Origin of the sequence: Thioalkalivibrio sp. K90mix (genome assembly GCF_000025545.1) — a bacterium.
Taxonomy (GTDB): Bacteria; Pseudomonadota; Gammaproteobacteria; order Ectothiorhodospirales; family Ectothiorhodospiraceae; genus Thioalkalivibrio.
In genome coordinates this window covers 2421480-2646540 of sequence record NC_013889.1, presented here as the reverse complement: position 1 = coordinate 2646540, position 225061 = coordinate 2421480, and the positions used below count along the sequence as shown (strand labels likewise).

General features: G+C 66.0%; 213 protein-coding genes, 4 tRNA genes, 1 CRISPR repeat array and 1 riboswitch (2 of these 219 only partly in view). Of the genes, 99 read left to right on the top strand and 118 right to left on the bottom strand.

Annotated elements, in window-relative coordinates:
- The 10 genes from TK90_RS12635 to TK90_RS12590 all read right to left on the bottom strand — a co-directional run.
- Positions 1-1727 carry the 5' portion of an XrtA/PEP-CTERM system amidotransferase gene (locus TK90_RS12635; protein WP_012983877.1) on the bottom strand. The gene continues 205 nt to the left of window position 1, outside the view, so 1727 of the gene's 1932 nt are visible here — the first part of the coding sequence; it begins with the start codon at positions 1725-1727; its stop codon lies off the left edge, out of view.
- A 1-nt stretch (position 1728) separates the two neighbouring features.
- On the bottom strand, positions 1729-2964 hold the full coding sequence (locus TK90_RS12630; protein ID WP_012983876.1) for a TIGR03088 family PEP-CTERM/XrtA system glycosyltransferase: 1236 nt from the start codon (positions 2962-2964) through the stop codon (positions 1729-1731).
- On the bottom strand, positions 2961-4505 hold the full coding sequence (gene xrtA / locus TK90_RS12625; protein WP_012983875.1) for an exosortase A: 1545 nt from the start codon (positions 4503-4505) through the stop codon (positions 2961-2963). The genes TK90_RS12630 and xrtA overlap by 4 nt, the downstream gene beginning before the upstream one ends.
- Positions 4502-5743 (bottom strand): TIGR03087 family PEP-CTERM/XrtA system glycosyltransferase, encoded by a 1242-nt coding sequence (locus TK90_RS12620; protein WP_012983874.1) that lies wholly within the window; start codon positions 5741-5743, stop codon positions 4502-4504. The genes xrtA and TK90_RS12620 overlap by 4 nt, the downstream gene beginning before the upstream one ends.
- 43 nt (positions 5744-5786) lie before the next feature.
- Positions 5787-6857, bottom strand: a complete 1071-nt coding sequence (locus TK90_RS12615) for a FemAB family XrtA/PEP-CTERM system-associated protein (protein WP_012983873.1) — start codon at positions 6855-6857, stop codon at positions 5787-5789.
- A complete protein-coding gene (locus tag TK90_RS12610; RefSeq protein ID WP_012983872.1) occupies positions 6841-7749 on the bottom strand; it encodes an XrtA system polysaccharide deacetylase in 909 nt (302 codons plus the stop codon). Before TK90_RS12610 ends, TK90_RS12615 begins: the two co-directional genes overlap by 17 nt.
- A gap of 16 nt (positions 7750-7765) precedes the next feature.
- Positions 7766-8827, bottom strand: coding sequence for an XrtA/PEP-CTERM system-associated ATPase (locus TK90_RS12605; protein WP_012983871.1), 1062 nt, complete (start codon positions 8825-8827; stop codon positions 7766-7768).
- 2 nt (positions 8828-8829) lie between these two features.
- The gene (locus TK90_RS12600; RefSeq protein ID WP_041444363.1) at positions 8830-10287 is read right to left on the bottom strand and encodes a TIGR03016 family PEP-CTERM system-associated outer membrane protein; all 1458 of its coding nucleotides are present in this window, start codon (positions 10285-10287) and stop codon (positions 8830-8832) included.
- Between the two features lie 73 nt (positions 10288-10360).
- Positions 10361-11254, bottom strand: a complete 894-nt coding sequence (locus tag TK90_RS12595) for an XrtA-associated tyrosine autokinase (protein ID WP_012983869.1) — start codon at positions 11252-11254, stop codon at positions 10361-10363.
- A 117-nt stretch (positions 11255-11371) separates the two neighbouring features.
- Positions 11372-12928 (bottom strand): XrtA system polysaccharide chain length determinant, encoded by a 1557-nt coding sequence (locus tag TK90_RS12590; protein ID WP_012983868.1) that lies wholly within the window; start codon positions 12926-12928, stop codon positions 11372-11374.
- Between the two features lie 352 nt (positions 12929-13280).
- Between TK90_RS12590 and TK90_RS12585 the strand changes: the two genes are divergently transcribed.
- Genes TK90_RS12585 through TK90_RS12570 form a run of 4 tightly spaced genes read left to right on the top strand, consistent with a single transcriptional unit; the run spans position 13281 to position 16380 of the window.
- Positions 13281-13874, top strand: a complete 594-nt coding sequence (locus tag TK90_RS12585; RefSeq protein WP_012983867.1) for a PilZ domain-containing protein — start codon at positions 13281-13283, stop codon at positions 13872-13874.
- 43 nt (positions 13875-13917) lie between these two features.
- Positions 13918-14736 (top strand): GNAT family N-acyltransferase, encoded by an 819-nt coding sequence (locus TK90_RS12580; RefSeq protein WP_041444287.1) that lies wholly within the window; start codon positions 13918-13920, stop codon positions 14734-14736.
- Positions 14726-15502 carry a PEP-CTERM/exosortase system-associated acyltransferase gene (locus TK90_RS12575; protein WP_012983865.1) on the top strand — a complete coding sequence of 259 codons (777 nt, stop codon included), beginning with the start codon at positions 14726-14728 and terminating at the stop codon, positions 15500-15502. The genes TK90_RS12580 and TK90_RS12575 overlap by 11 nt, the downstream gene beginning before the upstream one ends.
- Positions 15502-16380 carry a ThiF family adenylyltransferase gene (locus TK90_RS12570; protein ID WP_012983864.1) on the top strand — a complete coding sequence of 293 codons (879 nt, stop codon included), beginning with the start codon at positions 15502-15504 and terminating at the stop codon, positions 16378-16380. Before TK90_RS12575 ends, TK90_RS12570 begins: the two co-directional genes overlap by 1 nt.
- A 102-nt stretch (positions 16381-16482) precedes the next feature.
- Here TK90_RS12570 and pepA read toward each other — a convergent pair whose 3' ends face one another.
- A complete protein-coding gene (pepA, locus tag TK90_RS12565) occupies positions 16483-17319 on the bottom strand; it encodes a flocculation-associated PEP-CTERM protein PepA (protein WP_012983863.1) in 837 nt (278 codons plus the stop codon).
- A gap of 237 nt (positions 17320-17556) precedes the next feature.
- On the opposite strand from pepA, the gene TK90_RS12560 reads away from it, so the two are divergent.
- Positions 17557-18222, top strand: a complete 666-nt coding sequence (locus tag TK90_RS12560) for a class I SAM-dependent methyltransferase (RefSeq protein ID WP_012983862.1) — start codon at positions 17557-17559, stop codon at positions 18220-18222.
- Positions 18223-18294: 72 nt separating this feature from the next.
- On the opposite strand, the gene prsT is transcribed toward TK90_RS12560, so the two are convergent.
- The 5 genes from prsT to TK90_RS12535 all read right to left on the bottom strand — a co-directional run bounded on the left by prsT (position 18295) and on the right by TK90_RS12535 (position 26710).
- A complete protein-coding gene (gene prsT / locus TK90_RS12555; protein ID WP_041444286.1) occupies positions 18295-21075 on the bottom strand; it encodes an XrtA/PEP-CTERM system TPR-repeat protein PrsT in 2781 nt (926 codons plus the stop codon).
- Between the two features lie 34 nt (positions 21076-21109).
- On the bottom strand, positions 21110-22447 hold the full coding sequence (gene prsR / locus TK90_RS12550; protein ID WP_012983860.1) for a PEP-CTERM-box response regulator transcription factor: 1338 nt from the start codon (positions 22445-22447) through the stop codon (positions 21110-21112).
- A 26-nt stretch (positions 22448-22473) separates the two neighbouring features.
- Complete coding sequence (gene prsK / locus TK90_RS12545; RefSeq protein ID WP_012983859.1) at positions 22474-24540, bottom strand: XrtA/PEP-CTERM system histidine kinase PrsK; 2067 nt, start codon at positions 24538-24540, stop codon at positions 22474-22476.
- Positions 24541-24543: 3 nt separating this feature from the next.
- On the bottom strand, positions 24544-25938 hold the full coding sequence (locus TK90_RS12540; RefSeq protein ID WP_012983858.1) for a TIGR03013 family XrtA/PEP-CTERM system glycosyltransferase: 1395 nt from the start codon (positions 25936-25938) through the stop codon (positions 24544-24546).
- A 133-nt stretch (positions 25939-26071) separates the two neighbouring features.
- On the bottom strand, positions 26072-26710 hold the full coding sequence (locus TK90_RS12535) for an XrtA/PEP-CTERM system exopolysaccharide export protein (protein ID WP_012983857.1): 639 nt from the start codon (positions 26708-26710) through the stop codon (positions 26072-26074).
- Positions 26711-27228: 518 nt separating this feature from the next.
- On the opposite strand from TK90_RS12535, the gene TK90_RS12530 reads away from it, so the two are divergent.
- Positions 27229-27810, top strand: coding sequence for a YdcF family protein (locus tag TK90_RS12530; protein ID WP_028490881.1), 582 nt, complete (start codon positions 27229-27231; stop codon positions 27808-27810).
- A 60-nt stretch (positions 27811-27870) separates the two neighbouring features.
- The gene (gene galE, locus TK90_RS12525) at positions 27871-28923 is read left to right on the top strand and encodes a UDP-glucose 4-epimerase GalE (protein WP_012983855.1); all 1053 of its coding nucleotides are present in this window, start codon (positions 27871-27873) and stop codon (positions 28921-28923) included.
- Positions 28924-28966: 43 nt separating this feature from the next.
- On the opposite strand, the gene TK90_RS12520 is transcribed toward galE, so the two are convergent.
- Together TK90_RS12520 and TK90_RS12515 are read right to left on the bottom strand one after the other, a co-directional pair.
- Complete coding sequence (locus TK90_RS12520; RefSeq protein WP_012983854.1) at positions 28967-32167, bottom strand: DUF3427 domain-containing protein; 3201 nt, start codon at positions 32165-32167, stop codon at positions 28967-28969.
- Complete coding sequence (locus TK90_RS12515; RefSeq protein WP_028490882.1) at positions 32164-32577, bottom strand: (deoxy)nucleoside triphosphate pyrophosphohydrolase; 414 nt, start codon at positions 32575-32577, stop codon at positions 32164-32166. The genes TK90_RS12520 and TK90_RS12515 overlap by 4 nt, the downstream gene beginning before the upstream one ends.
- Positions 32578-33054: 477 nt before the next feature.
- Here TK90_RS12515 and TK90_RS12510 point away from each other — a divergent pair, with 477 nt between their 5' ends.
- The 4 genes from TK90_RS12510 to TK90_RS12495 all read left to right on the top strand — a co-directional run bounded on the left by TK90_RS12510 (position 33055) and on the right by TK90_RS12495 (position 37071).
- A complete protein-coding gene (locus TK90_RS12510; protein WP_012983852.1) occupies positions 33055-34551 on the top strand; it encodes an RNA-directed DNA polymerase in 1497 nt (498 codons plus the stop codon).
- Positions 34552-34686: 135 nt separating this feature from the next.
- Positions 34687-35538: a hypothetical protein gene (locus TK90_RS12505; protein ID WP_012983851.1), complete on the top strand. Its 852-nt coding sequence runs from the start codon at positions 34687-34689 to the stop codon at positions 35536-35538.
- A 468-nt stretch (positions 35539-36006) separates the two neighbouring features.
- Positions 36007-36252, top strand: a complete 246-nt coding sequence (locus tag TK90_RS12500) for a hypothetical protein (protein WP_012983850.1) — start codon at positions 36007-36009, stop codon at positions 36250-36252.
- A 399-nt stretch (positions 36253-36651) separates the two neighbouring features.
- Entirely contained in the window at positions 36652-37071 is a 420-nt protein-coding gene (locus TK90_RS12495; RefSeq protein WP_012983849.1) for an SRPBCC family protein, read from the top strand.
- A 3-nt stretch (positions 37072-37074) separates the two neighbouring features.
- On the opposite strand, the gene def is transcribed toward TK90_RS12495, so the two are convergent.
- From def to moaC, 6 genes are all read right to left on the bottom strand, one after another.
- Positions 37075-37611 (bottom strand): peptide deformylase, encoded by a 537-nt coding sequence (gene def / locus TK90_RS12490; protein WP_012983848.1) that lies wholly within the window; start codon positions 37609-37611, stop codon positions 37075-37077.
- Between the two features lie 28 nt (positions 37612-37639).
- Positions 37640-37715: transfer RNA gene (locus TK90_RS12485), tRNA-Phe, on the bottom strand.
- Positions 37716-37807: 92 nt separating this feature from the next.
- Positions 37808-38083 carry an oxidative damage protection protein gene (locus TK90_RS12480; RefSeq protein WP_012983847.1) on the bottom strand — a complete coding sequence of 92 codons (276 nt, stop codon included), beginning with the start codon at positions 38081-38083 and terminating at the stop codon, positions 37808-37810.
- Positions 38067-39122, bottom strand: coding sequence for an A/G-specific adenine glycosylase (mutY, locus tag TK90_RS12475; protein ID WP_012983846.1), 1056 nt, complete (start codon positions 39120-39122; stop codon positions 38067-38069). The genes TK90_RS12480 and mutY overlap by 17 nt, the downstream gene beginning before the upstream one ends.
- 70 nt (positions 39123-39192) lie before the next feature.
- A complete protein-coding gene (locus TK90_RS12470; protein ID WP_012983845.1) occupies positions 39193-41421 on the bottom strand; it encodes an AsmA family protein in 2229 nt (742 codons plus the stop codon).
- Positions 41418-41909, bottom strand: coding sequence for a cyclic pyranopterin monophosphate synthase MoaC (gene moaC / locus TK90_RS12465; protein WP_012983844.1), 492 nt, complete (start codon positions 41907-41909; stop codon positions 41418-41420). The genes TK90_RS12470 and moaC overlap by 4 nt, the downstream gene beginning before the upstream one ends.
- A 45-nt stretch (positions 41910-41954) precedes the next feature.
- On the opposite strand from moaC, the gene moaD reads away from it, so the two are divergent.
- Together moaD and TK90_RS12455 are read left to right on the top strand one after the other, a co-directional pair.
- A complete protein-coding gene (moaD, locus tag TK90_RS12460) occupies positions 41955-42188 on the top strand; it encodes a molybdopterin converting factor subunit 1 (protein ID WP_012983843.1) in 234 nt (77 codons plus the stop codon).
- Position 42189: 1 nt separating this feature from the next.
- Complete coding sequence (locus TK90_RS12455; RefSeq protein WP_012983842.1) at positions 42190-42627, top strand: molybdenum cofactor biosynthesis protein MoaE; 438 nt, start codon at positions 42190-42192, stop codon at positions 42625-42627.
- Positions 42628-42784: 157 nt separating this feature from the next.
- Here the strand turns inward: TK90_RS12455 and TK90_RS12450 are convergent, their stop codons facing one another.
- The 5 genes from TK90_RS12450 to TK90_RS12430 form a co-directional block, all read right to left on the bottom strand.
- Positions 42785-44137 carry a DegQ family serine endoprotease gene (locus TK90_RS12450; RefSeq protein WP_012983841.1) on the bottom strand — a complete coding sequence of 451 codons (1353 nt, stop codon included), beginning with the start codon at positions 44135-44137 and terminating at the stop codon, positions 42785-42787.
- 37 nt (positions 44138-44174) lie between these two features.
- Positions 44175-45089 (bottom strand): DnaJ C-terminal domain-containing protein, encoded by a 915-nt coding sequence (locus TK90_RS12445; protein WP_012983840.1) that lies wholly within the window; start codon positions 45087-45089, stop codon positions 44175-44177.
- 240 nt (positions 45090-45329) lie between these two features.
- A complete protein-coding gene (locus TK90_RS12440) occupies positions 45330-45761 on the bottom strand; it encodes an Hsp20/alpha crystallin family protein (RefSeq protein ID WP_012983839.1) in 432 nt (143 codons plus the stop codon).
- Between the two features lie 101 nt (positions 45762-45862).
- Entirely contained in the window at positions 45863-46090 is a 228-nt protein-coding gene (locus tag TK90_RS12435) for a DUF2835 family protein (RefSeq protein WP_012983838.1), read from the bottom strand.
- A gap of 14 nt (positions 46091-46104) precedes the next feature.
- Positions 46105-46968, bottom strand: a complete 864-nt coding sequence (locus TK90_RS12430) for a YicC/YloC family endoribonuclease (protein ID WP_012983837.1) — start codon at positions 46966-46968, stop codon at positions 46105-46107.
- 165 nt (positions 46969-47133) lie between these two features.
- Between TK90_RS12430 and rph the strand changes: the two genes are divergently transcribed.
- The 5 genes from rph to TK90_RS12405 all read left to right on the top strand — a co-directional run bounded on the left by rph (position 47134) and on the right by TK90_RS12405 (position 50415).
- The gene (gene rph, locus TK90_RS12425) at positions 47134-47862 is read left to right on the top strand and encodes a ribonuclease PH (protein ID WP_012983836.1); all 729 of its coding nucleotides are present in this window, start codon (positions 47134-47136) and stop codon (positions 47860-47862) included.
- 278 nt (positions 47863-48140) lie between these two features.
- Positions 48141-48752: an RdgB/HAM1 family non-canonical purine NTP pyrophosphatase gene (gene rdgB, locus TK90_RS12420; RefSeq protein ID WP_012983835.1), complete on the top strand. Its 612-nt coding sequence runs from the start codon at positions 48141-48143 to the stop codon at positions 48750-48752.
- Between the two features lie 21 nt (positions 48753-48773).
- Entirely contained in the window at positions 48774-49976 is a 1203-nt protein-coding gene (hemW, locus tag TK90_RS12415) for a radical SAM family heme chaperone HemW (protein ID WP_012983834.1), read from the top strand.
- Positions 49976-50170, top strand: coding sequence for a CPXCG motif-containing cysteine-rich protein (locus tag TK90_RS12410; protein WP_012983833.1), 195 nt, complete (start codon positions 49976-49978; stop codon positions 50168-50170). The genes hemW and TK90_RS12410 overlap by 1 nt, the downstream gene beginning before the upstream one ends.
- A complete protein-coding gene (locus TK90_RS12405) occupies positions 50167-50415 on the top strand; it encodes a transcriptional antiterminator, Rof (protein ID WP_012983832.1) in 249 nt (82 codons plus the stop codon). The genes TK90_RS12410 and TK90_RS12405 overlap by 4 nt, the downstream gene beginning before the upstream one ends.
- Positions 50416-50509: 94 nt before the next feature.
- On the opposite strand, the gene rho is transcribed toward TK90_RS12405, so the two are convergent.
- Both rho and trxA read right to left on the bottom strand, forming a co-directional pair.
- Positions 50510-51769, bottom strand: a complete 1260-nt coding sequence (gene rho, locus TK90_RS12400; RefSeq protein WP_012983831.1) for a transcription termination factor Rho — start codon at positions 51767-51769, stop codon at positions 50510-50512.
- Positions 51770-51979: 210 nt separating this feature from the next.
- Positions 51980-52306 carry a thioredoxin TrxA gene (gene trxA / locus TK90_RS12395; RefSeq protein WP_012983830.1) on the bottom strand — a complete coding sequence of 109 codons (327 nt, stop codon included), beginning with the start codon at positions 52304-52306 and terminating at the stop codon, positions 51980-51982.
- Between the two features lie 105 nt (positions 52307-52411).
- Here trxA and TK90_RS12390 point away from each other — a divergent pair, with 105 nt between their 5' ends.
- Positions 52412-53734 (top strand): DEAD/DEAH box helicase, encoded by a 1323-nt coding sequence (locus tag TK90_RS12390; protein ID WP_012983829.1) that lies wholly within the window; start codon positions 52412-52414, stop codon positions 53732-53734.
- 42 nt (positions 53735-53776) lie between these two features.
- On the opposite strand, the gene TK90_RS12385 is transcribed toward TK90_RS12390, so the two are convergent.
- From TK90_RS12385 to TK90_RS12375, 3 genes are all read right to left on the bottom strand, one after another.
- Positions 53777-53852 (bottom strand) — tRNA-Thr (locus TK90_RS12385).
- Positions 53853-53921: 69 nt separating this feature from the next.
- Positions 53922-54359, bottom strand: coding sequence for a Fur family transcriptional regulator (locus tag TK90_RS12380; protein WP_012983828.1), 438 nt, complete (start codon positions 54357-54359; stop codon positions 53922-53924).
- 84 nt (positions 54360-54443) lie between these two features.
- A tRNA-Gly gene (locus TK90_RS12375) sits at positions 54444-54517 on the bottom strand.
- A gap of 65 nt (positions 54518-54582) precedes the next feature.
- Between TK90_RS12375 and thiS the strand changes: the two genes are divergently transcribed.
- Genes thiS through trmB form a run of 3 tightly spaced genes read left to right on the top strand, consistent with a single transcriptional unit; the run spans position 54583 to position 56370 of the window.
- The gene (gene thiS, locus TK90_RS12370) at positions 54583-54789 is read left to right on the top strand and encodes a sulfur carrier protein ThiS (RefSeq protein ID WP_012983827.1); all 207 of its coding nucleotides are present in this window, start codon (positions 54583-54585) and stop codon (positions 54787-54789) included.
- A 43-nt stretch (positions 54790-54832) separates the two neighbouring features.
- Positions 54833-55639 carry a thiazole synthase gene (locus tag TK90_RS12365; RefSeq protein ID WP_012983826.1) on the top strand — a complete coding sequence of 269 codons (807 nt, stop codon included), beginning with the start codon at positions 54833-54835 and terminating at the stop codon, positions 55637-55639.
- Between the two features lie 2 nt (positions 55640-55641).
- Positions 55642-56370 (top strand): tRNA (guanosine(46)-N7)-methyltransferase TrmB, encoded by a 729-nt coding sequence (gene trmB / locus TK90_RS12360; protein ID WP_012983825.1) that lies wholly within the window; start codon positions 55642-55644, stop codon positions 56368-56370.
- Positions 56371-56376: 6 nt separating this feature from the next.
- Here trmB and TK90_RS12355 read toward each other — a convergent pair whose 3' ends face one another.
- From TK90_RS12355 to TK90_RS12315, 9 genes are all read right to left on the bottom strand, one after another.
- Positions 56377-57717 carry an MFS transporter gene (locus TK90_RS12355; protein WP_012983824.1) on the bottom strand — a complete coding sequence of 447 codons (1341 nt, stop codon included), beginning with the start codon at positions 57715-57717 and terminating at the stop codon, positions 56377-56379.
- Between the two features lie 156 nt (positions 57718-57873).
- A complete protein-coding gene (locus tag TK90_RS12350) occupies positions 57874-58944 on the bottom strand; it encodes a homoserine O-succinyltransferase (protein ID WP_012983823.1) in 1071 nt (356 codons plus the stop codon).
- The gene (locus TK90_RS12345) at positions 58944-59795 is read right to left on the bottom strand and encodes a hypothetical protein (RefSeq protein WP_012983822.1); all 852 of its coding nucleotides are present in this window, start codon (positions 59793-59795) and stop codon (positions 58944-58946) included. The genes TK90_RS12350 and TK90_RS12345 overlap by 1 nt, the downstream gene beginning before the upstream one ends.
- 21 nt (positions 59796-59816) lie before the next feature.
- Positions 59817-59963 carry a hypothetical protein gene (locus TK90_RS15280; RefSeq protein WP_012983821.1) on the bottom strand — a complete coding sequence of 49 codons (147 nt, stop codon included), beginning with the start codon at positions 59961-59963 and terminating at the stop codon, positions 59817-59819.
- A 24-nt stretch (positions 59964-59987) separates the two neighbouring features.
- Entirely contained in the window at positions 59988-60551 is a 564-nt protein-coding gene (locus tag TK90_RS12335; protein WP_012983820.1) for an isochorismatase family protein, read from the bottom strand.
- The gene (locus TK90_RS12330) at positions 60548-61897 is read right to left on the bottom strand and encodes a TolC family outer membrane protein (RefSeq protein WP_012983819.1); all 1350 of its coding nucleotides are present in this window, start codon (positions 61895-61897) and stop codon (positions 60548-60550) included. Before TK90_RS12330 ends, TK90_RS12335 begins: the two co-directional genes overlap by 4 nt.
- 119 nt (positions 61898-62016) lie before the next feature.
- Positions 62017-62673 (bottom strand): protein-L-isoaspartate O-methyltransferase, encoded by a 657-nt coding sequence (locus TK90_RS12325; protein ID WP_012983818.1) that lies wholly within the window; start codon positions 62671-62673, stop codon positions 62017-62019.
- Between the two features lie 135 nt (positions 62674-62808).
- Positions 62809-64041 (bottom strand): multifunctional CCA addition/repair protein, encoded by a 1233-nt coding sequence (locus TK90_RS12320; protein ID WP_012983817.1) that lies wholly within the window; start codon positions 64039-64041, stop codon positions 62809-62811.
- Positions 64042-64057: 16 nt separating this feature from the next.
- Entirely contained in the window at positions 64058-65020 is a 963-nt protein-coding gene (locus TK90_RS12315; RefSeq protein WP_012983816.1) for a complex I NDUFA9 subunit family protein, read from the bottom strand.
- Between the two features lie 105 nt (positions 65021-65125).
- Between TK90_RS12315 and TK90_RS12310 the strand changes: the two genes are divergently transcribed.
- The gene (locus tag TK90_RS12310) at positions 65126-66493 is read left to right on the top strand and encodes an NAD-dependent succinate-semialdehyde dehydrogenase (protein ID WP_012983815.1); all 1368 of its coding nucleotides are present in this window, start codon (positions 65126-65128) and stop codon (positions 66491-66493) included.
- A gap of 101 nt (positions 66494-66594) precedes the next feature.
- Positions 66595-71243: a CRISPR direct-repeat array (repeat unit 28 nt; unit sequence TTTCTGAGCTGCCTGTGCGGCAGCTAAC).
- Positions 71244-71373: 130 nt separating this feature from the next.
- Here the strand turns inward: TK90_RS12310 and cas6f are convergent.
- From cas6f to dksA, 13 genes are all read right to left on the bottom strand, one after another.
- A complete protein-coding gene (gene cas6f / locus TK90_RS12305) occupies positions 71374-71934 on the bottom strand; it encodes a type I-F CRISPR-associated endoribonuclease Cas6/Csy4 (RefSeq protein WP_012983814.1) in 561 nt (186 codons plus the stop codon).
- Positions 71935-71937: 3 nt separating this feature from the next.
- Entirely contained in the window at positions 71938-72978 is a 1041-nt protein-coding gene (csy3, locus tag TK90_RS12300) for a type I-F CRISPR-associated protein Csy3 (protein WP_012983813.1), read from the bottom strand.
- A gap of 16 nt (positions 72979-72994) precedes the next feature.
- Complete coding sequence (gene csy2 / locus TK90_RS12295; RefSeq protein ID WP_012983812.1) at positions 72995-73963, bottom strand: type I-F CRISPR-associated protein Csy2; 969 nt, start codon at positions 73961-73963, stop codon at positions 72995-72997.
- Positions 73956-75230 carry a type I-F CRISPR-associated protein Csy1 gene (csy1, locus tag TK90_RS12290; protein WP_012983811.1) on the bottom strand — a complete coding sequence of 425 codons (1275 nt, stop codon included), beginning with the start codon at positions 75228-75230 and terminating at the stop codon, positions 73956-73958. Before csy1 ends, csy2 begins: the two co-directional genes overlap by 8 nt.
- Before the next feature lie 86 nt (positions 75231-75316).
- Entirely contained in the window at positions 75317-78685 is a 3369-nt protein-coding gene (cas3f, locus tag TK90_RS12285) for a type I-F CRISPR-associated helicase Cas3f (RefSeq protein ID WP_012983810.1), read from the bottom strand.
- On the bottom strand, positions 78682-79659 hold the full coding sequence (cas1f, locus tag TK90_RS12280) for a type I-F CRISPR-associated endonuclease Cas1f (RefSeq protein WP_012983809.1): 978 nt from the start codon (positions 79657-79659) through the stop codon (positions 78682-78684). Before cas1f ends, cas3f begins: the two co-directional genes overlap by 4 nt.
- Positions 79660-79775: 116 nt before the next feature.
- A complete protein-coding gene (locus TK90_RS12275; protein ID WP_012983808.1) occupies positions 79776-80183 on the bottom strand; it encodes an HIRAN domain-containing protein in 408 nt (135 codons plus the stop codon).
- Between the two features lie 90 nt (positions 80184-80273).
- Entirely contained in the window at positions 80274-81401 is a 1128-nt protein-coding gene (locus TK90_RS12270) for a sugar-transfer associated ATP-grasp domain-containing protein (protein WP_049772247.1), read from the bottom strand.
- Between the two features lie 233 nt (positions 81402-81634).
- Positions 81635-82594 carry a YafY family protein gene (locus TK90_RS12265; RefSeq protein ID WP_012983806.1) on the bottom strand — a complete coding sequence of 320 codons (960 nt, stop codon included), beginning with the start codon at positions 82592-82594 and terminating at the stop codon, positions 81635-81637.
- A 4-nt stretch (positions 82595-82598) separates the two neighbouring features.
- Positions 82599-83051 (bottom strand): hypothetical protein, encoded by a 453-nt coding sequence (locus tag TK90_RS15275; RefSeq protein WP_012983805.1) that lies wholly within the window; start codon positions 83049-83051, stop codon positions 82599-82601.
- Positions 83052-83265: 214 nt separating this feature from the next.
- Positions 83266-83913: a DUF1826 domain-containing protein gene (locus TK90_RS12260; RefSeq protein WP_012983804.1), complete on the bottom strand. Its 648-nt coding sequence runs from the start codon at positions 83911-83913 to the stop codon at positions 83266-83268.
- On the bottom strand, positions 83910-85160 hold the full coding sequence (gene zigA, locus TK90_RS12255) for a zinc metallochaperone GTPase ZigA (protein ID WP_012983803.1): 1251 nt from the start codon (positions 85158-85160) through the stop codon (positions 83910-83912). Before zigA ends, TK90_RS12260 begins: the two co-directional genes overlap by 4 nt.
- A gap of 63 nt (positions 85161-85223) precedes the next feature.
- A complete protein-coding gene (gene dksA / locus TK90_RS12250) occupies positions 85224-85625 on the bottom strand; it encodes an RNA polymerase-binding protein DksA (RefSeq protein ID WP_012983802.1) in 402 nt (133 codons plus the stop codon).
- Between the two features lie 115 nt (positions 85626-85740).
- Here dksA and folE2 point away from each other — a divergent pair, with 115 nt between their 5' ends.
- On the top strand, positions 85741-86685 hold the full coding sequence (folE2, locus tag TK90_RS12245) for a GTP cyclohydrolase FolE2 (protein ID WP_012983801.1): 945 nt from the start codon (positions 85741-85743) through the stop codon (positions 86683-86685).
- A gap of 253 nt (positions 86686-86938) precedes the next feature.
- Here folE2 and TK90_RS12240 read toward each other — a convergent pair whose 3' ends face one another.
- The 10 genes from TK90_RS12240 to TK90_RS12195 form a co-directional block, all read right to left on the bottom strand.
- Positions 86939-87799, bottom strand: a complete 861-nt coding sequence (locus tag TK90_RS12240) for a class I SAM-dependent methyltransferase (protein ID WP_012983800.1) — start codon at positions 87797-87799, stop codon at positions 86939-86941.
- 40 nt (positions 87800-87839) lie between these two features.
- Complete coding sequence (locus tag TK90_RS12235; protein ID WP_012983799.1) at positions 87840-88610, bottom strand: metal ABC transporter permease; 771 nt, start codon at positions 88608-88610, stop codon at positions 87840-87842.
- Positions 88600-89208, bottom strand: a complete 609-nt coding sequence (locus TK90_RS12230; RefSeq protein ID WP_012983798.1) for an ATP-binding cassette domain-containing protein — start codon at positions 89206-89208, stop codon at positions 88600-88602. Before TK90_RS12230 ends, TK90_RS12235 begins: the two co-directional genes overlap by 11 nt.
- Positions 89209-89297: 89 nt before the next feature.
- Entirely contained in the window at positions 89298-90224 is a 927-nt protein-coding gene (locus tag TK90_RS12225) for a metal ABC transporter substrate-binding protein (RefSeq protein WP_012983797.1), read from the bottom strand.
- Positions 90225-90307: 83 nt separating this feature from the next.
- Positions 90308-91636 carry a hypothetical protein gene (locus TK90_RS12220; RefSeq protein WP_012983796.1) on the bottom strand — a complete coding sequence of 443 codons (1329 nt, stop codon included), beginning with the start codon at positions 91634-91636 and terminating at the stop codon, positions 90308-90310.
- Positions 91637-91763: 127 nt separating this feature from the next.
- Complete coding sequence (locus TK90_RS12215; RefSeq protein WP_012983795.1) at positions 91764-92270, bottom strand: DNA-deoxyinosine glycosylase; 507 nt, start codon at positions 92268-92270, stop codon at positions 91764-91766.
- A gap of 5 nt (positions 92271-92275) precedes the next feature.
- A complete protein-coding gene (locus TK90_RS12210) occupies positions 92276-92746 on the bottom strand; it encodes a transcriptional repressor (RefSeq protein ID WP_012983794.1) in 471 nt (156 codons plus the stop codon).
- 62 nt (positions 92747-92808) lie between these two features.
- Complete coding sequence (locus tag TK90_RS12205; protein ID WP_012983793.1) at positions 92809-93864, bottom strand: alpha-L-glutamate ligase-like protein; 1056 nt, start codon at positions 93862-93864, stop codon at positions 92809-92811.
- A gap of 1 nt (position 93865) precedes the next feature.
- On the bottom strand, positions 93866-95416 hold the full coding sequence (locus tag TK90_RS12200; RefSeq protein WP_012983792.1) for an inactive transglutaminase family protein: 1551 nt from the start codon (positions 95414-95416) through the stop codon (positions 93866-93868).
- Positions 95413-95907: an ATP-dependent zinc protease gene (locus TK90_RS12195; RefSeq protein ID WP_018139442.1), complete on the bottom strand. Its 495-nt coding sequence runs from the start codon at positions 95905-95907 to the stop codon at positions 95413-95415. Before TK90_RS12195 ends, TK90_RS12200 begins: the two co-directional genes overlap by 4 nt.
- A gap of 152 nt (positions 95908-96059) precedes the next feature.
- On the opposite strand from TK90_RS12195, the gene ppsA reads away from it, so the two are divergent.
- From ppsA to TK90_RS12175, 4 genes are all read left to right on the top strand, one after another.
- Complete coding sequence (gene ppsA / locus TK90_RS12190) at positions 96060-98420, top strand: phosphoenolpyruvate synthase (RefSeq protein WP_012983790.1); 2361 nt, start codon at positions 96060-96062, stop codon at positions 98418-98420.
- 3 nt (positions 98421-98423) lie between these two features.
- Positions 98424-99248 (top strand): pyruvate, water dikinase regulatory protein, encoded by an 825-nt coding sequence (locus TK90_RS12185; protein WP_012983789.1) that lies wholly within the window; start codon positions 98424-98426, stop codon positions 99246-99248.
- Between the two features lie 108 nt (positions 99249-99356).
- Positions 99357-99920 carry a YggT family protein gene (locus TK90_RS12180; RefSeq protein ID WP_012983788.1) on the top strand — a complete coding sequence of 188 codons (564 nt, stop codon included), beginning with the start codon at positions 99357-99359 and terminating at the stop codon, positions 99918-99920.
- A gap of 141 nt (positions 99921-100061) precedes the next feature.
- Positions 100062-100514, top strand: coding sequence for a DUF4426 domain-containing protein (locus TK90_RS12175; protein ID WP_012983787.1), 453 nt, complete (start codon positions 100062-100064; stop codon positions 100512-100514).
- Positions 100515-100544: 30 nt separating this feature from the next.
- Here TK90_RS12175 and TK90_RS12170 read toward each other — a convergent pair whose 3' ends face one another.
- Positions 100545-101207 (bottom strand): sulfite exporter TauE/SafE family protein, encoded by a 663-nt coding sequence (locus tag TK90_RS12170; protein ID WP_012983786.1) that lies wholly within the window; start codon positions 101205-101207, stop codon positions 100545-100547.
- A 15-nt stretch (positions 101208-101222) separates the two neighbouring features.
- Positions 101223-101696 carry a TerB family tellurite resistance protein gene (locus tag TK90_RS12165; RefSeq protein ID WP_012983785.1) on the bottom strand — a complete coding sequence of 158 codons (474 nt, stop codon included), beginning with the start codon at positions 101694-101696 and terminating at the stop codon, positions 101223-101225.
- 44 nt (positions 101697-101740) lie between these two features.
- Between TK90_RS12165 and TK90_RS12160 the strand changes: the two genes are divergently transcribed.
- Positions 101741-102394 carry a 7-cyano-7-deazaguanine synthase gene (locus tag TK90_RS12160; RefSeq protein ID WP_012983784.1) on the top strand — a complete coding sequence of 218 codons (654 nt, stop codon included), beginning with the start codon at positions 101741-101743 and terminating at the stop codon, positions 102392-102394.
- Positions 102391-102630 carry a hypothetical protein gene (locus TK90_RS12155; protein WP_012983783.1) on the top strand — a complete coding sequence of 80 codons (240 nt, stop codon included), beginning with the start codon at positions 102391-102393 and terminating at the stop codon, positions 102628-102630. The genes TK90_RS12160 and TK90_RS12155 overlap by 4 nt, the downstream gene beginning before the upstream one ends.
- Here the strand turns inward: TK90_RS12155 and TK90_RS12150 are convergent.
- Positions 102623-103396 carry an HAD family hydrolase gene (locus TK90_RS12150; RefSeq protein ID WP_018139434.1) on the bottom strand — a complete coding sequence of 258 codons (774 nt, stop codon included), beginning with the start codon at positions 103394-103396 and terminating at the stop codon, positions 102623-102625. The two genes, TK90_RS12155 and TK90_RS12150, sit on opposite strands and share 8 nt — an antisense overlap.
- Here TK90_RS12150 and TK90_RS12145 point away from each other — a divergent pair.
- Genes TK90_RS12145 through cysQ form a run of 3 tightly spaced genes read left to right on the top strand, consistent with a single transcriptional unit; the run spans position 103395 to position 105553 of the window.
- Positions 103395-104108: a hypothetical protein gene (locus TK90_RS12145; RefSeq protein WP_020146138.1), complete on the top strand. Its 714-nt coding sequence runs from the start codon at positions 103395-103397 to the stop codon at positions 104106-104108. The genes TK90_RS12150 and TK90_RS12145 overlap by 2 nt on opposite strands.
- Before the next feature lie 7 nt (positions 104109-104115).
- Complete coding sequence (gene nudE, locus TK90_RS12140) at positions 104116-104661, top strand: ADP compounds hydrolase NudE (RefSeq protein ID WP_012983780.1); 546 nt, start codon at positions 104116-104118, stop codon at positions 104659-104661.
- 58 nt (positions 104662-104719) lie between these two features.
- Complete coding sequence (cysQ, locus tag TK90_RS12135) at positions 104720-105553, top strand: 3'(2'),5'-bisphosphate nucleotidase CysQ (protein ID WP_012983779.1); 834 nt, start codon at positions 104720-104722, stop codon at positions 105551-105553.
- Positions 105554-106437: 884 nt separating this feature from the next.
- Here the strand turns inward: cysQ and proC are convergent.
- Complete coding sequence (proC, locus tag TK90_RS12130) at positions 106438-107256, bottom strand: pyrroline-5-carboxylate reductase (protein ID WP_012983778.1); 819 nt, start codon at positions 107254-107256, stop codon at positions 106438-106440.
- 13 nt (positions 107257-107269) lie between these two features.
- Entirely contained in the window at positions 107270-107983 is a 714-nt protein-coding gene (locus TK90_RS12125) for a YggS family pyridoxal phosphate-dependent enzyme (RefSeq protein ID WP_012983777.1), read from the bottom strand.
- A gap of 143 nt (positions 107984-108126) precedes the next feature.
- Here TK90_RS12125 and TK90_RS12120 point away from each other — a divergent pair, with 143 nt between their 5' ends.
- The 3 genes from TK90_RS12120 to TK90_RS12110 are packed head-to-tail and all read left to right on the top strand — an operon-like array spanning position 108127 to position 111523.
- Positions 108127-109161 (top strand): type IV pilus twitching motility protein PilT, encoded by a 1035-nt coding sequence (locus TK90_RS12120; RefSeq protein WP_012983776.1) that lies wholly within the window; start codon positions 108127-108129, stop codon positions 109159-109161.
- A gap of 43 nt (positions 109162-109204) precedes the next feature.
- Positions 109205-110377: a PilT/PilU family type 4a pilus ATPase gene (locus TK90_RS12115; protein ID WP_012983775.1), complete on the top strand. Its 1173-nt coding sequence runs from the start codon at positions 109205-109207 to the stop codon at positions 110375-110377.
- Between the two features lie 27 nt (positions 110378-110404).
- A complete protein-coding gene (locus TK90_RS12110; protein ID WP_012983774.1) occupies positions 110405-111523 on the top strand; it encodes a PilT/PilU family type 4a pilus ATPase in 1119 nt (372 codons plus the stop codon).
- 111 nt (positions 111524-111634) lie between these two features.
- Here TK90_RS12110 and TK90_RS12105 read toward each other — a convergent pair whose 3' ends face one another.
- The 11 genes from TK90_RS12105 to gshB all read right to left on the bottom strand — a co-directional run bounded on the left by TK90_RS12105 (position 111635) and on the right by gshB (position 120560).
- A complete protein-coding gene (locus TK90_RS12105) occupies positions 111635-112540 on the bottom strand; it encodes a dihydroorotate dehydrogenase electron transfer subunit (RefSeq protein ID WP_012983773.1) in 906 nt (301 codons plus the stop codon).
- Between the two features lie 307 nt (positions 112541-112847).
- Positions 112848-114143 carry a dihydroorotase gene (locus TK90_RS12100; RefSeq protein ID WP_012983772.1) on the bottom strand — a complete coding sequence of 432 codons (1296 nt, stop codon included), beginning with the start codon at positions 114141-114143 and terminating at the stop codon, positions 112848-112850.
- Positions 114140-115162, bottom strand: coding sequence for an aspartate carbamoyltransferase catalytic subunit (locus tag TK90_RS12095; RefSeq protein ID WP_012983771.1), 1023 nt, complete (start codon positions 115160-115162; stop codon positions 114140-114142). The genes TK90_RS12100 and TK90_RS12095 overlap by 4 nt, the downstream gene beginning before the upstream one ends.
- On the bottom strand, positions 115159-115683 hold the full coding sequence (gene pyrR, locus TK90_RS12090) for a bifunctional pyr operon transcriptional regulator/uracil phosphoribosyltransferase PyrR (protein ID WP_012983770.1): 525 nt from the start codon (positions 115681-115683) through the stop codon (positions 115159-115161). Before pyrR ends, TK90_RS12095 begins: the two co-directional genes overlap by 4 nt.
- A complete protein-coding gene (ruvX, locus tag TK90_RS12085; RefSeq protein ID WP_012983769.1) occupies positions 115680-116072 on the bottom strand; it encodes a Holliday junction resolvase RuvX in 393 nt (130 codons plus the stop codon). The genes pyrR and ruvX overlap by 4 nt, the downstream gene beginning before the upstream one ends.
- 18 nt (positions 116073-116090) lie before the next feature.
- A complete protein-coding gene (locus tag TK90_RS12080) occupies positions 116091-116669 on the bottom strand; it encodes a YqgE/AlgH family protein (protein ID WP_012983768.1) in 579 nt (192 codons plus the stop codon).
- A gap of 47 nt (positions 116670-116716) precedes the next feature.
- Positions 116717-117649: an energy transducer TonB gene (locus tag TK90_RS12075; RefSeq protein WP_012983767.1), complete on the bottom strand. Its 933-nt coding sequence runs from the start codon at positions 117647-117649 to the stop codon at positions 116717-116719.
- Positions 117624-118169 carry a Gx transporter family protein gene (locus TK90_RS12070; RefSeq protein ID WP_041444284.1) on the bottom strand — a complete coding sequence of 182 codons (546 nt, stop codon included), beginning with the start codon at positions 118167-118169 and terminating at the stop codon, positions 117624-117626. Before TK90_RS12070 ends, TK90_RS12075 begins: the two co-directional genes overlap by 26 nt.
- A 7-nt stretch (positions 118170-118176) precedes the next feature.
- Positions 118177-118551, bottom strand: coding sequence for a NusG domain II-containing protein (locus TK90_RS12065; protein ID WP_012983765.1), 375 nt, complete (start codon positions 118549-118551; stop codon positions 118177-118179).
- The gene (locus TK90_RS12060; protein ID WP_012983764.1) at positions 118548-119600 is read right to left on the bottom strand and encodes an FAD:protein FMN transferase; all 1053 of its coding nucleotides are present in this window, start codon (positions 119598-119600) and stop codon (positions 118548-118550) included. The genes TK90_RS12065 and TK90_RS12060 overlap by 4 nt, the downstream gene beginning before the upstream one ends.
- Positions 119601-119618: 18 nt before the next feature.
- Positions 119619-120560 (bottom strand): glutathione synthase, encoded by a 942-nt coding sequence (gshB, locus tag TK90_RS12055; protein WP_012983763.1) that lies wholly within the window; start codon positions 120558-120560, stop codon positions 119619-119621.
- Between the two features lie 193 nt (positions 120561-120753).
- Here gshB and TK90_RS12050 point away from each other — a divergent pair, with 193 nt between their 5' ends.
- Genes TK90_RS12050 through TK90_RS12025 form a run of 6 tightly spaced genes read left to right on the top strand, consistent with a single transcriptional unit; the run spans position 120754 to position 130268 of the window.
- Complete coding sequence (locus TK90_RS12050; protein WP_017925122.1) at positions 120754-121173, top strand: PleD family two-component system response regulator; 420 nt, start codon at positions 120754-120756, stop codon at positions 121171-121173.
- Between the two features lie 38 nt (positions 121174-121211).
- Entirely contained in the window at positions 121212-121577 is a 366-nt protein-coding gene (locus TK90_RS12045) for a PleD family two-component system response regulator (RefSeq protein WP_012983761.1), read from the top strand.
- On the top strand, positions 121574-122152 hold the full coding sequence (locus tag TK90_RS12040) for a chemotaxis protein CheW (RefSeq protein ID WP_012983760.1): 579 nt from the start codon (positions 121574-121576) through the stop codon (positions 122150-122152). Before TK90_RS12045 ends, TK90_RS12040 begins: the two co-directional genes overlap by 4 nt.
- 35 nt (positions 122153-122187) lie before the next feature.
- The gene (locus TK90_RS12035; protein ID WP_041444283.1) at positions 122188-124266 is read left to right on the top strand and encodes a methyl-accepting chemotaxis protein; all 2079 of its coding nucleotides are present in this window, start codon (positions 122188-122190) and stop codon (positions 124264-124266) included.
- Positions 124267-124281: 15 nt separating this feature from the next.
- Positions 124282-129780 carry an Hpt domain-containing protein gene (locus tag TK90_RS12030; RefSeq protein ID WP_012983758.1) on the top strand — a complete coding sequence of 1833 codons (5499 nt, stop codon included), beginning with the start codon at positions 124282-124284 and terminating at the stop codon, positions 129778-129780.
- On the top strand, positions 129777-130268 hold the full coding sequence (locus tag TK90_RS12025; RefSeq protein ID WP_012983757.1) for a hypothetical protein: 492 nt from the start codon (positions 129777-129779) through the stop codon (positions 130266-130268). Before TK90_RS12030 ends, TK90_RS12025 begins: the two co-directional genes overlap by 4 nt.
- A gap of 12 nt (positions 130269-130280) precedes the next feature.
- Here TK90_RS12025 and TK90_RS12020 read toward each other — a convergent pair whose 3' ends face one another.
- The 4 genes from TK90_RS12020 to metK all read right to left on the bottom strand — a co-directional run bounded on the left by TK90_RS12020 (position 130281) and on the right by metK (position 134723).
- Entirely contained in the window at positions 130281-131048 is a 768-nt protein-coding gene (locus TK90_RS12020) for a 16S rRNA (uracil(1498)-N(3))-methyltransferase (protein WP_012983756.1), read from the bottom strand.
- A gap of 6 nt (positions 131049-131054) precedes the next feature.
- On the bottom strand, positions 131055-131909 hold the full coding sequence (gene metF / locus TK90_RS12015) for a methylenetetrahydrofolate reductase [NAD(P)H] (RefSeq protein WP_012983755.1): 855 nt from the start codon (positions 131907-131909) through the stop codon (positions 131055-131057).
- A 95-nt stretch (positions 131910-132004) separates the two neighbouring features.
- Positions 132005-133417 (bottom strand): adenosylhomocysteinase, encoded by a 1413-nt coding sequence (gene ahcY / locus TK90_RS12010; RefSeq protein WP_012983754.1) that lies wholly within the window; start codon positions 133415-133417, stop codon positions 132005-132007.
- A 19-nt stretch (positions 133418-133436) separates the two neighbouring features.
- Positions 133437-133518, bottom strand: a riboswitch (S-adenosyl-L-homocysteine riboswitch).
- 32 nt (positions 133519-133550) lie between these two features.
- Entirely contained in the window at positions 133551-134723 is a 1173-nt protein-coding gene (gene metK / locus TK90_RS12005) for a methionine adenosyltransferase (protein ID WP_012983753.1), read from the bottom strand.
- A 359-nt stretch (positions 134724-135082) separates the two neighbouring features.
- Here metK and tkt point away from each other — a divergent pair, with 359 nt between their 5' ends.
- The 6 genes from tkt to TK90_RS11975 all read left to right on the top strand — a co-directional run bounded on the left by tkt (position 135083) and on the right by TK90_RS11975 (position 142945).
- Positions 135083-137083 carry a transketolase gene (gene tkt, locus TK90_RS12000; protein ID WP_012983752.1) on the top strand — a complete coding sequence of 667 codons (2001 nt, stop codon included), beginning with the start codon at positions 135083-135085 and terminating at the stop codon, positions 137081-137083.
- Between the two features lie 49 nt (positions 137084-137132).
- Positions 137133-138131 (top strand): type I glyceraldehyde-3-phosphate dehydrogenase, encoded by a 999-nt coding sequence (gap, locus tag TK90_RS11995; RefSeq protein ID WP_012983751.1) that lies wholly within the window; start codon positions 137133-137135, stop codon positions 138129-138131.
- 138 nt (positions 138132-138269) lie between these two features.
- Positions 138270-139448: a phosphoglycerate kinase gene (locus TK90_RS11990; RefSeq protein ID WP_012983750.1), complete on the top strand. Its 1179-nt coding sequence runs from the start codon at positions 138270-138272 to the stop codon at positions 139446-139448.
- 37 nt (positions 139449-139485) lie between these two features.
- On the top strand, positions 139486-140916 hold the full coding sequence (gene pyk, locus TK90_RS11985; protein WP_012983749.1) for a pyruvate kinase: 1431 nt from the start codon (positions 139486-139488) through the stop codon (positions 140914-140916).
- A gap of 69 nt (positions 140917-140985) precedes the next feature.
- A complete protein-coding gene (fba, locus tag TK90_RS11980) occupies positions 140986-142050 on the top strand; it encodes a class II fructose-bisphosphate aldolase (protein WP_012983748.1) in 1065 nt (354 codons plus the stop codon).
- Between the two features lie 91 nt (positions 142051-142141).
- Positions 142142-142945 carry a lipid-binding SYLF domain-containing protein gene (locus TK90_RS11975; RefSeq protein ID WP_012983747.1) on the top strand — a complete coding sequence of 268 codons (804 nt, stop codon included), beginning with the start codon at positions 142142-142144 and terminating at the stop codon, positions 142943-142945.
- Here the strand turns inward: TK90_RS11975 and bioD are convergent.
- Genes bioD through rimO form a run of 3 tightly spaced genes read right to left on the bottom strand, consistent with a single transcriptional unit; the run spans position 142873 to position 145871 of the window.
- On the bottom strand, positions 142873-143589 hold the full coding sequence (bioD, locus tag TK90_RS11970) for a dethiobiotin synthase (protein WP_012983746.1): 717 nt from the start codon (positions 143587-143589) through the stop codon (positions 142873-142875). The two genes, TK90_RS11975 and bioD, sit on opposite strands and share 73 nt — an antisense overlap.
- A complete protein-coding gene (locus TK90_RS11965) occupies positions 143586-144482 on the bottom strand; it encodes a phosphoribosylaminoimidazolesuccinocarboxamide synthase (RefSeq protein ID WP_012983745.1) in 897 nt (298 codons plus the stop codon). The genes bioD and TK90_RS11965 overlap by 4 nt, the downstream gene beginning before the upstream one ends.
- A 27-nt stretch (positions 144483-144509) precedes the next feature.
- Positions 144510-145871: a 30S ribosomal protein S12 methylthiotransferase RimO gene (rimO, locus tag TK90_RS11960; RefSeq protein WP_012983744.1), complete on the bottom strand. Its 1362-nt coding sequence runs from the start codon at positions 145869-145871 to the stop codon at positions 144510-144512.
- A gap of 337 nt (positions 145872-146208) precedes the next feature.
- Here rimO and rpmE point away from each other — a divergent pair, with 337 nt between their 5' ends.
- The 9 genes from rpmE to TK90_RS11915 all read left to right on the top strand — a co-directional run bounded on the left by rpmE (position 146209) and on the right by TK90_RS11915 (position 155084).
- Positions 146209-146412, top strand: coding sequence for a 50S ribosomal protein L31 (gene rpmE, locus TK90_RS11955; RefSeq protein ID WP_012983743.1), 204 nt, complete (start codon positions 146209-146211; stop codon positions 146410-146412).
- A gap of 322 nt (positions 146413-146734) precedes the next feature.
- Complete coding sequence (locus TK90_RS11950; protein ID WP_012983742.1) at positions 146735-147559, top strand: hypothetical protein; 825 nt, start codon at positions 146735-146737, stop codon at positions 147557-147559.
- Positions 147556-148413: a M48 family metallopeptidase gene (locus TK90_RS11945; RefSeq protein ID WP_012983741.1), complete on the top strand. Its 858-nt coding sequence runs from the start codon at positions 147556-147558 to the stop codon at positions 148411-148413. The genes TK90_RS11950 and TK90_RS11945 overlap by 4 nt, the downstream gene beginning before the upstream one ends.
- A 72-nt stretch (positions 148414-148485) precedes the next feature.
- A complete protein-coding gene (locus TK90_RS11940) occupies positions 148486-149706 on the top strand; it encodes a malic enzyme-like NAD(P)-binding protein (RefSeq protein ID WP_012983740.1) in 1221 nt (406 codons plus the stop codon).
- Between the two features lie 116 nt (positions 149707-149822).
- Positions 149823-150746: a malate dehydrogenase gene (gene mdh / locus TK90_RS11935; RefSeq protein WP_012983739.1), complete on the top strand. Its 924-nt coding sequence runs from the start codon at positions 149823-149825 to the stop codon at positions 150744-150746.
- Positions 150730-151677, top strand: a complete 948-nt coding sequence (locus TK90_RS11930; RefSeq protein WP_012983738.1) for a 5'-3' exonuclease H3TH domain-containing protein — start codon at positions 150730-150732, stop codon at positions 151675-151677. Before mdh ends, TK90_RS11930 begins: the two co-directional genes overlap by 17 nt.
- Complete coding sequence (locus TK90_RS11925; RefSeq protein WP_012983737.1) at positions 151674-152339, top strand: DUF1007 family protein; 666 nt, start codon at positions 151674-151676, stop codon at positions 152337-152339. The genes TK90_RS11930 and TK90_RS11925 overlap by 4 nt, the downstream gene beginning before the upstream one ends.
- Positions 152339-152881 carry a pseudouridine synthase gene (locus tag TK90_RS11920; RefSeq protein WP_012983736.1) on the top strand — a complete coding sequence of 181 codons (543 nt, stop codon included), beginning with the start codon at positions 152339-152341 and terminating at the stop codon, positions 152879-152881. The genes TK90_RS11925 and TK90_RS11920 overlap by 1 nt, the downstream gene beginning before the upstream one ends.
- Positions 152882-153023: 142 nt before the next feature.
- Positions 153024-155084, top strand: coding sequence for a transglycosylase SLT domain-containing protein (locus TK90_RS11915; RefSeq protein ID WP_012983735.1), 2061 nt, complete (start codon positions 153024-153026; stop codon positions 155082-155084).
- 915 nt (positions 155085-155999) lie between these two features.
- Here TK90_RS11915 and TK90_RS11910 read toward each other — a convergent pair.
- Entirely contained in the window at positions 156000-156380 is a 381-nt protein-coding gene (locus TK90_RS11910) for a group III truncated hemoglobin (protein ID WP_012983733.1), read from the bottom strand.
- A gap of 71 nt (positions 156381-156451) precedes the next feature.
- Here TK90_RS11910 and TK90_RS11905 point away from each other — a divergent pair, with 71 nt between their 5' ends.
- The 13 genes from TK90_RS11905 (at position 156452) to trpC (ending at position 167841) form a co-directional block, all read left to right on the top strand.
- Positions 156452-157363 carry a fructosamine kinase family protein gene (locus tag TK90_RS11905; RefSeq protein ID WP_012983732.1) on the top strand — a complete coding sequence of 304 codons (912 nt, stop codon included), beginning with the start codon at positions 156452-156454 and terminating at the stop codon, positions 157361-157363.
- 103 nt (positions 157364-157466) lie between these two features.
- On the top strand, positions 157467-157982 hold the full coding sequence (gene purE / locus TK90_RS11900; RefSeq protein ID WP_012983731.1) for a 5-(carboxyamino)imidazole ribonucleotide mutase: 516 nt from the start codon (positions 157467-157469) through the stop codon (positions 157980-157982).
- The gene (locus TK90_RS11895) at positions 157979-159142 is read left to right on the top strand and encodes a 5-(carboxyamino)imidazole ribonucleotide synthase (RefSeq protein WP_012983730.1); all 1164 of its coding nucleotides are present in this window, start codon (positions 157979-157981) and stop codon (positions 159140-159142) included. The genes purE and TK90_RS11895 overlap by 4 nt, the downstream gene beginning before the upstream one ends.
- A complete protein-coding gene (locus TK90_RS11890) occupies positions 159139-159756 on the top strand; it encodes a class I SAM-dependent methyltransferase (RefSeq protein ID WP_012983729.1) in 618 nt (205 codons plus the stop codon). The genes TK90_RS11895 and TK90_RS11890 overlap by 4 nt, the downstream gene beginning before the upstream one ends.
- A gap of 2 nt (positions 159757-159758) precedes the next feature.
- Positions 159759-160424 (top strand): energy-coupling factor ABC transporter permease, encoded by a 666-nt coding sequence (locus tag TK90_RS11885; RefSeq protein WP_012983728.1) that lies wholly within the window; start codon positions 159759-159761, stop codon positions 160422-160424.
- A 134-nt stretch (positions 160425-160558) separates the two neighbouring features.
- On the top strand, positions 160559-160882 hold the full coding sequence (locus tag TK90_RS11880) for a c-type cytochrome (RefSeq protein WP_012983727.1): 324 nt from the start codon (positions 160559-160561) through the stop codon (positions 160880-160882).
- A gap of 181 nt (positions 160883-161063) precedes the next feature.
- Positions 161064-161753: a ribulose-phosphate 3-epimerase gene (gene rpe / locus TK90_RS11875; protein WP_012983726.1), complete on the top strand. Its 690-nt coding sequence runs from the start codon at positions 161064-161066 to the stop codon at positions 161751-161753.
- Between the two features lie 25 nt (positions 161754-161778).
- Positions 161779-162462, top strand: a complete 684-nt coding sequence (locus TK90_RS11870) for a phosphoglycolate phosphatase (protein ID WP_012983725.1) — start codon at positions 161779-161781, stop codon at positions 162460-162462.
- A 92-nt stretch (positions 162463-162554) separates the two neighbouring features.
- Positions 162555-164042, top strand: a complete 1488-nt coding sequence (gene trpE / locus TK90_RS11865) for an anthranilate synthase component I (RefSeq protein WP_012983724.1) — start codon at positions 162555-162557, stop codon at positions 164040-164042.
- 114 nt (positions 164043-164156) lie between these two features.
- Positions 164157-164750, top strand: a complete 594-nt coding sequence (locus TK90_RS11860; RefSeq protein ID WP_012983723.1) for an aminodeoxychorismate/anthranilate synthase component II — start codon at positions 164157-164159, stop codon at positions 164748-164750.
- A gap of 7 nt (positions 164751-164757) precedes the next feature.
- Positions 164758-165972 carry a multidrug effflux MFS transporter gene (locus TK90_RS11855; protein ID WP_012983722.1) on the top strand — a complete coding sequence of 405 codons (1215 nt, stop codon included), beginning with the start codon at positions 164758-164760 and terminating at the stop codon, positions 165970-165972.
- A gap of 30 nt (positions 165973-166002) precedes the next feature.
- Positions 166003-167025, top strand: coding sequence for an anthranilate phosphoribosyltransferase (trpD, locus tag TK90_RS11850; protein WP_012983721.1), 1023 nt, complete (start codon positions 166003-166005; stop codon positions 167023-167025).
- A gap of 9 nt (positions 167026-167034) precedes the next feature.
- The gene (gene trpC / locus TK90_RS11845; RefSeq protein WP_012983720.1) at positions 167035-167841 is read left to right on the top strand and encodes an indole-3-glycerol phosphate synthase TrpC; all 807 of its coding nucleotides are present in this window, start codon (positions 167035-167037) and stop codon (positions 167839-167841) included.
- Between the two features lie 82 nt (positions 167842-167923).
- On the opposite strand, the gene crp is transcribed toward trpC, so the two are convergent.
- Positions 167924-168562, bottom strand: a complete 639-nt coding sequence (crp, locus tag TK90_RS11840) for a cAMP-activated global transcriptional regulator CRP (RefSeq protein ID WP_012983719.1) — start codon at positions 168560-168562, stop codon at positions 167924-167926.
- A 223-nt stretch (positions 168563-168785) separates the two neighbouring features.
- Between crp and TK90_RS11835 the strand changes: the two genes are divergently transcribed.
- From TK90_RS11835 to TK90_RS11810, 6 genes are all read left to right on the top strand, one after another.
- The gene (locus TK90_RS11835; RefSeq protein WP_012983718.1) at positions 168786-169214 is read left to right on the top strand and encodes an OsmC family protein; all 429 of its coding nucleotides are present in this window, start codon (positions 168786-168788) and stop codon (positions 169212-169214) included.
- 111 nt (positions 169215-169325) lie between these two features.
- Entirely contained in the window at positions 169326-170135 is an 810-nt protein-coding gene (gene speD / locus TK90_RS11830; protein WP_012983717.1) for an adenosylmethionine decarboxylase, read from the top strand.
- Between the two features lie 142 nt (positions 170136-170277).
- Positions 170278-170670, top strand: a complete 393-nt coding sequence (locus TK90_RS11825) for a PH domain-containing protein (RefSeq protein WP_012983716.1) — start codon at positions 170278-170280, stop codon at positions 170668-170670.
- Positions 170667-170990 carry a hypothetical protein gene (locus tag TK90_RS11820; protein WP_012983715.1) on the top strand — a complete coding sequence of 108 codons (324 nt, stop codon included), beginning with the start codon at positions 170667-170669 and terminating at the stop codon, positions 170988-170990. The genes TK90_RS11825 and TK90_RS11820 overlap by 4 nt, the downstream gene beginning before the upstream one ends.
- A gap of 39 nt (positions 170991-171029) precedes the next feature.
- A complete protein-coding gene (locus tag TK90_RS11815; protein ID WP_012983714.1) occupies positions 171030-172583 on the top strand; it encodes a bifunctional GNAT family N-acetyltransferase/carbon-nitrogen hydrolase family protein in 1554 nt (517 codons plus the stop codon).
- A 143-nt stretch (positions 172584-172726) separates the two neighbouring features.
- A complete protein-coding gene (locus TK90_RS11810) occupies positions 172727-174022 on the top strand; it encodes a response regulator (protein WP_012983713.1) in 1296 nt (431 codons plus the stop codon).
- Positions 174023-174103: 81 nt separating this feature from the next.
- On the opposite strand, the gene TK90_RS11805 is transcribed toward TK90_RS11810, so the two are convergent.
- On the bottom strand, positions 174104-174883 hold the full coding sequence (locus TK90_RS11805) for a dienelactone hydrolase family protein (protein ID WP_012983712.1): 780 nt from the start codon (positions 174881-174883) through the stop codon (positions 174104-174106).
- Positions 174884-175042: 159 nt separating this feature from the next.
- Here TK90_RS11805 and TK90_RS11800 point away from each other — a divergent pair, with 159 nt between their 5' ends.
- The 4 genes from TK90_RS11800 (at position 175043) to TK90_RS11785 (ending at position 178100) form a co-directional block, all read left to right on the top strand.
- Entirely contained in the window at positions 175043-175924 is an 882-nt protein-coding gene (locus TK90_RS11800) for an HDOD domain-containing protein (protein ID WP_012983711.1), read from the top strand.
- 36 nt (positions 175925-175960) lie between these two features.
- Positions 175961-176533, top strand: a complete 573-nt coding sequence (locus TK90_RS11795; RefSeq protein WP_012983710.1) for a Slp family lipoprotein — start codon at positions 175961-175963, stop codon at positions 176531-176533.
- Positions 176514-177029 carry a Slp family lipoprotein gene (locus TK90_RS11790; protein WP_083767907.1) on the top strand — a complete coding sequence of 172 codons (516 nt, stop codon included), beginning with the start codon at positions 176514-176516 and terminating at the stop codon, positions 177027-177029. The genes TK90_RS11795 and TK90_RS11790 overlap by 20 nt, the downstream gene beginning before the upstream one ends.
- Positions 177030-177101: 72 nt before the next feature.
- Positions 177102-178100 (top strand): zinc-binding dehydrogenase, encoded by a 999-nt coding sequence (locus tag TK90_RS11785; protein WP_012983708.1) that lies wholly within the window; start codon positions 177102-177104, stop codon positions 178098-178100.
- A 1-nt stretch (position 178101) separates the two neighbouring features.
- Here TK90_RS11785 and TK90_RS11780 read toward each other — a convergent pair whose 3' ends face one another.
- From TK90_RS11780 to TK90_RS11765, 4 genes are all read right to left on the bottom strand, one after another.
- A complete protein-coding gene (locus TK90_RS11780; protein ID WP_012983707.1) occupies positions 178102-179316 on the bottom strand; it encodes a TraB/GumN family protein in 1215 nt (404 codons plus the stop codon).
- Positions 179317-179397: 81 nt separating this feature from the next.
- A complete protein-coding gene (locus TK90_RS11775) occupies positions 179398-180540 on the bottom strand; it encodes a hypothetical protein (protein WP_012983706.1) in 1143 nt (380 codons plus the stop codon).
- Positions 180540-181907, bottom strand: coding sequence for an adenylate/guanylate cyclase domain-containing protein (locus tag TK90_RS11770; RefSeq protein ID WP_017925157.1), 1368 nt, complete (start codon positions 181905-181907; stop codon positions 180540-180542). Before TK90_RS11770 ends, TK90_RS11775 begins: the two co-directional genes overlap by 1 nt.
- A gap of 26 nt (positions 181908-181933) precedes the next feature.
- Entirely contained in the window at positions 181934-182767 is an 834-nt protein-coding gene (locus TK90_RS11765) for an inositol monophosphatase family protein (protein WP_012983704.1), read from the bottom strand.
- 60 nt (positions 182768-182827) lie between these two features.
- On the opposite strand from TK90_RS11765, the gene TK90_RS11760 reads away from it, so the two are divergent.
- Positions 182828-183181 (top strand): DUF3301 domain-containing protein, encoded by a 354-nt coding sequence (locus TK90_RS11760; RefSeq protein ID WP_012983703.1) that lies wholly within the window; start codon positions 182828-182830, stop codon positions 183179-183181.
- The gene (locus TK90_RS11755) at positions 183178-184119 is read left to right on the top strand and encodes a hydrogen peroxide-inducible genes activator (protein ID WP_012983702.1); all 942 of its coding nucleotides are present in this window, start codon (positions 183178-183180) and stop codon (positions 184117-184119) included. Before TK90_RS11760 ends, TK90_RS11755 begins: the two co-directional genes overlap by 4 nt.
- A 19-nt stretch (positions 184120-184138) precedes the next feature.
- Here TK90_RS11755 and TK90_RS11750 read toward each other — a convergent pair whose 3' ends face one another.
- Positions 184139-185062 carry a GGDEF domain-containing protein gene (locus tag TK90_RS11750; protein ID WP_012983701.1) on the bottom strand — a complete coding sequence of 308 codons (924 nt, stop codon included), beginning with the start codon at positions 185060-185062 and terminating at the stop codon, positions 184139-184141.
- Positions 185063-185321: 259 nt separating this feature from the next.
- Here TK90_RS11750 and TK90_RS11745 point away from each other — a divergent pair, with 259 nt between their 5' ends.
- The gene (locus tag TK90_RS11745) at positions 185322-187229 is read left to right on the top strand and encodes an ABC-F family ATP-binding cassette domain-containing protein (protein WP_012983700.1); all 1908 of its coding nucleotides are present in this window, start codon (positions 185322-185324) and stop codon (positions 187227-187229) included.
- Between the two features lie 75 nt (positions 187230-187304).
- Positions 187305-187601: a hypothetical protein gene (locus tag TK90_RS11740; RefSeq protein ID WP_012983699.1), complete on the top strand. Its 297-nt coding sequence runs from the start codon at positions 187305-187307 to the stop codon at positions 187599-187601.
- Between the two features lie 119 nt (positions 187602-187720).
- On the opposite strand, the gene fliL is transcribed toward TK90_RS11740, so the two are convergent.
- From fliL to TK90_RS11725, 3 genes are all read right to left on the bottom strand, one after another.
- Positions 187721-188119 carry a flagellar basal body-associated protein FliL gene (gene fliL / locus TK90_RS11735; RefSeq protein ID WP_012983698.1) on the bottom strand — a complete coding sequence of 133 codons (399 nt, stop codon included), beginning with the start codon at positions 188117-188119 and terminating at the stop codon, positions 187721-187723.
- Positions 188116-188952 (bottom strand): zinc-dependent peptidase, encoded by an 837-nt coding sequence (locus TK90_RS11730; RefSeq protein WP_012983697.1) that lies wholly within the window; start codon positions 188950-188952, stop codon positions 188116-188118. The genes fliL and TK90_RS11730 overlap by 4 nt, the downstream gene beginning before the upstream one ends.
- Before the next feature lie 307 nt (positions 188953-189259).
- Positions 189260-189907: an outer membrane protein gene (locus TK90_RS11725; RefSeq protein WP_012983696.1), complete on the bottom strand. Its 648-nt coding sequence runs from the start codon at positions 189905-189907 to the stop codon at positions 189260-189262.
- Positions 189908-190075: 168 nt separating this feature from the next.
- On the opposite strand from TK90_RS11725, the gene TK90_RS11720 reads away from it, so the two are divergent.
- Together TK90_RS11720 and TK90_RS11715 are read left to right on the top strand one after the other, a co-directional pair.
- On the top strand, positions 190076-190441 hold the full coding sequence (locus TK90_RS11720; protein WP_012983695.1) for a hypothetical protein: 366 nt from the start codon (positions 190076-190078) through the stop codon (positions 190439-190441).
- Positions 190442-190535: 94 nt separating this feature from the next.
- A complete protein-coding gene (locus TK90_RS11715) occupies positions 190536-190952 on the top strand; it encodes an ABZJ_00895 family protein (RefSeq protein WP_012983694.1) in 417 nt (138 codons plus the stop codon).
- Here the strand turns inward: TK90_RS11715 and TK90_RS11710 are convergent.
- The 7 genes from TK90_RS11710 to budA form a co-directional block, all read right to left on the bottom strand.
- On the bottom strand, positions 190949-192634 hold the full coding sequence (locus tag TK90_RS11710; RefSeq protein ID WP_012983693.1) for an alpha/beta-hydrolase family protein: 1686 nt from the start codon (positions 192632-192634) through the stop codon (positions 190949-190951). The genes TK90_RS11715 and TK90_RS11710 overlap by 4 nt on opposite strands.
- Before the next feature lie 96 nt (positions 192635-192730).
- Complete coding sequence (locus tag TK90_RS11705) at positions 192731-193150, bottom strand: hypothetical protein (RefSeq protein WP_012983692.1); 420 nt, start codon at positions 193148-193150, stop codon at positions 192731-192733.
- A gap of 178 nt (positions 193151-193328) precedes the next feature.
- Positions 193329-193811 (bottom strand): DUF302 domain-containing protein, encoded by a 483-nt coding sequence (locus TK90_RS11700; RefSeq protein ID WP_012983691.1) that lies wholly within the window; start codon positions 193809-193811, stop codon positions 193329-193331.
- Positions 193812-193830: 19 nt separating this feature from the next.
- Positions 193831-194193: a group 1 truncated hemoglobin gene (locus tag TK90_RS11695; protein ID WP_012983690.1), complete on the bottom strand. Its 363-nt coding sequence runs from the start codon at positions 194191-194193 to the stop codon at positions 193831-193833.
- Positions 194194-194213: 20 nt separating this feature from the next.
- Positions 194214-195317 carry a class I SAM-dependent methyltransferase gene (locus tag TK90_RS11690; protein ID WP_012983689.1) on the bottom strand — a complete coding sequence of 368 codons (1104 nt, stop codon included), beginning with the start codon at positions 195315-195317 and terminating at the stop codon, positions 194214-194216.
- 285 nt (positions 195318-195602) lie between these two features.
- Positions 195603-196490 (bottom strand): helix-turn-helix domain-containing protein, encoded by an 888-nt coding sequence (locus TK90_RS11685; protein ID WP_012983688.1) that lies wholly within the window; start codon positions 196488-196490, stop codon positions 195603-195605.
- 124 nt (positions 196491-196614) lie between these two features.
- Positions 196615-197427 (bottom strand): acetolactate decarboxylase, encoded by an 813-nt coding sequence (gene budA / locus TK90_RS11680; protein WP_012983687.1) that lies wholly within the window; start codon positions 197425-197427, stop codon positions 196615-196617.
- Between the two features lie 147 nt (positions 197428-197574).
- Between budA and gshA the strand changes: the two genes are divergently transcribed.
- From gshA to TK90_RS11660, 4 genes are all read left to right on the top strand, one after another.
- Positions 197575-199161, top strand: a complete 1587-nt coding sequence (gene gshA, locus TK90_RS11675) for a glutamate--cysteine ligase (protein ID WP_012983686.1) — start codon at positions 197575-197577, stop codon at positions 199159-199161.
- A 142-nt stretch (positions 199162-199303) separates the two neighbouring features.
- A complete protein-coding gene (locus tag TK90_RS11670; protein ID WP_012983685.1) occupies positions 199304-200320 on the top strand; it encodes a glutathione S-transferase family protein in 1017 nt (338 codons plus the stop codon).
- A 76-nt stretch (positions 200321-200396) separates the two neighbouring features.
- Complete coding sequence (locus tag TK90_RS11665; RefSeq protein WP_012983684.1) at positions 200397-201512, top strand: efflux RND transporter periplasmic adaptor subunit; 1116 nt, start codon at positions 200397-200399, stop codon at positions 201510-201512.
- Positions 201509-204667 carry an efflux RND transporter permease subunit gene (locus TK90_RS11660; protein ID WP_012983683.1) on the top strand — a complete coding sequence of 1053 codons (3159 nt, stop codon included), beginning with the start codon at positions 201509-201511 and terminating at the stop codon, positions 204665-204667. The genes TK90_RS11665 and TK90_RS11660 overlap by 4 nt, the downstream gene beginning before the upstream one ends.
- A 909-nt stretch (positions 204668-205576) precedes the next feature.
- On the opposite strand, the gene TK90_RS11655 is transcribed toward TK90_RS11660, so the two are convergent.
- Together TK90_RS11655 and msrB are read right to left on the bottom strand one after the other, a co-directional pair.
- The gene (locus TK90_RS11655; protein WP_012983682.1) at positions 205577-206770 is read right to left on the bottom strand and encodes an MFS transporter; all 1194 of its coding nucleotides are present in this window, start codon (positions 206768-206770) and stop codon (positions 205577-205579) included.
- 52 nt (positions 206771-206822) lie between these two features.
- On the bottom strand, positions 206823-207218 hold the full coding sequence (gene msrB, locus TK90_RS11650; protein ID WP_012983681.1) for a peptide-methionine (R)-S-oxide reductase MsrB: 396 nt from the start codon (positions 207216-207218) through the stop codon (positions 206823-206825).
- Between the two features lie 120 nt (positions 207219-207338).
- On the opposite strand from msrB, the gene TK90_RS11645 reads away from it, so the two are divergent.
- Positions 207339-208418 carry an EAL domain-containing protein gene (locus TK90_RS11645; RefSeq protein ID WP_210399557.1) on the top strand — a complete coding sequence of 360 codons (1080 nt, stop codon included), beginning with the start codon at positions 207339-207341 and terminating at the stop codon, positions 208416-208418.
- A gap of 13 nt (positions 208419-208431) precedes the next feature.
- Here TK90_RS11645 and TK90_RS11640 read toward each other — a convergent pair whose 3' ends face one another.
- The 4 genes from TK90_RS11640 to TK90_RS11625 are packed head-to-tail and all read right to left on the bottom strand — an operon-like array spanning position 208432 to position 213769.
- Entirely contained in the window at positions 208432-211521 is a 3090-nt protein-coding gene (locus tag TK90_RS11640) for an efflux RND transporter permease subunit (RefSeq protein ID WP_012983679.1), read from the bottom strand.
- Positions 211518-212657 carry an efflux RND transporter periplasmic adaptor subunit gene (locus TK90_RS11635; protein ID WP_012983678.1) on the bottom strand — a complete coding sequence of 380 codons (1140 nt, stop codon included), beginning with the start codon at positions 212655-212657 and terminating at the stop codon, positions 211518-211520. Before TK90_RS11635 ends, TK90_RS11640 begins: the two co-directional genes overlap by 4 nt.
- A 7-nt stretch (positions 212658-212664) precedes the next feature.
- Complete coding sequence (locus tag TK90_RS11630) at positions 212665-213111, bottom strand: cytochrome c (RefSeq protein ID WP_012983677.1); 447 nt, start codon at positions 213109-213111, stop codon at positions 212665-212667.
- A 16-nt stretch (positions 213112-213127) separates the two neighbouring features.
- The gene (locus TK90_RS11625; protein ID WP_012983676.1) at positions 213128-213769 is read right to left on the bottom strand and encodes a TetR/AcrR family transcriptional regulator; all 642 of its coding nucleotides are present in this window, start codon (positions 213767-213769) and stop codon (positions 213128-213130) included.
- 113 nt (positions 213770-213882) lie between these two features.
- Here TK90_RS11625 and TK90_RS11620 point away from each other — a divergent pair, with 113 nt between their 5' ends.
- Together TK90_RS11620 and TK90_RS11615 are read left to right on the top strand one after the other, a co-directional pair.
- Positions 213883-215280: a glycoside hydrolase 100 family protein gene (locus TK90_RS11620; protein ID WP_012983675.1), complete on the top strand. Its 1398-nt coding sequence runs from the start codon at positions 213883-213885 to the stop codon at positions 215278-215280.
- Positions 215281-215293: 13 nt separating this feature from the next.
- Positions 215294-217465 (top strand): HAD-IIB family hydrolase, encoded by a 2172-nt coding sequence (locus tag TK90_RS11615; RefSeq protein WP_012983674.1) that lies wholly within the window; start codon positions 215294-215296, stop codon positions 217463-217465.
- Positions 217466-217487: 22 nt separating this feature from the next.
- On the opposite strand, the gene coq7 is transcribed toward TK90_RS11615, so the two are convergent.
- Together coq7 and TK90_RS11605 are read right to left on the bottom strand one after the other, a co-directional pair.
- Positions 217488-218126 (bottom strand): 2-polyprenyl-3-methyl-6-methoxy-1,4-benzoquinone monooxygenase, encoded by a 639-nt coding sequence (gene coq7 / locus TK90_RS11610; RefSeq protein WP_012983673.1) that lies wholly within the window; start codon positions 218124-218126, stop codon positions 217488-217490.
- A gap of 55 nt (positions 218127-218181) precedes the next feature.
- Positions 218182-219366: a (Fe-S)-binding protein gene (locus TK90_RS11605; RefSeq protein WP_083767906.1), complete on the bottom strand. Its 1185-nt coding sequence runs from the start codon at positions 219364-219366 to the stop codon at positions 218182-218184.
- 106 nt (positions 219367-219472) lie between these two features.
- Here TK90_RS11605 and TK90_RS11600 point away from each other — a divergent pair, with 106 nt between their 5' ends.
- From TK90_RS11600 to TK90_RS11585, 4 genes are all read left to right on the top strand, one after another.
- Positions 219473-220207, top strand: a complete 735-nt coding sequence (locus tag TK90_RS11600; RefSeq protein WP_012983671.1) for a YdiY family protein — start codon at positions 219473-219475, stop codon at positions 220205-220207.
- Positions 220208-220263: 56 nt separating this feature from the next.
- On the top strand, positions 220264-220569 hold the full coding sequence (locus TK90_RS11595) for a ferredoxin (RefSeq protein WP_012983670.1): 306 nt from the start codon (positions 220264-220266) through the stop codon (positions 220567-220569).
- A 59-nt stretch (positions 220570-220628) separates the two neighbouring features.
- A tRNA-Met gene (locus tag TK90_RS11590) sits at positions 220629-220705 on the top strand.
- 140 nt (positions 220706-220845) lie between these two features.
- Positions 220846-221055 carry a hypothetical protein gene (locus TK90_RS11585; protein ID WP_012983669.1) on the top strand — a complete coding sequence of 70 codons (210 nt, stop codon included), beginning with the start codon at positions 220846-220848 and terminating at the stop codon, positions 221053-221055.
- A gap of 153 nt (positions 221056-221208) precedes the next feature.
- On the opposite strand, the gene TK90_RS11580 is transcribed toward TK90_RS11585, so the two are convergent.
- From TK90_RS11580 to TK90_RS11570, 3 genes are read right to left on the bottom strand one after another with little or no spacing between them, the layout of a single operon-like run.
- Complete coding sequence (locus TK90_RS11580; protein WP_012983668.1) at positions 221209-222222, bottom strand: M14 family metallopeptidase; 1014 nt, start codon at positions 222220-222222, stop codon at positions 221209-221211.
- Between the two features lie 8 nt (positions 222223-222230).
- Positions 222231-223667, bottom strand: a complete 1437-nt coding sequence (locus TK90_RS11575; protein ID WP_012983667.1) for a hypothetical protein — start codon at positions 223665-223667, stop codon at positions 222231-222233.
- A 2-nt stretch (positions 223668-223669) separates the two neighbouring features.
- Positions 223670-224113, bottom strand: coding sequence for a hypothetical protein (locus TK90_RS11570; RefSeq protein WP_012983666.1), 444 nt, complete (start codon positions 224111-224113; stop codon positions 223670-223672).
- A gap of 144 nt (positions 224114-224257) precedes the next feature.
- Between TK90_RS11570 and TK90_RS11565 the strand changes: the two genes are divergently transcribed.
- On the top strand, positions 224258-224818 hold the full coding sequence (locus TK90_RS11565) for an RNA polymerase sigma factor (protein WP_012983665.1): 561 nt from the start codon (positions 224258-224260) through the stop codon (positions 224816-224818).
- Positions 224811-225061, top strand: the start of a protein-coding gene (locus TK90_RS11560; protein WP_012983664.1) for a hypothetical protein. Its footprint extends 562 nt past the window's final position; the window shows 251 of its 813 coding nt (coding positions 1-251); its start codon is at positions 224811-224813; the stop codon falls past the right edge of the window. Before TK90_RS11565 ends, TK90_RS11560 begins: the two co-directional genes overlap by 8 nt.

Genomic DNA, 225061 nt, shown 5'->3' with positions numbered 1-225061 from the left:
TCGCGCAACGGCCCCCGGAACCAGTTGGCCAGGGGTACGGCGAAGCCCCGCTTGCGCCGATAGAGAATCGAGTGGGGCAGGTAGGGTTCCATCGCCTTTTTCAGAACCGCCTTGCCTTCGCCATCGCGCAGCTTCAGTTCCGGTGCAAGGGTGGAGGCCCACTCCACCAGCGGGTGATCCAGCAGCGGCACGCGGACCTCCAGCGAGTGAGCCATGCTGGCGCGGTCGACCTTGGTCAGGATGTCGCCCGGGAGGTAGGTCTTGAGGTCCAGGTACTGCACCAGCGAGAGCGGGTCATCGGTCGGGGCCCGCCCGGCATGGGCGCGCAGCACCTCGACCGCCCCGTAGCCCTGCAGCTCGCGGCGGAATGCGGACGAGAACAGCGTGCTGCGCTGCTCGTCGCGCAGCACCGACACGCCCTGGAAGTAGCCCTCGACCGCATCCCGTGCCAGTGCCTGAAAGGTCGCCCGAGCGCGCAGCGGGCGCGGGGCCCAGTCCGCCTTGGGGTAGACCTGGGCCAGGCTGCCGAACAGCACGCGCCGCAGGCCCAGGGGCAGCGGGTTGCGCAGGCGTTCCTCGGCGAGGTGGTGCCGATAGCGGCGATAGCCCGCCAGGGTTTCGTCGCCCCCGTCGCCGGACAGCGCGACCACGACCTGTCGGCGGGCCTGCTCGCAGACGCGGTAGGTCGGCAGGGCCGAGCTGTCGGCAAACGGCTCGTCGTAGAGATCGCCCAGACGCTCCAGCAGGGCAAAGTCATCGGGGTCGACCTCGCGGTTGTGATGGTCCGTTGCGTAGCGCTCGGCGACCTCCCGGGCATAGCGTGACTCGTCATAGGCGGGGTCGGCAAAGCCGATGGAGCAGGTGCGCACGGGCTCGGAGGAGAGCCCGGCCATCATCGCCACCACGGCGCTGGAATCCACGCCCCCCGACAGGAAGGCCCCCAGCGGTACCTCGGCCACCATGCGGATGCGCACGGCCTCGCGCAGACGTTCGGTCAACTCCTCCGCCGCCTCCGACATGCCGATGGGCGCGGCTGTCGCAAAGGGGACATCCCAGTACGCGCGCGGACTGGCGGCGGAGCGCTGGTTGCGCCGTACGCTCAGCGTATGCCCCGGTGGCAGCTTGTGGACGCCGGACAGAATGCTGCGCGGCTCGGGCACATAGCCATAGGCGAAGTATTCCTCGACCGCGCAGGGGTCGAGCTCGCGCGTCTGCCCGGGATGGGCCAGCAGGACCTTGAGCTCGGAGCCAAAGATCAGTTGGCCATCCGGGAGTTCGCTGTAGTAAAGCGGCTTGATGCCCAGGCGATCCCGCGCCAGAAACAGGGTCTGGGTGTGGCGATCCCAGAGGGCGAAGGCGAACATCCCGCGAAAGCGCTGGACGCAGTCCTCGCCCCATTCCTCCCAGGCGTGCACGATGACTTCCGTATCGCAGTGGGTACGAAAGCGATGGCCCGCCCGCTGGAGTTCGTGAGTCAGCTCCGGGAAGTTGTAGATCTCGCCGTTGTAGGTGACGACGACGCTGCCGTCCTCGTTGAACAGCGGCTGCTGGCCACCCTTGAGGTCGATGATGGACAGGCGTCGGTGCGCCAGCCCGACCCCCGGTTCCAGGTGGATTCCACCTTCGTCCGGGCCCCGGTGGAACTGGGTCGCATTCATGCCCTCCAGGCAGGCGCGATCGATCGGGCGCCGCCCGTTCAGATCGAAAATACCGGCGATACCGCACATGTCAGCGTCCCGTCGTTTCGTGTTGTCGCCGGCGGCCCCCCGCCCGAACCGAGGGGGTTCGGGCGTTGGCCCTGTCCAGCAGGCTGTCGTAGACCCCGAGGTAGCCGGCCACCATGGCGTCCAGGCTGAACGCGGCCTCGGCGCGAATGCGGGCCGCCTGTCCCATGCGCTTGCGGGCATCCGGATTGGCGAGCGCATTACGGATGGCCTCGGCGAGGGCACCGGGCGCCCCTGCGGGGACCAGGGCCCCCGTCTTTCCGGGGGTCACCAGGTCAGGATTGCCGCCGACGTCGGTCGCGATCACCGGGAGCCCGGACGCCATGGCCTCGAGAATGGTGTTGCAGATCCCCTCGGCCAGCGAGGGGAGGACAAAGAGGTCCATCGCCCGCAGGCACTGCGGGATGTCCTCGCGGGCGCCCGGCAGCCATGCCTGCTGCGCGACCCGGGCGCCCTCCAGGCGCTGGCGGGCCTGTTCCCTCAGCGGGCCGTCACCCACGATCACCAGGCGAAGACGGTCGAAGGGCACCGGGGCGTTTTCGCGCAAGGCGATGAACGCCTCCACCAGATCCAGTGGGGCCTTCACCGCCTGCATCCGCATCACGCTCCCGATCACGATGTTCTCCGGGCCGGCAAAGCCCGGGGGCCAGGGGCCTGTGCGGGCGCCCTCGCGCGGGTGGAAGCGTCCGGTATCCACCCCGTTGCAGATGTGCGCGACCCGCTCGGTTCCGACACCAACCCGTTGCTGCAGGTAGTCCATCTGATGGCGCGACAGGGCGATGTACCGGCCGACCAGGGGGCGCACCAGCCGTCGCATGTAACGATGCTTGTCGCGGGAGCCATCGAGGTCGGCAATATCCCAGCCATGCTCGCCATGTACCCGGGCGCGCACGCCGGCCAGGGCGGCGGTGACCTGCCCCTCCAGCGTGGCCAGATTGCGGGTGTGGACGATCGCGGGCCGCAGTTCGCGGAGCAGCCGCCACAGGCGCCGATGCACCCCGAAGTCCTTGCCCTCGCGCTTGTGCAGGGCATGCAGGCTGACGTCCTCCCGCTGCAGGCGCTCGCTGAACCGCGTGTAGTCGGTCATGCAGATGATCGCGTGCCGGTAGCGCTCGGCGGGCATGTGATTGAGCAGGTTGACCAGCCCGTTCTCCATGCCGCCGACATCCAGGCGATGGATGACATGAGCCACGCATGGGCGCGGGTCGGTGGCGCTGTCCTGGGGTGTCCGGGTATTCATCGCTGGCTCACGTCCTGCAGCTGTTCCAGCATCTGTGGCATCGCGGCCTCCACATAGGCGCGCATTGCGTCCTCTGCCGGCTGCAAGTCGTCTCGGTACTCGGCATAGACCACGATCAGTGCGGCATCGTCGCGCCCGCCCAGCAGCCGGCTCGTGGCCTCGCGGGCCTTGACCTCGAAGGGCCGGGTGGTGAGATGTCCGTTCGCCCAGTACCACTGCCACGCCACCATCTGCTGCTGGCGGCCGCGCAGCAGGACCCGCTGCGGATCGGGATAGCCCGCGACCTCCGCCTGGCCACGGCGGGTCTGGCTCCACTCGGCCCGCTCCCGGCCCGCCAGCGTGTTGTGCCAGCCGAGCATGTTTCCGTGGCGCGCCTGTTCGCGGTAGAAGCCTACGTGCATCCCAACTGCGGCCTGTGAATCGTTCACGACCCAGCCCCCGCGCTCCGCACGCATGAACTGGTAGCCGGGTTGCCAGCCGGGCCGCTCCTCAGCGGGCACGGCGGTCCACCCGGAAGGCACGACCGGCCCGGTGCCCAGCCCCTGTACCGGGCCGAGATCCCGGGTGTCCATCCAGTGGGCATAAACGGGACCCAGCGTGACCACCAGCGCGGCGATCACCGCCATGTGAGCAAAGCCCATGGCCCCGGTCTGTTGGGCTGGTGCGGGGGGGCGGCGGGCGGGGGCTTCTTCCGTACCATCCTCGCGCCAGAGGGCGCCGATCCAGAACATCAGAAAGATCACGACACCGAAGAAGACCCAACCGTAGAGCAAGTGGTCGGCACCCGCGGCATATTCCATGTCGCTCAGGTGCCCGATCATCACGATCATGTAGGCGCGCAGGCCATTGGCGATGATCGGGACGATGATCGCGACACCGACAAAGGCCAGCCGCCGCCAGAGGCTGCGATACATCAGGTAGGCGTACAGCGTCCCCAGCGCGACCGACGCAATCAGATAGCGCACGCCGCTGCAGGCCTCGACCACCGACCAGCGTCCGGTTGGCAGTTCGAAGTGCAGGCCGTCGCGGTAAATCGGTATCCCGGACAGCTGCACGGCCGCGACGGTGAACTCCGCGGTGAAGTCCATCAGCGGCGGCACCAGAAATTCACCCAGTGGGACCGCGAACAGCAGGTAGGCCAGGGGAAACTGCAGGATACGCACGACCGCGGTGCCCATGACCAGCCACACCAGGAAGGGGATCATCAGGGTCGCGGCAAACTGGCGCACCGAGATGACATCCACCAGTTCGCCCATGACCCAGGCAAGCCCCAGCAGCACGATCGGTACCAGCGCCAGGGGATAGGGGCGGGGCGATACGGCTGCCAGTTCGTCGCGCTTGAGATAGACCAGAAACAGGACGATCGGCACGACCAGGAACCCGTGCGCGAAGGTATCCGAACGCGCCCAGGTATCCACCATCGAGACGAAGGTGGGCGCGAACACGATCAGCGTGGTCGCAATCAGGGCGGCCAGCGCCAGTACGGGAGCCCACCACCGCTGCACCAGCGGCTGGGACATCACGGTGGCCGGCGTGCTCATGCATCCCCCCGGGAGGCGATGGCCTCGCTCTCATGCGCCAGCCCGCTCTCGAGATAGTCGTGCAGGCACGCGAGGTTGCGGCCCCAGTCGTAGTCCGTGGTGATGCGTCGGCGCGCGCGGACAGCCATCCCGGGATCGGGCTGTTCCAGACACTGCAGGACCGCGCGGGCAAACACCTCGGGGTCAGTATCGGCCTCGATCACCTCGTCGTTGCGTACGGCGGTGATCCCCTCGAGCGCCTGCGGGGAGGCCACGACCGGCCGCGCCAGCGCCATGGCCTCGAGCACCTTGTTCTGGACCCCGCGCGCGATCCGCAGGGGCGCCACCGAGACCGCGGCGCCGCCGACCCAGGGGCGCATGTCCTCCACCGGCCCCACGACCTCGACGCCCGGCTGGCGCTCCAGTTCGCGGACCTCCGGCGCGGGCCGGCTGCCGACAATGTAAAAACGCACATCCGGATGAACCTGGCGAATGCGTGGCAGGACGGATTCAGCGAACCAGACCACCGCCTCCACGTTCGGCCAGTAATCCATGGCCCCGCTGAACACGATCGGCTGGACATGATCCGGGTAGGGGCTTTTCTGCGGGATCTGCTGCGGGTCGAAGTACGCCGCATCCACGCCATTGTTCAGTGCATGTACCCGCTCGGCACTTTCCGGCGCCAGGGCCCGAAACGTCGCGGCCTCGTCCGGTGATACGAACAGGCTGGCCTCGCTGCGCGCCGCGACCTGCCGTTCATAACGCAACAGCTGACGGCCCTCGCGGCGGTAGATCGCGCTCATCGGCCAGGGCTTGCTGGCGGCGTACTGGGTCCACTTGTCGGAGTCGACATCCACGAAGTCCACCACTCGCGTCAGGCCGGCCCGGTGCGGCAGGTATTGCGCCATTGCCGAGGAGAACACCAGCGCACGGGTGATCTCCTGCTGCTCCAGTACCTGGTTGACCCAGTGCTGCAGCGCCGCATCGCGATACCAGGGCAGGGTCAGCGGCTCCTGTGTCAGCAGGCCGCGCAGGGCGCGCCATTTCGCGCGTCCCGGCGAGAGAGGGCGCACGCAGACGCCCGCGCAGCAGCGCTCCAGCTCTTCGACGCAGGCCGCATCGGCCGGGTCGTCGATAAAGGTGCCCAGGTAGACCCGATAGCGCCGTGTCAGATCGCGCAGGATATGGTGCGAGCGAATCTTGTCGCCCTTGTTGGGCGGCCACGGGATTCGATGGGTCAGATAAAGAACGGCATCCATTGCAGGTTCACCCGTTGCCACAGTTGAAATTCAGAAACCCGTGTTAGCCGAGACTGCGGGACAGCCAGGGCCCCACGCGGTTGGCTACCGATAGCGGCAGTCGCTGCCACGCCTGTATGAAGTAGCGGTACTTCGGGTTGAGCGGGTTCACGTCGGGCATGGTCCGGGCACGCACCAGGTCGTATTCGTAGTACAGGGGCTGCGGCTCGAAGCCCCAGTTCTTCTTGAAGCTGAACGACCCGGTATCACGCTTGCTGCGGCCATAATCGAAGATGCGCAGGCCCGACTCGCAGGCCCGGCGCATCACCTCCCAGTACATGAAGTCATACCCGGCCACCTCGCGGGCGCGCGGTGTGCCGCCGCCGTAGTAGGGCAGGACCTGGTCGCGGAAGTAGAAGTTGAGCACGCTGGCCACAGGGGTCCCCGCGTCGGTGACGGTCAGGATCCGGCAGTCGTCGCCGAACACGGTGCGCAGGATGCGGAAGTAGCGCCGGCTGAACACGGGGGTCCCCATGCGATGCACGTTGGCCGCATAGATCGGGAAGAAGCGATCGATATCCTGGTCGATCTCGCTGACCAGCCCGGCCTTGATGCCCTTGCGCACCATGCGCCGCTGTTTGCGCGGGATCGCCTCCAGGTTCTCTTCGACCTCGTTCGCCATCTCCTTGCGAAAGGTCACGTAGAGGTGCTTGGTCGGCCGGTCCGGGTGGTAGGGTGCCATATGGCGGTACTCGAGATAATCCACCTTGTGTTGCCGCGCGAGTTCCCGGGCCCGGTTGTCCAGGGCCACGAAGGCCTCTTCGGTGCGCGCGGCGATGCCGCCGTACACACAGAACGGCAGCGAAACCAGGGAATGGCCGAACAGCACGCTGCGCACGCGCGCCAGGGGCAGGACTCCCTCGATCCCGTTCGGGCCCTCGGCCAACAGGAAATGGGTCGAGTGCCCGAAGGCCTGTTCGATGACCGTCTGCCAGCCCGCGCGATGGAAAAACGTCGCCACCGGGCAGGTCTCGACAAAGGCATCCCACCGGGCCACATCGGCCGGTGTGAGCTCCTGGACCCGCAGCGCGGCCGCGCGCGTGGTCGTGGATCGCGGGTCAGTGGACTTGAGCATGGCTGTTCGCTGTCGTCGGGGATTGCGGCGCGGGGCTGGCGAGGAGGTGGGCAAACACCTGGTCCATGCGGTCCCAGCGGAAGTCCTGCAGCAGCCGCTGCAGCCGCCGTTCCGTACGCCCCAGGTTGAGGTAGTGACGAAATCGCGTCCTGGTGCTCACTCCGGGAACACGCGGTTGTCCGGGGTCGATCTCCCAGGGGTGGAAGTAGAACACCCCGGAAAGGCCGTCCCGGGTGTTGATCCTCCGCAGTGCCTGGCGGGAGACGGCATAGGGCAGCAGCCGAAAGTAGCCGCCGCCGGCCGCCGGCAGATTGCGGCCAGCCACGCGCAGGGTGGCCGGGGGCAGTTCCAGCACGCCCTGAGGGCCCCGTGGACGATAGGGGTGACGCGGCGCAGTCGGCGTGCCGTAGTGATCGTGCTGTACCGGATAGATGCTCGAGCTGTAGGTGTGCCCCGTCTCGGCCAGCAGGTCGAGTGCCCACAGGTTGCCCTCGCCGATCGAGAAGCTGGGGGCGCGATAGCCGCGCACCTCGACGCCGGCGATGTCTTCCAGGATGGCCTTGGCGCGGACGATATCCGCGCGAAATGCCTGAGGCTCCAGTTCGGTCACCCGCTGGTGCCCGTAACCGTGGCTGGCCAGCTCGTGTCCGGCGTCGACGATCCGGCGCACCGCCTGGGGGTAGCGCTCGGCGATCCAGCCGAGGGTAAAGAAGGTCGCGCGCACCCGGTGATGATCGAATAGCGCCAGGATCCGCTCGAGGTTGTATTCCACACGACACTCCTGGCTGTCCCAGCAATGCCTCGGGAAATGCGGTGCCAGCGCCGAGACCTGAAAGTAGTCTTCTACATCGACCGTCAAGGCATTGGACACGGGAGGCGGAGCGGACGGCATGGCGGTTTCGCCGGCACTAGTGCCGGGCGACCTCCTTGTGATTGAGGTCCGAGAACCTGTTCAGCGAGTCCAGGGCGTCGAGGATGCGCTGCGACTGCCGGTAGTTGATTGCCAGGGCGTGTTCGATCCGGTCCAGGCGTTTTTCCATCGCCTCGTAGCTGTCCTCCAGACGGATCAGGGCCAGCTCGTTGGCAACGGCGCGTTCGCTGTCGATCACGCCATTGATGGCGTTGCCAGGTTCCGCTGTGACCGTTTCCTGCTGTGCGCCAAAGTCCTCCTCGATCTCGTCGATTACCCGGCGGGCCTCGTCGGCGTCGAGGTCGTAGCGCTCCTCGAGGTATCCCATCAGCAGCAGGCGGTCGCACAGGGTGTTCACCTTGCGCGGGATGCCGCCGGTGAACTCATGGATCACCGGCCAGATATCGGTGGCAAAGTGGGGTGTCCCCTCCCAACCCACGCGTGAAAGGCGGTGTTCGACGTAGGCCCGCGTGTCGCTCTCGTCCATCGGGCCCAGGTGATAGGTGGCGATCACCCGCTGGCGCAGCTGCTGCATGTTTTCGCTGCGCAGGATGTCGCGAAATTCGGGCTGGCCCAGCAGGAAGCTCTGCAGCAGTGGCCCGTCAATGCCCTGAAAATTGGACAGCATGCGCAGCTCTTCCACCGCATCCATGCCGAGGTTCTGCGCCTCGTCCACCACCAGTAGCGCGCGCTGCCCGCGTGAACGTGTGTTCAGCAGGAACCGCTCCATGTGACGCAGCTGGCTGGCCTTGTCGTCGCCCGTCCCTTCCAGGCCAAAGGCCAGGCACACCGAGCGCAGCAGGTTTTCGGCATCCAGCTGGGTGCTGACCAGCTGTGCCGCGAGTACCCGCTTGGTGCCGAGGGTCTCGAACAGGCTGCGCACCAGGGTCGTCTTGCCGGCCCCGACCTCGCCGGTGATGACGATGAAGCCCTCCTGCTGCTGTACGCCGTATTCGAGGTAGGCCATGGCTCGCCGATGGCCCTTGCTGGCGTAGAAGAATTTCGGGTCCGGGCTGAGGGCGAATGGCTTGCCCTGCAGCCCGTAGAAGTTCTCGTACATGCTCAGAACTCCTTGGTGATCAGCGCGAGGATCGAGTTTTCCCGGTACTCGTTGAGCTGGCTGTTCGAATCGCGCTGCTGATAGCGATAGGACAGGCTGCCCCGCAGGTCCGGAGCAAACTGGCGGTTCAGGCTGGCGCGGAGGTAGAAGAAGTCATCTTCGCGGTCGGTGCCCAGAAACTCCGTGCGCGAGACCCCGGAGCTCAGCTCCGTGGTGGTGCGTGGCCCCAGCGTCAGCTCCCAGAACGCGATCACGCCGGTGCGGCGATTGTCGTCCTCGAACAGACCCTCCCCGATCTGGAATTCCGCTTCGCGCCGGGTCTGGTAGGCGGTGACCCCAAATACACTGAGGCCGGTGTCGTAGCGCCAGTTCGCGCGGGCGCTACGCGTCAGGTAGAAGCCCTCGATCAGCGCTTCTTGCGTGACCAGTGCGCTCGCGAACAGCAACTGGAGCTCCTCGAAGGTGTACTGGTCGAACACTTCCTCGATCGTCATGCCTTCCAGTTCGGCCAGTTGGGAAACGTCGAAGAACTGGAAGTCACGCCGATCACGCGTGGAGGTGATCCCCTCGCTGTAGCTGACACCGTAGCTGGCCCGGCGGCTGCGGTGCGTCGCGCTGAGGGCGCGCGTCTTGCCGAAGAAGCGTTCGCCATAACGGGCCTCGACGGAGGTCACCGGTGTCGGGGTCCAGCCGACACCGACCTCCCAGAAGCTGCCGTCGTTTTCGTCGCGCAGGGTTTCGTAGTCGTTGAACTCCTCGCCCACGACGCCGAACACACGCAGGGTGCGGCCAATGTTGTACCCGAGGGTCGCGCTGATCTCGCTGAATTCGCCTTCGAGTCCGTCTTCGTACTTCAGGCGGTCGTAGAAACCCGCCAGTTGCCAGAACACGCGATCAAACATGGGGCCGCTGTCCAGGGTGTACTCCGCCCGGTTGCCCGTGCTGCTGGCCCGGTTGCTGCGGTGATAGTGCCGCTCGTCGTAGGTGTAGCGGATGTCCTGGCGGGCAAAGCCACCAAACTCGTTTTGCAGGTTGGGCGACACGCTGTAGTACGAGGTCTCCTCGATATTGCTGCGCGGCGTGCTGCCGCCAATGCCGACCGGATCCAGCAGCGAGGTGGCCTGCTCCCGGCGCGAGGCCGTCACGTCGACAAAGAGCGTGTCTTCGATGACCTCGGTCTGGTTGCGGGCGCGCAGCATGTGGGTCGTGCGGTCTTCGCTCGACTCGGACAGGTGGGTGCGATGGTTCAGCTGGTAGTCCACGCGGGTGTCATTGCGCGCGCCGTCCCGACGCAGGGTGAAGCCGGGGCGCGCATGCCCGATCAAGTCCGCATCCTCCTGCCCGCGGGGGGCCAGGCGGACGTTGTCGGTCGCCTCCACCCCCACCGTGACCCGCGGCGTGAAGTCCCATTCGGTGGCCAGGCCCGAGGCGGGCAGCGCCAGCGTGCAGCCGCCCAGCACGGCGATCAGACAGATCGCCCGGTCGTTCCGTGCCGGAGCCTCCTTGCGGTGTGTGGCCCGCACCCGTCCCTGGTTAGTGCTCATGGCTCACCTCCCCGTACGGGCGGTCGTGGTAGTAGCCCGTGCCGTAGCCAAGCCCCGGGGTGGAGGGCGCACGGTTGAGTGCGGTCAGGACCACGTCGCAACTGGCGAGCTGCTGCATCGCGTTCTCCACCGATGCGGCCGGGGTACGCTCGGCGTCGACCACCATCACGACCTGCCCCATCCCGGCGGCCAGCACGCCTGGCTCGCTGGTGGCCAGTAGTGGCGGGGAGTCGAACAGGATGATGCGGTCCTGATAGCGGTCGTGGAGTTCGTCCAGCAAGGCTCGCATCCCGTCACTGGCCAGGATCTCGGTGGATCGCCCATGCGGGCGCCCGGCGGGCAGCACCGAGAGATTCTCGATGTTGGTCCGCATCAGGACATCCGGGATGCCGAGGTCCGGATCCGTCAGGACATCCATCAGCCCGCGCTCGGCCTTGAAGCCGAGGACCTTCGGGATCGTGGGCTGGGCCACATCGGCGTCCACCAGCAAGACCGTGCGGTCGACCTCCATCGCCATGCTGATCGCCAGGTTGGTGGTCAGAAAGGTCTTGCCCTCGCGTGGCAGCGAGCTGGTCACCATGATCAGCCGACCGCGCGGTATCCGCATGGCGGAATGGCGCCCGAAGGCATTGTTCAAAAGCGGCCGCTTCATCATGCGGATCTCTTCGGCCAGGGTGGAGCGCTGGTCGCCGGGCACGATCAGCCCCTGCCGCCGCAGCTGCCCGAAGTCGATGCGGGCCGCCTCCGGGTGCTCGCCGTGCCCGGATGCCGGGGCCTCCGGGATCCCCGTCTCCCGGTCCGGCTGCCCGGATGCTGCGTCGGTAGCAAGGGGGTGTATGGGAGCCGACCGGCTCTTGTCGAGGGCTTTTTCAATGATGCTCATGAGCGTCTGGCTCCCCTTGCCGGGCGCCGGCCTGCAAGACCCGCGCCTCCATGGAACAAATGCATCCCGGTCCGTGATGACTCGCATGCGACACGCCGGGCCGATGGCCGCGGCTGTTCATCGCAACAGGCTCAGCAGTTCGTCGAGAACACCGGCCGATCCGGTGAGGTAAAGACCCATGACCACGGCATACACCAGCAGGAGTGTGGCCAGGGCGATCGAAAAGGCCGATAGCTCCAGCCTGCGGCGGCGCCGTATCTGGGGTGTGCGTACGGCCGAGAGGGTGCCCAGAACCGGGCGACCGGCGATTTCCGCAAGCTGTCGTCGGCTGTTGATCGTCCGCCGCAGCTGCGAAAGCAGGAAGGCGAAGCCCGTTCCCGCGCCCAGGCCGACCAGCAGGATGCCGGTGGCCATCAGTGGGCGATCGGGTGCCGAGGGGGCCGTCGGTCGGCGCGGCGGTTCAAGGACGCGGAAATCGACCGAGTCGGTCTCCGACTCCACCGCGCCGGACATGATCGCCTGCTCGCGGCGGCTCTGGAGCTGGCGGTAGGAGTCGCGCAGCACGTCGTAGTTGCGCGTCAGCGCGGTCAGCTCCGACTCCACGGCCGGGGCGCGGTCGACATCCTGTTCCAGCCGCGCGACCCGCGCCTGGAACTCCTCGATGCGGGTCTCCAGCATCGCGATCTCGCTCTCGGCCTCGGTGATCGCGGCCTGCAGCGAGTCGCCACCCCCGGTGCCCCCAATGGGGACCACCGCTGGGTTGCGGGCGTAGTCGGCGGCTTCGCGCGAGCGGCGTTCTTCCAGCTCCGAGAGGATGCGCCTTGCGGCAACGATGTCGGGATGGTCGTCGGTGTAGCGATGCCGCATGGCATCGATGTTTTCCTGCAGGTCGTTAATCCGCCGGTCCAGCTCGGGGTTGCGGTACTGCGCCCTGACCGTGCCTCCGCCCGACCGGCTTTCCTCGGCACGGCGCTGTAACGCGGCCAGGCGGCTGTGCGCCTCGCGCAGTTGCAGCTCTGCCTGAGCCACCTGTTCGCGGCCGCGCTCCAGGCGCGAGTAGAAGTTGCCGTCGCCGCTGATAAACCGCGCGTTCTGCCGCTTGAAGTCTTCGATCTCGGCTTCCCTGGCCTGCAGCTGGCGCTCGTAGGTCTCGAGCTGACGCTCAATGAATCGCTGCGAGGTGCTCAGGTCCAGGCGCGAGTCGCCCAGGCCGCGCTCCATGAACAGATTCACCGTCTCGCGGACCACGCGCTCGGCGACGTCAGGATTGCTGTGGCGAAAACGCACAGTGAAGATGTTTTCGCGCCGTTCGCCGTCCAGGGTCAGCCTGCCGCGCAGCAGGTTGACCTGTGCGTCGAGGTCGGCACTGCCCATGTAGACGTCCAGGTCGCTTTGCTGGGCGATGGTTTCCAGGTTGTCGCGGCTGAGCAGAGTGCGCGTCACCATCCGCAGCCGCTCCTCTGTATCCGGACGCACCGTCATCCCGCGCAGCAGCGGATTCAGTACGGACTGGGTGTTTACGAATACCTGCGCATTAGCCTGATAGGTATCCGGAAGGCTCTGGATGTAAGCCCATCCGCCCAGACACACAATCCAGGCAATCGGCAGAATCCACCAGCGACGGCGCCATGTGGCGCGTGCCCGCTGAACAAAATCCTGAACAATCTTTTCCATTCCTTGCGGCCCCCTGTTGAACCCTTTGACGCTCAATGCCGCCTTGCGGGTCTTAGAACGGAGTAACGGTTCTCCAGTAAAAGGGTTCCCCGCAAAGCCCTTTTGTCACCTTGCCTGGACCCCACCCGGGAGACGTCTAGGGCTATTGAAGATCGTTTGTTTTCCCTTGTCTACAGATGTCGAGAATGTTTACACCTGAAAAAGTTTTGAAGCTGAGTTTTCTAATAAATTTTCGCGGTTTTATAACGGATCAGGGGTTTACGTTAACTGGTACGCAGTTTGCTGGGGTTTGTTCGATTAGGCTCGAAACGGCTGCGGCGGGGGTGGCGTTGCAGTTGGGAGGGATTCTCAAATGGACGACGATCTGAGCCAGAGAAGCCTCGCGCAGAACCTGGCGGAGTTTTGGCATCCCGCCATGCTCAAGCGGAACTGGAGCGAGCGTCTCGCGCTGATGAACGACATCTACCGACAGCTCCACCGGTTCAGCGCTAGTGACGAGGAGTACGAGTCCTGGGCCGGACAGCTGGTGGAGGCCGTAATCGACCGGCTCGGGGAACCCCCGGTCGCGGATCCGGATCAGGCCGATCTCTACGCCTGCTCGCCGAACCCACGGCACTGGTCGGCCGCATTCGCCTGGCGCTACGGGCGCATGACACCCGGCCGGCCCGAGCAGCGGTGCTGGCCGAGGTATGCGGTCAATCTGCTGACCGAGATCGGCATCCGAAAGGAGTGGCGCAAGTGCCGCCTGATGGATCTTTCGCGGGGTGGCGCGCGGATTGTGCTGGTCGGGCAGTACCCGTACCTGCCGCCTGAGACCACCTTGCAGCTGGTGCTCCCGACCGCCGGGACCTTCGATGCCGTTGTGGTTTCCGATCGCCGGGTGGGGCTGGGCCTGCGCTTTCTCAGGCGCAACCGCCCGGGTCACCGCATCGACACCACGGCCTGAACCGATGGGGCCGTGCTCGGGGGGCTCAGTGCTGAATTGCCCAATGGAGGACGAACGTTTGTATACCCATGCTGGCGTCGAACCGGGACGCCCCACCTCAGATCGTTGCCTGCCGGATGGGCATTCCCCGTCCTATCAGGTGTATCTCGCCACAGGCGCCCGGGCGCGGCGCATTCACTATCGGATGCGCTACGCGGTGTACTGCCTGGAGACCGGTTTTGAAGCGGCCGAGCGTTACCCGGAGGGGTTCGAGCGCGACGTCCACGATGAGCACGCCGCTCATTTTCTGGTGCGGATGGGCGGACTGTACGACGGCGGGCGCTGGGTTGGCGCCATGCGCCTGATTCGGCCGGAGGCGGGTCCCCTCCCGACCATGGCCGCCGGGCATCTGTTTCCGGATGCCTTTGCTACGCCCAGGGTCGAGTCCCCGCGGGTGCTCGAGGTTTCCCGCCTGATTGCCCGTGGTTCCCCGGAACGCGGATCGCCGCGCCTGCTGTACCACTTGTGCCAGGCCGCCCAGGCCTATGCCGAGGATCACGGGTATGACTTTCTGCTGTTCATGATTCGCCCGGCCCTGGCCCGTCTGCTTCAGCGCCACTACATCCCCATCGAGTTGTGTGGCGAGGCCTGCGACCATCGGGGGCTGCGGCTGCCGTTCCGGGCCCCGACTGCCGAGTCCGGCCTGGCGCTGTCGGCCTGGCGCCGCCGGCTGGGACTGGGCAACACACCGGAGCGCCCTCACTACGCGCAACTGGCCGGGCACCCACCGTTCCCGTACCGAGCGGCGCCGGGGTACAAGCGTTGCTGGCGCCCGCGTGGGTATCACGCCCCAAGGGCTATGGAAGTGCCCTGTGCAGGATGACCCGCTCATCACGGCGTTCTGCCGCTATTTTTCTCTGGTGAAGCCGGACAAAGAGCAGCTGGAGGCGGTGTACCGGCTGCGCTACGAGGTCTACTGCCGAGAGTTCCGTTACGAGTCTCCGGAGAACTGCCCGGGCGAGCGGGAGATCGACGAATATGACGCCCAGGCCTCGCATTGCCTGCTGGAACATGTGGTGAGTGGCACCCACGCGGGCTGCGTCCGGGTCGTTCATGTCGACGCGCGTCAGAAGATCCACGAACTCCCGATGGAGCGTCACTGCGATAACTGCTTTTACGAGACCGAGTACCGCCCGGACCGGCTGGAGCGGGACGCGATCTGCGAGGTCTCGCGGCTGGCCGTCAACGGCCTGTTCCGGCGACGTCTGGGGGAGTCGGTCACGCCTGTCGGGGACCTTCACCTGCTGAACGTGCCTCTGGAGCAGGCGCGCACCTTCCCGCTGCTGGCGCTGAGTCTGTTCATGAGCGCGGTCGCCATGATGGAGATCCAGGGCCGTTCGCATGCCTTCGCCATGATGGAGCCATCGCTGGCGCGCATCCTGCGGCGCCACGGCCTGAAGGTGAAACAGATCGGTACGCTTCAGAACTACCATGGCCGCCGCGCGCCATTTCATATTAGTCTGCTTACAGCCCTGTCCGGGATTCACCGGTCACCGTCGCTGAGCCAGCTGTATGCACACTCCTATGCCAATCTCTCCGACCCCCACCCCTCCGACTCTCTCTGGGACGCGATTGCCAGCGCGGCCTGATGCCTGAATTCGACTATCACGCGGCGTTCCGGCGCACCCATGGCTGGGTGACCTGGCCGGAGCTGGAACGCCTGCGTGGCGCGCGAGTGGCAATCGCCGGTCTTGGCGGTGTGGGCGGGAGCCACCTGCTGACACTCGCCCGCCTGGGGGTGGGGCGCTTTCATATCGCGGATTTCGACTGCTTCGAGCTGCACAACATGAATCGCCAGGCGGGGGCGGGCATGTCGCGTCTGGGCCGGCCCAAGGTCGAGGTCCTGCGCGAGATGGCGCTGGACATCAATCCGGAGCTCGAGATCACGACGTTCCCGGAGGGCGTGCACCAGCACAATCTGGAGGCTTTCCTCCAGGGTGTGGATCTCTACGTCGACGGGCTCGACTTCTTCGTGTTTCAGGCCCGTCGCGAGGTCTTCGCCGTGTGTGCAGAGCGAGGGATCCCGGCGATCACCGTGGCCCCGCTCGGCATGGGGGCGGCATTGCTTAACTTCCGCCCGGGTGGCGTGTCGTTCGATGACTACTTCGACCTGCGCGACGGGTTGCCCGACGAGGAGTTGGCGCTGCGTTTCATGATGGGGCTGGCCCCGTCGATGATGCAGATGGGCTATCTGGCCGATCCTGCCGCCGTCGACCTGAAGGCCCAGCATGGCCCGTCCACCGTGATGGCCTGCGAGCTGTGCGCCGGCGTCATGGGTACCGAGGCGCTGAAGATCCTGCTGGGGCGAGGCCGCGTCGTCTGGGCCCCGCATGGTGTTCACTTCGATGCCTACCGCCAGCGCCTCGCCCGCACCTGGCGCCCCGGTGGCAACCGCAACCCCCTGCAGCGTCTGCTCCTGGCCATCGGGCGCCGTCGCCTCGCGCGTCTCCGGGCGAATGCGCAGTAGTCGTGCTGAATGCTCAGGCATAAAAAACCCCTCGTCCGAAGACGAGGGGCCGGGAGAGGCTTTCCACCCAGGGGGGAGCAGAAGGCCCAACCACAAGGGCTGCTAGGCAGCCAGGCCGGTCTCGCGGCGGCGGCGTCGCGTGGCGACGAAGCCGAGCAATACCAGCCCGGTTCCCAGCAGAAGCAGCATGGCCGGTTCCGGCACTTCCTGTCCGGACCAGCGGGCGTCGGCCGAGCCGACCACCTCAAAGGTGGTGCGCTGGTCGACTTCCTCGAAGCCTTCGATGAAGTCGAACTGTCCGGTCACACGTACATTCATGTAGAACGGATCCGGACTGGTGAAGAACTGCTTGCCTTCGTCGGACAGCATCCACTCGTTGAAGATCAGCGCGAAGCTGCCGATGTCGTCCGAATCGGGGTCGAAGGAACCTGCGCCCCGCTCGAAGATGTCGGACCAGCCGACGAGAATGTCGTCACCCGTGCCGCCCAGGGCCACACCATCGGCCGCATCGTTCGAGTTGAATCCAAAGGTGGTATCCAGATTCGGGTCCAGATAGAGCGCGATCGAGCCGGTGGTGCCGGTGAACTCGCCCGTATCCGCATCGAAGTTCCCGGAGGACTCGAACACGGCATACAGACCGTAGAACAGGTCGCCATCGTCCCCGGTGGATCCCAGTCGGTTGCTGACCGATGTGCCGCCGAGGAAGTACTGACCCACGTTCCAGTAGGCCGCCGCGTCGAAGGAACCGTCGGTATCGAGGGTCAGCAGTTCCTCATACCCACCGGTAATGCGGTCGACTTCACGTTCACCCACGGCGATCGTCGAGAGATCGAGCTGCGAATCATCAATCGTAAAGACGCCGGCATGTGCGGTGCCCGCAAGCCCCAGACTGGCCACTGCCAGTACCGCCCCCAGCGCTGTTTGCTTGAACCTTTCCATGTTGTAATCCTCCACCAGTTAGAATCAATGTGTTTGAGTTAACGCTTACTTCTACTTCAATTTGCTAGTCGTCCTGTCTTGCGAGTGAAGTAAAGCAGGCTGCGTGCCAAGCGCGATAACTATCGGATTTTAAATAGTTTTTCGTTTGTTTTCCTTGGCCATGGAAAAGGGCCATGTAAAAAAAACGGACGGCAGGGATTGGGGGCTCGGCCGTTCTTTCCGTGAAGGAGATGCCACATGTCCAAGCGTGCCAAGACCCGCGACGAGATTGCCGAGGCCTACAAGTCGCCACCGTGGTGGTACGACGCGCGGGGGTTTTTCATCCTGACCTTTGCCTACAACAGCACCCTGGGCGCCCAGATCCGGTTTTTTGGCCGCAACATGGGGGCCCGACACCTCGAGATCGGCTGCGGCACGGGGACGTTGCTGGAGATGGCGATCAAGTGGCGGCGCCGGCGCAAATTGCCGGAGAGCGAAGTCGTCGGCGTGGATTACGCCGAATCCATGCTGGCGGGCGCGCGCCATCGCTTCGCCAAGGACGAGTACGTGACTGTCAAACACGCCGACGCCGCGGAGCTGCCGTTCGCCGATAGCGAATTCGATACGGCCAATATCGCCAACTCGGTGCACTGCTTTCCGGATGTGGACGGCGCCATCCACGAGGCCTTTCGGGTGCTCAAGCCCGGGGGCACCCTGGCCGCGAACGTCCTGCTGTACCCGCGCACGCCACAGCCACTCAAGGCGATTGCCGAACGCATCAACCGCTGGGGCATGCGCAAGGGCATCCTGCATACCCCGTACGAGGCCCGGGATATCCTGAGCCGCTTTACCCGCGTCGGATTCCAGGTGGTCGACTCCTCGATCTCGGGCAACTGCTACAACCTGCTGTTGAAGAAACCGTAATCGTCCCGGAGAAACACTGAAGCCCGCGCGAGCGTGGGCTTCAGGTCAGGGCATTCTTCCCGCTGGTTTCGCCTATAGCGACTCGCGCAGCGACTGGGCCCGCTCGCGTTCCGGGAAGTCCTCGTGTGCCTCCAGCAGCTCCGTCAGCAGGGCCCGCGCCTGTTCGGTTTCGCCGCTGGCCTGGTAGGCCTGCGCCAGATGGAACCCGATATCCGGTGCCTGCGGGCTCATCCGGTAGGCCCGCTGCAGGGTCTCCAGGGCGCTCTCGGTGTCACCGCCCTCCAGCAGGACCACGCCCAGGGTGTCGAGAATTGCGGGCTGATCCGGGGCCAGTTCGACGGCCCGCCGGGCATACTCGCGGGCGCGCGGGTTGTCCGTCTCGCGGGCCAGCCACGCCGCGTTGTTCAACGCGATGACATCGTTGGGGCGCTGCTCCAGCACCGTTTCGTAGGTGTCCAGGGCCTCGGCCTCGTGGCCGGCGTTGATCTGCGCCGAGCCGAGCAGGTGGCGCGAGGCCGCATCTTCGGGGTGCTCCTGCAGCCAGCCCTTCAGCGTCTCCAGGGCCGCCTCGGAATGGCCGGCGCGCTGCTGAGCCTGGTATTTTTCCACCAGCCAGTCGCGTCGGGACTCGCGCCCGAGTGCACGCTCGTAGCCTTCGATCGCTTTTTCGAGCTCGCCGGCTTGCGCGTCGAACCAGGCCTGCTGCGCGATCACCTGCGCTGCCTCCGGGGCGCGCTCCACGACGGGCTCGAAGACCTGACGCGCCTCATCGACCTCGCCGGCCAGACTCAGGTGGCGGGTCAGCACCATGCGTGCGCTCATATGGCTGGAGTCGATCGACAGCGTCTGGCGCAGGGCCGTGACCGCCTGCTCGGTCTCGCCCAGAGCGGCGAGATTGCGCGCCTGCCGGAAGCGCAGCTCCGCGGCATCCGGACGCAGTACGGCCAGGTGCCCAAGCGTCTGTGCCGCGCCCGCGAAGTCCCCCTCGCGCTCCTGCAGGTCGACCAGCAGGCCCAGCACTCGGGTGTCGTTGGGGTGATGTTCACGTGCTTTTTCCAGGGTGGATCGGGCGGCGGCGTGATCCTCCTGCTGGTTCTGGGCGCGTGCCAGCATCAGGTAGGGCTCGATCCGATCCGGGTGTGCCTCGATTGCGTCCTGCAGCCAGCGCTTGCCGGCCTCCATCTCGCCCTGCTGAAAGTGCAGTGTTGCCAGCCGAATCGCCGAGGTGGGATGCCCGGGGTCGCGTTCCTGGAGGTCCTCGAGGATCTCGCGGGCCGTCTCCAGGTTGCCCTGACGGACTTCGAGCGAGCTCAGGTTCAGGGCCAGGGTGCTGTTGTCCGGGTGGAGCGACAGCCCTTCCTGGTAGATCAGGCGGGCCTCGTGGATTTCGCCCAGCCCCAGCAGGGCGGCGCCCATCAGGTTGAAGCCCTGCGGGTTTTCCGGGTCTTTGTCGCGCAGGCGCTGAGTAGCCTCCAGGGCCTGTTCGTACTGCTCGTCACGGATATGTGCCAGCGCCACCGAATAGTCGGCCAGGCGTACATCCGCGCTTTCGCTGGCGACCCGGTGCAGCAGCGCCATGCCTTGCTCGTGGTCGCCGTGCCGCACCAGGGCGATTCCCAGCATCTCCTGCAGCTCCGGGCGGTCCGCGCGGTTGGCCAGGGCCTCGCGCAGGACCTCGATCCCGCTGTCGGTGTCGCCCTCGCCGATATAGAGCGCGGCGAGCTGATCGCCCAGGGCCTCGATCAGGTCGGGCCGCTCGCTCAGTGCCTCGGCCAGAATCCGTCGCGCCTCCTGCGTGCGGCCCTGTTCGATGCGCAGCTGCGCCAGCAGCCGGTAGCTCATCGCATTGGCCGGGCCCAGCGCATGATGGCGCTCCAGCAGGCGCTCCGCCTGGGACCAGTTGCCTTCCTCCAGCTGGATCGCCGCCAGATAGGGCATCGCGAGACGGTAGTTGGCCGAGGCCGCCAGCGCCTCTTCCAGGTGGGGGCGGGCCTGCAGGGGTTCACCCGTCTCGAACTCGATCAGCCCCAGCAGGAAGTGGCCGCCGGGGTGATTGGGTGCGCCATCCTTCAGGAACTTGCCATCGGCCCGGGCCTCGTCGAACTGCTCCAGTTCGACGTGCATCAGCCCGCGCTTCAGGCGTTCGGCGATCGCATCCGGGCGCAGCTCGACGGCGCGGCTAAAGGCCTTGAGCGCAGCCTCGGGGTCGCCCTGCACCCGTTCCAGATCGCCCTTGAGGGACCAGGCAGGGGAAAATTCGGGGTCCGTTTCCAGGGCCGCATCGGTCATGTTCATGGCCTGCTCGGCGTCGCCATCGGACATTGCCTGGTAGCCGCGCGCCAGCTGAATCTCGACCAGGTCGTCCTGGACCTCCCGGGCGGCCTCAAGATAATCCGATCCGGCGCTGGCATCTCCCGCCTGATAGGCCGCCAGCGACCGGTAGGCCAGCAGACGCGCGGCATCCTCGCCTTCCAGGGCATCGGCCTCGGGGATCTCGGCGATCGCGCCACTGCCGCCCAGCGTGAACAGCAGGCGCGCCAGAGGCAGGGCATACACATTCGGGTCCGCACCCATCTCCAGGGCCCGCTGCAGGTGACGTACGGCCGGTTCCGGCTGCTGGTCGCGCAGATAGGCCAGGCCCAGGCGGCCCCGGATCTCGGGGTCCGCGTTGTGCTGCAGTGCGTTGCGGTATTCGATGGTGGCCGCGGCGTATTCGCCCGCGTCCATGTGGCGCTCGGCACGTTCCCGGTGCTCGGCCTCGGTCGGGGTGCCCAGGGCATCGCAGCCGACCAGAGTCAGCGCCATCAGCAACGGGGCCAGGCGCGGGAGGGTACGGCGGGGCGCGTGCACCACACGGGATACAGAACGGGGAGTCTTCATGGCGGGTTTACCTCAGGCCAAATTTGTCGAGCAGGCTGTAGAGCGTCGGCCGCGTGATTCCGAGCTGGTCGGCAGCCTGGGCAATGTTGTTCTTGCTGCGGGCCATCGCCTTCAGGATGGCCTCGTGTTCCGCGCTGTCACGGATGTCGCGTAGTCGGACCGCCGGGGCCTCGCCCTCGGGGGGCTCCAGGCCCAGGTCCTTCGCGGTAATCAACTGGCTGTCGGCCATGATCACGGCGCGGCGGATCAGGTTTTCCATCTCGCGGACGTTGCCCGGCCAGTCGTAGGCTTCGATCGCGTGGGTGGCATCCTGGGTAAAGCCGCGGCGCGGCCGCCGCTGATCCTGGGTGAAGCGGTCGAGCAGGTAGTGCGCGAGCAGCGTTGCATCCCCCTTGCGCTCGCGCAGGGGGGGGATCGAGACCGAGATCTCGCTGATGCGGTAATACAGGTCTTCGCGGAACTCGCCCTTCTGGATCAGCGCCTTCAGGTCCTGGTTCGTGGCGCCGATGATGCGCACGTTGACCGGAATCTCGCTGCGACCGCCCAGGCGTTCGATCTTGCGCTCCTGCAGAAAGCGCAGCAGCTTGGCCTGCAGGCTGTGCGGCAGGTCGCCAATCTCGTCCAGGAACAGGGTCCCGTTGTTGGCGTGCTCGATGCGGCCGATGGTTTGCCGCGTGGCCCCGGTAAAGGCGCCCTTCTCGTACCCGAACAGTTCGCTTTCCAGCAGGTTCTCCGGGATTGCGGCGCAGTTGATCGCCACAAAGCGTTCATCGGCGCGCCCGCTCAGGTCGTGCAGTGCGCGTGCCAGCACCTCCTTTCCGGTGCCGCTCTCGCCCAGCAGCAGCACGGTGGCGTCCGAGGGCGCGACACGCTCGACCACCCGGCAGACATCGAGCATCCCCGGGTCGGCAGTAATCATCCCGCTCAGGGATGCACCGGGCTTGCGTGCCAGCTTGCGATTCTCCGCCTCGAGCCCGTACAGGTGAGCGGCGCGATCGACGATCATCCGCAGCAGGTCGGATTCGACCGGTTTGATGTAGTAGTCGTAGGCCCCCAGGGCCACGGCCTTGAGCGCGTTCTCGCGATCGTCATTGCCGGTGACGACGATGACCTTGGTCTCCGGATCCATTGCCAGGATGTCCTGCAGCAGGGCCAGGCCTTCGGAGGCGTTGGCCGGGTCCGGTGGCAGGCCCAGATCCAGCGTCACCAGTTCCGGCTGATGGCGGCGCATCCTGGACATGGCGCTTTCGCGATCCTCGGCCTCCAGGATCTCGTATCCCTCAAAGCACCAGCTCAGCTGGTTGCGCAGACCCTGGTCGTCTTCGACGATGAGAAGCTTCAGCATAGAACCCTCTTGCTCACCAGCGGTCTTCATGACGGCTCGGCCATGGCTGGCGCCATCTGCAAGGGGAGCTTCAGGGTAAAGACCGTTCCGACGCCGGCCTCGCTGTCGACGGTGATGCGTCCACCCATGCGTAGAATCCGGTCGCGCGCTTCATATAAGCCAATCCCCATCCCTGCATTTCCCTTGGTGGTTTGAAAGGGTTTGAAGAGCCGATTCTTGAGAAAGGCCGGCTCCATACCGCTCCCCGTGTCTTCAATTTGAACAATAGCCCAACCCCCTTCGGTGTAAAGATTGAGATTGATTGAGCCGTCATCCGGCGTAGCCTCTTGAGCATTTCTTACAAGATTGAGTAGTACATTTTTAAGTCCATCCTGGTCGCCGATGACCGCCGCGGGTTCGCGCAGGTCGAGCCGGGGCAGGGGCGAGCGGTGGCTGCTGGCCTCGGAGACCTCGGCGAGCAGCCGGTCCAGCGGGATGATGCGGCTCGGGGTGTCGGGCGTGGCCTGGGCGTGGCGCAGCTGGGCCAGGGTCCGTTCCAGCCGGTCGCGGGCATTGCCCACTGTGTTCAGGGCATCGCGAACAAAGTCCGGATTGGACAGGTGACGCTCGGCGTTGGAGCACACCAGGGACAGCTGGGCCGAGACATTCTTGAGGTCGTGCACCAGAAACGCCGCCAGCCGATGAAAGGCCTCGAACTGGCGGGCCTCCAGCAGGGCCTCGTCCGTCTGCACCAGCGCGACATACACCGCGAGCTGGCGCCCGGCGGTCTTCAGGAGGTCGCGTTCCTCCCAGTCGATCTTGCGCGGCGCGCGGGGCTGGGCGAGCACGACGAACCCCTGCAGCCGCTCGCCCTTGAGCAGCGGCACCACCACCCACAGGCGCGTGTTCTGCGCCAGCCATTCCGGCAGTTGCAGCCCCTGATACAGCTCGGGGTCCCGGCGGTATTCGTTGAGGTCGATCACCCAGCCGGTGCGCGCGACGAACTCCACCAGCGCCCCGTCGGGTTCCTCCGGGGGATAACTCGGATCGCCCAGGTTCAGCACTCCCTCCGGGGCGTAGGTGCCGTTGCGGTCACGCACCCACAGCAGGCCCCCGGGGCTGTCCACCAGCTCGCCGATCGCCTGGATGGCGCGCTGGCGGAACGGGATCTCGTCATCCTCGGCCGAGAGGGTGCCGGTAAACCGCAACCACTCCTGGCGGTAATCGAACGAATAGCGAAAGAAGTGTTTGGCCAGGAAGACGCGCAGGCGCGAGCGCAGACTGCCCGAGGCGACAATGACGGCCAGCAGCAACGCGGCGCCGAACAGAAAGACCGCCTGCAGGAAGGCGCCCAGGTCGCCGCCGACATGCCGCAGGTAGTAGCCCGCGGCGCCGATGGCGAACAGATAAAGCCCGGCACCGATCAGCGCCGCGGTATGGAACAGCAGGTGGCGCGAGACCACCGGGGCCTCGCGTGCCTGCAGCGGCCGGCGGGCCAGGGAGATCGCGATCAATGGTACGACCAGGGCGTTCACCAGGCCGCGGGCCTGCCAGACGGGGCTGTTGATCGCCCCGAACAGCACGAGATCGGCAAACAGGAACAGGTCGAAGGCGAACAGCGCCCCGAGGCCCAGGCTCAGGAACTTGATCTCCCAACGCCGCTGCAGGGGTGTATTGCGAAAGACCTGCTCGACGAGCACCAGGCCCAGCACCGCCATGCCCAGCATCGCAGTGCCCACCCAGGCGCCATAGGTCAGCGGGAGCGGCAGGGCGAGGGCCGCGAACAGCCCGAACATCAGGGCGGCGGTGACGATCATCGCGGTCCGCAAGGGTGCGGGCGGTCGCGCCGCGGACGCGCCGCGGCGCGCGAGCAGCGCGAACAGGACCGCAAACCACCCGGCGTTGCGAAGCACCTCGAAGGCCCCGCCGGAGACGGGGGCCTCGCCGATCTCGCGTGCTACCAGCGCCATGTGCAGCGCCCAGATCACGGACAGCAGCGCCGCCCCGGCGACCCACAGGCTCCCCGGGCGCTGCCGCCAGGTCCACAGGGCCAGCACCACCAGGACGAGAAAGGCGAGGGCGGCCAGGAGATAGCTGGGCGCGGCGAGATTCATGGCTCAGCGGGCCCCGCGGCCAAACAGGACGACGCGGACCGTCTCGAACAGGATCATCAGATCCATGAACAGGCTGTGGTTCTTGACGTAGTACAGGTCGTACTGGAGCTTCTGCCGGGCATCCTCGACCGATGCGCCGTAGGCGTAGCGCACCTGCGCCCACCCGGTGATACCGGGGCGGATGCTGTGGCGCGCGAGGAAATACGGGATCTGCTCGCTGAGCTGCTCCACGAACACCGGGCGCTCCGGGCGCGGCCCCACGAACGACATGCGCCCCTGAAACACGTTGATGATCTGCGGCAGCTCGTCGATGCGTAGCTTGCGGATTACCCGGCCCACGCGCGTGATGCGGTCGTCGTCACCGCTGGCCCAGCGGGCCACGCCGTCCCCTTCGGCATCCATGCGCATGCTGCGGAACTTGCAGATCTCGAACGGCGTGTTGCCCTGGCCGACCCGGGTCTGCCAGTAGAGCACCGGCCCCGGGCTGTCGAGCTTGATGGCGATCGCGGTCAGCAGCATTACCGGCAGGGTCGCCACCAGCAGGGCCGTGCTCGCCAGCAGATCGAAGCTGCGCTTGACCAGGGCGCGTGCGCGGTGCTGGCGGAAGCCCCCGCCAAACACCAGCCAGCTGGTGTTGATCCCGTCCAGCTGGAGCTGGCGGTCCTCGCGCTCGAAGAAAGTCGACAGGTCCGTGATGCGGATGCCGTTGAGCTTGCATTCCAGCAGCTGGTTGATCGGCAGGTTCTCGCGGCGCTCGCGCATGCCCACCACGATTTCCTCCACCCGCAGCGAGCGCGCCACATCCAGCAGGCTGGTCTTGTCGTCCAGCACCCGGAGTCGTTGCTGGTCCACCAGCCGATCGGTCTCGCGCTCGGTCGCCACATAGCCGACGACCTGATAGGTGGCATCGCCCCCGTCGGGTCCGGCATGGCGTACCTCCAGTGAGCGCGCACGGCTGCCCGTGCCCAGGACCAGGATGCGCCGCTTGAAGGCATCGGTCTCCGACAGCCCGCGAAAGAGGCTGCGCTCGGCCGTCAGGCTTGCCAGCAGGATCACCGCGCCACTGCCCACGATCGTCGGTGTCAGTACGCTGCTGGCCGTGAGCAACCCGTAGATCGCCAGCGCGCCACCCGCCAGGACCAGAGCCCCGCCCAGGCGCACCACAGCGGATCGCAGGCTGAACCTTGCCAGGCACTCCTGCTCGTAAAGCCCCACCAGCATCACCGCGAACAGCACCACCGCCACGGCGATCAGGAGTTCCGGCATCCAGGGGGCGACCGGGCCCAGCGACAGGGCGAACAGGGCGAGCGTCAGGTAGAGCGCGATGTAGATCGCAACCAGCTCCAGCCCCACCAGCGCCAGGATCCGTCGCGATACGTAATGTCCAAGTATGCGCATGCTCAAGATACCCCCCGGTCACCTCCCCCAGAGCCGGGGAGGCGATCGATGCCTGTTTCTTTCCCGAAACCGGGTTGTCCGCTCGGCTTGTAACCTGCGGGCGCGGCAAGAGGCCTTGCCGTGCCCGCACCGGTCAGAAGCGGCGTTCCGGGATGATCAGGATGTCGCCCGGCAACATGTCCACGTTGGCCGAGATGTCGCCCCCGTAGATCAGGTCGTTCAGGCGGACGCGGTACTGCTGGCGTTCGCCGTTTTCGTTGCGCACCAGCACGGCGCGATTGCCGGCCGCGAAATCGGTAATCCCGCCGACCGCGATCATCACATCCATCACGGTCATCTCTTCGCGGTACTGCAGCGCCTGAGGCTCGGCCGCCTGGCCGATCACGCGCACCTGGCGGGCATAGGGGCCAGCAAAACTGGTCACCATCACCGTCACGATCGGGTCGCGGAGGAAGTCGGAGAGCTTGTCTTCCATGTCCCGCGCCAGCTCACTGGGGGTTCTGCCGCTGGCCTGCACGTCTTCCACCAGCGGCGTGGTGATCTGGCCATCCGGCCGCACCGCCACTGCGGTGGACAGATCCGGGTTGTTGCGGACCGCGATATTCAGCGTGTCTCCGGGACCGATGATGTACTGGTCCACCACCGTTTTTTCCACGGTCGAGGGGGCATCCGGATAGGGCGTGGTGGTGCAGGCGCTGGTCGTCACCAGGACGAATGCCAGGGACAAAATGAGAACAATAAAAGCACTTTGTGGGCTGGTCTTGACGGTCATCGCTTGTCTCCCCTTTGGGCGTGTAAGGAAACGCTTCCGCTTCCTTGAGTCAGTCCAATTTGACACCGCCGACTTCATTGTCCGGCGAAACCCGGACCCGGCCCTGATCGTGCCCGGACCCGTCTCCGTTTAGCCTCGAAACGGTGCGGGCAATAGCAAGCACTTAGTTAGTATTGGCTATTCCCCTGGATAATCGATGTTAGACGTGGCCCCCGGCCCAGACCATCAGTCTTTAGACTGACGATGGGGTGTTTTCCGTTCGGTTTATTTGGTCCTTTCAAATCCCGTTGGTGGGCCCAAAATAGGGTCCTTGATTTTGCGTCTACTACCGGGGAAAAACGTTGGACCCCATCCCTCTGCGTCTGCTAGCCAATTGGCTTCTTCTGCCTCCTTCCGGTCCTCTCATACTTGCCATTGTCGGGTGGATTATTTACCGAACAAATGTTGGAAAAGTGCTGTTGGTAATCGGCCTTCTATTGAGCTATTCCTTATCTACTCCTGTATTTAGTTACGCCCTCATGAAGCCCTTGCAGGAGGGGTTTGCGCCGCCGGACGACAACCAGCTGGCGGACGCACAAGCGATTGTGGTGCTGGGGGCCGGGTATCGCAGTGGAGCCGAAGAGTTCTCGGGCGAGACCGTCCACGACCTGGCACTGGTGCGCCTGCGTTACGCGGCGTACCTGCACCACCGCACCGGGCTGCCCGTGATGGTTTCGGGCGGGGGCCCCGAGGAGCGAGTTCCAGAAGCCGACTACATGGCAGAGGTACTGAAGGAATATGGCGTCCACCCGATCCTGCGGGAACCCAATGCGCGCGACACCTGGGGCAATGCCCGGCACTCCGCCGAGCAGCTGCATGCAGAGGGGATCGAGCGCGTGGCACTCGTGAGCCATGCCCATCACATGCCGCGCGCCACTTGGTCATTCGAGCGCGCGGGCCTGGAGATTATCCCGGCCCCGACCGGTGCCTATGTGCCGCGAGATAACGGCTGGTCCCTGGAGGGCTTTCGCCCGCAGGCCAGTGCGGTCTGGGCCAGCTGGCTCGCACTGCACGAGTACTGGGGCATGGCCTGGTATCGCTGGCAATACGGGCCGGAATAGCCCGGCACGACACTCATTTATGTACAGCCGTTCGATCAACGACGAGGCGAAGGTTCGACGATGAAAATCCTGGTAACGGGTGGGGCGGGCTACATTGGTTCACATGTCGTGCGCCAGTTGCTGGCCGATGGTCACGATGTCGTCGTGTACGACAATCTCAGCACAGGGCATCGCTGGGCCATTGGTCATGCCGCGCTGATCGTCGGCGACATGGCAGACCGCCAGCGCCTGCACGGTGTTCTTGCGGACTACGCTTTTGATGGCGTCCTGCACTTCGCCGCCAGGATCGTCGTTCCGGAGTCGCTGGCCGATCCGCTGGGGTACTACGGCAGCAACACCCGCAACACCCTGAACCTCCTGGAGGGGTGCCAGGCGACGGGCGTGCGTTTCCTCGTCTTTTCCTCGACCGCCGCGGTATACGGCATCCCGGAAAATAACCCCGTCGACGAAACCAGCCCGCTCCTGCCCATCAACCCCTACGGCGCGTCCAAGGTCATGTCCGAGCGGATGATCGCCGACTTCGGTCAGGCGAGTGATCTGCGTTACGTCTGTCTGCGCTATTTCAACGTGGCCGGCGCGGCCCCCGACGGGACGCTGGGCCAGGCCACTCCCAACGCGACCCACCTGATCAAGGTGGCCTGCCAGGCCGCCCTGGGCGAGCGCGAAAGCATCACCGTCTTCGGCACCGATTACCCAACCGCCGATGGCACCTGCGTCCGCGACTACATCCATGTCGAGGATCTCGCCGCGGCCCACCTTCGCGCGATGGACTACCTGGTCGCGGGCGGCTCCTCGCAGGCCCTCAACTGCGGGTATGGCCATGGCTACAGCGTGTTGCAGGTCCTCGAGTCCGTGCAGCGCATCAGCGGTTACCGATTCCCCGTCATCCATGGCCCCCGCCGCGCCGGCGATCCGCCCGCCCTGACCGCAGACGCATCCCGAATCCGCGACCTGCTGGCCTGGTCCCCCGAGTACGACGACCTGGACCTCATCGTCCGTCACGCCCTCACCTGGGAACGCCGCATGACCACCGCCGCCGCACCCCACCTGGCCGTCCGGCTCCACCCCCTGCCCATGCCGGAAACCACCGCCCACGCCTACGGCGCCCCCTGATCCTCCGTCGAGGCGGTCGTCCGCAAGCGGGCAGCCTCTCCCGTTACAGGACCGTGCGGCGGGCGAGGTGCAGGAGCCGCGCGGGCATCTCGTACTCCAGCTCCCAGATGATGCTCATCGGCTTGCTGCCCTCGTGGTGCTGGTAACGCACCGGGCCGCAGAAGGTGAATGGCTCACTGAGGCCCGTCGCATCACGCTTAGCCCGCCGAATGAACAGCATGGGCGTGTAGCCGAGCTCTTCGTGGTGGATGTAACGCTGCCCGGTCTCCGAGGTGGGTGAGGTGCCGGACTGTGACTGCCAGTGGAACCGCCGCTCGTTGAGGGCGTAGTCCTCGTACATGGTGGTGGGCGAGAACTCCTGCTCGGATTTCTCCAGGGTCACAAACAACGCATCCACCCGCCGCTCCGGTACGTGCCGCACACCCTCCTGCTGGGTGATCGGCTTCTCCAGGCTACCGAGCCCCAGCGCCAGCAGGATCTGCTCGCGGGTGTAGGACGCGTGCAGTTCCAGTGGCCCCGTCTGCTCCGGGAAGGTGATGCCGCTGGCGGGGACGATACGCTCGTGTCGCCAGGCGGCGACTTCCTGGAGATCCCGGTACAGGGGGCGCTGTTCGCGGACGAAGGCGTCCACGGCGGATAGGTCCCCGTCCCCCGGCCGCGTCTTGCCCCATAGCGTGCTGTGGACAAGGGCCAGCCGGAGCCGATCTTCTTCGGCAAGCTGCTCCACGTTCGCGGCCGGCTGCGCCAGATGGGTCTGCAGGGTTTCCAGCAACTGGTGATCGTCACACCGCGCTAAGCGCTGCAGCCCACGTTTGAGGCCGCTGACATAGGGTCCCAGCGCTTCGGTCGACTCGCCTCCGCAGTCCGCGCGCAGCCGGGAGGGCAGGTCCTTGCGCAGCAGGTCTTCCGCTTCATCCATATGCAGGCAGTCGAGCATCTTGGGCAGGCTGGCGGAGTCGATGTCCTCCCGGAAACAGTCCTTCAGCTCGCGCACGATCTGCGGTCGCTGGCGGTTGATCTGCGCACGGATGTTGTCGAGCACGTGCTGGGTGGCCAGGCGGTCGAGGTGGATCAGGCAGCCGCTGGGTAACCAGGGGAAGCCTTCCTGAATCTGGTGATCCACCCGCTTCTCCGGCCGCGCGCTGAGCGCCCGGAACCGAGCGGCGTAGCGAAAGCGCCGGTGCTGCGGCGCGACGAAATCCAGCACGGTCAGATGCGGCTTGCCCTCGTGCAAGCGCAGGCCGCGGCCCATCTGCTGCAGGTAGACCGTCAGGCTCTCGGTCGGGCGCAGCAGCAAAACGGTGTCCACCTCCGGCAGGTCCACGCCTTCGTTGTAGAGATCCACCGTAAAGATGAAGCGGATGCGCCCCTCGCGCAGGTCACGCTGTATCGACTTCCGCTCGTGATCTGAGCTGTCGCCCGTCAGCACCGCGCTGGGCACCTGCTTGGCCGAAAAATACTCCGCCATGAACCGGGCATGGGCGCGACTGATGCAGAAACCCAAGCCCCTGACCGAGCCGAGATCCGTGGCGTGTTCATGGGCCTGCTGCAAGACCCAATCGGCGCGCGCCCGGTTGCCGGTGAACACCCCTTCCAATTCTTCGGCGTCATAGCCCCCGCGCCGCCAACTCACTCGGCTCAGATCCACGGACTCATGGTCGGCTACACCGAAGTAGTGGAACGGCACCAGCAGGCGGCGCTCGATCGCATCCGGCAGGCGGATCTCATGCGTGTAACGCTGGCCGAAGTGCTGGCGGATGTCGTCGGCATCCGTGCGCTCCGGCGTCGCCGTCAGACCCAGCAGGCACTTGGGCCGCACATGCTCGAGGATGCGCTGGTAGCTGCCGGCGCTACTGTGGTGCGCCTCATCCAGCACCACGTAATCGAAATGCTCCGGGTCTAGGCGATCGAGGTCCCGTGCATTCCAACTCGCCACCGTACAGAACAGGTGGCGGTCCTGACTCGGACGCGCCCCGCCCACCAGCACGTCGCCAAACTCGTGGTCCTGCAGCACTTGCCGAAAGCTGGCCATCGCCTGACGCAGGATCTCCTCGCGGTGCGCGATGAACAGCAGCGACGGGCGCCCCTTGTCCGCCTGCTCGCGCGCAAACCGGCGATAGTCGAACGCGGCGATCATGGTTTTGCCGGTCCCGGTGGCCGCGATCACCAGATGACGGTCGATGCCCGAACGGCGCTCGCGCCGGATGTCCTCCAGGATCTCCTGCTGAAAGGCATACGGCCGCAGGTCGAAGAACGTGGTGGCTTCTTTCTGCGCCCCAGGCCCCGAGCTGAATTCCGATTCCAGTGCCTGTTGCAGACGGGGTAGGTCGTCCGTGGTGAGCGGTTCGAACTCCGCCGGGTCTGCCCAATGCGCCTCGAACGAGGTCTGGATCTGGCGCCACATATGCGGCAGCTCGTACTCGCTGACCTTGGCCGTCCACTCCAGGCCCTCATCCATCGCCACCCGCGAGACATTCGCCGACCCGATGTAGGCGCTGCCGAAGCCGGTGCTGCGATGGAACAGGTAAGCCTTGGCATGCAGACGCGTGCGGTGGGTGTCGTACGAAACCCGAACCTCCGTGTTCGGCAGGCCCAGCAGAAACTCGATCGCCTTGAGATCCGTAGCCCCGAGGTACGAGGTCGTCGCGATCCGCAGCCTGGGCGAGCCATCGGCCGTCGGGGTCTCGGTAAAGCGCTTCAGCGTCTCGCGCAGGGTGCGAATCCCACTCCACTTGATGAAGGACACCAACCAATCGGCCCGCTCCGCACTGGCCAGCTCCTTCTCGATCTGCGTGACCAGACTCGGTGTGCGATCGGACCCAGTCAGCAGGCTGGACAGAGCCAAGGGAACATCCGGCCGTGGCGTCTCCTGCTGCCCAACCTGATCAGCCGACGGGGAACGCACCTCCAGCAACTGCCGAAACGGCGGCTGCGGAAGGTCCTCCTCGATCCCCGAAAGCGGATGCCCCGCCGCCGCCAACGCATCCGCCAGCCCCTGCACGGCTCGCGTCCAGTCCTCGTGTCCCTTTTCGCGCAACTCACCTGCGCGCTCCGCAAGCCGCTGCGCCAGCTCGGCGACCAGGGCCATCGCCAGATCATCGCCCTCTAGACCCTGGCTCCAGCGGGCGTGATCCTCCAACCCCAGGGCCTCGAGCGCCTGTCGTACCCGCGGCGTATCCAACCGTTCATGCAGGCCGACCCATTGGCCACTGGACAGGGATTTGGCAGCGCTATCTCGGCTCATTCGGAACGTGCAGCGATAAAGGCTTCGAGCAATGGTATGTCCGCAGGCGCAAGCTCGAGCCCTTGAGCTTCCGATGGCGACACCCAGCACCACCGATCGTGCACGGACAGCACCGGATTCTCGTCTTCCGTCCAGGCTCGCAGCGCCACCAGCTCAAGGCCCCCATTACCCGGAATCGGCGTACGCCCGATCTCTTCCCCCACCCGGAGCCCCATCGACAGCTCCTCGCGGAATTCCCGGCACAACGCGGCCTCCAGGCTCTCGCCCGCCTCAGCCTTGCCCCCGGGGAATTCCCAATACCCCGCCAAAGCCTGATCGGCCCCGCGACGCGCCAGAAAGACCCGCCCCTGTGCGTCCTCCAGAATGCCGCAGACCACCACCGCCTGACTCGCTTCCGTGAGAGTTTCCAACACCGGCTCTCCGTTAACCTCTGGCCGGAGCGTACCAGGGAACGCCGCGACAGCTCCCGTCGGAAGCCTGATTTTCGAGCCACGCGTCGTCGTTCCTCCCGTCACGCCACTCGGCCATAACGGTGATATACCGATTCTGTATAACACCACGTTCTGTCATACCCGAGGCGCCGCTCTCCACGACTCGTCCCGAATCCGTTCACCCCCAAGCCTTCAACGTCGGCCCCTGCATCCCGCCTAAGTTGGATCGGCCGGCCGATCTAAGCCTTTGATCAAGCGCCAACGATTGTTCATTACAGTGGGTGGGACGCCCTGCCACTCGACGCGACGCACACTACCATGATAAAAGCGTGGTTTACCTGTGGTGGTGTGCCACCGATAGGAGAACGCCGGGATGATATGCAGAATCTGTATATCACCAATCTGGCAGATTCTGTCTAATCTACTGTTCGCCGTCATCTGGACGTTTTCGTTGAAATGAAACGATTAATTGATCTCACTGCCGAGGAAGCACGTGCTCACTTTATGAAGGGGAGCAGTTACTTCAACGGCGATATGCCCCGATATATCAGTTTTGAGCCGATTCTCAACGACGTCGCAGCTGTGCTGAACGGGGGACTGTACTCCCAGTTCCAGGCATCGAAGCCGGGGCTATTGCCAAACGTCAACTACAACTTCATCGCCAACAAGGATGGCCGGTTCGCTTGGCGCCCGTACGAGCTCATGCACCCAGCGATCTACGTGTCCCTGGTCAATGTGATCTGTGAGAACGACAACTGGGCACTTATACAGAAACGATTCGGGGAGTTCGAAAATGGCGTTGTCGACTGTTGTAGCGCCCCGGTCATGTCTGTCGATCACCAGACCGATGTAGCCACGCAAGTTCGTAGTTGGTGGCAAAGTGTCGAGCAGCGTTCCTTGACCTATTCCCTCGAGTTCAGTCACCTGCTGCACACGGACGTAACGGATTGCTACGGGTCGCTTTATACGCACAGCATCGCCTGGGCAATTCACGGTCTTGAATCAGCGAAGAAGAACAAGGGCAAGAACTCGCTTCTTGGCAACAAGATCGATGCACACATACAGGCAAGTCGATACGGTCAAACGAACGGAATTTCTCAAGGTTCGGTGCTGATGGATTTCATCGCTGAGCTTGTCCTTGGATACGTTGATGAACAAATTAATGACGCTCTTAGCGATTGCAACGACATTCGGATACTGCGGTATCGGGATGATTTTCGTATCTTCGCAAATAGCGATGATCGCGCAGAGGAGGTCCTGAAGGTTGTTAGCGATCATCTCAGGCAAGTCGGAATGAAGCTCGGTGTCGCGAAGACGATCGCTTTTAGGAATGTGGTTGCAGGTTCCATAAAACCGGAAAAACTGGCGGGAATTGAACTGCAGGATCTAGGTGAGGCCAATGCTAAGACGATCCAGAAGCAATTGCTTCGCCTTCATTCGTTCGGCCAGAAATTCCCAAACAGTGGTGCCCTTCGACGATTGATCAGTGACTTTCACTCTAGTGTGGCAGATCAGTCGGAAGCCCCCGAGGATCTTGAGGTTCAGGTCGCTATCGCGACCGATATCGCCTTTGTTTCACCCGCTACCTTTCCAGCAGTCGCTGGCATCCTCAGTCACCTAATTTCGCTCGCCCCAAAGAACCAGAAGGTAGCTCTTTGGGAGAAGGTGAGGATGAAGATGGCGCGCATACCGTACAACGGCTATCTTGAAATCTGGCTGCAACGTGTCACTCAGCCGCAAGCGGTAGGCCTTGAGTTTGAAAGCTCAGAACCGATCTGCAAGATCGTAAACGGCGAATCACCACAGCTCTGGGAAAACGAGTGGATCGCCAATGACGCACTCAAACAGGCTTTGGACGTTTCGAATATTGTTGTCGCGGCCTTGTCGGATGAAGAGGAAGTGGTTCAACCTGAAGAAGTCGAATTATTCAAAGAAAATGCATGGGCATACTAGTGCGGTGCAAATGACGCCGAACAAATCGTTGCAGCAGACGTTTGGCCCGCCACGTACTTTTTCTGCCGCAAAAGCAGGCGCCGCCTCAAACGCCGCTCAACTCTGGCGTTATGCGAGTAACCAGAGAGTAGGGATGTGGATAACCTTTATCTGAAAATGACAGGCAACGCCTTCGATCAAGGATATAGGCTCGATAAAATGATCGCGGGGCTGTCGGGGACTCAGCAGGTGCTGGATGGCGTCTACAGAGGCGTCACCGGGAAAGGGCGGCTGTCTAAGAAAGATCGCGAGCAATACAAGCTTGTCGCCTACGAAGTCCAAAACAAATGCCTGTTCGTAACGCTAGGCGCGATTTTCTCGGGTATCCAGCAGATACTCCCACTTGTCCATTCGAATTCGCCCGAGGCAATGTGGGAGTATACGAGAGAGACGGTGAGGTTTCTCTACGATATATACAAGTCTGCGCATTCCGGCGAGGCCATACACATTGAGCAGAGAGATGATAATACAACCGTGGTTCACAAGGGAGATGGTAATAAAACAAATGTCTACCATGGCCCTGTGCAGCTCATGGGTGCACAAATTATCGTTGGTCTTCGGAGTTTTGATGACGCATTGGAGGAAGATAATGTGTCTGGAATCGAGCTCGGCGCAAAGCACGAAAAAGAGCCAGCTATAAGAATACCGCTTGAAGAAAAGGGGTTGTATTATCCGCCGATTACCATAGACAAAGAACCTAAAACGCTTCATTGCGACATATTCGATTTCAATAAATACGAAAAAGAAGGGCGGCTGTCAGTGTCTTCTGGTCAGAATATTGCTGCCGGAAAATACAAGTTCAGGGTCGTAGGGCGACAAGAAGTCGAGGAGTATATCCTGTCGATGACTGAAACAGACGTGGAAGTCCATTGCATGGTCGAGTATGAGCATGACCCACTAAAAGAGAGCTCCATCGGTGCGCTTTTGATTATGGATGTGAGCGCATAACACGTCGCTCCAGCCGACGTCAGGCCGCGATGCGGCCTTCCTCGGCTGAGCTTGGCGTTAGAGCGACAGCATGCCGAATACACGAGGAGTCCCGTGGCCCCTGGGACCACGGGGGTCAGACCTTGCCTTTTGCCCTGCGATGGGCGTGCCTGAAGCATTCCCCCATGCCGTTGATGGAGTACGGCATGGCGCCTTCCCCATCGCTTCCGGGGTCACCTTTGACCGCCTCGGGAACCGCGCGAGCAGCACGCGCGGAACTTCGGGGTCAGACCTTGCCTTTTGCCCCGCGATAGGCGTGCCTGAAGTATTCCACCATGGCGTTGATGAGCGGCCGCACAGCCCCTTCCCCAACGCCACCGGGGTAACCTTTGACCGCTGCAAGGACGGGGTCTAGCGTCCAAAGGACGGGGCAGTAAACGGCCCGTGGAAATGCGTTGCAACCTCGCCGAATTGCGAAGGAGGCTCACTATGCGCAGCGTAGAAAACATGCCGGTGCTCGACTGGCAGGACGGCAAGAACGCCATGCGGGCGAAGTTCCAGGTGATGCACGAGGAGCCGGTGGTGCTGAAGATGCCGGCCGACATGGACTGGTCAGTGAACGAGGGCGAGTTCGGCTGCACGCTGGACGAGGACGGCATGCCGCGCGACTGCGAAGGTGGCAGCCTGCTGCATCGTCTGGCAGAGCTCAATGAGATGCCCGGAGGGAAACACTGACCCATGTACCCACTCGCGTTGGTACCCCAGGTTTTCCGAGGCAAGGCGCGGCGTGCAGCGGGTAGTGGTTCTACCCGCAAGCGGTGCAACGCAGGATCGGGGAACCTGGGGTGCCAACCCCGAAGGGGCTCGGCCGCTTTTGTGTGCGCACGGCGTTGCGGCTCCCTTGTGCAGAATGACTGCACGGCAGTCACCGCGCCTTGTTCGCACGCAAAAGCGACTCGAGCGCGAGCGTGTACATGGGTCAGTGTTTCCCTATAGGACATCGGGAAGGCCTGCGCCTACTCCAGCTCGCGCGTGGATATCGACGCCGCGGGCTCCCGCATCGTCGTGCACGACTGATCGGGGCTGGGCCGCCGGTCCGTCCGGCGGTGACCGTGCAACCTGGAGCGGTGGGCGATGTCGGTGATCCACCACGAGATGGAGATCGACGCCGCTCCGGAGGCGGTGTTCGATCTGATGGCCCGGGTGGAGGCGTTCGCCGCCTACAGCGAGGCCATCGAGTCCATCACCCGCGTCGGGCCCGAGCGCTACCGCTGGCGTGTGCGGGTGGCCGGGGTGCCGCTGGTCTTCGATGTGGAGGAGCTGGTCGCGGTTCCGCCGCGTCTGCTCGGCTGGCGCGCGCTGGCCGGGTTGTCCTGCGAGGGCTGCTACCGACTGACGCCGAGCGCGCGCGGCACGCATCTGGAACTGGCCGTGCGCTGCGGCGACGAGAATCCCCTGACCGATGGCCTGCTCGGCCTGGCTGCCCACCCGCTGCTGGATGCGCTGGGGGCAGAGGTGGTGCGCAACGCCTGGCCGCGCCTACACGGGGCGTGATGCCTACGCCTGCGCGTGAAACTCGCGGTATTCGTCGAGGAAGGCGAGGCGGGTGGTGTCGGTGACGCGATCGATGAACAGGGTACCGTCGAGGTGGTCGATCTCGTGCTGGAACACGGTGGCGAGGAAGCCCTCGGGTTCCAGGTGGCGGGGCGTGCCGTCGGGCTCGTGGTAATCCACGGCGATGTGGCGCGGCCGGGCGACCTCCCCGCGCAGCCCGGGTACGGACAGGCAGCCTTCCCAGTAGCGTTGCGGGGTTGGGTCCAGCACGGTGACGACGGGGTTCACGAGGGCCAGGCGGCCGGTCGGTACGGCACCGGGGTAGCGGGTATTGCCCGGCTGGATCTCGATCACGGCGACGCGATGCGGAACGCCAATCTGGGCAGCAGCCAGGCCGAGGCCTTCGCTGGCGTGCATGGTGTCGACGAGGTCGTCCACCAGGGCGTGCAGCCCGGGGCTGTCAAAATCGGATTCGGGTACCGGGTCGCAGACGCGACGCAGATCAGGGTGTCCCATGCGCAGAATACGGCGAACGCTCATGGGAAGGATGGTGCCACAGGAGAGATAATGGTGGCCGGGGACGGAATCGAACCGCCGACACGGGGATTTTCAATCCCCTGCTCTACCGACTGAGCTACCCGGCCATTTCTCGGAGGGATTCGCCCTTCGGGCGAAGGGCGGTATTAAAGCGGTCCGTGGCGGCTACGTCAAGCAATCGCCGCCGAACCGCCGGGAATCAGGACTGGTTCGGGTCGACGAAGCCTTCCGGCTTTTCCGAACCATCGCCGAACAGGAACTTTTCCATTTCCTCTTCCAGGAACTTGCGCGCCTTGGGGTCGACCGGGGTCAGGCGGTATTCGTTGATCAGCATGGTCTGGTGGCCGAGCCAGGCCTGCCAGGCCTCCTTGGACACGTTCAGGTAGATCTTCTTGCCCATCTCGCCGGGGTAGGGCGGAAAATCGAGCCCGTCGGCCTCTTTACCGAGTTTCACGCAGTTAACGGTTCGTGCCATTGCCGGAATCCTTGTGTTCGTGCAGATAACGCTGGATGGGAGCCGGGATGCCGACCGCCCGTGATGTGCCGGGTTTATACCAAATCGCCCTGTCGCCTTCCATGATCCCACACGCGTTCGGCGGGAGCCGGTAGCAGTGGATGCGCAGATCGAGGTGGTAGTGACTGAAGGTGTGGCGCAACCCGTTGGTGTCTTGTGCCTCGGCCTGCGGCCACTGGCTGCGCACCCACTCGTCGAGTTCGGGCGCCGCGGCGGCCTCGGGGAGGCTGTACAGCCCGCCCCAGATGCCCTGTGCCGCGCGTTGTACCAGCAGGCTGCCCTGGACGGTTTGCAGGTGGGCGGCGTGGCGGATGCGCGTGGGCAGGTCCTTGCGTGGGCGCGGCGCGGGCAGCTCTCCGGTCCGGTCTTGCGCCAGGGCCTGGCAGTCGCCGGCTACGGGGCACTGGGGGCAGTCCGGGCGCGTGCGCGTACACAGGAGGGCGCCCAGGTCCATGATGGCCTGGGTGTAGTCGGCGCAGCGGGTGGTCGGGGTGCGTGCCTCCGCCTCGGCCCACAGTTCGCGCTGGACGCTCGGGCTGCCGGGCCAGCCTTCGACGGCCGCGTGGCGGGCGAGGACGCGCTTGGCGTTGCCGTCCAGGATGGGCTCCGGCCGGTCGTGGGCCTGGGCGATGATCGCGGCCGCCGTGGAGCGGCCGATGCCGGGGAGCTGTTCCAGGGCCTCGCGCGTATCCGGAAAGTCTCCGCCATGCTCGCTCACGATGTGTTGTGCGGCGCGATGCAGGTTGCGGGCGCGGGCGTAGTAGCCGAGGCCGGACCACAGATGCAGGACCGTGTCCTGGTCGGCGGCCGCGAGGGATTCGACGTCGGGGAAGTGTTCCATGAAGCGCAGGAAGTACGGGGTCACCGTCTCCACGCGCGTCTGTTGCAGCATGATCTCGGAGACCCAGACGCGATAGGGCGTGCGAGGGTGCTGCCAGGGGAGGTCGCTGCGGCCGTGCCGGGCGAACCAGGCAAGCAGCCGTTCGGCAAAGGGTGTCATTGCGGGGGTGTCGAAATGAAGCGGCCGGCCTCGAAGGCCGGCCGCTTGAATGCCGAGTTCGCCGGCACGATTACCGCAGGCGCTCGCGCAGGCCGCGTTCCAGCTCGCGTCGAAGATCGCGTTCGCCGGACTCTTCCGTCTCGCCTTCGGCGTCGTCACTGCGATCGCCGTCGAGGCGCTGCATCAGGCGATCGCGCAGGCGCTCTTCTTCTTCGCCCAGGCGGTCGCGGACATCGTCCTCGAAGCGCTCGCGCAGGATGTCTTCCAGGTCGAGGCGAAAGCTGGGGTCGCCAAAGGTGCCCGAGATGCGGATCGGCAGGCGGATGCCGCTCAGGTCTTCCAGGGAGCGTCCGCCCTGGCCCTCGAGGGTGCCCACGATGGTGGTGTTGACGAGGTAGTCGAGGGTGTCATCGGTAAGATCGGCGCTGCCCTCGCCACGCACGCGCAGGAGCGGGGAGTTGGCCACCAGGTCGTCGTTGTGCACGACGCCATCGCGAATGTCGAAGGTGCCGGTCAGGTCGCTGAAGTCGGTCTGGTTGGGTTCGTCTTCTTCCAGCCGTTCACCGCGCAGGCGCGCCTCCGCTCGGCGGATCACCTGGGCGACGTTGATGCCACGAACGGCACCGTCGGAGAACTGCATGGAGCCGGAGCCGTTCAGTGCGCTGCGCAGCGCGTTTACCGTGTTGCCACGGGTGGCGATATCCAGTTCCAGGTCGCCGATGCCCATGAGTCGCGCGTCGTCGCCCTGCATGTCTTCCAGCAGGGCGCCGATGTCCAGGTCGGCCAGGTCGGCCGCCAGTTCGTAGCGCGGGGTGTCTTCGCGTACGTCGACGCGCACACGGCTGCTCAGCTGGCCTTCATAGGCCTGCGCTTCCAGCGGGTCGATGCGCCAGTCGCCTTCGTTGGCGCGGATCTCCAGCTGGATGTTGCGCATCACCATGCCCAGGGCATCCAGGCGCTCGAGTGCCATTTCGCCCCGTACGTCGATCCCGCGCAGCAGCTCTACCGGCAGGTCAATGGCGATGTCGTCATCGTCATCGCGTTCGCCATTGGAGGGGCCACCCTCGGTGCGGGCCCGTTCCACTTCGGGCGGCAGGTAGCGATCAAGGTTGAGCTCGTTGCCGCTCAGATTGAAGTCGAAAAGGGGCCGCTCGCCACTGGTGTCCCAGCGGGCATTGCCGGTCAGCCGGGTGTCATCGACCGTGATCAGGAATGGGTTCAGTTCCAGCGATGTCAGACTGCCACTGGCCGACAGGTCCAGCGCCACACGTTTGAACGCGTCCGGATCGTTGGTTTGGGGTGGCTCGAGCCCGAGACCTTCCATCAGGTCCGGCACCGAGAAGGTGTTGCTGCGCAGTTCGCTGCGCACGGAGAGCTCTTCGCCGGCGCCCAGTCCGGCCAGCTCGATCAAGCCCGTCAGCCGTGCATCGCCAAGGCCCGCAGTTACGCGTTCAAAGCGCATCTTGGTCTCGTCGGCGACTTCCAGCGCGACGTCGGTTTCCAGCGAGATGCCGACCGGCCGCGGCAGCCCGGCGCCCTCCACGCCAAAGTTCGCGTTCAGGCGGCGGATGGAATAGCGATTGCTCAGGAGGTCCACATTCATCAGGCCCTCCAGGCCCATCGCGAACTCCACCGGTTCGTCCAGGTCGCCGCCCTCGGCGCGGATCACGGCCTCCATCTCAAGCGGTGTCTCCACGCCCGGGCGGAAGCGTCCAACCTCCAGGCGGAAGGGGTCCAGCGTGGCCTGCAGGCCGGTCATGCGGTCGTCCCAGTGCACCCGGGTGTTGGTCAGGGTCACGCCGGCAATGCCGATGCGCTCCATGGCCAGGCGCGATTCGGTGGCCGTGCGCTCCTCGCCGTTGTCGCCGGTCACGGCCTCGTCGCGGGCCTGCTCCGCGCGTTCGGTCAGGTCCTCCCAGTTGGTGCGCCCGTCTTCGTCGCGGGCCAGGTTCAGGCGCACGCCATCGGCCTCGATGTGGCGCACGTCCAGTTCGCGGCGCAGCAGCGGCATCACCGCAAGGGAGACATCAACGACATCCAGTTCGGCAAACGGGTCGTCACCAAAGCCCTCGGCATTGCCAAGTCGAGCCTCTTCCAGGCGCAGGCCCAGGTTGGGGAAGAGTGTCAGGCCAATCGGGCCCTCCAGGGTCAGTTCGCGGCCGGTGGCGTCGCGGACTTCGGCCTCGATGCGTTCCTTGTAGTCGTTGGCGTCGAAGGTCGCGACCAGGTAGATCGCGACGATCACGACCAGCAGCAACAGGATCGCGATCAGGGCCAGCAGGCGCTTGATCCATTTCATCGGGGTTCTCCTTGCGTCGTGTCCGCCCGCCAGGTGCCGCTGCGGCCGCCACGCTTCTCCAGCAGGCGTACGCCATCGATTACCATGCCGCGGTCCACGGCCTTGCACATGTCATACACCGTCAGCAGTGCGGTGGAGACCGCGGTCAGGGCCTCCATCTCCACACCCGTCCTGGCGTGGACCTCGCAGGTCGCCTGCACACGGACGGCGGTACTCTCGATATCCAGTTCCAAGGCCACACGCGTCAGACCGATCGGGTGGCACAGCGGGATCAGGTCACCGGTACGCTTGGCGCCCATGATACCCGCGACGCGGGCGATCCCCAGAACGTCCCCCTTGGCATGGCGGCCTTCGCGGATCCGCTGCAGGGTTTCCGGCTGCATGTAGATGCGGCCTTCGGCAATCGCGACCCGGTGGGTGACCGACTTGCCGCCGACATCGACCATGTGTGCATGGCCTTCGGCATCAAAGTGAGTGAGATCGTTCATCGTCGTTATAATGCTTGACTTGAACCCGTGATGACAGGGGCCCGCATGACCGTAACCGTTCACTACTTTGCACGCCTGCGCGAGGAAATGGGGCGCGCCGACGAGCAGGCCGAGCTGCCCACCGAATCGATCTCCGTGGGCGATCTCTGGCGGCATCTGCATGGCGATGCACCGCCGGAACGCCTGATGGTGGCGGTCAACCAGGAGCAGGCGGCGTTGGATACACTGGTGCGGGACGGCGACGAGGTCGCCTATTTTCCTCCGGTGACCGGGGGCTGAGGTGGCGGTCGAGCTCTACAGCGAAGACTTCGACCCGTGGGCGCTGGTTGCCCGTGCCGAGCGGGACATCCCGGCCGAGGCGCGCGGGGCGGCCAGTGTGTTTGTCGGGCGTATGCGCGACTTCAACGAAGACGACACCGTGACCGGACTGTTCCTGGAGCACTATCCCGGCATGACCGAGCGCGAACTGGAGCGCATCGTCGCCGAGGCCGAGTCGCGCTGGCCGCTGCTGGGCTGCCTGGTCGCGCATCGCGTAGGGGACGTTCGGCCCGGTGATGCCCTGGTGCTCGTGGCCACCTGGTCCGCACACCGGATCGCGGCGCGCGACGCCTGCTCCGACATCCTCGAGCGCCTGAAGCACGAGGCCCCGTTCTGGAAGCGCGAACGCCTCGCCGACGGCAGCGACCGCTGGGTCGAGAAAAACACCCCCGGTTTCTGATCCTTCCGCCCCCGGAGGCTGTCTGAAAGCCCCGGTCATCCCGGCCGCAGCGAGGCGGCAGAATCTCTGTAGGAGCCTGCTTGCAGGCGAAGCCCCTGCCAAAGCCGGGTGTAACGAGGAGCCTTCGCCTGTACGCAGGCTCCCACCGAGGCTGGCCCTATCGCAGGGTCAGATAGAGCGTCTGGTTGCCGCGTCGCAGTTGTAGTTCCAGTGCCTGTTGCGGCGAGAGCTGGCGCGGCAGGTCGGCCAGGTGCTCGACGCGCTGGCGGTTGACCGCCAGCAGCATGTCGCCGGGGCGCAGCCCCGCTCGGGCGCCCGGGGTGCCCGCCTCCACGTCGATGATCACGACACGGCTGCGGCTGGCGCCGGGTGGTGTGTGCTCCGCCAGGCGCACGCCCTCCAGCCGCGGATGAATCGCCGCACCCTCGGCCTGGTGGATCTCGGGGCGTTCCAGACGCGCGGTCAGGGTACGTTCGCGCCCGTCGCGCAGGATCCGCATCTCCACCTCGCTCCCCACCCGCAGCAGACCCAGGCGGTTGCGCAGGTCCGCGGCATTGCGCACGGCTTTTCCGTCGATGGTCAGCACCACGTCGCCGGCCTCGATCCCGGCACGGCTCGCGGCGGAGTCCGGTTGTACGTCGGTAATGACCGCGCCCTGGGTAACGTCGAGATCGAAGGCCTGCGCCAGCGCCGGCGTCAGGTCCTGGATGCCGACGCCCAGTGCGCCGCGCTCGACGCGGCCCTCGGCGACCAGCAGATCCTGGATCTGGCGCGCCATGTTGGTCGGGATCGCGAACCCGATGCCGATGTTGCCGCCGCCGCGCGCCAGGATGGCGGTGTTGATGCCGACCAGTTCCCCGCGCAGGTTCACCAGCGCGCCGCCCGAGTTGCCCGGGTTGATGGAGGCATCGGTCTGGATGAAGTCCTCGAACCCGGAGCCGCCGAGTCCGCTGCGCCCCAGCGCGGAGACGATGCCGCTGGTCACCGTCTGGCCGAGGCCGAACGGGTTGCCGATCGCGACGACAAAGTCGCCGACGCGCAGGGCATCGGAATCCGCCAGTGGGATCGCGCGCAAGTTCTCTGCGTCGATGCGGATCACGGCCACGTCGGTTGCCGGGTCGGTACCAACCACCTCCGCCTCGTACTGGCGCCCGTCGTACAGGGTCACCAGGATCTCGTCCGCGCGCGCGATCACATGGCTGTTGGTCAGGATGGTGCCTTCGGCCGCATCCACGATCACGCCCGAGCCGAGCCCCTGACGCTCGCGTTCGCGCTGGCGCTCGGGCAGGTCGAAGAAACGGCGGAAGAACGGGTCGTCGAACAGCGGATTGACGGATTCCACCACGCGGGCGCGGGTGGCGATATTGACGACCCCGGGGATGGTGCGTTCCAGCATCGGGGCCAGAGAGGGCAGGGGCTGGCCGTCGACCTCGGCGGGGAGTTGTGCCAGGGCCGGGCCGGCCCAGGCGAGGGTCGACAGCAGAATCAGGAAAGAGACCAGCCGACGCATGCGCGCTCCTTGTGTCCGTGCACTACGTGTCCGTGAACTACGGTGTCAGCCCTGCGCGCGGGGCAAACGAGGACTGTTCCGCCATCTTGCGGTACCAGTCGCCGGCCTCGTCCTCGGGCGGGGCCTGGATCATCAGCTTCAGGTACAGGTCGCCGGGCGGTTTGCCCGGCAGGCCCTTGCCCTTCAGACGCATCTGCTTGCCGGACTGCGAACCCGCCGGGATCTTCAGGTTGACCCAGCCGTGCGGTGTGGGGACCTCGATGGTGGCGCCCAGTGCGGCCTCCCAGGGGGTGATCGGGATGTCGCGGGAGAGGTTGCGGCCCTCGACGCGGTAGCGGCTGTCGGGCTTGATGCGAATCTCGAGCAGCAGATCGCCAGAGCCGCCGGTGCCCACGCCCGGGTCGCCCTGGCCGCGCACGCGCAGGCGCGAGCCGTCCTTGGCCCCGGCCGGGATACGCACGCGCTGCACGCGCCCGTCGGCATCGTTGACGGAGATCTCCGTGCCCTTAAGGGCCTGATCGAGCGTGATCTCGACCTTACCCTCGCGGTCGGCACCACGCATGTTGAAGCCGCCCGCACCGCGGCGACGGCCCGCGCCGCCCATCCCGGCACCGCCGAAGATGGACTCGAAGAAGTCGGAAAAGCCGCCGAAATCGGCTCCGCCTCCGGCGCCCGCGCCACGGTGCTGGGCCCAGCCGTCCCATCCAGGCGGCGGACGAAAGTCCTGCCCCTGGCGCCAGTTGGAGCCGAGCTGGTCGTAGGCCTTGCGCTTTTCCGGGTCGCCCAGGGCCTCGTAGGCCTCGTTGACCTCCTTGATTCGGGTCTCGGCATCCGGGGCCTTGCTGACGTCCGGGTGATACTTGCGCGCCAGCTTGCGGTACGCCTTCTTGATGGCGTCCTGGCTGGCGTCGCGGCTGACGCCGAGGATCTTGTAGTAGTCCTTGTATTCCATTGCACTCCCAGAGTTGCCTCTGTCCGATCCCCGGGGGACACCCGGATCCCTTGGTGGTTGTCGGCCCGTACCCGATCTTTCCCATGATAGCCGGGATTCGGCTGTCACCCGTGCATCGGCTTCATGAAACGGGTGGCGATGATCCTGTTGCCGCCATCAAAAAACGAGGCGCCGCCCGCTTGCGCCGGCAGCGCCCGAATTCCGGCAGCCGTGACGGCTGCCGGCAGGGTTGGTGCCGGATCAGCCCGTGATCTCGATCCGGCGTGGCTGTACGCGTGCCTGTTTCGGAATACGAACCTCCAGCACCCCGTTTTCGGAGCGCGCGGAGATGTTTTCGGCATCCGCGGTGTCCGGCAGCGAGAAGCGGCGGAAGAAGGTGCCGCGCACCCGCTCGATCCGCTTGTAGCCGTTCTTTTCCTCTTCGCTTTCGTGCTTGCGCTCGCCGCGCAGGGTCAGCACGCCGTTCTCCATGTGGAGTTCAATGTCCTTCGGGTCCACGCCGGGGATGTCCGCGTGCAGCACGTAGGCATCGGTCTCCTCGCGGATATCGACGGCAGGCGCCCAGTCGGACGTCGCGGCGGAGTCGTCCGTGCCGGGCATATCCGGCATGCGGCCGAGTTCGCGCGACAGCTGACCCAGCAGGCTCCACGGTTCGTAACGCATCATTGTCATGGCTTTACCCTCCTCTTCCGGGTGTCAACTCTGACTCACCCATGGAGATAGGGGCCGCCGGGTAAATTTCAAGGGGTGGGAAAGGGGGCTGCGGCGCGCTGTCAGGGCCGTGTGAGGCGGCGGAAATCCAGCAGGCGATGCTGGTCGTCGGTGACCAACTCGAACACGCCATAGACGCCGCGCTGGTCGAGGTGCTGACGCAGCAGCCGGGCGGGAAACTGCACGCTGATGCCGCCTTCCGACTCGGCGTAGACGACCGCCGCGCGCCCGGTGTAGTAGTCCTCCATCTCGTGGCGCGAGATGGACAGGTGCACGCGGTAGCGATGCATTAAGGAAACACCGATTATTCGAGGTTCTGTACCTGCTCGCGCATCTGCTCGATCAGGACCTTCATCTCGACGGTTGCGCGGGTGATCTCCAGGTCATGCGACTTGGAGGCGAGGGTATTCGTCTCGCGGTTGAACTCCTGCATCAGGAAATCCAGGCGCCGCCCGCTGGGGCCGTCCTTGCCCAGGATCTCGCGCACCGCCTTCACGTGGCCGTCGATGCGATCCAGCTCCTCGGCGATATCCAGGCGTTGTGCCAGTAGCGCCACCTCCTGCTCCAGCCGCTTCGGGTCCAGGCTCAGGTCTAGCTCGTTGATGCGGCTCAGGGTGCGTTCGCGCTGTTCGACCAGCATCGGCTCGCGCCGCTCGCGGATGAGCACGACATGCTCGGCCAGGGCCTCCAGGCGATCGCGCAGGCCGTTGACCAGTTCCTGGCCCTCGGCCTCGCGCATCGCCACCAGGGCGTCGATCGCGCTGTCGAGCTCGGCAAGAATGGGGCCGGCGAGGCGGTCGGTGTCGATTTTCGCCCCCTCCAGCACCCCGGGCCAGGCGAGGATATCCAGCGGCGACACGCTGGCATCGTGTTTCATCATGTCGGCGACGGATTCGGTCGCCTCGATCAGCGACTGCACGCGGTCCACGTCGAATGCGGTGGGCGAGCCGCCCGACTGGCCGCGATCGCGCAGCACCACATCGACCTTGCCCCGACTCAGCCGTTTCTTGAGGCGATTGCGCACCTCGGGCTCCAGCGCCCGCAGGGCCTCCGGCAGGTGGATGCGCAACTCGAGATAGCGATGGTTGACGCTCTTCAGTTCCCAGTCGTAAACGCCCTGGTCCAGCGTCATCGGCTGCCGGGCGAAGCCGGTCATGCTCGCGATCATAAGGTCCCCTGTTGATAGCCCTGCGCGTGGTAACAGCCCGGTGCGCGTGTGATTTGCTGGCGTCTTCGGCCGCCTTTGCCCCAGATCCGCCGCGGGCGCGCTCATGTGAGAGCCTCTCCCGTCTCCCGTATACTGCGCGCCACTCCAATCTAGCAAGGATCAAGCATGCGACCCAGTGGCCGACAAGCCGACGAGATGCGCCCGGTGCGTTTTACCCGCCATTTCACCCGGCACGCGGAGGGTTCCGTGCTGGTGGAGTTCGGCGACACCCGGGTGCTGTGCAACGCGACCATCGAGTCGCGCGTGCCGCCGTGGCTGAAGAACAAGGGTCGCGGCTGGGTGACGGCGGAGTACAGCATGCTGCCACGCTCGACGCACGACCGCATGGCGCGCGAGGCCGCGCGCGGCAAGCTGGGCGGACGCACCATGGAGATCCAGCGTCTGATCGGCCGCTCCCTGCGCGCCGTGGTTGACCTGGAGGCCCTGGGCGAGCGCCAGATCATCGTCGACTGCGATGTCATCCAGGCTGACGGCGGGACCCGTACCGCCTCGATCAGCGGTGCCTATGTCGCCCTGCGCGACGCGATCCGCAAGGCGCGCGAGCAGGGCATGATCCGCAAGGACCCGCTGCACGGGCACCTGGCGGCGATCTCGGTGGGCATCTTCAACGGTGCGCCGGTCCTCGACCTGGATTACGACGAGGACTCCCAGGCCGAGACCGACCTGAACCTGGTGATGAACGAGGCCGGCGGCGTGATCGAGATCCAGGGGACGGCCGAGGGCCATGCCTTCCGCCGCGACGAGCTGAACCAGATGCTGGATCTGGGCGAGAAGGGCATCCAGCAGATCGTCGAGGCCCAGCGGGCGGCGCTGGCCAAGGGAGACACTGATTGATGGACACGTTCGCGTTGGCGCCCCATGTTTCCCGAGACCAGGCGCGGCGCGCAGTCGGTAGTGGTGCTACCGGCAAGCGGCGCAACGCAGGATCGGGGAACATGGGGTGCCAACCCCACAAATTCTTGACGGACGGGGCTCGGCCGATTTTGCCCGCTGACTGCGTTGCGGCTCGCTTATGTAGCTCGGCTACACGTCGCTCACCACGCCTTGTCAGCACGCAAAATCGACTCGAGCGCGAACGTGTCCATCAGTCAGTGTCTCCCTGGGGCTGAGTCATGGACCCGTCCCGTCGCGTCGTCCTCGCCACCGGCAACCCCGGCAAGCTGCGTGAGATCCGGGCCCTGCTGGAGCCGCTGGGGCTGGCGATCGAGCCGCAGTCGGAGCACGCGGTGCCCGAGGCCGACGAGACCGGGCTGACCTTTGTCGAGAACGCGATCCTCAAGGCACGCAACGCCGCGCAGCATACCGGCCTGCCCGCAATCGCCGATGATTCCGGCCTGGAGGTCGATGCCCTGCGCGGCCAGCCGGGCATCTACTCCGCGCGTTATGCGGGGCCGGAGGCGGACGATGCCGCGAACAACGCCAGGCTGCTGAAGGCGCTGGCGGGTGTCCCCGAGGCCCAGCGAGCCGCGCGGTTTCGCGCAGTCGTCGTGTTTCTGGAACATGCCGAGGACCCTTCTCCGCTGATCGCCGAAGGGGTCTGGCCGGGTCGTATCGTCGAGCAGCCCAGCGGTGCCAACGGCTTCGGCTACGACCCGCTGTTCTTTGTGCCCGAGGAGGGCTGCACCTCGGCCGAACTGAGTCCGGAGGCCAAGAATCGCCTGAGCCATCGCGGCCAGGCCCTGGCCAAACTGGTGGCACAACTGCGGGAACGTGCCGATCACTGAGCCGGCGCCTATGCTCGCGGCATGAGCGCATTCCCGACCCCGCTGCCCCTAGCCCTGTACGTGCACCTGCCCTGGTGCGTGCGCAAGTGCCCGTACTGCGACTTCAACTCCCACGAGCCGCGGGGCGAGGTCCCGTTCGACGCGTATGTCGAGGCGCTGATGCGCGACCTCGAGTCGCAGCTGCCGGATGTTTGGGGGCGGCGTGTGGACAGCGTGTTCATCGGCGGCGGGACCCCCAGCCTGTTCCCGCCCGAGGCGCTGGCGGACCTGCTCTCCGGTCTGCGTGCGCGGCTGCCCCTGCGCCCGGATGCCGAGATCACGCTGGAGGCCAACCCCGGCACCGCAGATCGCGCATACTTCCATGGCTACCGCGAGGCCGGGGTCAACCGGCTGTCGCTGGGTATCCAGAGCTTCGACGACGTCATGCTCGAGCGACTGGGGCGCATCCACGGCGGGGCCGAGGCCCATGCCGCGGTCGAGCATGCCCGTGCCGCGGGGTTTGACAACATCAATCTGGATCTCATGTTCGGCCTGCCGCAGCAGTCCGTCGAGGCAGGGCTGGCGGATCTCCGGGCCGCGATCGAACAGGAACCCGAGCACATCTCCTGGTATCAGCTGACCCTGGAGCCGAATACCTATTTCGCAGCCCGGCCCCCGGTATTGCCACCGGATTCCACGATCGAGGAATTGTTCACACAAGGACAATGTGCGCTGGCTGCGGCTGGCTATACTCGATACGAGGTTTCCGCGTACGCCACGAGGGGGCGGGAATGCCGGCACAACCGCAACTACTGGACGTTCGGCGACTACCTCGGCATCGGGGCCGGGGCCCACGGCAAGCTGACGTTGCCGTCCCAGGGGCGGGTGCTGCGGCGGACCAAGCCGCGCCAGCCCGCAGCCTACCTGGAGACGCCCGACCAGCACCGCGACCAGGCGGTCCCCGAGGCCGAGCTCCCGTTCGAGTTCATGCTCAACGCGTTGCGTCTGGTGGAGGGAGTGCCCGCGCATTGCTTCGAGGAGCGCTGCGGTCTGGACCTGACTACGCTGGAACCGGCCCTGGGCGAGCTACGGGCAGAGGGTCTGCTGGTGTCCGATCCGCAGCGCCTGCAGCCGACCGAACGCGGCCTGGCCTTTCTCAATGACATTCTGGAGCGTTTTTTGCCGGATGCGGCGGGTGTGACAGCCGGTGCCCAGGTAATGAAGGGTCCGGAGGAGGTGCGGTGATGCGACCGGTGGAGTTTGTCGGCTTTACCTGCCCCTGGTGTGGCGAACCGGGCGAGACGACGGTGGATATGGTCAGCGCGGACCGGGAATGGATCGAGGACTGCGCCGTGTGCTGCGCGCCCATCGTGTTTCGGCGCGTCGAGGCCCCGGATGCCGAGATCCCGCAGGTGGAGGCCATTCGGGAGGGAGGATGAGTGTGGCCCCGCCGTATACGCCGATCGCCTGCGAGCGCTACTCCGAGCTGGAGCTGGCGATCCTGCGCGGGCAGCACCTGCGTACCCACTGGCGCCGGGGCGAAATGGATCGGATTGCGGTGGTGCGGCCGCTGGATCTGCGCACGCGGCGCGGGGCCGAGTACCTGATCCTGCGTGACGCCGAGGGTCGACGGCAGTGGTGGCGGCTGGATCGCCTGGTCAGCTTCGAGCCGGTGCCCGGCTGATACGCCGGCCTTGCGCGGCGAGCGTATGGCCCGCCCCTGGAGATCGCTTCGCTGGCGCTCGCGATGACGGGAGGCGGGCGGTGCCCGCTTCGCGTCAGCTGCGCTTCATCTGGTCGAAGAACTCGGAATTGGTCTTCGAGGACTGCATGCGGCCGAGCAGGAATTCCATCGCCTCGATATCGTCCATGCCGTGCAGGAACTTGCGCAGGATCCAGAGCTTCTGCAGCTCGTCCGGGGCGGTCAGCAGCTCTTCGCGGCGGGTGCCGGAGCGGTTCACGTTGATCGCCGGGTAGATGCGCTTCTCGGCGATGCGGCGCTCCAGGTGCACTTCCATGTTGCCGGTGCCCTTGAACTCCTCGTAGATCACCTCGTCCATCTTCGAGCCGGTCTCGACCAGCGCGGTGGCGAGGATGGTCAGGCTGCCGCCTTCCTCCACGTTGCGCGCGGCACCGAAGAAGCGCTTCGGACGGTGCAGGGCGTTGGCGTCCACGCCACCGGTCAGCACCTTGCCGGAGCTGGGGGCGACGGTGTTGTAGGCGCGCGCCAGGCGGGTAATGGAGTCCAGCAGGATCACCACGTCGCGCTTGTGCTCGACCAGGCGCTTGGCCTTCTCGATCACCATCTCGGCGACCTGCACATGGCGCTGGGCCGGTTCGTCGAAGGTCGACGAGACCACTTCGCCCTGGACCATGCGGTCCATCTCGGTGACTTCCTCCGGGCGCTCGTCGATCAGCAGCACGATCAGGTAGCACTCGGGGTAGTTGGTCGCGATGCTCTGGGCGATGTTCTGCAGCATCAGCGTCTTGCCCGCCTTGGGCGGGGAGACGATCAGGCCACGCTGGCCCTTGCCGAACGGCGCCACGATGTCGATGACGCGGGCGGTGATGTCCTCGGTGGAGCCGTTGCCGCGCTCCATGCGCATGCGCTTGGAGGGGTGCAGCGGCGTGAGGTTCTCGAACAGCACCTTGTGCCGGGCATTCTCCGGTGGTTCGAAGTTGATCTCCGAGACCTTCAGCAGCGCGAAGTAGCGCTCGTTGTCCTTGGGCGGGCGGATCTTGCCGGCGATGGTGTCGCCGGTACGCAGCCCGAAGCGTCGAATCTGGCTGGGGGAGACGTACACGTCGTCCGGCCCGGCCTGATAGGAGCTGTCGGCGCTGCGCAGGAATCCGAAGCCGTCGGAGAGGATCTCCAGGACTCCGTCACCGTAGATGGCTTCACCGCTTTTGGCATGGGCCTTCAGCAGGGCAAAGATGATCTCCTGCTTGCGGGCGCGGGACATGTTGTCGATGCCTTTTTCTTCTGCAAAGGCGACGAGATCGGCAGCGGACATCCGCTTCAGTTCGGTCAGGTTCATTCGTGGGGTGCTGTGTTCAACGTGGATGATCGGCGACCGGGGATGGCCGCTCGGCTTGCCTTGGATTGAGTATCGGGGGCAGGTTGCGGTCTGGCGACCGCCTGAACTGAACCGATGGTAAGCGACGCGCCCGCTTGGGGCAAGGCCTGGTGGCGTCGTTTTTTTGGTACTGCAACCCCGGGGCCGCATGCGACCCCGGGGTATGCCGGATCAGAGGTGCTGGTCCAGGAAAGCGGTCAGCTGCGACTTGGACAATGCGCCGACCTTGGTGGCTTCGACATCGCCATTCTTGAACAGCATCAGCGTCGGGATCCCGCGAATGCCGTACTTCGGCGGCGTGGACGGGTTCTCGTCGATGTTCAGCTTGGCGACTTTGACCTTGCCGGCGTATTCTTCGGCGATTTCATCCAGAATGGGGGCGATCATCTTGCAGGGCCCGCACCACTCGGCCCAGTAGTCCACCAGGACTGGCTGATCCGCCTTCAGGACGTCTTCGTCGAAACCGGCGTCTGACGTGTACACAATTTTGTCGCTCACTCCGAGCCCTCATCACTTGGGTTGGGGGAACAGCCCGCAACGCCGGCTGCACGGCTCTTACTATCGACGATGATCGCCAGACAGTTCAAGTAATAGAGGATTCACATGACCGATCCCGCGCAGGAAACGCCCCGCTTCGACCAGCTCGATCTGCCCGAGGCCGTACAGGCGGGCATCCGCGCCACCGGTTTCGAGACCTGCACGCCGATCCAGGCGCTGACCCTGCCCATTGCGCTGGCCGGGCGGGATGTCGCCGGGCAGGCGCAGACCGGTACGGGCAAGACCGCGGCCTTTCTGATCGCCACCTTCAACCGTCTGCTGCGCCAGGCGCCCGCGCCCGATCGCCGGGCGACCGATGTGCGCGCCCTGATCGTCGCCCCGACGCGTGAACTCGCCATCCAGATCCACAAGGATGCCGAGATGCTGGGGCGCGAAACCGGGCTCAAGCTGGCGCTGGCCTATGGTGGTACCGGTTACGACAGCCAGCGCGAGCAGCTGGAGGCCGGGGCCGACATCCTGATTGGTACGCCGGGCCGGATCATCGACTACTTCAAGCAGAAGGTGTTCGGGCTCGGGCACACCGAGGTGGTGGTGCTGGACGAGGCCGATCGCATGTTCGATCTCGGTTTCATCAAGGACGTGCGTTTCCTGATGCGTCGCTGCGCGCCGGCCAGCGAGCGGCTGTCCATGCTGTTCTCGGCCACGCTGTCGCTGCGTGTGATGGAGCTGGCCTACGAGCACATGAGCAACCCGGAAAAGGTCCAGGTCGAGGCCGAGACCCTGACCGCGGATCGCGTGCGCCAGGTGATCTACTACCCGGCGAACGAGGAAAAAATCCCGCTGCTGCTGGGGCTGGCGCGCGATCTCAAGCCGGAGCGGGCCATCGTGTTCGTGAACACCAAGCACGGGGCCGAGAAGGTCTGCGACTGGCTGAACGTGAACGGGCAGAAGGCCGCGCTGCTCTCGGGTGATGTGCCGCAGAACAAGCGCTCGAGCCTGCTGGAGCGCTTCACCGCAGGCGAGTACGCCTTTCTGGTGGCGACTGATGTCGCGGCGCGCGGACTGCACATCCCGGCCGTGACCCACGTGTTCAACTTCGATCTGCCGCAGTCGGGCGAGGACTACGTGCACCGCATCGGGCGCACGGCGCGCGCCGGGGCCGAGGGCGACGCCATCAGCTTCGGTTGCGAGGACTCCGCGTTCTACCTGCCGGACATCGAGTCCTATCTCGGCGAACGGATCCCCACGGAGACCGTGGACCCCGCAGCCCTGTTCAGCGACCCGGTGCGCCCCAAGCCGCGCCCGCGCAAGCCGCGCGACGACCGGCGCGGCGGCGGTGGACGTGGCGGTGCGCGCGGATCGGGTAAACCGTCGGGCGGCGGCGGGCACCGCCATCGCAGCGGGGGCGGCAAGCCAAAAGGCTCCTGAGCCGTTCTGCGAACAGGCGCAAGAGGGAACAGGGAGGGGAAATGGTGCCGACGGCAGGAGTCGAACCTGCGACCTATCGATTACGAATCGATTGCTCTACCAACTGAGCTACGTCGGCGAAGCGCGCCATAATAGCGGGGGTGGGGCTCGACAACAATCCCGCGCGACCGGCGGCGCGGGTTCCGGATCAGGCCGTGCGCTCGCTGACCCGAATAATCACGTCCACACCCAGCAGCTCTTTGCCTTCCGGCAGCGGGGGCAGGTGCGAGATATCGACCCGTGCGGGATCGACGTCTTCCAGCTCGCCGGTGTCGGTGTGGAACAGGTGGTGGTGCGGATTCAGGTTGGAGTCGTAGAAAAGCTTGGTCGGGTCGATCACGACCTCGCGCACCAGGCCCTTCTCTGCGAACAGCTTGAGCGTGTTGTAGACCGTGGCCTTGGAGACGCGCGACGAATGCTGCACCAGGCGGCCGAGGATTTGTTCGGCGCTCAGGTGCTGATGACGCGCGAACATTACGCGTGCAATCTCCACGCGCTGCTCCGTCGGAGAGATCGTGTGTTCGCGCAGCAACGCGCGGGCGTCGTCGACGTCCAGCAGATTCGGATTGTCAGATGTAGCAGACATATTCCGGACAATATAACAGCTGCTGGATCGCGTCCAGATCACGTCAGTCCGATGGGGGTCCGGAGGCGCAAGCCTCTGATAGAATGGAGCGGGTGATGGGAATCGAACCCACATTAAGAGCTTGGGAAGCTCCCGTTCTACCATTGAACTACACCCGCTTGAGTCGGCGATTGTAGGTCTTGTTGGCCTCCGGCTCAACGGCAAATTGACCAGTCGAAGAACTATGCAGATTCAGCTGAACGGCGAACCCTTCGAACTCCCCGAAGATGGCGAGGCCACCCTGGCTGCGCTGATCGAGGCGCGTGGCCTGGGCGGTCGCCGCCTGGCAGTGGAGGTCAACGAGGAGCTGGTACCGCGCAGCGAGCACGCCGCGCACCCGTTGCATCCCGGCGATCGCGTGGAGATCGTGCAGGCGATTGGGGGCGGTTGAGTCCGAGTCGCCGTCCGTAACTACTTTCAACGAAGGAATCACCATGACCGAATCGGCCGCCGCGTCTGCCGACGACCTCTTCCGCGTGGGTTCACGCGAGTTCACCTCCCGTCTGCTGGTGGGCACAGGCAAGTACCGCGATCTCGATCAGACCCGTGATGCCATTGAGGCCAGCGGGGCGGAGATCGTCACGGTCGCGATCCGCCGCACCAACATCGGCCAGAACCCGGACGAGCCCAACCTGCTGGACGTGATCTCGCCGGAGCGCTACACGCTGCTGCCGAACACGGCCGGCTGCTTTACCGCCGATGACGCGATCCGTACCTGCCGCCTGGCGCGCGAGCTGCTGGACGGGCACAACCTGGTGAAGCTGGAGGTCCTGGGCGACGAGAAGACCTTGTACCCGGATGTCTTCGAGACCGTGAAGGCCGCCGAGACCCTGGTCGCCGAGGGCTTCGACGTGATGGTCTACACCACCGACGATCCGCTGCTGGCGAAGCGCCTGGAAGAGATCGGCTGTCTGGCGATCATGCCGCTGGCCGCCCCGATCGGCTCCGGGCTGGGTATCCAGAACCGCTACAACATCCGCGAGATCGTCGAAAACGCCAACGTTCCGGTGCTGGTCGATGCCGGTGTCGGCACGGCCTCGGATGCCGCAATCGCGATGGAGCTGGGCTGCGACGGGGTGCTGATGAATACCGCCATCGCGGCTGCCGAGGACCCGGTGATGATGGCCTCGGCCATGCGTCACGCGATCATCGCCGGGCGTCAGGCCTACCGTGCCGGGCGCATGGCGCCGCGCCGCTACGCCTCGGCCTCCTCGCCGCAGACCGGCCTGTTCTTCAGCTGAGCATGAGTGAGTCTGCTGATTCTGCCTCCGAGGACAAGCCCTTTTACCGGCGTATCCGCAGTTTCGTGCGCCGCGAGGGGCGGCTGACGCCGGGCCAGCAGCGTGCGCTGGACGAGCTGTTGCCGCGCTTCGGGCTCGCGCTGCCGGAGCCCGCGGCACCGCTGGACCTGGCGGCCGTCTTCGGCCGCGAAGCGCCGGTCACGCTGGAGATCGGCTTTGGCGACGGCGAGAGCCTGGCCGAGCAGGCCGCGCAGAACCCGGGGCGCGATTACATCGGCACCGAGGTCCATCGCCCGGGCGTGGGTCACCTGCTGCGCGAGGTGGAGCAGCGCGGTCTGACCAACGTGCGCGTCTCCGACCACGACGCCGTGGAACTGCTGGAGCACTACATCGCGCCGGCGGCCCTGGACGGGGTTCAGGTGTATTTCCCCGACCCCTGGCACAAGAAGCGCCACCACAAGCGCCGCCTGATCCAGCCACCGTTCGTGCGCCTGCTGGCCTCGCGTATGCGCCCGGGCGGGCGGCTGCACCTGGCGACCGACTGGGCCGAATACGCCGAGCACATGATGGCGGTACTGGAAGAATGCGCGCCGTGGTTCGAGCCGGATGGCCCGGTGCCGGCCCCGGGGCGGCCGCCGGAACGCCCGGTGACCAAGTTCGAGCGGCGCGGCGAGCGGCGCGGCCACGCGGTGGCCGATCTCCTCTACAGGCGCACCGACGCCGAGGCCTGACGGGCCTCAGGCCTCGCCCATCCACCAGGCGCTGACCGCGCCGGCCAGGCTCATCAGGGCGAGCACGAAAATCGCGACCTCGGTGCCCGCGAGCTGGGCCAGCAGCCCGAACAGCCCGCCCACGAGCAGCAGCGCGCCGATCACGGTATTGCTGACGGCGGTGAACGCGGCGCGGGTCTTCTCGGTGGCCATGTCCACCAGATAGGTCTTGCGCCCCAGCCGCACGCCGGCATGGCTGACCCCCAGCAGGAAGAACAGCAGCGCGTAGACGACCCCGCCCGGCACCAGCGCCGAGTCGGTATCCACCGGCGCGAACCAGACACCCAGGGCGACCAGGATGCCGAGCCCTGCGGCCAGCAGGCCCGAGAGAATCAGTACCCAGCGGGAGGAACGATCGGACAGGCGTCCCCAGACCGGGGCGCTGACCGCCGAGGCCAGCCCGCTGGCCAGGATCAGCAGCCCAAGCGTGCCCAGATCCCCCGAGGTCGCATCTTCGGCCAGCAGCACATAGAACGGCAGCGCCAGGGCCGTGCTCATCAGCAGCGCGCGGGTGAACACGAAGTGCCCGAACGCGCGGTCGGTCCACAGCAGGCGTACCGAGGACAACGCCTGGGTGATCGCGTTGCCGCCGCCCTCGGTGGAGCCCGGGGCCTCGTGCAGGCGCGTAAAGGTCGCGGCCGCCACCCACCAGGCGCCGGCGGAGGCGGCCAACAGGGCGACGAATATGCCAATACCGGCATCCTCGAGGTTCGCCAGGGTCAGATAGACCCCCAGCCCCAGCGTGAAGAAGCCGGCCAGCGAGGCGGCATAGCCCATCACGGTGCCGCGGCGCTGCTTGGCAATCGTCTTGCCGAGCACGTCCTTCGCGGCCACCGAATTGATCCCGCGCGCCAGCGCGAACACGGTCAGCAGCCCGAGGATCGCCCAGCCCGCCGCCGCGCCCTCCAGGGTCAGGGCGACGATCGCCATCCCGGCGACCGCCAGCCCGGAGAGGACCGAGCCCAGGATCCAGAACCCCTTGCGGATGGCGCGGCGGCGAATGGAGGCGGCGACGAACAGCTGCGGGAGCAGCGAGCCCGATTCGCGGATCGGGACGAGGAAACCGGCAAACGCGGCCGGCGCGCCCAGGGCCCCCAGCAGCCAGGCCAGTACCAGCCGCGCCGAGGCCAGCTCGTCGCCGATCTTGCTCAGCGTATTGGAGACCAGGTGAACGAAAAAATTGACCGGCTGCGCCCGGCAGGCATCTTCCGGGATGTCCTTGCAGACGCGCGCATCCTCTTCCCCGGCGATGGTCTCGTACAGCGTGATGATCGGACGTGGCAGTTTTTCCGAACCGGTCTCGGCCATCGGTTTCCTCTGTCAGAGTGCGCTTCGTATCACCCCCGTCATTGCGAGGAGCCGAAGGCGACGTGGCAACCTTCGGGCGCTGGCAGAGCGGCGGCACTCGGTGGTTTCGGAAGGAGGTTGCCGCGTCGCTGCGCTCCTCGCAATGAAGGCGGCTGACTACCTGCGGCCGGCAAGCGGGTCGTTCGGGTCGACGCTGTCGCGAAACGGCTTGCGCCGGTCGAGGTTCGTCAACTGGTAGACGTTGCCCAGCCAGTTGTTCATGACCGCCAGCGCGGTGTCGTGCCAGGTGTTGTCCAGGCGGTCGAGCAGCAGTGCCTCCGGCAGTGCCGGGATCTCGGTGCAGTGCTCGACTGCGACCTGCACGTGCTCACGGTGCTCGTCGAGGATCGCCGCTGCCTGGGGCAGCAGATAGTTCTCTGGCAGTGGCGGATAGGTCTCGCGCTCGCCCTGGATGTAGCGCCCGACCTCGCGCTTGTACTCCTTGAGCAGGCTGATCGAGTCGTACTCCGGGTGGCCCTGGAAAAAGACCATGCGGAAGCCGTCCGGCGACGCGCCCAGGTGGATGCCGGACTGCTCGCTCTCGACCAGTACGCGCAGGCCGTGACGCTCGAACTGTTCGCGCGACACGTCGTTGTAGCGCGAGTGCGGCACGTCGAAACGCGTGTTCACGCCGGTGACCAGCGGGTGGCCGCGGTCCACCACGCGGTGCGGGAACACGCCCCACAGCTTCTCGCCCATGTGCCGGCGGTGTTCGCCGTAGCGCGCCTGCAGAACGGCGTGGGTGGCGAGGCAGGAGCACAGTGTGGAGGTCACGTTGTCCCAGGCCCAGTCGACGACCTCCGCCAGGGGTTCCCAGAACGGCTCCAGCGCCAGATCGGGCTGGGTCACGTTGGCCCCGGTGATGATCAGCGCGTCGAGGCCCTCTTTCTTCAGGTCCTCGAAGTCCTCGTAGTACTGCTTGATGTGATCGCGCCCCTTCGGCCCGCGCTTGAGCTGCGGCAGGGTAAAGGGGTGGATGTAGAACTGCGCGATCTGGTTGCTCTCGCCGATCAGGCGAAAGAACTGGCGCTCGGTGGCCGCCAGGGCGGCGTCCGGCATCATGTTCAACAGCCCGATGTGCAGCGCACGGATCTCCTGCTGCTGAGCGAAGTCGCTGGGCAGTACGGTCTCGCCCTCGCTCTTCAGGCGGGCGAAGGTGGGCAGGTCGGAGTGGGCAACGAGTGGCATTACAGTCGTGCCTCCCGTTCGAGGGCCATGCAGACCAGGTCGTCGAAGTCCTGTGCGTTACGGACCTGCGCGAGCTCCGTCGTGCTGATGGTGTAGCCGTGCGCCTCGGCGATCGCCTCGTAGCGCGGCAGGCGCGCGCGGAACAGGCGCGAGAACACCCAGCGCACGAACGCATCCGGATCGATCTGGGCGACATAGTCCAGCCCCTCGTCGCGCATGTACTCGGCCAACTGCTGGTCGAGAAAGGCCTCGCGGTAATACAGCGGCTTGGGGTCGTGTTCCGCGCGTTCGATCAGTTGGCGCTCGTCTTCGTCGGTTGCCTTGATGTAGAGGATCAGCGTGTGCTCGGCGAGGGTCTCCAGCACGCCGGGACTGTCCAGCTCGCAGACCGAGCCGCCGGCATCGTTGACGAAGTGCGGATAGCCAAACAGCGTCTGCGACTTGTGGATGAAGTCCGGCACGTCGAGCATCGCCTGCACCTCGGCCTCGTGGTGCAGGTTCTGGCGGCGCTTGAACTCGGTCAGCGGCAGCCCGCCCAGCTCCGGGTTGCCGAGCTTGCCGAGGAAGCTCGCCACCGGGTGCAGGTTGTCCACCGTGATGTTGTTGATGATCTGGATCGAGTCCGAGCGCAGCAGGTCGCGCAGGAACGGCACGGCCATCGCCTGGGCCTTGATGTTGTCCAGGATCGGTTCGCTCAGATAGCGCGTGCCAATGCGGTAATCACCCGAGTAGTGGAACCATTCCTCGCGCCGGAGCATGTTCGACAGGCGCGTCTTGCCAACACCGGACATCCCCAGCAGGGTGATCCGGCGGTGGTCCAGTTGGCGGTATTCTTCGGGCGAAAGGCGCATGGCGGCTCGATCAGTGTTTCCTTAACGTCGCAGGATGAACAGGATACCCGCGATCACGGCCAGACCGCTGATTACATAGTGGTCATACTGAAACTGCAGCCCCAGCAGGCCGCGCAGGCCGAACAGGATTAGCCAGGCGCCCAGTAGAATGTTTCCGAGTATGCGCATCCCTGCGGATCTCCCTGTCGTTAATTAGCGGATGAGTTGGCTCAGTTCGCGGAACTGCGGGTCGGCCGCGTCGCGCAGCCACTCGAACAGCACCGATTCGTGGTTCGTGATGACGGCGCCCGCCGCGCGCAGGCGCTCCAGTCCGTTGCGCTTGCGCGTGGTGTCGCGCGAGCAGACCGCATCCTCGACCACGAATACGGTAACACCTGCATCCAGCAGTTCCAGGGCCGTCTGTGTGACGCAGATATGCGTCTCGGCGCCGGTCAGGATGATCTGGTCGCCACCGGTGAGGCGCGCGTGGAGGTCGTCTTCCGCGCAGCAGGAGAAGGCCGTCTTGTCGGTCAGCGTGCCGTGCCCGTCCAGTGCCTGCTGCAGGCTCGCCGCCACCTCGCCCAGCCCCTTCGGGTACTGGCGCGAGACCTCGATCGGGATGTCCAGCTTGCGCGCGGCTTCGACGAGTCGTGCAGTGTGGCGTTCCACCGCCTCGCGTTCGCTGTCCGGCATGGCGGCCAGCAGCCGCTCCTGCAGGTCGATCAGGACCAGGCGGGAACGGGCACGGTCGCAGCGGGCGCGTGGATCGACTGTCATTGCTCCAGCAGCTGGTCGATCGATTCCAGGTCCGCGACACTCAGGCGGCCGGCGGCGCGTTGCAGGCGCAGCGAGTCGGTCAGGAAGCCGTAGCGGGCCTCGGCGTAGTCGCGCTCGGCGCGGAACACCTCGCGCAAGGCCAGCAGGACGTCGACCTGGGTACGCGTGCCGACTTCGAATCCGGCCTCGGCCGACTCGAATGCGGCCTGGGTGGAGATCAGCGCCTGCTCCAGGGCGCGCACGCGCGAGCTGTTCGCGATGACCGACAGGTAGGCGTTGCGGGTGTCCTGGGTGGTGCGGCGTTCAACGAGCGACTGCCCTTCCTGCGCGGCCTGGAAGTCCTCGCGCGCCTGCCGGGTGAGCGCGCTCACGCGCCCGCCGGTGTAGAACGGAACCTCCAGGCGCACGCCCACCTGGGCCTCGGTCCCCTCGTTGAAGAAGGGGCCCACTCCCTGCTGGGTGCCGCCGTCATCGATGCCGTGGAAACGGTTTTCGCTGACCGAGGCGTTCAGGTTCAGTCGCGGGTGCCCCTCGGCGCGCTGGCGCTGAATCTGTTCGCGGGCGGTCTCGGTGGTCAGGCGCTGGGCGGCCAGCTCCAGATTGTTCTCCAGCGCGATATCCACCCATGCCTGTGGGTCGGCCGGGTCCGGCGGGGTCAGTTCGGCGTCCTCGCGCAGGATGTCGAGCTCGTCCCAGTAGGTGTTGGTGATCACCGCGAGCTGCTCGCGGGCCACGTCCAGCTGATTCTCGGCGGCAATCCGTTCGGCCTCGGCGAGGTCGCGCTGTGCCTGGGCTTCCTTGACGTCCGTGCTGGCGATCAGGCCGACCTCGAAGCGACGCTCCGTTTGTTCCAGCTGGCGACCGATGGCATCGAGTTCCGACTCGCGAAAGGCCAGCGTCTCCTGCGCGATCAGCACGTCGAAGTAGGCCTCGGATACACGCAGGATCAGGTCCTGGCGGGCTGCGTCCAGCTCCGCCTCGGCGCGCGCGATCTCGAGATCCGCCTGGGTCAGTTCGATGAAGTTGCGCCGGTCATAGAGGCTCTGCACCAGGGATACGCCAAAGCTGGTCTGGCGTCCGTCGAAGCTGTCCTGGTCGCGATAGTCGTTATAGAACGCGCCGGCCTCGGCCTCGCCGGTGATCTGCGGCAGGAACGCGGAACGGGCAATCGGACGGCGTTCCAGGACACTGCGGTATTCGGCCTCGGCGGCGCGCAGCTCGGCGTCTTCCGTGGCAGCGCGCTCATAGACCTCAAGCAGACTGGCGGCGGGGGCAGGGCTTGCCACCAGCAGGGCAATGCCGGCGGTAGCCAGCGTGGAGAAGATACGTTTGGCGGACCGGTTCATGGGCGCGGATTCCTGAGCAGACAGGGAAAGCTCCATCGTAGGGAAACACCGCGCGATGTGCACGCGGATCGGTGCTTCCTGGATGGGATCCCCGGTATGCGGTGGCCGGGGACGGGGTGTCAGAATTCGAACGCGGGCTTCGGCTCGAAACCGACCAGCGGCTCCACCCGGGTTTCGAACAGGACATCGTGGCGGACGCTGTCCTCGGTGGTGCGGGTGATCAGGTTGGCCTGCATGATCGGGCCGTCACCGGTGATTACGAACAGCCGGCCACCCAGGGTCAGGTAGCGTTCGAGGAAGTCGTTGTATTCGGTCATCGCGCCGGTCAGCACGATCACGTCATAGCGCTCGCGCGGCGGAGCCCACTCGGGGGTCACGGTGGCGGTGCGCAGGCTGGTGTTCTCCAGGCCCATGTCGACCAGCGTGTTGCGGGCCTTCAGACGCAGTTCGTCGATGCGTTCAATGGAGTCGACGTGGGCGGCGAGGCGCGCGAGACAGGCGGTGACGTAGCCGGAGCCGGTACCGATCTCCAGCACGGTCTCGGTCGGTTGCGGGGCCGCGGCCTGGAGCAGGCGACCGATCACTACCGGTGGCAGTGTGTGGGCACCATGGCCCAGCGGGATCTCGGAGTCCGCGTAGGCCAGGGCCTTGTAGGCGTCCGGCATGAAGCGTTCGCGCGGGAGCGTTTCCATCACGTCCAGCACGCGCATGTCCAGCACGTCCCAGGGGCGGACCTGCTGTTCGACCATGTTCATCCGGGCCAGGGCGAAATCCATCGCGGAATCCTCGAGTACGTCAATAGCGGCGAAAGAGTACGTTGGCGCACCGAAACAGGCAAGTAGGAGCCTGCTCGCAGGCGAAGCCCCTGCCCGCGTCCGACCTTGGTAGGGGCTTCGCCTGCGAGCAGGCTCCTACGGGGCGGGGTGCTCGTCGAGGGCCTCGGCGATTGCCCGGATGCGCTCGCGATCCAGCGCTTCGCCCAGTGCCTTGCCCTTGTATCCCTCGGCCATCAGGGCCTGCGGTTGCACCCCCTGTGCCGCCGCGACGGCGCGGCGTACCGCATCGGCCTGGGGGTAGGGTTTGTCCTCCCAGCCGGTGCGGCCGCGGAAATCCGCCTCCACCGCGAGCAGGAAGGGCTCGACATTCTCGGGTCGACGCAGGGCGTCCAGCCCGTCTACCAGTTTCATCACCGTCTTCGGCCTGAGTTCGAAGACCCGGTGTACCAGTCCGTGGTAGCGCGAGACTCGCACGGCCAGATCACGATAGCGGTTGGGGATACGCAGGCGTTCGGCCAGGGCGCGGATCAACAGGACTCCCCGCTCCTCGTGCCCATGGTGGCTGGGCAGGATGTCGGGATCGGTATTGCCCTTGCCCAGGTCATGCACCAGCGCGGCGAAGCGGACCTCGGGGGATTCGGAGAGGCGGGTCGCCTGGTCCAGCACCATCAGGGTATGCACGCCGGTATCGATCTCGGGGTGATAGCGCGCGGGCTGCGGGACGCCGAACAGGCATTCGATCTCGGGGAACAGGCGGGCCAGTGCCCCGGCGTCGCGCAGGACCTCGATAAAACGGCGCGGGGCGGGGCTTTTCAGCGCCTTCTCGCACTCGGCCCAGACGCGCTCCGGAACCAGCGCATCGACCTCGCCGGAGGTGACCAGCTCGCGCATCAGCTCCCGCGTGTCGTCGGCCACGCGAAAGCCCCAGGGCTCCAGCTGCGCGGCAAAGCGGGCCACGCGCAGCAGGCGTACCGGGTCTTCGGAGAAGGCGGGCGAGACATGACGCAGCAGACGCGCCTCGAGGTCGGCCTGCCCGTTGTAGGGATCGAACAGATGCCCGTCGGCGTCCTCGGCCATCGCGTTGATGGTGAGGTCGCGGCGTTCGAGGTCGTCTTCCAGCGTGACGTCGGGCGCGGCGTTGAACTGGAAGCCGTGGTAGCCGCGCGCGGTCTTGCGCTCGGTGCGCGCCAGCGCGTATTCCTCATGCGTCGTGGGGTGCAGAAAGACCGGGAAATCGCGTCCCACCGGGCGGTACCCGGCGGCCTCCATCGCCTCCGGCGTGGCGCCGACCACCACGTAGTCGCGTTCGTGCACCGGGCGCCCCAGCAGCCGGTCGCGCACCGCGCCCCCGACGAGATAGGTCTGCATGGCGTCCGCGCGGCCGCTAGCCGCGGTCGACCTCGCGCGTATGGGTGCGCAGGGCCTGCTTGCGGGCCTCGAGGCCGCCCCCGAGGTATTCCGGCGCGATCGACTCGAGCCGGGTCGGGCAGGGCAGGCGGTTGTCGCCCTCGCAGATGCTGTCGATGGTCAGCGAGGCGAAGTTGTCGCGGGACAGCGGCTTGCCGGGCACGAACTCGAACACGCTGGCCTGCAGTTTGCCGGCCCAGTCGGGCAGCTTGATCACCGGGCGGCGCCGGCCAATGAGACGACCGACATAGCGCACCAGTTCCTCCAGCGTGTAGGCCTTCGGGCCGCACAGTTCATAGCCCTCGCCGAAGGTCTCGGGGGCCTCCAGGGAGTCTACGAAGTGTTCGGCAACATCCCCCACGTACACGGGCGCGAACTTCGCGTCGGCGCGCGCCAGTGGCATGAATGGCGAGATCTTCAGCAGGGTGGCGAAACGGTTGAGGAGGGAGTCGTCGCGCCCGAAGATGACCGATGGCCGGAATACGGTGACCGCGAATGCGTCGCAGGCGAATACCAGCTGTTCCGCCTCTCCTTTGGTGCGCAGGTAGTGGCTCGGCGGGTTCTCCATGTCGGCCTTCAGCGCGCTCATCTGCAGGAAGCGGCGTACCCCGCAGCTCTCGGCGGCGGCCAGGGCCTTTTGCGTCAGCTCCACATGCGCGGCGCGAAAACCCGAGCCGTCGCGGCCGCGTTCATTCAGGATGCCGACCAGATTGATCACCGCATCCTGGCCCGCAAAGGCCCGCTCCAGAGTGGCCGGATCATGGGCGCTGCCCTCGATCAGATCCACCTCGGGATTCACCAGCAGGTCCCGGTGTCGATGCGGGCGGCGCGACAGCACGCGCACGCGGATACCGCGATCGATCAGGCGGCGGATGATCTGGTGGCCGACAAAGCCGGTGCCGCCGAGCAGGCAGACAGAGCGAATCGAATCAATCGACATGGTCCCAAGGTCCTTCCGAAAGCCAGTGGGGGTGGTCTTATACTCGGGTGACTGTCAATCTTCAAACCGGGTTCCGCAACCGTTCCCCGCCACCGAGGTTTCGACATGAACGACCTGACCGCGATCAATCCCGCCACCGGCGAAACCCTGGCCCGGTACCCGCGCATGGGCCCGGAGGCCCTGGAGGCCGCGCTGGCGCGGGCGGCCAGCGCCCAGCAGGACTGGGCGGGGCATCCGGCTTCGGTACGCGCCCAGTGCCTGCGCGATCTGGCTGCCGTGCTGCGTGATCAGCGCGAGGCGCTGGCGCGCACTGCCACGCAGGAGATGGGCAAGCGCCTGGTCGAGGCGCGTGCCGAGGTCGACAAGTGTGCGAATGCCTGCGACTACTACGCCGACCGCGGTCCGGACTTTCTCCAGGACACGATGATCGCCTCCGACGCGAGCCGTTCGTTCATCGCCTGGCAGCCACTGGGTACCGTTCTGCTGGTCATGCCCTGGAACTTCCCCTACTGGCAGGCCTTTCGCCAGGCGCTCCCGGCGACCCTTGCCGGGAACACCGTGCTGCTCAAGCACGCCTCCAATGTCCCGGGCTGTGCCGAACACCTGGAACGTGTGTTCACCGAGGCGGGCCTGCCCGAGGGCGTGTTCCAGAACTTGCCGGTGGGGTCGGACGCGGTAGAGGGCATTATTGCCGATGCCCGCGTGCAGGGCGTGAGCCTGACGGGATCGGAAAGGGCCGGGCGCGCGGTGGGCGCGGCGGCCGGCAAGGCGCTCAAGACCTCGGTGCTGGAGCTGGGCGGCTCGGATGCCTTCGTCGTGCTGGCGGACGCCGATCTCGACCACACCGTCGAGCAGGCGGTGCGCGGACGTTTTCAGAACAACGGCGAGACCTGCATCGCCGCCAAGCGCTTCATCGTCGAGGAATCGATTGCGGACGCCTTTGTCGAGCGATTCCGGGCGGCCATCGAGGCGCTGGTGATCGGCGACCCGATGAACGACGACACGAATATCGGGCCGCTGGCGCGCGATGACCTGCGCGACGAACTGCACGACCAGGTCCGGCGCAGTGTTGCCGCCGGCGCGCGGCTCGTCACCGGCGGCAAGCCGCTGGAGCGGGCGGGCTATTTCTACCCGCCCACACTGCTGGATGCGGTCGAGCCGGGCATGCCGGCCTTCGACGAGGAGACCTTCGGTCCGGTCGCCGCGGTGACCCGGGCGCGCAACGCCGATCACGCAATCACCCTCGCCAACCGTTCGCGCTTCGGCCTGGGCGGCAGCGTCTGGACCGCCGATCCGGTACGCGGCGAGGCCCTGGCCCGTCGCCTGGAGTGCGGCTGCGCCTTCGTCAACGGCATCGTCAAGAGCGACCCGCGTCTGCCCTTCGGCGGGGTCAAGGACTCGGGCTACGGCCGCGAGCTCTCCGAACTCGGCATCCGCGAATTCCAGAACGCCAAGACCATCTGGGTGGGATAGAGCCAGCTCCTGGCCAGGAGTGCTCTCTAGTGTGCGGGAGCGCTCCGGGGTCTGGCGCGGTACAGGCCGAGCTCGAGGCGGCCTTCCCAATAATTCATCACTCAGTTAGCTGCCGCACAGGCAGCTAACTCCGGCAGGTAGGGGCCAAGGGCGGCCTGGGCTTTCTGAGCTGCCTGTGCGGCAGCTAACGGCTTCAGGTCCGGACCGAACCGCCGACCGTATTTCTGAGCTGCCTGTGCGGCAGCTAACAAGGCGTAATGAAACAGCGGGTTCCCGTTGGTTTTCTGAGCTGCCTGTGCGGCAGCTAACGACAGGCTGCTTTCGGAGCGGTGGGCGTCGGTTTTCTGAGCTGCCTGTGCGGCAGCTAACAAGAAGCTCACGCCCTTGGCGTCGACGTACATTTTCTGAGCTGCCTGTGCGGCAGCTAACGCTTCACTGCCGGAGCTGCGCGAGCGCATCCGTTTCTGAGCTGCCTGTGCGGCAGCTAACGATCCGTTCGGCATCGAGGTGGTGACCGAGGTTTTCTGAGCTGCCTGTGCGGCAGCTAACACCCGTGCAGCAGCGCCACGCAGATCTGGCTTTTTCTGAGCTGCCTGTGCGGCAGCTAACATCAGTCCATTGCAGGAATCCAGCATGGTCTTTTTCTGAGCTGCCTGTGCGGCAGCTAACGCATCTGTTCCGACAGCCAGCGCACAAACTCGTTTCTGAGCTGCCTGTGCGGCAGCTAACCCGGTAGGAAAGCGCGGATCGCGATGAATCTTTTTCTGAGCTGCCTGTGCGGCAGCTAACGTGCGAGCGATCGCAGTGAGCGTATCCCCCTCTTTCTGAGCTGCCTGTGCGGCAGCTAACCGAAGCGATCAAGCGATCAAGCGCAGCGACGATTTCTGAGCTGCCTGTGCGGCAGCTAACTCGGTATCACCGGAGTCGGCCCGCGCGATCATTTTCTGAGCTGCCTGTGCGGCAGCTAACGGCGCGGGCGGTGTAGTCCTGGTACGCCGGAATTTCTGAGCTGCCTGTGCGGCAGCTAACCGCCAGCCGCGCCAGCGGCCCGCAATCGAGGGTTTCTGAGCTGCCTGTGCGGCAGCTAACCACCTGAAGGCCATGCTGCGCCGGCGCACCCTTTTCTGAGCTGCCTGTGCGGCAGCTAACGATAGGTGTCCCACTGCCTGTCCTGAGCCAATTTTCTGAGCTGCCTGTGCGGCAGCTAACCTCGCGTCGCGTTTAGATCCCGACCAGTGGCATTTCTGAGCTGCCTGTGCGGCAGCTAACCGCTTGCTGTCGTTCTGCCGCGTTGCACCATTTTTCTGAGCTGCCTGTGCGGCAGCTAACGGTCGGGGGCGCAAGCACAGGGGAGGCGCCCATTTCTGAGCTGCCTGGGCGGCAGCTAACTCGTCTTGTCGGGCCTTGCCGCTGAGCTGAAGTTTCTGAGCTGCCTGTGCGGCAGCTAACTTCTGGCCATTCTCGACCGTGCCGATCAGGTTTTTCTGAGCTGCCTGTGCGGCAGCTAACAAACTACCCGCCGCATCGGCGGCTTTCACGTGTTTCTGAGCTGCCTGTGCGGCAGCTAACGCCACCAACGGCCGCCTGGCCGTCGAGCTCAATTTCTGAGCTGCCTGTGCGGCAGCTAACGTTTTGGGGTATGAGCGGATCGCCGAAAAAAACTTTCTGAGCTGCCTGTGCGGCAGCTAACCAGGGCAACGTCGCCGTGGTCGCCTTCGAGATTTTCTGAGCTGCCTGTGCGGCAGCTAACGCTTCGCCGACGCCGAAATCGTTGGCGGATTCTTTCTGAGCTGCCTGTGCGGCAGCTAACCTGGATAACGTTTTCGGCTGTACCTTTCCCGATTTCTGAGCTGCCTGTGCGGCAGCTAACTGGTCGTGTTCGGTCTGATTCGTCGGGCGATGTTTCTGAGCTGCCTGTGCGGCAGCTAACGGATCGGACGATCGCGCGGGGTCTGTTCCGGTTTTCTGAGCTGCCTGTGCGGCAGCTAACAAGGCCCGCGCGGCACCTTCGCCCTGCGCATCTTTCTGAGCTGCCTGTGCGGCAGCTAACCGGTGCTGGTCGCCGTCGCTCCGGCGCAGGGTTTTCTGAGCTGCCTGTGCGGCAGCTAACGGGACCATCCTGGGGTTGCGCAACGATGTGGTTTTCTGAGCTGCCTGTGCGGCAGCTAACAACGCGGCGCGCCTCGTTGCACCACTGGGAGATTTCTGAGCTGCCTGTGCGGCAGCTAACGCGAGGAGGCGAGGCGAGGTGGTGCGAGGGCTTTTCTGAGCTGCCTGTGCGGCAGCTAACCGCCAGCCTCGCCAACGGCCCGCAATCGAGGGTTTCTGAGCTGCCTGTGCGGCAGCTAACGAGCTGCGCCGGCGCTCCGGGCTGGATCAGGTTTTCTGAGCTGCCTGTGCGGCAGCTAACGAGTCGGACACCTCGCGCATGATGTCCATGCTTTTCTGAGCTGCCTGTGCGGCAGCTAACCAGCGCATGGCGGGGATGCTGCCGAACGAGCTTTTCTGAGCTGCCTGTGCGGCAGCTAACCTCTCGCGGGGTGACGTACACGGTCGCGGGGTTTTCTGAGCTGCCTGTGCGGCAGCTAACGCAAGCGAGCGTTGTACTGGACCTGGTGGATCTTTCTGAGCTGCCTGTGCGGCAGCTAACGCAGCGAGCCGCCGGAGCTGGCGGCCTCGGACTTTCTGAGCTGCCTGTGCGGCAGCTAACGGGGATACGGTGCCCATCCGCGACCCCTGGGTTTTCTGAGCTGCCTGTGCGGCAGCTAACCCTCGGCGGTGTCGCAGTCTGCCCGCACCTCGTTTCTGAGCTGCCTGTGCGGCAGCTAACTGGGCGATCACGCCGGTGTAGCGGTCGCGGTCTTTCTGAGCTGCCTGTGCGGCAGCTAACCGTCTCGCCCACCAGGTCGAGCCCGGTGATGTTTTCTGAGCTGCCTGTGCGGCAGCTAACGCCACGGCGGGCCAGGCGGTGCGCCTGGATGATTTCTGAGCTGCCTGTGCGGCAGCTAACGTGTCCGGGCGTTCGAAGACGGCGGATCTGGTTTTCTGAGCTGCCTGTGCGGCAGCTAACGGGATGGCGCGGGTGTCGCTGTCGGTGATGGTTTTCTGAGCTGCCTGTGCGGCAGCTAACACCATGTGGTACCAGTAGTCACCGGGGCGGGTTTTCTGAGCTGCCTGTGCGGCAGCTAACCGCTCCAGCAGCCGCTCGCGCAGACGGCTCAATTTCTGAGCTGCCTGTGCGGCAGCTAACGAGCAGATCGCGGATCGCTTTGAGCTGGAGCTTTTCTGAGCTGCCTGTGCGGCAGCTAACGCCCAGTCCTCCAGGAGCTCCTGCGCCGTGTATTTCTGAGCTGCCTGTGCGGCAGCTAACTCATGCACGTCGACCAGGGCCCGGACATCCGTTTTCTGAGCTGCCTGTGCGGCAGCTAACTCACCGGGTTCATCTGCATGTCCACGGTGTGCTTTCTGAGCTGCCTGTGCGGCAGCTAACTGACCCCGGTGGCATGTTCGGTCGTGACGATTTTTCTGAGCTGCCTGTGCGGCAGCTAACAAGGCTATCAGCGCCAACAGTGGCTCCCCCATTTTCTGAGCTGCCTGTGCGGCAGCTAACGAGGTCACGCAGGACGGTGCTTGTCTGTTCGTTTTCTGAGCTGCCTGTGCGGCAGCTAACCCTGAGGCTCCTGCCGCACCGGCTGCCCCTGATTTCTGAGCTGCCTGTGCGGCAGCTAACGATACCGGCGCGAGCGTCCGCCAGCTCCGTGATTTCTGAGCTGCCTGTGCGGCAGCTAACCTGGAGATGCAAGTGGAGCAGCCTGACGGTGTTTTCTGAGCTGCCTGTGCGGCAGCTAACGTGTGGTGCTGTTGATTGCCGGGGCTCTGTTTTTTCTGAGCTGCCTGTGCGGCAGCTAACGGGACGCTAATCTCAGGGGCGCTAATCTCTGGTTTCTGAGCTGCCTGTGCGGCAGCTAACCCATGGTCGCACTGACCGCAGCGCTCGTCTGATTTCTGAGCTGCCTGTGCGGCAGCTAACTCCCGCGAATATCTGCGCATCGGTACGGGTCATTTCTGAGCTGCCTGTGCGGCAGCTAACTCTAGACGAAAAAAAGCCCCGTGGGGAGACGGTTTCTGAGCTGCCTGTGCGGCAGCTAACGGTCAGCTCTTCACGGAACCTGATTTGATCCATTTCTGAGCTGCCTGTGCGGCAGCTAACTCGATTGGCATGTTCGTGGTGGCCATCTTCAATTTCTGAGCTGCCTGTGCGGCAGCTAACCCCTCACGCAGGTTGGCGCTGCGCGCGCGGATTTTCTGAGCTGCCTGTGCGGCAGCTAACTTCGTTGTACTTTGTCGGTCGCCCAGCCATTATTTCTGAGCTGCCTGTGCGGCAGCTAACGTTCCTCGCCCGAATCGACGGTCGGCCGATCGTTTCTGAGCTGCCTGTGCGGCAGCTAACTTAATGAGCATCTCAGTAGCTTCGTCAGTCATTTTCTGAGCTGCCTGTGCGGCAGCTAACATTTTCCAGCAGAAAATACTTTGGCTGGTACTTTTCTGAGCTGCCTGTGCGGCAGCTAACGGTTGAGTAATCGTTGAAAAACTCCAAGTATATTTCTGAGCTGCCTGTGCGGCAGCTAACGGGGGCGCTAATCTCAGGGACGCTGATCTCAGTTTCTGAGCTGCCTGTGCGGCAGCTAACACAGTTAGGGAGTTCCACACAAAAGTTATAGATTTCTGAGCTGCCTGTGCGGCAGCTAACTTGAGCATGTTGATTCTATATCGCTGATTGTTAAAGAACTATTGCGTAGTGATCGGCTTTCACCCTTTGCCGGAGGGATGGCGTATCTCACTGATTTCCGAGCGCAACATGGGTGCGCCCGGAAAAAGGGTCAAAACCACGGAACGGTGGCGTCCTGGCTTAGCCCGTAAGTGTTGAAGCGGCCGGGCGAGGCGTGTTGCTGGGGCGGCCCGTGTTCGATGAACAGGCTGAAGCGTTGTCCGGTACTGGCGCTTTGCACGCTCAGGAACGGGGTGTTGACCCGCCGCTCGACCGTGTCGGGTATATGCTGCCGAGCTTCTTCGTAACTTTCTCCATGCCGGCGCATTCGCCGTCGGCGCAGGCGCTCCGCATTGGTTTTGTACTGACGGCGCCGCACGGGACGATAGGTGACCTGGTCGGGGACAGGTTGTACCGGGGTGGCATCCACCAAGCTTTGCATGCCGCCCAGCCATTCATCCTGCATGAGCAGGTTCAGGCGCCCCTGAGTACCATGAACACGCAGTCGACGGCCGAGCGGAGGCTCCTGCTCGTGGTCGGGGAGACTGATGCCGATGTCGTCGGCTGACATGCTGACGAGTCGGCGATGCAGTTTGCTCACCAATGCCCCGAGCAAGGTCGTCTCCTTGAATTCGGGGTCCGGCATGACTCGAAGGTCGAGGTAATGATCCATGGTTCAGTCCGCCTTCTCGCCGAACACGCCGCCGCGAACGATGGTAGCCAGCACGAAGTGCTGCTGCTCTTCCGGCGGCTCCTGGTCCTTGAGGATCCAGTTGTCCAGCAGTGTGTAGAAGTCCGCCTTTTCTTTGGGCTGACGGAAGGCGGTCCCCTGTGTCGTGACCGAGCCGTAGGGCTCCACCGCGATCGGCCCCATATCGTGTTCTGCCGCACGTGGGTACCAGGTATCAATGGTCCGGAGTGCGTTACCCAGTTTCTGGGAATGGATGCCGGCGACGCCATCAACGGTGTAGAGGGTCTTGCTCTTTTTGTGCTGGTCGCGGTCGAGAATCAACTCCTGCGAGGGGAACACCTCCTGGCCGGCGCCCATGCGGGCGAATGCGGTGACTTCCAGGAGGACAAAACTTTCGCCGGAAAGACCCTGCCGGATTACCTCGGCCAGCTCGCCCAGGGCGCGTTCGGCGTCGCCTTCCGCCGTGAAGCCGCGCAGGGGGATCTGCAGTGCATCGAACGTCCAGCTGCTGTTGGTTTCGCCTTCTTCCTTTCGATTCACCCGGATCTCCACGGCCTCCGCCGCCATGCGGTTGCGCCACAGGAACCGCGCGTTGGCGATGTTCTGGGCATACCGGCGGGCCAGGGTCGAAAAGCCGTGGTTTTCAACGTACCCGCGGACGATGGTCTGGAGCTTTTCCTGGTAGGGGGCGCTGTTGCAGGCCGAGGGCTTTCCGGTACCACCCAGGACCTTGAGTGTGAAGCGGCACATGAGGGTGTCCTGGTCAGCGGGCAGGGCTGCCACGTCCACGGTCTGCAGGTTCGGGTTCTGGATCTGCGCATCCAGTTTTGCCGGATCCTGCTTGTTCGCCTTCAGGCGGTTGGAGATGGTGCCCCGAACGGATTTTTCCCGTACCGGCACGGGTGCCCATTGCTGGGGGTTGTCCCTGTGATCCCACTGCCCGGAGAAGAGCAGGGCATCGGACGGGTCGAGCTTGCGTTCAAAGGCGAGGACGGAAGCGGTGTGGAGTTCAGCGTTTTTGGCCATGTCGTTTCCTCTCGAATCAGGCGGGGGTGTTGTGTCGGGTGAAGTCGTTTTGCAGGCGATAACGCCCCTGGTCCGGGTCGCTGTCCGGGTACCACAGGAGCTGTGTCGGCGTAGTCAGGCGGTGGGGGCTTAGCCACTGCCCGATCGAGTACAGGCTTTCCACAAAACGGAATGGGGTTTCGAGGTCTCTTGCTGCCTTTACGGTGCCGGGGTCTAGCAGCGGACCGAGAGCCCCGTAGCCGACGGGGATAGGTACGAACCAGCCTGTCTCCCGCGGGAGGCGAGCCTCCCACTGGGCACGGGGTTCCTCCTCGTCGTTTTCCGGCGGCTGGGTTCGGCACTCCATATTCAGGCGCGCAAGATCGAGCCAGGCGTCCAGCAGGGAACATTCAGGATCTTCCTGCCGCAGATTCTGCAGATGGCCTTGCAGGAGGTCATCGCGAGCGACCAGGGTGAAGCCGGGCAACCAGCGCCGGAGCAGCCGCCGGTATTCGTTCGGCCTCTTCGCTGGATCGTCTGACATCGGGATGATCCGGGACGGCCAGCGGCGCTGTTTGTCGTGCAGGGGGGGCTGTACGGTTCCGCCGGCGATACGCAGCTGATGGACGAGATGCTCTGCGGTTTGCGCCACATCGGGCCCGGCATCGCCACGCACGGCGAATACGAGGGTGATCTCCAGGTGGGTTCGCCCTTCTTCCACAATGGCCGCGGTCGCTCCATCCTTGCCAACGGGGTTGCGGGTCAGCCGGAAGGTGATGGGGAACGTGTCTTCGGTGATCTGGGGCTCGATCCGGTGACAGATGACACCGACGGCATCAAAAACGATGTCCACGCCGCGATCGACCAGTGAGCGCTCGAGGGTGTGCATCAGCCCGACGAAAGCGCTCATGGCCGGGAAGCCCCAGGTCATGGGGCTGGAGATGGCGTTCGCGTTCTGCACCCGCAATCGGGGGATTTCCAGCAGGTGCTGGGGTTCGTCAAGCATGGGAAAGTACCTCGCGCAGGGAGTCCATCCAGTGGCGGTGTTCGGGGTCGCCCACGGGCAACTGCCGGTCCAGTTGTGCGTTTACCCAGTTACCGAAGCGGTGGCTGACTTCCTCGACCCATTCATCGCTTGCGCGCCACTGCGCGAAGTCTTCGTCGATTTCGCCGCGCCACGGGTCCAGCCATAGCGTCTCGGCACGGTTCAGCCGGCACTCCGGTGACGCGCTCCACCCGGGGTCCAGGGAGTGCAGCTCGGAGGCGAACAGCAGCAGTTCGTCGATCAGCGTCTCGAGGTATTGGTCGCGTTTGTGGCGCGTGTCGGCATTGGCCGGTGGGTCCGTGGCCAGAAAGCGCTGGAGTTCTCTGGAGGTGTCGCGGGCTCCGCGCCGTCTGCCGAACAGTCGGGGGAACACGGACTCGACATGCAGTGGCGGGCGCACATCGCGGCTGATCCAGTTGGGCGGCAGGGAGGCGAGCAGATAGTTCTGCCCGCGACGCTCGCTGTTGAGCTGGGAGATGTTCTGCGGTTTGGTGCCACCGAGTTTCTGTACGGCCAGGCGCGGGTATTCATGGTAGCCCCTGTCGCTGTATGCGCGTTCGCGCCGAGCCTTGCGCGCGGCTTTGGCTTCGTCCGAGAACCGGTGCTCATTGATGGTCTGGTACACCCGATGGGCGAGGGATGTCGCGTACAGGGGGGCCAGAAGGTGGTAGTCCTGGTTTCTGGTGGGGTCCTCTCCGACCAGCCAGAAAACCTGTTTGGCGAGGGTGTGGGAGGCCTCCGTGTCACGGGGCCGGGCGATGGCAGCGAAGGCCCGCATCCATTCGCGGCCCTGGTCCTGGTCGTCGCTGAAGGCGACAGCCAGCTCCTCATTCCCCTCCAATGCGCGGCTTAGCAGCGTTCTGCCTTCGTGCTCGAGCTTGAGGAACTTGTACACGTCGAGGGCGGCGGCATTACCGACGACGTCTTCGTCGAAATCGTTTCCCAGCAGATGGCTGCCGATCTCGGGATGATCCGGAATCTTGTGCGGTGGCCGGTAGAGGTTGGTGCCTTTGGCGTCCGGATGAACCGGCTTGAGGCTGTGCGTGACGATCTGCAACTGGCCGACCCGGCGTGCGGCATCAGCCACCCAGTTCTCGCGCAGGTGGTGTTGCTGTAGCTCGTCCCGTTTCGGGTCGTCCGGTTGTAGTTTCTCGATCTTGGTCTGCAGACGCTCATTCAGGAATCTCTCGATCAGAGTTCGGAGCGCTTTGACCTCCACGTTTTCCATGTCAGGCTGCTCCTGTGCCGGTTGAATGCATATTGGGGTTCCGGGGTTGAATCTTGTGATGGGTGAAGTGTTTCGTCGTCTCCGTCTTATTGCCTGGCCGGATGCCGCACGGTGAAACCAAGGGTGTCGTGAACACGCCAGCCGCTTTCGTGCTTCGGCACCGAGACGGTCCCGAAGCGCCGGGCGCATTCCTCGAGAGGCATCTCCAGCTCGTCGGCGAGGCTCGTGAGGGCATCCATGTAGGGGCTCGTGATCCAGACGTCGGTTCGGGGGCCGATGTTGTCCTCCAGGTCTTCGCGCAGGAGAAGGCTCTTCTCGACATCGATATAGACCGACTTTCCCCGTTTCCCCGGGGCGCTCCAGATCTGCTGCAGCTGCCAGTCTTCGCCGCTGTCATCCGGCATCAGGACCAGTTCGATCTCCTCCAGCGCGGACGCCTCGCGGAATGGCTGGATGCGCTGGAGCGTGCCGGTCAGGCTGGCGCGGGAAACCTGATACCAGGATGCGGCGTTCAGCGGCGGGGGGCTGTCGGACTTGCATGCCCGGCGTTCTCTGGGAGACAGGGTCTCGGGTGACGGTCCGGTGTCTCGGGGTGCGACCGTGTCGCGAAGGCGTGCATGTTCGAGGTCCACCAGGTAACCCGTCGGCTGCAGTGGTTCGGGCTCGAGAATTCTGGGGATGGAGTCCACCCGGGCGTATTCTTCCTGGCGTAGAAGCTCCTGAAGATCATGGCTGCGCAGCCGGTGCGTCTCGCTCTCGAAGCCGGGACGGCAGAAGGCCGGTTTGTTCGGGGTTTCCAGCGCCTTCAGGTTTTTCCGCGGCAGAATGATGTTGGGGCAACTGTTGGCCGGCTCCCGGTGACGCCGGACACGCCCGGCAAGCTGGATGATCGAACGCATCGAGGATGGCTCCACGACGGCCCAGTCGTAGTCGTGATCGCGCCCCACCTCCGTCACGGGCGACCCGATCACGACAAACAGCTGGTCCGGTTCGGGGCTGGAGTCGATAAGCCGGCGCACCGCCGGTGCCTGGAATACCGCATCGGGGGCTTTCCGGTTCAGCAGCGTGTCGAGGTTTCTTTCGATTTCCGACCGGGTCACCAGCGGAAAACGCGAGTGATAGACACACAGGTGGAGGCGGTGTCCTTCCGGGGCGCCTTCCCGGAAGATATGGCGCGCAATATCGACAAGGGGTTCGATGTTGGCCAGCCGGATCAGTCCGAAGCTGATTCGCTTTCCGCTTTCGGGGTCCGTGGCGTGGTGTTGCCGATGCAGTTCCAGTGCATGCTCACGAAGATCGTCCGCATACTGGTGTCGGGTCTCCTCGCGCGATTCGGTGCTCGTAATGGCAACCGGGGCCAGTGTGGCACTGCGGCGAACCGGTTCGCGGGCCAGCCGGGCCTTGCGGGCCTGCGCAAACTGGCGATGGGCGGCCGCGATCTGCGGCTGGTCCGCGCAATCCTGGTGCTGGGCGGAATATTCGTCGAACCATGCACAGGCGATGTTGACGGGACGCCCGGGTTCACCGCGGTTGCGCTGAAACTCCCGCCGTCCCTCGCGATAGGCCTCGAACAGCCCTTCCACCAGGCTGGGTGAAAGCGTTGCGGACGACAGCAGCACCCGGGAGCCCAGGAGTCCTGCCCAGTGGACCAGGCGTGTGAGAGCCGGCAGGTCTTCCAGCCCGAAGTCGTCGATTTCATCGAGCACCAGGTCGCTGCTCATCAGCCGCAGCATGGGCGCAATCTGACGGCCGCCACGCAGGCTCTCGGTCGCGGGCGTCAGGTGGTCCACGGTGCAGGCCAGGATGGGTGCGGCGATCAGGGAACGTGTGGCCGGGTCGCGGCTCAGGCGACGGAGGACCGGATGGTTCGTGAAGTCGCCGTCGAAGTAGACATGGCCGTCCTCGTCCATCAATTCCTGGGCCGAGGCCGATCCGTGGTGTTCGGCCTGTTCCTCGAAGTGTTCGAACAGGGTGCGGCTGGCGGCTCCACCGACGCGGATGGCCAGCTCATCCTCACCCAGGTTGAGCAGTTGGCGATAGGCCTGTCCGGTCTGCAGCGTCAGGGTCCTCAGGCCCAGGGCGATGGAGAAGCGTGTTCCTCGCTCGGGATCGGCCAGTCCATACAGGATGCGGCCGTTCGCCAGGGTCTTGCCCCTCCCGGTGGAAGCCATGTTGATGCCGAAAAAACCCTGGGCGGATGCGCGTTCCCGCAGCGAGGTGGCGAGATCGAATGCCCGGTTCTGCCATTGGAATCGGGGGTCGGACGCACGCTTGCGAAAGCCCCTGTGCCGGGCGATGCGGGGCAGGTGCTGCTCGGCCCCGGGGAGGGCGCCGGTAATGGCACGCGCATGGGCCTCCACCCCGATCAGGTGTTCATCCAGTGGCTGGTTGAGCCGTCCGGTTTCGCGGTTGGTGTTGGCGTACAGCCGGTGGTCCGGATCACCCCTGAGTCGCTTTCTCGGGTCGGTAACGCTGGAATAGTGATGGTCGGCAAGCATGAGGCTCATGCGGGCCACGTGCATGACATAGGGCCTGTCGAGCCAGTTATCTCCGGCGTGTGCCCGTCGGTCCAGTAGCCGTTCGGCGATGTGCCGGGCCCGCAGATGCCATTTCTCGCTGCTCGTGGGGAGCGAATGGCGGAATTCCCAATAGGGCCTTATGGCTGCCTGACGGGTTTCGCCGGGCTGTTCGTTCCAGTTGGCCTCGATGATGTCCGGAAGCCCTCGCAGGGTTTCGGTCCGAAATCCGCTGATCTTTCCGCCCGGGCGACCGTCGTCGTCCGGAAGCAGCGGAAGACGGTGATGGCTAACCACCAGCCAGCCGATCGCCGCTGCCAGCGGTGGAAGTGTCCGAAAGGGGGAGCCGCCCTTTTGATCCAGCCCGTCGCGCAGAAGACCGTCTATCCAGTCTTGATCACTGGTCGGGGCCGTGTCCTTCAGGCGTTCGAGCCAGCCCCGGTCATCGTCGTCGCCCACGAATGCCTGAAACATTCGCAGGCTGATCCATTCGTGGCGGTAGTCGTTGCGTCCGGGGTTGCCCCGCGCGGTAAGCCGGTTCTGAAAAGCCGCGCACGCCTTGCCAAGGTCATGCAGCAGTGCGGCCATGGCGGCCAGCAGCTTGATGTCCTCTCCGGTGTGCCAGTCGTTTTCGTCGTGCCTGCGCAGCACATCGCGGGTCGTCGAATTGGTCGGAACCGCGCCGCGGAGGTTGAACCGGCTCGCATTGCCGACAATCCACAGAACCTCGCTCTGGTTGCGTCCACGGATCCAGTGGCAGGCAACGGCCGTGTTGCGCCGCGCGCTCTTGCGAAGCATGCGCCGGACGGTGTCGAGCCCTTCCCGGGTGATGGGGGTCTGCCAGGTCCGTTCGCCGCGGCGTTCCGCGAACTGATCGAGAATGCGCCGGGTTTCACGCAGGGCGTTCTTGCTGCACTGGGAAATGAACAGGACGTTCATGCGGTGCCCATCCCGCCCTCCTGGGCGACCGACTTCAGGGTGTCGATCATGAAGTCCAGTGCCTCGACCTGGGTCAGCCGATCCACACAGGCCTGGCGGAAGTCCTGTTCCTCGTCGCCGCGCATGGCGGAGATGAAGGCCTGAGGCAGGATCACGGCGTCCTTCACGAGGTCGGCCACATCGAACACCAGCCCGCCGCGGCGCGTCTTCCCGTGAAGTACCGCCAGGCCGTGCGGAATGCCGAGCACCCAGGTCGCCGTCGCGCCGAGCCCGTAGGCAAGATAGTTGCCGTGATCGAGGAACCGGTTCGCGGGGTCGGTCCCGGAGCCGCGTTTGGCACGGGTGAATTCGCCATAGCCCACCGTCCGCGAGGCCAGGCCGAACAGCTGTTTGGTCAGTCGTGCCTCCAGGGTCAGCAGGTCGGTGTTGGTCGCGGCCGCGCGGATGGCGCTCTCCATGGGCTCAAGGAGCGTGCGTAGCTGATCCTCGGGGACATCGAAGCCTTCGTTCGGCAGCGTCCTGGCGCGCAGCCAGATGGCTTCGATCCGCTCCAGGCGAGCGAGCTGGAAGCGACGGGCGGCGGCCAGCCTGCGGGTGTCGTCGAACCAGAACTGAACCCATTGCTGGAGGTATTCGGTCGGCCGGTATTCGCTTTGCGGGCTGAACCACGCAACCTCTACATCCACTTCGTTTGCGCTGAACAGCGGAGTTCCCCCTCCGCCACAGAAGCCGACGAGCACCCCGGCCTTGGCCAGCTCCCGCATCGCGGCCTGGGTGATGGAGGTTCCCGTTCCCAGTAGCAGTGTTGTGGTGTTGGCAATCGGGATGTTCCAGTAGAGGGACTGCTTCCCCTCGTCGGTGACGTACTCGACACGGCCACCGTTCACCAGCACCCGGCAGTACTGCAGGTAGTAGATGTTGGCCCGTTTCGAGTGAAGGATGGTCTTCAGGTCGCTCGGCGATAAGTCGTCCATGATTACCCCTGTTGCCCACAGCGACTACCGTGCCACTAGGGCCCCATTTTTTCCATTCGTTCTGAAAGGTATTGTCCTGTTGTATGGGTCTGAAGGGTCCTCATTGCTTGTGGGTGTCACACGCCGCAGGCGCGGCGCATCCGATACAGACCCAGTTCCAGCTGCTTGTGGCGGTCGGCGTGATCGCGTTTTTCGAGGATGCGGGCGACCAGGGGCTCGTCGCGGTCCAGCAGTTCGGCGGCCAGGCCGTTGCGGTCGCGCGGCAGGTAGCCGAGGTGGTGGTCGACCCAGTCGATGGCGACGGCCTTGGCGTCATGCGGGTTCAGCCGTTCCCGGCGCAGGGTCAGGGCTTGGCCGCGCTTCAGGGCGTTCCACAGCTTCGGGGCGTCGTGGTGGCGGAAGCCGGCCAGGGGGATCGTCTGCAGCAGTTCTTCGGTGGTCGCGGTCGCGCTGTAGCGCCCGCGCTTGGCGTAGTAGCCGCGCAGGGCGGGGATCGGGCGGGCCTGCTGGGTCTTGTTGGGCATCTCGGACTCCGTTCTTGTCTGGGTCTGGGGTCCGTTGTAGCACCGGGGGTGGCTCACAGGATGAGCCACCGGACCTGAGGGCGTTTTCGCTCAGGCGGGTTTGGGCCGGGCCTTGGCAGTCATGGGGGCCTTGACCTTGTTGCCGGGAGGGTCTTGCAGGGGAGGAGTTGCGGGGACGGGGCGTTGTTCCGGCGGGCGCCAGAGGTGTTCCCAGCCGAGGCCGGTGAAACAGGGACCCATGGCGGCTTCGGCGAAGGTGATGGCCGGCAATCGTGCATTCCACTCGAGCAGGCGAACCTCGCCCTGACGGCTGATGGCGACATCCCAGCCGATGCAGCCGACATGGGGGATCCGGTTGTGGAGTTTCTCCACGACCGAGACGGCCTCACGGAAGGCGGGGGTCTCGAGACCCGCGAACATGATGTCGGATACGGGGTGACGTTCTGTCTCGGTCCAGTCAGGGAGATAGCCGAAGGCGCCCAGGCGTCCGCTCTCGACCGAGACGGGGATGTACAGTTCTTCCAGTTCCCCCGTGGCACGATTCAGCGGAATACAGAAATCGGCCGCCTGCGGAGCGTGCTGGTTGGGGTCGATACCCGTGCGCAGGAATGCGGCACGGGCGCGCGCCCGGCCATCGGAATGCAGGACGGTGGTGATGCGCAGCGTGGTTACAAACCCGGGGGCAATGCGGTCGAACAGTTCATGCTGGACCACGAATTCCTGCAGGGTGCCGTCGGGTAGCTTGCGCAGGCGTTCCCGGTCCAGTGTCCGGGCGTCCAGCAACATCACCCCGCTGCTCTCGCGGCCGCCGTCCGGTTTGAACACGACACGACTGGAATGGCGGAACAGCGTGTGCTCCCAGGCGTCGTCCGGGATCGGGCGAAAAGACGGAGACATCAGCCGACCGTTCATCACGTGGGCGCGATCGGGAAAGTGCGGGCTGCGAAAGAGATGCCGCGAGAGCGAGCGGATGCTGGAGATCTGGCCCGCCTTGCGGTTGATGGTCGGCAATACCACCTGACTGTAGTAGTTGCCGGGAATCCAGCCCTCGCGAAATTCTCCGGCCACGGCCGCGTACACCTGAAGCCAGTCGGCATAGCCGTTCCAGCCGAGCACTTCGGTTGCGTATTCTCGCGTCTGGCGGCGGATGGAGCGGGGCAGGCGCCCCTTTTGTCGCTCGATTGGCCGCAGCAGCTTCGTCGCCTCCCTGCGGTGCACCCGGTAAAGCCGGTAGCGGCCATAACGCCTTTTCCATGAATGATATGCGCGCCACACTCCTGAATCCCTTGGTCGTTTTTAGACGCTGTCCACGTACATGGCGAATGCTAGGAGGCGCGAGACGTTGCCGTCTCGATCAAAGTTCACAGAACGCCTGTGTGGATCAGCGGTGTATGCGGATTTTGTGATCCCGAGGGAACGCGTCGGGCTCGCGGATCGCCAAACGCAGAGCGTTACGGGTACTGGCGGGCCGCTTCCCTGAGGGCTTTGGCGACACGCGTACGCAGGCTATCGGGCGCAAGCACCTCGACGCCGGGTCCGTGGCGCAGGATTTCCTGGATCAGCTCGGTGGGGTCTGCGTAGGGGATACGCAGGCGGTAGGCCTTGCCCTCGTATTCGCCGATCTGGTCCGGGTGCCAGGTCTCGTCGGCCACCCAGCGGGCGTGCTCCGGGGTGAAGCGCAGCTCGGCCCATTCCTGCGCCGGGCCGGTGAAGATGCCGAAGGCCGATCCGGTGTGGGCCTCCAGCGTGGGCTCGTCGATATCGCGGTAGGGGCCCTCGGTCGGGGTTGTCGAACGGATGCGTTCCAGGGCAAAGGTGCGCAGATCCTGCGCCTGCTCGCACCAGGCGATCAGATACCAGTTGTCGCGGTAATAGAGCAGGCGCTGTGGATGTACCACGCGCTGGGTCGCTGTGTCGCGGGCGCGGCCGTGGTACTCGATCGCGATCGGCTGTTCGTCCAGGGTCGCGGCGGCCACGGCCTGAAAACCCTCGCTGCGCCCGCCCCGCTGCGCCAGCGGCTGGATGCGGATGCGACGGCGCACGGCGTCCGGCTGGTGCCCCCCACTGGCGAGGAGCTCGCGGATGCGTTCCTTCAGCGGGCCCAGCGTGGGTGCCAGCAAACCCGGCTGCACATCTTCCAGCAGCTGCTCCATGGTCAGCAGTGCCAGCAATTCAGACTCGTTGAACCACAGCCCGGGCAGTTCGAAGGCCGGGGCGTCATGGGCATAGCGGTAGCCGTTGGCCTGCGGGTCGTATTCGATCGGCGCCTGCATGAAATCGCGCATGTACTCGATGTCGCGCTTGATGGTTGCGCGCGAGACCTCGAGCCGTTCCATCAGGTCCGCCAGCGACGGCGGGCGCCGCGCCTGCAGCAGGCGGTGCAGATGAAAGATGCGTTCGGCGCGGTTCACCGGGTCAGTAGGGGGAAGGGCATTTTCGGAACGCTAAGCGCAACGATGGTCGTTGCGCAATATCATGGGCCTTGTGGCGGACCGGAACGCTTCGGGTCGAGCCAATGAGCTGGAGGTTTCGGGACCGGCCGTCGGGTTGGTGTGGTGCTTCACTGGTCGCGAGCTGTTCGAGCGGGCACTGAGACGGCGCCGAAGCTGCGCACTGTGAGACGCGCGGCCGATTGCGCCGGCACACGGTAAGCCCTTCCAGACATGCTTCCAGTATGAGCTCGCGAATCGTTTCATGTTCGGATTTCCGGGAGCGTGGTCCGCAGCATTCGTCCGGCGCGATCGTGCCGGATTCGAACAGGTGGTGCAGATCGTCTCCCTGCCACTGGGCGATGACGCGGCGTGAGGCGCTGTCGACGATCCGCAGCGAAGGGTGGGTGCGTTCCAGCCAGGCATCCAGGGTGAACATTCGAGACCTCCTAAAGGAAATGAGAAGCGTTCGCAATTGAAGGTTGACGAAAGACGACGCACGGGTCAAGTGGCTTTCCGGCTTTTTGTGAACAACACAGGTCCGCCTCTGGGGCTGCCATGGGGGAGAGCGGCGACTCCGGCCCCTCGCGCCCGGGAGGTTGCTGCTTGCAGCTTTCAGTGGGGCAGGTCCCGCGCGATACCGGAGACAAACGCTATGGATAGTCCAGACGGAGCGCGAGGCGGCGCTGGCCCGCGGGAACGGGTGGCGATCGATGCACCGCGCCGCGCCCATTTTCCGACGCGTAGCGTTTGCCCTTCATCAGGATGGCCTGTCCGGCTTCGGTGATTAACGGGGGGCGCCCGCCTAGCACGCCCTCGTTGTCGTTCTGTTGCAGTCGTTCGCGGTTCAGATGTCGCTCGTCCGCGTACTCGGTCCCGGGCCCGAAATAGGTGCATAACATGCGAAGGACATTGTTGTCCACATGGAACAGGCGGCAGGGCTGATGATCGAGGACTTCAAGCTGAATGCTGATGCTGACCGCGCTCGCAACGATGGCGAATGCGCGGGCGAGATGCTCAATGTCCCGGCCCAGCAGATGGACCTGGAACGGGGGCTGTCCGGTGGCTTCCAGGAGCCGGAGCCGTACCTGGTCGGGACGGCAGCGGATATCCAGCAGCATACCCGGCTCGGTACTGGCCAGGGCTTCCGACTGAGTCGACAGGGCCAGGTCCAGTGGTCGTCTCCAGATCAGTGCATTGACCTCTTCACGGTGGATGCCCAGGAGCTCCCTGGACTGGTCGACGAAGCGATGACGACTGGAGGGCCCGGGGCGATGTGCGGATTGGTTTTTCGGACTCATGCGGATGAAACCTCTCGGGTCCGGGATTCTTCCGGCGATCCCTCGGGCTCGTCCGAAAGGCGCCAGACCGGAAACGGGTCCTCGAAGTGCTGCCATTGCTGCGGGCCCGCCGCCATTTCGTCGTCGGTGAGCAGGCAGGCATCGAGACGCTGGCGCATGGCGTCTGCGTCCATTTTTATACCGATCAGTACGATCTCCTGGCGGCGATCGCCGAAACGTTCGTCCCATACTGGCGCTATGGCCGTGTCCCACCAGTCCTCGTTAGTGGGACGTTTCTCCGGCGGTACGGCGGCCCACCAGAAGCCGGCGGCGTGATGCGTCAACGCGCCGCCGGCCTGCGACAGTGTGCCGGCCCAGTCCGGGCGCGAGGCCAGCCAGAACCAGCCCTTGCTGCGGATCACGCCGGGCCACTCCTGGTGCAGCAGGTCAAAGAAGCGGGCCGGGTGGAACGGGCGATTCACCCGATACACGATGCTCGAGATCCCGTATTCCTCGGTTTCCGGCGTGTGTCCGCCCATCATCTCCTGCGCCCAGCCAGCGGCCTGCGATGCGCGGTCGAAGTCGAAGCGGCCGGTGCCCAGAAGCAGTTCGAGGGGAACGTTGCCATGGGTGGCCTCGATCACATGCGCTTCGCGGTTCAGGCCGCGGACCACGCCGCGAACGGTCGCGAGTTCATCGGGCGTCGCGCGGTCCACCTTGTTGATGATGATGACATCTGCAAACTCCATTTGATCCACCAGAAGGTCGACGACGGTGCGCTCGTCCTCCTCGCCCAGTGATTCACCCCGATCCCCTAGATAATCGGTGGAGGCATAGTCCTTCAGCAGAGCGCCGGCGTCGACGACGGTCACCATGGTGTCGAGGCGGGCGACATCATCCAGGGACTGACCGTTCTCGTCGCGGAAGGCGAAGGTGGCGGCCACGGGCATGGGCTCGGAAATGCCGGTGGATTCGATGACCAGGTAGTCGTATTGCCCGGATTCGGCGAGGCGGCGCACCTCCACCAGCAGGTCGTCCCGCAGCGTGCAGCAGATGCAGCCGTTGGTCATCTCGACCATGCGGGCATCGGTACGGGTGACGGCATCCTGGCCGCCGCGCACCAGGGCGCTGTCGATGTTGACCTCGCTCATGTCGTTGACGATGACCGCGACGCGCAGCCCCGACTGGTTGTGCAGGATGTTGTTGAGCAGCGTGGTCTTGCCGGCGCCGAGAAAGCCGGAGAGGACGGTGACGGGAAGACGTTTCATTGCTACCTCCAGGGGAAATGCTCGGGCCGCTGGAGCGCGCCCGAGTCGAATGGGGATGCGGCCTCAGCGAACGATTACGTGCTCGGTCTTTTCCTGGCGTTCCTTGACTTCGATGCAGAGGGTCGCCGTGGGACGCGCCAGCAGGCGTGGCAGGCCGATGGGTTCACCGCTCACTTCGCAGTAGCCGTATTCGCCGGTCTGAATACGATCCAGGGCCTGGTCGATCTTTCGCAGCAGGCGTCCCTCGCGTTCCTGTACACGCATGGAGAGGAGCCGGGGCTCCTCCATTGCCGCGCGGTCCAGTTCGTCCGGGGTGCGCTCGTTGTCGAGCAGCCCATCTCGGGCACCCTCGATGTCGGCCAGGATCTCGTCGCGCATTTCGAGCAGGCGCTCGCGGAAGTACGCGAGTTGGGCCTCGCTCATGTAGGCCTCGGCAGGCATGGCCAGCAGTTCGTCGCGGGTCATGGGGTTCCGTCGGTTGCGCTAAGGATGTTATACCATAACGTTTCGATTGAGCCCCGACAACACGGATCGGCCACCGTCCTGTGATGGGGTCGACCCGCCTGCAACAAGGTGTCTTATGTCCTCTACCTGTGTGTCTCCGGTCTCACCGGATACGGAAACCTCCGCGACCGATCCGCTACCGGATATTGCCGCGTCGGCTGCTACGCACGCCTCCGCACTCGACTGGGTGGGTATGGAAGACATCACCCTTCCGCTGTATCTGACCGGCCAGCCAGTGGTCGCCCGGGCCAGCGCGGGGGTGAGCCTCGATGACGCGGGCGCGCGCGGTATCCATATGTCACGGCTCTACAGGGCCCTGCGGCAGCTGGAGTCCCGCGAGCTGGACGTTGCGCGGCTGTGTAACGTGCTCGAGGCGTTTCTGGCTTCGCACGGTGGCCTGTCCAGCGTGGCGGAGGTCCGTCTTGCCGGGGAGCTGCCGCTGGAACGGCCGGCCCTGGTCAGTGCGGCCGCGGGCTGGAAGCGCTACCCGTTCCGGATCGCTGCACGCAGCGAGTCCGGGGCTGTGTCCCTGGAACTGGAGGTTCAGGTGGGCTATTCCTCCACCTGTCCCTGCTCCGCCGCCCTGGCGCGGCAGGCGATCCAGGAGCAGTTCGACCGCGACTTCACACGCTCGGCCGTGGATGCGGCAACCGTGCGCGAATGGCTGGGCCGGGCCGAGGGGATTGTCGCGACGCCCCATAGCCAGCGCAGCGAGGCAACCGTTACGGTCGGTCTGGATCCGCTGATATCGACGCTGCCCCTGCCCGATCTGATCGATGGTGTGGAACAGACGCTGGGCACAGCCCTGCAAACGGCGGTGAAGCGTGTCGACGAGAAGGCCTTCGCGCTCGCCAACGGCCGTAACCTGATGTTCTGCGAAGACGCCGTACGGCGCCTGGACAGCACCCTGCGCCCGGAGTACTCCGCCCGCGGCTATCGCATCCACGTTCGCCATCGCGAGAGTCTGCATGCGCATGACGCGGTCGCCCGTGTTGAACGAAGGGTGACCGACCGTCGCTGAAGCCGTCGGCCCGTTGCGGACCGGCATGCCTGGCGGTGACGACGATGCATAAAAAAGCCGCCGGATTGCATATCCGGCGGCAACGCTTACGGAGGTTGGAGAGACCAAAGGCAGAAAGCCGCCTTTCGTCCTGGCGACACACAGCTGTCCGGGCTGCGCATCTAAATGAGAATCATACGCAACTGTGTATTGGTGTCAACATGCTCGGTCAGTAATGCTGTGTGCCGTTTGGTGAGCCGGTATCGGCTTGAGGCTACTCCGGGTTCGGGAGGGTCTGATGAGGCTGCAGCGGGTCGTGCAGGCCGCGATGCCGGTCGGCCATCGGTTCGGCCACGATCAGGTAGTCTGCGCCGTGTTTCAGCCCCTCCTGGCTGCGGGCCAAAGGCAGGGCGCGTTCACGCAGGACCTCGATCTGGTGGTGCATGGCCTTGGCCAGACCCTCGTCGCTGAAATGCGGCAGCTGCCGCAGGCACAGGTCGAGCTGGCCGTTGACGAACCGTTCGCGATAGTGGATGGGAAAATAGCGGACATCCAGAACCCGGAATCCCGCGATTCCAAGCTGGCGCATGACCCAGGATGATGGATATTCGCGATAGGGCCGATTGCCGGCAATCAGCAGGCAGGCGTCACGCAGGCGTCCGATCTCCCTCACGAGCGCGCCGGCTTCATCTTTCGGTTCCACCAGCACGTAGGGTTCGACGCCCACCAGATACAGCCGGTCGCCCACGTGCGGCCGCAATCGGTGCAGGGCGCGGTCCTGCCAGTAGGGCGCGAAACCTTCGATGGCCCCGATAAAGTAGTCCAGCAGCACCGTGTCAAAGCGTTCACCGAACAGAAGCTGATCCGACATCCAGTTGCCGACCAGGATGCGGTCTTGCCGGCGCCGCGCCGTGCCCGCCGCCTTGCGGGTCGTGCGCGCCATCTCCTGGGAGGCCGTCACCGCCGTCCAGCGCTCGGTATCCAGGCGGCTAATCCACTCGATGGACTTGCGACCCGTCCCGGCATCAAGAAAGCTGCCCCAGGGCTGGTCGCCCTGCGCCTTCTCGATGGCCTGGAAAATCGGCGAAGTGCCATTCGCACTGGTGGATGACGAGTGGGCGGTGTTGGATGTCATGGCGTCAGTCGTTGCTTGCGGTGGGGTGGAACGCGTCGGGTCAGCGCAGCATGGCGGCGAGGCGGGCGCCGAGCGCGAGCATGACGTTGACCAGGACCAGCACCGGTGCGAAGGGCTGATCCAGCGGCAGGCTGATGGTCCAGGCGACAAGGAACCCGAACAGGGCGATGCCCTGCGTCCAGAGCACCAGCCCGGTGAGGTTGCGTGCGAGCCAGGCTGCACCCCAGGCCGGCAGTAGCAGGGTGGCCAGTGCAGCCGGAAGTCCCAGGACCATGCTCCCCAGAACGATAGCGGCGACCAGCCAGACGATTTCGCCGAGATGCTGCCAGACAGCCGGCCTGCTTGCCGCCGACACATCCGGTGCGATCTGCGCATGCAGCCATACGCGGAGGAGCACCGGGACCATCAGGAGGGTCAGCAGGCTCAGACCGGTCGCCGCCCAGAGCTCATTGGGGCCGGCAAAGTAGAGCTGGCCTTCGGCCCAGGCAGCGGCCGCCAGGCTGGCCTGAGCAAAGTTGGCGGCCAGTAGCGTGACCGCCGCCAGGCCGGCGAGGAAAACGGCCAGGGGCAGGCGTTCCCGATCCCGGCTGCGCTGCAGCAGCACCATGATCCCGCCACCCAGCAGCAGCGCCACGGGCAGCACCGGCCAGTGCAGGACCGAGGCGAGAACCCCGCCCACGGCTGCCCATTGCCCCAGGGCCAGCGCCTGCCAGACCGATCCGCGCAGGAACAGACCGGCCCCGGCGAGCGCCAGCACCATGGTGACGAGCACGCCGGCAATGAAGGGTGTCAGCAGCAGGTCACCCGGCATCCAGGTACTCCGCAAGTGGATGGTTCTCCAGGCCGAGCGCCTGCAGGAATTCATCGTCGTGGCTGGTGATCAGCATGCTCGTCTCGGCCGGGACCGCCCTGATCAGTTCCACCGCGTCGGCACGGACCTCGGCATCCAGATGGTTGGCGGGTTCATCCAGCAGGATCAACCGCTGCGCCGACGAGTCTTCACCTCGGCTGGTCAGCACGGCGGCCAGACGCAGAAGTTGCCACTGACCGCCGCTCAAGCAGTCCAGCCGCCGATTCAGCAGGGCCCGAACTCCTTCATGTTCGGGCACGCTGGCCCCCATCGCGCGCAGCCAGTCGTCTCCAGACAGGGGCCAGGGCTGCGGGCGGGCGTGGTCCTGAGCCAGCAGGCTGGGTCGCGTACGGGGGGCGAGTTCAAAACGCCCGCCGTGAACGCGGGCCTGTCCGGTGATGGCTTTCAGCAGTAGCGATTTGCCCACCCCATTGGGTCCGGTCAGGGCCCAGCGGGCACCTGCCGGGATCTCCAGGGACAAAGGCCCGATCACCGGACGGTCGAACCCGAGGAGGGCCGACTGGGAGTGCAGGATGGGCGGGACAGGCTCGGGTGGCATGCAGGTTCGAAAGAATGGGGCGGTGGCCAATGATAACGGACCCGGAAAGTGGCTTTCCGGGTCCGTCGTGACAGCGGCTTCTGCTTTCTTCAGCGCTGGGGCAGGGCCTGCGCCCAGGTGCTCATCAGTTCGAGGTAGCCATCGAGGCCGGAGTCCGCCGGCGGATCCAGCGGTACGGCGTGCGTCGGCCAGCCCAGGTTCCGTTCCAGGAATTCCGCGCCGCGAGGCGGCTGGAACTCGGCGTACAGGACAGTGCCCTCGGTGCCTTCGAGATCGTCCACGAGGCTGCGCAGATGGCGCGCGGTGGGCGGGATCCCCGGCGCCGCTTCCAGATAGCCGACGATCTCGACTGGCAGCCACTCTTCCAGATAGTCGAGGTCCTCGTGGTAGACCACGATGCGCTGGTCAGGCTCCACGCGCTCGGCCAGCTTCTCGGCGTGTTCGCGCAGGCTTTCGGCGGCTGCCTCTGCACGCTGCACGAAGGCCTCGGCGTGATCCGGCCGCAGTTCTCCCATGCGCTGTCCCAGTGCCAGGGCGAGTTCGGCCATACGCAACGGGTCGGCATTGAAATGCGGATTGCCCTCCTCGTGCACGTGGCCCATGTTCGGCCCGTCCATGGTGATGGAACGGCGCAGTTCGACCTTGTCGGCCGCGCGGAAGTGGCCCGGCTGCCCCGAGTTGATTGCACGGTTATTGGCGCCGCGCTGGGCGGCGGGCAGCCAGCCTTCTTCCAGACCGGCGCCCAATTCCAGCAGCATGTCGGCCCGGCGCAGGGCGGCCATGAAGCTGGGGCGGGCATCCAGGTAATGTGCGTCGCGGTCCGGCGGCGCGAGCACGCGGACCTCGGCCTCGTCGCCTCCGATCTCGCGGGCCAGGGCACCGAGGCTGGATGTAGTGGCCACGATGTTCAGTCCGGCGGCTGCCTGCGCGGGTAGCAGGATGAAGGTGAGTGCCGCCACCGAGGCCACGGCGGCGAGGGTCCGGGTGATACGGGTGCGAGTCTTGCTAAAGGACATGCGGGACTCCTGGTCATTTCGGGATACGGATGGGGCCGACAGGGCATCAACGGTCCTGCCGACCCTGAACGACGCGATACTGATCAGAAGCGGTGGGCGCCGTGCGCGCCGAGGGCCACGTTCAGCTGCAGCATGAATTCCAGCCCGCGGTCGCGATCACCGTCCTCGTCGACGAAGTCGTTCTGCGACAGCTGCGCGCGCAGGAATACCGGCTCCACGGGGCGGAAGGTGACCTGGGCGGAGTGGCGGTAGCTCGTGCCAAAAGAGGGCTCCGCAAAGTTGCGCTCGCTGCCTTCGTTGGTGGGCAGCCCGCGATTGGTCAGGCCCAGGGCCTCGGAACGCAGGCCGGCCTCCCAGCGTGGGGCGAAGCCGTACACCCCCTGGATATAGAGACCATCCTGGCGCGCCTTGCCGCTACCCTGGGCGTTGCCGGCGATGGTGGTCTGGTCTTCGCGACGCTGGTAGTCGACGTCGATCTCGCGATAGAAGTACTCGCCCTGCAGCCGCCAGTCGCCGTGCCCGTAGGCGCGGCCCGAGCTGTACTTGTAGACGGCGTCCAGCCCGGCGAACCAGGCATCGCCATCCCATTCCTCCAGGCCGGAGCCATGCTCGGTCTCTTCCTGCCAGGTGTTTGCGTAGCCGCCGGAGACGCCAAACTGCATGGCGTGATCCGGTCCCAGATCCGGGCCGAACTTGGCGAATGCGGTAACGAGCCGGGGTCCCGAGACATCCGAGAACGAGGATCGAATGTCGTCCCCGGCGTTGGTGGTATGCGTGCCGCCGCCGCCCTGATAGGGGATAAAGCTGTTGTCGCCCTGAAGCAGTTCCACCCCGAGCTGGATGTAGGTCTCGGTCGGAGCGAGCCAGGTGGCCTGAACGCCAGTTTCCTGCAGTCCGTGGTCGCCGAACAGATATTCGTTGACCAGCGGGCGGTCGACGAAGTCCCAGTCATGGACGTGGCGGCTGTTGATGTAGCCGATGTCCGACAGGAATTTACCTGCCTTGACCTGGAAGCCGCCGGGCAGGGCTCGGGTGGTCAGGTAGGCCTCTTCGACTTCAACATGGTCCTCGTCGAAACCGATCATCAGCACGCCATCGAACAGATCGCCGAGGTTGGCCTCGAACACCAGCTCGCTGTGCCCGAGGTTGAAGCCGTCGTCGAACCCGTGGTCATGCCCGTTTCCGTGGTCGTGCCCATGGTCATGGCCGTCATCGAAGCCGGCTGGGTCGCTGATCCCGCGGGACATCTCGTTGTAGTAGACCCCTTCCAGGATCAATGAGATATCCAGCCCCCAGTTGCGGTCTCCCGCGCGCGTCTCCCACTGCTGGGCGGTGGCGGCGGTCGGCACGGCGAGTGCCAGGGCGGTCAGTCCGCCCAGGGCGGGACGGAGCAGGTGTGTGTTGTGCGGCATGACGGACTCCCAAACATGTATAGACACGCCGAAGGCCTCGGCGTGAATAAATTGTTATATCGTTACACGACGATGTCACGTTATAAGATAACGTTCTGGGGCGCAACCCCGACGGCGGCCGGAGGGACTACAGGTGCCTGGGAATCCCGACGCTTGTCAGGGCTTTGGCCCAGACCTCGAGCTTGGCCTCGAAGCTCCAGCGGGCGTTGGCCGGACTGGTCGATGGCAGGCGCAGGGCCTCGACGCCGAGTGCCCGGGTTTCGTGCAGACGGCGTGCGCTTTCCGCGCCGTTGTGCAGGGCGAGGCGCAGTTCCGGCGCTTCCCGTGTCAGCCGCGTGAGGTCGTTGGGTACGGCGGCACGGATGGCGCTGTCCAGGCTGCCCTCGCGCCGACAGGTGCCGTAGACATCCCAGAGGCCGATGCGGTGCGTGAGCAGGCGCTGGATGCGTTCGGGGTATTCAAGATCGGGGAAGGGCTCGCCGAGGATGGCGGCCATGATCGGCCAGAACTGGTTGCGCGGATTCGCGTAGTACGCCTGTGCCTGGAGGGAAGCTACGCCGGGGAAGCTGCCCAGCACGACGGCGCGGGTGCGGGTGTCCAGGACCGGGGGAAATGCCTGGAGGGTGGCGGGCACGGCAGTCAGGCGTTACGGCAGTCCGCGCAGTGCCCGTGCAGCTCGACCATGCGCGAGTCGATCGCAAAGCCCTGGGCGGTGGCCTGGGCTTCGAGTGCCTGGGTGGCTGGCTCCGGGGTATGGAACTCGGTGATCTGGCCGCAGCCGTCACAGATCATCAGCGCGGATTCATGGCGCTCACCCGGGTGGGAACAGGCGACGAAGCCGTTCAGGCTCTCGATGCGGTGGATCAGGCCCTGCTCCAGCAGGAAGGCCAGGGTCCGGTAGACCGTTGGTGGCTTGATGCTGTGGTCATCCGAGGACAGCGCATGGATCAGGTCGTAGGCCTTGATCACGCCGTCGGTGCGCAGGATCTGTTCGAGGATGCGGCGGCGCTGCTCGGTCAGCCGCGCACCGCGTCGGGTGCAGACACGCTCGGCGTCCGCCAGTGCCTGGTCGATATCTGCCGGACTGTGGGAATGCGCTGTCGAGGTCATGGGGCCTAGGATAGCGGAAAGTGGCTCGGGCCTCTCGGCGTTGGTCGAGGGCCCCTGCCTCGCTAGCGCCGCTCGATCTCTGTTGAATCTGCGTCTTGCGCCGCGGGGGTGGCCGAGGCGGCATCCGCAGGCGCCGCTTGCGTCGCTTCGTGACGCGCAAAGACCCCGGCTGCCCAGCGCGCGCGCTGCTCGGGCGGTTCGGTGCCGTCGCGCCCGACCAGGTGCGCGTCCACCGCGAGCAGCCGGCTCTCCAGTCCCTCGCCATTGGCGATCTGGATCGCAAGCCCGGGGCGGGCATTGAGTTCGAGAATCAGGGGGCCGCGGTCCTGATCGATCACGACGTCCACGCCCAGATAGCCCAGTTTGCTCAGTTCGTAACAGCCTGACGCCAGCTGCATCAGTTCATTCCAGCCGGGGATTTCCAGCCCGACAATCGAGTGTTCGGTGTCGGGGTGTTCCCAGATGGGCCGGTTGTGCTGCACGCCGCCGATGGTCCTGCCGGAAGCCAGGTCGATCCCGGTGCCGACCGCACCCTGGTGCAGGTTGGCCTTGCCGTCGGAGTCCTGGGTGGGCAGGCGCATCATGGCCATGACCGGGTACCCCCGGTAGACAACGGTCCGGATGTCGGGCACGCCACGATAGGTGATCTGGTCGAAGGCCGAGGAGAACCGGACCCGCTGCTCGACCATCGCGACGTCGGGACGTCCGCCCAGGCTGTACATCCCGGAGAGGATGTTGGAACAGTGGTCGTGCAGCTCGTTCATCTCCATCGTGCGACCGCTGGCGCGCCGCAGCCGATCCCCGCGCCAGCCGGTAATGACCAGGATGCCGTCGCCGGCGGCCCCGTGCGCCGGCTTGATCACGAAGCCGTCGGGATAGGCGCGCAGCAGCCGCTCGAGTTTGCGAATCTCGTGATGCGAACGGACGACCCCGTAGAGTTCGGGCACCGAAAGGCCGGCATCCAGGGCGAGGCGCTTGGTCTCCAGCTTGTCGTCCACCCGCGGGTAGAACCGTCGGTGGTTGTACTGGGCGATGAAGCGGGCGTTGCGCGCGTTCATCCCCACAATGCCCTGCTCGCGCAGGGTCCGTGGGAGCACGAAGCGTGGCAGCCAGCCCATGCTAGCGATCCTCCGAGCGTCTGGAGGGCTGCATGGCCTCCTGCATGCGGCCGAAACGGAACAGCTCGCTCAGGCGATAGCCCGTGTAGCGCCCGAGCAGCAGGGTCATCGCCAGCAGTACCAGCAGCAGTTCGGGGAATACGAACAACAGGTGTTCCAGGTGGCGATTGGCCATCAGCCCATAGGCGGCGGCGGCCACGGCCAGGCTGCCGATGCCCTGGGTGATCGCGTCCGATGGACCGTGTTCTTCCCAGACCACGGACATGCGCTCGATCGTCATGGCCAGGATGACCATCGGGAACAGCGACAGCGCGAGCGCCCGCTCGAACCCCAACTGGTGCGAAAGGATGCTGATCCCGAGCATCAGCATGATGACCACGCTGACCACTGCCGCCAGTCGTGGCACGAGCAGTAATCGCAGGTGTTCGAGATAGAAGCGCACGGCCAGGCCGAGCGACACGATCAGGGTGAACAGGATGATCCCGGCCAGCAGCTGCGTCTCGCGAAAGGACAGCGCGATCAGCACCGGCATGAACGTGCCGAATGTCTGGACGCCGATCACGTTGCGCAGGAACACGATGATCATGGCCCCCAGGGGGACCATGAGCAGCACGCGGTAGGTGTTCTGGGTCCCCAGCGGGAGATTCAGGGTGGAGAACTCCATCAACTGGGCGTTGACGGTCTCGCCGAATCGCTGGGCAGTGGTCAGGGCGTCCTGTACGCCCCGCGAGACGGCAAAGCGGACCTCGGCGTCGCGTCCGTTGGAGACCTCCAGCAGGGGCGCGGACCCATGGGCCCAGACGACCACATCGTCCGGGTATTCGATCTCGCCCGACAGCGGGTGAATGGGCACCCAGCGCCGCGTGTTGTGGACCTCGATCCAGGTTTCCGGGCGTATGTCGCGGCGCCCGTCGCGCAGGTGCAACGTGGTGACCATGCGCGCGGGAATCCGGGCCGTGGCCAGGAGTTCGATCAGGGTCTGGCTGCGTTGCACGCGGTCGCTGCCGTCATCGGCGAATACCGCGGCATTCGATGCGGGCGCGGCGTGGGCAAGGTCATTGACCAGCACCGAGGCGAAGGTCTGAATATCCGAAGATCGGCTGCGGACGTCCTCGATCAGCGCATCCGCTGCGGAGCGGTAGGGCTCGGTCCATTCAGGGGCCCCGACGGGGCCTGGGTAGTCAGCGTCCGAGCGGTCATCGCTGTCGCGGTAGAGGGTCGCCCGGTAGTACAGCACCTGTTCTCCGCGCGGCTGCCGTGTGGTCCATTGGGCAATGCGGTCGTCCTGGCCGCGCAGCGTATTCAGGCCATAGCCGCGCGAGACGAAGCCTTCATCCAGGATGGCGAAATTGGGCAGGCGATCCGGGATGCGCAGCTGCACGTTGGCCGCACCGCCGGTGGGCTGATAGCGAACGCGTGCTTCAACCTGCCAGGTCTCGGCCGATGCCCCGGGCATGACGGGCATGTCCAGGGCGATGACCTTGTACGCAAAGATCCCGAGCCCGATCGTGCTCAACAGCACGATCAGGATCGGGAGATGAAAACGTCTCACGAATCGTCGTCTCCGCAGTCGGGCGCGTAGGTATGTTCGGCCCCGGAGTCGACCAGAATATGCCCGGCCAGGTGCGTGCGACCAATGAGGGCCTGATAGGTGAGGTTAGTGCGGTCGATGAGGGTCGTGTCGCCCTTGATGCGCTGGTCGCCGATGCAGAACTCCATCGCGATTACCGGGCGCTCCTGGCTCTCGCCGCTGTGACGGCGGATACGGACGATGCGCTCGACCGGGCGTTCCAGGGTGATATAGGCGTCGTCGTCATCGGGGTCGATGACATCGAAGCGGATCCAGTCCTCGCCGTCGCGCTCGAACTTTTCCTTGTTGAGTGCGTTCAGGGACGATGATGTCGCCCCCGTGTCCAGGCGCGCCTCCAGCACAATCCCCTCGCCCACGATCTCGACATCTTCGACGGTGCCCAGAATGGCCAGGGATGACGGATCTTCCTTCGCGTGTACTGGGGCCAGGGCAAGGGCCAGGCCCAGCAGCATTCCCCCGAAAGCGGTTTTCGTTAAGCTGGACGGAAGGGTTGGGCGTATGGACACGGGGCCTCCTCGGGTATGGGGGACAAAATGGATCCTAGTGTATCCCAGAGGCGTCACGGCCCATGTTAGACAGTTCACAAACCTTCTTGGGAGGCGCGATGCGCTGGGTAGTCGATCTCGACGATCTGAATATGGACGATGTGGCCAGGGTGGGCGGCAAGAACGCCTCCCTGGGCGAGCTTCTGCGCGAGCTGGGGCGGGCGGGTGTGCGCGTGCCCGGCGGGTTCGCGACCACGGCCGACGCCTTCCGCGCGCATCTGGAGCACGAGAACCTCGCTGCCCGGATCAAGGCGCGCCTGGCCGATCTCGACATCAACGACATCGAGGCCCTGCGCGAGGCGGGGCGCGAGGTGCGCGGCTGGATCGAGGCGGCGCCACTGCCGGACGAACTGGAACAGGCGGTGCGCGAGCACTACGCCAAGCTGGGCGATGACGTGCCCGTCGCCGTGCGCTCATCGGCCACCGCCGAGGATCTCCCCGAGGCCTCGTTTGCCGGACAGCAGGAGACGTTTCTGAATGTGCGCGGTATCGATGCGCTGCTCGCGCGCTTGCGCGAGTGCTTCGCCAGCCTCTACAACGACCGCGCGATTGCCTACCGGGTGCACAACAACTTTGCCCACGACGAGGTGGCCCTCAGCGCCGGCGTGCAGCGCATGGTGCGTTCCGATGTCGGGGCGAGCGGGGTGATCTTTACCCTCGACACCGAGAGCGGGTTTCGCGACGCGGTGTTCATCACCGGCGCCTGGGGTCTTGGCGAGACCGTCGTGCAGGGCGCGGTGAACCCGGACGAGTATCAGGTCTACAAGCCGGCACTGGCGGCGGGCAAGCGCGCGATCATCGGTCGCACCCTAGGCACCAAGGCTGTCCGCATGGTCCTGGACGAGGGTGGCACGCGCACCGAAGACACGCCGCGGGACCTGCGCGAGCGCTTCTGCCTCAGCGACGCCGATGCCGAGCAGCTGGGTCGCTTTGCGGTCGCGATCGAGCAGCACTATGGCCGGCCCATGGATATCGAATGGGCCCAGGACGGCGAGACTGGCGAGCTGTTTATCGTGCAGGCGCGCCCGGAGACGGTGGAGAGCCGCGTCGAGCTCGGTGCGGGCGAGCGCTACGAGCTGGCCCCGCACAGCGAGACGCCGCTGGTCACCGGCAGGGCGATCGGCTCGAAGGTCGGTGCCGGGGTCGTCCGTGTGCTGGACTCCCCGGATTCCATGCACACCATGGAGGAGGGCGACATCCTGGTGGCGGACATGACCGACCCGGACTGGGAACCGGTGATGAAGCGCGCCGCCGCGATCGTGACCAATCGCGGCGGGCGCACCTGCCACGCGGCGATCATTGCCCGCGAGATGGGCATCCCGGCGGTGGTCGGCTGCGCCGATGCGACCGAGGCCCTGTCCGATGGCATGGAGGCCACCGTCTCCTGTGCCGAGGGTGACGATGGTCATGTCTACGCCGGGCGGCTCGACTATTCGGTTAAGAAGGCCGATGTCGGCGAGCTGCCGGAGCTGCCCGTCAAGCTGATGCTGAACGTGGCCAATCCGGGGCGCGCCTATGCCTTCGCGCAGCTGCCGCATGCCGGGATCGGGCTCGCACGGCTGGAGTTCATCATCAACGGCACCATCGGCGTGCACCCCCTGGCGTTGCTGGACTATGCCGAGGACCCGGGGCGGCTGGATGCCGATGTGCAGGAACGCATCGCCGAGCGCCTGCGCGGGTTTGACGACGGCCCGCGCGAGTTCTTCGTGCGCAAGCTGTCCGAGGGCATTGCCACACTGGCGGCAGCCTTCGCCCCGGAGCCGGTGATCGTGCGCCTGTCGGACTTCAAGTCCAACGAATACGCCCATCTCATCGGGGGTAAGGGTTACGAGCCGGAGGAGGAGAATCCGATGCTCGGGTTCCGCGGCGCCTCGCGCTATCGCTCCGATACCTTCCGTCCCGCCTTTGCGATGGAGTGCGAGGCCCTTCGCCGCGTACGCGAGGAGATGGGGCTGGACAACGTGCAGATCATGGTCCCGTTCGTGCGCACGCTGACCGAGGCCGAGGACGTGATCCGCGTGCTCGGCGAGGAGGGCCTGCGCCGGGGCGAGAACGGCCTGAAGGTCGTGATGATGTGCGAGATCCCGTCGAACGCCCTGCTGGCCGCACGTTTTCTGGAGCACTTCGACGGCTTTTCCATCGGCTCCAACGACCTGACCCAGCTCACGCTCGGGGTGGACCGCGATTCCGGTCTGGTGGCGGATTCCTTCGACGAGCGGGACGACGCGGTCAAGGCGTTGCTGACCATGGCGATCCGCGCCTCGAAGGAGGCCGGCAAGTATGTGGGCATCTGCGGTCAGGCGCCCTCCGACTACCCCGAGATGGCCGCCTGGCTGATGGACGAGGGCATCGATTCCTTGTCGTTGAACCCGGATGCACTACTCTCCACTTGGGAACAGCTGGCAAAGGTGAAGGGGTAATTCATGGCGGATCCGCGGTGCCCGCAGGTATATCTGATCTCCGACGGGACCGGGATCACCGCGGAGACGCTGGCGCGTTCGCTGTTCACCCAGTTCCCGGATCTGGACCCGGCCTGGCACCGGCTGCCTTTCGTGCAGACCCCGGGCCGGCTGTCCAGCGTGTTCGCGCGGATCGAGGCCGGGCCGCAGCCCGCGGTGGCCGTGGCCACCCTGGCCAATGTGGACCTGCGCCAGGAGCTGCGCCACAGCCCCGTCCCGGTCATCGATGTGTTCGGGGAGCAGGTTGGGCGGCTGGAGGAGGTGCTCGGTGTTTCGGCCCAGTCGGTGTCCGGGCGCGCGCACGGCATGGGGGATGTGACGCGCTATGATCGACGGATCGAGGCCCTGAACTACACATTGTCGCACGACGATGGCCTGTCTACTCAGGATTTGTCCGTGGCCGATGTGGTGCTGCTGGGTGCTTCGCGTTCGGGCAAGACGCCCACCAGTCTTTATCTTGCGATGAACTACGGTCTGTTCGCGGCGAACTATCCGCTGGTGCCCGAAGATCTGGGTCAGGACGACACGCCGCACATGCCGCGTAGCCTGCGCGGCCTTGGCCAGCGCATGGTCGGGCTGACCATTACCCCTCAACGCCTGTCCCAGATCCGCGAGGGCCGCCGGCCAGGGAGTCAGTACGCCAGCCTTAACCAGTGTCGGGCGGAATGCGCCGCGATCCAGGAGTTTCTCGAGACCTGGAACATCCCCCACCTGGATGTCACCGAGCTGTCCATCGAGGAGATCGCGACCCAGGTGCGCGATACCCTGGACCGGATTCAGGGTAACTGAGCGAATCCCCGGAAGAACGCTGGATTCAGCCAGCGTCTCCCTTGGCATCCCGCCGGGCATGCCGGAGAATGTCGCGGACTTTCCGCCGAACTGCAGCAAGGAGCCCGCATGAGCGCCGCCGGACCCGGACAAGAGATCGCCATCTTCCTGATCAGTGTCGTCTTCGGGATCTACATCATCCTGTTGATCCTGCGCACGATCTTCGGGCTGGTGCGGGCGGACTACCACAACCCGATCTCGCAGACGATCGTGATGCTGACCGACCCGCCGTTGCGCATCCTGCGGCGGGTGATCCCCTCGGTTGGCCGGGTCGATCTGGCTGCGATCGTGCTGATTGTTGCGCTCAAGTGCGTCGAATTGTGGTTGCGTGCGGCGATCCTCGGGGCGGATGTGGGTCTTGGTGTGATCTTCTACGTCGCCATCCGAGAGGTCCTGACCACCGTGATCTGGGTCTTCATCATCGCCCTGATCGTCGAGGTCGTGATGAGCTGGATACAGGCTGGCGGCGGCGGTGGGGGCCACAACCCCATCCTGCGACTGGTCGGTGACGTCAACCGACCGATCCTCGGTCCCCTTCGCCGGACCCTGCCGCAGGCCGGCGCGATAGATTTTTCCCCGATGGTTGCACTGGTCGGCTTGTACATCTTGCTGATTCTGGTGCGCTCTTTTTGATCGAGATCATCCGGACCCTGAAACCCTCCTTTTTTGGCGGTTTCATCCAGACGAAAAGGCGCTAGACTCGAAGACAGGGGATGGTGTCAGCCATGCCGGCGGCGCCGCCTCTGCATTCCCGCAACGGCAGAGGAGTCAGCCATGGTAAGAGTGCATCGGGTCATCACCGGCTTCATCGTCGCCCTGGCGGCGGTTGTCCTCGGCAGCTCGATCGCGTCCGCCAACGAGGCGGAATTCGATAACTACGTGGTGTACTACAACGTCATCAACACCACCTTCCTCTCCCCCGAGGTCGCCCAGGCCTACGACGTGCGCCGCAGTTCCAACCGCGCAATGCTCAACGTCACCGTGATGGAACGCACCGACGACGGGCTCAAGGCCGTCTCCGCGAATCTCAGCGGTACCGCGACCAATATGAACGACCAGATGCGCAACCTGCGCTTTCGGGAGATCCAGGATGGCGACGCCATCTATCAGCTTTCCGAGGTGACTGTTCGCCGCGGCGAGACCCTCGAGTTCGCACTCGAGGTAACGCCGGAAGGCAGCGAGCGGGCCCTGCCCATCAGCTTCAGCCGCGAGTTTTTCGCTGACTGAACCATTGGTACCCCCGCCGGGAGGCGGGGGTTACATTGTCAGCCGCAGTAGCATCCAGCCGCCGTAGAGCAGGATCGCGGCTCCCGCCAGGGCGCGAACCCAGCGTTGTTGCACAAACGCAGCCATACGCGCCGCGAAGACCCCCATCAGTAGCAGATTCGGCAGCGTGCCCAGGGCAAAGGCCGCCATCAGCAGCGCGCCCTCGGTGGCCCCGCCGGCGCTGAGCGACCAGGCCAGCACGCTGTAGACCAGCCCGCAGGGCAGCCAGCCCCAAAGCCCGCCCACCAGCAGGGCCTGGCCGGCATTGCGCACTGGCAGAAACCGCCGACCCAGAGGCTCGATACGACGCCACACCACGCCACCGGCCTGCTCCAGACGCGCGAGTACCGGCCACCAGCCGCCGATGTACAGCCCCAGCAGGACCAGGAATACCGCGGCAATCCCCTGCAGGATCACCTGCCCGGCCGGCAGCCCGCCCAGCAGGGTGGCGCCCAGCCAGCCCGCAAGGGCCCCGGCGATCACATAGCTGCCCATGCGTCCGAGGTTGTAGGCCAGGAGCAGGTCGAACCCCGGGCCCCGGCGGCCATGTCCGAGCGAGATCGCGCCCACGATGCCGCCGCACATCCCGAGGCAGTGAACGCCCCCGAGGATGCCCACTGCAAGGGCGGCAAGCAGCGTGCCCGGGTCGCCCATCAGCGCCACTCCCTGTCAGTTCGGATCGGCGGCATCGCCCAGGACCTCGTGCTTGGTGCGGATGAATGTCGAGTGCGGGACATACAACAGATCGGCCAGGTGCCGGATCACGGCTTCCTGGCGCTTGTGCAGGTTCTGGTTGGCCCAGGCGGCGCGCCACAGTGCGCGCATGATGTCGGCCTTCTGGTCGGCATCGAAGGCCGCGTTGACCTCGCGCACCAACGGGTGGACGGATACGAGTTCGTCGCTCTTTTCCCGGGCGATTTCGAGCAGGCCGTCGGCGGTGTCCGCATCCAGTTCGAACAACTCGATCAGGCTGGCGCGCACGGAGTCGAGTTCGGCCTCGTGCAGTTCGAAATCGGCGCGGCAGACCTCCATGATCAGCGCGGCGGCCGCACGCTGCAGTCGGTGTTCGTCGTCGCCGGATTCGGTATCGCTCAGATCCGTGCGCATCAGGCGCTGCCAGTGGCGGCGCAGCTCGTCGATCATCAGGGTTCCTTTCTGCGGGCGTGTGCTTTGCGTATGGTGCCCGAATGCACGCCACGGACAAGTACACGGGTGAATCGCCCCCCGATCTGCTCCTGCTGTCCGGGGGTATCGAGAGCAGTGCCCTGCTGGCGCAGCGGCATGCGCAGGGCCGCCCGCTGCGCGCCCTGTGGGTGGACTATGGCCAGCGCAATGCCGAGCGTGAGCGGGCTGCGATCCGTGCCCTGGGCGCCGACTATGGGGTCGACCCCGTCGAGATGGACCTGCGCGCGCTGCGCCAGGCGTTTGCCAAACGTTCGGAGTGGGTCGCGCATGTGCCGTTGCCACAGCGCAACTTGCTGGTGCTGGCGCTGGCGATCAATCTCGCCGAGCACCAGGGGGCGGGGCGTATCCTGCTGGCGCTCAATCGCGAGGACCAAGGGCATGGCCCGGGTTCGCGCCCGTCCTTTATCGGGCGCCTCGCGGCGCTGGCGGACGAGCTGGTACCGGGGCTGGCGATCGAGGCCCCGCTGATCGCGCAGTCCAAGGCCGATATCATCTACACCACCGATCCGCTGGGGATCGACTGGTCCCGCACCTGGAGCTGCCTTCTGGCACAATCGCTCCACTGCGGGCGCTGCCCGCAGTGCCAGGCGCGCCGCGCGGCTTTCGCCTCGGCGGGCGTGCCGGATCCCACCGACTACCGCGAACCACCCCGATGACCGAATCCGTCCTTCCCAAACATGTGATCGAACGCCTGGAGATCGCCATTCTCACAGGTGAGACCCTGCAGCTGAACTGGGCCGAGCCCGACTCCAGCCAGGCCTGGTGGGGCAAGGTGACCCCGCGCGAGGTCCGCGAGGCGGACGGATATCACTGGCTGGACGGCGAGTGCGAGGGGCGTGACGTTCAGATCCGGCTGGACCTGATCCGCAACCTGCCGACTCCGGTCAAGTAACGGGCCGTTCCCGGCCCGGAAGTCCGGGCAGCAGGTCGGCCAGCGATTCCAGCAGCAGAAACTCCCGCGAGTCCATCGGCTCCCCGCGCTCGTCCGGGTAGCGCATGCCGCGCAGCTCGGTCAGGCCCTGCCGGGCTGCGCTGGCCAGGGCCAGCAGGTTGTCGTCGACCAGCAGCGTACGTGCCGGATCGTAGGGGGTGATGCGTTGCAGCCGTTCCCAGAAGTCGGTGTCTTCCTTGGCGCACTCCAGGTCGTGGGCGGAGACGATCGTGTCCAGGTGATCCCCGATCCGCGTGATCTGGTGCTTGAAGTTGTAGACCTTCGGATGGGCGTTGGTTACCAGCACGCGTCGGCGGCCGGAGCGATGCAGGGCGCCCAGCAGGGCCTCGGCGTGCGGCTTGATTGCGACGTGGTGGGCCAGTTCGCGCTTCAGCCCGAGCACGTCGAGACCGGTGAACCGGGTCCAGTGATCCACGCAGTACCATTCGAGCTTGCCGCGCACGCGTTGCATCTCGTCTTCCAGGCGCCGGCGGGCGCATTCCGGGTCGTCCGGCTGGCAGCGGATGTACTCGGCGGGGATCAGCTCGCGCCAGAAGCGGTTGTCAAAGTGCAGATCCAGCAGTGTACCGTCCATGTCGAACAGCACGGTGTCGATGCTCGACCAGTCGACATGCACCGATGATTCCTGCGGATTCGGATTTTTTTCGGGGTTTTTGGGGTCCACAGCGAACGGAACCTCAAAGAGGGTGATTGCGATGGCTCCCATGGTACCTGAATCCCGTCTGGCCCCTGGCCCGCTCTTTCTGGCGCTGGTTTCCCTGGCGCTGCTGCCATTTTCCGCGCAGGCGATGGACCCGAGCGACCCCGATTACGACCCGTTCGAGGACGACAGCCTGTGGGGCGAGACTGTATCGCCGGACCAGACCCAGACCACCAGCCCGGAGATCAAGTTTCTGACCGAGGAGCCGGAGCAGGTCCCTCATCACCACCAGAACCAGATCACGCTGAGCTCGTCTTCGCTGGAGGACGGCTGGGTGGATCTGCGCCAGTGCCACAGCGATATTGCGCCGATCCGGCGCATGGTCATTGCCTACAACGAAGAGCGAATCGAGGACCTTCAGGTCGAATCCACTACCAACATCGACCTGGCCGAGGCACGGGGCGACCGGGTCGACCTGCGCGGTGTCCACAAGGATTCCGAGGTCTGTGTCACCGCACGCATGCGTGTGATCGAACACGAAGGTGATGGCGTCTACACGATGGAGAACGGGCCCTTCGTGCGGCGTTTCCTGGATGGCTACTTCCCCATGCGGGTCACCATGGCCGTAAACTGGGGGGATCTGGACCTGCGTCTGGAGGAGACCCACCCCGAGGCACAGGAAGGCTTCGACGTCGTCGAGTCCGACCATGGCATCATCCTCGACACCCTGTTCGAGGGCGAACTGAGAACCCAGGTACGGCTGCGCAACGCCGAATAAAACGTCTATGAGTCGAGACAAACCGGATGTCCAGGGCCGCCGGACCGTAGCCCGAAGTCGGCTGTTCGAGGTCGAGGAGCTGGATCTCGAGTTCAGCAATGGGGCGCGCACCTGTTACGAGCGCCTGATCAGCCGGGGCAACGGCGCAGTCATCGTCGCCCCGGTGCAGCCGGATCGCACCGTGCTGCTGATCCGCGAATACGCGGCCGGCACCCACCGCTACGAGCTTGGCCTGCCCAAGGGCCGCATCGAGGCGCGCGAGGACATCCTGGTGGCGGCAAACCGCGAGATCATGGAGGAGGTCGGGTATGGCGGTCACCGCCTGACCCACCTGGGCGCGCTGACGGTCGCGCCCGGCTACATGTCGCACGAGACCCATCTGATCGTGGCGGAGGATCTCTACCCCCAGCGCGAGGAGGGTGACGAGCCGGAGGCCATCGAGGTCGTACCCTGGTCGCTGGACCGGCTGGGCGAACTGGTCACCCGCGAGGATTGCACCGAGGCCCGTTCCATCGCGGCGCTCTACATGGTGCGCGATTTTCTCGACGCCTGACCCGGGTTCTGCCAAGGTACGCGCATTCCGTACCGTTCGAATCAGAAAGGATGCCCCGATGAACGAACCGCCCAAGGACGCGGCCCTGACCGCCCTGATGCAGGAAGTGGGTGGTCTGGCCGAGGATGCCGGCCATGCCATTCTCGAGGTCTACGAGACCCGCTTCGCGGTCACCGAAAAGGACGATCGCTCCCCACTGACCGAGGCCGACCTGGCCGCGCATCGTGTGATCGCCCAGGGGCTGCGCGAGATCGCGCCGGAGTGGCCCGTCCTCTCCGAGGAGGGGCAGGACGTACCATTCGAGCGCCGCAAGCAGTGGCGGACCTACTGGCTGATCGATCCTCTCGACGGGACCCGCGAGTTCGTCAAGCGTACGGGTGAATTCACGGTCAACATTGCCCTGATCCATGACCACGAGCCGCTGATGGGCGTGGTCTGGAGTCCGGTGCTTCAGCGTCTGTATGCGGGCCACGCTGGAGGCGGCGCCATCCGCCGCGATGGTTCCGAGGTCCCGCGCTCCATCGAGGTGGCACGCGACCGTATTGATACCGAGCACCCGCTCGTGGCGGGCAGCCGTTCGCACGGAGCCGAGCGGCTCAAAGCGGTGCTGGAACGCCTTGGGCCGCACGAGTTGGTGAGTCTGGGCAGCTCGATGAAGCTCTGCATGGTGGCCGAGGGAGCCGCGGATATTTATCCGCGCCTGGGGCCGACCAGCGAGTGGGATACCGCGGCGGCGCATGCGGTCGTGCGGGCCGCGGGGGGGCATGTGACGGACCTCCACGGGCAGGAGCTTCGCTACAACACCAAGGAGAGCATGCTCAATCCCGAGTTTCTGGTCTGCGCCGGCGATCCGGCGCGCTGGCTGCGCCGCCTCGGCCTCCCCGACGCCTAGCCTTCTCCCGCCCACCGGCCGGTGGGTCTTGATGTGCCCTGGTTGGCCCTCAGCGTCGTTGGGGCTGGGCCGGGTTCGTCATCTGGTGTTTACTTGCTTTCGGTCCGCTGCCTGCCATGCGCTGTTTCGGCAGCGCACCCTGCCAGTTGTTGATCAAAAACGGACTTCTTTGCTCGTGCAAAGAAGTAACCAAGAAACACGCCCGGGATTCGCCCGGGGACCTTGCTTCGGACGCGCCAGGCCGGAGGCGCTGAAACTCGCTGCGCCTTTGGCTTCGCTCAGACAGTCAGCGCCCCGTGTCTATTTTGAATCGTCCGGCCTGTCACGCCCTCCACAAGGGGCTCATATCGGGAGGGAAGGTCAAAACAGGCGGTAGCCCCGAGCTGTAGGGTGCGGTTGAGCGCAGCGAAACGCACCGGTCCGGCGTCGGGGCAACCCTGATGCGATTCGCTGCGCTCATCCGCATCCTACGAGGGGGTCTGGCGCCCGCTGGCGGGCGCGGCACGCCAAGGCCGAAGGCCGAGCGTGCCAAGATGTCCGAATGCCTAGCCTCTATCCACTGGCAGGAACGTCAGGCCAGCCGTTGTCTTGACCTTATCCCCCCGTATGAAGCCCCTTGCGGAAGGGTCCTCGGGACGGAAAAGAGGCGCTGACTGTCTGAGCGAAGCCAAAGGCGTAGCGAGTTTCAGCGCCGCCGGCCCGAGGGCCCTGGAGCAAGGTTCCCGGGCGGAATCCGGGTGCCCTTCTTTGGGTACTTTCTTGGGCAAGCAAGAAAGTACCTCGCGGCGCGCTCGCGAGTGAGCGCATGGCAGGTGGCGGGCCGAAGGCACCGTAAACTCCGGATGACGAACCAGGCCCAGCCTGAAACGCGGCGGACGAAGCCCCTACTGTCCGAGTTCGCGCGAGCGTTCGGCCGCCGCCGCCATTGCGCGGCGCATGAGTCCGCGCAGGTCGCCATCCTCCAGCACCTGCAAGGCCCGCTCGGTGGTGCCGCCCGGCGACGTCACGCGGTGGCGCAGTTCGGCGGGCGGCTCGTCGCTCTCGGCGGCCAGTCGGGTCGCACCCGCCAGCGTGCCAAGGGTCAGCTCCAGCGCGGTGTCGGGCGGCAGCCCGAGCGACTGCGCGGCGTCCTGCATCGCCTCGATCATCAGAAAGACATAGGCCGGGCCACTGCCCGAGGTCGCCGTGACCGCGTGCATCAGCTCCTCGTCCGCCACCGGGATCGCCCGCCCCACCGACTCCAGCAGGCGGGTGGCGGTGTCGCGGTCTTCGGCGGTGGCAGTGGGGGCGGCGAACAGGCCGGTCACGCCGGCGCCGACCAGGGCCGGCGTGTTGGGCATTGCGCGGACGAGGCGGGTGCCGTCACCCAGCCAACTGGCCAGCTGGGCCGTGGTGATGCCCGCGGCCACCGAGATGACCAGGGGCTGCCCGCGGGTGACGCCCTCGCGCAGCGTGGGGGCCAGGTCCGGCAGGGTCTGCGGCTTGACCGCGAGCACCAGCGCGGCGCTGTCCTCGGCGAGCGCCTCGGCACTTGCGGCCTGCAGTCCGGGGTAGCGGGCCTGGAGATCGCGCACGCGTTCGGCGCTCTTGTCGGCGATCGCGATGCGCTCGGCGTCATGGCCGGACTGGATCAGGCCCTGCAACAGGGCTTCGCCCATGTTGCCGGCGCCGATAAAGCCGACTTCGAAGCGGTGTTCCGTCATGCGGACTCCTCTTTTACTGGTTTCTCTCGGGTGTGATGCGGGGCCCGAACAGCGCGGTGCCGATGCGTACCAGGCTGGCACCCTCGAGGATCGCGGCCTCGAGATCGCCGGACATGCCCATGGACAGGGTATCCAGGCCATGTCCCCGCGCATTGAGTTCGTCCTTCAACTGCCGCAGCCGGGCAAATGGCCGGCGCTGGCGCTCGCGATTGCTCTCGGCGGCCGGCAGGGTCATCAGGCCCCGTAACGTCAGCCCGGGCAGGTTCGCGACGGTGTCGGCCAGCGCGGCGGCAGCCTCCGGCGGGACGCCTGCCTTCTGGCTCTCGCCCGAGACATTGATCTGCAGGCAGACCTGCAAGGGCGGCAGGTGTTCCGGGCGCTGTTCCGAAAGGCGGCGGGCAATGCGCTCGCGGTCGATGGTGTGTACCCAGTGAGCGCGTTCGGCCACGGGGCGCGTCTTGTTGCTCTGCAGTGCGCCGATATAGTGCCACTCGAGGCCCAGGGGGTTCGGGCCGGTCTCGAGGGCGTCGAACTTGTCGATGAGCTCCTGCACGTAGTTCTCGCCGAACGCCGTCTGCCCGAGGGCATGCAGCGCGCGGATGTCGTCGGCCGTACGTGTCTTGGATACGGCCAGAAGACGCACGCTGCCGGGGTCGCGCCCGGCCTGTTCGCAGGCGTGAACGATACGTTCGCGAACGGCCCTGAATGCGTGGTCTGGTGCGCTCATGGCCCTATGATATAGTCCGGTGAAACGTAAGGGCACCGCCGCCAGGCGGGCGGTGTCCGTCACACGCTGCGGGGCCCGGCAGGGCGTCGCCCGGGGCGGGGCGCTGGGGCTGGCGGCTCGTTTCCGGTTGTACAGGGGGATGCATGGATATCACGCAGCTGCTGGCCTTTGCGGTCAAGAACGGGGCCTCGGATCTGCACATCTCGGCGGGCATGCCGCCGATGGTGCGCATCGACGGCGATATGCGCCGCGTGAATGTGCCGGTCATGGACCACAAGGAGGTCCAGGGCCTGATCTACGACATCATGAACGACCGCCAGCGCAAGGACTACGAGGAGTTCCTGGAGACGGACTTCTCGTTCGAGGTCACCGGGCTGGCGCGTTTTCGTGTCAATGCGTTCAATCAGGACCGGGGCGCGGCGGCGGTCTTTCGTACCATCCCCTCCAAGGTGCTCACGCTGGAAGAGCTGGCGGCACCGCGCATCTTCGAGGATATCTCCAACTATCCGCGCGGGATCGTGCTGGTCACGGGCCCGACCGGCTCGGGCAAGTCGACCACGCTGGCGGGCATGGTCAACCACCGCAACGAGAATGACTACGGCCACATCCTGACGATCGAAGACCCGATCGAGTTCGTGCACGAGTCGAAGAAGTCGCTGGTCAACCAGCGCGAGGTACACCGCGACACCCACGGCTTTTCCGAGGCGCTGCGTTCCGCGCTGCGCGAGGATCCGGACACCATTCTGGTCGGCGAGCTGCGCGATCTCGAGACGATCCGCCTGGCGCTGACCGCGGCGGAGACGGGGCACCTCGTCTTCGGCACCCTGCATACCAGTTCCGCGGCCAAGACGATCGACCGTATCGTCGATGTGTTTCCGGCGGCCGAGAAGGACATGGTGCGGGCGATGTTGTCCGAGTCGCTGCGGGCGGTTATCGCGCAGACCCTGATGAAGAAGATCGGCGGCGGGCGTATCGCCGCGCACGAGATCATGCTGGGCACGCCGGCCATCCGCAACCTGATCCGCGAAAACAAGATCGCGCAGATGTACTCGACCATCCAGACCAGTGCCGGCACTGGCATGCAGACGCTGGACCAGTGCCTGAAAGACATGCTGGCGCAGGGCGTGATCAGCCGCGAGGACGCCAAGCGCAAGGCCGCCAACCCGGATTCGTTCTGAGCCCGCGCCCCCGCCCGGGGGATTCGGCAAGGGGAGAAGCACCATGGATCGTGACAAGGCGATCAAGTACATGCACGACCTGCTCCGCGCCCTGGTGGACCGGGGTGGCTCGGACCTGTTCATCACGGTCGGCATGCCGCCAGCGGCCAAGATTGACGGCCGCGTGGTGCCGATGACCGAGCAGAAGCTCACGCCTTCGCATACCCAGGCGCTGGTGCGCGCACTGATGAACGACAAGCAGTCCGCGGAGTACGAGCGCCATCAGGAGTGCAATTTCGCGATCGGCCTGCAGGGCGTGTCGCGCTTTCGCGTGAACGTGTTTACTCAGCGCGGCAGCCCCGGAATGGTGCTGCGCACGATCAACTCGGTGATCCCGAAGTTCGAGGACATCCAGATGCCGCCGCAGCTGGAGAAGATCACCATGGAGCGCCGCGGGCTGGTGATCTTCGTCGGGGGGACCGGCTCGGGCAAGTCGACCTCGCTCGCCGCGATGATCGGCCATCGCAACCGCAATGCCCCCGATCACATCGTCACCATCGAGGACCCGATCGAGTTCGTCCACGAACACGAAAAGAGCATCATCACCCAGCGCGAGGTGGGCGTGGACACCGAGGGCTACGAGATCGCGCTGAAGAACACCCTGCGTCAGGCGCCGGACGTGATCCTGATCGGCGAGATCCGGGATCGGGAGACGATGGACTACGCGATCGCCTTTGCCGAGACCGGTCACCTGTGCCTGTCCACCCTGCACGCCAACAGCACCAACCAGGCGCTGGACCGCATCATCAACTTCTTCCCCGAAGACCGGCGCGAGCAGTTGCTGATGGACCTGTCGCTGAACCTCAAGGCGGTGATCTCGCAGCGCCTGGTGCGGCAGGAGAATGGCGAGGGCCGTGTGCCGGCGGTAGAAATCCTGATCAACACCCCGTTGATGGCCGACCTGATGCTGAAGGGTGCCGTGCACGAGATGAAGGAGCTGATTTCGCGCTCCCGCGAGCAGGGCATGCAGACCTTCGACCAGGCCCTGTTCGACCTCTACGAGACCCGCAAGATCAGCTACGAGGAGGCCCTGCGCAACGCCGATTCGGTGAATGACCTGCGGCTGCGCATCAAGCTCGACTCGCAGCGTGCACAGGATGACGGTGCACCGGCAGTGGCCGACACGGGCGAGGGCCTGTCCGTGGACGACCGTCCCGAGGACTACAGTGTCCGCTAACGGTCCGCACCCTTCGGGAGATCAGCGATGAGCCAGATGCAGATCGAACCGTACCTGAGCCTGATGGCGCAGAAGGCCGCCTCGGACCTGTTCTTCCTGACCGGCGCGCCCGCGAGCATCAAGGTCGACGGGGTCCTGCAGCCGATCTCGCGCAAGGCACTCGCACCCGGTCAGGCGGAGGCCATCGCGCGCGAGATGATGAACGAGCATCAGGCCGAGATCTTCGAGCGCGAGACCGCGGTCAACTTTGGCGTCTCGCGCGAGGGTCTGGGACGCTTCCGCGTGAATGTCTATCGCCAGCGCGGCGAGGTCGCGATGGTCATTCGCTTCATTCGCATGTCCATCCCGACCATCGAGCAGCTTGGGCTGCCCCCGGTGCTGGAGGAATTCGTCTCGCACCATGACGGGCTGGTGCTGATCGTCGGCGCGACCGGGACCGGGAAGTCCACCACGCTCGCCTCGATGATTGATCACCGTAATACGCATTCCAGCGGTCATATTCTTACGGTCGAGGACCCGATCGAGTTTCTCTTTACGCACAAGCGCTCGATCGTCGGCCAGCGCGAGGTCGGGATCGACACCCCGAGCTATGATCACGCCCTGCAGGAGGGGATGCGCGAGGCCCCGGACGTGATCATGATCGGGGAGGTGCGTTCCCGCGAGACCATGCGTGCGGCCCTGACCTACGCCGATACCGGCCACCTGGTACTGACGACCCTGCACGCGACCAATGCCACCCAGGCGCTGGATCGCGTAATCAACTTGTTCCCCGAGGACAATCGCTCGCAGATCCTCTCGGATCTGTCGCTGAACCTGCGCGCGATCATCGCCCAGCGCCTGTTGCAGACCAAGGACGGACAGCGTGTGGCTGCGCTGGAGATCATGGTGAACACGCCGTATATCTCCGAACTGATCCGCGACGAGAAGATCAGCGAGATCAAGGAGATTATGGCCAAGGGCAGCTCGGTGGGCATGCAGACCTTCGATCAGGCCATCGTCAAGCTGTTCAAGGGTGGCCGAGTGATGCTGGACGAGGCCCTGAACAAGGCAGACTCGCGTGCCGACCTCGAATGGCGCCTCAACTTCGGCGGCGGCGTCTCCGCGGCCGACGAGGCCGAGGAAGACCTTCAACTCCCCGACCGGTAGGATGCGCTGAGCGAAGCGAACCGCATCACCCTCGGCTCCTCAATGTGGATCTCGGAGGGGCGCTCCCCAGTGTCCGGCGCTTACCAAGAACCCCTCCGTGCGTCCTGTCCCTCAGGCCCGCGCAGGCTCCGGGAACACATCGGCGGCCGCAAACACCGGCCCATCCACGCAGACACGCTTCATCGCCACGCCGTCGGGGGTGCGCACCGGTACCGTGCAGCCCGCGCAGCCACCCACTGCACAGGCCATGAATTCCTCCAGCGAGACCTGACAGGGCAGGCCGAACTCCGCCGCCAGTTCCGCGCAGGCCTCGAGCATCGGGTGCGGGCCGCAGGCATAGAGCTCGACCTGATCACGTTCCACAGGCGAGAGCGTCTTGAGCCAGGCGCGGGCGAGATCGGTCACGAAGCCGTCATGGGCACCGGGGATGCCTGCCTTCGAGGTCAGGCGGCAGGCCACGCCCCAGTCCTCCAGCAGCGGCAGGGTCGCGATCGCCCCGTCCGGCAGCCCTGGCCAGAGGATTTCCGAGGGCTTGGCCCGAAACGGGAACGGCACCTCGGAGCCGAGGATCGCGCGGGTCTGGCCCGCCTCGCCCTGGCGGCGCAGGTGATCGGCCAGAAAGATCATCGGCGGGATCCCGACGCCACCCCCGAGCAGCAGCCGCAGCGGACGATCCGGGTTCAGCCGGAACGGGACCCCGATCGGCCCCAGTACGCTCAGGGAATCGCCCACCGGCTGCTGCGACAGTGCCTGCGTGCCGTCGCCCACGACCTTGTAGAGGAACTCGACCCACCCGGCCTCGCGGTCGACCCGCTGGATCGACAGGGGGCGCCGCATCGGCAGGTTCGGCGAACACTGGATATGGGCGAACTGCCCTGGGGCGGCGCGGCGCGCGCATTCCGGTGCCTCGGCGCGCAGGATCCACTGCCCGGCCCCGGCATCCTGGTGCTCGAGGATGCGGGCCGTCTCCTGAAAAATCGTGCCGCGGTGGGGGCGTTCGGCGTCGGTGGGGGTCATGCGGTGTCCTTAGGGAAACACTGGATAATGTACACGCTCGCGCTCGAGTCGCTTTTGCGTGCGAACAAGGCGCGGTGACCGCCGTGCAGTGACTCTGCACGGGGGAGCCGCAACGCCGTGCGCGCGCCCGTTCTTGATAACAACGGGCGGCCGAGCCCCTGCTTTAATGGCTTGTGGGGTTGGTACCCCAGGTTCCCCGATCCTGCGTTGCGCCCCGAACCAGTCAAGAACGGGCGGGTAGAACCACTACCCGCTGCACGACGCGCCTTGTCTCGGACAACCTGGGGTACCAACGCGAGCGTGTACATTATTCAGTGTTTCCCTCAGTGGGCTGGGTCCAGGCTGGGCGGCCCGCCACCCAGGTCTCGCGAACCTGGCCGGTGAAGGTCCAGCCGAAAAACGGCGAGTTGCGCCCGGTGCTCAGCCAGTCCTGCTTGCGCATCTCCTGCAGCGCGGTGGGATCGTACAGCACGAAATCGGCCCGCGCGCCGGCGCCCAGTCGGCCCTGTTCGAAGTCCAGGATCTCGGCAGGTCCGGAGGTCACGCGCGCCAGCGCCTCGCCCAGACTCAGCAGGCCATCCTCGACCAGGCGCAGGGTCAGAGGTAGCAGGGTCTCCAGGGCCGAGATGCCCGGTTCGGTTCCGGCGAACGGCCCCAGCTTGGCGTCCGCCTCGTGCGGCTGGTGGTCCGAGCAAATGGCGCTGATCTCGCCGCGCGCGACGGCCGCGCGCAGACCGTCGCGGTCGCGCTGGGCCCGCAGCGGCGGAATCACATGGCCGTTCGGGTCGTATTCGGCCACATCGACCTCGGTCAGGAACAACTGGTGGGCAGCGACGTCGGCGGTGATCGGCAGTCCCTCGGCGCGTGCCTTGGCGATCATCTCGGCCCCGCGGCGCGTCGACAGGCGCGCGACATGCACGCGCGCCCCGGTCTGTTCGACCAGGGCCAGGATGGCGCCCAGCGCGGCGGTCTCTGCGGCTTCCGGGATCCCGGACAGGCCCAGGCGTGTGGAGACGGCGCCCTCGTGCATGCAGCCCGAGCCGGTCAGCGACAGGTCCTGGGCGGGCAGCACGATCGTCAGGCCGAAGGTGGTCGCGTACTCCAGAGCTCGGCGCAGCACCAGCAGGCTGGCCAGCGGCTTGTGGGCATTGCTCACACCGCGGGCCCCCGCCTGCTGCAGCGCCGCCATCTCGGCCAGCTGCTGCCCCTCCAGACGTTGTGTCAGAGCGCCCAGCGTATAGACCCGTACGCCGCAGGCCTGCCGTGCGCGGCGCGCAATCAGTTCGATCTCGGCCGGGGAGTCGATTGGCGGATCGGTATCCGGGGGAATCACGACGCTGGTGATGCCCCCGCGTGCAGCGGCCAGCGTCTCGCTGGCGATGGTGGCCTTGTGCTCCTCGCCGGGCTCGCGCATACGCGCGGACAGGTCGATCAGGCCGGGGAACACCCACAGCCCGCTGCCATCAATGCGCCGGCGTGGCTCGAAGCCGTCCGGTATCTGGCCCCGCGCCAGGATCTCGGCGCCCTGCACGCAGAGCGCCCCGACCGCGTCGTAGTCGTCCGCCGGATCGATGATTCGTACATTTTCGATCAGTACACTCACGACTGATGCGCCCCCATCACCATGGACATCACGGCCTGGCGGACCGAGATGCCGTAGGTCACCTGCTGCAGGATCACCGAGTGCGGCCCGTCCGCCACCGCGGACTCGATCTCCACGCCGCGATTCGCCGGGCCCGGGTGCATCACCAGGCAGGTGGGGTGCGCCAGTTGCAGACGGCGCGAGGTCAGGCCGAACAGCTGGTAGTACTCGTGCTCGGAGGGCAGATGGGCGTGCTCCATGCGCTCGCGCTGCAGACGCAGCATGATGATCACGTCGACGTCCTTCAGGCCGGCGTCGAGGTCGTTGTAGACGTGCACGCCGAGTTGGTCGACATTCGCCGGCAACAGCGAACAGGGTGCGACCACACGTACTTCGCCGGTCTGCAGGATGTTGAGCGCGTGGATCTGCGAGCGCGCGACGCGCGAGTGCAGGATGTCGCCCACGATCGCGACCTTCAGCTTGGTGAAGTCGCCCTTGTGCCGGCGGATGGTGAACATGTCCAGCAACGCCTGGGTGGGGTGCGCGTGGCGGCCGTCGCCGGCGTTCAGCACGCTGATGCCGGGGGCGACATGGCGGGCGATGAAATGCGCGGTCCCGCTCTCCTCGTGGCGTACCACGAACATGTCCACGTTCATCGCCTCGAGGTTGCGCAGGGTATCCAGCAGGCTTTCGCCCTTGACCGCCGAGGAAGTGCTGATGTTGATGTTGAGTACGTCCGCGGACAGGCGCTTGGCGGCCAGTTCGAAGGTGGTGCGGGTGCGGGTGCTGGCCTCGAAGAACAGATTGACGATGGTCTTGCCGCGCAGCAGCGGGACCTTCTTCACTGCCTTCTCGTTCATGTTCGCGAACGACTCGGCGGTATCCAGGATCTCGTTCAGGAGATCGCGGTTGAGGCCCTCGATGGTCAGCAGGTGGCGCAGCTGGCCGTCATCGGTCAGCTGCAGGTGATTGGGCAACGGGCCCGGTTCCGGCAGGCGGGTGGCCCCGGCCAGGACCGGGGTGTCCACGGTATCGCTCATGCGTCGGCGTCCCCATCGGTCTCCAGGGTGACGCGCTCCAGGCGCAGGGGTTCGGGGCCGCGCAGCTTGATCTGCTCGCGGGTGCCGAGCTCCATGTGTTCCCCGACGATCGCGGCGGCGATCGGCAGTTCGCGCCCGTCGCGCTCGACCAGCACGGCGAGGGTGACCGAGGCGGGGCGCCCGTAGTCGAACAGTTCGTTCAGGGCGGCGCGGATCGTGCGCCCGGTGTAGAGCACATCGTCCACCAGCAGGACATGCACGCCGTCCAGGTCCTCCGGGAGCTCGGACGGGCGGACCTGTGGATGCATGCCGATGCGCGAGAAGTCGTCGCGGTAGAAGCTGATATCCAGCTTGCCCAGCGGCCTCTCCACCCCGAGGCGCTCGCGCAGGTGCTCGGCGATCCAGACTCCACCGGAGTGGATGCCGACCACCATCGGGTTGTCGATGTCGTGCCTGGCCAGGTACTGGCGCGTCTGGTCGGCCATGCGGTCGAGCAGGGTTGGGACGTCCGGCGTCTTCATGCGTTCTCCTGAAACCAGCCTTCGAGGATGACCGCGGCAGCGTGGGCATCCAGCCCCGGGTCGTGGCGTCCCCGCCCGCTGCGCTCGCGGGCCAGGTGCGATGTCAGATGCTCGTCGTACCAGTATACCGGTTGGTTGTAGCGCGCTTCGAGGGCGGCCCCGAACGCGCGAATGCGTTTCGCCAGCGGGGTGGGTTTGCCGTCCGCCTGGGTGGGCCAGCCGACGACAAAGCCCTCGGGCGCCCACTCGCTTACGAGCCTGTCGATCACGGGCCACAGCTCCGGTGAATCGGTGTTGAGTGTGCGCAGCCCGCGCGCCGCGCCGGTCAGTTCCTCGCCCACTGCGATCCCGATCCGCCGGCGGCCGTAGTCGAAGGCCAGAAGCCCCATGACGTTGCCGGGCCCGCCTCAGGCGTGGCCGGGCGCGGAGCTGATCAGGTTGACGTCGATGCCGATCAGCTTGGCCGCCCCGGCCCAGCGCTCGGCGCTGGGGTGGTCGAACAGGATGTCGGCATTGGCGCGGGTGGTCAGCCAGGCGTTATCGGCCAGTTCGCTCTCGAGTTGCCCCGGCCCCCAGCCGGCGTGTCCCAGGGCGATGAGGACGCGGTGCGGGCCGCGGCCCTCGTTGATGGCCTCCAGGATGTCGCGCGAGGTGGTCAGTACGATGGAGTCGGTTATGGGCTGGCTGCCCCGCCACTCGGGCTTTCCAGTGTGCAGCACGAAGCCGTGCTCGGGCTGGACCGGGCCGCCCCGGTAGACCGGGATCTCCGGCAGCTCGTCGCGAGGCTCGAGATCGACGTGCTGCAGCAGGTCGCGCAGCGACAACTCGGTGGGCTGGTTGATGACCAGCCCCAGGGCCCCTTCGGCGTCGTGGTCGCAGATGTAGGTGACCGCATGGCTGAAGTAGCCATCGTTCAGGCTCGGCATCGCGATCAGGAAGTGATCGCGCAGGCTGGCCGCGCTCGAGCTGGAAGGGGCTTGCGTCATGTGTTCAGTATCGGCGCTGCTCCGTTATGCCGCAAGGAACCCGGGGCCTACCGAATCTGCTCCATCTGGTCGCGGCGGAAGGCCCAGGTCCGGGTGATCACGAGTTCGTCATATTCCTCGCGCATCTGCTCGGTGAAGGGGGCATAAGGGGCGGCCAGCTCCACAATGCGCATCGCGGCCTGGTCCAGCACCGGCTCGCCGGAACTGCGGGCGATCTCGATATCCATCAGCTCGCCATCCGGGTTCAGGCGCACCGACAGCACCAGTGTGCCGGACAGGCCCCGGCGGCGGGCCTCGTCGGGGTAGTTCAGGTTGCCGACGCGCTCGACCTTGTTGATCCAGGCCTGCAGATACGCGGCCTCCGGCGCGCTGCGCGCGGCGAGGCTGTCGAGGTAGCGGGTGCGGGTGGCGCGGGTGGAGAATTCGCGGCGCTCCTCGGCCGGGGCCGCGCGCGCGGTGTCCAGGCCCCGGTTCATCAGCGCGGCGGCCGACGGGCGTTCCTCCGCCTGAGGGGACTCGATCGGTTCGGGTTCGGCGACTTCGGGGGCTGTCGGCGCGGCTTCGTCCGTCTCGGCCTCCACGGCCTCGGGCTCCGGTTCGGGTTCCGGCTGGGCGGGCTCCATGACCAGCGGCCCCGCGTCCGGCAGCGGGGCCTCGACCCCCTCGGGCTCCGGTTCGCCGATGCCTTCGGCCTCGGCCTCCGGCGACAGCGCCTCCTGCACCTCCTCGCCTTCGCCGCTGGCGGCCTGGTCCTCGGTGGCGATGCGCTCGACCTCTTCCGGCTCTGGCTCCTGTGCGTCCGGGTCGGTCACCCAGGTCACGTCCAGGGGCTCGCGGGAAGGCGTGTCCAGTGGGTCAACGGCGAAGCCGATGCCGAGGATGATCAGGGCATGCGCGACCACGGCCAGAAACAGCATCGGGCCCAGCTGGCCGCGACGCTGCGGAGATTCGGGTTCAAGGGTGCCGTGCGAGACGGACATGGCGCTGGATCCGGGGGTCTGCGAGCACGTGTGCGGCCAGTATACCGGTCACGCTGCCGGCAATCAGGGCGGCCAGCAATAGTGGGGGTAGCACCAGTGGCAGGTTCGGGTGCGGGATGATCACGCCCCAGGCCAGCAGGAACTGACCGGTGATGTGCGCCATCGCGGCGGCGATGGCGAGGCCCAGCGCGCCGATATGGCGTGGCGCCAGTGGGCGCAGCAGACCGAGCGCGGCCAGGGCGGCCAGGGCCCCGGCCAGCGACAGCCAGAAGGCGGGGCTCAGCAGCGTGCCGAGCAGCAGGGCGGCGCCGACGACCCGGATGAGGGTGACCGCGACCGCCGCGCGCCAGCCCAGAGTGAGCAGGGCGATCAGGGTCACGATGTTCGCCAGCCCCGGCTTGATACCAGGCACCGGGCTCGGGATCGCCGCCTCCAGGACCTGGACACCGATGGCGATGGCGGCCAGCGCGGCAATGGTGCGGTCGCGTTGTGTCAAAGTGTCGGGGGTGGAGATGGTCACGCCGGGCTCAGTAGTGAAGGCTGTCATGGCTGGGGCCGCGACCCTGGACCTGCAGGGTCAGCCGGTTGGGGAGGCTGACCGCGACCTCGCCGTGGCGCTGCAGCCAGCCGCTGTTCTCGCAGATGTTGCGCGTGCCGGGGGATTCGGCGCAGCGCGCCCTGCCCGGCTCGATCTGCACGCGGGTGATGCCGGCCGGGCCGTGGATCTCGATTTCGCGGGTGCGGTCCAGGGGTTCCTGCCGTGGCGGCTCGCCGGTCTGGGTGATGACCAGCATGGAGGCCTCCGTATCCGGCAGGTAGGCAAGGACAAAGGCCGCGACCACTGTGGCGCTGGCCAGGGCGGCGATCAGCCCGTCGCCCCAGCGCAGATGGGAAAACGTCACGGCAGAGCGCGCTCCTCGAGCGCGGGCTGGCTGTCTTCCATGCGCACCCGTTCGACCATCGCCGGGGTTGCCTCGATGCGATCGTCGAGCACCACCAGGGCGGCCTCGATACCCATCTTGCGGGCATAGCGCGGCCATTCCTCGGGGCCGGCGATCATCAGCGTGGTCGCGGCGGCATCGGCCAGGGCAGGGTCGCTGTGCAGCACGGTCGCGCCGTGAACGTCTCTACTGGGGCGTCCGCTGCGCGGGTCGATTACATGGTGGATGTGTTCGCCGTCCCATTCGTAGCCGCGCTCGTAGTCGCCGGAGCTGAACAGTGCTTCGCCTGCATCAAGCTCGATACTCCCGAGAATGCCACCCTGCGGGTGGCGGATCGCGACCTGCCAGGCCCGATCCGTGGGGCGCCCGAGGGTCATCAGGTCGCCACCGGCGTTGAAGATCGCGGCCTCCACACCCTGGTCCTGCAGCAGGTCGAGCATGCGTTCGACGGCGAGGCCCTTGGCGAGCCCCCCGAAATCCAGCTGCAGGTCCGCGTGCTGGCCGCGCAGACGTACCCCATTGCGCTCGACGTCGCGCATGCTGGGCGGATCTTCGAGCAGCGCCTCCAGGGTTTCGTCGTCCGGTGGCGGGCCCTCGGGCTCGTCCTGATGAAAGCCCCAGGCGGCGATCAGCTTGCCCAGCGCCGGGTTGAACAGGCCGTCGCTCAGCTCTTCCATTTCCTTGCCACGTTCAATCAGTGGCAGGACAGAGGGCGGGGCGCTGAACTCGGCCCGAAGCGCCAGCAGTTCATTGGTGCGCCCGAGTGATCCGGGCTCCCAGGCATGCCAGGAGGTATGCAGGATCTCCAGTTCGGCCTGCAGCTCGGATTCCAGCGCCTCCAGGTCGTAGGCCCCGGCGGGGTAGAGCGTGACGTCCACGATCGTGCCAAAGGCGAAGAAATTCAGGGTCACGGTGTCGGGCGTGTCGCGGTCGCAGCCGGCCAGGGCCAGCGCGGCGAGCAGAATCGGTCCGACGAGGGCCTGGCGGGCGCGCAGAAACGGGATCGGCATGGGCATCACCTCGCGGGATCAGGGGTGGGTCAGGTAGTCGATGAACTGGCCGGCGAGGTCGTCGCCGCAGGCGGCATCGAGTTCGCGTACGCCGGTGGGGCTGGTCACGTTGATCTCGGTCAGGTAGTCGCCGATCACGTCGATACCGACGAAATCCAGGCCTCGGCGCTTGAGCTCGGGGGCGATCTGCGCGCAGATCCAGCGGTCGCGATCGGTCAGGGGTACGGCCTCGCCGCGCCCGCCGGCGGCCAGGTTGGCCCGGGTCTCGCCCTCGGCCGGGATTCGTGCCAGTGCATAGTCGTAGGGTTCGCCCCCGATCAGGATGATGCGCTTGTCGCCGGCGGTGTATTCCGGCAGGAAGCGCTGGGCGACAATGGTGCGCCGATCGAATTCGGTCATGGTCTCGAGGATGACCGAGAGGTTGGGGTCGCCCTCGCGGATGCGGAATACCGAGGCCCCGCCCATGCCGTCCAGTGGTTTGACCACGATGTCGCCGTGGTGATCGAGGAAGGCGCGGATGCGCGCGCGGTCGCGGGTGATCAGGGTCGGCGGCCCGCAGTCGACAAAATGCGTGGCGAAGGCCTTCTCGTTTACATCGCGCAGGGCCCCGGGCCGATTGACTACCCGCACGCCGTCACGCTCGGCCAGGTCCAGGGCGTAGGTGGCGTAGATGTATTCGAGGTCGAACGGCGGGTCCTTGCGCATCAGCAGGAGATCGAAGCGACTGGCGTCGCCTTCTTGCTCGGGCCCCAGGGTGTAGTAGTCCTCGCGCTGGTCGCGCACCGCCACCGGGCGGCTGCGGACATATGCGCGCCCTTCTTCGATCCACAGATCGCCGGGTTCCAGGTAGTGCAGGCGGTGCCCGCGTGCCTGGGCGGCGAGCAGCATGGCGAAGGTGGTGTCCTTCCAGGGCTTGATGCCGGCGATGGGGTCCATCAGGACAGCGATGTCATGCGCCACGAGCGGTTCCGCAGTGTCAGAATGTGGCTCGAGTATGCCATGTCATTGCGGCGCTCATGGATCCCCGTCGAGGCAGGGCCGCTTCTACTCCTTGCGCTGCTCGCGGGGGCAGGCAATATCATTGTGTGCTGTTTGTCACGGGCTCGAGCTTCCGATAGATTCGGGGGCGCAGAGAGCCTTCAGGGGGAGCAGGGTGGCGAACGCATTGGCAGAAGCGGACTCGGCTGCCGAGTTTCAGGGGCTGAAAGTCATGGTCATCGATGACAGCAAGACCATTCGGCGCACGGCCGAATCCTTGCTGCAAAAGCACGGTGCGGACGTCATTACGGCCGTGGATGGCTTCGAGGCCCTGTCCAAGGTGGCCAACTCCAACCCGGATATCATTTTTATCGATGTCATGATGCCGCGTCTGGATGGCTACCAGACCTGCGCGCTGATCAAGAACAACAAACGGTTCCGGGCCACGCCGATCATCATGCTGTCGAGCAAGGACAGCGTGTTCGACAAGGCCAAGGGCCGCGTGGTTGGCTCCGAGGATTACCTGACCAAGCCCTTCACCCGGGATGACCTCCTGGGTGCGATGCGCCAGTACACTCGCCCGGCAGGAAGCTGAACCCCGCCGCACCACAAGATGCCGACAAGGAACGACCCATGGCCCGCATCCTGATCGTTGATGACTCCCCGACCGAGATCCATGTCCTGCGCACCATGCTGGAGAAGCATGGCCATGCCGTGACCACGGCCGAAAGCGGCGAGGAGGGCGTGGCTGCGGCCAAGGCGCAGGTCCCGGATCTGGTGCTGATGGATGTGGTGATGCCGGGGCTCAATGGCTTCCAGGCCACCCGCGAGTTGTCGAAATCCGACGAGACCTCGCATGTGCCCGTGGTCGTGGTGTCCACCAAGGACCAGGCCACGGACCGGGTCTGGGCCATGCGCCAGGGGGCCCGGGACTACATCACCAAACCGGTGGCGGAAAAGGACCTGCTGCAAACCATCGGTAAGTACCTGAACGCATGAAGATCGAGCGGTCCACGCCCTACGCCCTGCTCGCGAGTCTCGATCGCGAAGGGCGTCGCGTGAACCGCGAACTGCGAAGGGATATCGGCACGGGCTGGCGCGGGGTGCTGCTCCGTGTCGCCGATTTCCGTTTTCTGGTCGACATGGATTCGATCGCCGAGGTGGCCGATCCGCTGTCGTTGACTCGAGTGCCGCTGGCGGACCCGGCCGTGCTGGGTGTGGGGAATCTGCGCGGGCTGGTCCTGCCGGTATTCGACATGGGCAAGCTGTTGCTGGACGTTCCCTTGCCGCACGATGCGGCCGGGCAGCGTGTCGTAGTGGCCCCCCAGGGACACGGTATGGCCGGTTTGCTGGTGAGTCAGGTCGAGGGCATGCGGCGCTGCATTCCGTCGCAACGGCGACTGCAGGTGTCGGTGCCCGACCGTGTGCGTCCCTTTATTACCGGTGGATTCGACCTTGGGCACCGGTTGCACCCGGTGCTGGATCTGGATCTGCTTTTGAATGACACCAATCGCTTTGCCGGCATGGAGCTGGCTGGGGCATCGAATACCGAACAGACCGCGACCGCTGTATAAGCGGAGCCGGCGGGCTGCAACAGGGGGTATGACGTATGGGATCGAGTCGACGCTTGCGCAATATCGTCCTCGGGGGGGTGCTGGTGCTGGCCCTGATCGCGACGGGCGTGGCTTTTACCTACCACGAATTCGAGCAAAGCCAGTATCGCGACCGTGTCGCCCTGGCCAGCGAGATGCAGCTGCTTTCGCAGCGATTGGCGACGGGTACCCTGGAAGCGGCCGGGGGCTCCGAACAGGCGATTACCGATATCACGGAGTTGCGCAACCGCTTCGACGATCAGTTCGAGCGGTTGCGCGATGGGGGCGACGGTCTGCTGCCGCTGCCCGAGGCAGTGTCCAGCGAACTGTCGGACGTCAATCGCGAGTGGTCGCTTTATCGTGATGATGTCACCACCGTCATCGTGGGCTCCGATGACATTGAGCAGGTGACGGAGTTTTCCGAGGCGGTGGAGGCCTTCTCGCCCGAGCTGGCACGTCTGTCCGATGACGTGGTGCGGCGCATGGTCCAGATCGGGGAGTCGCCGGAGCAGGTTTATGCGGCCTCGCGCCAGACCATGCTCATTCAGCGCATCGCCAATAACCTCAACCAGGTGTTGCAGGGTGGCGCCGCAGCGGCTACCGCGATCGAGCGGTTCGAGCGCGATGCCACGTTGTACGGGCGTGTGCTCGATGGCCTGATCGAGGGCTTCGAACCCCTGGGTATCGAGCGCGTCGATGACGCCGAGACCCAGCGTACGCTGCAGGAGATCGCGACGTTGTTCATCGCCTTCAGCGAGGCGGTCGAGGGGGTGCTGGATACCTCGTCGCAGATCTTCGAGATCAATGCGGCCGCCTCCTCGGTCGAGGCTCGCTCTGGGGCCATGCTGGATGTGACCGGTGGTCTCGAGGCTGCGCTCAACCGCGAGGCCGAGCAGGCGGGTGTGATTGCCCTGGTCGGGTTCGCCCTGGGTGGTCTGGCGCTGCTGCTGTTGATCGCGATGGGGCTGTTCCTCTACCGCGACACCAAGCGCGAGCTGGCCGAGACTGAGGCGCAGAACGAGCGCAACCAGCAGGCCATCCTGCGCCTGCTGGACGAGATGATGAACCTCGCCGATGGGGACCTCACCGTCAACGCGACCGTGACCGAGGACTTCACCGGGGCGATCGCGGACTCGATGAACTACGCGATCGAGAACCTGCGTACCCTGGTCGCGACCATTAACACGGTGGCCGCGGACATCAGCGAATCCTCGGCCGCGACCCGTTCGCAGGTGCTGGGGCTGGCGGAGAAGTCCGAGGAACAAGCCCGCGAGATCCAGCAGGCGAACGATGCAATCGACGAGGTGAGCGAGTCGGTCGACAAGGTCGCGCAGGATGCCGGGCAGTCGGCCCAGGTGGCGCGAAATTCGGTGGAGATCGCGTCCAAGGGCGCGGCCACGGTGCGCCGCTCGATCGAAGGCATGGATACCATCCGCGAGCAGATCCAGGAGACCGCGAAACGAATCAAGCGCCTGGGCGAGTCCTCGCAGGAGATCGGCGACATCATCGGGCTGATCAATGATATTGCCGAGCAGACCAACGTGCTCGCGCTGAACGCTGCGATCCAGGCCTCCGCCGCAGGCGAAGCGGGGCGCGGGTTCGCGGTGGTGGCGGACGAGGTCCAGCGCCTCGCGGAGCGCTCCTCCGGCGCGACGCGTCAGGTCGAGGGTCTGGTCAAGGCGATCCAGGCGGATACCAGCGAGGCGGTTTCGTCGATGGAACAAAGTACCGCCAACGTGGTGTCCGGGGCCGAGATGGCCCAGGCGGCGGGCGAGGCGCTGGCCGAGATCGAGCAGGTGTCTGCCGATCTGGCGGATCTGATCGACGGGATCGCGAACTCGGCACGCCAGCAGTCGGAGATGGCGCGCAACGTGACCTCGATCATGGGCCAGATCCGCGAGATCACCTCGGAGACCACTCAGGGTACCCAGTCCACCGCGGCCGCCATCGGCGATCTGGCGCAACTGTCCGCGCAGCTCCAGTCCTCGGTGTCGGACTTCAAGCTCCCCGACCCGACGCTACCCGAGCCTGGCGACGATACCGCCGAGCCCGATGCGTCCTCCGAGGAAACCGTCCCGAACGAGCAGCGCGCCTGACGCCGGGCCGCAGATATGGCACCCAGCGCACTGAATTGGGTCCGCGACGAGCTCGACAAGCTCTTTGTCGAACTCCAGGACGCCCTGCGGCGCTATGCCGAGGACCCTGCCTGTAGCGAGTGCCTCGATGAGGCCCGCGCGGGACTGGAGCAGATTCGCGGCACCCTGACCATGGTGCAGGTCGAGAGCGTGGTCCTGATCTGCGACGAGATGTTGCAGGTGATGGATCTGCAGCAGGGAGCCGAGCCGCCCAGCCCGGAGGCAACCGAGGCGCTCTTGCGCGCCGCGCTGCAGTTGCCCGACTACCTTGAGCAGGAGGGCGACTCGGAACTGCCTTCGCCGATGATCCTGGTCCCGTTGCTCAACGAGCTGCGTGCAGCGCGGGGCGCCACCTTGCTGATGGACGTCGCGGCCTTGATGCCGGATCTGCAGGTGGTGGACGACGGTCGAGTCGGGGCCGGTGGTGAGGCGCTACAGCCTGAGGAGCGCGCACGGCGCCTGCAAGAGGCCCGTCGCGGCTTTCAGCGCGAACTTCTCGAGTTGGTTCGCGGTGATGTGATCGCGGCGGCTCGCCGCCTGAAGCCCGTGGCACAGCAGATCGAGGAAATGGTCCCCCCGGGGGATCTCCGGCGCCTGTTCTGGATTACCGGTGGCATCCTGGAGTCGCTCGCGGACGAGGGCCTCGAGGCCAGTACCGACATTCGCCGCCTGATCGGGCGTGTGGACCGCGAGCTCGGGCGATACCTGGGCATCCTCAGCGAGCATTGCGAATCGAACGACGATGGCTCGGAGCCCGATCACGCCATCCCGGATGACCTGATCAAGACCTTGCTGTTCCACATTGCGGGGTCAAGTTCCGATGGCGAACAGGCGCGCGCGGTGCGCGAAGTGTTCGGTCTGGACGCGCTGCAAGGCGACGACGGCGGAGGGGTCGGCCAGGCGGTCTATCAGAATCTGCGCGCCGCCCTGGAAGACGACCTGGCCGAGGTGCGCGAGCGTCTGGACGTGCTGATGCGTTCGGAACAGCGCGGCCAAGAGGAATTGGCCAGCCTGAGCGAACAGGTCGAGCGGATCGGCTCGACCCTGAGTCTGCTCGGTCTGGAGGCGGGCCAGCGCCACACCGATGCCCTGATGGAGGCCCTGACGCCGGAGCGGGCCGGGCAATCCGACGAACAGGTCGACATGGAATTGGCCGAGCATCTACTGGCACTGGAGTCGCTGCTCGAATCGGGCCTGCGTCGGCGTGCGGCCAGCGGCCCGCGTGCCGACTTTGATCGCCACCTGGCGGCGGCGGTCTACCAGGAGGCCCTGGTGGACGTGCGGCGCGTGCGCGATACCTTGCTCGGATACCTCTCCGGAGAAGGCGCGGATAACGGGCTGCACGAGGCCCGCAGCGCGCTGGAGCGGGTCGACGGTGCGATGTCGATCGGCGGTTTCGAGGCCCTGCAGGCCCTGTTGCAGCCGTTGATCCGCTATCTGGAGGCTCGTGCTGACGCCGGGCTGGCGGCACGCGACCTGGGTGAGGACGAGGTCGGGGCGCTGGCGGAGGTGTTGAGCTCGATCGAGCTGGCGCTGGAGTCCTCCGGGCAGCCCTGGCGCGAGCTGGATAGTGTCCACGAGCGGGGTGTGGCCGCACTGCAGCGTCTGGGCGCGATCTCCGGTGGCGATGCGGTCGAGCGCCCCGTTTCGCTGACCGATGTGTCCCTGGGTGCAAGCGGGGAAGAACTTTCACCGGGTGACGATATCGAGGAGGTCACGGGGCAGGAAGAGCCGCTGGCCGTTTTTGCTGAGGCCGAGGAGGATATTCCCGAGCCGGCGGCAGTATCCGAAACCGCTCCGGCCCCGCCGGTGCATGTCTCGAGTGCAGAACGTTTGCACTACGACGAGTCCGTGTTGTCCTCGCAGGTTCGGGGGCCGGATATCGATCCCGAGATTCTCGATATCTTCCTCGAGGAAGCCGACGAGGAGATCGAAAGCCTCGGCGAGCAGTTCCCGCGCTGGCAGGCCGCGCCCTCCGACATGGATGCCCTGACGGTGATCCGTCGTTCCTTTCATACGCTCAAGGGTTCCGGCCGCCTGGCGGGGGCCTTGCGTCTGGGGGAATTTGCCTGGGTCGTGGAGTCATTCCTGAATCGCCTGCTGGAAGGCGGGCAAGAGGCGGACTTCGCGACCATCCAGGCACTTGAGGATGCAATTGCGGTCCTGCCGGGCCTGGTGGCAGAAGTCCGTGACGATACCGGCCCGGATACCCCGGTACTGGATATCGCCTTGCGCCTGCAGGCACTGCTGTCCGGCGAGATGGAGCCGGCGGAGGAATCAGCCGAGATGCCGGCCGGTGCCGAGGACGATTTTGCCGCGCTCGCGCGCAGCATGGAGGCCCTGGACTCCGCTGGCTCTGCCGAACCCGAATGGCCGGCAGCCCCCATTCCGGAGGCCCCGGAAGACCAACTGGAGGCGGCGGAGCCGCTGGACCTGGATGCACAGGAGCTGGATGCGCCCGAGGCTGCCCTCGAGCCGCCTATCCCTGCGGAACCCGCGCTGGAAACAAACGACGAAGCGCTCGAGCTGCCCGAGGACGCGGGCACCGACCCGCAACTCTGGCAGGTGTTCTCGGCCGAGGCCCGTACCCATCTGGCTACCCTTCGTGAATGGATCGACGCGTCCGGGAGCCGGCCCGACAGGGTGCCGAATCACGAGCTCGAGCGCGCACTGCATACCCTGAACGGGAGTGCCCGAACGGCCGACATCCGTGGCATCTACGCCGTGTGCGGCCCGTTTGAGCGCATCGTGCGCATCCATCGCGAGATGGAGTGGCCGCTGGCGGCGCGCGCCCAGACCCTGCTCGCCGAACTCGAGCGCTACGTGGCGGATGCAGTGGCCGACGAGCATCCCGACCCGCTCAAGACCGACGCACCGCCCAAGTGGTCGCCCGAGGTCTACGAGCTCCTCGACCATGCGACCGCCGAGCAGTTGCTGCGCGCTACCGACGAGGATGCCGCCGAGCAGGTCCCCGAGCCGCCACAGTCGGATGCGCACGAATCGGCGCTTGAGCCACCGCAACCGGATGTCGACGACGCGACACCTTCGACGTCCGAGCCAGCGGAGGCCGAAGCGGTGGGCGCCGAGCCCGGCGACGCCGGGCTGGCGGGCGAGCCGGATGCCGGGCTGGAGGTGGAGCTGGAGGAAGAGATCGATCCGGAGTTCGCCGAGGTATTCATCGAAGAGGCCCGCGATATCCTGGAGGCCGCGTTCGCGGCCCTGGCATCGTGGCGCGAGGCCGGCGGCCGTCCGGGGCCGGATCAGAATGCCTTCCAGCGCGAGGTGCATACGCTGAAGGGCAGTGCCCGGATGGCTGGTTTCGAGGTGGTCGGGGCGATTGCCCATGCCCTGGAAAGTGCCTTGGGCGTGGAGACCGAGACCGGACTGGAGCCCCGAGAAGGATTCTTCCGGCTGGTCGAGCGCGCATTGACCGATGTCCAGCACCTGGTCGAGCGCGGGGTCGGTAGCTGGCAGACGAACGAAGAGGCCAGCGAGACCCTGCCGGCCTTGCGCGACTGGGCATCCGGTGGTGGTGAAGAGTTCGAGAGCCAGCCGGCCCCCAGCCGTGAGGCCGAGGACGCGGAGCCCGCGGCCCTGCTGCCGGACGACGAGCCGGAGACCGCCGCGCAGCCCGCGCCGATGGATGCACGCCGTATCCAGGACCAGGTACGCATGGATGCCGAGGTGCTGGATGCGCTGGTCAATCATGCCGGTGAGCTTGCGACCTTCCATCGTCGCTTCGAGCAGACGGTGGGTCGTGTCGAAGGTCAGGTCGATGAACTGGAGCGGACGATCGCTCGCCTGCGCGAGCAGCTGCGCAAGCTCGAGATCGAGACCGAGGCGCAGATTCTGTTCCGGGTCGAGAAGGAGAGCGGTGATGAGGCGGTGGATTTCGATCCGCTGGAGATGGACCGCTATTCCGGCATTCAGCAGCTCTCGCGTGCGCTGGCCGAGAGTGTCAGTGACCTTGAGGCCCTGAAGCAGGACGTGGGTGACGAGCTGCAGAATGCTGGCGGTATCCTGCTGCAGCAGCGTCGCGTGGGGACTGATCTCCAGGACCAGCTGATGCGCCAGCGCATGGTGCGCTTCGCGCGTATGGCCCCGCGTCTGCGGCGTGTGGTACGCCAGGCCGGCGACGACATGGGCAAGTCGGTCCGTGTGGAGTTTTCCGGGCAGGGGGCCGAGCTCGACCGCGCATTGCTGGAACGGCTGGTCGCCCCGCTCGAGCACCTGCTGCGCAATGCAATTGCGCACGGTATTGAGGACAGCGAGGCGCGTCGCGCGGCCGGCAAGGCGGAAACGGGCCAGATCGTGGTGTCGCTCGAGCAGTCAGGCAGCGAGATCCGCTTGCAAGTGACGGACGATGGCGCCGGGATCGATGCCCATGCTATCCGCACGCGCGCCGTGGAGCGCGGGCTGCTGACAGCCGATGCCGAGATTACCGATGCCCAGGCCCTGCAGTTGATCCTGCAGTCCGGGTTCTCCACTGCCACGGAAGTGTCGCAGGTGGCCGGTCGCGGGGTGGGGCTGGATGTGGTGAACAGCGACGTCAAGCAACTGGGCGGCACGCTGGAGATCGATTCGACGCCCGGACGAGGCTCGCGCTTTACCATGCGGTTGCCGTTTACGCTGGCGATCTCGCAGGCATTGCTGGTGCAGGTGGGCGAGGAGATCTTCGCCGTGCCCATGGCGTCCGTGGAGGGCGTCGTGCGGGCGCATGCCGAAGAGGTCGTGGCCGGCGGCGACGGGCATGTGAGCTATCCCTACGCCGGTCAGGACTACGCCGTGCGGGCCCTGGGTGACCTGATGGGTGTCGAGACACAGGCCAGTGCCAGCCATCTGCCGGACCACGCGTTCCCGCTGTTGCTGGTGCGCGCCGACGATCAGCGCGTGGCGTTGCGGATCGACGGGTTGCTGGGGAGCCAGGAAGTGGTTGTGAAATCGGTAGGCCCGGTCCTGAGTCGTATCCCCGGGGTCGCTGGTGCCACTCTGCAGGGCGATGGCTCGGTCATGCTGATCCTCGACCTGAGCATGCTGGTCCGGTTCGCGGCGGCCACGGCGGGCACTGTCGAGGCGGGCGTGCCGGCGGAGATTGCCGGTGCCCCGCGTATCATGGTCGTGGATGACTCGATCACCATCCGCAAGGTTACCGCGCGTCTGCTCGCCCGCCATGGGTACGATGTGGTCACGGCCCGCGACGGTCTCGATGCCGTGACGATGCTGGAGGAGCGGCGACCGCAGCTGATCCTGCTGGATGTGGAGATGCCGCGCATGGACGGGTTCGAGTTCGCTGCCCATGTCCGCGACCATCCGGAGTTGAGTCAGGTCCCGATTATCATGATCACATCACGCAGTGGCACGAAGCATCGCGAGCGTGCCTCGCGGCTGGGTGTCAATGGCTATCTGGGCAAGCCGTATCTGGAGAATGACCTGCTGGACGAAATCCGGCGTCACCTTGAGGAGGTTCCCGCATGAGCGAGGAGACCCGCGAGCCGTCGGTCGAATCGGTGATCGTGCAGCTGGACACCGGGTCCATCCTGTTGCCGCGTAGCGCCTTTCTCGAGGTCACCACCCGGGCAGGTGCCGTGCAGACTGATCACGAGCATGCGGACATCCCCTGGCTGGAGCCCACGCTGATCTGGCAGGACGTCCAGGTGCCCGTGGTCAATGTCCACCGTCTGTTGTATCCCGAACATCCAGCCGAGGATGCGCAGCGCCGGTTTACCCGCTTGCTGGTCATGCAGGCGATTACCCAACCGGACCGACTGCCATTCTATGCGCTGGAGGTACGTGGCACGCCACATCCGGTGCGCATCACGCCGCAAAACATCTATGCCGTTGACGAGGCGGACGCCTCTCCGTGGGCGTGGAAGGTAAAGGCGTCGGGAGTGACCAGCCACCTGTTGCGGCTCGATGCGATCGAGGATCGCCTGCTCGAGCTTTCACAGCCGGAAGCGGTATAAGCGTGCTGGTCCCTAGGTGAGGGCGGCCCCACCGTCGAGATCCCCGAGCCTCCATTGCACCAGGGTCAAGAGGCTGATCGCGGCCGTTTCCGTGCGCAGGGTACGGGGGCCCATGGCGACCGCTTGAAACCCGGCGTTGCGCGCCTGGATGCGTTCCTCGTCGGTCAGCCCCCCCTCGGGTCCGATCAGTATCCGTACCCGCCCGGACGTGCCCCCCTTCCCGAACGAGTCGAGCGCCCCGGACAGGGGTGGGCCCTGCTCGTCCGCGACCAGGTCGAGGCCGGGTGAGCTGGCGTCCAGGGCCTCGTCCAGTGTGGCGGGTGGCACCAGAAGTGGTAGCTCGTTACGGCCGCATTGTTCGGCCGCCGCCTGGATGATCCCGGCCCAGTGGGCCTGGCGCTTGTCCAGCCCTCGGTGGGCGGCGGCCGAACGGCTGCGCTCGCAAAGCACGGGCCGGATCACACTGATACCCAGCTCCACCGCCTTCTGTACCGCCAGGTCCATGTGGTCGCCTCGGGCAATGCCCTGGAGAAGCTCAATGGGGCGTGCGGGTGTGGTGGGGGCGGCGGCGCGGTCACCCAGATGGAAGGTGCCGGAACGACGTCCGGTGACCTCCAGGCGGGCATGGAATTCGTTGCCCTGGCCGTCGAACACCCGGCAGGCGGCATCGTTCTTGAGGCGCAGGACATTGGTGGCGTAGTGCAGCCGGTCCTGCGAAGCGGGAATAGACTGCCCCGCGGCCAGATCCGTGTCGTTGATCAGAAGCCGGGGGCAGCGCATCGGGTGTTACCGACGGTTGTCCAGGTCCAGGTTTTTCCAGATGGTCTCGGTCGGACCGGCCTGGTTCATGGAGTAGAAGTGGATGCCCGGGGCGCCCTTGTCGAGGACGTCGTCGGTCAGGCGTGTGGCGATCTCGATGCCAAACTTGCGGATCGACTCCTTGTCGTCGCCATAGGCCTCCATCCGCTTGCGGATATAGCGCGGGATCTCGGCGCCGCACATCTCGGAGAAGCGCACGATCTGGGTGTAGTTGGTGATCGGCATGATCCCGACAATGATCGGGATAGTGATGCCCATCTTCTCCACCCGTTCCATGAAGGCCTCGTAGGCGTCCACGTTGTAGAAGTACTGGGTGATCGCGGCATCGGCGCCGGCGTCCACCTTGGTCTTGAAATTCTCCAGGTCCTTCTCGGCGTTCGGGGCCTGCGGATGGAACTCCGGATAGGCCGCCACCTCGATCTTGAACTGGTCACCGAACTCGGCGCGCACGAACTCGACGAGCTCGGAGGCATAGCGGAAGTCGCCGCCGGAGTTCTTGGTGCCGGACGGCAGGTCGCCGCGCAGTGCGACGATACGGTTGACGCCGATGTCGCGGTAGGTCGACAGCAGCTCGTGCAGCTCGCCCTTGGTCGAGGAGATACAGGAGACGTGCGGGGCGGCCGGGATGCCGTCCTTGTTGATGATGTCCTTGACCGTTTCCAGGGTGCGGTCACGGGTCGAGCCGCCGGCACCAAAGGTTACGGAGTAGAACTCGGGTTTGAGGGCGCCCAGACGCTTGCGGGCCTTGGCCAGCCGTTCGGCCCCGGCCTCGTCCTTGGGCGGGAAGAATTCAACGCTGAAGACGCGTTTTTGGTCAGACATGTTTGTCCTCCAGACAAAAAGAAGGCGGACCGCACGAACATGCGGCCCGCCCCGGCGTTCACATTAACAACGAATTGAAATGTGAGGCTGGCCGATCAGTAGCGGTAGTGTTCCGGCTTGAACGGGCCATCCACCGGCAGACCCAGGTACTTGGCCTGTTCGTCGGTCAGACGGGTCAGGTTGGCACCCAGCTTCTTCAGATGCAGCTGCGCGACCTTCTCGTCCAGGTGCTTCGGCAGCACGTAGACGTTCTTGTCGTACTGGTCACCCTTCGTCCACAGCTCGATCTGGGCCAGGGTCTGGTTGGTGAAGGAGTTGGACATCACGAAGCTCGGATGGCCGGTGCCGCAGCCCAGGTTCACCAGGCGGCCTTCGGCCAGCATGATGATCCGGTTGCCGTTCGGCAGGATGATGTGGTCAACCTGCGGCTTGATGTTCTCCCACTCGTACTTGCGCATCGCGGCCACGGCGATCTCGGAGTCGAAGTGACCGATGTTGCAGACGATGGCCTGATCCTTCATGCGAGTCATGTGATCTTCGGTGATCACGTCCTTGTTACCGGTGGCGGTAACGAAGATCTCGGCCTTGTCGGCGGCCTCGTCCATCGTGACCACGCGGAAGCCTTCCATCGAGGCCTGCAGGGCGCAGATCGGGTCGATCTCGGTGATCCACACGGTGGCACCCAGGCCGGCCAGCGACTGGGCGGCACCCTTGCCGACGTCACCATAACCGGCGACCACGGCGATCTTGCCCGCGATCATCACGTCGGTGGCGCGCTTGATGGAGTCCACGGTGGACTCGCGGCAGCCGTACAGGTTGTCGAACTTGGACTTGGTGACCGAGTCGTTGACGTTGATCGCCGGGAAGGCCAGCTCGCCGTCCTTCGCCATCTGGTACAGGCGATGGACACCGGTGGTGGTCTCTTCGGTCACGCCCTTGATCTTGGCGAGCTGCTCGGAGTACCAGTTCGGCTGCTTGGCCAGGCGATCCTTGATCGAGGCAAACAGGGCGATCTCTTCTTCGTTCTCCGGGTTGGAGATGACGGACTGGTCCTTCTCGGCCTTGGCACCGATGTGCAGGAGCAGAGTGGCGTCACCGCCGTCGTCCAGGATCATGTTGGCGCCGCCGTCGAATTCGAAGATGCGGTGGCAGTAGTCCCAGTACTCTTCCAGGGTCTCGCCCTTCACGGCGAAGACCGGGGTGCCGTTGTCGGCAATCGCGGCCGCGGCGTGGTCCTGGGTGGAGTAGATGTTGCAGGAGGCCCAGCGCACGTCGGCGCCCAGGGCTTCCAGGGTCTGGATCAGAACCGCGGTCTGGATGGTCATGTGCAGGGAGCCGGCAATCTTGGCGCCCTTCAGCGGCTTGGAGGCCGCGAACTCTTCGCGGGTCTGGATCAGACCGGGCATTTCGGTCTCGGCGATCGCAATTTCCTTGCGGCCGAATTCGGCAAGGTTGATGTCCTTGACGACGTAATCGGTCGTTTTCTTGTCGTTCATCACAGCATTCATGGATCAACTTCTCCGGTTATCTGGATGAGCGCCGTGTTCACGTTTCAGGGGGACATCCGGCTGAGCCTGACGGTTAAACCGCTGCAGCGCTCCTCAGCCGGATGGGTATTTCGCTTACCAAATAGGGGTCTGTTTAGAGGCCCGCCATCTTCTTGAGTTCCTCGGCCTTGTCGGTGCGCTCCCAGGGGAGGTCGACGTCTTCGCGGCCGAAGTGACCATAGGCGGCGGTCGCCTTGTAGATCGGGCGCAGCAGATCCATCATCTGGATCAGGCCCCACGGGCGCAGATCAAACACTTCGCGCACGAAGCCTTCGATCTTGCGATCGTCGACCTTGCCGGTGCCGAAGGTGTCGACGGTGATCGAGGTCGGCTCGGCCACGCCGATGGCGTAGGAAACCTGGATCTCGCACTTGTCGGCCAGGCCGGCGGCGACGATGTTCTTGGCCACGTAGCGGCCGGCGTAGGCGGCGGAACGGTCCACCTTGGACGGGTCCTTGCCGGAGAACGCGCCACCACCGTGACGGGCCATGCCGCCGTAGGTGTCGACGATGATCTTGCGGCCGGTCAGACCGGCGTCACCCACCGGGCCCCCGATCTCGAACTTGCCGGTCGGGTTGATGTGAATCTTGTCATCCGAGACCTGGCTCAGCCATTCGTTCGGCAGCACCTTCTTGAAGATCTCTTCGTAGATCGCTTCCTTCAGGTCCTTCTGCGAGATGTCCGGGCTGTGTTGGGTGGACAGGACCACCGCGTCCAGGCCGGCCGGCTTGCCGTCTTCGTAGCGCAGCGAGACCTGGGACTTGGCGTCCGGGCGCAGCCACGGCAGCTTGCCGCTCTTCATCAGTTCGGACTGGATACGCACCATCTTGTGGGCGTAGAAGATCGGGGCGGGCATCAGGGTATCGGTTTCGCGCGCGGCGTAGCCGAACATCAGGCCCTGGTCACCGGCGCCCTGGGTGGCGCGGTCGGAGACGTCGCGGTCCACACCCATGGCGATGTCCTGGGACTGTTCACCCAGCACGTTCAGCACGGCGCAGGTCTTGCCGTCGAAGCCGACGTCGGAATCGTTGTAGCCGATCTCGCAGACCGTCTCGCGCACCAGCTTTTCGTAGTCGATCTGCGCGCCAGTGGTGATCTCGCCCAGCAGCATGACCATGCCGGTCTTGGTGGCGGTCTCGCAGGCGATACGCGCATGCGGGTCCTGCTCGATGATGGCGTCGACGATGGTGTCGGAGACCAGGTCGGCCATCTTGTCGGGATGGCCCGCGGAAACCGATTCCGAGGTGAAGATGTAATCGTTGGACATTAGGCGTTCCTTTGTGGGTCGTTTCGATTTAGTTTTGCGCAAAACGACCCGTACTGTAACGCAACTCGACGAGATTTTCTAAGCCCCCCCTCCCGGTGTTTGTGGGGCCCCGGGGCGCACGAATCCCGTCGAGACCGCGTTCTGGTGCGCTCTGGCACCGACTTGCCCCGATCGCGGAAAGTGGCCAAAATGCATCGCCTTTGCTGGGGCTGCTCGGGCCATTCCGTGTCTTTGAGCGCCGGCAGGATCTGTGTGCCCTCGATCGGTCGACCTGTCCGGGTCTGGCCGCCGCTGGCGCCCCGCGCCGCTGATCGCCGCCAGCCGAACCCAACACTATTTCGAAAGAGCAGGAGTTCAGCATGCCGACCCGTAGAGAGCTTGCCAATGCCATTCGCGCCCTGTCGATGGATGCCGTCCAGAAGGCCAATTCCGGCCACCCGGGCGCCCCAATGGGGATGGCGGATATCGCCGAAGTGCTGTGGAACGACTACATGCAGCACAACCCGGCCAACCCGCACTGGCCCGATCGCGACCGCTTCGTGATGTCCAACGGCCACGGCTCCATGCTGATCTACTCCCTGCTGCACCTGACCGGCTACGAGTTGCCTATGGACGAGCTCAAGCAGTTCCGTCAGCTGCACTCCAAGACCCCGGGTCACCCGGAATACGGCTACACCCCGGGTGTGGAGACCACGACCGGCCCGCTGGGCCAGGGGATCTCCAACGCGGTGGGCATGGCGCTGGCCGAGAAGATGATGGCCGCGCACTTCAACCAGCCCGAGCACGACATCGTTGATCATCACACCTACGCCTTCCTCGGCGATGGCTGCATGATGGAAGGGGTCTCCCACGAAAGCTGCGCGCTGGCCGGCACCCTGGGCCTGGGCAAGCTGATCGCCTTCTGGGATGACAACGGCATCTCCATCGACGGCGAAGTCGAGGGGTGGTTCACCGACGATACCCCGACCCGTTTCGAAGCCTATGGCTGGCACGTGGTACGTGGTGTGGATGGTCACGACGCCGATGCGGTCAAGGCCGCGATCGAAGAGGCACGCCAGAACAGCGACAAGCCGAGCCTGATCTGCTGCCGCACCGTGATCGGCTTCGGTTCGCCGAACAAGTGTGGCAAGGAAGAGTGTCACGGCGCCGCCCTGGGCGACGACGAAGTCGCGCTGACCCGCAAGGAGCTCGGCTGGAACCACGCCCCGTTCGAGATCCCGAACGAGATCTACGAAGGCTGGAGTGCAAAGGACAAGGGCGCCAAGGCCGAGTCCGAGTGGAACGAACGCTTTGCCGCGTACAAGCAGGCGCATCCGGAACTGGCCGCCGAGTTCGAGCGCCGCATGGCCGGTGACCTGCCGTCCGACTGGAGCGAAAAGGCCAACGCCTACATCAAGGAAACCGTCGAGAAGGCCGAGAAGGTCGCCTCGCGCAAGGCCTCGCAGAACGCGATCGCCGGCATGGCGCCGGCCGTCCCGGAACTGCTGGGCGGCTCCGCCGACCTGGCCGGCTCCAACCTGACCATGTACTCCGGCTCCAAGGGCGTCAGCAGGGACGATGCCGCGGGCAACTACGTCTACTACGGCGTGCGCGAGTTCGGCATGGCCGCGATCATGAACGGCATCGCCCTGCACGGCGGCTTCATCCCGTACGGCGGCACCTTCCTGATCTTCTCCGACTATGCCCGCAACGGCATCCGCATGTCCGCGCTGATGGGCCAGCGTGTCATGTACGTACTGACCCATGACTCCATCGGTCTGGGCGAAGACGGCCCGACCCACCAGCCGATCGAGCAGACCCCGAGCCTGCGCCTGATCCCCAACCTGAACGTCTGGCGCCCCTGCGACGCGGTCGAGACCGCCGTCGCCTGGAAGGCCGGTATCGAACGCACCGACGGCCCCTCCGCGTTCATCCTGTCGCGTCAGGGCCTGCCGCACATGGAGCGCGATGGCGAACAGCTCGCCAACATCGCCCGTGGTGGTTACATCCTGAAGGACTGCGACGGCACCCCGGACCTGATCTTTATCGCGACCGGCTCCGAGGTCGAGCTGGCGGTCAAGGCGGCCGAGGAGCTTGCCGGCGAAGGCAAGAAGGCGCGCGTCGTCTCCATGCCCTGCGTCGAGCTGTTCGAGCAGCAGGACCCCGCCTACCGGGAGGCCGTGCTGCCGGCCGCCGTGCGCAAGCGCGTGGCGGTCGAGGCGGGCGCCACTGCGGGCTGGTACAAGTTCACCGGTCTGGACGGCGCCGTGTTCGGCATGGATCGCTTCGGCGAGTCGGCCCCGGGTGGCGCCCTGTTCGACTACTTCGGCTTCAAGCCGGAGAACGTCGCCCAGATCGCCCGTGACGTGCTGAACGGCTAAGCTTACGTCCGCATCGATTTCGCATAAGCAAGAAAAGAGGAGACATCCTATGTCGATCAAGGTTGGTATTAACGGCTTCGGTCGTATCGGCCGCATGGCCTTCCGCGCCATCGCCAAGGACTTCCCGAACCTCCAGGTGGTCGGTATCAACGACCTGCTGGATCCGGAGTACCTGGCCTACATGCTGCGCTACGACTCCGTGCACGGCCGCTTCGAGGGTGACATCAGCGTCGACGGCGACCACCTGGTGGTGAATGGCAACCGCATCCGCCTGACCGCCGAGAAGGATCCGGCCGCGCTGAAGTGGGGCGACATCAACGCCGACATCGTGATCGAGTCCACCGGCCTGTTCCTGACCGCCGAGACCGCCCAGAAGCACCTGGACGCCGGCGCCAAGAAGGTCGTGATGTCCGCGCCGTCCAAGGATGACACCCCGATGTTCGTCTATGGCGTGAACCACGGTGACTACGCGGGCCAGAACATGGTCTCCGCTGCCTCCTGCACCACCAACGCCCTGGCCCCGGTGGCCAAGGTGCTGAATGACACCTGGGGCATCAAGCGTGGCCTGATGACCACCGTGCACGCCGCCACCGCGACCCAGAAGACCGTTGACGGCCCGTCCATGAAGGACTGGCGCGGCGGCCGCGGCATCCTGGAGAACATCATCCCGTCCTCCACCGGTGCGGCCAAGGCCGTGGGCAAGGTGCTGCCGGAACTGAACGGCAAGCTGACCGGCATGGCCTTCCGTGTGCCGACCTCCGACGTCTCCGTGGTCGACCTGACCGTGGAACTGAACGGCGACGCCAAGTACGACGACGTCTGCGCGGCCATGAAGAAGGCCTCCGAGGGCGAGCTGAAGGGCGTGCTGGGATACACCGACGAGCTGGTGGTCTCCACGGACTTCCGTGGCTACACCGCCCCGTCCGTGTTCGATGCTGGCGCCGGCATCCAGCTGGACCCGACCTTCGTGAAGGTCGTGGCCTGGTACGACAACGAGTACGGCTACACCTGCAACATGCTGCGCATGGTGGAGCACGTCGCCAAGTAAGGCCTGACGGCCGGGTCCTCGCGGGCCCGGCCGTTTTCCTTGTCCCGGGTTGACCGGGGACCAGAGGCCTGGGGCGAGCCCCGAACGGGGCTCGCCCGAAGCCTTTTTCTTTTCAACCGAATTTCGAGAGGTACTCCCATGTCTGTCATCAAGATGACCGATCTCGACCTGAATGGCCGCCGTGTGCTGGTGCGCCAGGACCTGAACGTGCCGGTGAAAGGCGGCAAGGTCACCTCCGACGCGCGTATCCGTGCGAGCCTGGAGACCGTGCAGAAGGCGCTGGACGCCGGCGCCGCGGTGATGCTGATGTCGCACCTCGGCCGCCCGACCGAGGGCGAGTTCTCCGAAGAGGATTCCCTGGCCCCGGTCGCCGAGCACATGGCCGGTCTGCTGGGCCGCGAGGTGCGTCTGGTACGGGACTACCTCGACGGTGTGGACGCCAAGCCGGGCGAGGTCATCCTGCTCGAAAACGTCCGCTTCAATGCGGGCGAGAAGAAGGACGACGAGGCGCTGGCGAAGAAGTACGCGGCCCTGTGCGACGTGTTCGTGATGGATGCCTTCGGTACGGCCCACCGCGCCCAGGCCTCGACCCACGGCGTGGCGAAGTTTGCCCCGCAGGCCTGCGCCGGTCCGCTGCTGGCCAAGGAGCTGGAGGCCCTGGGCAAGGCCCTGGAGACCCCGAAGCGCCCGCTGGTGGCCATCGTCGGCGGCTCCAAGGTCTCGACCAAGCTGACCGTGCTGGAGTCGCTGTCCAACGTAGTGGATCAGCTGATCGTCGGCGGCGGCATCGCCAACACCTTCATCGCGGCCCAGGGCCACGGTGTTGGCAAATCGCTGTACGAGGCGGACCTGGTCGACGAGTCCAAGCGCCTGATGGAGGCGGCCCGCGCCAAGGGCGGCGAGATCCCGGTGCCGACCGACGTGACCGTGGGCAAGGAATTCTCCGAGTCGACCCCGGCCGAGACCAAGTCGGTCGATGCCGTGGCCGATGACGACATGATCTTCGACGTCGGTCCCGAGACCGCGGCGACCTACGCCGAGGCCCTGCGCAACGCCGGCACCATCGTCTGGAACGGCCCCGTCGGCGTGTTCGAGTTCGACCAGTTCGCCGCCGGTACCAAGGCCCTGGGCGAGGCCATTGCCGAGAGCAATGCGTTCTCCATCGCCGGCGGTGGTGACACCCTGGCCGCGATCGACAAGTACAACCTGGCCGATCGCATCAGCTACATCTCCACCGGTGGTGGTGCCTTCCTCGAGTTCCTGGAAGGCAAGACCCTGCCGGCCGTCGCCATCCTGGAAGAGCGCGCCCGCGGCTGATGCCCGGCGCGCTCTCCGCTGACGGAGAGCGACGCGGATGAGACGTACCAAGATCGTGGCCACCCTCGGGCCGGCCACGGATACCGACGAGGCCATGGAGGTCATCATCCGGGCCGGCGTGGATGTGGTTCGGCTGAACTTCTCGCATGGCGACCCGGATGACCACCGTGCCCGCCTCGCACGCCTGCGCGCCGCGGCGGATCGGGCGGGTCGCTGCGTTGGGGTGCTTGGCGATCTGCAGGGCCCGAAGATCCGCATCGACCGCTTTCGCGAAGGCCGGGTCCAGCTCCAGGAGGGCGCATCCTTCGCGCTGGACGGGGACCTGGATCGCGACGCCGGGGATGGGACCCAGGTCGGGCTGACCTACAAGGAGCTGCCGCAGGACGTGCGTCCCGACGACATCCTTCTGCTGGATGACGGACGCATTGTGCTCAAGGTGATCGCCGTCAACGGGGCGCGCATCGAGACGACCGTCGTGGTCGGGGGCGAGCTGTCCAACAACAAGGGCATCAACCGCCAGGGCGGCGGCCTGTCCGCCCCCGCGATCACCGACAAGGACCGCGAGGATATCCGTCTGGCGGCCGAGCTGCAGGTGGACTACCTGGCCGTCTCCTTCCCGCGTTCCGCGCAGGACCTGCACCTGGCGCGCAGCCTGCTGAAGGACGCCGGCTGGGAGGCCGGTATCTGCGCGAAGATCGAGCGTTCCGAGGCCCTGGAGGTGATCGACGAGATCATCGCCGCCTCCGAGGTCATCATGATCGCGCGCGGGGACCTCGGCGTGGAGATCGGTGATGCCGAGCTGCCCGGCGTGCAGAAGACCCTGATCTCGCGGGCGCGCACCCTCAATCGTCTGGTCATCACGGCGACCCAGATGATGGAGACCATGATCCAGAACCCCATCCCGACGCGAGCCGAGGTCTTCGACGTGGCCAACGCGGTGCTCGACGGCACGGACGCGGTGATGCTCTCCGGCGAGACCGCGACGGGTCGCTATCCGGCGCGCGTGGTCGAGAGCATGGACCGGATTTGCGAGGCCGCCGAGCGTCAGCGCGCCGCGCGCCAGTCGGATCACCGCATGGATTCGACCTTTGGCCGCGTGGACGAGGCCATCGCGATGGCCACGATGTACACGGCCAATCACCTGGACGTGGCGGCCATTGCTGCGCTGACCGAATCCGGTTCCACGGCCCTGTGGATGTCGCGTATCAGCTCCGGTATCCCGATCTACGCGCTCACCCAGCACGAGTCCACCAGCCGCCGTATGACGCTCTATCGCGGGGTATATCCCCGGATCCTGGAACCGATCCCCGAAAGCCACGAGAGCCTGAACCGTGAGGCGGTCAACTTGCTCCGGGCCGAGGGCGTCGTGCAGGATGGCGGGCTGGTTATCATTACCAAGGGTGATTTGCAGGGCGAGCATGGCGGCACCAACGCCATGAAGATCGTGCGCGTTGGCGACGAGCTGTGAGCCGACGCGGCCCCCTGACAATCCCAAGATTTTTTACTACGTCAGTCCGATCCCGTTAAGGAGGAACCCATGGCACTGATCTCCCTTCGCCAACTGCTGGACCATGCCGCCGAGCATGGCTACGGCATGCCGGCCTACAACGCGAACAACATGGAACAGATCCATTCGATCATGGAAGCGGCCGCCGAGGTCGACTCTCCAGTGATCATTCAGGCCTCGGCCGGTGCGCGCAAGTACGCCGGCGAGCCCTTCCTGCGTCGCATGATCGAGGCCGCCGCCGAGCAGTACCCGGACATCCCGATCGTCCTGCACCAGGACCACGGCTCCGAGCCCGCGGTCTGCCTGCGCTCGATCCAGTCCGGCTTCACCTCGGTGATGATGGACGGCTCGCTGATGCCCGACATGAAGACTCCGGCCAGCTACGACTACAACCGTGACGTGACCGCCAAGGTCGCCGAGATGGCGCATTCCTGCGGCGTGTCCGTGGAAGGCGAACTGGGCTGCCTGGGTTCGCTGGAAACCGGCATGGCCGGTGAGGAAGACGGTTCCGGTGCCGAAGGCAAGCTGTCCCACGACCAGCTGCTGACCGATCCGGACGAGGCGGCCGACTTCGTGAAGAACACCAAGTGCGACGCCCTGGCGATCGCCATCGGTACCTCGCACGGCGCCTACAAGTTCACCCGTCCGCCGACCGGGGACATCCTCGCCATCGAGCGCATCAAGGAGATCCACAACCGCATTCCGGATACCCATCTGGTCATGCACGGTTCGTCCTCGGTGCCGCAGGAATGGCTGCAGATCATCAACAACTACGGTGGCGACATGGGCGAGACCTATGGCGTGCCGGTTGAAGAGATCCAGGAAGGCATCAAGCACGGCGTGCGCAAGGTCAATATCGACACCGACCTGCGCATGGCCTCCACCGGCGCGGTGCGCAAGTTCCTGGCGGAGAACCCGAAGGAATTCGATCCCCGCAAGTTCCTGAAGGCCTCCACCGCGGCCATGAAGGACATCTGCAAGGCCCGCTTTGAGGCCTTCGGTTGCGCCGGCATGGCGTCCAAGATCAAGCCGGTCTCGCTGGACGACATGGTCGCTCGCTACAAGAGCGGCGAGCTGGATCCCAAGGTCAACTGATCTGCGGATCGCAGCACGGAAAAGGGGGCTTCGGCCCCCTTTTTTTATGCGATCATGTCGCCAATTCCGATCAATCCGGAGCGTTTATCCAATGCAGCGACTGATCCATCTTTGCCTGACCGCGCTGGTGGTGGCTGCGCTGTCCGCCACTGCCCACGCCAACCCGTTCAGCCGCGAGGTTGACCCGCAGGACATCGTCGATCGGGCGAAGGTCACGCTGGAGCGTCTGGCCACGCACCCCGAATATGAACACCTGCAGGAAGATCTGCGTACCGCTCGAGGTGTCGTGATCTTTCCGCGTATCGGGCGTGGTGCCTTCCTGATCGGGGGCTCCGGGGGCATGGGTGTGTTCCTCGCCTGGGACGAGGACAAGGGCGACTACTCACCGGTTGCCTTCTATTCGCTGGGGTCGATCAGTTTTGGCATGCAGTTCGGGGGGGATGCCGCCGAGGTCGTGATGGTCGCACGTACCCAGGATGCAGTTGATTCGATGTTCGGTTCCGCCATTCGTCTCGGCGCCGACGCCTCCGTTGCCGCCGGTCCGGTCGGGGCCGGGCGTGGCTCCACCCCGACGGCCGACTTTCTGACCTATTCCCGCTCGCGTGGGGCCTACCTGGGGATGAGCCTGTCCGGCTCGCGCCTGACTGTGCGCGACGACTTCAACGAGGCGTACTACGGCGAGGCGCAGCGGCCGGTGCACATCATCGAAAGCCGACGTGTGGATCACGCCGGGACGCGCGAGCTGCGTGATCTGCTGGCCTCGTTCCGTCAGTCCGGTGAGGCCGCCGAGCCGGAGAGCGGGAATGGTGCCATGCGCCCGGATCAGACCCTGGACGAAGTGACGCCGGGCGAGGGCGGCATCCGCCAGGACGACTTCCAGATCGAGAGCTTCTGAGTCGCGTCCTGTGGGGCTATCCCCTCCGGCAGCGACAGGATCGGCGCGGCCGTGTACCGGGTCAGCGCCCCGGCGTTGTCCAGCAGGGCATCGGTATCGGCGCGGCGCCGGTTGAGCACGATCCCGGCCAGTTGCAGGCCACGACGTTCCAGGGCCTCCAGTGTCAGCAGGCAGGTGTTCAGCACCCCTAGCCGGTCCTCGGCGACCAGCAGGACCGGAAGGCCCAGGGCCTGCGCCAGGTCGGCGTTCAGGCCATCGCCGCAGAGCGGCGAATAGAACCCGCCCGCGCCTTCCACCAGTCGGGGGGCGTTACCCGGTGTCTCGCAGGCCTGCGCCAGTTGCGCAACCGTCAGCCGCACACCCTGGCGCGCGGCGGCCTGATCGGGCGCCAGCGCATCGGGAAACCGCCAGGGTGTCACCTGCTCCACGGCCGTCGCGGGCAGGCCGGCCGCCGCCGTCAGGGCGGCGCCATCCTCGGGGAACAGCGTGCCGTCGCGCTCGGGGCAGCCCGATTCCACCGGCTTGCGCGGCTGCGGGGCCAGGCCCTCGGCGCGCCATGCTGACAGCAGGGCGCAGCCGACAAAGGTCTTGCCGATCCCGGTATCGCTCCCGGTAACGAACAGGCCTTGTGGCACGCCGATCATGCGTCGCGGGTCAGGCGTTCCAGGGCCTCGCGGTAGCGCGCGGCCGTTTGCTCCGCGACCTCGGTCGGCAGCTCGGGTCCGGGGGCGGTCTTGTCCCAGTCCAGGGTCTCGAGATAGTCGCGCACGTACTGCTTGTCGAAGGACTCGGGGCTGTGACCCGGCGCGTATTGATCGGCCGGCCAGAAGCGCGAGGAATCGGGGGTGAGGACCTCGTCGATCAGGTGCAGGGTCCCGTTCGCGTCCACACCGAATTCGAACTTGGTGTCCGCGATGATGATCCCGCGCTCGGACGCGTAGTCGCGCGCCATCGCGTAGATCGCCAGTGCGGCATCGCGTACCTGTCGGGCCCGTTCCTCGCCGATCGTCTCCACCACAGTGGCGAAGTCGATGTTGGCGTCGTGATCGCCGACCGCGGCCTTGGTGCTGGGGGTGAAGATCGCCTCCGGCAGCTTCGAGGCCAGTTCCAGGCCGGGCGGGAGCGGGATGCCGCAGACCGCGCCGCTGGCCTGGTAGTCTTTCCAGCCGGACCCGATCAGGTAGCCGCGCACCACCGCTTCCACCGGCAGCGCCTCGAGCCGGCGAATCACCAGGCTGCGCCCCTCCAGTGGCGCCCGGATCGCCGTGTCGGGGACCACCTGCTCCAGCGGGATGCCGGTCAGCTGGTTGGGGATGCCCAGCTCGCGTTCGACCTTGTGCATCCAGAACTCGGTAATCGCGGTCAGCATGCACCCCTTGCCCGGGATCGGGGTCGGGAGGATCACGTCAAAGGCCGACAGGCGGTCGGTGGTGACCATCAGCCAGTGGTCTGCATCGACCGCGTACAGGTCACGCACCTTGCCGCGATGGACCAGGTCGAGATCGGGGATGTGGCTTTCCAGCAGGGCGTCGCTCATCAGTGCTTCCGTTCGGTCGGCTTGTGGTTAGTCGTCTGCCAGTTCGGCGATCAGGTCGTGCTCGTCGGTGTCCGTGATCGCGACCTCGATGAAGTCCCCGATATCCACCGATGTCGGGTCGATCCCGGCCACGCGGATTACGCCGTCGATCTCCGGAGCCTCCGCGGCGGACCGGGCAATCACGGTCCCGTCCGCGTGCACCTCGTCGACCAGCACCACCGGCTGGCTGCCGATCCGGCGGCGCAGCCGGTCGGCGCTGATCCGGGCCTGCACGTCCATGAAGCGCGCCAGACGTTCTTCGCGCACGGCCTCCGGTACCGGGTCCGCCAGTTCGTTCGCGGCCGCACCCTCCACAGGCGAGTAGGCGAAGGCGCCGACGCGGTCGAGCTGCGCCTCGTGCAGAAACTCCAGCAACGTCTCGAACTCGGCCTCGGTCTCCCCCGGAAAGCCCACGATAAACGTCGAGCGCAGGGTCAGGTCGGGGACTTGCTCGCGCCACTTCGCAATGCGTTCCAGCACGCGCTCGGCGGCGGCCGGGCGGCGCATCGCCTTGAGTACCCGGGGGTGGCCATGCTGCAGCGGCATGTCCAGATACGGCAGGATCCCGCCATCCTCGCCCGAGCCCATCAGAGGGATCAGTCGATCCACGTGAGGGTAGGGGTAGACGTAGTGCAGACGCACCCAGATGCCGAGCTGGCCCAGTGCCTCGGCCAGGTGGGCGATGTCGGAGCGGATCGGGCGTCCGCCATGGAAACCGGTGCGGTATTTCACGTCCACGCCATAGGCCGAGGTGTCCTGCGAGATCACCAGGATCTCGCGCACGCCGGCCGCGGCCAGGCGCTCCGCCTCGGCCAGCACCTCGCCGATCGGGCGGCTGACCAGGTCGCCGCGCAGGCTCGGGATGATGCAGAAGCTGCAACGGTGGTTGCAGCCCTCGGAGATCTTCAGGTAGGCATAGTGGCGCGGGGTCAGGCGGATACCTTGCGGTGGCACCAGCGACTCGAACGGAGTCGCCGGCGGCGGCAGGTGCTCGTGCACCGCGCCCACGACTTCATCAAAGGCATGCGGGCCGGTGACCGCGAGCACGCCCGGGTGGGTCTCGTGGATGCGCTCCGCGTCCTTGCCCAGGCAGCCGGTCACGATGACTCGGCCATTGGCATCCATGGCCTCGCCGATCGCGTCCAGGGATTCGGCCACCGCATCGTCGATAAAGCCGCAGGTATTGACCACCACCAGGTCCGCGCCGTCGTAGTCGGCGGCGATCTCGTAACCCTCGGCGCGCAGGCGCGTCAGGATCTGCTCGGAGTCGACCAGGGCCTTTGGGCAGCCGAGGCTGACAAAGCCCACGCGCTGCACGTTGTCGGGAGACGGGGTGTTGCTTTTATTCACAGTACGTTTTCGCCTTCTGGGAGCGGCTCCGGGCGCGCCCGGATCCTGGTGCGCCAGTCGGTGTTCTCCCGGATTGTTCTTTTGATTGAACGGGTTGCGTGTTCGGGTTGTCGGTCGGGGGCGGGTTGCGCTGCCCCACTTGGTCCCGGGCGCGGCAGTCGCTGACAATTCGTCCACAAGGTTATCCACAGGCCGCTTTGAATCCCTCGAAGGGGCGCTATCTTCAGGGGCTTGCGTACACAGGCCCCGCCTCCCGGCCTTAACGCGGGACCTTGCAACAGCCCCGCGAAGGCGGCTATGCTATCGCACTTTTCGCCAGAACACGCGTGAGCCGACCATGAAAGCCGACATTCATCCGAACTACCACAACGTCAAGGTCATCTGCAGCTGCGGCACGCAGTTCGAGACCCGTTCCACTCTCTCGAAGGACGAGATGCACGTGGACGTGTGCTCGCAGTGCCATCCGTTCTACACCGGCAAGCAGAAGATCGTTGACACCGCCGGTCAGGTCGACAAGTTCAACCGCCGCTTCGCATTCTAGGGAGACGCTGGTCTAATCGCGCGTCCGCGCTCGAGTCGCTTTTGCGTGCGAACAAGGCGCGGTGACTGCCGTGCAGTCATTCTGCACAAAGGAACCGCAACGCCGTTCTCGCGCAAAAGCGGCCGAGCCCCTTCGGGGTTGGCACCCCAGGTTCCCCGATCCGGCGTTGCGGCCCTTGCCGGTAGAACCACTACCGGCTGCGCACCGCGCCTTGTCTCGGAAAACCTGGGGTGTCAACGCGGACGTGCGATTAGACCAGCGTCTCCCTAGAGTGCGTTCGCGCCCGATGGCGCGAGGCGGTTTCTGGCAGGGCGTCCAGCGGATGCTTGTGCCAAGCAACGAGGGCGCCCTGCGGGGCGCCCTCGTTTGTTTCGTCTCGCTGTCGGCGTGGCTGCTCGCGCCGGTGGCCGCGGCGCAATGTGCGCTGGAGGACCACGATCCGCGCGATCTGCAGCGCGTGACGGTCGAGCGTGTGTGGGCGCCGGATGCCCTGGAACTGGAAGACGGGCGACACATCCGTCTGCTGGGTCTGGCACCGGTGGCCCCGCTTCCGCCGGTTGCGCCACAGCTGCTGCCAGTCGGCTTCGGGCTGGACTTGAGCGAGTCCCTGGAGGAACGCCTGCGCGGCGTCGGTCAGCGCCTGGTGCTGTTGCCGGGGCGTCCGGCCCGCGACGCCTATGGCCGCCTGCGCATGCATGCCTGGATCGACGATGGGCCGCTGCTGGCGGCCAGCCTGATTGGGGATGGCCTGGCGATGCCGCGCCCCGGGCCGGAACCGGGGCCCCTGGACGAGTGCTATTACGGGGCCGAGGCCGCGGCACGGGAAGCGCCGCGAGGGCTCTGGCTGGAGCGGCTCGAGGCCCTCCCGGTCGGCTGGCTGGAGCCACCGCGCGAGCGCTCGCAGGGGCGGTTGCGGGTCCAGGGCGAGGTGATCGACGTGCGCGTGCGCGACCCGCACTGGGTCCTGGTCCTGGACGGACTGCTGGACCTGCTGATCTCCGGGGATGATCGCGATTTTTTCGAGGATATGGAACCCCGCTCACTGCTGGGTAACACCGTTGTTGCACGCGGCACGGTGTATCCTTGGAGGGAGCGAGGGCGGATGCGGATCCGCCACCCCTTTGATCTCGAGGTACTTGATCGATGAACGCCCTGTCCCGCCTGTTTCCCCGTCGCTGGGCGGCGCTGGCCCTGACGCTGCTGATCGGCACGGGCCTGGCCGTCGCGCTGCCGGGCTGCACCACCAATCCGGTCACCGGGCGCTCGCAGCTGATGCTGGTCTCCGAGAATCAGGCGATCGATGCCTCGCGCACCGCCTATGTGGAGATGCTCGCCCCGGCGCGCGAGGAGGGGCGCGTGGACGCCGACCCCGAGATGACCGCGCGCGTGCAGCAGATCACCGAGCGCGTGGTGGCGCAGGCGGTCCAGTACCGCCCCGAGACCGCCGACTGGGAGTGGGAGATTCGCGTGATCGAGGCGCCGGACACGGTCAACGCCTTCGCCATGGCCGGTGGCAAGATGGCGATCTACTCCGGCATCATCGAGCAGCTGGAGCTGACCGATGACGAGCTGGCGCAGATCATCGGCCACGAGATCGCCCATGCGCTGTCTGCGCACACGGCCGAGAAGATGTCCGTGGCCCTGGCCAGCAATCTCGCGGTGGCGGGCTATGCGATGACCGGCGACCGTTCGCCCGTCGCGCTGACTGGCGCCGCGCTCGGGGCCGCGCTCGCGGTGCAGCTGCCCCACAGCCGCCGGATGGAATCGGAAGCCGACCGCATCGGGATCGAACTGGCCGCGCGGGCCGGTTATGATCCGGACGCAGCCGCGAGCCTATGGCGCAAGATGGCGGAGCAGGCCAACGGACGCCATCCGGTGTTCCTGAGCACGCACCCGGCGCCCGAGTCGCGCCAGCGCGATTTGACCCGCATGGCCGACGAATTCCGCCCGCTTTACGAGCAGGCACAGCGGCGATCGGTCCCGACGCATCCGGTCAATTAGTCACGGTTCACCGCGGGAACGGGCGCTGCGGCTCCCGTCCCCACGCACTTGCCAAGAAGGCCTCGCATTACCATGACCAAGGATTTCACCCAGCGCGCGCTGGACTACCACGAACAGCAGCCGGCCGGGAAGCTGGCCATCCATATCACCAAGCCCACGGCGACCCAGGATGATCTCTCCCTGGCCTATTCGCCGGGCGTGGCCGCGCCGGTGCGCGCGATTGCCTCCGACCCGGAGCTCGCCTACCGCTATACCGGCAAGGGCAACCTGGTCGCGGTGATCACCGATGGCACAGCCGTGCTGGGGCTGGGCAATGTCGGCGCGCTGGCGGCCAAGCCGGTGATGGAGGGCAAGGGCGTGCTGTTCAAGGCCTTCGCCAACATCGACGTCTACGACATCGAGGTGGATGCGCCGCAGCCGGAGGACTTCATCAACACCGTGGCCCGCATTGCCGGCGGTTTCGGCGGGATCAACCTCGAGGACATTGCCGCACCGCACTGCTTCGAGATCGAGCGCCGCCTGTCCGAGCGCCTGGATATCCCCGTCTTCCACGACGACCAGCACGGCACGGCGGTCATCACCGCGGCCGGTCTGGTCAATGCCCTGGAGATCCAGGGCAAGAAGCTCAGTGACGCGAAGATTGTCTGTGTGGGCGCCGGCGCGGCCGGCATCGCCTCCATGCAGCTGCTGCTGCGCCTGGGGGCGAGCAAGAAGAACCTGTTCATGGTGGACCGCAAGGGCGTGATCCACAGCCAGCGCAACGACCTGAATGAATACAAGCAGATCTTCGCGGTCGATACCGAGGCGCGCACGCTGGAAGACGCCTGCGACGGGGCGGATGTCTTCATCGGGCTGTCGGGCCCCGATCTGCTGACGCCCGAGATGCTGAAATCCATGGCGCCAAAGCCGGTGATCTTCGCGCTGTCCAACCCGGATCCGGAGATCCGTCCGGAACTGGCGCTCGAGACGCGCGATGACCTGATCATGGCCACGGGCCGCTCGGACTACCCCAACCAGGTCAACAACGTGCTGGGCTTCCCGTTCATCTTCCGCGGTGCGCTGGATGTGCGCGCGCGCCGGATCAATGACGAGATGCTGGTCGCGGCCGTGCATGCGCTGGCCGCGCTCGCCCGCGAGCCGATCCCGCAGGCGGTGCTGGACGCCTACGGCCTGGAGGCACTCGAGTTCGGTCCGCATTACATCCTGCCGACCCCGTTCGATCCGCGCCTGATCGATACCGTGCCGCAGGCGGTCGCCCAGGCGGCGCGCGACAGCGGCGTCGCCCGCCGCTAAGGAACCGCTGATTGATCAGCGTTTCCTTGCGGCACAGAGGCGTGCCGCCGGAATCGACCACCGCAGGTGGTTCATTCCGGTAACCAAACTCCACCCCCCCGTCAGACGAGGGAAGCATGCAGAAAATCGCCATCATCGGAGCCGGACGCGTCGGCGAATCCACTGCCCAGTTTCTGGCCCGGCGCGATGTCGCCCGCGAGATCGCGTTGCTGGACGTGCGCGAGGGTGCGGCGGCCGGTGCGGCACTGGATATCCAGGAGACCGCACCCCTGCTGCGCTTCGATACGCGACTGAGCGGCAGTCACGAACCCTCGGTAATCGCCGGGGCGGAACTGGTGATCGTCACGGCCGGGCTGCCGCGCAAGCCGGGTATGTCGCGCTCCGATGTCCTGGACAAGAACGTCGAGATCCTCGATCAGATCCTGCAGGACATCCTCGTCCATGCGCCGCAGAGCCGCATCCTGGTGGTGTCCAACCCGGTCGACGTGCTGACCTACCGCGCCTGGCAGAAGACCGGCTGGAGCCGCGATCGGGTCTTCGGGCAGGCGGGGGTCCTGGACACCTCGCGCATGGCGGCCTTTATCGCCCTGGAGACGGGGCTGTCCACCCACGACATCCAGGCCCTGGTGCTGGGCGGTCATGGCGATGCGATGGTGCCGCTGCTGCGCTATTCCAGTGTCAACGGCGTGCCGCTGCACCACTTCATGGACCAGGCAACGCTGGACAATATCGTCGAGCGTACCCGCCACGGGGGTGCCGAGATCCTCGCCCTGAAGCAGACCTCCAGCGCCTATGGTGCACCCGCCGCGGCGATCGCCGAGATGGTCGAGGCGATCGCCCTGGATCGTCGACGCGTCCTGCCGACCGTGGCTCTGCTGGAAGGGGAATACGGGGAGCGTGACGTGGCGATGGGCGTGCCCTGCATCCTCGGCCAGGGGGGCATGGAGCGGGTGATCGAGCTGGCGCTGGACGCCGACGAGCGCGCGGGCTTCGACCAGTCCATCGCCGGGGTGCGCAAGGACCTTGAACGCCTGCACTGAGTCGCACGCGGGACCGCCGTGCCCGACCCTGACGCTGGTCGACTCCAGCATCTTTGTCTTTCGTGCCTGGTTCGCGCGCGGGCTGGACCCGGATCCTCTCGGACGTCCGGGCGGGGCCGTGCACGGGCTGGTGCATTCGCTCTGCCAGTGGCTGCCCGCCTGCGCCCCGGGCCCGATCGCCTTTTGTTTCGACGAGAGCCTGCGCCAGGGTTTTCGCCACCGGCTCGACCCCACCTACAAGGCCCACCGCCCGCCGGCCCCGCCCGAGTTGCGCGAGCAGTTCGCGCGTATCCGGGAACTGCTCGGGCAGCTCGGCTTCCGGACCCTGGCCCATCCCGAGTATGAGGCCGATGACCTGATCGCCAGCCTGGCGCGAGCCGGCCGGGCCGCGGGTTTCCGCATCGAGGTCAAGAGCGCGGACAAGGACCTGACCCAGGTCATCCTCGGTGATCAGGACCGGCTGCACGACCCGGAACGCGGGACCGCGCTGGATCGCCGCGCGATCGAGAAGCGCTTTCGCATCCGTCCGGAACAGGTTGCCGACATGCTCGCCCTGGCGGGCGATGCCAGCGACAACATCCCGGGTATCGAGGGCGTGGGCCCCAGGACCGCGGCGCGGATCCTGCGCCGCCTGGGCGATCTGGAGACGGTACTCGCCGATCCGCAGGCCGTGGCGCGCTGCACTATCCGCCGGGCCGACGCGGTAGCCGCGCGCATCGCCGGGCAGTCGGACCGGCTGTGCCTGTCGCGCCGCCTGACCGGTCTGGTGGACCGCATCCCCGACCTGCCGCGGCTCGAGACACTGCACCCCACCGGGCCGAAACCCGATGCCGCGCGCTGGCTCGCGGAACTCGGGGTGGCGCGCGATTATCATGGTTGCCTGCTGGCGGCCGCCGGTGCCTGGCGGTCCACGACCCCGGAGATTGCATGAGCCCACGTTCTGTTCTCTACGCCATCCTTGCCGCGGGCCTGGTGTGGCTGCTGCTGGTCAGTGCGCAGGTGCAGGCGCATCCGCATGCCTGGATCGACCTGGAGATCACGCTGGAACGCGATGGCGAGGGGCGCATCAGCCACATGCTGCATCGCTGGCGCTTCGACCCGACCTACGGGCAGTACCTCTACGAGGACGCCCTGGCGCATCAGGAGGGCGCGACCGAAGACGAGAAGCTGCAGGCGCTCGCCCGCGAGATCCTCGGCAACCTCGAGGAATACGAGTGGTACAGCCATGTCGAGGCCGGCGGGCGCGAGGTGGACGTCGTTGCCGAGCCCGATCCGTCCATGCGCATGGAAGAGGGGCTGCTGTTCTTCCGTTTCCGCCTGGCGCTGGACGAGCCAGTCGATGTGGGTTCCGAGACCCTGGCGTACAAGGTCTACGATCCGACCTATTTCATCGAGCTCCTGCACGAGGAGCCGGCCGGTACGCGCATCATCGAGGCCGACGGGCTCGCGGCCGCGGGCTGCAGTGCAGAGCTGGAGCGCCCCCGCCCGGATCCCCAACTCGTCGCCAAGGCCATGATGCTCGATTACGGGGCCACGGTGGACTATGACCTGGGACGCCATTTCGCCCAGCGCGTAACCGTGCGCTGCGATTAATGTCCCGAATCGTGTTGTTCCACAAGCCCTGGGGCGTGCTGCCGCAGTTCACCGACCCGGAAGGGCGCCCCACGCTGGCGGATTACATCGACATCCCCGGGGTGTACCCGGCCGGGCGTCTGGATCGCGACAGCGAGGGGCTGATGGTGCTGACCGACGACGGGCGCCTGAATGCGCGGCTGACCCAGCCGCGGCACAAGACCAGCAAGACCTACTGGGTACAGGTAGAGGGCGAGCCCGATGACGCCGCTCTGGAGGCCCTGCGTACCGGGGTGGACCTGAAGGACGGGCGCACGCAGCCGGCGAAGGTCGAGCGCATGACACCGCCTGACCTGCCGGAGCGCGACCCGCCCGTGCGCTTTCGCAAGTCCGTCCCGACCACCTGGCTCGCGCTGACCCTGCACGAGGGGCGCAACCGCCAGGTGCGGCGCATGACCGCCGCGGTGGGGCATCCGACCCTGCGCCTGGTGCGCTACCGGGTGGCCTCCTGGACCCTGGACGGAGTGGAACGCGGAGCCTTTTCCGTGATCGAACGCGAGTGAAACCGGCCACAGGCACCGCACCGGTGCAACGCGGGATTGTCGCGGAATGCGGCCCGGCCGGTGCGAAATCACCACAAGACCATTGCGCCCGCCACAGGTCGTGCGGAATATGAACGGATCAGACAAGCGAGAACGCAACCCGATGCGCCTGCCCAGGATACTCACCACGGGTCTGACCGGTCTGGTCATGGCCTTCGCCGCCGGGGCCCCGGCGGCGAACCCGGCCCCGACCGGAATGGTCTTCGAACGCAGCCTGTTCCTGCATGCCGAACGTGCCCTGAGCCGTGGCGACATGGTGGCCTACCGCAATGCCCGCAGTACGCTCGAGGGCTATCCGCTGACGCCCTATCTGGATCATCGCGAACTGGCGCGCGACCTGGGGCGCGCGGACCCCGATGCGGTGCGGGCCTTTATCGAGGAGCACGACGACACCCCGCTGGCCGGCCAGTTGCGCAGCAACTACCTCTCCTATCTGGCCCGTGAGGAGGCCTGGTCGCGCTATCTCGACTTTGCCGACGACGGCCGCGACCTCTCCGTGACACAGGACTGTCAGCGGCGCAAGGCGCTGATCGAGACCGGCAATACCTCCGCGGCGATCGAGGACATGGACTCCATCTGGCTGCACGGCCAGTCCCGTCCCAGTGTCTGCGATCCGGCGCTCAAGGCCTGGCGCGATGCCGGCGGGCTGACCGAAGAGCTGGCCTGGGACCGTTTCGCCCTGGCGATGCAGGCGCGCCAGACCGGGCTCGCGAGCTACCTGCGCCGCTATCTGGCGAGCTCCGATCGCGACTGGGCGGAGCGCTGGCTGGAGCTCGAATCGCGACCGTCGCGGGTGGTCGAGGTGGACTTCCGCGCGGATGAGCATCGCTCCGCCGAGGCGATGCTGGAACAGGCGTTCAAGCGCTGGATTCCGCAGGACCTGGATGCCGCTTTGAAGGGCTGGGAGGAACGGAGCGAGCGCTTGGGCTTGTCGACGGAGACCGCTCGCGAGATCGAGCACGCGCTTGCGTTGCGTCTGGCGCTGCGCTATCGGGACGAAACACTGGCCGTCATGGACGAGCTGGACGCGGAGGTGTTCGACGATCAGTTGCGCCAGTGGCAGGTGCGGGCTGCTCTGCACCAGCGTGACTGGGAGACCGTCAAAAGCGCGATTCGTGCCATGAGCCGCGACGCCCGTGACGAGACTGCCTGGCAGTACTGGTATGCCCGTGCACTGGAGCAGCTGGGCGATGCCGACGAAGCGCGCTTCTTCTACGAACGGGCGGCGCGTGAGCGCAACTTCCACGGATTCCTGGCGGCCGACCGTCTGGGGCAGCCCTACCGCATTGCGCACCAGCCCCTGCAACTGGGCCATGGCGCGCGCGAATCGATCATGGAGCGGCCGTCCATGCAGCGCATGCGCGAGCTGGTGGCGCTGGACCGCTACGCTGAGGCACGCCGCGAATGGACCCGCACCGTCGCCAGCATGGAGCCGCCCGAGCTCGAGGCCGCGGCGGCCGAGTTCGCCGACTGGAACTGGTACGACCGCGCGATCTTCACCATCGCGCGGGCCCGCAACTGGGACGACATCGAGCTGCGCTTCCCGCTGGCCTTCGATTCCGTAATCGTCCCGGGCGCGGAAAAACAGGGCATCGACCCGGCCTGGGCGATGGCGATTGCCCGCCAGGAGAGCGCCTTTCTGCATGACGTGCGCTCCGGGGCCGGGGCGCTGGGGGTGATGCAGATCATGCCGGCGACCGGGCGCTCGATCGCTTCCAGCGCCGGGGTCCGGGTCAACTCCGACTGGGACATCCTCGACCCGGCGACCAACGCGACCCTGGGCACGTACTACCTGCGGCGCAACCTGGACCGCTTTGGCGGGCACAGCCTGCTGTCCACGGCGGCCTACAATGCCGGGGCCCATCGCGTGCGCTCCTGGCTGCCGGACGACGGCGAGATGGACGCGGACATCTGGGCCGAGCTGATCCCGTTCTCGGAGACGCGTGACTACGTGCGCCGGGTGTATGCCTACCAGATCGTCTATGCGGTGCGCTTGGGGCAGGACCCGCCGTCGCTGTCGCAGCTGCTGTTCCCGGTGACGCCGGAATCCAGGCTCGCGGCGAGCCGCGAGGATCACCTCCGGGCGCTACGCAACATGCGCGAGGACCTCGCGCTCGGTCGCGCCTTCTGCGACGCACCCGGCTACACCGAGAACGCCTGCTGACGGGCCGGGGCTGCTTCACGCGCTGAGGCTGGCCCTGGTTCGTCGTCGGTGTTTACGGTGGCTTCGTCCGGCCGCCTGCCTGCGCTCACTCGCGAGCGCGCCGCGCCAGTTCTTAATCAAAAACGGGCTTCTTTGCTCGTGCAAAGAAGTACCCAAGAAACACGCCCGGGATTCGCCCGGGGACCTTGCTCCGGCCGCGCCAGGCCGGCGGCGCTGAAACTCGCTTCGCTCAGACAGTCAGCGCCCCGTTTCTATTTTGAATCGTCCGGCCTGTCACGCCCTCCACAAGGGGCTCATACCGGGAGGGTAGGTCAAAACCGACGGTGTCCCCGTACCTGTCCTAAGCCCCGAGCTGTAGGGTGCGTTGAGCGCAGCGAAACGCACCGTTCCGACGCCGGGGTAACCCTGATGCGATTCGCCGCGCTCATCAGCATCCTACATGGGCCTGGCGCCCGCTGGCGGGCGCGGCACGCCAGGGCCGAAGGCCGCGCGTGCCCAGGATGTTGGAACACCTTGCCTCCATCCATTGGCACAAACGTCAGGACCGCCGTTGTCTTGACCTTATCCCCCCGTATGAAGCCCCTTGCGGAGGGGTCCTCGGGCCGGGAGAAGGCGCTGACTGTTTGAGCGAAGCCGAAGGCGCAGCGAGTTTCAGCGCCGCCGGCCCGAGGGCCCTGGAGCAAGGTCCCCGGGCGGAATCCGGGTGCCCTTCTTTGGGTACTTTCTTGGGCAAGCAAGAAAGTACCTCGCGGTGCGCTCGCGAGAGAGCGCTTGGCAGGCGGCGGACCGAAAGCACGTAAACACCGGATGCCGAACCAGGACCAGCCAAACAAGGCAGACGGATGGCCAAAGCCACCGTTAACTCCAGAGGACGAACCAGGGCCAGCCTCAACAGGGCAGGCGGGTGGGAAGACGCTAGCGAATGATGTCCTCGCGCATCCGACTGGCGATGCCATCCGCCAGCTGTTGCCACTGGGCTGCCAGTGGTGCCTCCAGGTGCTCCTCGGTGGTCGCCTTGAAGTGGCGCATCCAGACCGCCAGATCAGCCTCGGTCAGGTTCAGCGGGGCATGCTTGCCGACCATGTCGATGGTGGGCGGCTGCTCCAGGCGTCCGCCCAGGTTCATGTACCAGAAATCCGAGATGCGCCGGACATGGTCCTCGAAGTCCTGGATGCGTTCGAAATGGTGCCCGATCTCGGGATCGCTGGACAGGCGGCGATAGAAGTCGTCGATGACCGTGCGGATGCGTTCGGCGCCGATCTTGTCGCACAGCGGCTCGAGTTTGCGAAAGGCCATGGGGCTGGTCTCCTGACGTATGCTGCGGCAACCGTTAACCTGCACATGGATCAGCAAGCCGGATACCGAGGATGAACCGATTGGATTCTGCGGGCCCTGACGCCATCACGGCGGCGGTGGCCCAGTGCATCACGGACCATACCGCAAGCGCGTTCGAGCCGACAGGAAGCCAGGCCTGTTCCGGGGGCTCGATCAACCAGGCCCAGCGCGTGACCGGGACCGATGGCCGGACCTTTTTCGTGAAGCTCAACCGGGGCGCGATGGCCGAGGCGATGTTTGCGGCCGAAGCGCGTGGCCTCGAGGAGCTGGCCCGCTGCGAGCGGATGAAGATCCCCGCAGTGATCGGTACGGGCAAGGCGGGGAGTGCCTGCTTCATCGTGCTGGAGGAGCTGGACCTGGGCGGGCGGCGCGACGGCGTTGCGCTGGGGCACGGGGTGGCCGACATGCACATGAAGACGGCCGCGCGCTTCGGGCTGGATCACGATAACTACATCGGCTCGACGCTGCAGTCGAACCGCCAGCACGATGACTGGGTATCGTTCTATCGCGACGAGCGCCTGGGCTTCCAGCGGGGTCTGGCGCGCGAGCGCGGGGCCGCGCATTCGCTGATCCAGGCGCTGGAGTCCCTGGAAGCGAATCTGGGCGGGTTTTTCAGCGACTACCGCCCCGAGCCTTCACTGCTGCACGGGGACCTGTGGAGTGGCAACTGGGGCTTCCAGTCCGATGGGGCGGCCGTGCTGTTCGATCCGGCCGTTTACTACGGGGATCCGGAGGCGGATCTGGCGATGATGGAGCTGTTCGGCCATCCCGGGCAGGACTTCTTCGACGCCTACGAGGAGATGCGTCCGGTCGATGCCGGCTACCCGGTGCGCAAGACGCTCTACAACCTCTACCACATCCTGAACCACGATCACTTGTTTGGTGGCGGCTACGGCTCGCAGGCCGAGCGCATGATCCGCCAGCTGCTGGCGGAACTGGGATGAGCGGCGTACGAGCGGTGGATCGCGGGGTGTCAGCCCCGCGTCCTGGAGATTCGGCCTCGGCGCGGGCTTGTCGCCCCGGGGCGGGGCGGCTAAGGTTCCGTCCATGACGGCCAACAACGACAATACCGCCCCACGTGTAGGCGTGGTGATGGGCAGCACTTCCGACTGGGCGACGATGGAACGCGCGGTGGATGTGCTGGAGGAACTGGGCGTGCCCTACGAGGCACGGGTGGTCTCCGCCCACCGCACCCCGGATCTCCTGTTCGAATATGCCGAACAGGCTCGCGAACGGGGCCTGGCCGTGATCATTGCCGGGGCCGGGGGCGCCGCGCATCTGCCCGGGATGCTGGCGGCCAAGACCTCGGTGCCGGTGCTCGGTGTGCCGGTCGTCTCGCGCCACCTGCAGGGGCAGGATTCTCTGCTGTCGATCGTGCAGATGCCGAAGGGGATACCGGTCGCGACCTTTGCCATTGGCGAAGCCGGCGCAGCCAATGCCGCGCTGTTTGCGGCCGCGATGCTGGCCAACAACGACCCCGTCCTGTGCCAGCGCCTGGATGCCTTTCGCCGTGCGCAGCGCGATACGGTGCTCAACCAGATCCTGCCGCCGGCCGCATCATGATCCTGCCTCCCGCCACCCTGGGGCTGCTCGGCGGCGGGCAGCTCGGTCGCTACTTCGTGCGCGCCGCGCGCGAGATGGGCTATGCGGTCTGGGTGCTGGACCCCGACCCGCACAGCCCCGCCGGACAGGTCGCCACACGTCATCTTTGCCAGCCCTACGAGGATGCCGAGACGCTGTCGGCCCTGGCCGGTCAGTGCGCGGTGATTACCTGCGAGTTCGAGAATATCCCGCGGCCGGCGCTGGAATGGCTGGAGGCCAACGCCTGCCTGCGGCCCGGCCTGTGCGCGCTGGGCGTGGCCCAGGACCGTCTGGAGGAGAAGCGTTTTCTCGCCGAGATCGGGGTGGCGGTCGCGCCGTGGCGTCCGGTGACAGCCGGTGGCGATGGTGGCGAGGACGCCACCGGTGCGCCCTCCTTCCCGGCGATCCTGAAGACCGCCCGGCTGGGGTACGACGGCAAGGGGCAGCGCCCGATGGAGCACATGGGCGATCTGGCTTCCGCGCACGCAGAACTCGGTGGCGTGGACTGCGTACTGGAGGAGCGGGTGGAGCTGGAGCGCGAACTGTCGGTCGTCGTGGCGCGCACTGCGGACGGTCGCAGCGAGGCCTTCCCGGTGTCCGAGAATGTCCACCGAGACGGGATCCTGCACCTGAGCCGGGTACCCGCGCGCGTCGACGAGGACCTCTCCGGGCGCGCGGTGGCGATCGCCCAGTTGATTGCCGATCGCCTGGATTATTGTGGCGTGCTGGCGGTCGAGTTCTTCCTGACGATGAGTGGCGAACTGCTGGTCAACGAGATCGCTCCGCGCCCGCACAACACCGGTCATTACACGCTGGACGCCTGCACCGTTTCCCAGTTCGAGCAGCAGGTGCGTGCGATCTGTGGTCTGGGGCTCGCCCCGGCGCGCCTGACGGCCCCGGTGGCGATGGTCAATCTGCTGGGGGACCTGTGGCCCGCGGACGGCAGCCCGGACTGGTCCGGTGCGCTGGAGGCCGGGCGAGCGCGCCTGCATCTGTATGGCAAGTCCGAGGCGCGGGCGGGGCGCAAGATGGGGCACCTGAGTGTGCTGGGGCTGCCTGGCGAGGAAGACGCGATGGCCTCGGCCTCCACCGCCGAGGGGCTGTGGCAGGATCTGGCGCGGGCGGTCGGGGTGTCCGCGTGACCGAGGCATTCCCGGACAGCCGTTCGCGCCGGATTCGCCAGGCGGAGCTCAAGCGCGACCTGGAATTCGACGATACCCTGGCGGGCGAGTCTCTGCGTTTTCGCACGACCTGGGGGCTTTTTTCGCCGCGCCGGATCGACGATGGCACGCGCATGCTGCTGGATCGCATCGAGGTGCGTCCGAGTGATGACTGCCTTGACCTGGGTTGCGGTTATGGCCCGATCGGCCTGACCCTGGCGCGCAAGGCCCCGCAGGGCATCACGACGCTGGTGGATACCAATTTCCTCGCAGTCGAATACAGCCGGCGCAACGCCGAACTCAACGGCATCACCAACGTCGAGTGTGTGACCAGCAATGGTTTGGCCCAGATCCGCGATCGCCGCTTCGATCTCGTGGCTTCCAACCTGCCGGCCAAGGTGGGGCGGGAGATGCTCTACACCTACCTGCTGGATGCCCACGAGCAGATGAACCCCGGTGGTCGCATCTATGTCGTAACCATCACGGGTTTGCGGCGTTTCATCGAGAAGGGGTTCAAGGAAGTGTTCGGCAATTACGACAAGGTCAAGCAGGGCCGCGAGTATACGGTTGCGGTCGCCGAGCGCGAGCCCGACTGACCATGGTCGAGGGTGCGGGCGAACTCCCGGTTGCGCTCCGCGTGTTGTCCGCCCTGCTGTTGGGGGCGGGGCTGCTGTTCATGCTGCGGCGTATGCCCTGGGAGGCCTTCTTCGTCCCGGGGCGTACGCAGCTCTTTGTGATCGCCACGCTGTGTCTGCTGCTGATTTGGGGGCTGCGCGCGCAGACCCTTGAGGGACTGGCGCTGCATTTTCTCGGCATGGCCACGATTACGCTGATGTTTGGCTGGCAGCTGGCCATCCTGATGGTGTTTCTGGTGGTGGCGGGGCTGGCCCTGCTGGGGGCGTTGCCGCTTGCGGCCTTTCCGCTGACGGTGTTGCTGGCGGGCGTGCTGCCGGTGGCCGTGACCTGGGGCCTGCTGCGGGCGACCGAGGCCTGGCTGCCGCGGCACATGTTCATCTATCTGTACGGGGTTGCCTTCCTTGGCGGGGCCCTGACGGTGGCCGCCACGGTATTGAGCTCGGCGGTGATCTACGGGCTGTTCACCGACCTGGCCTGGGGCGATATCTACCGCGATTACGTGCGTTATCTGGCCCTGCTCGTGCTGCCCGAGGCCGTCCTCAACGGCATGGTGGTGACCGGCCTGGTGATGGTGCGCCCGGAGTGGCTGGCGACCTGGTCGGACGAGCGCTACGTGCACGGGCGCTGACCGCGGGACGCGACGGAATCGGCATATCCCTATCGGTTTTTATGTTAATGCACCGTTCAGGGAAGCCTTGCTAACGTTCGCTTCAGATGGGGCCGCAACCCCGTTGGTGAGCTGCAAACGAGGAGACCACAACAATGAAAACCAAGCTGTTCGTTCTGGCCGGGATCGCAGGGAGTGTGCTGATGCTGTCCTCCGCCGCGCAGGCGGCCGACATCCAGGCTGGCCAGTCCAAGTACCAGTCCACTTGCCTGAGCTGCCATGGCGCCGAAGGCAAGGGGCAGGCGATCTTCCCCGCGCTGGCCGGTCGTGACGCCGAGTACGTGACCGACAAGCTCGAGCGCTACCGCGCCGGTGAAGAGATCGGTTCCCATACCGGTCTGATGCGCCCGCATGCCCAGGCGCTGAGCGATGACGACATCGCCAACGTGGCCGCCTTCATCGAGTCCGAATTCAACTGATTCGGGCCACGACGAAGCGGCAAGCCGACGGGCCGGGGCTTCCCCCGGCCCGTTTGCGTTGGAGGGCCTGTCGCATGAGCCGCCTTTTGCCTGGCATGGCGGCATCCGGTAAAGTTTCGCGGTTCCGAGAGCGTGGCCGATGGTCGGTCCCGCTATCCCAGCGATTCCTGCGAGGCTTCCCATGGCACAACCCGATTTCATTGCCCCGTCCATCCTTTCCGCCGACTTCGCCCGTCTGGGCGAGGAAGTCGACAACGTCCTGGCCTCCGGCGCGGACATCGTCCACTTCGACGTGATGGACAACCACTACGTGCCGAACCTGACCATCGGCCCGCTGGTCTGCGATGCCCTGCGCAAGCACGGCGTGACCGCGCCGATCGACGTGCACCTGATGGTCAAGCCGGTGGACCGCATCATCCCGGACTTCGCCCAGGCCGGTGCCAGCTACATCACCTTCCACCCGGAGGCCTCCGACCACATCGACCGTACCCTGCAGCTGATCCACTCCGAGGGCTGCAAGGCGGGGCTGGTGTTCAACCCGGCGACCCCGCTGTCCTACCTGGAATACGTGATGGACAAGGTCGACATGATCCTGCTGATGTCGGTGAACCCGGGCTTTGGCGGCCAGAAGTTCATCCCGGCCACGCTCGACAAGCTGCGCGCCGCGCGCAAGATGATCGAAGAATCCGGGCGTGACATCCGCCTCGAGATCGACGGCGGCGTGAAGGCCGACAACATCCGCGAGATCAAGGCCGCGGGTGCCGATACTTTCGTCGCCGGGTCCGCGATCTTCGGCGCCGGCAACGACGCCGACGCGAACCGCTACAACAGCATCATCCAGCAGATGCGCGACGAACTGGCCAAGGCCTGATTCGCCACGTCCGACGGAGACCGGGATGTCCCTCAAGCGCCCCCGCATGATCCTGATCGACCTGGACGGCACGCTGATCGACAGCGTGCCGGACCTGGCCTATAGCGTGGATGCCATGATGCGCGAGCTGGGCCTGCCCGAGCGCGGCGAGGCGGCCGTGCGCAACTGGGTCGGCAATGGGGTGGAACGGCTGGTCAAGCGGGCGCTGATCAATGCGCTCGACGGCGAACCGGACCCGGAGGCCTTCGAGCGCGCACTACCCGTCTTCATGCGCATCTATCAGGAGAACACTGCCGGGCGCTCGCCGCTGTACCCGGGGGTGCGCGAGGGGCTGGACCAACTGAAGGCCGCCGGTTACCGCCTGGGCTGCGTGACCAACAAGGCCGAGCGCTTCACCGTGCCGCTGCTGCGCGAAAAGGGCATCCTCGACGACTTCGAGATCGTGGTCGCCGGCGACGCCCTGCCGCAGAAGAAGCCCGACCCGGCGCCGCTGCTGCACGCGGCGAACAAGCTGGGTGTCGACCCCTCCGAGTCGCTGATGGTCGGGGACTCGAAGAGCGACGTGAAGGCGGCACGCGCGGCCGGCTTCCAGATCGTCTGCATGACCTACGGCTACAATCACGGCGACGACATCCGCGACGAGAACCCCGACGCGGTGCTCGACCGGCTGGACGAACTGCCGGACTTGCTGCCCGCGCGGGCGGCCTGAGTATGATCGCAATGGGCCGGACAGCGAGGCGATGGCGAAACGGCGACTGATCTGCCGTGCCGTCTGCCCCTCTCTTGTCAGGAACCCTTGTGATGACCCCCGAACAGTTCGACGCACTGGCCCGCGAGGGCTACAACCGCATCCCGCTGGTGCGCGAGGTCCTGGCGGATCTCGAGACCCCGCTGTCCATCTTTCTGAAGCTGGCCAACCGGCCGTATTCCTACCTGTTCGAGTCGGTGCAGGGCGGGGAGCGCTGGGGCCGGTATTCCTTTATCGGCCTGCCGGCGCGGACCCGGGTGAGGGTGCACGGCCATGACATCACGGTGGAGACCGACGGTGATGTGGTCGAGCAAACCACCGAGACTGACCCGCTGGCCTGGATCGAGGCCTACCAGGCGCGCTTCAAGGTCGCCGACCTGCCGGGCCTGCCGCGCTTCACCGGTGGCCTGGTCGGCTATTTCGGCTTCGAGACCGTACGCCTGATCGAGCCGCGTCTGGAAGGCCCGGAAAAGCCCGATGCCCTGGGCCTGCCGGACATCCTGCTGATGGTCTCCGAGGAGGTCGTGGTCTACGACAACCTCTCCGGGCGGCTGTATCTGGTGGTGCATGCCGATACCTCGCGCCCCGACGGGCAGGCCGTGGCGGCCGAACGCCTCGACGCGCTGGAGAGCCGGATCGGCGAGCCGCTGGTGCCGCCGGAGGACCCGCCGCACCCGCACGCGGTGCCGGAGTATGTGCCGGGCTGGTCGGCCGAGGGTTTCAAGGCGGCCGTGGCGCGGGCGCAGGAATACATCATGGATGGCGACGTGATGCAGGTCGTGCTGGCACAGCGCATGAGCGTGCCGTTCTCGGCACCCCCGCTGGATCTCTACCGTGCGCTGCGGGCGCTGAACCCGTCGCCCTACATGTACTACCTGGACCTGGACGACCACCACGTGGTCGGCGCCTCGCCGGAGATCCTGGTGCGCCTGGAGGACGACCGCGTGACCGTGCGGCCGATCGCCGGCACCCGCCCGCGCGGGCGTACCGAGGAAGAGGACCGCGCGCTGGAGGTCGAGCTGCTGGCGGACCCGAAGGAGCGCGCCGAACACCTGATGCTGATCGACCTCGGGCGCAACGACGTCGGTCGGGTCTGCGAGATCGGCTCGGTGGAGGTGACCGATACGATGACCATCGAGCGCTACTCGCACGTGATGCACATCGTGTCCAACGTGGAGGGCCAGTTGGCGCCGGGGCACTCGCCGATGGACGTATTGCGCGCGACCTTTCCGGCCGGGACGGTCTCCGGTGCGCCGAAGATCCGCGCGCTGGAGATCATCGACGAACTGGAGCCGGTCAAGCGCGGACCGTATTCCGGTGCAGTCGGCTATTTGTCCTGGTCCGGCAACATGGATACCGCGATCGCGATCCGCACCGCCGTGCTGCACGACGGCGAGCTGCACATCCAGGCCGGTGCCGGGGTGGTACACGACTCGGTGCCCGAGAGCGAATGGCAGGAGACCCTGAACAAGGGCCGGGCGGTGGTGCGTGCGGCCGAGATGGCGTTGGGCGGGCTGGGGCCGCGCAGGCACCGTGGCTGAGGACGTGATGGCGGGCGCAGAACGGGCAGTGCGAGCGCGGTTGTCGGGCGTGCCGGACGGGCTCGCGCTAGTCTGCGTCCTGTACCCGTCCGGTGCGGTGGAGGAAACCCCGGCATGATCCTGATGATCGACAACTACGACTCGTTCACCTTCAACCTGGTCCAGTACCTGGGCGAGCTGGGGGCCGAGGTCGAGGTGCATCGCAACGACCAGATCACCCCCGACCAGGTGGCCGAGATGGCACCCGCCGGGATCATGATCTCGCCCGGACCCTGCACCCCGAACGAGGCGGGTGTATCCATGGACGTGATCCGCCGCTTCGCCGGAGAGATCCCGATCCTCGGGGTCTGCCTGGGCCATCAGGCCATCGGCCAGGTGTTCGGCGGGCATGTGGTGCGCGCGCGAGAGATCATGCACGGCAAGACATCGCCGGTGCATCACACCGGTGTGGGGGTCTTTGCGGGTCTCGAGAATCCGCTGGAGGCCACGCGCTATCACTCCCTGGTGGTGGAGTCGGCCACGCTCCCGGATTGCCTCGAGGTTACCGCCTGGACCGAGCGCGAGGACGGTTCGCGCGACGAGATCATGGGCCTGCGCCACCGCGAGCTGGACGTCGAGGGCGTGCAGTTCCACCCCGAATCCATCCTGACCCGGCAGGGGCACGAGCTCCTCGACAACTTCCTGCGCCGCCTGCCCCAGCCGGCGTAGTGACGAGTTGACACCGGAGCGCCGCACACGGCTGCGTTTCGCGCTGCTGGTCGCGCCCCTGGCGCTGCTGGCGCCGTTTTCGCTGGATACCTACCTGCCATCGTTTCCGGCGATGGCCGACGATCTGGCCGTGGATGGCGCCGCGATGCAGGCCACGCTATCCGCCTACCTGGTCGCCTTTGCCCTGGCTACCCTGGTGGCCGGGCCGCTGTCGGATGCCTTTGGGCGGCGACCGGTCGTGCTGTGGGCGCTGGTGGCCTATGTCGCGACATCCGCGCTGTTGGTGGTGGCGGTGGAGTACTGGCAGGTCATCGGGCTGCGCATCGGCCAGGGGTTCGCGGCGGCAGCCGGCGTGGTCGTAAGTCGTGCCCTGGTGCGCGACCGATTCGACCCCATCGATGCAAGGCGCGTGTTTGCACTGGTGACCATCATGTTCGCGATGGGTCCCGCGATTGCCCCCATCCTCGGCGGCTATCTGCAGTCGGCGTTCGGGTGGCGTTCGGTGTTTGCGTTCCTGGTGCTCTACGGGGTGGTCCTGCTGGTGGCCGCGCGACTGTGGCTGCCCGAGACCCTGCCCCCGGTCGGGCGCGTATCCAGCCAGCCGCGACTGGTGCTCAGGCGCTATGCGGGCACGCTGCGCAATGTGCAGTTCCTGCAGCCGGTGCTGGTGCATACCACCCTGTTCGGGGCGAAGTTCCTGTTCGTCGCAGCCTCGCCGGCCCTGATCTATGTCCACCTCGGTGGGGGCGAGCGTGATTTCTGGTGGCTGTTCGCGCCCATGGTCGTGGGGCTGATGCTCGGTGGCATGGCCTCCGGCTGGAGTGCCGGGCGCGTGGCGCCCGAGGTCACGGTGCGCATCGGCTTGCTGCTTACCGGTATTGCGCTGGCGCTGGTGGGCTGGGCGGCGCTGGCCCCGGAAACTTCCGTGGCGGCAGTGACCCTGCCGTTTGCCCTGTACAGCTTTGCACTGGCCCTGGGGATGCCCTCGCTGACCCTGCTGGCGCTGGACTGTTATCCGGGGGCGCGCGGCATGGCCTCGGCGATGCAGGCTTTCGTCCAGCTGGGGTTGGCGGCCCTGCTCACGCTCTTCGTGGTCGACTGGCTGGATGATGTCCTGTGGCATCTGGTCGCCGGTGCGGCGGTGATCTGGCTGTTCGCAGTGTTCGTATGGTTCGCTGGCGGCGGGCTGGTTCGTGCCGCGCGGGAACGGGCGTTACACTAGCGCTCCCGATCCCCCGGCAGGAGCAACCCTGTGACCGTGCAGCAAGCGATAGCGACCCTGATCGAACGCCGCGACCTGGACGAGGCCGCCATGACCGCCGTGATGCAGGCGGTGATGACCGGCGAGGCCACCGATGCCCAGATTGGCGGACTGCTGGTCGCCCTGCGCATGAAGGGGGAGACCATTGAGGAGATCCGTGCAGCGGCGGGCGTGATGCGCGAACTGGCGACGCGCGTGGACGTGCCGCGTACCGGGCTGGTCGATACCTGCGGCACCGGCGGCGACGCCTCCGGCACCTTCAATATCTCGACGGCCTCGGCGCTGGTGGCCGCGGCCGGCGGGGTGCGCGTGGCCAAGCACGGCAACCGCTCGGTGTCGTCGAAGTCCGGTTCCGCCGACGTGCTGGAGTACCTGGGGATTCATCTTGGCCTGTCACCGGAGGCCGTCGGTACCTGCATCGAGGAGGTCGGCGTCGGTTTCCTGTTTGCGCCCGCGCATCACGGCGCCATGAAGCACGCCATCGGCCCGCGCAAGGAGCTGGGTGTGCGTACCTTGTTCAACGTGCTGGGCCCGTTGACCAACCCCGCCGGGGCGCCGAATCAGGTCCTCGGGGTGTTCTCCGATGCCTGGGTGCGCCCGTTGGCCGAGGCGCTGAAGGGGCTGGGCAGCGAGCATGTGCTGGTGGTGCACGCCGAGGACGGACTGGACGAGATCAGTATCGGCGCCCCCACCCGCGTCGCCGAGCTGAAGGACGGCGCGATCGAGGAGTACACCGTGATGCCCGAGGATTTCGGGCTGACCCGGAGCGGGCTGGACGCGATCCGGGTCGACAGCGTGGAGGCCTCGGCCGAGATGCTGCGAGGGGTGCTGGAGGGACGGGCCGGAGCGGCGCGCGATGTCGTCCTGCTGAACGCCGGGGCCGCGATCTATGCCGGGGGTGGCGCCGAGACGCTGGCCGCGGGGGTCAGCCGCGCAGCCGAGGTGATCGACTCCGGCGCGGCCCGCGAGCGCCTGGAGCGTCTGCAGGCGGCCAGTGCACGATTGACCAACTAAGGAGCCCTCATGAACGACGTCCCGGACATCCTCAAGCGTATCCTCGAACGCAAGCGCGAAGAGCTGAAGGAGCGCGAGGCCTTCTGGCCATTGCGCGAGCTGCGTGGCTGGATGGGCTCGGCGCCTGAGCCGCGCGGGTTCCGGGCCGCGCTCCAGCGTGACATCGATGCCAGCCGTGCGGCGGTGATTGCGGAGATCAAGAAGGCCAGCCCCAGCCAGGGGCAGATCAGCCCGAACTTCAACCCCGAGGCCTTTGCCCGCAGCTACGAGGAACACGGGGCCACCTGTCTGTCGGTGCTGACCGACGTGGACTTCTTCAAGGGCCGGGATGGGGACCTGCGCGATGCGCGTGTGGCCTGCAAGCTGCCGATCCTGCGCAAGGATTTCGTGATCGACCTGTATCAGGTCTACGAGGCGCGGGTGCTGGGAGCCGACTGCGTGCTGCTGATCGCCGCCGCGCTGGACGACACCGCACTGCACGAGCTGTATTTCCTGAGTCGCGAGCTGGGCATGGATGCCCTGGTCGAGGTGCACGATGCCGAGGAGCTCGAGCGCGCGAAGAAGGTCGGCGCGGATCTGATCGGCATCAACAACCGCGATCTGCGTACCTTCGAGACGCGGCTGGAGACCACGCTGGAGCTGAAGGATCAGGTGCCCGAGTCCGCACTGCTGGTCACCGAGAGCGGGATTCATACCCGCGAGGATGTGGCGCGCATGCAGGAGGCGGGGGTGAATGCCTTCCTGGTGGGCGAGGCCTTCATGCGTACCGAGGATCCGGGACTGGCGCTGGGCCGTCTGTTCCGCGGCGAGGCATAAAGCGGAAGCCGGTCGTACAGGGGCTGCTGGTGCTGCGCCTGCCCGCGACGGGGTGCGGGCAGGCATTCCCCAGGATGGTTCGCTAGCGGGTGCCGAACACCACGATGGTTTTGCCGTGGGCGGTGATCAGCCCACGCTCCTCCAGGTCCTTCAGGACGCGTCCGGCCATCTCGCGCGAGCAGCCGACGATGCGCGCGATCTCCTGCCGGGTGATGCGTAACTGCATGCCGTCCGGGTGCGTCATGGCATCGGGCTGGCGGGCCAGATCCAGCAGGGTGTGGGCAATGCGGCCGGTCACGTCGACAAAGGCCAGGTCCATCACCTTGCGCGAGGTCTGGCGCAGGCGGGTCGCGATCTGGCTGGTCAGCAGCATCAGGATCTCCGGATCGCGCTGCACGATTTCGCGGAACTGGGTGTAGGGGATCTCGGCGGTTTCGGTATCCTCGCGGGTGACGACCGTGGCCGAACGCGGATCGTCCTCGAACATGCCGAGTTCACCAAAGAACTCGCCCTTGTTCAGATAGGCCAGTACGAGTTCGTGACCGTTATTCTCGCCCAGTACGGAAACCGATCCGCTGACGACGTAGTACAGCGTATCCGGTACCGTGCCGGAATGAATGATCGTCGTGCGCTTGCGGTAGTGCCGGCGGTGGCAATAACCGAGGAAGCGTTCCAGGGCCGGCGACGGCTGTGCCGGGCGATAGACGAACGGGTTGTTCATGGTCATGGCATCCATGGCTCTTAACGTCTCGCTTGTTGGGGACGGTTTTCAGTTTAATTCAGCCCTCCGCAAGCGGGACCCGGGTGTCGGGATCGAGTCACAAAATCCGCCGATCAGGATTCGATTTTGTGCTTTGACTCTCAAAGTTCATGCATTTTTTGTTGAGTATAGGCCACACAGGGCCTTCCAAACGGGCCGAAATTGTGGGCAAAAGGAGACGCTGATGCAGGTCAGGGTGAAGTGGCTGGAGCAGGTGGCGTTTGTCGGCGAGACCGGCAGCGGCCATGCAATCGTGATGGATGGCCCCCCGGATACCGGTGGCCGGAATCTGGGTGCGCGCCCGATGGAGATGCTGCTGCTGGGGCTGGGTGGGTGCACCAGTTTCGATGTCGTGGCGATGCTCAAGAAAGGGCGTCAGGAGGTCCTCGACTGCGAAGTCACGGTGGACGGGACGCGGGCCGAGACGGTGCCCAAGGTGTTCACCGATATCCATGTGCACTTTCGGGTCTATGGCCATGGCCTGTCCGAAAAGCAGGTTGGGAGGGCGGTGGAGCTGTCCGCGGAGAAATACTGTTCGGCCTCGCTGATGCTTGGGGCGGCGGCCAGGGTCACCCACGATTTCGAGATCATCGAGGGCCCCGCGCCCCGCTGAGACACCCGCGCGGGCGACGGGAATTTTCGTCAATGGACGTGGCGTGTTTCCCTGATGCCCCGGGACGTCTACAATCCGCCGTTCCCTGCGCACCGGGCAAGAGGAAATGCCATGCCCCGTCACAAGAAGCAGATCAAGCTCCACGGGTTCAACAACCTGACCAAGAGCCTGAGCTTCAACATCTATGACATCTGCTACGCCTCCGGCGAACGCCATCGAGACGAGTACATTGCGTACATCGACGAGGCCTACAACGCCCAGCGTCTGACGCAGATCCTGACGGACGTGGCCCACCTGATTGGGGCCAATATCCTGGATATCTCGCGTCAGGACTATGACCCGCAGGGCGCCTCGGTGACGATGCTGATCTCCGAGGAGCCGGTGGCGACCGAGATGATTGGGTACACCGAGGGCCCGGGCCCGCTGCCGGAGACGGTTGTCGGCCACCTCGACAAGAGCCATATCACGGTCCATACCTATCCCGAGGCGCACCCGGAGGGCGGGATCGCGACGTTCCGCGCGGATATCGATGTCTCCACCTGCGGGCGCATCTCGCCGCTGCGGGCCCTGAACTACCTGATCCACAGCTTCGAGTCGGACATCGTGATCATGGATTACCGCGTGCGCGGCTTTACCCGTGATGTGCGCGGCAAGAAGCACTTCATCGATCACAAGATCAATTCCATCCAGGACTTCCTCTCCCGCGATACCAAGGAGAAGTACCAGATGGTGGATGTGAACGTGTACCAGGAGTACCTGTTCCACACCAAGATGGTCCTGAAGGACTTCGATCTGGACAGCTACCTGTTCGGCCTGGGCAAGGATGACTACTCGGCGAAAGAGGCCAAGCGCATCGCCAAGTTGCTCAAGCACGAGATGATGGAGATCTTCTACGGCAAGAACATGAGCCGCCCCGCCTGACCCGGGTGGGTCGCCCCCTTCGGCGGGCTGGTCATCCACCTTTGAGTCATCGGGCGGGGCTTGGCACCCTGTCCACACCGTGCGCGCGTCGGGCGCGCCATCTGGCACACTGTCGGTACCTGTCCGCAGAACCGGAGGTCCCATGTCCAGTCGTGCGCCCGCGATCGACGCCCACCCGGCGATGTTTCGCAATCACCCGTTCGGGTTCATTCTCAGCGTACTGCTGATCGCGGCCTTCGGCCTGGGTCTGCTGATCCTGTTGTGGTGGTATCTGCAGACCCGTTCGGTGCGTCTGCGCATCGATGCCGATCAGGTTCATCTGGAGGAGGGACTCCTCAGCAAGTCCCATGTGGACCTCGATATCGGGCAGATTCGCACGGTGAAGGTGAACCAGAGCTTCTGGAATCGGGTCTTCCGGGTTGGCGAGATTGCGGTGTACACCACGGGCGACAACCCGGAGTTTCGCGTCACCGGCATCCCGGACCCGCACCGCGTGCGCGACTATGTGCGCGATCGCCGCGAGGCGGCCGCGTGAGCACCCGGGATCGCCGCGACAGCCGCCTGGCCCTGCGCATCCTGCTGGGGACCTCGGCACTGGCCGCGTTGCTGGTGGCGTTGATCGTGCTGGGCGCGGCGGTCACGCTGCCCGGCCTGTCCGAGTGGGTCGCCACCACCTTCGATGACGGCATGGGGCTGCAGATGGCGGCCCTGGTCGCCGCGATCGTCTCGGTGCTGGTGATGCTGGTGTTCGCGCTGGCGGCCGGCGAAGGGCTTATTGGTGAGCTGCAGTTCATGATCCCCGGTTTCTTTTTGTTCTTTGTCTTTTTCTGGCTGCTGCTGGCCTGGATCTTTTGATCCGGCCGGCGGGCGGTCCCGTCACGGAGCACTCAACGCGTGAGTAATCAGCAAGATGCCGACCCCAATGTGCCGCACCGGCTGACGCTGCGGCCGACGCGGATGGAGGACTACGACGATATCCGCGAGATCATGGAGCGGGTCTACGAGGACCTCGACGGGGCCTGGAGCGAGGCCCAGTTTCGTTCGCAGATCTCCCGTTTCCCCGAGGGCCAGATCTGCATCGAGGACAAGGGCAAGGTGGTAGCCGCGGCGATCAGCCTGATCGTCGAATACAAGCGTTTCGGCGATCAGCACGGCTACTGGCAGATCACCGGAAACGGGTTTCTGACAACTCACGACCCGGACGGCGACACCCTCTATGGCGTGGATATCTTCGTCCACCCCGATTACCGCGGCCTGCGTCTCGGGCGTCGCCTGTACGACGCGCGCAAGGAGCTGTGCCAGAAGCTCAATCTGCGCGCGATCGTGGCCGGTGGGCGCATTCCGGGCTACGAGCAGTACCGTGACGAACTGACTCCACAACAGTATGTGGAGAAGGTGAAGAACCACGAGGTCACCGACCCGATCCTGACCTTTCAGCTGGCCAACGATTTCCACGTCCGCAAGATCATCACCAACTACCTCCCGGACGACGAGAAGTCCGGCGCCTACGCGACGCTGATCGAGTGGCTGAACATCTACTACGAGGAGAAGGAGAAGCTGATCGGGGGGAGCCGGTCGGACGTGCGCATTGGCGTGGTCCAGTGGCAGATGCGGCCGACCCCGCACCTCGATTCGCTGTTTCAGCAGGTGGAGTACTTTGTCGATGCCGTCTCCGGCTACCGCTCCGACTGCGTGCTGTTCCCGGAGTTCTTCAACGGGCCGCTGATGGGGGCATTCAACCAGGAATACCCGGCCGAGGCGGTGCGCCACCTGGCCGAATACACCGAGCAGATCCGCGAGGAGATGGTGCGCCTGGCGCTTGCCTACAACATCAATATCGTCGCCGGTTCGATGCCCGAGTACAGCGACGAGGTCCTGCGCAATGTCTCCTACCTGTGCCGGCGCGATGGCACCTGGGATCGCCAGTACAAGGTGCACGTCACCCCCGACGAGGTCGCCTACTGGGGCCTGCAGGGTGGCGACGAGGTGCACGTGTTCGACACCGACTTCGGCAAGATCGGCATCCTGATCTGCTACGACGTCGAGTTCCCGGAGCTGCCCCGGGTGATGGCCGAGAAGGGGCTGCAGATCCTGTTCGTGCCGTTCTGGACCGACACCAAGAATGCCTATCTGCGGGTGCGCCGTTGTGCCCAGGCGCGCGCGATCGAAAACGAGTGTTATGTGGTCATGTCCGGCTCGGTCGGCAACCTGCCGAAGGTCGAGAACATGGATATGCAGTATTCACAGGCGGCGGTGTTCACACCGTCCGATTTCGCATTCCCGCACGATGCGGTGGCCGCCGAGGCGACGCCCAATACCGAGATGACCCTGATTGTCGATCTTGACCTCGACAACCTGAAAGAACTGCGCAATCACGGCTCGGTGCGCAACCTGCGTGACCGGCGGCGGGATCTCTACACGGTCCAGTGGAAATCGAAGCCCGTCTGAGCCGGGAGGAAAAACGTGACCGGGTTCGCACCGGGTTGCGGTCTGCGCTGGCGCCGGGGCGGGTGCATGCGTAACCTTCTGGACGGGATTTCGAGTCCGGCCGGGCAGGGATGCGCGGCCTCGACGTGCCCGGGAGGGCTTTGATGACTGAACAAAAACCGTCAGCGACCCGCACCGCCATCCTGGTGGTGGACGACTCCAAGGTGATCCGGATCGCCCTCCAGCGCATCCTGCAGGGCGAGCGCGTGGTCTACGAGGCCGCGGATGGCGAAGAGGCCTGGTCGTTACTGCAGCGCAACGCTGATATCGGTCTGGTGCTGACCGACCTGTCCATGCCGGGCCTGGATGGCCAGGACCTGCTGCTGCGTATCCGCGATGGCGCTGAAGGGCTTCCGGCCGATCTCCCGGTCGCCATTATCACCGGACAGGAAAGTGACGAGGCCGCCAGCCGGGAATGGCTGCAGCTGGGTGCCAATGCCGTGCTGATGAAGCCTTTCGTGCCTGGCCGCGTGCGCGAGGTCGTGAACGAGCTGCTGCCGCTGGCCCCTGGGGGTGGTGGTGATCAGGCCCTGCGACAGGAGGTAGAACGACTGCGTCGCGAGCTGATGCTTCGCCAGCAGTCCGCCAGCGAGCGCGAGGCCCAGCGCGAGATCGAGCGCCTGCGTACCGCGCTGAGCGAGGCCCGGGACGAGGCGACGGCCGCCTTGCAGCGGGCGGAGGAAAGCGAAGGCCAGTTGGCTGAGCTCCAGGCGGCCGAGGTGATCGCGGAAGAACCCCTGGATGAAGAGGCCGCGGTCCCGGACTCGCCCGAGCAGGTCGAGGAGCTGGAAAAGTTACGCGCCCGGGTGCGTGAGTTCGAGAACGAAAATATCCGCCTGGACCACGAACTGGTGGAACTGGATCGGCTGCGCGAGACCGTGCAGAGGGAGCGCGATCAAGCCCTGGAAGAGGCGGCCCGGCTGCGTCAGGAACGCAATCAGCAGTGCGAGCGTGCTGCGGCGGCGGAGCGGGCGCGGGCCGATCTGGAGGCCCGTTGCTCGGAGCAGGATGGTTCCTCGTCGGCCCTGGCCGAGCGGCTGGCCAAGCGCGAGCAGGAGCTGGCAGAGGCACGCGAGCGCAATCAGGATCTGCGAGCCCGCATCCGCGAGCTGGAGCTGGGGTCGGTGGCGCCGGATGCGACGCCGGCCCTGTCGGGACGGGAACATGACGCCCCGGTTGCGCGTGGGGAGGCACATGAGCCACTGGTGGCCCGCGCCAACGAGCCGATGGCGGCTGCGCCGGCGCTGGCGGCCGACACCCCTGCAGCCAGGCCTTCCTCGCGCAAGCGCCGCAGTCGTTCGGCGCCTTCGCGCGGCTGGCGCTGGTTGAAACTGGCGATCCTGATTATGGTGGCCGTCGTGGTGGGGCTTGGGACCCTGATCTTCTTCCGCAACTTCTGACCGGAGCGACGGCTTCGGGGTGAGTGAATCGAGCGCGGCGGACCAGGGTCCGCCGCGCTCACGCAGGGCGGGACACCCGAATTACATGCGCTCCAGGGCGCTTAGCAGGTGCTTCCAGGAGTCGCGGTCGGCCCGTTCGTCGTAGCCCACCGGCATGTCGAACTTCTCCGCGATCTCGTCGGCCCCGGGGTTGGTGAAGCTGTGCACCACACCGGAGAAATCGACGAAGGTGTAGGTGGCCTCAGCGTTGTCCATCTCCTCGCGGAAATCGGCCACCTGCTCCGGCGGAACCATCGGGTCGGCCGCGCCGTTGAACACCAGGATCTCCGCTTTCACGTCGCCGGCACCGGCGGGGTGATCCGTGACCAGTGCGCCATGGAAGCTGGAAACCAGGGCCAGATCCATCCCGGCCCGTGCGGCCTCCAGCACTACGGTGCCACCGAAGCAGTAGCCGAGTGCGGCCAGGGCCTGATCGGCCGTGGCATCGTGATCCTTGAGCCAGTCGTGCGCGGCTGTGAACCGGCCCAGCAGAAGATCCCGGTTGCCACGGATCTGGCCGGCGAACTCCCCGGCCTCCGATGGGTGATCGGCCTTCTTGCCGCTGCCGTACATGTCCAGCGCGAATGCGGCGTAGCCCTCGCGCGCCAGTTGTTCGGCCCGGTCGCGGGCGTATTCGTTGTGGCCCCACCACTCATGGACCACCAGGACGCCGGGGTGCGGGCCGTCGCTGTCGGGATAGGCGAGATAGCCGGTCATCTCCTCGCCGTCATGTTCGTAGGTAACCTCCTCGGTCTGAATGCCGGCCAGGGCCAGGCCAGGGAGCGTAAAGGCCAGTAGTGCAGCGGTCAGACGAAATGCCATGGGACAACCTCCGTTGTGAGGGACGAGCCACCAATAGTGACCCGAGTACCTGATTATGGTTCGTTCCGCCGCGATTTGCCGGCGCTTCGTTTCCCTGGCGGGGAGCATGGGGCTACAGTAGACACAACGGGGCGTGCGGCCCCGTTATGGAGAACCAGGATGTCCGAGATGCACGCAACGGAAAGCCTCGAGGCGCGCGTCCAGTCGGCCGACAAGCTGCTGGCGATGCCGCAGGTCGTGTTCGAGGTCGCACGCCTGCTGGAGGATGACAGCAGTACCCCGGGGCAGATTGCCACGACCCTTGGGCGGGACCCCGGGCTGGTGGCCCTCGTCCTGCGCCTGGCCAACAGCCCGGTGTACGCCCAGACGCGCAGCGTCGATACCGTGGAGCGCGCGGTGAGCCTGCTTGGACGAGACACCCTTCAGCGTCTGGTCGTCGCCGGTGCGATTACCCGTGCTACAGGCAGCATCCCCGACCAGGAGCGACTGCCGCTGGAGGTGTTCTGGCGCCATTCTGCCTACTGTGCGGTGATCGCCCGCCACCTGGCCGACCGTGTCCTGCCGCGCCAGGCTGGCAGTGTCTTTCTCGCCGGGCTCTTGCACGACCTGGGCAAGCTCCTGCTGTTTACGCAGTCGCCGGAGGCGGCGCACCGGGCATTTCTTTCCAGCCTGGATACCGGGGCGGGCCCGAGTCCGCAGCGGGCCGAGCGCGACCAACTGGGGTTCGACCACGCGCAGCTGGGCGGTGCCCTGGCCGCCCACTGGGGGCTGCCGGAGAGTCTGGTCGCCTGTGTGGCCGGACACCACCATCCACAGGCGGCGCCCGAGGCACACCGGTTGGCGGTGATGCTGGTGCATCTTGCCAATACGGGCGCCCACCTGGCGGAGATCGACTCGCGCGACTGGGCCGACGCCCCGCCGGTGGACGAGGGGGTCTGGCAGGCCGTCGGGCTGGAGCCCGAAGACCTGTTGCGGGCCGTGGAGGCGGCCCAGCACGAGGTCGTGGATGTCGAGGCGCTTTGTGCGCCAGGCCCGGAGTGACGCGAACCTTGGTACACCGCGGGTGGTCCTAAAGACATGAACCTGCGCCGCCATTTTTCTTTGCTGACCGGTCTGTTGCTGGCTGGTTTGCTCGTCGGTTGCGCGAGCATCCCCGAAGGGATCGAGCCACTGCCCGAGGAGCCCCTGACCCGCGCCGAGGTCCTCGCCGACACCGAAGCGACAATGGGACAGGCGGTGGTCTGGGGCGGCGTCATTGCAAAGGTCGAGAACACCCGCGACGGCACCCGGCTCGAGATTGTGGCGCGCCCGCTCAATCGCGAGGCGCGTCCGCGCGAGGTCGACCAGTCGGAAGGGCGGTTCCGCGCCTATATCGACGACTTTCTCGATCCCCAGGTGTACGAGGAGGGGCGCGAGGTCACGGTGCGCGGACGGCTGGACGGAATCGAGGAAGGCTCGATTGGCGAGTTTGACTACCGCTTTGTCCGCATCGACGCGCAGACGGTACACCTGTGGGCCAAGCGCCCCCCGCCGCGTGATCCGTATTACTACGACCCATGGGGACCGCCGGGCTATATGGGCCCGTACTGGCGGCCGCATCCCTACCACTGGCGTCACGACCCCTGGCGATATGATCCCTGGTACTGGTAACGCATGGCGCATCCGAGTGGCTGCGCTGGTGCTGATGATGGCGCCAGTGCTGCTGGTGGGCTGCGCCTCCGGCCCGCTGGATATCCCCGACGCGGTAGGCGATCCGGTGCCCCCGCGCAGTGTGACCGCCGACAGCCTGCCAGCCGAGGATCAGGTGTGGGGCGGGGTGATTGCCCGGGTCGACAACCGAGCGGACAGCACGGTGATCGAGGTGGTCAGCTACCCGTTGCAGCGCCAGGAGCCGCAGACGCGACAGGCCAATACGGGACGTTTTCGCCTCAAGGTCGACGGCTTTGCCGATCCGGTGGACTACCGCCCGGGACGGCGCGTTACCGCGGTGGGGACGGTATCAGGGACCGAAGAGGGGTCGATCGGGGAGCTGGCTTACGTCTTCCCGCTGCTGGACGCCTATTCCGTCCATCTGTGGCCAGACCCGGAGCCTCCTAGACCTTCGTCGGGCGTACGTTTCGGGATCGGTATCGGGATTGGCCTCTAGCGCGTCGCTGGAAAGACTTCCCGAAGCGGTATCAAAATCCACAAGGCATGTTCAAACACGAGGAGTCGCTCGATGCGAGCCATCGTTTTCGACGAGCCCGGTGGGGCGGATGTTCTGGAACTAAGGGAGGTCCCCGAGCCCGAGCTTGAAGGGACTGACGACGTAAAGATTCGGCTGCTGGCGGCTGGGGTGAATCCCGTCGACACCAAGGTTCGGACGCGAGGCATGCTGGTGCCCGGCGCGCCACGCAACACGCCCGGTTGTGACGGCGTCGGTGTGGTCGAGTCCTGCGCCAGTGGTGTGCGCCATGTTCGCCCGGGGCAGCGCGTGTCCTTTTGCTTTGGTGGCGTGGGGGCGGACCCGGGTACCTATGCCGAGCAGGTGGTAGTCCCGGAGGCGGCCGTGGTGCCGGTGCCGGCCGCGGTGACGGACCTGCAGGCCGCGTCCCTGCCGCTGACCTGGCTCACGGCCTGGGAGGCATTGTTCGAGCGTGCCGATCTGCAGCGCGGGCAGACCGTGCTGGTGCATGCCGCTGCAGGCGGGGTGGGGCAGATGGCCGTGCAGATCGCACGCGCGGCCGGCGCCCGGGTCCTGGGACTGGTGCGGCGCGAGGAGGCTCGGCGCCTGGTGACCGGCCTGGGCGGCGACGTGGTCGACCTGGCCCGGCCCGATGCCGAGGAGTCGATCCGGGCCTACACCGACGGTCGCGGTTTCGACATCGTGCTGGATACCGTGGGCGGGCCGGTCTTTCGCGACGGGCTGGCACAGGTGGCCTACGGCGGTGACCTGGTGACCCTTTTGGCGCCGCCGGATGACGTGGACTGGAACGCGGCGCGTCTGCGCAACCCCAGTATCAGCCTGGAGCTGATGCTGACCCCGATGCTGGAAGGGGATCGTCGGCGCCTGAAGCACCAGGCTACGCTGGTGGCCGAGGGACTCGCGCGCCTGGCCAGCGGACGGCTGCAGGTCAATGTAGAGGACAGCCTGCCACTGGCCGAGGCGGCCGAGGCGCACCGGCGCATCGAGGCCGGCGGGCGTCGCGGCAAGCTGGTCCTGCGGATCCCGGAGTAGGTTAGCTACCGAACAGGTGGCTGAATATGCGCGCGCCACCGATATAGGTGCCGGCCGCGGAGCCGAGCGTTGTTAGCAGGAAGACCAGCAGCACGCGCGAGACCCGGTTGCGCCACCAGCCCCGCGGGGTGGTGGTGTCCTGACGCAGGCGCGCAAAGTCGTCGACCCGTGGTTTGCGCAGAAACAGCTCGGCCGCGGCCGCGACGAAGCCCACCCCGATGGTCGGGTTCAGCGAGGTCAGGGGTGCAGCCAGCGCCGCCGTGAGCACGGTCAGCGGATGCGCCAGCGCGATAATCGCGCCAATGGCGGCCAGGCCGCCGTTGATCATCACCCAGTCCATCACCATCTGCAGGCCGATGTCCGGGTTGCGCAGGAAACCGATCACGAAGCCGGTCAGGATCACGGCGACGATCACCCACGGCAGGATCTTGGGCCAGCGCGCTTTGGGTGGTGGCTGGTCGAGGGAGTCCAGGATGGCATCGGGCGGCGTCAGCTCGTCTTCCACCTGGGTCGCGATCCCGGACAGGTGCCCGGCACCGACCACGGCGAGGATGCGGCGGTGGTTGCCGGACTCGGCCAGACGCCGCAGGTGGGCCGCCATATACTGGTCGCGCTCGTGGATCAGCGTGCGATAGAGATCCTCCGACTGTTCGGCGAATTCGCTGAAGGTGGACTCCAGCATGTCGCCTTCCTTCAGCCGTTCGATCTCCGATTCGTCGATTTTCTCGCGCGAGAGAACCGAGCCGAACAGCCCGCCGATCAGGCCCATGCGCTGCCACCAGGGCACGGCGCGATAGGTGCGCCGCAACGTCAGGCCGAGGTCGCGGTCGATCAGCGCCAGCGGCAGGCCGCGATCCAGCGCCACGTCCATTGCCGCGCGCATTTCGGCACCGGGCTCGATTCCGTACTGTTCCGCCAGGCGCTGCTGGTAGGCGCCCAGCGCGAGGCTCGCGGCGATCATCGGGGCCTGCCCCTGGCGCATTACGCTGAACAGATCCATGCGCCCGACCGCGTCGGGATCCAGCATCGCGCGCTGGCGGCTCTCGCACAGTTCGATGGCCACCGCATCGAACTCGCCGGTGTCGACCAGGGCACGCACCTTGTCGGCGCTGGCGCGGGATACATGCGCGGTGCCCAGTACCACGACCTCGGTATCGCCCAGCTGCAGGACGCGGTGGGGTTCGTCGGTGATCAACTCGTGGACAGAAGCACTCATCGCAGGGGGTGGTTCCGGTTAGGCGGGCGCGGCAATCCTAGCAGGGTCGCCGCATGGGGACGACCTGCCAGCTTGTGGATATCAGGACTCCGACTCCTCGTCCCCCTCGGCATCCTCGGTGTCGGGGATGGGGGAGGCCTCCGGGTCGACCGGCGCCGGGGCCTCGGGGATGCGCAGGGTGTCCAGCCGCTCGAGTACGCGCAGGGCCCGCTCGCGCGCGGTGGCCAGCCCGGAATGACTGGGGGCCAGCGCAAGTCCTTCTTCCCAGGTGTTGACCGCCTCCTGGATCTGGCCGGCCGTGTACTGGCGGCGACCCTCTTCCAGCAGGTGCTCGGCGCGCTGGTCGCGCTGTTCGCGCCACTCATCGCACAGGGAGATGCGCGCCCGCTGGGCGGCCTGGTCGGGGCCGGAGGCGTCCTCGTCCAACTGGATGTCTCGGCTGCGACACCACTGGGCGGCCCGCTGCAATTCGCCGGCCTGCAGTGCCTGACGCAGCTGCGCGTTGATCGCGGACAGGCGTTCGGCCTGCTCTTCGCGGTCCTTGTCTTCCTCGCGCGTGCGCATCTCTTCCTGGAGTTCGCGGATGCGGGCGGCCCGTTCGCTGACCGGGGATAAATCCTGTGCCAGGCGCAGCAGGTCCAGGCGCTCGCGCCCCTCGCTGTCGTCGGCATACTGCTCCAGGGCCTCGGCCAGGGCGGGGGCCCGTTCGCTCAGGGCGTCCGGGTCCGCGGGCAGCTGATCGGTATCCGGAACCAGGGGACGCATGATCTCCAGCAGGCGGAGTTGCTGAACCAGGTTGCGGGCCTCGAGGACATCGTGGCGCTGCTGCAGGGTGCGCAGGCCGACCTGGCGCTGGCGCTCGAGCTGGTCAATGAAGCGGGCACGCTTCTCGCTTTCGGGCAGGCGGGAGTCGGCGTCTTCCAGGATTCCCAGGGCCTCCGCGACCGCGCCCTCGGCGGAAACAGCCCGTGCGTCCTTCATGGCCTGTTCCGCTGCTTCCTGTGCCATGATCTCGATCTGCTCGCGGCGCGAGGCCCATTCGGCGGCTGGCTCGGGCTCGTGCTCGTCGATCAGCTCCAGGGCGCGCTGGTACTCGCCTTCCTCGACGGCGGCTTCAATCTGGTCTTCCGCCGTCATGAAGGGCTGCATGCCGGCACAGCCCTGGAAAAAAAGCAGGGCGAGGGTGGCCAGCAGCAGGCCTGGTCGCGCGCCGGGGAGTCTCATCAATGGGCGTCCGCCACCGCGAGGATACGAATCACCTCGGCGGGTTCGCTGACGCCGTGTAACTCGTGCGTCCCCCAGTGTTCGGTTTCAAACTGCCCTTTCACCTGCTCATGCTCCATGAAGCACTGCGTGGTTACCATGCCGGCGGATGGCGCGACCGTGACCAGGCGAGCCGCCACGTTGACGGTGTCGCCGACCACGGTGAATTGCATGCGATCCTGTGCGCCCATGTTGCCGGCCAGCATCTCGCCCGCGTTCAAGCCAATGCGGAATTCGACGCGTTCCTCGCCCCGGGCCTCGCGTTCGGCGTTGATCGCGGCGACCGTTTCCAGCAACGCGAGTCCGGTTCGTGCGGCCGTCTGGCGATGGTTCTCGTCACCGCCGAGGCCAAACACCGCCATGGTACAGTCGCCCATGTACTTGTCTACCGTCCCACCGTGACGGGCAATACATTCCGCCATCGGACCGAAGAATTCATTCAGCATGCGGCCGAGTTCTTCCGGGGTGCAGCGTTCCGACAGCGCGGTATAGCCCTTGATGTCCGCGAACAGCACCGAGCCCTCGACCGCCCGCCCTCCGAGCTCGATCCGGTCGAGATTCTCCAGGATGTCCTGCGCGATCGCGTCGGAGACATAACGGCGCAGGGCCGATTCGACCTGGTCCTTGCGCAGCAGGTCCTGGGCCATGTTGTTGAAGGCGTCGGTCAGCTGGGCGATCTCGTCCTCGTGCACCATCGGCAAGGGCCGCCCGTGCTCGTCGACTGGATGGCGTATGCGTTCGCGCATGGCATGTGCCAGGCGCTCCAGCGGACGCACCAGGCGCTTGCTGATGTCGATCGCCAGGATCAGGCTGAGCAGAAAGACCCCGATCGCCGTCGCAATCCCCGCATTGATGGTGTTGCGGATCAGCTCCTGCATGGGGGTCGTGTCGATGTGCGCCTCGATGTACCCGACCTGGACATCCTGAAAGTGCACCTCGCGCTGGTAGGGCTCTACCGGGCCCGCCAGTGGCCACACCCCCTCGCTGATGCCTCCTCCGGGAGAGGGCGGGGTGCCGGCCGAGGCGATCACGCCGCGATCGATGGCGTAGGCGGTGACCGACTCGACGCGACCGTCTTCGACCAGCGAGTTCAGCAGGGTCTCCAGGGTCAGGTAGTCCTCGGCCAGCATCAGTTCGGCCGAGGTGCGGGCGACGGGCGCCAGGGTCAGTTCGGCCTGGGCCTGGATCTGGTTGTTGAGGACATTGGTGACCTGGTTCAGCACCACCACCGAAAGGGTGCCGATGCCCAGCAGGGTCAGGATGGCGACGACCGCGACGATCTTCCAGGCGATGGGGAGGTAGCGGGGGGTGAAATCGCCCGCCGACAAACGCCCGTTGTTTGGCTTTCGAGATTTCACGAGAGAGACGCCATGGAGAGCTGTCGGCGTGGGGCGGTCCACGCCTGCCATTGATCGAACAACGCGGCCGAACGGGCCGCGATGGCCGAGCGCTTGTCCAGGGAACGGTCAAACGCCGCCTCTCCCTCGAGGTTGCTCATCGTGCCACCGGCGCGGGCCAGCATCAGGGTCCCGGCGGCGCTGTCCCACAGGGCCTGTCCTCCATGCAGGTACAGATCGGCGCGCCCGGCCGCCAACCAGGCCCATTCCAGGGCGCAAGCCCCCAGGTTGCGCTGCGAGCGGTAGGGGGCGTCGGTGGCCATGGCCGCCGCAAGACCGGGGTCCAGACGCTTGTAGTCGACGAGGGCGATGGCTTTGTCCAGGCGGCTGGCCGGCGCGCGGGCGGCTGTCGGGGGTGGCGCATCGTTCAGCAGCAGGGGCCCGTCTTCTTTTGCGGTAAAGAGTTCGTCCCGTACCGGGTCGTAGGTCGCGCCGTGGGTGACGCGGTCGCCCTCGATGCGCGCAATCGAGATCGCGAAAAAGGGCATGCCGCCGGCGAAGTTACTGGTGCCGTCCAGCGGGTCGACCAGCCAGAAGGCGGGTGCCTGGTCGAGTACGCGGGCCTGCTCCTGCCGCGATTGCTCCTCGCTCAGTACGGGTTCGCCTGCGATCGCGGTCCCCAGCAGGTCGCGCAGTCGTGCATCGACGGCATGGTCGGCCTGCGTGATCACCGAGCCATCGGCCTTGTAGTCCACCGCAATCCCGGCCTCGAAGCGGGGTAGCAGCTCGCTCTGGCCAACAGAACGGAGCTCTCCGGCGAGTTGATTGAATGCATTTATGCTGATGGACATGGGACGTCGAGTGCAGGGCGGTCGTCGGCAAGAAATGGAATGTGGGTATCATACCCGTCCATGACGGCTTTGCTGATAATCCTCGCCCTGGTTCTGGTGGCCTTTTACGTGAACGACTCCTGGCGCACCCACGAACGGGTGCGACAGATCGCGCGGCGCAGTTGCGAACAGGCCGGCGTACAGTTGCTGGATGGCAGCGTGGTACGCACGCGCCAGTCCATTCGACGCCGGCCCGGAGGCCTGGCCTGGTGGCGGCAATACCGCTTTGAATTCGCCACCGATGGGGCCAGCCGACATGTCGGCGAGATCTCGCTGGACGGCCGTCGCCTGCGCCATGTCACCCTCGACCTGCCCGATGACGGGCGCCTGGTGGATGGCGATAACGGTGCGGGGCATCGGGGCCCCGAACGATGACGCTGAGCGAGCTGCGCTATGTCGTTGCGGTGGCCGACCGGCGCCATTTTGGTCGAGCGGCCGAGGCTTGTCATGTCAGTCAGCCGTCTTTGTCCGTCGCCATTCGCAAACTTGAAGATGAACTGGGGGTTACGCTGTTCGAGCGTGGCCGTGGCGAGGTCAGCGTGACCCCGGCCGGCGAGCAAATCGTGACCCAGGCCCGTCGGGTGCTGACCGAGGTGGAGCATCTGCGTGCGGTGGCGGTGCAGAGTCAGGACCAGCTGGCGGGTCCCCTGCGACTCGGGGCCATCTACACCATTGGCCCGTACCTGCTGCCCGAGCTGATCCCGGTGCTGCGCGAGCGTGCACCCAGAATGCCGCTGGTGATCGAGGAGAACTACACCGACCGATTGCGCGAGCGACTGAAGCACGGCGAACTGGACGCGATCATCATCTCGTTGCCGTTCGAAGAGCCGGGGGTGGTCACGCTGCCGTTGTACGACGAGCCTTTCGTCGCGGTGCTGCCGGGCGGCCACCCCCTGCAGGACAAGAAGACGCTGACCCTCGAGGACATGGCGGACGCCACCTTGCTGATGCTCGGTGCCGGGCACTGCTTCCGTGATCAGGTGCTGGAGCGCTGTCCCGCCTGCCAGAGGACGGTCACCGCCGATGGCAGTACGCCGCGCAATATGGAGGGCTCCTCGCTGGAGACCATTCGCCATATGGTGGCCTCGGGTATGGGCGTGACCATTCTGCCGTGTACGGCGGTGGGGGCCGATCGCTACGCCCAGCGCCTGCTGGCCGTGCGTCGATTCGAGGACCCGGCGCCCAGCCGCCGGGTAGCGCTGGCCTGGCGTACCAGTTTCCCGCGGCCGGAGGCGATCGAGGCCCTGCGTCAGGCCATCCTGGCCACGGCGCTCACCTGTGTGGATTTCATTCAGCCCGGCGAGAACCCCTGAGTACAGCTTCGGTTGGGGGTCAGTTGCCCGCCAGGACGCGGTTGCGTCCGGACTGCTTGGCGGCGTACAGCGCTTCGTCGGCCTTCTGATAGAGGGCCTGCAGCGTTGTGCTGCGGCCCACGCTCGCGACGCCGATGCTGGCGGTGACCTTGACCATGCCCTCGCTTTGCAGGGCTGATGCATCATCGGCGGTCGCGGTGGCGCGGATATTCGCAATCGCCGTGCGGATGCGTTCCGCGCATTCCATGGCGCAGGCCAGGTCGGCCCCCGGCAAGACGGCCAGGAATTCCTCTCCGCCCATACGCACCAGCAGGTCGGACTGACGTGTGGCCGCACGCAGCGTGTCCGCTACGCGGCGCAGCAGCTCGTCGCCTACCGCATGGCCGTAGTCGTCGTTGATGCGCTTGAAGTGGTCCAGGTCGATGGCCAGCACGGACAGTGGGCGGTCCTGGCGGCGGCAGTCGGCCAGCCACTTGGCGCCCTGGATCTCGAAGGCGCGGCGGTTGCCCAGTCCTGTGAGTTCGTCGCTCTCCAGGTTGGACATCAGTCGCCGGAACCGGTGGGCATTGTGCAGGGCGGGGGCCGCCAGCCCGAGCAGCGCCTCGATCTGCTGCTGTTCTGCATCACTGAAACGGCGTCCGCGCATCAGGATCAAGGAGCCCATGGTGGCGCCGTTGTAGCTAAGCCCGTATTCGATGCGGTGGCGGTCATCCTCGCCGCCCGACCAGGACTGGTCGTCGCCATCGGTGTAGAAGATCCACCCGGAATGCTGCAGGAGGGTATGGAGCTGTTCTTGCAGGCGCTGAAGGACGGCGTCGAATTCCAGTGTCGCGGTCAGGGACTGGACGAAGGCCAGCGCGTCAAATGGGGCCTCGGGGCGTTCGGTGGATTTCCCCTTGCCCGATACCAGGCGCAGATTCCCTGCGTTTCCGTCGCGATTCATGGCAGCCTCGCCGTATCCAGAAGTCTTGGGGTCAAGATGAAGCGAATTTTGTGCCACTTGATGAAAGCCTTTAATAAACAGAATGATGGATCTATTCGCTTGGGCGCGGTGACAGAAAATCGGCGCCTGCCTGCCGGGGTGGCAAGGCAGAGCCGCCTCCGGCGGCAAAGGGTGGCAATAAATTGACGCATGGGTCGGGAGGGGCTTTAAACGCGAACCCCCGTGTGTGCGCGGGTACCCGTTTCCCTACACTACGCCCATGATCCGACTCTCCGACATCGAGCTGCGGCGTGGCCGGCAGGTGCTGCTGCAGCACAGCAATCTGACTGTTCACGCCGGCTGGCGCGTAGGGCTTACCGGGGCGAATGGCTGCGGCAAGTCCTCGTTGCTGGCCGCATTGCAAGGCGAACTCTCCGTGGATGCGGGCCATGTCGAGGTTCCGGCGGAGTGGGTGGTGGCCCACCTCCCGCAGGAGGTCCCGGGCAGCCCTCGTCGAGCGGTTGACTATGTACTCGATGGCGATGCCGAGCTGCGCGACCTGGAGCGGCAGCTGGAGTTGGTCGAGGACGGCGCGGAACACGCGCGGCTGTATGCGGCCATCGATGCGGTCGATGGCTGGTCCGCCGAGGCCCGCGCGCGCCGCCTGCTGGCCGGTCTCGGGTTTGCGCCGGAGGATGCCGATCGCCCGATGAGCGACTTCTCCGGTGGCTGGCGGATGCGGCTTGGTCTGGGACGGACCCTGATGACCCGCTCGGACCTCCTGCTGCTGGACGAGCCGACCAATCACCTCGACATGGAGGCTATCGTCTGGCTGGAAGGCTGGCTGGCGCGCTATCCGGGCACCGTAATCGTGATCGCCCACGACCGGCGTTTCCTCGATGCGGTGGTCACGCACATCGCGCATATCGAGCGCGGAAGGATCGAGCTTTACAGCGGGGGTTACACCCAGGCCGAGAAACGACGCGCGGAGGTCGCGGCACAAAGCGAGGCGGCGGCGGCGAAGGTCGCCGCCGAGCGTGCGCACCTGGAGGACTTCGTGCGCCGTTTCCGCGCCAAGGCGAGCAAGGCGCGCCAGGCCCAGAGCCGGCTGAAGCGCCTCGAGCGGCTGGACGAGGTGGCGGTAATCCGCGCCGCGCGCCCGATCCACCTGGAGATTCCGACGCCGGGGCGCCTGCCCGATCCACTGCTGGCGTTGGAGGCGGCGGAGGTCTGCGACGGCGAGACCTGCCGCCTGCGGGCGACCGACCTGCGGCTGCGCCCGGAGGATCGTATCGGGGTGCTGGGACCCAACGGCGCCGGGAAATCGACACTGCTGTCCCTGCTCGCAGGAACGCTCGCGCCGACGGCGGGCGAGCGGCGGGTCGACCCCGGCCTGCGGGTAGGCTACTTCGCCCAGCATCAGCGCGAGCAGCTGGACCTGGCGGCCTCGCCCCTGACCCATATGACACGGCTGGATGCCGACGCACCGGAACAGCGCCTGCGTGACTTCCTGGGCGGCATGGGGTTTCCCGGCGAGCGCGCGGACAACCCCGTCGGACAGTGCTCCGGCGGCGAGCGGGTGCGTCTGGTGCTGGCGATGCTCATCTGGCAGGCACCCGCGCTGTTGCTGCTCGACGAGCCGACCAACCACCTGGACCTCGACATGCGCGAGGCCCTGGCGGAGGCACTGGAGAACTATGCCGGCGGATTGGTCGTGGTGGCGCACGACCGCGAACTGCTGGCGCGTGTCTGCGACCGTTTCTGGCGGGTCGAGGATGGCTGTCTGACCGAGTTTGACGGCGACCTGGATGACTACGCGCGCGAGCTGCAGCGCGAACGGGGGGTGCCGGTCGCCTCCGCGCCGTCCGCGCCGGAAGCGCCACGTTCGCAGAAGGAGCGTCGCCAGCAGGCCGCCCAGGCGCGCGCGGCGCTGCGTCCACTGCAAAAGCGGGCCGATGCGGCGGAGCAGGCCTGTAGTGAGTTGCAGCAGCAGCTGGAGGCGATCGAGGGCGAGCTGGCCGATCCCGCACTGTACACCGGAGATGATGCGGGACGGCTGGCCGAGCTGACCCGTGAGCAGGGCGAGTTGCGTGCGCGTCTGGAGGACGCCGAGGCTGAATGGATGGAGGCGCTGGAGGCGCTGGAGGCGCTCGAGTCAGCGCGCGGGTATTCTGTGGGCCAGGTCTAATATCCGAGCCTTGCACTCGGGTATTCGGGGGTCTATACAGGAGAGTGAATACACCGGCACGAGGAGTCATTCGCAATGAATGCACAGGAACTCAATCGTCGTTGTGTCGAACTCTTTCAGCACCCGGATGCGCAATTGCACTGCTGGCACCCGCGCATGTTCTGGGAGACCCACATGGTGGAAAACCCGAAGCCGGAGGATCTGCAGCAGCCGAAGGTGGACCTGCGTGAGCTCGAGGTGCTGCTGGCCGAGGCCACGCACCAGGATTCACAGTGCGCTGCCGAGCTGGAGCAGGAAGAACCTGGCCGGGCAACCCTGATCCGGCACATGGTCGAGCGTGGCGAGATGCCGCTGCTGCACCGGCCGCACTGATCTTGGCAGGATGAACTGGGTCCCTGGCGGGACCCCGGCCCGGTCCTCCGTCGGGCAGCTTGGGCCCCGGCAGATCTTGGCTGCCGGGGTCTTCTTTGTCCGGCCGGTGGCGCGCGTTACTACTGGCGGATGAAGTCCGAGAAGTACAGGGCCTCGATGCGCGGGGCGCCGGTCAGTTCCTCCAGCAGCTCGTTGAGCTCTTCCATCGCCTCCTGGCGCAGGTCTTCGCGGGCCGCGCTGCCGCGCAGGCTGTCGGGCGAGCGCCCCCCCAGGATGCGAATGAGCCGGTCGCGCACGGCCGGAATATGTCCACGGATCTCGCGGGCATCCTCCATCTCCGCCGCCTCGAGTTGAATCTTGGCTTGCAGGTAACGGGCGCGATCGGAGGACTCCATGTTGACCACCACGGGTTCCAGGGTCACGTAGCGGCTGTCGAGGTCGTCGACCGCGACAGCGCTGCCGGGGATGATCCACCACAGCATGGTGAGCAGGAAAAGGCTTGGTGACAGGGTCTTCATGCGGAGATCTCGTGTGGCAAGTGGGTCCCTTGCGTGGCGATGGCCGCCGCGCGACGGTGCGGTTCCTGGCGAAAATACCGGACCAGATGATCATAGACCGCCGGCAGGGCCTCGCGCAGCCCTTGCGGCTCGAAGAAAAAGGCCTCCGCGGCCACGGCCAGGAACTCCTCCGGGGCGGTCGCGGCGTAAGGGTCCAGCGGTAGCTGGTCTTCCGGGACGTCGTTTTCCACGGCCTCGACAAGTGCCTCGTAGGCTGCGGTGAAGTCGCGGGTCCAGTCTGCGGCGGAGTGATCGCGCGCCAGCGGCGGAAAGCCGTTCACGTCGCCGTTGCCGGCATCCAGCACGTGGGTCATCTCGTGCACCACGACGGCACCGTCGCGAACGACATCGGCCCAGGACAGGATGACCGGTCCGCGCTCCCAGGCCTCGCCGGACTGCGGCATGGCCCCCTGATGCACGATGCCATCCTCGTCCACCCATTCGTGTTCCGGCACGAAGGTGTCCGGGTATAGCACCAGCGTGCGCCAGTCGCGGTAGGGGGCGAGCCCCAGCTCCAGGACTGGCAGTGCCGCGTAGGCCGCGATCATGCGGCACTGGCCGGGGGTCGGCTCGGACTCGATGCCCACGAACTCGCGGGTGCCCAGCAGCTCTTCTACCAGCCCCTTCAGGCGTTCGGCTTCCTCGGGCGTGAGCGTCGCGATGAACGGAACCTGGCGGCGCAGGGTCTCCCATTCATCGGGGCCGAGTGGCACGCGGCCGCCATGGCCGGTCGCAAAGGGCTCGATCAGCCGTTTGAGCAGGCCGCGCAACGGATAGTGGGGCGTATCGTGCATGGGTTAATCGTCGCATGTTTGTGGCCCGACTGCCGCCGCGTTAGGCCGGCGTATGCTTTCCCTGGGGGCTTGCTCGGTGGTCCGAGGGGGTGTGAGCCGGAGCGCGGGGTGCCTGGAGGGCATCTGCGGTCGGGAGGGCGTCGAGTTCGGACCCGAGCACTACGCCTGTGGTCGTGTCCTCCCTGTATCTGGTCGTCCACTACACCGCGGAGAGTCTGAAGCACCGTGTGGCAGCCCTCCGGCTGAAGGCGGCTCAGGCCTCCTGATGGACCCGTCGCGCCCCGGATCGGACGCGACGGGGGCGGGGTCAGAAGCGATAGCCGAGGCCGAGCGTGAAGCGCTGGGCGTCGGGGTCGAAGCGCAGGGTGAACTCGTCTTCGATGCGATAGCGTTCGCTCTCGTAGAAGGTGTAGGAGTACTCGGCACGCATGAACAGGCGGTTGTCCAGCTGGTATTCGACGCCGACACCAATCCGGGCTCCGTTGATGCTGTCCTTGAAGCGGAGGGACAGGTCCTCGTCGGTTTCGGTCAGACGGTAGTCGAAACGGGAGCGCTGGTAGCCGGCCAGCCCGTAGAGCAGGACGCTGTCGTTGACGGTGGTGCCGAGCCGGCCGGTGATGCCATAGCTGTACTTGCTGTCGACCCCGAGTTCCGCATCGTCAATCCGGACTGTCAGATCGGCATCCTCGGTCTGAGCGTCGAACTCGACACCCAGGTAGAGCCCGTTGTCCAGGACGGTGCCCCAGCCGGTCATTACCCCACCAGTCAGGCCGGAGGCGCTGAGACCGGAGATACCGCCGTCGTCGGCTTCGCGGTAGTCAATGTCGTATCCCACCCAGCCAAGCTGGCCGCCGACGTACGAACCGTGGAACGGACTGGCTTGGGCGGACCCGGCCATTGCCAGGAGAGAAAAAACCCCCGCAAGGGCAATCCCGAAGCGGCTTTTGTTGTGCATGGCGATGCTCCCTTTTTGTTGTGAACGCGACAGGATTCGGATGTCCCGCGCGCGGGGAATGGTGGCACAGTTTCCGTCGCGCTGGGCGCTGGCATGAGGGGTTCTATGCCAGAATCGCCCTTTCGAGCAGCCCGAGTGGCTGCACACTGCAAGCAATGAGGTCAAACAATGCGCAAGCAAACGGGAATCGCGGGGCTGCTGCTGGCGGTGATGCTGGTGGCGGGTGCCGTGGTGCAGGCAGACGAGCCGCATACGGTGGAACAGCTGAACCAGGCCCCGTCCGAGCTGGAGGGCGAACAGGTACGTCTGGAAGGTATCGTTGGGCGGGTGCAAGAGGACATCATGGGCCGCAACTTCATCCACTTCGTGGATGGCACCGGCCACGAGGGTGACTACATCACCATCACCTCGACGGAGCTGCCCGAGGTGGGCGATCGCGTTTCGGTGACCGGGACCCTGATCCTGGATCGCGACTTCGGCGCGGGTTACACCTATCCCGTGATTATCGAAGACGCCGCGTTTTCCAAGGAGTAGCTGCATGTCATGATGGTGCATGTCGGGGGACTCCGGCGTGCATCCAGGCCGCACAAGGGCGTGCGGTTTCCAGACGTCCCATGGAGGGGAGACGATGTCCATCAAGAGCTTGCTTCTACGTTTCGTACTGCTTTATTTCTCGCTGTCGATCGCTGCGATGGCGGTGGTTGCCTGGTTCGGGCTGGACGAGCTTGGTACGGCGCTCGGCATCGCGATTCTCGTACTGGCGGTCATGTGGCCATGTGAGGCCTTCGGGCGCAGAAACGGGCGCTATCTGTCACCCTCCGAGAAGCGGTGGGTGATCGCGGTGATGGTGGCCGTGCTCTGGGGTACGCAGTTCCCCCTCACGCTAGTGCTGGTATGGGCCGAAGGTATCGCACTCGACGCCGTGGCCCTCGGGATAGCGGCCTTCTTCGCGCTGCTTTATGCGGGATTCGTGGTGGCGCTGGTGAACCTCACTGGACGCAACCTGCGCAAGCGGGGCCTGATTCCAGAAGGGGCTTCCGACTAGTCGGTCAGATGGCGTTTCAGCCACTCGAGTTCGTCTTCCGACCACTCCGTGGCCGTCACCGCCTGCCAGCTGTCGATGTAGTGCTCGGTGGCGTAGACATGTCCGTAGCCGCGCGGTGCGGCATCGCCAATGGCCACGTCCACGGCCAACTGCATCATGGTGACGACCGGGTACCAGGTCAGGTCCGGCGAGACATCCGGGCCACGTGGTGACTGCATCCACTCGGGCTTGCGGTACAGCGCCTGCGGCTCGAAGAAGGTGATCGGGTCGCTTGCGTACTGCAGGTAGACGATGCGCATCGGACCCCAGGAGGCACCGGGGATGTCCAGGTGATTCTCCTGATTGGTGAAGCGCACCACCGAGCTGTCGCGAAAACGCGGCAGCCACGCCGGGGAATCCGGCTGGCGCTGGCGCGTGATGTCACGCCAGGTCTCACTGCGGAAGGGTGGGCCGGCCCACAGCGCACCGTTGAACGGGTCGCCGATCACGTCGTACAGGTCCGCCGCGCGTTCGGAGTTCAGTGCGCCCAGACTCAGGCCATAGAGGTACAGCTCCGGACGCGCATCCGCGGGCAGCTGTTTCCAGTAGCTGTAGATCTCCGCGAACACGGCCTGGGCGGTCTCGTGACCGTACTGGGATTCCGACATCAGTGACAGCCAGCTCGGAAGGTAGGAGTACTGCACGGCGACGGTTGCGATGTCGCCGTTATGCAGGTACTCCACCGGCGCGATCGCGCGGTTGTCCACCCAGCCGCGTCCGGTGGGCGTGGCGAGGATCAGAACCGAGCGGTCGAAGGCATCCACCCTCAGCAGTTCCTGCAGGGCCAGGCGGGCGCGTTCCTCGATTTCCTCGGCCGCATTCAGCCCGACATACACTCGGATCGGATCCAGGGCCCTTTCACCGGTGAAGTCCGCGATGTCAGCCGCAGCCGGGGTGTCGCTGATGAAGCGCTGGCCCTGACGACCCAGGCCCTCTTCCCAGGAGATCAGCGACTCGGCACTGCCCGTGCGGTCGGGGTTGGCTGGCTGCTCGGCCCCGGGGTACTCGCGTACGTCGAACTGCTGGAAGCTGCGATCGGCGGTGCGCAGGCCGTATTCAAGGACGACGCCGTCGATCACGGCCCAGAACACTGCGGCGGCCGCCACGACACCGATTACGTTCGATAGCCGGCGGGGGATGAAACGCCGCAGGTGCTGCGCGAGAAAGCGCACCAGCAACTGGAACAGTCGGGCGACGGCCAGGGTCGCTGCGAACACCGCCGCGGCGATCAGCCCCAGGCGGACCGGGAAGCCCCCGTCCACCGGCTCCTGATCCATCAACTCGCGGATGGTGTTCTGCCATTCGGTGGCCTGCCACAGAAAGGCCAGCACGATCAGCGCGGCCCCGCCGCCGGCGATCAGCACCAGGGTGTTGTGTACGCGCTCGCTGGGCTCGGGCAGCTCCAGGTAGGACCACAGCCAGTGGAAAAACACACCCAACCCGTAGCCCGCGGCCAGCGACAGACCGGACAGGATGCCCTGTACATCGTCGGTACGCGGGATCAGGCTCGGGGTCAGCGAGGCGGCGAAGAACAGCGTGGCCAGGATCAGCCCCGGGATGGACAGCGATCCCAGGACACGGGTGGCCCAGCCGGGCCAGATAAAGCGCCGCAGGCGGGTTTGCAGACGGGCGACGACAGACATCGCGTGCGCGGTTCCTTCGCGGATGGAAAGCCTCATCCTGTCTGGCCCACGGGACCGGTTCAAGTCTCCGCGGCGAAGCCCCGTTTGCTCTGGGATCTATTGACCGTTATGGCGCTGCTCGAACGGATGCCGCTGGCGAAAGCGAAAGGTCGCTTCGACCATGCGCAGGGCAATGCCGAACAGGGCGACCTGCAGCAGCAGGCCTCCTGTCGCCGCTCCGGCTGCCAGGCCGGTGGCCAGTCCAAGCGCCATCAGCAACATCAGGATCATGGCGGCGATGCGGCTGCGCAGCCAGCCGCCGATGACGGCGAGCAGTGCGACCAGGGTCCCCTCCAGCATCGTCGGGGTGTGCTGCATCAGCAGACCGAGTGCGACGACGACCGCACCGGCCAGCGCCAGCACCCAGCCGGCGACCCGGGCCAGTCGCTGTGCCTTTTCCACTCCGTCGACCGTTTGCAGCAGAAGCCAGAGATCGGCGCCGGCCCCGGCCCAGTGGCGTGAACGTGAGTGCTTCATCGCGCCAGCGTACAACGCGAAGGTGACGGTTCTGTGACAGGCGGTTTGCGCAATTAAACCAGCGTCTCCTTCAGGACTATTGCGGCTGGCGGGTCTCCGGACCGTCTCTGTCCGGAGACCCGTGCCTGTGGCCAGGCGTGGGCCGCACCGCCGCGGATCGTTGGCGTCCGGCTACGGCTCATTGCCTTGCGGGCGCGGCCCCAGGCCCCAGGGCATGGTTCAGCAACGTCTCGAAGGCCGGCTCGGCGCGTTCCACTGCCCGCTCCAGGCTCGGATGCGGCTGCAGCGTGGTCATGAATTTCGGGTGCAGCATGGACAGCTTGGTCGCACCGTCTTCCTCGTACAGCCCGATATGGCCGCAGGGCATCATCGCGCCGACATGCATCCCGGCATCCAGGATGTCGGGCCCCAGGGGTAGATAGCAGACCTTCAGGGCCGTGATGTCGCCACCGGCCAGGCCGAATTCGGCCAGAAAGATCCAGTCCTCCTCGTTTTCGGCAAACTCGCGGATGGTCCGCGCCAGTTCCTCGCGCGATTGCTCGGTGTCGTGAATGATGAAGTGGTCGTCGGGTTCGGCGGCGACCGCCGGAGCGGTCAGGGCCAGGGTCACGGCGGCCGCGACAGACAGTGCAAGGGCCGTGAAGGGTGAGTAGGTCTTCATGGTTCGTTCCTCCGGGATTTCAGACCCGCACGATCTCGGGCTTTAGCGACCAGGAGATCATCAGCAGTTCCTCCTTCTCGCGCTGGCCGACCCCGTGTTCATCCAGGGCCTCGACGATGTCGTCGACCACCGCGACGAATTCCTCCTCGCTGATGTTCATGCCGCGATGGGTGGTCAGCATGTCGCGCCCGCTGTAGGCCTGCGGCCCACCGGTGCCGTTGCAGATGAATTCGGTCACCAGACGGATCACGTCATTGCGATCCGCGTCGACGTAGCGGTTGCGGATGGTGGTGTTCTGCGTGTGCTTGTCGAAGATGGTGCTGGCGAGTTCGTGGATGCGTGCCTCGCCGCCCAGGCGTTCGTAGAGACTTGTGTCGGTCATGGTGATCCCTCCTCGCGGGGTTATCGGGTGGCCACGTACCAGTTGTTCTGCGGGTCGTGGGGGAGTCGATGGACCTGGATGTCGTGAAAGCCGGCGCGCGCCAGGTACTCGCGGGCCCGGGGTTCACCCCACATCGCGCCCAGCCCCGGGCCGCCCTGAGCGAGTGATACCGGCATGCAGTGCATGCAGGACACGGTGTATAGAAAGGGGCCCAACGGGTGATCGAGATCACCGTGGATTGCGCCGGAGCCGCGAATGTCCTGCATCAGGTAGATCCCCTCGGGTGCGAGCGCGCGGTGGATGCCCCGCAGCACTGCGAGGGGGGCGGCCTGGTCATGAATGGCGTCGAAGGTGGTGATCAGTTCGTATGACCGGCTTTCGACGTGACGATCCAGTGCGGCCGCATCCGCCTCGACGAACTCAAGATTGGTCAGTCCGTCCGCCTTTGCCTCGACGCGGGCGTGCTCGATGGCCTGAGTCGAGAGATCTACGCCGGTGAAGTGGCTGCGCGGATAGAGCGTCGCCAGGCGGTGGATGATGCGGCCGCGGCCGCAGCCGACATCGAGCACCCGGATCCCGCGCTCGAGGTGGTCGGTCAGGCCCGGTACCAGGGGCAGGATGTCGCTCTCCAGCGAGGAGAGGACCGACTGGCCACTGTCCTCGGCCATGACCTCGTGGAACCGCGTGTAGTGTTCGTAGGGCACGCCAGCGCCAGTGTGGAACGCTGTGACAATCCGGTCTTCCACGGCGCCCAGCAGGCCGATGTACTGGGCGAACACGGCCAGGTTGTCGGCCGCGGCGGCCCGGGTCAGGCAGGCGGCATGCGCCGCAGGCAGGACGAAGCGCGGACCCTCCGGCTCCACGGTAACTAAGCCGCCGGTGGCCATCGCACCCAGCCATTCGCGTACGTAGCGCGGGTTGAGGCCCGCGGCCGTGGCAAGTTCCTCTGCAGTAGCGGCGGGGCGTTCGCGCATCCGGTCGAACAGCCCGGTGCGATGCCCGATCGAGACCATCAGGCACAATGCACCGTGGTTGAGGATGTCGATCAGGTGCTCGCCGAAGGCCTCGGCGGTCCGTGGCGTTGCTCTTGTGGGGGCTGCACTGGCTTGTGGGTCGGAAGACATGGACCGGGCTCGGGGATGGCGCCGGATGGCTTTGTCTTGAGCCTAGGGGGTGGGGCCGCCCCGCGCGGTCACAAACTTGCGCCGGGTGGCGCTTTCTTGCGGCAAATGTCCCGCCGGGCGGGTAACGCTGGCGGGCCAACCCCGCAAACCATTGAAAGCTGGGGCTCGGCCGCCCGTTGTTATCAGAAACGGGCGCGGGAACGGCGTTGCGGTCCCCTTGTGCAGAATGACTGAACGGCGGTCACCGCGCATTAAACGCACGCAAAAGCGACTCGAGCGTGTAGATTAGTCAGTGTTTCCCTGGGCGGCGCTGCCCGCCTGGAGGCGCCGGTAGACGCCCGGGGCCACGCCGAAGGCACGGCGGAAGTGGCGGGCCAGCTGCTGCGGGGAATACCCAGTGGCGCTGGCGATCTCGGTCACGCTCAGCTGGCTGTCGGCCAGCAGGTCGCGGGCCCGTTCCAGACGCAGGCGCGTAAGGTACCGATGCGGCGGCAAGCCGTGCGTCTCGCGAAAGGCGCGCGCGAAGTGCCAGGGCGACAGCCCCGTCAGGGTGGCCAGATCGCCCAGTGTGACGCGGTGATCCAGATGGTCGCGCATGTACTCGATGACACGTGCCGACTGGTGCGGCGCGAGGCCGGCGCGGCGCGCCTCCAGCTCCTGGTGCTGATCCGCGAGGCGGGCAAGGCGCACGACCAGCACCGCGATCATGCTCTCCACGAACAGACGTGCGGCCGGATCCTGCCGGCCCATCTCCTGCCAAAGGGCGGCCAGGGCCTGACTCACCAGAGGGTCGGCCTGTGTGCGGGTATGAAGGGGGCCAAAGTCCAGCGGGTCATCGGAGTCGCGTTCCAGACAGGCGCGGGCGAGTCCCGCTGGTATACCGACAAAACGCATCCTGGCGGGGTCGTGCATCTGGCAGTAAGTAGGAACGTTCGGTGGGATCACCACGAACTCCTTCAGGTCTGCCCAGCCGGAAAAAGCCCCGGCGCCGATGTCGCACCGAAAGCGAAAGGGCGCCCCGCGGGTGTCGCTAATCATCAACTCGTGCACCGGCGGCGTGCTCATGCGCCCCGGCGGGTGGGCGTTCTCGATCATCGGGACCGGAGGGTCCTGGCGCGCCCGCACCTCTCGCAGGAACGGCGCATCACGCCCCCGCGCAAAGAAGTCGAGCATACTGGCCGTTTGTTGTGACATCGCCTGCACCCCGCAGCTTTAGCTTATAGGCCACGGCGAGCCGGCTATCCAGGTTAAGGCGGGCCTTGGGTGGTAGTTTCAGGGCAATGCGATGGCGGCTGGGTCAGTGTTCGGCCTCGTTGAGGTCCTCGGATGTGTCTCGCGACAGGTCCGCGGTCAGATAGTCCAGTGTCATGGGCAGGCCCAGATCCACGCGCGGGAGGTGCTGCAGGGCGATGCGGATGGATCGCGGGCGGGCCTCCAGCAGGTGGCCGCCACAGCGGCGGTCGGCGTCCACGAAATGCAGATGGTAGCCGGGCACCGCGACCGACTGCATGAACTCGGGGGTCCAGAAGCCGGCCATCGAACCCTCAATGCCCTCGAATTCGTATTCCGGCTGCTCGCGGGCAACCTCCACCAGCGGCCGGTAGGCGTCCTGGCGCGGGACCGAGCGGGTGCGTACGTAATCGAACACGCCGTCCAGCCGGATCGCGTAGACCATGTTGTGCGACGGGATCAGGCGGTCGAACAGGGCGAGCAGCCCATCGTAGTCCATCGGGGTGTCGATGGTTTCCTCGCTCCACGGGCGAAAGCGCGTGACGCAGGCGAAGGGCGTGCGCGTCTCCGGGGTGACCGCGTAGGCCCGGCCGTCCGAGCGCAGCTGGAAGACCTCGCCATCCAGGACCACCATCTCGCCGTCGAGGTCGTTGAAGGTACCCAGCCCGAAATCGCCACGATCGAGGATGTCGGCGATCGTCGTGTCCTCGCGATAAAGCCCCTCGACCAGGGCGTTTACCGGGGCCGAGACATACAGGCTGGCGGCGCTCGCCGGCGTATCCAGCCAGCGCTCGAGCAGGGCCTGCGGGTCCTGGCCTTCGCGGCGGGCACGGGCGCTCAGGCGTTCCATCAGGTGATTGGGTAAATCGTTACGGGACATCTCGGTGGCTTCCGGTCAGCACAAATGGTTGTCGGCAAGGTTGCGCGGGCGTCGGGCTTCCCGCAACCCCGTGCCGGTTGCATGTGACCCCGGGGGCGCATTCCGGTATGTTCGCCGGGTTTGCAGACAGGCAGGAAACGCACCCCAGTGGGAACCGACGAACGCAATCTGCAGGGACTGGTCGCGCAGCTGGCGGAGCGCCTGGCGGGCACAGGCCTGCACGGGCGCATTGGTCTGGAGAAAGAAACGCTGCGCGTCGGCCCGCAGGGGTCACCGGCCCTGACCCCGCACCCGGTCGCACTGGGCTCGGCGCTGACCCATCCGAATATCACGACGGACTACTCCGAGGCCCTGCTGGAGCTGGTCACCCCGCCATTCGACGATGTGCGCGAGACGCTGGGTTTTCTGCACGACCTGCAGGCCTTCGCCGCGGCCAATGTCGGCGACGAGACCCTGTGGTCGACCTCCATGCCCTGCGTGACGGCCGACGACAACGCGATCCCGGTCGCGCAGTACGGCACGTCCAACGCCGGACGCATGAAGACCGTTTACCGCATCGGGCTGGGGCACCGTTACGGGCGCAAGATGCAGGTGATTGCCGGGGTGCACTTCAACTACTCCCCGCGCCCCGAGTTCTGGCCGGCACTTGCGCAGGTGCTGGGCGAGCAGGACGACCGTGCGTTCCGCGACGAGCGCATGATGGGCATGATCCGCAACCTGCTGCGCTTCGGCTGGCTGGTGCCGTATCTGTTCGGGGCCTCGCCGGCCGTGTGCAATTCCTTCCTCGAGGGTCACGGCGCGGTGCTGGAGGACTTCGACGACGACACCTCCTATCTGCCGCATGCGACCAGCCTGCGCATGGGCGATATCGGCTACACCAACCGCAAGGAGGCGGATACCGGCATCAAGGCCGATTACAACTCGCTGGCGGGTTACGTGGATTCCCTGCGCTGCGCGATCAACACCCCCAGCCCCGAGTGGGAGCGTATCGGGGTGAAGGTTGATGGCGAGTACCGTCAGTTGAATGCCAACATTCTGCAGATCGAGAACGAGTACTACTCCACCGTGCGCCCGAAGCAGCCGCTGGAGCGCTTCGAGAAGCCCACCGATGCGCTGGAGGCGCGCGGGATCGAGTACGTCGAGCTGCGCTCGGTCGACATCAACGCCCAGCACCCGCTGGGGGTGGACGAGACCCAGCTGCGTTTTCTCGAGGTGTTCGCCCTGGCCTGCCTGTTGCAGCCGAGCCCCTTGCTGGAGCCGGGCGAGCTGGATGCAATCGATGCCAACCTGCTGGACGTGGCGCACTACGGCCGGCGCCCGGGGCTTGCGCTGCGCCGCCCCGATGGCGAGGTCGCGCTGCAGGACTGGGCGCGCGAGCTGCTGGCCCTGATGCGCCCGGTCGCCACGATCCTCGATCAGGAACTGCCGGGCGACCCATACCGCCGTGCATTGAGCGAGCAGTGGGGCAAGGTCGAACAGGCCGATCTGACTCCCTCGGCGCGCATGCTGGAGGACATGATGGCGCGCGAGGAGGGCTTCTACCGCTACGCCAGCCGCCTGTCCGCGCAGCACCGCGAGGCATTTCGCTTCAACGGCCCGCTGCCGCGCGCCGAGACGCTGGAGGCCCTGGCGCGCCAGAGCCTGGCGGAGCAGGCGGCGATCGAGGCGGCCGATACCCTGGACTTCGATACCTTTCTTGCCCGCTACTTCGACGGCACGCTGCGGGCCTCCTGAGCCTCGCGATCCCTCCCCCAGTCGATTCGGTATTTTCGAACTCTCGGGCGGAAATAACGCGATTTATTTTCGATTTTATCGACAGGATAATCGAACCCATCATCCGTAACGGTGGCGGCTGGACCGCTACAGAGGGAACCCCATGAGTCTCCTGATCAACGGCGAACTGCGCGAGGGCTGGCTGGAAGAAGAGTCCGACGAGAACGGCGAGTTCGTGCGCCAGGACCAGCAGTATCGCAACTATGTCACCGCCGATGGCTCCGCGGGCCCGCTGGGCGAGGGCGGCTACCCCGCGGAGTCCGGGCGCTATCACCTGTATGTCTCCTACGCCTGCCCCTGGGCGCATCGCGCGCTGATCCTGCGCAAGCTCAAGGGCCTGGAGCCGCATATCGGGCTGTCGGTGGTGCATCACTACATGGGCGATGCCGGCTGGTCCTTTGATGACTGCGACGGCTGCACCGGCGACCGGGTGCACGGTTCACGCTACATGCACGAGCTCTACACCCGCACCGATCCGAAGTACACGGGCATCGTGACCGTGCCGGTGCTGTTCGACACCCGGACCGACCGGATCGTGAACAACGAGTCGGAAGACCTGGTGCGCATGTTCAACAGCGCCTTCGACGGCATCACCGGCAATACGCTGGATTTCTACCCGGAGGACCTGCGCGAGGAGATCCGCGCGGTCAACGAGCGCGTCTACGAGAATGTGAACAACGGGGTTTACCGCTCCGGATTCGCGACCAGCCAGAAGGCCTACGACGCGGCCTGGGACCGCCTGTTCGAGACGCTGGACTGGCTGGAGGATCGCCTGGCGCGCCAGCCCTTCCTGGTGGGCGACCGGTTGACCGAGGCCGACTGGCGGCTGTTCACCACGCTGTTGCGTTTCGATCCGGTCTACTACAGCCATTTCAAGTGCAACCGCCAGCGCCTGATCGATTACCCGCACCTGCATGCCTACATGCGCATGCTCTACCAGCGCCCCGGTGTGGCCGAGACGGTGCGCATGGATCACATCAAGGCGCACTACTACGGCAGCCACCCGATGCTGAACCCGAGCCGAATCGTGCCGAAGGGGCCGCTCCTCGATTACCGTGCGCCGCACGGGCGGTCGCTGGGAGACTTGCCGGTCGAGCTTCGGAACGCCACAGAAACGTGACGGTCGTTACACTATTGGCGAGAACCACGGTGGCTCGGGCTTGCCCGGGCCACCTTCGTATCGAGGGGTTGGCTGGGTGAAGGCGATTGGCGGGTTGCTGGGATTGGTGGCCGTGGTGGCGCTGGGCGTGGCCGCCTGGTACTGGTTCGAGGGTGAATCCGCTACTGCAAATGGTGAAGCGCAGGCCGTGGGCGAGGCCCCGAGTGCGTTGGATCGGCGTACCCCAGTACGTACAGCGGTGGTCCAGCCGCGCACCTTCGAAACCATCGTCGAATCCCTGGGAACGGTTCAGGCCAACGAATCGGTGACGGTCACCGCGAACGTGACCGAGCGCGTGGTCGAGATTCTGTTCGACGACGGCGACGAGGTCGAGGCGGGACAAATTCTGGTGCGTCTGGATGCAGACGAGGCCGAGGCCGCGCTGCGCGAGGCGCGGGTCCAGGTGGATGACGCCCGGCGCGAGCTGGAACGCGTACGTGATCGCGTGGCGGATGGCGTCGTGACCCGGCAGCAGGTGGATCAGCAACGCTCGCGCCTGAGTGAGGCGGAGGCCCGGGTGGCCGCGGCCGAGGCGCGCGTGGCTAATCGCACAATCCGGGCGCCCTTCGCCGGCAGGCTGGGCCTGCGCCAGGTGAGTCCCGGATCCCTGGTCAGCCCCGGTACCCCAATCGCGGAGCTGGACGACATCGAGCGGGTAAAGGTCGACTTTGCGGTCCCCGAGCGGCATGCGGCCGCGATTGTGCTCGGCAGCACGATCCATGGCCGCAGCGCGTCCGGGGCATTCGAGGGACAGGTTTCGGCCGTGAGCAATCGCCTCGATGTCGCGACCCGCACGCTGATCGTGCGCGCCGCCGTGCAAAACCCCGACCTGATCTTGCGCCCCGGGATGCTGGCCAATGTGCGGCTGGCCCTGGACCCGGTGGAACGTGTGGCGATTCCGGAGGGCGCGGTCCAGCAAGTCGCCGATCAGCACTTTACCTTCCGCCTGCTGGACGATGGCACGGTGGAACGCGTGCAGATTCGTATCGGCCGGCGCATGCCGGGGTTTGCCGAGGTGCTCTCCGGCATCGATGCGGGCGACACCGTGGTCTCGGAGGGCGTGTCTCGCGTGCGTGATGGTCAGTCCGTACGGGTGCTCCCGCCGCGGGTGCCCGAGACGCTGGAAACCGGCGAGGCCGGCACCGCGCAATGATTATCTCGGATGTCGCCAATCGCCGTCCGGTCCTGGCGATTGTCTTCAATCTGCTCCTGATCACCTTCGGCTTGATCGCCTACGACAATCTGCCGCTGCGCGAATACCCGGACGTGGACCCGCCGGTGGTCACGATCGACACGGTCTATCCGGGTGCCAGCGGCGAGATCATCGAGCGCGAGGTGACCCAGCGGCTGGAGGACCGGGTCGCCGGGATCGAGGGCATTCGTTTCGTTGAGTCCTCGAGCGAGGACGGACAGTCCCGTATCACCATCGAATTCAACCTGAGTCGCGATCTCGACGCGGCGGCGAACGATGTGCGCGAGGCGGTCGGCCGCGCGCTGCGCGACCTGCCGGAGGACATCGACCCACCCGAGGTCACCAAGGCTGATGCGGACGCCAACCCGATCCTCTGGCTGAATCTGTCCAGCACCACGATGGATGCGCTGGAACTGGCCGACTACGCCGAGCGCCACTTGATTGACCGGATCTCGGTGGTCGACGGTGTGGCGCTGGTTCGCCGTGGTGGGGCGCGCAGCTACGCGATGCGCATCTGGGTCGACCGCGAGGCCCTGGCGGCTCGCGAGTTGACGGTAACGGATATCGCTGACGCCCTGGGGGAAGAGAACGTCGAGCTCCCGGCCGGGCGCCTGGAGTCGGTGGAGCGTGAATTCACGGTGCGGGTGGATCGCCAGTACCGCACACCGGAGGACTTCGCCAACCTGGTGCTCAAGCGCGGCGAAGGCGGCCAGCTGGTTCGCCTGAGTGATGTGGCCGAGGTGAACATCGGCGCGGATACCGAGCGCAGCGAGTTTCGCGGCAATGGCGAAGACATGATCGGGCTGGGGATCATCCGTCAGTCGAACGCGAACGTGCTCGACGTCGCCAATGGGGTCAAAGCCATGGCCGCCGATCTGCAGGACAGCCTGCCAGAAGGCACCTCGCTGGTTACCACCTACGACGAATCGGTGTTCATCGAGGGGGCGATCCGCGAGGTCTATATCACCCTGGCCGTCGCGACGGCGGCGGTCGTGTTCGTGATCTGGCTGTTCCTCGGGAGCTGGCGGGCGACCATCATCCCGGCGGTGACGGTCCCCGTGGCGATCACGGCGGCGTTTATCGGCATCAATCTGTTCGGGTTCTCGGTCAACCTGCTGACCCTGCTGGCGCTGGTACTCGCGGTGGGGTTGGTGGTGGACGATTCCATCGTCATGCTCGAGAACATCCACCGGCGCATCGAGCGCGGCGAACCGGGCCTGCTGGCGGCCTATCGTGGGGCCGGGCAGGTCGGTTTCGCAATCGTCGCGACCACCTCGGTACTGATCGCCGTGTTCGTGCCGCTGGCCTTTCTCGAGGGCATGGTCGGGCGTTTGTTCACCGAGTTTGCGATTGCCATGGCGATTGCCGTGTTCTTTTCCAGCCTCGTTGCATTGACCCTTGCCCCGGTATTGTCCGGGCGCCTGATGCACAAGGGCGACGACGAAACCGGTATGGCGCGCTATATCGGGCACGGTTTCGCGGCGCTGGAGCGTGGTTATGGACGCGCGTTGCAGAAGGGGCTGAAAGGTGCCTGGCTGATTGTCCCCGTTCTCGCGCTGGTGCTCGCGGCCGCCTGGTATCTGTTCGATACCCTGCCCGAGGAGTTTGCGCCACAGGAGGATCGCGGCGCGTTCTTCGTGCTGGTGGACGGCCCTGAAGGGGCCAACTTCGACTACATGAGCCGCCAGATGGCCGAGGTCGAGTCGCGTATTCAGCCGCTGATCGAGGACGGCCCGATTCGCCGCGCCCTGGTGCGTACTCCGCGCGGCTTTGGCGGCTCGGAGCTGATGAACAACGGCTTCGTGATTGCCATCCTCGAACACTGGGATGACCGCGACATGTCCGCTCAGGAAGTGATCGACGAGATCCGCGGGATCATCGGCGAGATGCCGGGTATCGAGGCCCGGGTGGTGATGCGCCAGGGCCTGTCGCCCGGGCGCATTGGGCCGCCCGTGCAGTTCGTGATCTCCGGGCCCGACTACGACACCCTCGAGCAGTGGGGCGAGACGATGCGCGAGGCGGCCGAAGGCATCGAGGGGCTGACCCGCGTCGATCTGGACTACGAGCCTACCCAGCCACAGATCAATGTGCGTCTGGACCGTGATCGCGCTGGGGATCTGGGCGTATCCATGCGCGATGTGGGGCGCACGCTGGACATCGTGCTTGGTGGGCGTGATGTGACCACCTTTGTCGATCGTGGCGAGGAGTACGACGTGATCATCGAGGGCCTGACGGACCAGCGCCGCACACCGGGGGATATCGACAATCTCTATGTGCGTTCGGCAGCCGGTGCGATGGTGCCCCTGTCGAGCCTGGTGACCTACGAGGAGTTTGCCGGGCCGTCATCCCTGGAACGCTACAACCGGGCGCGTGCGGTTACCCTCACCGCTGGGCTGCAGGATGGGATGACACTCGGTCAGGCCCTCGATGCCCTGGATGCCAAGGCGGCCGAACTGCTCCCGGCGGAGGCGGGGATCGACTACAAGGGCGAGTCGCTGGATCTGCGTGCGGGGTCCGAGGCGATCCTGTTTGTCTTTGCGTTGGCGTTGCTGGTCGTGTTCCTGGTGCTGGCGGCGCAGTTCGAGAGCTTCGTGCACCCCTTCGTGATCATGCTGACCGTGCCGCTGGCCGTGGTCGGGGCATTACTGGGGCTGCATTTGACCGGGCAGACCCTGAATATCTACAGCCAGATCGGGATGGTCATGCTGATCGGTCTGGCGGCCAAGAACGGGATCCTGATCGTCGAGTTCGCCAACCAGCTGCGCGACCGCGGGCGCGACTTCGACAGCGCCGTGGTCGAGGCGGCTCGTATGCGCCTGCGCCCGGTGCTGATGACCGCGCTGACGACCGTTGCCGGCTCCATTCCGCTGATCCTGGCCTCCGGCCCGGGTGAGGAGACGCGCTTCGTGATCGGGGTAGCGGTGTTCTCCGGGGTGCTGTTCGCCACACTGTTCACGCTGTTCGTGATCCCGGCCGCCTATCGTTTGGTGGCGCGTGGCACGACGTCGCCATTGGCGACGACCCGCCGCCTGCACGACCTCGACGCCGAAGTCACCGACGTCGACGGCGAACGCCGCGGCGCCCGAGCCTCATCCGCCCCACGCGCCGAACCCTGATCTGCCGTTTCCCGGCCGCCTGCCTTGTTGCGGCTGGCCCTGATTCGGCATCCGGTGTTTACGGTGGCTTCGTCCAACCGCCTGCCAAGCGCTCACTCGCGAGCGCGCCGCGCCCGTTTTTGATCAACAACTGGCTTTCTTGCTTGCCCAAGAAAGTACCCGTCGAGGCGCACCCGGATTCCGCCCGGGGACCTTGCTCCAGGGCCCTCGGGCCGGCGGCGCTGAAACTCGCTACGCCTTTGGCTTCGCTCAGACAGTCAGCGCCTTCTCCCGGCCCGAGAACCCTTCCGCAAGGGGCTTCATACGGGGGGGGATAAGGTCAAAACAAGAGCCATTCCCCAACGTTTCGCCCAACTCCAACGCCGTAGGGTGCGGTTGAGCACAGCGAAACGCACCGTCCCGACGTCGGGGAAACTCTGATGCGATTCGCTTCGCTCATCCGCATCCTACCTGCCCCCGGCGCCCGCTCGCGGGCGCGGAACGCCAGGGCCGAAGGCCGCGCGTGCCCAGGATGTGGGAATACCTAGCCTCCATCCATGAGCAATATAGTCGGGACAGCCGTTGTCTTGACCTTCACCCCCGTTGTCGTCGCGCCGAGTGGAGAGGCTTTTCGCAGGAAGAGAGGAGCTGACTGTCTGAGCGAAGCCGAAGGCGCAGCGAGTTTCAGCGCCGCCCGCGAAAAGCCTCGGAGCGAGGGAAACCCCGGCCCGCGCAGCGGGCCGGGGTCGCGGCAGTCGGGCGTGTTTCTTGGGTACTTCTTTGCACGAGCAAAGAAGTACCTCGCGGCGCGCTCGCGAGTGAGCGCTTGGCAGGCGGCGGGCCGAAGGCACGTAAACACCGGATGACGAGCCAAGGCCAGCCGCAACGGCGGAAGTGGCCTGGCAACGGCTGATCAGCGTTCGAGGCGTCTCAGGTGCGGGCCGGGGCGCGGGTGTCGTCGAACCAGAGCCAGGCGATGGCGATAGTCAGCAGCGCGATGATTGGCAGCATCGCGAGATTCAGGCCGTCCCAGCCCAGTGGTCGCAGCAGCGCCCCGGCCAGCAACGATCCGGCGGTGACCAGCGTAAATATGGTCAGGTCATTCACGCCCTGGACCTTGCCCTTCTCGGTGGCGGTGTGTGTGGTCGTCAGCAGCGTGCTGCCACCAATGAACAGGAAGTTCCAGCCCACCCCGAGCAGGAACAGTGCCAGCCAGAAGTGCCCGAGCGTTTCCCCGTGCGCGGCGATCGCCACACTGAACAGCACGAACGCATTGCCGAGCGCCAGGATGCGAGTGATCCCAAGCCGGGTAATAAGGTGCCCCGTCACGAACGAGGGCGCGAACATCCCCAGCACGTGCCACTGCATCACCAGCGCGATCTGTCCCATGTCGAATCCGGCCTGGCGCATGGCCAGCGGGGTCGCGGTCATCAGCAGCACCATGACCGCATAGCCCAGGGCCGCGGCGGTCAGGGCCACGAGGAAGCGGCCCTGCGGCAGGATCTCGCGCATCGGTCGGGCGGGGCCGCGTTCCTCCGGTGGCGGTGCGGGCACCCGCAGCCAGCCCAGCAGGGCCATCGCCAGCAGGGCCAGGGCGCCGAGGATCAGATAGGGACCGGCCTCCGGCGTGCCCGGGAGGAGGGTCTGGGCGTGGTGCGCGTTCCACGGGCCGAGGAAGGCAGCCACGACCCCGCCCGCCATCACCAGCGAAATCGCGCGTGGGCGAAAGGCGGGGCTGGCCACGTCGGCGGCGGCAAAGCGGTAGTACATCGCGAAGGCCTGGTAGGCCCCCAGTAGCAGGTTGCCGAGCACGAACAGCCAGAAGGCCTCAGCGAAGACCCCGGCCGTCGCCAGTGCGGCCCCGCCGGCCCCGCCCACGCTGGTGCCCAGGAGGAAGCCGGTGCGCCGGCCGAAGCGTTTCATGAACAGCGAGGCGGGTAGTGTGGTGATCAGGGTGCCGATCATCATCGCGGCCACGGGCAGGGTTGCCAGGGCCGGGTCTGCGGCCAGGCGCTCGCCGACCACGCCGCTCAAGGTCATTACGGTGACTGCGGCGATCAGGAACAGGGCCTGACTGGTGGCCAGGATCAGGACGTTGATGCGCTCACGGACGGTGGTAGACATGGTGCTCCCTGCCATGGGTTCGGGCTCGGGCCGTCATGGCCGCGGGCGCGGTTCAGTCGCGTGGACGAAAATCGAGCACGGCGGAGTTGATGCAGTAGCGCAGGCCGGTGGGCGCCGGGCCGTCGGGGAAGACGTGTCCCAGGTGCGAATCGCAGCCGGCACAGCGGACCTCGATGCGCTCCATACCCAGCGACCGGTCGCTGTGTTCGGTGACGGCCCCGGCGCTGGCCGGTGCGGTGTAACTGGGCCAGCCGGAGCCCGAGTCGAACTTGGCGGCGGCATCGAACAAAGCGGCCCCGCAGACCACGCAGTGGTAGATACCGTCGCCCTTGTGGTCGTTGTAGGCGCCACTGAAGGGCCGCTCGGTCGCGCCTTCCCGGGCGATGCGATACTGCTCGGGGCTGAGTCGGCGGCGCAGCTCGTCGTCGGAAAACCCGGATTCGTTCATGCAACCTCCGCAGGAGTGATATGGTCCCAGCACCAGCGTGCGTCACGCCGTGCCGCTCGCCTGATGCTATCACTGGCAGCCCGGATGTGGCGTGACCAGGACAGACCGCTGGAGGTGGTCGTGAGTTGCCCGGATTGTGAACGGATCCACCTGCTGCCGGCGGAGTCCGGAACCCTTTATCTGGCCCCGGTACTCGCCCATACCCGCAGCGCCCTGCGGCGCCGGATGGTCGAGGAACAAATCCCGTGCAGTGAGCCGGTCTCCGATATCCTGGCCATGCCGGTTGCCGGGGACGGGGGGCTTGCGGATGCGCTGAGTCGGCTGGACCAGGTGCTGAGCGGCTCCGAGCAGGCGGGTTGCCGGGCGACGTTTGTGCCGGAGGGCGAGCAGTTCGGGTTGCGGCATCTGCAGGACACCCACCTGCTGTCCGCGCTGATCGCTCGCCATAACGCGCGCGATCTGTCGAACATTCTGGCGAACGACGCACTGGACTTTCATTTTCAGCCCATCGTGCATGCGGCCAATCCTGCCGAGGTCTTCGCCTACGAGGCGCTGGTGCGAGCCAGCACGCCGGCGGGCGAGGTGATTCCGCCGAATGACCTGTTCCGCACCGCCCGCGATGCCGATCTGCTGTTTCATCTCGACCGTTCGGCGCGGATCAACGCGATTCGCCGCGCCACCGAGCGCGGGATCGGGAGTCGTCTGTTCATCAACTTTAACCCCACGGCGATCTACGACCCGGCCTTCTGCCTGGAGACGACCGTGCGCGAGATCCTCTCGATGCCGGCGCATCAGTCGCGCCCGGCCGGGTTTGTGTTCGAGGTGATCGAGAGCGATCAGGTCAGCGATCTGGAGCATCTGGCCGGGATCGTTGAGCGCTATCGGCGAGCCGGGTTCCAGGTTGCCCTGGATGACCTCGGGGCTGGCTATGCTTCGCTGAACATGCTGTCGCAGCTGCGCCCGGACTTCGTGAAGATCGACCGCGAACTGGTCAGCGGTATCGACGGCGACGTCTACCAGCAGAAGATCCTCGGCAAGGTCGTCGAACTTGCTCGCGAGCTGGACGTGCAGATCATTGCCGAAGGCATCGAGACCCCTGGCGAGTGGCGCTGGCTGAAGGATCAGGTCGACTACTGTCAGGGGTATCTGTTCGCCCGCCCGGCCGCCGAGCCGCCCATGCCCGCGCACCCGGAGGCCTGATAGCGCATCCGTTCTATCCCTTGGTGCTCGTGGGTGTGGGTCCGACTCGGTGTAAAAGCACGAACAGGGCCGGGATCACCACCAGCGTCAGAACGGTCGCGGCCAGGATGCCGCCGATGATGACCGTGGCAATCGGCGAGAAACGTTCGGCCCCGACGGCCATCTCCAGGGCCAGCGGCAGCATGCCGGCGATTGTGGACAGGGCGGTCATCATGATGGGGCGCATGCGGGTTTCCACCGCCTCGGTCACGGCGGCGTAAATGTCGCGGCCCTCGGCCAGTCGGCGCCGGGCCAGGTCGAGCAGGATGATGCTGTTGTTTACCACGATGCCGATCAGCAGGATGATCCCGAGCAGCGCCGGCATGGAGACGTACTTCCCGGCGATCAGCAGTGCGGCGACTACGCCGATGAACTGCAACGGAATGGCAGTCATGATGATCACCGGGTGGGCGAAGCTGCGGAACTGCACGACCAGCAGGAGGTAGACGGCCAGGGCGGCCAGCAGCAGCGCGCGCATCATGTGGTCACGGGCCTCGTCGAAGTCCGCCTGCTCGCCGGCCAGCGTCGCCGGATAGCCATCCGGGGCGGCGAACGTGTCCAGGCGCTGCTGCACGTCGGCCACTACCTCGGACAGCGGGCGTCCCAGATGGAAGCCGAGGATGTCCAGGGTCCGCTGGCCGTTTTCCCGCGTGACAATGCGCGGGCCGAGGGTATGTTCAAGGCTTGCGACCTCGCTCAGGGCGACCGGTCCTTCGCGGGTGGGCAGCAGGATGCCCTCCAGGTCTTCCGGATAGCGGCGGTCGGAGGCCTGGTAGCGCACGACCACGTCCAGGTCCCGCTTCGGCGGCTGGCGGAAGCGTGTGGCCACGGCGCCGTCCATGGCCTGGTGAACCGCACGGGCGAGCCCGGCCCCGGTGAGCCCGAGTTCGGCTGCCCGGTCATGGTCGACCCGGACCCGCACCTCGGGGGTGTCGAGGGCCCAGTCCTTGTACAGGTCGGTGATGCCGGGGATGCCCGAAAGGTGGCCCAGCAGGTCGCTCGCCGTGTGGTCCAGGGTTTGCGCCTGCTCGCCACTGATCCGGGCGATGATCGGGGCGGCGGTTGACGAGCGCGCGGTGCCGCCGAGTTCCCGGGGTACGGCCAGGGTCACGCCCGGGGTGGTCTCCAGGCGCTGGCGCACGTCGTCCATGATCTCCCACTGTGTGAGAGAACGTTGCGTCCGCGGCACCAGCGTTACCGTGATCTCGGCCTGATTGACGCCCATGGCGCCGCGGTCGCCCATCGAACGGGCGCCGGCTTCGTGGCCGAACTGGCTGCTGACATCCACGACGTATTCGTGTTCGGCCAGATACCGCTCGACGGGTTCCAGGGTTGCCAGGGTGGTGTCGAGACGGGTGCCCGGCGCCATGTCGACCAGAACCTGGAAACTGCCCGAGTCGAAACGCGGCAGCATCTCGCTCCCGGTCATGCGGAGCATGCCCAGGCTGAGGGCCAGCAGCATGACGGCCACCACCAGCGTCGCCAGCGGACGCTTTAGCGCCAGGGCCAGCACGTCCAGATAGAGGTGACGGACGCCGCGCGCCGGTGCCTCCAGGGTCTCCCGCCAGCGCGGGGTGGCGGTCGAGGTGGCGGGTCGCAGCCAGTAGGTGGCCAGCAGAGGGATCAGGGTGACGGCCATCACGAACGAGGCGCTCAAGGCGAACGCCAGGGTCAGCGCGAGGGGCCGGAACAGCTCGCCGACAAAGCCGCCCATGAACGTGAGAGGCAGCAGTACGCCGAGGGTGGTCAGTGTGCCGCCCAGCTTGGCGCCGAAGACCTCGCCGACCCCCTGGATGGCGGCCTGGCGCGGCGGCTGGCCCTCTTCGTCCAGGTGACGGTGGATGTTCTCGAGGATCACGATGCCGTCGTCGACCAGCAGGCCGATCGCCAGGATCAGCGCCGACATGGTGACCATGTTCAGATCCAGACCGGCCAGTTGCATTAAGCCGAAGGTCACCAGGAACGCCGCCGGAATGGAGAGGGCGATGATCCCGGCCTGACGCAGATCAGCGAGAAACAGCAGGACGATCACCATCGTCAGGGCGATGGCGATCATCACGGTCTGCGTCATGTCGGCGATCACCTTCTCGGTGAACACCGAATCATCGTCGGCGACGACGATATTCAGCTCGGGCGCGGCATCGCGCAGGGGTTCCAGCGCCTCGCGCACCCGCGCGGCCACCTCCACCGTGTTGGCATCGTCCCGCCGCAGCACTTGCACGGCGATCGCTGCCTGGCCGTCATGACGGTAGGCCGAGCGGGGCTCGCCGGGCTCCAGGCGGACTCGGGCGATATCGCCCAGGCGCACACGCGTATCGCCGTCCGCGACGAGGATGATCTCGCGTGCATCGGCCTCGCTTCGCAGCGGCGCATCGAACCGCACCACACTTTCGAGTTCACCGATGCGGACACGACCGCCCGGCGCCATGAGATTCCAGTCGTCGAGGGCCTCCAGTACCTGGGGCATGTCGATCCCGAGGGCCTCGGTGCGCTCGGGATCGAGCGCAACATGCAGTTCCCTCTTGTGCCCGCCGACCACGTCGATCGCGGCGACGCCGGGGATCCATTCGAGCCGTTCCCGTATCGCGTTGTCGGCCTGTTCGCGGATCGCGTCGAGCGCCAGGGTGTCACTGGTCAGGGCGATGGTGATGATTGGCTTGTCGGCGGTGGAGAACTCCAGGATCTGCGGTTCTTCGATGGTGGCGGGCAGGTCCGGGCGCAACCGTCCGACGGCGTTCTGGACGTCCACGGCGGCAAGGGCGCTGGTGATGCCGTAGTCGAATTCCACCCGTGCCACGGACAGGCCGGTCTGGCTGGAGGAGCTGATCCGGGTGACGCCGTCGAGGCTGGCAAACTCCTCCTCCAGCAGGCGTGTGAGTTCGCGATCGACATCCAGGGCCGCCATGCCGGGGTATTCCGTGATGACCGTGACCGTCGGCGGGTCGGTGTCGGGAAAGAGCTGGACGGGCAAGTCGAAGCGCGCCTGCAAGCCCAGGATCAGAGCGGCAGCCAGAAGGGCCAGCACCGTGTGCCGGTACCGCAGGAGGCCCTCGACCCAGGTCATCGGGGGCTGTCGTCCACGGCGTGCACGGGCATCCCGTCCCGGATCCGGCGATCCGGCGTCACGATGATGCGGTCACCCGGCTCGATCCCTTCGAGAATCGCCCGTTCTCCATTTGGCAAGGACCGTGTCACCACCTCCGTGCGGTATGCGCGGCCGTCTTCCAGCCGATAGATCCACTGGTTGTCGACGTCGCCCCAGACGGCGTGAGCCGGTACCCGGATGACCGGGTCCAGGTATTCCAGGACGACCCGTGCCTGTGCCGCCATGCCGGGGCGCAGCGCCTCCGGTGGGTCGATCAGGCGCGTCTCGAAGCTCCCGCTGCGCCGGCTGATGTCCAGTGTGGGATGGACCCGATCGAGCCGGGTCGTCACGGTATGTTCCAGGGCGGGGATGGTCAGCTCGACGTCCAGGCCGGGTTCGAGCAGCAGGATGTCGCGCTCCGGCACGCGCAGGACCGCATGGAGACCCTCAAGGCCGACCAGTTCGATCAGGGGCTGGCCCGAAACGGCCAGGTCGCCGGGGCGGACATGGGTGTGTCGCACCTGGGCGGTGAAGGGTGCCCGTTCCGTTGTGTATTCGAGTCGTTTGCGCGCCAGTTCCAGTGCGGACCGGTTTTCGCGGAGCTGGGCTTCCAGTGTGGCGACGCGCTGGCGAGCGTCGTCGAGTTCACTTTCCGGGATCAGATCCCGGGCAAAGAGGTCCTGTTGGCGATCGAGGTTGCGCTGGGCGGTGGCGCGTTCTCCATCCAGGCGCTGGTCCGCGGCCTCTCTCTGGCGGACCTCCAGGCGCGTCTCGTCGGTATCCATGCGCACCAGGACTTCACCTTCCCCGACCCGGTCGCCGGCGTTCAGGGGGCTTTCCAGTACCTGGGCGGTGATCCGGGCCGAGATGGTCGTCTCGTCGTGGGTCTCAATGCTGCCCCGATACACAGGGCTATAGAACGTGGCCCGCGTGGGTTCCGCGGAGATCGTGGTGACGGCCGGGGGTGGTACGGCGCGCGCGGCCTCGGGAGAGAACCTTTCCGACAGCCGGTCCGTCGCGCTCCAGGTCGTCACGATCACCACCCCGGCCAATGCGAGGAGGCCCAGGGCCCGCCGAAGGCTACGGCGACTGGATGGGGTGCGGGAGGCATTCATGTTGTACTCAGCGTTCCGGCGCATTTTCCGGCGACAGGGCGCTGACTACGTCGTCGCGGAATGCACTGTGGCAGGCGATGCAGGCATTCACGAGCCTGGCGTGGTAGCGGATGGACTGGTCCAGATCCTGGTCCCGCGCCGCGTTGGCAAGCCCTTCGGCGGTGTCGTGCACCTGCTGATCCAGCGCACGAAACTCGCTGACTCGCGACCCGACTGCCGACAGGACACGTCGCCGCTCGCCGAGCGAGGGTTTCGGATGGTCCGCGATCGCCTCGGCCGCCTCGGTGACGGTAGCGAAGTCCTCGACGAACAGCGCAGATTGCACCCGGTTCATGTCGTCCGCGAGCCCCTGCATCACGGACTGAAAGGTCTCGGCTGCCGCAGTGCTGGCCAGGGGCATGGCGAGAACGGCGACGACCAGGGCGGCACGGCTTGTGGCTCGGGGGAAGGACATATCCAGTCTCCTCGGGTTAGTCGGATGTGTTCGAGTGCGGGCCGGGTGCCTGAGCTGGCTGGCCCTGCGGTGCTTGCAATGCAGGCTCCAGCAGGCGCCAAAGCACGTCGCCTTGCTGGTCAAGCGGAAACTCGAAGTCGGAGAGCGACCAGCGCATGACCAGGCCCTGGATCATTGCCACGATAAGACGGGCGGTTTCAGCCGGTTCGAGATCCCCGCGAAAGCTTCCCTGGGTGACCCCTTCCCGGAGCAGTTCCTCCAGCCGCGAGGTGTAGCGGTCGATAATGTCCCGGACCACGGCTTTCAACGCGGGGTCTTCTTGGTGCAGACGTTCCGAGAAGATCAGGCGAGGAAGACCCTTGCGACGACTGATGAACCGTAATTGCCGGGTCAGGAGTTTGCGCAGGCGGACGTCTGCCGACCCTCGTCCAGACAGTATCGGTGTGAGCACGTCCAAGAGCTTGCGGCCGATGGAATCCAGTGCCGCGCGGAAGATTGCGTCGCGGGTCGGAAAATGCCGGAAGATCGTGGGCTGGGCGATCCCCACCCGATCAGCAATGGCCTGAGTGGAGACGTCTCGCGCCCCGTGCTCGGCTGTCAGGTCGAGCAATGCCTGAACGATCTCTTCGCGTCGTTCTTCGCCAGACTTCCGCTTCATGCAAGTAATTAATCACTTTCTTTTTAATGATGCAAGTATTATGAAGTTTATGGTGGTGCTGCAAGCGCCCGGGGTGCGTGCACAAGCGCACGTGATTCCATAGACTCAAGGGCATGAACCAACTCCCGCCCGATGCCCGCAACCCGACCCTGGAAGCGGCGTTCCAGCTGCTGCGTGATGCCGAGGTGCGCTACGAAGGGCGCATCGTGGGCACCGTGGCCAGCCTGGATACGCGTGCGCCAGCGGAGAACTACGCCGACTGTTTTATCCGCGACTTTGTGCCCTCGGGGCTCGTGTATCTGTTGCACGACGAGCCCGAAGTGGTGCGCAACTTCCTGTCGCTAATCTTGCAGATCCGTGACACCCAGGAAGAGATCGAGGGCCACCGCCGCCTGCCACGGGTGATGCCGGCCAGTTTCCGGGTATTCACCGACGAGAACGGTCGTGAGGGGTTGGCGGCCGATTTTGGGGATCGCGCGATCGGTCGCGTGGCCCCGGTGGACTCGATGATGTGGTGGGTGCTGCTCGCACGTGCCTACCAGAACCGCACCGGGGACCACGACTTTATTAAGAGCCCGGATGTGCAACGCGGCATCCGGTTGATCCTCAGCATCTGTCTGCAGGATCGCTTCGAGGTGTTTCCGACCCTGCTGGTGCCGGATGGCAGCTTCATGATCGATCGCCGGATGGGCGTGTTCGGCCATCCGCTGGAGATCCAGGCGCTGTTCTACGGGATGCTGAAGGCCTCGCTGGCGATGCTCGAACCCTGCGACACCGACTCCGAGCAGCTCTGCGAACAGTCCGCGATCCGTACCCGGCAGCTGTCCGACTACATCCGCCGTTACTACTGGCTGGATCTGGAACGTCTGAACGACATCCATCGCTACCGCACCGAGCACTTCGGCCACGAGTCGGAGAACGCGCTGAACATCTACCCCGAGAGCATCCCCGACTGGCTGGTGGACTGGCTGCCCTCGGAGAGCGGGTATCTCGTCGGCAACCTCGGGCCGGGGCGCATGGACTTTCGTTTCTTCAGCTTCGGTAATCTGCTGGCAGTGTTGTTCGGGCTGGCCGACGAGCAGGAGTCGCGTTCCATCATGCAGACCTTCGAGCAGCGCTTCGAAGACCTGATCGGCACCATGCCGGTGAAGATCTGTTACCCGGCGATGAGCGGCGAGGAGTGGCGACTGCTGACCGGCTCTGACCCCAAGAATACCCCGTGGTCGTATCACAATGGCGGCAACTGGCCGGCCCTGCTGTGGGCGTTTACCGGTGCCGCGTTGCGGGTCGGGCGGCCGGACCTCGCACGCAGCGTACATGCGGTCGCGGCCGAACGGCTGCACCGCGACGACTGGCCGGAATACTACGACGGCCGTCACGGTCGCCTGATCGGCCGCCGCGCAAACTATCAGCAGACCTGGTCGGCCACCGCTGTGCTGGTCTCGCAGGCGCTGCTCGACAACCCCGAGACCATGAGCCTGTTCGACAGCCCTGAACCCGAATTGCGATGAGGCATCCGCGTCGATGAAAAAGACCCAGAGCAAGGCCCGTGACGGCGAGGGCCTGTACCTCGTACTGATCAGTGTCCACGGACTGATCCGGGGAGGGGGTCTGGAGCTGGGACGTGACGCCGATACCGGCGGACAGACGCTGTATGTGGTTGAGCTGGCGCGCGCCCTGGCGCGACACCCACAGGTAGGGCGGGTAGACCTGCTGACGCGGCGCATTGTCGACAGCCGAGTCTCCGACGACTATGCCCAGCGCGAGGAACCTCTGGGCGATGGCGCGCATATTGTGCGCCTGGACTGTGGGCCCAAGCGTTACCTGCGCAAGGAGAAGCTCTGGCCGTACCTCGACTGCTTCGCCGACAACGCCCTGGGGCATATCCGCGAGATCGGGCTGCGTCCGGACGTGATCCATGGCCACTACGCCGATGCCGGGCACGTCGCGGTGCGCCTGTCCAATCTGCTGGGCGCGCCGATGCTACAGACCGGCCATTCCCTGGGTCGAGTCAAGCGCGAACGCCTGCGCGAGAGCGGGATGTCCGACGACGACATCGAATCGCGCTACAACATCGCCACCCGGATCCACGCCGAGGAAGAGGCCCTGGCCCATGCCCACCGGGTGATCGCCAGCACGCGTCAGGAGATCGGCGAGCAGTACGCCACCTACGACAACTACCAGCCCGAGCGCATGGAGGTGATCCCGCCCGGAACCGATCTCGAGCGTTTCCATCCGCCCAAGCGCGGCCAGCGCAAGCCGCCGATCTGGCCCGAGATCCGGCGTTTTCTGCAAAAGCCCGAACGCCCACTGATCATGGCGCTGTCACGCGCCGACGAGCGCAAGAACATCCGCGCGCTGGTCGAGGCCTATGCCGGCAACGAGTGGCTGCAAGAGCACGCCAACCTGCTAATCGTGGCCGGCAATCGCGACGACATCCGCGACCTCGACAAGGGCGCACGCGATGTCATGACCGATCTCCTGCTGCGTATCGACCGCCACGACCTGTACGGCCGGGTGGCCTACCCGAAACACCATGATTCGGAGGATGTACCCGACCTCTACCGTCTGGTCGCCGCCAGCAAGGGGGTGTTCGTCAACCCGGCGCTGACCGAGCCGTTTGGCCTGACGTTGATTGAGGCGGCTGCCAGTGGGGCGCCGATCGTTGCCACCAACGATGGGGGGCCCGAGGAGATTATCTCGCGCTGTCACAACGGACTGCTGGTCGACCCGCTGGACCCGGAGGGCATCGCCGATGCCATCCAGGGCATGCTCGCGGACCGTCCGCGCTGGCAGCGCTATTCGCGCGCGGGTCTGAAGGGTGTGCGTCAGCATTACTCCTGGGACGGGCATGCCGAGAAATACATAAAGCTGGTCAAGGCGCTCAGCAAGGAAGTGCGTCAGACGCGGCGCGAGCAGCATTCCACCTCCGGGCGTCTGGCCAAGGCCGATCGCGCGGTGATCACGGATATCGACAACACCCTACTGGGCGATGATAAGGCCACGCGGGCCTTTGTCGCCTGGCTCAAGCGCCATCGCAAGCAGGTGGTGTTTGGTGTGGCGACCGGTCGCCGGCTGGACTCGGCCGCAGCGGTGCTCAAAGAGCACGGTGTGCCCGCCCCGGATGTCTGGATTACCTCGGTAGGCAGCGAGATTCACTACGGCGCGGAGCGCACCGAGGACCGCGGCTGGTCACGGCATATCAGCCATCGCTGGGAACCGGATCGCCTGCGCGAGTGCCTGCTGAAGGTGACTGGCCTGGAGTTACAGCCGAAGGAAGATCAGCGCGCTTTCAAGGTCAGCTTCTTTGTCGATCCGCCCGGGGAGCTGGATGCCGAGAGCATCGAGACCCGCCTGTACCGCGAGGACCTGCACGCCCGCGTGATCTACTCTCACAAACGTTATCTGGACCTGCTGCCGGTACGGGCCTCCAAGGGGCTCGCAGTGCGCTACCTGTCCGACAAGTGGGGCATCCCGCTGGAGCATGTGCTGGTGGCCGGGGACTCCGGCAATGACGAGGACATGCTGCGCGGGCGTCTGCTGGGCGTTGTGGTCGGCAATCACCAGCCGGAGCTCGAGGGGCTGCGCGGGTTCCAGCGCATCTACTTTGCCGACGCCACCTATGCGCGCGGCATCCTCGAGGGGATCGAACACTTCGATCTGCCCAACCGCTGCGACATCCCGAACGACGAATAAGCGAACGCGCGGCCGGGAGCGGTCAGATCCAGTAGGCGGTGCGGGTCATCACGCTCGAGGTCAGCGGCATCAGCACATTGCGCACGGGCCAGGGCGGCGGCTTGCCGCCCAGTGCCATGGCATGCGCACCGTGTTCCACCTCGTCCTGCTTCATCTGTTGCAGGATCCGCGCGGAGGTCTCGTCGCTCTTCGGCAGGCGCTCCAGATGACGGTCCAGATGGCGTTCCACCTGGCGCTCGGTCTCGTCGATAAAGCCCAGGCTGTAGGCATCCCCCGTCAGCCCCGCCGCGGCCCCCAGGCTGAACGAACCGATATACCAGAACGGCCCCAGCAGGCTGGTGTGGCCACCCAGCTCGTGCACGCGCTGGGCGCACCAGTGCAGGTGGTCGCCTTCCTCGCGCGAGGCCTGGTCCAGGTGTGCGCGGATCTTGGGGTTGCGTGCAGTGAGCATCTGCCCCTGGTACAGCCCCTGGGCGGCGACCTCGCCGGCGTGGTTGACCCGCATCAGACGGGTCGAGAGCCGGCGGTCCTCTTCCTCCAGATGCGGCCAGTCGTCACCCCCGGGTGACGGACGTCCGGTGGAGCGGGCATGGCCGGCCACCACCTTGATGAAGGCATCGGCCTGACCGATCAGGTGATCCAGGGGGCTGAGTTTGCGCATTGTGGTGCCCGTTTCGCTGGGAATGGTTCAAGCGTAACGCAAGCCGCTGCGGTCGTCAGGTCCGGGAGGCGCTGGGGCCCATCCGGCTGGCGAGAAAGCGCGCCGGCGAGAGGATTTGTGGTGCCCCGCGGTCTTCCGCCAGGGCGCGCAGGTGGACGCTGCAGCCAACGTTTGCGCTCACGATCACGTCCGGGACATCGGCGGTCAGCGCATCCAGGGTGGCTGCACCCAGCCCGTCGGCCATCTCCGGCAGCGTGAGCATCGCAGTGCCGCCCGCGCCACAGCAGTTCGGGGCGTCGGCCACGGCGGCGAGGGTGACGCCGGGCAGTCGTTGCAGGGACGCCGTCAACTCTTGTGCCTCGCGTGTCACATTGCGCAGGGTACAGGGCAGATGCAGCGCGACCCGCACGGGGGTGTCGATCCAGGCGGGGGCGGCGGGTTCGGCGGACAGGTGTTCGTTCAGAAACCGGGTCAGGCTGACACTGCGGCGGCCAAGACTGCCCTCGGGAATCTCGCGCAGCGTGGCCTCGCAGCCACTGTCCAGGGCGATCACCGGGACCGTGCCGCTCAGAGCTTCCTGATTCCGGTCCTGCAGGGCGTGGGCGGCACTCGGGCGCCCGGCGTGCTGATCGAGTGCCCCGCAGCAGACCTGCCCGCGTGGTACTGCGACCCGGAAGCCCAGGCCGTTTAGTACGGTCAGCGCCGCCTCCAGGTCCGGGCCGGTAAAGAAACGATCCATGCACCCGGTAAACAGCAGGGCATCGGCGTGGTCCGGAGCCACCGTGTCCGACAGTCGCGGCGCCGGTGCCAGCGAGGCACGCGTATGGTCGAGGGTGCGCCACAACGGTTGTCCGGGGCGCAGCCAGCGCTGGATGCCGGTCTTGCGGGCGGCACGGGCCGCCATGCCGCCGAGCCCGCGCAGCGCACCGTGGCGCAACGCGGTGGTCTGCAGGGTCTGGCGCAAGCCAGCGGTGGTCGAGCGGGGGGCTGGCGGATGCTCCGCGAGCACCTCGCGGGCACGATCCATCAGTGCGCCGAATGGCACCCGTGCCGGACAGACGGACTCGCAGCTGCGACAGCCCAGACAACCCTCCAGATGTTCGCGCAGGCGAGATGACTGCGGCTCCAGGCGACCCTGTGCCAGCCCCTGCATCAGGGTCAGACGGCCACGCGGCGAGTCGCCCTCCACCTGGTGCCAGGCATATGTCGGGCAGTGCGGCAGGCAGAGCCCGCAGTGCACGCACTGGTCGGCTGCGGAAAGACCCTGAAATCGGGGCGGTTGGTCCGAAGCGCCGAGGGGCTTTGCTAGGGTTTCGTCCCGGTCACTTTGCCCCGAGGGGTCTTCCATGCTGCGCTCGTCTCGCCCTCTTCGTTCCTCGCTTGCACTGTTCATGCTGGTGAGCATACCAGCCCTGCCCGCTGTCGCCTGGGATGCCGAGGGCTGGGAAACCAGCATCGAGCTGGGGGCCTCCAAAACCACCGGAAATACGGAGTCCACCACGGCCAACGCCCGCTTCCGCTCTCAGCACACGAGCGAGGAATGGCGTAACCGCCTGCGGCTGGACGGGCACTACCACGAGGAAGACGACAACACGACGGGCGAGCGTTATGTCGGCGGCTACCAGCTGGATCGCAAGCTGGGCGAGCATGACTATCTGTTCGGGGCGGCGCGCTACGAGCGTGACCGGTTTAGCAGTTATGTATATCAAGGCTCACTGACCACCGGTTATGGCCGCCGCCTGGTGGATTTCGAGAGGGTTAAGCTGGATGCCGAAATCGGTGGTGGTATGCGCCAGTACCGCGAGCGCGCCGAGGGCGACCGAGACCGCGAACCGGTGGCCCGCCTGGCCGGTAACTTCCGCTGGGACTTTTCCGAAAATGCGCGCCTGACCGACGAACTGCTGATCCTCCACGGCTCGGACAACACCGAGATCGAAAACATCCTCTCGCTCACCGCGGACATGACCAGCCGGCTCGCATTGCGCACCAGCTTCACGGTCAAGCACAACACCGATGTCGAACCGGGCACCGAGAACACCGACACGATTACCGACGTCAGCCTGGTCTACCGTTTCCACTGAGGGATCGACCCGCCGCCCGATGACGTATCATGCGGCCTGCCAAACCGGAGAGTGTGATGGGCTACTACGAGCGCCACATCTTCTTTTGTACCAATTGTCGCGAAGACGGTAACTGCTGTGAGGACCACGGGGCGACGGAGATGCGCGCCTATGCGAAGGATCGCGCCAAGGCCATGGGGATCCACGGCAAGGGGCAGGTGCGGGTCAATACCGCCGGCTGCCTGGACCGTTGCAACGAGGGCCCGGTCGCGGTCGTCTATCCCGAGGGTGTCTGGTACACCTACCACGACGAGCGCGATATCGACGAAATCCTCGAGGAGCACCTGAAGAACGGACGGGTCGTCGAGCGTCTGCAGATCTGACCCGCTCCCGCACCAACTTGACTTTGGGCGGGCAGCTCCGGAGAATTCGCAGCCCGCGTGGCTACGTAGCTCAGCTGGTTAGAGCACATCACTCATAATGATGGGGTCCCCTGTTCGAATCAGGGCGTAGCCACCACTGTTTTCCCGAAAGGGGCTGCCTGTGCAGCCCCTTTTCTGTTCTGGGCCTATGTGTGCGTTTGTTGCTGGTCATTCGGGGGTCGGCTAGACTGCGCCCCGGCCGGCCCGGCTCGTTGGGACCAACCTCGGACGAACTCCATGAAACGTTACGGAATCCGCATCCGCCTGCCGGAAGGCAGCACCATGTCCATGCCGCACCTGCTGGGGCCGGACTGGGAATCCTATCGCTGGTACGACAGTGAGCAGGAGCGCGAGAAGACGCTGGCCGATATGCAGCGCGATCTCCCCAACTACCGCAAGGGTGACCACGTCCAGCAGGTGCTGGAACGCGTCGAGCGCGACGACTGATATTTCTCGAGCGGTGCGTCCTCCGTGCCGCTCGTCTTTTGTCTGGCTCGGCGCCCGTCGAGCGAACGCTTTCCTGCGTGCGATCCGCGCCAGCAGCAAGAAGTAGCGCCTCGGCTGCCGGTTCCATGCTCGGGGCCGGCAGCCATCGCGGCCTCAGGGCAGGGCCAGCGGTTCCATCAGGTAGCACAGGCAGTCCTGAGCGATCACCCTTGAGTCCAGGGTCAGCATCGACGGCATTGCTGCGCGCTTGAGCCGGATCTCGTCGCCACGCGTCTCCAGATACTCCTCGGTGACCTCGCGTCCGTCCTCGGCGATGGCGACCAGAGGGCTGTCCACCTCCGGGCGGATGTGGACCAGTGTCGAGTGCGCCGGCAGCAGCTGGAAGTTCAGGCGGTCCAGATCGGGTTCGAGCCGGACGTCGTGCTGTGCATCCAGCCCCGCCTGCAGCCCCGGCCGCACGCGTACCTGCGCCACGGTGTGGAAGATGTCGATGTCGCCGCTGCGCGGCGGGTGTTCCGGAAAGTGATCCAGGTGCAGTACCGCGTCCAGCATCTCGAAGGCATGCTGGATACCCGCCTCGTCATTCGGCGGGCCGCACTCCAGCGTGACCGAAGGGGCGATGCGCGCGAGGGCCATCGAGGCCACGCCGCGCGGGCGTGTGAAGTACACCACTGTGCGGCCGAACAGTGCCGCGAGGTTCATGAATGCCGGCTCCAGGTGGTTGATGCAGGCGTAGTGCGGGTTGCGCCCGGTGTTGTTGTGCAGGTCGATCGCGGCGAACAGGCCGCGCTGTTCCAGGCGTCGACAGGTCTCGGCGAAGCACTCGGCCTCCGGCGATCCCGACTGTTCGGTGCCGGGCCAGATGCGGTTGAAGTCCGGTTGTTCGTCGAGATGGCGCTGGCTCACGGCGGCGGCGCGCGGGTTGCCGACCATCAGGGTGAGCGCTCGTGGCAGAGTCCTTCCCGTGTAGCGACGCAGCAGGCGTTGCACGGCCTGCAGACCCACCGGCTCGTTGCCGTGCAGTAGCAACACGACGGCCAGCGCAGGCGCGCGCTGCCCCTCCAGATGAATGAGGGTGGGCTCGGGAACGCATTCGTGCAAGGTCTGCGGGCTCGCGTCGAGGAAGCCCTCGGGCAGTTCGTACAGTTCGGGCAGTGTGGTGGTCATGGGTCGAATCAGAGTCCCCAGGTGTGGACCGGCGAGCCGGTGTTCTGCCAGCCGCGATAGGCGCGTACGAGACCGGACCAGTCTCGGCCGTGACGTTCGACCCAGTCGCGTTGCCACTGGGCCCCGGTCTGCCGCGTGGCGGTGCGCGCCGCGATGATTCCGAGCAGGCTGTTGGACTCGGCGGGGTCCACCCCCAGACGCTCGAGTCCCGCGGCGGCTCGGGGTAGGAGGTGCCGTCGGATCAGCCGGGGGGCCGGCTCCGGCTCCGCGTGTCCCCAGCGCAGTCTGGCATCCAGCCCGTAGCGCGCGGCATTGTAGAAGTTGTCGCGTGCCTCCGAGAAGGGTGTGCCCAGCGTGCCGTCGGGCGATCCGTGGATCAGGTGTTCGGTCAGTCCCATCGCGAACGCCGTGTTCGCCAGCATGTCGATCAGCGTGGGCCCGGCCGGCAGACAGCGGAACTCCAGCCGCAGGTTGCGGTGGCCGCGGTCGTCGACGCCCACGATGGGGCGCGTCCAGCGCCAGATCGTCCCGTTGTGCAGGGCCAGATGGCGCAGCTCCCGCGACGGGGCATCGAGCCTGGCCGGCAACAGCACCGGAAAGTGCTCCAGATTCTCGGTAAAGAGTTCGCCGATCGAGTGATGCAGGTACCCCGTGCCAAAGGTCACGCGTCGGATCGGGCCGCGCGCGCTGTCGGCAAAGCCACCCACCTCGACCGATTGTTCGAACACCGGGATGCGGCTCTCGCACCACAGATCATGGCCGAACACAAACGGGGTATTGCCGGCTGCGGCCAGTACCGGGGCGCTGGCCACCAGGCTGGCGTTGTAGGCGCGGTGGGCGACTGCTGGACGGGTCTCCGTGTGGACCTGGAACGAGGTGGCCAGGGCCTCCAGCATCACGTCGCGGTGGGCGTGCTGCAGATGTTCGCGCCCGACGATGTCGAGCTTGAGCGGCCGTTGTGCACGTTGTTCCAGCACCGCCGTGTTCAGTGCGCGGTAGCGCGCCTGGGGCGACATGTGGTGCAGGCCGAGGTCCTCCGGCTGGATGGTTGGGAGCGTGCCGGCCATCAGCAGCTCGGCCTGATGGTGGCGTGCGGCGCGGCGTGCCTGGCGCAGGGTCTCGTTCAGCTCCGAGAGGATCGCCGCAAAGCATCCGGGGCCTACCTGGAAGACCGACGAGTTGAGCTCGAGGTTGAACTGGGCGAGTTCCAGCGTGGCCAGGGGGCTGTCCATCGATTCGAGGACCCCCTGGTTGACCGGCAGGGGGCGTCCGGCCGCATCGCAAAGCCAGGCCTCGATCTCGAACCCGAGTCGTGGCGGGACTTCGGGGCCATCCGTCTGCTGTTCCAGCCATTCGTGCAGCAGCGCCGTCTCGCGACCCAGGGCGGCGCGAAAACGCTCGTAGTCCTGTGCGTTGAAGTGCTCGTCGGCGATCTCCTGGCCCAAAGTCAGTCCTCGTCCGGCGCGTCGTCGTAGAGGCTTTCCAGGAGATCACCCCAGACCTGTTCGTGCTGTTCGAGGAAGGTCAGTAGCGCCTTGCGAAAGGCCAGGTAGTCGGCCTCGAAGGCCGCGAAATCCTCGCCCCCGTTCAGCAGCTTCGCCGCCCGGTCGGTCTGCTGCAGGCTGTCGCGCAGGTTGAGCGCGGCCGCCATCGCCCCCTTCACGCGTTCGCGCTCGTGCGGAATCCAGGCGCGGTCGGACAACAGCGACCGCAGGTTCTCGCCCAGCTCCAGCAGGCGCTTGCGCAGGCGGGGTACTGCCCCGATCGTCCCGGTCTTCAGGTCGCCCCAGACGGCATCCGTGATCAGACGCGACCAGCGCTCGCGCAGGTCACGGGTGGTCTCCGGGTCGAATGCAAAGGAGGCTTCCAGTTGTTGCGGATCGAAGGGCATTGGGTATCCTGAGGCTGGGGATTCGGGACGCAGGCCACAAAGAGAAGGGCCTGGACCGGAATAGCGCTGCGTGGGGTAGCGTCCTACAAGGTACAAGAACAAGCAAGGCCGCACGTACGGCCCTGCGGATGGAGGAAATACAACATGGCGACCTGGTTCGCACAGAGGCGGTTGCGCCAGAAGGTCTGTGACCTTCGACCGCAAATGTACCGCATGGCCTTTGCCTGGTGTCACGACGCCGCTTTGGCCGACGACCTGGTGCAGGAAGCGATGATGAAGGCCCTGACCCGGCTGAAATCGCTGCAGGACGAGAGCGCCCTGAAGGCCTGGGTGTTCCGCATCATGACCAACTGCTACCGGGACTGGGGACGGCGGCAGAAGGATACGGTGGACGTGGACAGCATGGAGCTGCCCTGCGAGGACTGTCCGGAGATGCAGACCGAACGCAACCGGATGGTGTCGGATGTCCACCGTGCGATGGCGCAGTTGAGCGCGGATCATCGACAGGTGGTGTCGCTCGTGGACCTGGAGGGGTTCGCATACGCAGAGGTCTCGGAGGTGCTGGATGTGCCGATCGGGACCGTAATGAGCCGCCTGAGCCGGGCTCGGGCGCAACTGAAAAAGGTGCTGTTGGAACAGCAGGCCGACCAGGGGCAAGCGGCTGATGGACCCCATCTTCAGGTAGTGAGGAATCGGCATGGCTGAACACCGTCTCAATGCGCAGGATCGCCCCAGCGAGGAGATTCTCAATGCGTTCGTCGATGGCGAATTCTCGCCCGAGGATCGCCTCAATACACTGAAGCTGATCTCCTCCAGCGAGCGCCTGAGCCGAGAGGTCTGCGATATGCACCAGCTCAAGGAGCTGGTGGGCATGGCCTACGAGGACCTTCCCACGGCCCAGTCAGGCGGCGGACGCTGTCGTATCTCCCGATCATCACGTACCCACTG

What these genes read in the sequence shown, in the direction of transcription:
- proC (WP_012983778.1), bottom strand. Translation starts at nt 107,256, where the DNA reads ATGACGGAACACCGCTTCGAAGTCGGCTTTATCGGCGCCGGCAACATG.
- TK90_RS12235 (WP_012983799.1), bottom strand. Translation starts at nt 88,610, where the DNA reads ATGCCGGGTGACCTGCTGCTGACACCCTTCATTGCCGGCGTGCTCGTC.
- TK90_RS11570 (WP_012983666.1), bottom strand. Translation starts at nt 224,113, where the DNA reads ATGCCCTTCGATCCGCAACAACTGGAAGCCTCCTTTGCATTCGACCCG.
- metF (WP_012983755.1), bottom strand. Translation starts at nt 131,909, where the DNA reads ATGTCTGACCAAAAACGCGTCTTCAGCGTTGAATTCTTCCCGCCCAAG.
- trpC (WP_012983720.1), top strand. Translation starts at nt 167,035, where the DNA reads ATGAACGACGTCCCGGACATCCTCAAGCGTATCCTCGAACGCAAGCGC.
- TK90_RS12510 (WP_012983852.1), top strand. Translation starts at nt 33,055, where the DNA reads ATGAAACGATTAATTGATCTCACTGCCGAGGAAGCACGTGCTCACTTT.
- trpE (WP_012983724.1), top strand. Translation starts at nt 162,555, where the DNA reads ATGACCCCCGAACAGTTCGACGCACTGGCCCGCGAGGGCTACAACCGC.
- hemW (WP_012983834.1), top strand. Translation starts at nt 48,774, where the DNA reads ATGAGCGCATTCCCGACCCCGCTGCCCCTAGCCCTGTACGTGCACCTG.
- TK90_RS12590 (WP_012983868.1), bottom strand. Translation starts at nt 12,928, where the DNA reads ATGGAAAAGATTGTTCAGGATTTTGTTCAGCGGGCACGCGCCACATGG.
- TK90_RS11780 (WP_012983707.1), bottom strand. Translation starts at nt 179,316, where the DNA reads ATGAGTGCTTCTGTCCACGAGTTGATCACCGACGAACCCCACCGCGTC.
- rpe (WP_012983726.1), top strand. Translation starts at nt 161,064, where the DNA reads ATGGCACAACCCGATTTCATTGCCCCGTCCATCCTTTCCGCCGACTTC.
- prsR (WP_012983860.1), bottom strand. Translation starts at nt 22,447, where the DNA reads ATGCTGAAGCTTCTCATCGTCGAAGACGACCAGGGTCTGCGCAACCAG.
- TK90_RS12410 (WP_012983833.1), top strand. Translation starts at nt 49,976, where the DNA reads ATGCGACCGGTGGAGTTTGTCGGCTTTACCTGCCCCTGGTGTGGCGAA.
- rho (WP_012983831.1), bottom strand. Translation starts at nt 51,769, where the DNA reads ATGAACCTGACCGAACTGAAGCGGATGTCCGCTGCCGATCTCGTCGCC.
- TK90_RS12260 (WP_012983804.1), bottom strand. Translation starts at nt 83,913, where the DNA reads ATGAGTCCGAAAAACCAATCCGCACATCGCCCCGGGCCCTCCAGTCGT.
- TK90_RS12630 (WP_012983876.1), bottom strand. Translation starts at nt 2,964, where the DNA reads ATGAATACCCGGACACCCCAGGACAGCGCCACCGACCCGCGCCCATGC.
- TK90_RS11790 (WP_083767907.1), top strand. Translation starts at nt 176,514, where the DNA reads ATGATCCCTGGTACTGGTAACGCATGGCGCATCCGAGTGGCTGCGCTG.
- TK90_RS11630 (WP_012983677.1), bottom strand. Translation starts at nt 213,111, where the DNA reads ATGTCCTTCCCCCGAGCCACAAGCCGTGCCGCCCTGGTCGTCGCCGTT.
- cas3f (WP_012983810.1), bottom strand. Translation starts at nt 78,685, where the DNA reads ATGAACGTCCTGTTCATTTCCCAGTGCAGCAAGAACGCCCTGCGTGAA.
- TK90_RS12540 (WP_012983858.1), bottom strand. Translation starts at nt 25,938, where the DNA reads ATGCGCATACTTGGACATTACGTATCGCGACGGATCCTGGCGCTGGTG.
- prsK (WP_012983859.1), bottom strand. Translation starts at nt 24,540, where the DNA reads ATGAATCTCGCCGCGCCCAGCTATCTCCTGGCCGCCCTCGCCTTTCTC.
- TK90_RS11800 (WP_012983711.1), top strand. Translation starts at nt 175,043, where the DNA reads ATGTCCGAGATGCACGCAACGGAAAGCCTCGAGGCGCGCGTCCAGTCG.
- TK90_RS11670 (WP_012983685.1), top strand. Translation starts at nt 199,304, where the DNA reads ATGAGTCTCCTGATCAACGGCGAACTGCGCGAGGGCTGGCTGGAAGAA.
- TK90_RS11710 (WP_012983693.1), bottom strand. Translation starts at nt 192,634, where the DNA reads ATGTCTGTCGTCGCCCGTCTGCAAACCCGCCTGCGGCGCTTTATCTGG.
- TK90_RS12560 (WP_012983862.1), top strand. Translation starts at nt 17,557, where the DNA reads ATGTCCAAGCGTGCCAAGACCCGCGACGAGATTGCCGAGGCCTACAAG.
- TK90_RS11685 (WP_012983688.1), bottom strand. Translation starts at nt 196,490, where the DNA reads ATGCTCGACTTCTTTGCGCGGGGGCGTGATGCGCCGTTCCTGCGAGAG.
- TK90_RS12405 (WP_012983832.1), top strand. Translation starts at nt 50,167, where the DNA reads ATGAGTGTGGCCCCGCCGTATACGCCGATCGCCTGCGAGCGCTACTCC.
- nudE (WP_012983780.1), top strand. Translation starts at nt 104,116, where the DNA reads ATGAGTCGAGACAAACCGGATGTCCAGGGCCGCCGGACCGTAGCCCGA.
- TK90_RS12320 (WP_012983817.1), bottom strand. Translation starts at nt 64,041, where the DNA reads ATGCAGACCTATCTCGTCGGGGGCGCGGTGCGCGACCGGCTGCTGGGG.
- TK90_RS11740 (WP_012983699.1), top strand. Translation starts at nt 187,305, where the DNA reads ATGAATGCACAGGAACTCAATCGTCGTTGTGTCGAACTCTTTCAGCAC.
- rdgB (WP_012983835.1), top strand. Translation starts at nt 48,141, where the DNA reads ATGGACCCGTCCCGTCGCGTCGTCCTCGCCACCGGCAACCCCGGCAAG.
- folE2 (WP_012983801.1), top strand. Translation starts at nt 85,741, where the DNA reads ATGTCCTCTACCTGTGTGTCTCCGGTCTCACCGGATACGGAAACCTCC.
- TK90_RS11805 (WP_012983712.1), bottom strand. Translation starts at nt 174,883, where the DNA reads ATGGCATTTCGTCTGACCGCTGCACTACTGGCCTTTACGCTCCCTGGC.
- def (WP_012983848.1), bottom strand. Translation starts at nt 37,611, where the DNA reads ATGAGCGTTCGCCGTATTCTGCGCATGGGACACCCTGATCTGCGTCGC.
- TK90_RS12240 (WP_012983800.1), bottom strand. Translation starts at nt 87,799, where the DNA reads ATGACATCCAACACCGCCCACTCGTCATCCACCAGTGCGAATGGCACT.
- TK90_RS11880 (WP_012983727.1), top strand. Translation starts at nt 160,559, where the DNA reads ATGAAAACCAAGCTGTTCGTTCTGGCCGGGATCGCAGGGAGTGTGCTG.
- TK90_RS12110 (WP_012983774.1), top strand. Translation starts at nt 110,405, where the DNA reads ATGAGCCAGATGCAGATCGAACCGTACCTGAGCCTGATGGCGCAGAAG.
- cysQ (WP_012983779.1), top strand. Translation starts at nt 104,720, where the DNA reads ATGAACGAACCGCCCAAGGACGCGGCCCTGACCGCCCTGATGCAGGAA.
- metK (WP_012983753.1), bottom strand. Translation starts at nt 134,723, where the DNA reads ATGTCCAACGATTACATCTTCACCTCGGAATCGGTTTCCGCGGGCCAT.
- TK90_RS11700 (WP_012983691.1), bottom strand. Translation starts at nt 193,811, where the DNA reads ATGAAGACCTACTCACCCTTCACGGCCCTTGCACTGTCTGTCGCGGCC.
- TK90_RS12480 (WP_012983847.1), bottom strand. Translation starts at nt 38,083, where the DNA reads ATGGCACGAACCGTTAACTGCGTGAAACTCGGTAAAGAGGCCGACGGG.
- TK90_RS12495 (WP_012983849.1), top strand. Translation starts at nt 36,652, where the DNA reads ATGTCGGTGATCCACCACGAGATGGAGATCGACGCCGCTCCGGAGGCG.
- TK90_RS12325 (WP_012983818.1), bottom strand. Translation starts at nt 62,673, where the DNA reads ATGGATTTCGCCCTGGCCCGGATGAACATGGTCGAACAGCAGGTCCGC.
- TK90_RS11580 (WP_012983668.1), bottom strand. Translation starts at nt 222,222, where the DNA reads ATGACCACCACACTGCCCGAACTGTACGAACTGCCCGAGGGCTTCCTC.
- TK90_RS11825 (WP_012983716.1), top strand. Translation starts at nt 170,278, where the DNA reads ATGTCCAGTCGTGCGCCCGCGATCGACGCCCACCCGGCGATGTTTCGC.
- TK90_RS12025 (WP_012983757.1), top strand. Translation starts at nt 129,777, where the DNA reads ATGAGCGAGGAGACCCGCGAGCCGTCGGTCGAATCGGTGATCGTGCAG.
- msrB (WP_012983681.1), bottom strand. Translation starts at nt 207,218, where the DNA reads ATGAACGAATCCGGGTTTTCCGACGACGAGCTGCGCCGCCGACTCAGC.
- TK90_RS11595 (WP_012983670.1), top strand. Translation starts at nt 220,264, where the DNA reads ATGGGCTACTACGAGCGCCACATCTTCTTTTGTACCAATTGTCGCGAA.
- TK90_RS11755 (WP_012983702.1), top strand. Translation starts at nt 183,178, where the DNA reads ATGACGCTGAGCGAGCTGCGCTATGTCGTTGCGGTGGCCGACCGGCGC.
- TK90_RS11795 (WP_012983710.1), top strand. Translation starts at nt 175,961, where the DNA reads ATGAACCTGCGCCGCCATTTTTCTTTGCTGACCGGTCTGTTGCTGGCT.
- mutY (WP_012983846.1), bottom strand. Translation starts at nt 39,122, where the DNA reads ATGACACCCTTTGCCGAACGGCTGCTTGCCTGGTTCGCCCGGCACGGC.
- csy3 (WP_012983813.1), bottom strand. Translation starts at nt 72,978, where the DNA reads ATGGCCAAAAACGCTGAACTCCACACCGCTTCCGTCCTCGCCTTTGAA.
- TK90_RS11635 (WP_012983678.1), bottom strand. Translation starts at nt 212,657, where the DNA reads ATGAATGCCTCCCGCACCCCATCCAGTCGCCGTAGCCTTCGGCGGGCC.
- TK90_RS12275 (WP_012983808.1), bottom strand. Translation starts at nt 80,183, where the DNA reads ATGCCCAACAAGACCCAGCAGGCCCGCCCGATCCCCGCCCTGCGCGGC.
- TK90_RS12500 (WP_012983850.1), top strand. Translation starts at nt 36,007, where the DNA reads ATGCGCAGCGTAGAAAACATGCCGGTGCTCGACTGGCAGGACGGCAAG.
- TK90_RS11835 (WP_012983718.1), top strand. Translation starts at nt 168,786, where the DNA reads ATGCAGGTCAGGGTGAAGTGGCTGGAGCAGGTGGCGTTTGTCGGCGAG.
- TK90_RS12230 (WP_012983798.1), bottom strand. Translation starts at nt 89,208, where the DNA reads ATGCCACCCGAGCCTGTCCCGCCCATCCTGCACTCCCAGTCGGCCCTC.
- csy1 (WP_012983811.1), bottom strand. Translation starts at nt 75,230, where the DNA reads ATGGAAAACGTGGAGGTCAAAGCGCTCCGAACTCTGATCGAGAGATTC.
- TK90_RS12440 (WP_012983839.1), bottom strand. Translation starts at nt 45,761, where the DNA reads ATGACAATGATGCGTTACGAACCGTGGAGCCTGCTGGGTCAGCTGTCG.
- TK90_RS12355 (WP_012983824.1), bottom strand. Translation starts at nt 57,717, where the DNA reads ATGGCCGAGACCGGTTCGGAAAAACTGCCACGTCCGATCATCACGCTG.
- TK90_RS11950 (WP_012983742.1), top strand. Translation starts at nt 146,735, where the DNA reads ATGCTTGTGCCAAGCAACGAGGGCGCCCTGCGGGGCGCCCTCGTTTGT.
- TK90_RS12180 (WP_012983788.1), top strand. Translation starts at nt 99,357, where the DNA reads ATGAGCGCCGCCGGACCCGGACAAGAGATCGCCATCTTCCTGATCAGT.
- TK90_RS11885 (WP_012983728.1), top strand. Translation starts at nt 159,759, where the DNA reads ATGGTCGAGGGTGCGGGCGAACTCCCGGTTGCGCTCCGCGTGTTGTCC.
- TK90_RS12170 (WP_012983786.1), bottom strand. Translation starts at nt 101,207, where the DNA reads ATGGGCGACCCGGGCACGCTGCTTGCCGCCCTTGCAGTGGGCATCCTC.
- TK90_RS12095 (WP_012983771.1), bottom strand. Translation starts at nt 115,162, where the DNA reads ATGAGCGATACCGTGGACACCCCGGTCCTGGCCGGGGCCACCCGCCTG.
- TK90_RS11785 (WP_012983708.1), top strand. Translation starts at nt 177,102, where the DNA reads ATGCGAGCCATCGTTTTCGACGAGCCCGGTGGGGCGGATGTTCTGGAA.
- TK90_RS11765 (WP_012983704.1), bottom strand. Translation starts at nt 182,767, where the DNA reads ATGTCCATCAGCATAAATGCATTCAATCAACTCGCCGGAGAGCTCCGT.
- TK90_RS11860 (WP_012983723.1), top strand. Translation starts at nt 164,157, where the DNA reads ATGATCCTGATGATCGACAACTACGACTCGTTCACCTTCAACCTGGTC.
- csy2 (WP_012983812.1), bottom strand. Translation starts at nt 73,963, where the DNA reads ATGCTTGACGAACCCCAGCACCTGCTGGAAATCCCCCGATTGCGGGTG.
- fba (WP_012983748.1), top strand. Translation starts at nt 140,986, where the DNA reads ATGGCACTGATCTCCCTTCGCCAACTGCTGGACCATGCCGCCGAGCAT.
- TK90_RS12075 (WP_012983767.1), bottom strand. Translation starts at nt 117,649, where the DNA reads ATGTCCGTCTCGCACGGCACCCTTGAACCCGAATCTCCGCAGCGTCGC.
- TK90_RS12225 (WP_012983797.1), bottom strand. Translation starts at nt 90,224, where the DNA reads ATGTCCTTTAGCAAGACTCGCACCCGTATCACCCGGACCCTCGCCGCC.
- TK90_RS12585 (WP_012983867.1), top strand. Translation starts at nt 13,281, where the DNA reads ATGGACGACGATCTGAGCCAGAGAAGCCTCGCGCAGAACCTGGCGGAG.
- xrtA (WP_012983875.1), bottom strand. Translation starts at nt 4,505, where the DNA reads ATGAGCACGCCGGCCACCGTGATGTCCCAGCCGCTGGTGCAGCGGTGG.
- TK90_RS12045 (WP_012983761.1), top strand. Translation starts at nt 121,212, where the DNA reads ATGGCCCGCATCCTGATCGTTGATGACTCCCCGACCGAGATCCATGTC.
- TK90_RS11725 (WP_012983696.1), bottom strand. Translation starts at nt 189,907, where the DNA reads ATGCACAACAAAAGCCGCTTCGGGATTGCCCTTGCGGGGGTTTTTTCT.
- TK90_RS11695 (WP_012983690.1), bottom strand. Translation starts at nt 194,193, where the DNA reads ATGACCGACACAAGTCTCTACGAACGCCTGGGCGGCGAGGCACGCATC.
- TK90_RS11965 (WP_012983745.1), bottom strand. Translation starts at nt 144,482, where the DNA reads ATGAGCGACGCCCTGCTGGAAAGCCACATCCCCGATCTCGACCTGGTC.
- TK90_RS11660 (WP_012983683.1), top strand. Translation starts at nt 201,509, where the DNA reads ATGATTATCTCGGATGTCGCCAATCGCCGTCCGGTCCTGGCGATTGTC.
- TK90_RS11625 (WP_012983676.1), bottom strand. Translation starts at nt 213,769, where the DNA reads ATGAAGCGGAAGTCTGGCGAAGAACGACGCGAAGAGATCGTTCAGGCA.
- TK90_RS12570 (WP_012983864.1), top strand. Translation starts at nt 15,502, where the DNA reads ATGCCTGAATTCGACTATCACGCGGCGTTCCGGCGCACCCATGGCTGG.
- ppsA (WP_012983790.1), top strand. Translation starts at nt 96,060, where the DNA reads ATGCGCTGGGTAGTCGATCTCGACGATCTGAATATGGACGATGTGGCC.
- TK90_RS15280 (WP_012983821.1), bottom strand. Translation starts at nt 59,963, where the DNA reads ATGCGCATACTCGGAAACATTCTACTGGGCGCCTGGCTAATCCTGTTC.
- TK90_RS11925 (WP_012983737.1), top strand. Translation starts at nt 151,674, where the DNA reads ATGAGCCCACGTTCTGTTCTCTACGCCATCCTTGCCGCGGGCCTGGTG.
- TK90_RS12210 (WP_012983794.1), bottom strand. Translation starts at nt 92,746, where the DNA reads ATGACCTCGACAGCGCATTCCCACAGTCCGGCAGATATCGACCAGGCA.
- TK90_RS12185 (WP_012983789.1), top strand. Translation starts at nt 98,424, where the DNA reads ATGGCGGATCCGCGGTGCCCGCAGGTATATCTGATCTCCGACGGGACC.
- TK90_RS15275 (WP_012983805.1), bottom strand. Translation starts at nt 83,051, where the DNA reads ATGTTCACCCTGGATGCCTGGCTGGAACGCACCCACCCTTCGCTGCGG.
- TK90_RS12470 (WP_012983845.1), bottom strand. Translation starts at nt 41,421, where the DNA reads ATGAAATGGATCAAGCGCCTGCTGGCCCTGATCGCGATCCTGTTGCTG.
- TK90_RS12150 (WP_018139434.1), bottom strand. Translation starts at nt 103,396, where the DNA reads ATGGGAGCCATCGCAATCACCCTCTTTGAGGTTCCGTTCGCTGTGGAC.
- TK90_RS12080 (WP_012983768.1), bottom strand. Translation starts at nt 116,669, where the DNA reads ATGACGCAAGCCCCTTCCAGCTCGAGCGCGGCCAGCCTGCGCGATCAC.
- cas1f (WP_012983809.1), bottom strand. Translation starts at nt 79,659, where the DNA reads ATGGACGACTTATCGCCGAGCGACCTGAAGACCATCCTTCACTCGAAA.
- TK90_RS11615 (WP_012983674.1), top strand. Translation starts at nt 215,294, where the DNA reads ATGAAAAAGACCCAGAGCAAGGCCCGTGACGGCGAGGGCCTGTACCTC.
- TK90_RS12020 (WP_012983756.1), bottom strand. Translation starts at nt 131,048, where the DNA reads ATGCGCTGCCCCCGGCTTCTGATCAACGACACGGATCTGGCCGCGGGG.
- TK90_RS12335 (WP_012983820.1), bottom strand. Translation starts at nt 60,551, where the DNA reads ATGACAGTCGATCCACGCGCCCGCTGCGACCGTGCCCGTTCCCGCCTG.
- TK90_RS12165 (WP_012983785.1), bottom strand. Translation starts at nt 101,696, where the DNA reads ATGATCGACGAGCTGCGCCGCCACTGGCAGCGCCTGATGCGCACGGAT.
- TK90_RS11640 (WP_012983679.1), bottom strand. Translation starts at nt 211,521, where the DNA reads ATGACCTGGGTCGAGGGCCTCCTGCGGTACCGGCACACGGTGCTGGCC.
- TK90_RS11745 (WP_012983700.1), top strand. Translation starts at nt 185,322, where the DNA reads ATGATCCGACTCTCCGACATCGAGCTGCGGCGTGGCCGGCAGGTGCTG.
- trmB (WP_012983825.1), top strand. Translation starts at nt 55,642, where the DNA reads ATGAGTGAGTCTGCTGATTCTGCCTCCGAGGACAAGCCCTTTTACCGG.
- TK90_RS12195 (WP_018139442.1), bottom strand. Translation starts at nt 95,907, where the DNA reads ATGCTGCTGGGCCTGGCCCTTGCCCTGGCCCCAGTACACGCGAAGGAA.
- TK90_RS11810 (WP_012983713.1), top strand. Translation starts at nt 172,727, where the DNA reads ATGACTGAACAAAAACCGTCAGCGACCCGCACCGCCATCCTGGTGGTG.
- TK90_RS11990 (WP_012983750.1), top strand. Translation starts at nt 138,270, where the DNA reads ATGTCTGTCATCAAGATGACCGATCTCGACCTGAATGGCCGCCGTGTG.
- zigA (WP_012983803.1), bottom strand. Translation starts at nt 85,160, where the DNA reads ATGAAACGTCTTCCCGTCACCGTCCTCTCCGGCTTTCTCGGCGCCGGC.
- fliL (WP_012983698.1), bottom strand. Translation starts at nt 188,119, where the DNA reads ATGAAGACCCTGTCACCAAGCCTTTTCCTGCTCACCATGCTGTGGTGG.
- TK90_RS12330 (WP_012983819.1), bottom strand. Translation starts at nt 61,897, where the DNA reads ATGAACCGGTCCGCCAAACGTATCTTCTCCACGCTGGCTACCGCCGGC.
- coq7 (WP_012983673.1), bottom strand. Translation starts at nt 218,126, where the DNA reads ATGCGCAAACTCAGCCCCCTGGATCACCTGATCGGTCAGGCCGATGCC.
- mdh (WP_012983739.1), top strand. Translation starts at nt 149,823, where the DNA reads ATGCAGAAAATCGCCATCATCGGAGCCGGACGCGTCGGCGAATCCACT.
- speD (WP_012983717.1), top strand. Translation starts at nt 169,326, where the DNA reads ATGCCCCGTCACAAGAAGCAGATCAAGCTCCACGGGTTCAACAACCTG.
- TK90_RS12365 (WP_012983826.1), top strand. Translation starts at nt 54,833, where the DNA reads ATGACCGAATCGGCCGCCGCGTCTGCCGACGACCTCTTCCGCGTGGGT.
- gap (WP_012983751.1), top strand. Translation starts at nt 137,133, where the DNA reads ATGTCGATCAAGGTTGGTATTAACGGCTTCGGTCGTATCGGCCGCATG.
- budA (WP_012983687.1), bottom strand. Translation starts at nt 197,427, where the DNA reads ATGTCCCGTAACGATTTACCCAATCACCTGATGGAACGCCTGAGCGCC.
- TK90_RS12315 (WP_012983816.1), bottom strand. Translation starts at nt 65,020, where the DNA reads ATGTCGATTGATTCGATTCGCTCTGTCTGCCTGCTCGGCGGCACCGGC.
- TK90_RS12350 (WP_012983823.1), bottom strand. Translation starts at nt 58,944, where the DNA reads ATGCCACTCGTTGCCCACTCCGACCTGCCCACCTTCGCCCGCCTGAAG.
- TK90_RS12205 (WP_012983793.1), bottom strand. Translation starts at nt 93,864, where the DNA reads ATGGGCTGGCTGCCACGCTTCGTGCTCCCACGGACCCTGCGCGAGCAG.
- TK90_RS11945 (WP_012983741.1), top strand. Translation starts at nt 147,556, where the DNA reads ATGAACGCCCTGTCCCGCCTGTTTCCCCGTCGCTGGGCGGCGCTGGCC.
- TK90_RS12620 (WP_012983874.1), bottom strand. Translation starts at nt 5,743, where the DNA reads ATGGATGCCGTTCTTTATCTGACCCATCGAATCCCGTGGCCGCCCAAC.
- TK90_RS12125 (WP_012983777.1), bottom strand. Translation starts at nt 107,983, where the DNA reads ATGAGCGCACCAGACCACGCATTCAGGGCCGTTCGCGAACGTATCGTT.
- TK90_RS12310 (WP_012983815.1), top strand. Translation starts at nt 65,126, where the DNA reads ATGAACGACCTGACCGCGATCAATCCCGCCACCGGCGAAACCCTGGCC.
- TK90_RS11620 (WP_012983675.1), top strand. Translation starts at nt 213,883, where the DNA reads ATGAACCAACTCCCGCCCGATGCCCGCAACCCGACCCTGGAAGCGGCG.
- thiS (WP_012983827.1), top strand. Translation starts at nt 54,583, where the DNA reads ATGCAGATTCAGCTGAACGGCGAACCCTTCGAACTCCCCGAAGATGGC.
- TK90_RS11920 (WP_012983736.1), top strand. Translation starts at nt 152,339, where the DNA reads ATGTCCCGAATCGTGTTGTTCCACAAGCCCTGGGGCGTGCTGCCGCAG.
- TK90_RS12160 (WP_012983784.1), top strand. Translation starts at nt 101,741, where the DNA reads ATGCACGCCACGGACAAGTACACGGGTGAATCGCCCCCCGATCTGCTC.
- TK90_RS12035 (WP_041444283.1), top strand. Translation starts at nt 122,188, where the DNA reads ATGGGATCGAGTCGACGCTTGCGCAATATCGTCCTCGGGGGGGTGCTG.
- ahcY (WP_012983754.1), bottom strand. Translation starts at nt 133,417, where the DNA reads ATGAATGCTGTGATGAACGACAAGAAAACGACCGATTACGTCGTCAAG.
- TK90_RS12535 (WP_012983857.1), bottom strand. Translation starts at nt 26,710, where the DNA reads ATGACCGTCAAGACCAGCCCACAAAGTGCTTTTATTGTTCTCATTTTG.
- cas6f (WP_012983814.1), bottom strand. Translation starts at nt 71,934, where the DNA reads ATGGATCATTACCTCGACCTTCGAGTCATGCCGGACCCCGAATTCAAG.
- TK90_RS12430 (WP_012983837.1), bottom strand. Translation starts at nt 46,968, where the DNA reads ATGATCGCGAGCATGACCGGCTTCGCCCGGCAGCCGATGACGCTGGAC.
- TK90_RS12390 (WP_012983829.1), top strand. Translation starts at nt 52,412, where the DNA reads ATGACCGATCCCGCGCAGGAAACGCCCCGCTTCGACCAGCTCGATCTG.
- TK90_RS12040 (WP_012983760.1), top strand. Translation starts at nt 121,574, where the DNA reads ATGAAGATCGAGCGGTCCACGCCCTACGCCCTGCTCGCGAGTCTCGAT.
- TK90_RS11720 (WP_012983695.1), top strand. Translation starts at nt 190,076, where the DNA reads ATGCGCAAGCAAACGGGAATCGCGGGGCTGCTGCTGGCGGTGATGCTG.
- rph (WP_012983836.1), top strand. Translation starts at nt 47,134, where the DNA reads ATGCGACCCAGTGGCCGACAAGCCGACGAGATGCGCCCGGTGCGTTTT.
- TK90_RS12610 (WP_012983872.1), bottom strand. Translation starts at nt 7,749, where the DNA reads ATGCCGTCCGCTCCGCCTCCCGTGTCCAATGCCTTGACGGTCGATGTA.
- TK90_RS12145 (WP_020146138.1), top strand. Translation starts at nt 103,395, where the DNA reads ATGGTACCTGAATCCCGTCTGGCCCCTGGCCCGCTCTTTCTGGCGCTG.
- TK90_RS11690 (WP_012983689.1), bottom strand. Translation starts at nt 195,317, where the DNA reads ATGTCTTCCGACCCACAAGCCAGTGCAGCCCCCACAAGAGCAACGCCA.
- TK90_RS12435 (WP_012983838.1), bottom strand. Translation starts at nt 46,090, where the DNA reads ATGCATCGCTACCGCGTGCACCTGTCCATCTCGCGCCACGAGATGGAG.
- TK90_RS11750 (WP_012983701.1), bottom strand. Translation starts at nt 185,062, where the DNA reads ATGAATCGCGACGGAAACGCAGGGAATCTGCGCCTGGTATCGGGCAAG.
- TK90_RS11915 (WP_012983735.1), top strand. Translation starts at nt 153,024, where the DNA reads ATGCGCCTGCCCAGGATACTCACCACGGGTCTGACCGGTCTGGTCATG.
- TK90_RS11730 (WP_012983697.1), bottom strand. Translation starts at nt 188,952, where the DNA reads ATGCACGATACGCCCCACTATCCGTTGCGCGGCCTGCTCAAACGGCTG.
- TK90_RS12445 (WP_012983840.1), bottom strand. Translation starts at nt 45,089, where the DNA reads ATGGAATACAAGGACTACTACAAGATCCTCGGCGTCAGCCGCGACGCC.
- TK90_RS12595 (WP_012983869.1), bottom strand. Translation starts at nt 11,254, where the DNA reads ATGAGCATCATTGAAAAAGCCCTCGACAAGAGCCGGTCGGCTCCCATA.
- TK90_RS12450 (WP_012983841.1), bottom strand. Translation starts at nt 44,137, where the DNA reads ATGCGTCGGCTGGTCTCTTTCCTGATTCTGCTGTCGACCCTCGCCTGG.
- dksA (WP_012983802.1), bottom strand. Translation starts at nt 85,625, where the DNA reads ATGACCCGCGACGAACTGCTGGCCATGCCTGCCGAGGCCTACATGAGC.
- TK90_RS11905 (WP_012983732.1), top strand. Translation starts at nt 156,452, where the DNA reads ATGAACCGATTGGATTCTGCGGGCCCTGACGCCATCACGGCGGCGGTG.
- TK90_RS12530 (WP_028490881.1), top strand. Translation starts at nt 27,229, where the DNA reads ATGAAGCCCTTGCAGGAGGGGTTTGCGCCGCCGGACGACAACCAGCTG.
- TK90_RS11910 (WP_012983733.1), bottom strand. Translation starts at nt 156,380, where the DNA reads ATGGCCTTTCGCAAACTCGAGCCGCTGTGCGACAAGATCGGCGCCGAA.
- TK90_RS12175 (WP_012983787.1), top strand. Translation starts at nt 100,062, where the DNA reads ATGGTAAGAGTGCATCGGGTCATCACCGGCTTCATCGTCGCCCTGGCG.
- TK90_RS12220 (WP_012983796.1), bottom strand. Translation starts at nt 91,636, where the DNA reads ATGCCGCACAACACACACCTGCTCCGTCCCGCCCTGGGCGGACTGACC.
- TK90_RS11895 (WP_012983730.1), top strand. Translation starts at nt 157,979, where the DNA reads ATGATCCTGCCTCCCGCCACCCTGGGGCTGCTCGGCGGCGGGCAGCTC.
- rpmE (WP_012983743.1), top strand. Translation starts at nt 146,209, where the DNA reads ATGAAAGCCGACATTCATCCGAACTACCACAACGTCAAGGTCATCTGC.
- pyrR (WP_012983770.1), bottom strand. Translation starts at nt 115,683, where the DNA reads ATGAAGACGCCGGACGTCCCAACCCTGCTCGACCGCATGGCCGACCAG.
- TK90_RS12105 (WP_012983773.1), bottom strand. Translation starts at nt 112,540, where the DNA reads ATGACCCCCACCGACGCCGAACGCCCCCACCGCGGCACGATTTTTCAG.
- TK90_RS11870 (WP_012983725.1), top strand. Translation starts at nt 161,779, where the DNA reads ATGTCCCTCAAGCGCCCCCGCATGATCCTGATCGACCTGGACGGCACG.
- TK90_RS12605 (WP_012983871.1), bottom strand. Translation starts at nt 8,827, where the DNA reads ATGTACGAGAACTTCTACGGGCTGCAGGGCAAGCCATTCGCCCTCAGC.
- bioD (WP_012983746.1), bottom strand. Translation starts at nt 143,589, where the DNA reads ATGATCGGCGTGCCACAAGGCCTGTTCGTTACCGGGAGCGATACCGGG.
- TK90_RS12520 (WP_012983854.1), bottom strand. Translation starts at nt 32,167, where the DNA reads ATGAGCCGAGATAGCGCTGCCAAATCCCTGTCCAGTGGCCAATGGGTC.
- TK90_RS12155 (WP_012983783.1), top strand. Translation starts at nt 102,391, where the DNA reads ATGACCGAATCCGTCCTTCCCAAACATGTGATCGAACGCCTGGAGATC.
- TK90_RS11655 (WP_012983682.1), bottom strand. Translation starts at nt 206,770, where the DNA reads ATGTCTACCACCGTCCGTGAGCGCATCAACGTCCTGATCCTGGCCACC.
- tkt (WP_012983752.1), top strand. Translation starts at nt 135,083, where the DNA reads ATGCCGACCCGTAGAGAGCTTGCCAATGCCATTCGCGCCCTGTCGATG.
- TK90_RS11775 (WP_012983706.1), bottom strand. Translation starts at nt 180,540, where the DNA reads ATGAGACTCCCCGGCGCGCGACCAGGCCTGCTGCTGGCCACCCTCGCC.
- TK90_RS12380 (WP_012983828.1), bottom strand. Translation starts at nt 54,359, where the DNA reads ATGTCTGCTACATCTGACAATCCGAATCTGCTGGACGTCGACGACGCC.
- TK90_RS11705 (WP_012983692.1), bottom strand. Translation starts at nt 193,150, where the DNA reads ATGAAGCACTCACGTTCACGCCACTGGGCCGGGGCCGGCGCCGATCTC.
- TK90_RS11940 (WP_012983740.1), top strand. Translation starts at nt 148,486, where the DNA reads ATGACCAAGGATTTCACCCAGCGCGCGCTGGACTACCACGAACAGCAG.
- TK90_RS12345 (WP_012983822.1), bottom strand. Translation starts at nt 59,795, where the DNA reads ATGCGCCTTTCGCCCGAAGAATACCGCCAACTGGACCACCGCCGGATC.
- TK90_RS11565 (WP_012983665.1), top strand. Translation starts at nt 224,258, where the DNA reads ATGGCGACCTGGTTCGCACAGAGGCGGTTGCGCCAGAAGGTCTGTGAC.
- pyk (WP_012983749.1), top strand. Translation starts at nt 139,486, where the DNA reads ATGAGACGTACCAAGATCGTGGCCACCCTCGGGCCGGCCACGGATACC.
- ruvX (WP_012983769.1), bottom strand. Translation starts at nt 116,072, where the DNA reads ATGGGGCTTCTGGCCTTCGACTACGGCCGCCGGCGGATCGGGATCGCA.
- galE (WP_012983855.1), top strand. Translation starts at nt 27,871, where the DNA reads ATGAAAATCCTGGTAACGGGTGGGGCGGGCTACATTGGTTCACATGTC.
- TK90_RS12120 (WP_012983776.1), top strand. Translation starts at nt 108,127, where the DNA reads ATGGATATCACGCAGCTGCTGGCCTTTGCGGTCAAGAACGGGGCCTCG.
- TK90_RS12115 (WP_012983775.1), top strand. Translation starts at nt 109,205, where the DNA reads ATGGATCGTGACAAGGCGATCAAGTACATGCACGACCTGCTCCGCGCC.
- moaC (WP_012983844.1), bottom strand. Translation starts at nt 41,909, where the DNA reads ATGAACGATCTCACTCACTTTGATGCCGAAGGCCATGCACACATGGTC.
- pepA (WP_012983863.1), bottom strand. Translation starts at nt 17,319, where the DNA reads ATGGAAAGGTTCAAGCAAACAGCGCTGGGGGCGGTACTGGCAGTGGCC.
- TK90_RS12030 (WP_012983758.1), top strand. Translation starts at nt 124,282, where the DNA reads ATGGCACCCAGCGCACTGAATTGGGTCCGCGACGAGCTCGACAAGCTC.
- TK90_RS12580 (WP_041444287.1), top strand. Translation starts at nt 13,918, where the DNA reads ATGGAGGACGAACGTTTGTATACCCATGCTGGCGTCGAACCGGGACGC.
- TK90_RS12060 (WP_012983764.1), bottom strand. Translation starts at nt 119,600, where the DNA reads ATGCCGATCCCGTTTCTGCGCGCCCGCCAGGCCCTCGTCGGACCGATT.
- moaD (WP_012983843.1), top strand. Translation starts at nt 41,955, where the DNA reads ATGACCGTAACCGTTCACTACTTTGCACGCCTGCGCGAGGAAATGGGG.
- TK90_RS11585 (WP_012983669.1), top strand. Translation starts at nt 220,846, where the DNA reads ATGAAACGTTACGGAATCCGCATCCGCCTGCCGGAAGGCAGCACCATG.
- TK90_RS11975 (WP_012983747.1), top strand. Translation starts at nt 142,142, where the DNA reads ATGCAGCGACTGATCCATCTTTGCCTGACCGCGCTGGTGGTGGCTGCG.
- crp (WP_012983719.1), bottom strand. Translation starts at nt 168,562, where the DNA reads ATGAACAACCCGTTCGTCTATCGCCCGGCACAGCCGTCGCCGGCCCTG.
- TK90_RS11760 (WP_012983703.1), top strand. Translation starts at nt 182,828, where the DNA reads ATGACGGCTTTGCTGATAATCCTCGCCCTGGTTCTGGTGGCCTTTTAC.
- purE (WP_012983731.1), top strand. Translation starts at nt 157,467, where the DNA reads ATGACGGCCAACAACGACAATACCGCCCCACGTGTAGGCGTGGTGATG.
- TK90_RS12615 (WP_012983873.1), bottom strand. Translation starts at nt 6,857, where the DNA reads ATGCTCAAGTCCACTGACCCGCGATCCACGACCACGCGCGCGGCCGCG.
- TK90_RS11600 (WP_012983671.1), top strand. Translation starts at nt 219,473, where the DNA reads ATGCTGCGCTCGTCTCGCCCTCTTCGTTCCTCGCTTGCACTGTTCATG.
- TK90_RS11715 (WP_012983694.1), top strand. Translation starts at nt 190,536, where the DNA reads ATGTCCATCAAGAGCTTGCTTCTACGTTTCGTACTGCTTTATTTCTCG.